At 63.8% G+C, this 228272-nt stretch carries 212 protein-coding genes, 2 pseudogenes and 2 riboswitches (1 of these 216 only partly in view); of the genes and pseudogenes, 113 read left to right on the forward strand and 101 right to left on the reverse strand.

Translation table 11 applies throughout. The features are described 5' to 3' along the window. The 6 genes from DN387_RS03870 to DN387_RS03895 form a co-directional block, all read left to right on the forward strand. Positions 1–550, forward strand: a 550-nt coding sequence (locus tag DN387_RS03870; RefSeq protein ID WP_254506007.1) for an RHS repeat-associated core domain-containing protein, incomplete at its 5' end; no start/stop codon positions are given. A gap of 5 nt (positions 551–555) precedes the next feature. Continuing rightward, positions 556–981 carry a hypothetical protein gene (locus DN387_RS03875; RefSeq protein WP_236171930.1) on the forward strand — a complete coding sequence of 142 codons (426 nt, stop codon included), beginning with the start codon at positions 556–558 and terminating at the stop codon, positions 979–981. Positions 982–1166: 185 nt separating this feature from the next. Then, positions 1167–1682 (forward strand): hypothetical protein, encoded by a 516-nt coding sequence (locus tag DN387_RS03880; RefSeq protein ID WP_054916670.1) that lies wholly within the window; start codon positions 1167–1169, stop codon positions 1680–1682. Between the two features lie 320 nt (positions 1683–2002). Further along, the gene (locus DN387_RS03885) at positions 2003–4045 is read left to right on the forward strand and encodes a TonB-dependent siderophore receptor (protein WP_054916669.1); all 2043 of its coding nucleotides are present in this window, start codon (positions 2003–2005) and stop codon (positions 4043–4045) included. After that, on the forward strand, positions 4032–5333 hold the full coding sequence (locus tag DN387_RS03890; protein ID WP_054916668.1) for an ABC transporter substrate-binding protein: 1302 nt from the start codon (positions 4032–4034) through the stop codon (positions 5331–5333). Before DN387_RS03885 ends, DN387_RS03890 begins: the two co-directional genes overlap by 14 nt. After that, a complete protein-coding gene (locus tag DN387_RS03895; RefSeq protein ID WP_054916667.1) occupies positions 5330–6664 on the forward strand; it encodes a di-heme oxidoredictase family protein in 1335 nt (444 codons plus the stop codon). The genes DN387_RS03890 and DN387_RS03895 overlap by 4 nt, the downstream gene beginning before the upstream one ends. 91 nt (positions 6665–6755) lie before the next feature. Here the strand turns inward: DN387_RS03895 and DN387_RS03900 are convergent, their stop codons facing one another. Continuing rightward, a complete protein-coding gene (locus tag DN387_RS03900; protein ID WP_231390615.1) occupies positions 6756–7004 on the reverse strand; it encodes a hypothetical protein in 249 nt (82 codons plus the stop codon). 353 nt (positions 7005–7357) lie between these two features. Between DN387_RS03900 and DN387_RS03905 the strand changes: the two genes are divergently transcribed. After that, entirely contained in the window at positions 7358–8584 is a 1227-nt protein-coding gene (locus DN387_RS03905) for an MFS transporter (RefSeq protein ID WP_043859956.1), read from the forward strand. A gap of 102 nt (positions 8585–8686) precedes the next feature. Here DN387_RS03905 and DN387_RS03910 read toward each other — a convergent pair whose 3' ends face one another. The 3 genes from DN387_RS03910 to DN387_RS03920 form a co-directional block, all read right to left on the reverse strand. Further along, entirely contained in the window at positions 8687–9271 is a 585-nt protein-coding gene (locus DN387_RS03910; protein ID WP_143516649.1) for a hypothetical protein, read from the reverse strand. Next, positions 9264–9911, reverse strand: a complete 648-nt coding sequence (locus DN387_RS03915; RefSeq protein WP_196932420.1) for a hypothetical protein — start codon at positions 9909–9911, stop codon at positions 9264–9266. Before DN387_RS03915 ends, DN387_RS03910 begins: the two co-directional genes overlap by 8 nt. A gap of 310 nt (positions 9912–10221) precedes the next feature. Further along, the gene (locus DN387_RS03920) at positions 10222–10644 is read right to left on the reverse strand and encodes an NUDIX domain-containing protein (protein WP_054916665.1); all 423 of its coding nucleotides are present in this window, start codon (positions 10642–10644) and stop codon (positions 10222–10224) included. Between the two features lie 332 nt (positions 10645–10976). On the opposite strand from DN387_RS03920, the gene DN387_RS03925 reads away from it, so the two are divergent. From DN387_RS03925 to DN387_RS03945, 5 genes are all read left to right on the forward strand, one after another. After that, positions 10977–11849 carry a universal stress protein gene (locus DN387_RS03925; RefSeq protein WP_054916664.1) on the forward strand — a complete coding sequence of 291 codons (873 nt, stop codon included), beginning with the start codon at positions 10977–10979 and terminating at the stop codon, positions 11847–11849. A 177-nt stretch (positions 11850–12026) separates the two neighbouring features. Continuing rightward, entirely contained in the window at positions 12027–12929 is a 903-nt protein-coding gene (locus DN387_RS03930; RefSeq protein WP_054916663.1) for a GGDEF domain-containing protein, read from the forward strand. Between the two features lie 120 nt (positions 12930–13049). Next, positions 13050–14207, forward strand: a complete 1158-nt coding sequence (locus tag DN387_RS03935) for an efflux RND transporter periplasmic adaptor subunit (protein WP_054916662.1) — start codon at positions 13050–13052, stop codon at positions 14205–14207. Next, entirely contained in the window at positions 14204–17380 is a 3177-nt protein-coding gene (locus DN387_RS03940; RefSeq protein ID WP_054916661.1) for an efflux RND transporter permease subunit, read from the forward strand. Before DN387_RS03935 ends, DN387_RS03940 begins: the two co-directional genes overlap by 4 nt. Further along, on the forward strand, positions 17377–18831 hold the full coding sequence (locus tag DN387_RS03945) for an efflux transporter outer membrane subunit (RefSeq protein ID WP_054916660.1): 1455 nt from the start codon (positions 17377–17379) through the stop codon (positions 18829–18831). Before DN387_RS03940 ends, DN387_RS03945 begins: the two co-directional genes overlap by 4 nt. Positions 18832–18896: 65 nt before the next feature. Here DN387_RS03945 and DN387_RS03950 read toward each other — a convergent pair whose 3' ends face one another. Beyond that, positions 18897–21332, reverse strand: a complete 2436-nt coding sequence (locus tag DN387_RS03950) for a membrane-bound PQQ-dependent dehydrogenase, glucose/quinate/shikimate family (RefSeq protein WP_054916659.1) — start codon at positions 21330–21332, stop codon at positions 18897–18899. Between the two features lie 343 nt (positions 21333–21675). Further along, the gene (locus DN387_RS03955) at positions 21676–21984 is read right to left on the reverse strand and encodes a DUF3077 domain-containing protein (protein ID WP_054916658.1); all 309 of its coding nucleotides are present in this window, start codon (positions 21982–21984) and stop codon (positions 21676–21678) included. 699 nt (positions 21985–22683) lie between these two features. On the opposite strand from DN387_RS03955, the gene DN387_RS03960 reads away from it, so the two are divergent. Continuing rightward, the gene (locus DN387_RS03960; RefSeq protein WP_156326260.1) at positions 22684–23151 is read left to right on the forward strand and encodes a GIY-YIG nuclease family protein; all 468 of its coding nucleotides are present in this window, start codon (positions 22684–22686) and stop codon (positions 23149–23151) included. Positions 23152–23793: 642 nt separating this feature from the next. On the opposite strand, the gene DN387_RS03965 is transcribed toward DN387_RS03960, so the two are convergent. Together DN387_RS03965 and DN387_RS03970 are read right to left on the reverse strand one after the other, a co-directional pair. After that, positions 23794–24723 (reverse strand): hypothetical protein, encoded by a 930-nt coding sequence (locus DN387_RS03965; RefSeq protein WP_156326259.1) that lies wholly within the window; start codon positions 24721–24723, stop codon positions 23794–23796. 102 nt (positions 24724–24825) lie between these two features. After that, positions 24826–26397 carry an RNA-directed DNA polymerase gene (locus tag DN387_RS03970; protein ID WP_236171928.1) on the reverse strand — a complete coding sequence of 524 codons (1572 nt, stop codon included), beginning with the start codon at positions 26395–26397 and terminating at the stop codon, positions 24826–24828. A 763-nt stretch (positions 26398–27160) separates the two neighbouring features. Here DN387_RS03970 and DN387_RS03975 point away from each other — a divergent pair. Beyond that, entirely contained in the window at positions 27161–27943 is a 783-nt protein-coding gene (locus DN387_RS03975; RefSeq protein WP_254506009.1) for a DUF2971 domain-containing protein, read from the forward strand. A gap of 365 nt (positions 27944–28308) precedes the next feature. Here DN387_RS03975 and DN387_RS03980 read toward each other — a convergent pair whose 3' ends face one another. The 4 genes from DN387_RS03980 to cynR all read right to left on the reverse strand — a co-directional run bounded on the left by DN387_RS03980 (position 28309) and on the right by cynR (position 32953). Then, positions 28309–30135, reverse strand: a complete 1827-nt coding sequence (locus DN387_RS03980; protein WP_236171925.1) for a class I SAM-dependent methyltransferase — start codon at positions 30133–30135, stop codon at positions 28309–28311. Positions 30136–30477: 342 nt separating this feature from the next. After that, positions 30478–30828 carry a hypothetical protein gene (locus DN387_RS03985; protein WP_156326197.1) on the reverse strand — a complete coding sequence of 117 codons (351 nt, stop codon included), beginning with the start codon at positions 30826–30828 and terminating at the stop codon, positions 30478–30480. An 84-nt stretch (positions 30829–30912) separates the two neighbouring features. After that, positions 30913–31917, reverse strand: coding sequence for a sensor domain-containing diguanylate cyclase (locus DN387_RS03990; protein ID WP_082405704.1), 1005 nt, complete (start codon positions 31915–31917; stop codon positions 30913–30915). Between the two features lie 136 nt (positions 31918–32053). Beyond that, on the reverse strand, positions 32054–32953 hold the full coding sequence (cynR, locus tag DN387_RS03995; RefSeq protein WP_054914638.1) for a transcriptional regulator CynR: 900 nt from the start codon (positions 32951–32953) through the stop codon (positions 32054–32056). Between the two features lie 111 nt (positions 32954–33064). On the opposite strand from cynR, the gene DN387_RS04000 reads away from it, so the two are divergent. The 4 genes from DN387_RS04000 to DN387_RS04015 all read left to right on the forward strand — a co-directional run bounded on the left by DN387_RS04000 (position 33065) and on the right by DN387_RS04015 (position 35809). Next, entirely contained in the window at positions 33065–33706 is a 642-nt protein-coding gene (locus DN387_RS04000) for a carbonic anhydrase (protein ID WP_054914637.1), read from the forward strand. Positions 33707–33735: 29 nt separating this feature from the next. Further along, the gene (gene cynS / locus DN387_RS04005; protein WP_043861410.1) at positions 33736–34206 is read left to right on the forward strand and encodes a cyanase; all 471 of its coding nucleotides are present in this window, start codon (positions 33736–33738) and stop codon (positions 34204–34206) included. A gap of 78 nt (positions 34207–34284) precedes the next feature. Next, complete coding sequence (locus tag DN387_RS04010) at positions 34285–34524, forward strand: DUF2790 domain-containing protein (RefSeq protein WP_054914636.1); 240 nt, start codon at positions 34285–34287, stop codon at positions 34522–34524. 61 nt (positions 34525–34585) lie between these two features. Beyond that, a complete protein-coding gene (locus DN387_RS04015; RefSeq protein WP_054914635.1) occupies positions 34586–35809 on the forward strand; it encodes an amidohydrolase family protein in 1224 nt (407 codons plus the stop codon). 173 nt (positions 35810–35982) lie between these two features. Here DN387_RS04015 and DN387_RS04020 read toward each other — a convergent pair whose 3' ends face one another. After that, entirely contained in the window at positions 35983–38430 is a 2448-nt protein-coding gene (locus DN387_RS04020) for a TonB-dependent receptor (RefSeq protein WP_054914634.1), read from the reverse strand. Between the two features lie 187 nt (positions 38431–38617). On the opposite strand from DN387_RS04020, the gene DN387_RS04025 reads away from it, so the two are divergent. Beyond that, the gene (locus DN387_RS04025) at positions 38618–39133 is read left to right on the forward strand and encodes a sigma-70 family RNA polymerase sigma factor (RefSeq protein ID WP_054914633.1); all 516 of its coding nucleotides are present in this window, start codon (positions 38618–38620) and stop codon (positions 39131–39133) included. Beyond that, on the forward strand, positions 39130–40077 hold the full coding sequence (locus tag DN387_RS04030) for a FecR domain-containing protein (protein WP_054914662.1): 948 nt from the start codon (positions 39130–39132) through the stop codon (positions 40075–40077). Before DN387_RS04025 ends, DN387_RS04030 begins: the two co-directional genes overlap by 4 nt. 124 nt (positions 40078–40201) lie before the next feature. Here the strand turns inward: DN387_RS04030 and DN387_RS04035 are convergent, their stop codons facing one another. Both DN387_RS04035 and DN387_RS04040 read right to left on the reverse strand, forming a co-directional pair. Next, positions 40202–41071, reverse strand: a complete 870-nt coding sequence (locus DN387_RS04035) for a GyrI-like domain-containing protein (protein ID WP_054914632.1) — start codon at positions 41069–41071, stop codon at positions 40202–40204. A gap of 95 nt (positions 41072–41166) precedes the next feature. Beyond that, the gene (locus DN387_RS04040) at positions 41167–42564 is read right to left on the reverse strand and encodes a PLP-dependent aminotransferase family protein (protein ID WP_058540087.1); all 1398 of its coding nucleotides are present in this window, start codon (positions 42562–42564) and stop codon (positions 41167–41169) included. 89 nt (positions 42565–42653) lie between these two features. Between DN387_RS04040 and DN387_RS04045 the strand changes: the two genes are divergently transcribed. From DN387_RS04045 to DN387_RS04060, 4 genes are all read left to right on the forward strand, one after another. Then, positions 42654–43100: a GNAT family N-acetyltransferase gene (locus DN387_RS04045; RefSeq protein WP_043861403.1), complete on the forward strand. Its 447-nt coding sequence runs from the start codon at positions 42654–42656 to the stop codon at positions 43098–43100. After that, complete coding sequence (locus DN387_RS04050) at positions 43097–43717, forward strand: FMN-dependent NADH-azoreductase (protein ID WP_054914630.1); 621 nt, start codon at positions 43097–43099, stop codon at positions 43715–43717. Before DN387_RS04045 ends, DN387_RS04050 begins: the two co-directional genes overlap by 4 nt. A gap of 27 nt (positions 43718–43744) precedes the next feature. Beyond that, positions 43745–44176 carry a carboxymuconolactone decarboxylase family protein gene (locus tag DN387_RS04055; protein ID WP_043861401.1) on the forward strand — a complete coding sequence of 144 codons (432 nt, stop codon included), beginning with the start codon at positions 43745–43747 and terminating at the stop codon, positions 44174–44176. 69 nt (positions 44177–44245) lie between these two features. Beyond that, positions 44246–44731, forward strand: coding sequence for an ATP-binding protein (locus DN387_RS04060; protein WP_054914629.1), 486 nt, complete (start codon positions 44246–44248; stop codon positions 44729–44731). A gap of 17 nt (positions 44732–44748) precedes the next feature. Here the strand turns inward: DN387_RS04060 and DN387_RS04065 are convergent, their stop codons facing one another. Next, positions 44749–45438 carry a B3/4 domain-containing protein gene (locus tag DN387_RS04065; RefSeq protein ID WP_054914628.1) on the reverse strand — a complete coding sequence of 230 codons (690 nt, stop codon included), beginning with the start codon at positions 45436–45438 and terminating at the stop codon, positions 44749–44751. A 217-nt stretch (positions 45439–45655) separates the two neighbouring features. Between DN387_RS04065 and DN387_RS04070 the strand changes: the two genes are divergently transcribed. The 6 genes from DN387_RS04070 (at position 45656) to DN387_RS04095 (ending at position 50023) form a co-directional block, all read left to right on the forward strand. Next, positions 45656–46270: a hypothetical protein gene (locus DN387_RS04070; protein WP_054914627.1), complete on the forward strand. Its 615-nt coding sequence runs from the start codon at positions 45656–45658 to the stop codon at positions 46268–46270. After that, complete coding sequence (locus tag DN387_RS04075; RefSeq protein ID WP_054914626.1) at positions 46263–47063, forward strand: aminoglycoside phosphotransferase family protein; 801 nt, start codon at positions 46263–46265, stop codon at positions 47061–47063. The genes DN387_RS04070 and DN387_RS04075 overlap by 8 nt, the downstream gene beginning before the upstream one ends. Before the next feature lie 108 nt (positions 47064–47171). Beyond that, complete coding sequence (locus DN387_RS04080; protein WP_054914625.1) at positions 47172–47789, forward strand: helix-turn-helix domain-containing protein; 618 nt, start codon at positions 47172–47174, stop codon at positions 47787–47789. A gap of 25 nt (positions 47790–47814) precedes the next feature. Next, positions 47815–48633, forward strand: a complete 819-nt coding sequence (locus tag DN387_RS04085; protein WP_043861395.1) for a zinc-ribbon domain-containing protein — start codon at positions 47815–47817, stop codon at positions 48631–48633. Further along, positions 48630–48773 (forward strand): hypothetical protein, encoded by a 144-nt coding sequence (locus DN387_RS04090; RefSeq protein ID WP_167400193.1) that lies wholly within the window; start codon positions 48630–48632, stop codon positions 48771–48773. The genes DN387_RS04085 and DN387_RS04090 overlap by 4 nt, the downstream gene beginning before the upstream one ends. A 29-nt stretch (positions 48774–48802) precedes the next feature. Continuing rightward, positions 48803–50023 (forward strand): hypothetical protein, encoded by a 1221-nt coding sequence (locus tag DN387_RS04095; RefSeq protein WP_177332925.1) that lies wholly within the window; start codon positions 48803–48805, stop codon positions 50021–50023. On the opposite strand, the gene DN387_RS04100 is transcribed toward DN387_RS04095, so the two are convergent. Together DN387_RS04100 and soxR are read right to left on the reverse strand one after the other, a co-directional pair. Then, complete coding sequence (locus DN387_RS04100) at positions 50007–50156, reverse strand: hypothetical protein (RefSeq protein ID WP_156326195.1); 150 nt, start codon at positions 50154–50156, stop codon at positions 50007–50009. The genes DN387_RS04095 and DN387_RS04100 overlap by 17 nt on opposite strands. A gap of 130 nt (positions 50157–50286) precedes the next feature. Continuing rightward, positions 50287–50739, reverse strand: a complete 453-nt coding sequence (gene soxR / locus DN387_RS04105; protein WP_054914623.1) for a redox-sensitive transcriptional activator SoxR — start codon at positions 50737–50739, stop codon at positions 50287–50289. A 215-nt stretch (positions 50740–50954) separates the two neighbouring features. On the opposite strand from soxR, the gene DN387_RS04110 reads away from it, so the two are divergent. The 4 genes from DN387_RS04110 to DN387_RS04125 are packed head-to-tail and all read left to right on the forward strand — an operon-like array spanning position 50955 to position 57022. Continuing rightward, a complete protein-coding gene (locus DN387_RS04110) occupies positions 50955–51992 on the forward strand; it encodes an efflux RND transporter periplasmic adaptor subunit (RefSeq protein WP_276574350.1) in 1038 nt (345 codons plus the stop codon). Beyond that, positions 51989–55090 carry a MexW/MexI family multidrug efflux RND transporter permease subunit gene (locus DN387_RS04115; RefSeq protein ID WP_043861391.1) on the forward strand — a complete coding sequence of 1034 codons (3102 nt, stop codon included), beginning with the start codon at positions 51989–51991 and terminating at the stop codon, positions 55088–55090. The genes DN387_RS04110 and DN387_RS04115 overlap by 4 nt, the downstream gene beginning before the upstream one ends. Continuing rightward, on the forward strand, positions 55087–56523 hold the full coding sequence (locus DN387_RS04120) for an efflux transporter outer membrane subunit (RefSeq protein ID WP_236171924.1): 1437 nt from the start codon (positions 55087–55089) through the stop codon (positions 56521–56523). Before DN387_RS04115 ends, DN387_RS04120 begins: the two co-directional genes overlap by 4 nt. Before the next feature lie 13 nt (positions 56524–56536). Continuing rightward, a complete protein-coding gene (locus tag DN387_RS04125) occupies positions 56537–57022 on the forward strand; it encodes a DUF2165 family protein (RefSeq protein WP_054914620.1) in 486 nt (161 codons plus the stop codon). A gap of 48 nt (positions 57023–57070) precedes the next feature. On the opposite strand, the gene DN387_RS04130 is transcribed toward DN387_RS04125, so the two are convergent. Continuing rightward, complete coding sequence (locus DN387_RS04130) at positions 57071–57658, reverse strand: TetR/AcrR family transcriptional regulator (protein WP_054914619.1); 588 nt, start codon at positions 57656–57658, stop codon at positions 57071–57073. A gap of 137 nt (positions 57659–57795) precedes the next feature. Here DN387_RS04130 and DN387_RS04135 point away from each other — a divergent pair, with 137 nt between their 5' ends. Continuing rightward, complete coding sequence (locus DN387_RS04135) at positions 57796–59001, forward strand: MFS transporter (RefSeq protein WP_054914661.1); 1206 nt, start codon at positions 57796–57798, stop codon at positions 58999–59001. A 1-nt stretch (position 59002) separates the two neighbouring features. Here DN387_RS04135 and DN387_RS04140 read toward each other — a convergent pair whose 3' ends face one another. The 8 genes and pseudogenes from DN387_RS04140 to DN387_RS04175 all read right to left on the reverse strand — a co-directional run. Further along, a complete protein-coding gene (locus tag DN387_RS04140; protein ID WP_043861386.1) occupies positions 59003–59527 on the reverse strand; it encodes a D-alanyl-D-alanine carboxypeptidase family protein in 525 nt (174 codons plus the stop codon). A gap of 23 nt (positions 59528–59550) precedes the next feature. Further along, complete coding sequence (locus DN387_RS04145; protein WP_054914618.1) at positions 59551–60627, reverse strand: FAD-binding oxidoreductase; 1077 nt, start codon at positions 60625–60627, stop codon at positions 59551–59553. A 39-nt stretch (positions 60628–60666) separates the two neighbouring features. Then, positions 60667–60963 (reverse strand): hypothetical protein, encoded by a 297-nt coding sequence (locus DN387_RS04150; protein ID WP_043861384.1) that lies wholly within the window; start codon positions 60961–60963, stop codon positions 60667–60669. 174 nt (positions 60964–61137) lie between these two features. Continuing rightward, complete coding sequence (locus DN387_RS04155; RefSeq protein WP_054914617.1) at positions 61138–61719, reverse strand: hypothetical protein; 582 nt, start codon at positions 61717–61719, stop codon at positions 61138–61140. A 100-nt stretch (positions 61720–61819) separates the two neighbouring features. Continuing rightward, entirely contained in the window at positions 61820–62338 is a 519-nt protein-coding gene (locus DN387_RS04160; protein WP_054914616.1) for a GrpB family protein, read from the reverse strand. A 19-nt stretch (positions 62339–62357) separates the two neighbouring features. After that, complete coding sequence (locus DN387_RS04165; protein WP_054914615.1) at positions 62358–62981, reverse strand: SMI1/KNR4 family protein; 624 nt, start codon at positions 62979–62981, stop codon at positions 62358–62360. A 90-nt stretch (positions 62982–63071) separates the two neighbouring features. Further along, on the reverse strand, positions 63072–63470 hold the full coding sequence (locus tag DN387_RS04170) for a DUF4440 domain-containing protein (RefSeq protein ID WP_260328920.1): 399 nt from the start codon (positions 63468–63470) through the stop codon (positions 63072–63074). Further along, a pseudogene (locus DN387_RS04175) lies at positions 63453–63983 on the reverse strand (GNAT family N-acetyltransferase); the annotation flags it as partial. The pseudogene DN387_RS04175 and the gene DN387_RS04170, both read right to left, overlap by 18 nt. A 184-nt stretch (positions 63984–64167) precedes the next feature. Here DN387_RS04175 and DN387_RS04180 point away from each other — a divergent pair. Beyond that, complete coding sequence (locus tag DN387_RS04180) at positions 64168–64767, forward strand: DMP19 family protein (RefSeq protein WP_043861380.1); 600 nt, start codon at positions 64168–64170, stop codon at positions 64765–64767. 35 nt (positions 64768–64802) lie between these two features. Here the strand turns inward: DN387_RS04180 and DN387_RS04185 are convergent, their stop codons facing one another. The 3 genes from DN387_RS04185 to DN387_RS04195 form a co-directional block, all read right to left on the reverse strand. Further along, complete coding sequence (locus tag DN387_RS04185; protein ID WP_043861419.1) at positions 64803–65324, reverse strand: GNAT family N-acetyltransferase; 522 nt, start codon at positions 65322–65324, stop codon at positions 64803–64805. A gap of 31 nt (positions 65325–65355) precedes the next feature. Beyond that, positions 65356–66534: a GGDEF domain-containing protein gene (locus DN387_RS04190; protein WP_080922866.1), complete on the reverse strand. Its 1179-nt coding sequence runs from the start codon at positions 66532–66534 to the stop codon at positions 65356–65358. A gap of 137 nt (positions 66535–66671) precedes the next feature. Continuing rightward, the gene (locus tag DN387_RS04195; RefSeq protein ID WP_043861378.1) at positions 66672–67073 is read right to left on the reverse strand and encodes a GFA family protein; all 402 of its coding nucleotides are present in this window, start codon (positions 67071–67073) and stop codon (positions 66672–66674) included. Between the two features lie 106 nt (positions 67074–67179). On the opposite strand from DN387_RS04195, the gene DN387_RS04200 reads away from it, so the two are divergent. After that, positions 67180–68412: a M20/M25/M40 family metallo-hydrolase gene (locus DN387_RS04200; RefSeq protein WP_078480332.1), complete on the forward strand. Its 1233-nt coding sequence runs from the start codon at positions 67180–67182 to the stop codon at positions 68410–68412. A 41-nt stretch (positions 68413–68453) separates the two neighbouring features. Here the strand turns inward: DN387_RS04200 and DN387_RS04205 are convergent, their stop codons facing one another. Beyond that, positions 68454–70130 (reverse strand): MFS transporter, encoded by a 1677-nt coding sequence (locus DN387_RS04205; protein ID WP_054914613.1) that lies wholly within the window; start codon positions 70128–70130, stop codon positions 68454–68456. 221 nt (positions 70131–70351) lie between these two features. On the opposite strand from DN387_RS04205, the gene DN387_RS04210 reads away from it, so the two are divergent. Both DN387_RS04210 and DN387_RS04215 read left to right on the forward strand, forming a co-directional pair. Further along, entirely contained in the window at positions 70352–70648 is a 297-nt protein-coding gene (locus DN387_RS04210; protein WP_054914612.1) for a DUF3144 domain-containing protein, read from the forward strand. Positions 70649–70698: 50 nt separating this feature from the next. Beyond that, positions 70699–71130, forward strand: a complete 432-nt coding sequence (locus tag DN387_RS04215; protein WP_043861374.1) for a hypothetical protein — start codon at positions 70699–70701, stop codon at positions 71128–71130. Between the two features lie 52 nt (positions 71131–71182). Here the strand turns inward: DN387_RS04215 and DN387_RS04220 are convergent, their stop codons facing one another. Then, positions 71183–71929: a hypothetical protein gene (locus tag DN387_RS04220; protein WP_054914611.1), complete on the reverse strand. Its 747-nt coding sequence runs from the start codon at positions 71927–71929 to the stop codon at positions 71183–71185. A 166-nt stretch (positions 71930–72095) separates the two neighbouring features. Between DN387_RS04220 and DN387_RS04225 the strand changes: the two genes are divergently transcribed. From DN387_RS04225 to DN387_RS04245, 5 genes are all read left to right on the forward strand, one after another. Further along, complete coding sequence (locus tag DN387_RS04225; RefSeq protein WP_043861372.1) at positions 72096–72605, forward strand: sigma-70 family RNA polymerase sigma factor; 510 nt, start codon at positions 72096–72098, stop codon at positions 72603–72605. Then, the gene (locus DN387_RS04230; RefSeq protein WP_054914610.1) at positions 72602–73567 is read left to right on the forward strand and encodes a DUF4880 domain-containing protein; all 966 of its coding nucleotides are present in this window, start codon (positions 72602–72604) and stop codon (positions 73565–73567) included. Before DN387_RS04225 ends, DN387_RS04230 begins: the two co-directional genes overlap by 4 nt. A gap of 110 nt (positions 73568–73677) precedes the next feature. Continuing rightward, entirely contained in the window at positions 73678–76083 is a 2406-nt protein-coding gene (locus DN387_RS04235) for a TonB-dependent siderophore receptor (RefSeq protein WP_054914609.1), read from the forward strand. Positions 76084–76240: 157 nt separating this feature from the next. Further along, positions 76241–77338 carry a carboxynorspermidine decarboxylase gene (gene nspC / locus DN387_RS04240; RefSeq protein ID WP_043861418.1) on the forward strand — a complete coding sequence of 366 codons (1098 nt, stop codon included), beginning with the start codon at positions 76241–76243 and terminating at the stop codon, positions 77336–77338. Positions 77339–77364: 26 nt separating this feature from the next. Continuing rightward, positions 77365–78600: a saccharopine dehydrogenase family protein gene (locus tag DN387_RS04245; RefSeq protein WP_043861369.1), complete on the forward strand. Its 1236-nt coding sequence runs from the start codon at positions 77365–77367 to the stop codon at positions 78598–78600. A gap of 201 nt (positions 78601–78801) precedes the next feature. On the opposite strand, the gene DN387_RS04250 is transcribed toward DN387_RS04245, so the two are convergent. Further along, positions 78802–80514 carry an amidase gene (locus tag DN387_RS04250; RefSeq protein ID WP_054914608.1) on the reverse strand — a complete coding sequence of 571 codons (1713 nt, stop codon included), beginning with the start codon at positions 80512–80514 and terminating at the stop codon, positions 78802–78804. Positions 80515–80731: 217 nt separating this feature from the next. Between DN387_RS04250 and DN387_RS04255 the strand changes: the two genes are divergently transcribed. The 8 genes from DN387_RS04255 to DN387_RS04290 all read left to right on the forward strand — a co-directional run bounded on the left by DN387_RS04255 (position 80732) and on the right by DN387_RS04290 (position 88194). Next, positions 80732–82075 (forward strand): gluconate:H+ symporter, encoded by a 1344-nt coding sequence (locus DN387_RS04255; protein ID WP_054914607.1) that lies wholly within the window; start codon positions 80732–80734, stop codon positions 82073–82075. 37 nt (positions 82076–82112) lie between these two features. After that, the gene (locus DN387_RS04260; protein WP_054914606.1) at positions 82113–83465 is read left to right on the forward strand and encodes a D-serine ammonia-lyase; all 1353 of its coding nucleotides are present in this window, start codon (positions 82113–82115) and stop codon (positions 83463–83465) included. A gap of 14 nt (positions 83466–83479) precedes the next feature. Further along, positions 83480–84418 (forward strand): DNA-binding transcriptional regulator DsdC, encoded by a 939-nt coding sequence (gene dsdC / locus DN387_RS04265; RefSeq protein WP_054914605.1) that lies wholly within the window; start codon positions 83480–83482, stop codon positions 84416–84418. A 37-nt stretch (positions 84419–84455) separates the two neighbouring features. Then, positions 84456–84953 carry a VOC family protein gene (locus DN387_RS04270; protein ID WP_054914604.1) on the forward strand — a complete coding sequence of 166 codons (498 nt, stop codon included), beginning with the start codon at positions 84456–84458 and terminating at the stop codon, positions 84951–84953. A gap of 161 nt (positions 84954–85114) precedes the next feature. Next, positions 85115–85831 carry an AzlC family ABC transporter permease gene (locus DN387_RS04275; RefSeq protein ID WP_054914603.1) on the forward strand — a complete coding sequence of 239 codons (717 nt, stop codon included), beginning with the start codon at positions 85115–85117 and terminating at the stop codon, positions 85829–85831. Then, positions 85821–86129 carry an AzlD domain-containing protein gene (locus DN387_RS04280; RefSeq protein ID WP_043861362.1) on the forward strand — a complete coding sequence of 103 codons (309 nt, stop codon included), beginning with the start codon at positions 85821–85823 and terminating at the stop codon, positions 86127–86129. The genes DN387_RS04275 and DN387_RS04280 overlap by 11 nt, the downstream gene beginning before the upstream one ends. Before the next feature lie 124 nt (positions 86130–86253). Then, positions 86254–87228, forward strand: coding sequence for a quinone oxidoreductase (locus tag DN387_RS04285; protein WP_054914602.1), 975 nt, complete (start codon positions 86254–86256; stop codon positions 87226–87228). Positions 87229–87255: 27 nt separating this feature from the next. Further along, positions 87256–88194 carry a LysR family transcriptional regulator gene (locus tag DN387_RS04290; RefSeq protein ID WP_054914601.1) on the forward strand — a complete coding sequence of 313 codons (939 nt, stop codon included), beginning with the start codon at positions 87256–87258 and terminating at the stop codon, positions 88192–88194. 3 nt (positions 88195–88197) lie between these two features. On the opposite strand, the gene DN387_RS04295 is transcribed toward DN387_RS04290, so the two are convergent. Further along, the gene (locus DN387_RS04295; protein ID WP_054914600.1) at positions 88198–89679 is read right to left on the reverse strand and encodes a PucR family transcriptional regulator ligand-binding domain-containing protein; all 1482 of its coding nucleotides are present in this window, start codon (positions 89677–89679) and stop codon (positions 88198–88200) included. 176 nt (positions 89680–89855) lie between these two features. Between DN387_RS04295 and DN387_RS04300 the strand changes: the two genes are divergently transcribed. The 4 genes from DN387_RS04300 (at position 89856) to DN387_RS04315 (ending at position 93646) form a co-directional block, all read left to right on the forward strand. Further along, positions 89856–90887, forward strand: a complete 1032-nt coding sequence (locus DN387_RS04300; RefSeq protein ID WP_043861358.1) for an ABC transporter substrate-binding protein — start codon at positions 89856–89858, stop codon at positions 90885–90887. Next, the gene (locus tag DN387_RS04305; protein ID WP_054914599.1) at positions 90884–92290 is read left to right on the forward strand and encodes an FAD-binding oxidoreductase; all 1407 of its coding nucleotides are present in this window, start codon (positions 90884–90886) and stop codon (positions 92288–92290) included. Before DN387_RS04300 ends, DN387_RS04305 begins: the two co-directional genes overlap by 4 nt. Positions 92291–92299: 9 nt before the next feature. Further along, positions 92300–92647, forward strand: a complete 348-nt coding sequence (locus DN387_RS04310) for a cupin domain-containing protein (protein WP_043861356.1) — start codon at positions 92300–92302, stop codon at positions 92645–92647. Between the two features lie 105 nt (positions 92648–92752). After that, positions 92753–93646 carry an AraC family transcriptional regulator gene (locus tag DN387_RS04315; protein ID WP_054914598.1) on the forward strand — a complete coding sequence of 298 codons (894 nt, stop codon included), beginning with the start codon at positions 92753–92755 and terminating at the stop codon, positions 93644–93646. Between the two features lie 65 nt (positions 93647–93711). On the opposite strand, the gene DN387_RS04320 is transcribed toward DN387_RS04315, so the two are convergent. Further along, positions 93712–94422 (reverse strand): hypothetical protein, encoded by a 711-nt coding sequence (locus DN387_RS04320; protein WP_054914597.1) that lies wholly within the window; start codon positions 94420–94422, stop codon positions 93712–93714. A 44-nt stretch (positions 94423–94466) separates the two neighbouring features. Continuing rightward, positions 94467–95009: an RNA 2',3'-cyclic phosphodiesterase gene (gene thpR / locus DN387_RS04325; RefSeq protein ID WP_043861354.1), complete on the reverse strand. Its 543-nt coding sequence runs from the start codon at positions 95007–95009 to the stop codon at positions 94467–94469. 125 nt (positions 95010–95134) lie between these two features. Here thpR and DN387_RS04330 point away from each other — a divergent pair, with 125 nt between their 5' ends. Then, the gene (locus DN387_RS04330; protein ID WP_054914596.1) at positions 95135–96157 is read left to right on the forward strand and encodes a hypothetical protein; all 1023 of its coding nucleotides are present in this window, start codon (positions 95135–95137) and stop codon (positions 96155–96157) included. 9 nt (positions 96158–96166) lie between these two features. On the opposite strand, the gene DN387_RS04335 is transcribed toward DN387_RS04330, so the two are convergent. Continuing rightward, entirely contained in the window at positions 96167–97240 is a 1074-nt protein-coding gene (locus DN387_RS04335; protein ID WP_043861352.1) for an NAD(P)-dependent alcohol dehydrogenase, read from the reverse strand. Between the two features lie 318 nt (positions 97241–97558). Here DN387_RS04335 and DN387_RS04340 point away from each other — a divergent pair, with 318 nt between their 5' ends. Beyond that, positions 97559–97888, forward strand: a complete 330-nt coding sequence (locus DN387_RS04340) for a hypothetical protein (protein WP_043861351.1) — start codon at positions 97559–97561, stop codon at positions 97886–97888. A gap of 34 nt (positions 97889–97922) precedes the next feature. Next, a complete protein-coding gene (locus DN387_RS26120) occupies positions 97923–99545 on the forward strand; it encodes an ankyrin repeat domain-containing protein (protein ID WP_156326194.1) in 1623 nt (540 codons plus the stop codon). Between the two features lie 67 nt (positions 99546–99612). On the opposite strand, the gene DN387_RS04350 is transcribed toward DN387_RS26120, so the two are convergent. The 4 genes from DN387_RS04350 to araD1 are packed head-to-tail and all read right to left on the reverse strand — an operon-like array spanning position 99613 to position 105196. Continuing rightward, positions 99613–101199, reverse strand: coding sequence for an aldehyde dehydrogenase (NADP(+)) (locus DN387_RS04350; RefSeq protein ID WP_054914594.1), 1587 nt, complete (start codon positions 101197–101199; stop codon positions 99613–99615). A 31-nt stretch (positions 101200–101230) separates the two neighbouring features. Further along, complete coding sequence (locus DN387_RS04355) at positions 101231–102787, reverse strand: UxaA family hydrolase (protein WP_054914593.1); 1557 nt, start codon at positions 102785–102787, stop codon at positions 101231–101233. 30 nt (positions 102788–102817) lie between these two features. After that, complete coding sequence (locus tag DN387_RS04360; protein ID WP_054914592.1) at positions 102818–104140, reverse strand: MFS transporter; 1323 nt, start codon at positions 104138–104140, stop codon at positions 102818–102820. A 57-nt stretch (positions 104141–104197) separates the two neighbouring features. After that, positions 104198–105196 (reverse strand): AraD1 family protein, encoded by a 999-nt coding sequence (araD1, locus tag DN387_RS04365; RefSeq protein WP_054914591.1) that lies wholly within the window; start codon positions 105194–105196, stop codon positions 104198–104200. Between the two features lie 112 nt (positions 105197–105308). Here araD1 and DN387_RS04370 point away from each other — a divergent pair, with 112 nt between their 5' ends. Next, complete coding sequence (locus DN387_RS04370; RefSeq protein ID WP_054914590.1) at positions 105309–106226, forward strand: LysR family transcriptional regulator; 918 nt, start codon at positions 105309–105311, stop codon at positions 106224–106226. Between the two features lie 80 nt (positions 106227–106306). Here the strand turns inward: DN387_RS04370 and DN387_RS04375 are convergent, their stop codons facing one another. The 5 genes from DN387_RS04375 to DN387_RS26030 all read right to left on the reverse strand — a co-directional run bounded on the left by DN387_RS04375 (position 106307) and on the right by DN387_RS26030 (position 111031). After that, on the reverse strand, positions 106307–107122 hold the full coding sequence (locus DN387_RS04375; protein ID WP_043861344.1) for a gamma-glutamyl-gamma-aminobutyrate hydrolase family protein: 816 nt from the start codon (positions 107120–107122) through the stop codon (positions 106307–106309). A gap of 306 nt (positions 107123–107428) precedes the next feature. Next, complete coding sequence (locus DN387_RS04380) at positions 107429–107890, reverse strand: hypothetical protein (RefSeq protein WP_054914589.1); 462 nt, start codon at positions 107888–107890, stop codon at positions 107429–107431. Positions 107891–107920: 30 nt separating this feature from the next. Continuing rightward, positions 107921–108559: a glycine zipper domain-containing protein gene (locus tag DN387_RS04385; protein WP_052504252.1), complete on the reverse strand. Its 639-nt coding sequence runs from the start codon at positions 108557–108559 to the stop codon at positions 107921–107923. Between the two features lie 37 nt (positions 108560–108596). Continuing rightward, positions 108597–110237 carry a hypothetical protein gene (locus DN387_RS04390; RefSeq protein WP_054914588.1) on the reverse strand — a complete coding sequence of 547 codons (1641 nt, stop codon included), beginning with the start codon at positions 110235–110237 and terminating at the stop codon, positions 108597–108599. 2 nt (positions 110238–110239) lie between these two features. Continuing rightward, on the reverse strand, positions 110240–111031 hold the full coding sequence (locus tag DN387_RS26030; RefSeq protein ID WP_156326193.1) for a hypothetical protein: 792 nt from the start codon (positions 111029–111031) through the stop codon (positions 110240–110242). Positions 111032–111228: 197 nt separating this feature from the next. Between DN387_RS26030 and DN387_RS04400 the strand changes: the two genes are divergently transcribed. Both DN387_RS04400 and DN387_RS04405 read left to right on the forward strand, forming a co-directional pair. Continuing rightward, positions 111229–112959 (forward strand): zinc finger-like domain-containing protein, encoded by a 1731-nt coding sequence (locus DN387_RS04400; RefSeq protein ID WP_054914586.1) that lies wholly within the window; start codon positions 111229–111231, stop codon positions 112957–112959. Between the two features lie 158 nt (positions 112960–113117). After that, positions 113118–113411: a hypothetical protein gene (locus DN387_RS04405; protein ID WP_054914585.1), complete on the forward strand. Its 294-nt coding sequence runs from the start codon at positions 113118–113120 to the stop codon at positions 113409–113411. A 99-nt stretch (positions 113412–113510) separates the two neighbouring features. Here DN387_RS04405 and DN387_RS04410 read toward each other — a convergent pair whose 3' ends face one another. The 6 genes from DN387_RS04410 to DN387_RS04435 all read right to left on the reverse strand — a co-directional run bounded on the left by DN387_RS04410 (position 113511) and on the right by DN387_RS04435 (position 118782). After that, on the reverse strand, positions 113511–114299 hold the full coding sequence (locus DN387_RS04410; protein WP_043861496.1) for an amino acid ABC transporter ATP-binding protein: 789 nt from the start codon (positions 114297–114299) through the stop codon (positions 113511–113513). Positions 114300–114318: 19 nt separating this feature from the next. Continuing rightward, on the reverse strand, positions 114319–115563 hold the full coding sequence (locus tag DN387_RS04415) for an FAD-binding oxidoreductase (protein ID WP_054914584.1): 1245 nt from the start codon (positions 115561–115563) through the stop codon (positions 114319–114321). A gap of 25 nt (positions 115564–115588) precedes the next feature. Further along, complete coding sequence (locus DN387_RS04420; RefSeq protein ID WP_043861426.1) at positions 115589–116299, reverse strand: ABC transporter permease; 711 nt, start codon at positions 116297–116299, stop codon at positions 115589–115591. Beyond that, positions 116296–117015 carry an ABC transporter permease gene (locus DN387_RS04425; protein WP_043861427.1) on the reverse strand — a complete coding sequence of 240 codons (720 nt, stop codon included), beginning with the start codon at positions 117013–117015 and terminating at the stop codon, positions 116296–116298. Before DN387_RS04425 ends, DN387_RS04420 begins: the two co-directional genes overlap by 4 nt. Before the next feature lie 109 nt (positions 117016–117124). Next, positions 117125–117883, reverse strand: coding sequence for an ABC transporter substrate-binding protein (locus DN387_RS04430; protein ID WP_054914583.1), 759 nt, complete (start codon positions 117881–117883; stop codon positions 117125–117127). A gap of 29 nt (positions 117884–117912) precedes the next feature. Further along, complete coding sequence (locus DN387_RS04435) at positions 117913–118782, reverse strand: MurR/RpiR family transcriptional regulator (RefSeq protein ID WP_043861429.1); 870 nt, start codon at positions 118780–118782, stop codon at positions 117913–117915. A gap of 148 nt (positions 118783–118930) precedes the next feature. Here DN387_RS04435 and DN387_RS04440 point away from each other — a divergent pair, with 148 nt between their 5' ends. The 9 genes from DN387_RS04440 to DN387_RS04480 all read left to right on the forward strand — a co-directional run bounded on the left by DN387_RS04440 (position 118931) and on the right by DN387_RS04480 (position 134996). Next, positions 118931–119947 (forward strand): Ldh family oxidoreductase, encoded by a 1017-nt coding sequence (locus DN387_RS04440; protein WP_054914582.1) that lies wholly within the window; start codon positions 118931–118933, stop codon positions 119945–119947. Positions 119948–120084: 137 nt separating this feature from the next. Then, positions 120085–121287, forward strand: coding sequence for an amino acid aminotransferase (locus tag DN387_RS04445; protein ID WP_043861431.1), 1203 nt, complete (start codon positions 120085–120087; stop codon positions 121285–121287). 228 nt (positions 121288–121515) lie between these two features. Then, entirely contained in the window at positions 121516–122793 is a 1278-nt protein-coding gene (locus DN387_RS04450) for a serine/threonine transporter (protein ID WP_043861432.1), read from the forward strand. A gap of 152 nt (positions 122794–122945) precedes the next feature. Then, entirely contained in the window at positions 122946–123446 is a 501-nt protein-coding gene (tpx, locus tag DN387_RS04455) for a thiol peroxidase (protein ID WP_043861433.1), read from the forward strand. 256 nt (positions 123447–123702) lie between these two features. Further along, entirely contained in the window at positions 123703–124989 is a 1287-nt protein-coding gene (locus DN387_RS04460) for an MdtA/MuxA family multidrug efflux RND transporter periplasmic adaptor subunit (RefSeq protein ID WP_043861434.1), read from the forward strand. Beyond that, positions 124986–128084, forward strand: coding sequence for an MdtB/MuxB family multidrug efflux RND transporter permease subunit (locus DN387_RS04465; RefSeq protein WP_054914581.1), 3099 nt, complete (start codon positions 124986–124988; stop codon positions 128082–128084). Before DN387_RS04460 ends, DN387_RS04465 begins: the two co-directional genes overlap by 4 nt. After that, entirely contained in the window at positions 128081–131188 is a 3108-nt protein-coding gene (locus DN387_RS04470) for an efflux RND transporter permease subunit (RefSeq protein ID WP_043861436.1), read from the forward strand. Before DN387_RS04465 ends, DN387_RS04470 begins: the two co-directional genes overlap by 4 nt. Continuing rightward, on the forward strand, positions 131185–132687 hold the full coding sequence (locus DN387_RS04475; protein WP_054914580.1) for an efflux transporter outer membrane subunit: 1503 nt from the start codon (positions 131185–131187) through the stop codon (positions 132685–132687). Before DN387_RS04470 ends, DN387_RS04475 begins: the two co-directional genes overlap by 4 nt. 230 nt (positions 132688–132917) lie before the next feature. After that, on the forward strand, positions 132918–134996 hold the full coding sequence (locus DN387_RS04480) for a bifunctional diguanylate cyclase/phosphodiesterase (RefSeq protein WP_058540139.1): 2079 nt from the start codon (positions 132918–132920) through the stop codon (positions 134994–134996). A 9-nt stretch (positions 134997–135005) separates the two neighbouring features. On the opposite strand, the gene DN387_RS04485 is transcribed toward DN387_RS04480, so the two are convergent. Continuing rightward, complete coding sequence (locus DN387_RS04485) at positions 135006–135263, reverse strand: DUF1652 domain-containing protein (RefSeq protein WP_043861439.1); 258 nt, start codon at positions 135261–135263, stop codon at positions 135006–135008. Positions 135264–135541: 278 nt separating this feature from the next. After that, entirely contained in the window at positions 135542–136189 is a 648-nt protein-coding gene (locus DN387_RS04490; RefSeq protein ID WP_054914577.1) for a DUF1345 domain-containing protein, read from the reverse strand. 81 nt (positions 136190–136270) lie between these two features. Here DN387_RS04490 and DN387_RS04495 point away from each other — a divergent pair, with 81 nt between their 5' ends. The 4 genes from DN387_RS04495 to yiaY all read left to right on the forward strand — a co-directional run bounded on the left by DN387_RS04495 (position 136271) and on the right by yiaY (position 140532). Further along, on the forward strand, positions 136271–136942 hold the full coding sequence (locus DN387_RS04495; RefSeq protein ID WP_043861440.1) for a DUF3313 domain-containing protein: 672 nt from the start codon (positions 136271–136273) through the stop codon (positions 136940–136942). A 157-nt stretch (positions 136943–137099) separates the two neighbouring features. Further along, a complete protein-coding gene (locus tag DN387_RS04500; protein WP_043861441.1) occupies positions 137100–137552 on the forward strand; it encodes a PACE efflux transporter in 453 nt (150 codons plus the stop codon). Between the two features lie 190 nt (positions 137553–137742). Continuing rightward, positions 137743–139305, forward strand: a complete 1563-nt coding sequence (ilvA, locus tag DN387_RS04505; protein WP_054914575.1) for a threonine ammonia-lyase, biosynthetic — start codon at positions 137743–137745, stop codon at positions 139303–139305. 78 nt (positions 139306–139383) lie between these two features. Then, positions 139384–140532 (forward strand): L-threonine dehydrogenase, encoded by a 1149-nt coding sequence (yiaY, locus tag DN387_RS04510; protein ID WP_054914574.1) that lies wholly within the window; start codon positions 139384–139386, stop codon positions 140530–140532. An 80-nt stretch (positions 140533–140612) separates the two neighbouring features. On the opposite strand, the gene DN387_RS04515 is transcribed toward yiaY, so the two are convergent. Continuing rightward, positions 140613–141965: a GntP family permease gene (locus tag DN387_RS04515; protein WP_043861444.1), complete on the reverse strand. Its 1353-nt coding sequence runs from the start codon at positions 141963–141965 to the stop codon at positions 140613–140615. Positions 141966–142065: 100 nt separating this feature from the next. Further along, positions 142066–142605 (reverse strand): gluconokinase, encoded by a 540-nt coding sequence (locus tag DN387_RS04520; RefSeq protein WP_043861445.1) that lies wholly within the window; start codon positions 142603–142605, stop codon positions 142066–142068. A 207-nt stretch (positions 142606–142812) separates the two neighbouring features. Between DN387_RS04520 and DN387_RS04525 the strand changes: the two genes are divergently transcribed. Together DN387_RS04525 and DN387_RS04530 are read left to right on the forward strand one after the other, a co-directional pair. Beyond that, positions 142813–143832, forward strand: coding sequence for a LacI family DNA-binding transcriptional regulator (locus DN387_RS04525; RefSeq protein ID WP_054914573.1), 1020 nt, complete (start codon positions 142813–142815; stop codon positions 143830–143832). An 89-nt stretch (positions 143833–143921) separates the two neighbouring features. Beyond that, positions 143922–145241: a PAS domain-containing methyl-accepting chemotaxis protein gene (locus DN387_RS04530; protein ID WP_054914572.1), complete on the forward strand. Its 1320-nt coding sequence runs from the start codon at positions 143922–143924 to the stop codon at positions 145239–145241. 8 nt (positions 145242–145249) lie between these two features. Here DN387_RS04530 and DN387_RS04535 read toward each other — a convergent pair whose 3' ends face one another. The 6 genes from DN387_RS04535 to DN387_RS04560 form a co-directional block, all read right to left on the reverse strand. Then, positions 145250–148555, reverse strand: a complete 3306-nt coding sequence (locus DN387_RS04535) for a transporter substrate-binding domain-containing protein (RefSeq protein WP_254506010.1) — start codon at positions 148553–148555, stop codon at positions 145250–145252. Positions 148556–148562: 7 nt separating this feature from the next. Beyond that, positions 148563–149177, reverse strand: a complete 615-nt coding sequence (locus DN387_RS04540) for a response regulator transcription factor (RefSeq protein ID WP_043861449.1) — start codon at positions 149175–149177, stop codon at positions 148563–148565. 295 nt (positions 149178–149472) lie between these two features. After that, positions 149473–150219: a precorrin-4 C(11)-methyltransferase gene (gene cobM, locus DN387_RS04545; protein ID WP_043861450.1), complete on the reverse strand. Its 747-nt coding sequence runs from the start codon at positions 150217–150219 to the stop codon at positions 149473–149475. 28 nt (positions 150220–150247) lie between these two features. Continuing rightward, positions 150248–150652, reverse strand: coding sequence for a cobalamin biosynthesis protein (locus tag DN387_RS04550; RefSeq protein WP_054914569.1), 405 nt, complete (start codon positions 150650–150652; stop codon positions 150248–150250). Further along, positions 150652–151341 carry a CbtA family protein gene (locus DN387_RS04555; RefSeq protein ID WP_054914568.1) on the reverse strand — a complete coding sequence of 230 codons (690 nt, stop codon included), beginning with the start codon at positions 151339–151341 and terminating at the stop codon, positions 150652–150654. The genes DN387_RS04550 and DN387_RS04555 overlap by 1 nt, the downstream gene beginning before the upstream one ends. Before the next feature lie 11 nt (positions 151342–151352). Then, positions 151353–151538 (reverse strand): CbtB domain-containing protein, encoded by a 186-nt coding sequence (locus DN387_RS04560; protein WP_043861453.1) that lies wholly within the window; start codon positions 151536–151538, stop codon positions 151353–151355. Between the two features lie 113 nt (positions 151539–151651). Beyond that, positions 151652–151881, reverse strand: a riboswitch (cobalamin riboswitch). Between the two features lie 56 nt (positions 151882–151937). After that, positions 151938–152137, forward strand: a riboswitch (cobalamin riboswitch). A gap of 97 nt (positions 152138–152234) precedes the next feature. Here DN387_RS04560 and cobW point away from each other — a divergent pair. Genes cobW through DN387_RS04580 form a run of 4 tightly spaced genes read left to right on the forward strand, consistent with a single transcriptional unit; the run spans position 152235 to position 158738 of the window. Then, a complete protein-coding gene (gene cobW, locus DN387_RS04565) occupies positions 152235–153305 on the forward strand; it encodes a cobalamin biosynthesis protein CobW (protein ID WP_043861454.1) in 1071 nt (356 codons plus the stop codon). Between the two features lie 3 nt (positions 153306–153308). Next, positions 153309–157058, forward strand: a complete 3750-nt coding sequence (gene cobN / locus DN387_RS04570; RefSeq protein WP_054914567.1) for a cobaltochelatase subunit CobN — start codon at positions 153309–153311, stop codon at positions 157056–157058. A 7-nt stretch (positions 157059–157065) separates the two neighbouring features. Continuing rightward, complete coding sequence (locus DN387_RS04575) at positions 157066–158073, forward strand: ATP-binding protein (protein ID WP_054914566.1); 1008 nt, start codon at positions 157066–157068, stop codon at positions 158071–158073. Further along, the gene (locus DN387_RS04580) at positions 158070–158738 is read left to right on the forward strand and encodes a VWA domain-containing protein (RefSeq protein ID WP_229589463.1); all 669 of its coding nucleotides are present in this window, start codon (positions 158070–158072) and stop codon (positions 158736–158738) included. The genes DN387_RS04575 and DN387_RS04580 overlap by 4 nt, the downstream gene beginning before the upstream one ends. 117 nt (positions 158739–158855) lie before the next feature. On the opposite strand, the gene DN387_RS04585 is transcribed toward DN387_RS04580, so the two are convergent. Then, complete coding sequence (locus tag DN387_RS04585; protein ID WP_054914565.1) at positions 158856–159122, reverse strand: hypothetical protein; 267 nt, start codon at positions 159120–159122, stop codon at positions 158856–158858. Between the two features lie 323 nt (positions 159123–159445). Here DN387_RS04585 and DN387_RS04590 point away from each other — a divergent pair, with 323 nt between their 5' ends. After that, positions 159446–160771 (forward strand): sigma-54 dependent transcriptional regulator, encoded by a 1326-nt coding sequence (locus DN387_RS04590; protein ID WP_043861458.1) that lies wholly within the window; start codon positions 159446–159448, stop codon positions 160769–160771. Positions 160772–160859: 88 nt separating this feature from the next. Here the strand turns inward: DN387_RS04590 and DN387_RS04595 are convergent, their stop codons facing one another. The 9 genes from DN387_RS04595 to DN387_RS04635 form a co-directional block, all read right to left on the reverse strand. Then, the gene (locus DN387_RS04595; RefSeq protein WP_236171921.1) at positions 160860–162146 is read right to left on the reverse strand and encodes a hypothetical protein; all 1287 of its coding nucleotides are present in this window, start codon (positions 162144–162146) and stop codon (positions 160860–160862) included. A 47-nt stretch (positions 162147–162193) separates the two neighbouring features. Beyond that, complete coding sequence (locus DN387_RS04600; protein ID WP_054914563.1) at positions 162194–162934, reverse strand: hypothetical protein; 741 nt, start codon at positions 162932–162934, stop codon at positions 162194–162196. Between the two features lie 33 nt (positions 162935–162967). Then, positions 162968–163648 carry a C39 family peptidase gene (locus tag DN387_RS04605; protein ID WP_043861461.1) on the reverse strand — a complete coding sequence of 227 codons (681 nt, stop codon included), beginning with the start codon at positions 163646–163648 and terminating at the stop codon, positions 162968–162970. Between the two features lie 60 nt (positions 163649–163708). Further along, positions 163709–164704, reverse strand: coding sequence for a hypothetical protein (locus tag DN387_RS04610; protein ID WP_043861462.1), 996 nt, complete (start codon positions 164702–164704; stop codon positions 163709–163711). A gap of 65 nt (positions 164705–164769) precedes the next feature. After that, positions 164770–165342, reverse strand: a complete 573-nt coding sequence (locus DN387_RS04615; protein WP_054914562.1) for a hypothetical protein — start codon at positions 165340–165342, stop codon at positions 164770–164772. Between the two features lies 1 nt (position 165343). Further along, entirely contained in the window at positions 165344–165757 is a 414-nt protein-coding gene (locus tag DN387_RS04620; protein WP_054914659.1) for a hypothetical protein, read from the reverse strand. A gap of 334 nt (positions 165758–166091) precedes the next feature. Beyond that, positions 166092–166643, reverse strand: a complete 552-nt coding sequence (locus tag DN387_RS04625) for an AAA family ATPase (protein ID WP_054914561.1) — start codon at positions 166641–166643, stop codon at positions 166092–166094. Beyond that, on the reverse strand, positions 166640–167206 hold the full coding sequence (gene pnuC / locus DN387_RS04630) for a nicotinamide riboside transporter PnuC (RefSeq protein WP_054914560.1): 567 nt from the start codon (positions 167204–167206) through the stop codon (positions 166640–166642). Before pnuC ends, DN387_RS04625 begins: the two co-directional genes overlap by 4 nt. Before the next feature lie 151 nt (positions 167207–167357). Beyond that, entirely contained in the window at positions 167358–168992 is a 1635-nt protein-coding gene (locus tag DN387_RS04635) for a methyl-accepting chemotaxis protein (protein ID WP_043861500.1), read from the reverse strand. A gap of 284 nt (positions 168993–169276) precedes the next feature. Between DN387_RS04635 and DN387_RS04640 the strand changes: the two genes are divergently transcribed. Continuing rightward, the gene (locus tag DN387_RS04640) at positions 169277–170107 is read left to right on the forward strand and encodes an undecaprenyl-diphosphate phosphatase (RefSeq protein WP_254506011.1); all 831 of its coding nucleotides are present in this window, start codon (positions 169277–169279) and stop codon (positions 170105–170107) included. A gap of 1 nt (position 170108) precedes the next feature. Beyond that, positions 170109–170510, forward strand: a complete 402-nt coding sequence (locus tag DN387_RS04645; protein WP_054914559.1) for a DUF1294 domain-containing protein — start codon at positions 170109–170111, stop codon at positions 170508–170510. Between the two features lie 63 nt (positions 170511–170573). On the opposite strand, the gene DN387_RS04650 is transcribed toward DN387_RS04645, so the two are convergent. Together DN387_RS04650 and DN387_RS04655 are read right to left on the reverse strand one after the other, a co-directional pair. Beyond that, the gene (locus DN387_RS04650) at positions 170574–170933 is read right to left on the reverse strand and encodes an MmcQ/YjbR family DNA-binding protein (protein WP_043861467.1); all 360 of its coding nucleotides are present in this window, start codon (positions 170931–170933) and stop codon (positions 170574–170576) included. Continuing rightward, positions 170926–171834 carry a LysR substrate-binding domain-containing protein gene (locus DN387_RS04655; RefSeq protein ID WP_043861502.1) on the reverse strand — a complete coding sequence of 303 codons (909 nt, stop codon included), beginning with the start codon at positions 171832–171834 and terminating at the stop codon, positions 170926–170928. The genes DN387_RS04650 and DN387_RS04655 overlap by 8 nt, the downstream gene beginning before the upstream one ends. Positions 171835–171962: 128 nt before the next feature. Between DN387_RS04655 and DN387_RS04660 the strand changes: the two genes are divergently transcribed. Further along, entirely contained in the window at positions 171963–172574 is a 612-nt protein-coding gene (locus tag DN387_RS04660; protein WP_054914558.1) for an FMN-dependent NADH-azoreductase, read from the forward strand. Between the two features lie 157 nt (positions 172575–172731). Next, positions 172732–173739 carry a dienelactone hydrolase gene (locus DN387_RS04665; protein ID WP_236066269.1) on the forward strand — a complete coding sequence of 336 codons (1008 nt, stop codon included), beginning with the start codon at positions 172732–172734 and terminating at the stop codon, positions 173737–173739. Here the strand turns inward: DN387_RS04665 and DN387_RS04670 are convergent. The 3 genes and pseudogenes from DN387_RS04670 to DN387_RS26125 all read right to left on the reverse strand — a co-directional run bounded on the left by DN387_RS04670 (position 173733) and on the right by DN387_RS26125 (position 177067). Next, the gene (locus DN387_RS04670; RefSeq protein WP_054914556.1) at positions 173733–174926 is read right to left on the reverse strand and encodes an MFS transporter; all 1194 of its coding nucleotides are present in this window, start codon (positions 174924–174926) and stop codon (positions 173733–173735) included. The two genes, DN387_RS04665 and DN387_RS04670, sit on opposite strands and share 7 nt — an antisense overlap. A 171-nt stretch (positions 174927–175097) precedes the next feature. Beyond that, on the reverse strand, positions 175098–176684 hold the full coding sequence (locus tag DN387_RS04675; RefSeq protein WP_043861471.1) for an ABC-F family ATPase: 1587 nt from the start codon (positions 176682–176684) through the stop codon (positions 175098–175100). A 71-nt stretch (positions 176685–176755) separates the two neighbouring features. Then, positions 176756–177067 (reverse strand): annotated as a pseudogene (locus DN387_RS26125) (integrase). A gap of 225 nt (positions 177068–177292) precedes the next feature. Between DN387_RS26125 and DN387_RS04680 the strand changes: the two are divergent. From DN387_RS04680 to DN387_RS04710, 7 genes are all read left to right on the forward strand, one after another. Next, on the forward strand, positions 177293–177463 hold the full coding sequence (locus DN387_RS04680; protein ID WP_167400192.1) for a hypothetical protein: 171 nt from the start codon (positions 177293–177295) through the stop codon (positions 177461–177463). A 340-nt stretch (positions 177464–177803) separates the two neighbouring features. Further along, entirely contained in the window at positions 177804–178145 is a 342-nt protein-coding gene (locus DN387_RS04685) for a hypothetical protein (RefSeq protein ID WP_054914555.1), read from the forward strand. A gap of 100 nt (positions 178146–178245) precedes the next feature. Further along, positions 178246–179502: a TolC family protein gene (locus DN387_RS04690; protein WP_043861473.1), complete on the forward strand. Its 1257-nt coding sequence runs from the start codon at positions 178246–178248 to the stop codon at positions 179500–179502. Beyond that, positions 179499–180983 carry an efflux RND transporter periplasmic adaptor subunit gene (locus DN387_RS04695; RefSeq protein ID WP_054914554.1) on the forward strand — a complete coding sequence of 495 codons (1485 nt, stop codon included), beginning with the start codon at positions 179499–179501 and terminating at the stop codon, positions 180981–180983. The genes DN387_RS04690 and DN387_RS04695 overlap by 4 nt, the downstream gene beginning before the upstream one ends. After that, positions 180980–184138: an efflux RND transporter permease subunit gene (locus DN387_RS04700; protein WP_054914553.1), complete on the forward strand. Its 3159-nt coding sequence runs from the start codon at positions 180980–180982 to the stop codon at positions 184136–184138. Before DN387_RS04695 ends, DN387_RS04700 begins: the two co-directional genes overlap by 4 nt. Continuing rightward, positions 184135–184485 carry a copper-binding protein gene (locus DN387_RS04705; RefSeq protein WP_054914552.1) on the forward strand — a complete coding sequence of 117 codons (351 nt, stop codon included), beginning with the start codon at positions 184135–184137 and terminating at the stop codon, positions 184483–184485. The genes DN387_RS04700 and DN387_RS04705 overlap by 4 nt, the downstream gene beginning before the upstream one ends. 547 nt (positions 184486–185032) lie before the next feature. Continuing rightward, the gene (locus tag DN387_RS04710) at positions 185033–186091 is read left to right on the forward strand and encodes a linear amide C-N hydrolase (protein WP_054914551.1); all 1059 of its coding nucleotides are present in this window, start codon (positions 185033–185035) and stop codon (positions 186089–186091) included. Positions 186092–186356: 265 nt separating this feature from the next. Here the strand turns inward: DN387_RS04710 and DN387_RS26035 are convergent, their stop codons facing one another. Then, the gene (locus tag DN387_RS26035; RefSeq protein WP_255001044.1) at positions 186357–186491 is read right to left on the reverse strand and encodes a hypothetical protein; all 135 of its coding nucleotides are present in this window, start codon (positions 186489–186491) and stop codon (positions 186357–186359) included. A gap of 196 nt (positions 186492–186687) precedes the next feature. On the opposite strand from DN387_RS26035, the gene DN387_RS04715 reads away from it, so the two are divergent. The 3 genes from DN387_RS04715 to DN387_RS04725 all read left to right on the forward strand — a co-directional run bounded on the left by DN387_RS04715 (position 186688) and on the right by DN387_RS04725 (position 187694). Beyond that, a complete protein-coding gene (locus DN387_RS04715) occupies positions 186688–187203 on the forward strand; it encodes a DUF4142 domain-containing protein (RefSeq protein ID WP_043861503.1) in 516 nt (171 codons plus the stop codon). Between the two features lie 82 nt (positions 187204–187285). Continuing rightward, positions 187286–187480, forward strand: coding sequence for a hypothetical protein (locus tag DN387_RS04720; RefSeq protein WP_054914550.1), 195 nt, complete (start codon positions 187286–187288; stop codon positions 187478–187480). A 40-nt stretch (positions 187481–187520) separates the two neighbouring features. Next, the gene (locus tag DN387_RS04725) at positions 187521–187694 is read left to right on the forward strand and encodes a hypothetical protein (protein ID WP_167400191.1); all 174 of its coding nucleotides are present in this window, start codon (positions 187521–187523) and stop codon (positions 187692–187694) included. Positions 187695–187741: 47 nt separating this feature from the next. On the opposite strand, the gene DN387_RS04730 is transcribed toward DN387_RS04725, so the two are convergent. Together DN387_RS04730 and DN387_RS04735 are read right to left on the reverse strand one after the other, a co-directional pair. Continuing rightward, a complete protein-coding gene (locus tag DN387_RS04730) occupies positions 187742–188344 on the reverse strand; it encodes a helix-turn-helix domain-containing protein (protein ID WP_043861479.1) in 603 nt (200 codons plus the stop codon). A gap of 45 nt (positions 188345–188389) precedes the next feature. Continuing rightward, positions 188390–190342: an FAD-dependent oxidoreductase gene (locus tag DN387_RS04735; protein WP_054914549.1), complete on the reverse strand. Its 1953-nt coding sequence runs from the start codon at positions 190340–190342 to the stop codon at positions 188390–188392. Positions 190343–190534: 192 nt separating this feature from the next. On the opposite strand from DN387_RS04735, the gene DN387_RS04740 reads away from it, so the two are divergent. The 4 genes from DN387_RS04740 to DN387_RS04755 all read left to right on the forward strand — a co-directional run bounded on the left by DN387_RS04740 (position 190535) and on the right by DN387_RS04755 (position 192424). Next, on the forward strand, positions 190535–191578 hold the full coding sequence (locus tag DN387_RS04740) for an ABC transporter substrate-binding protein (RefSeq protein WP_054914548.1): 1044 nt from the start codon (positions 190535–190537) through the stop codon (positions 191576–191578). 121 nt (positions 191579–191699) lie between these two features. Further along, positions 191700–191873: a hypothetical protein gene (locus DN387_RS04745; RefSeq protein ID WP_167400190.1), complete on the forward strand. Its 174-nt coding sequence runs from the start codon at positions 191700–191702 to the stop codon at positions 191871–191873. Positions 191874–191977: 104 nt separating this feature from the next. Continuing rightward, the gene (locus DN387_RS04750; RefSeq protein WP_080922870.1) at positions 191978–192157 is read left to right on the forward strand and encodes a hypothetical protein; all 180 of its coding nucleotides are present in this window, start codon (positions 191978–191980) and stop codon (positions 192155–192157) included. 84 nt (positions 192158–192241) lie between these two features. After that, complete coding sequence (locus DN387_RS04755) at positions 192242–192424, forward strand: DUF6021 family protein (protein WP_078480403.1); 183 nt, start codon at positions 192242–192244, stop codon at positions 192422–192424. Positions 192425–192477: 53 nt separating this feature from the next. On the opposite strand, the gene DN387_RS04760 is transcribed toward DN387_RS04755, so the two are convergent. The 4 genes from DN387_RS04760 to DN387_RS04775 form a co-directional block, all read right to left on the reverse strand. Then, positions 192478–192729, reverse strand: coding sequence for a hypothetical protein (locus DN387_RS04760; protein ID WP_043861483.1), 252 nt, complete (start codon positions 192727–192729; stop codon positions 192478–192480). A 203-nt stretch (positions 192730–192932) separates the two neighbouring features. Next, positions 192933–193145 carry a hypothetical protein gene (locus DN387_RS04765; protein WP_043861484.1) on the reverse strand — a complete coding sequence of 71 codons (213 nt, stop codon included), beginning with the start codon at positions 193143–193145 and terminating at the stop codon, positions 192933–192935. A 119-nt stretch (positions 193146–193264) separates the two neighbouring features. Beyond that, positions 193265–193489, reverse strand: a complete 225-nt coding sequence (locus tag DN387_RS04770; RefSeq protein WP_043861485.1) for a hypothetical protein — start codon at positions 193487–193489, stop codon at positions 193265–193267. A gap of 61 nt (positions 193490–193550) precedes the next feature. Beyond that, a complete protein-coding gene (locus DN387_RS04775) occupies positions 193551–193778 on the reverse strand; it encodes a hypothetical protein (protein WP_043861486.1) in 228 nt (75 codons plus the stop codon). Between the two features lie 84 nt (positions 193779–193862). On the opposite strand from DN387_RS04775, the gene DN387_RS04780 reads away from it, so the two are divergent. Next, entirely contained in the window at positions 193863–194552 is a 690-nt protein-coding gene (locus DN387_RS04780; protein ID WP_054914547.1) for a metallophosphoesterase, read from the forward strand. On the opposite strand, the gene DN387_RS04785 is transcribed toward DN387_RS04780, so the two are convergent. Beyond that, positions 194545–194877: a hypothetical protein gene (locus DN387_RS04785; protein WP_054914546.1), complete on the reverse strand. Its 333-nt coding sequence runs from the start codon at positions 194875–194877 to the stop codon at positions 194545–194547. The genes DN387_RS04780 and DN387_RS04785 overlap by 8 nt on opposite strands. A 101-nt stretch (positions 194878–194978) precedes the next feature. Here DN387_RS04785 and DN387_RS04790 point away from each other — a divergent pair, with 101 nt between their 5' ends. After that, a complete protein-coding gene (locus DN387_RS04790; protein ID WP_043861489.1) occupies positions 194979–195605 on the forward strand; it encodes a LysE family translocator in 627 nt (208 codons plus the stop codon). Between the two features lie 3 nt (positions 195606–195608). On the opposite strand, the gene DN387_RS04795 is transcribed toward DN387_RS04790, so the two are convergent. The 10 genes from DN387_RS04795 to DN387_RS04840 form a co-directional block, all read right to left on the reverse strand. Next, entirely contained in the window at positions 195609–198059 is a 2451-nt protein-coding gene (locus DN387_RS04795) for an autotransporter outer membrane beta-barrel domain-containing protein (protein WP_054914545.1), read from the reverse strand. Between the two features lie 151 nt (positions 198060–198210). Continuing rightward, on the reverse strand, positions 198211–198486 hold the full coding sequence (locus DN387_RS04800; protein ID WP_038611202.1) for a peptidylprolyl isomerase: 276 nt from the start codon (positions 198484–198486) through the stop codon (positions 198211–198213). A 90-nt stretch (positions 198487–198576) separates the two neighbouring features. Continuing rightward, positions 198577–199056, reverse strand: a complete 480-nt coding sequence (gene eco / locus DN387_RS04805; RefSeq protein WP_054914544.1) for a serine protease inhibitor ecotin — start codon at positions 199054–199056, stop codon at positions 198577–198579. Between the two features lie 68 nt (positions 199057–199124). After that, entirely contained in the window at positions 199125–199895 is a 771-nt protein-coding gene (gene hbdH / locus DN387_RS04810) for a 3-hydroxybutyrate dehydrogenase (protein ID WP_054914543.1), read from the reverse strand. Positions 199896–199905: 10 nt separating this feature from the next. Further along, complete coding sequence (locus DN387_RS04815; RefSeq protein ID WP_043861493.1) at positions 199906–201297, reverse strand: GntP family permease; 1392 nt, start codon at positions 201295–201297, stop codon at positions 199906–199908. A gap of 277 nt (positions 201298–201574) precedes the next feature. Further along, entirely contained in the window at positions 201575–202969 is a 1395-nt protein-coding gene (locus tag DN387_RS04820; protein WP_043861494.1) for a sigma-54-dependent Fis family transcriptional regulator, read from the reverse strand. A 28-nt stretch (positions 202970–202997) separates the two neighbouring features. Beyond that, on the reverse strand, positions 202998–204020 hold the full coding sequence (locus DN387_RS04825; protein WP_054914541.1) for an ABC transporter permease: 1023 nt from the start codon (positions 204018–204020) through the stop codon (positions 202998–203000). Beyond that, complete coding sequence (gene yejB, locus DN387_RS04830) at positions 204020–205078, reverse strand: microcin C ABC transporter permease YejB (RefSeq protein ID WP_054914540.1); 1059 nt, start codon at positions 205076–205078, stop codon at positions 204020–204022. Before yejB ends, DN387_RS04825 begins: the two co-directional genes overlap by 1 nt. Beyond that, entirely contained in the window at positions 205075–206916 is a 1842-nt protein-coding gene (locus DN387_RS04835; RefSeq protein ID WP_236171923.1) for an extracellular solute-binding protein, read from the reverse strand. Before DN387_RS04835 ends, yejB begins: the two co-directional genes overlap by 4 nt. A gap of 69 nt (positions 206917–206985) precedes the next feature. Continuing rightward, positions 206986–207267 carry a peptidylprolyl isomerase gene (locus DN387_RS04840; RefSeq protein ID WP_043860171.1) on the reverse strand — a complete coding sequence of 94 codons (282 nt, stop codon included), beginning with the start codon at positions 207265–207267 and terminating at the stop codon, positions 206986–206988. A gap of 106 nt (positions 207268–207373) precedes the next feature. Here DN387_RS04840 and DN387_RS04845 point away from each other — a divergent pair, with 106 nt between their 5' ends. The 6 genes from DN387_RS04845 (at position 207374) to DN387_RS04870 (ending at position 217683) form a co-directional block, all read left to right on the forward strand. After that, on the forward strand, positions 207374–211483 hold the full coding sequence (locus tag DN387_RS04845) for a hypothetical protein (RefSeq protein WP_156326192.1): 4110 nt from the start codon (positions 207374–207376) through the stop codon (positions 211481–211483). Between the two features lie 72 nt (positions 211484–211555). Beyond that, a complete protein-coding gene (locus DN387_RS04850) occupies positions 211556–212479 on the forward strand; it encodes a hypothetical protein (RefSeq protein ID WP_236171922.1) in 924 nt (307 codons plus the stop codon). Between the two features lie 23 nt (positions 212480–212502). Beyond that, positions 212503–213513 (forward strand): hypothetical protein, encoded by a 1011-nt coding sequence (locus tag DN387_RS04855; protein ID WP_054914536.1) that lies wholly within the window; start codon positions 212503–212505, stop codon positions 213511–213513. A 32-nt stretch (positions 213514–213545) separates the two neighbouring features. Further along, positions 213546–214862 (forward strand): hypothetical protein, encoded by a 1317-nt coding sequence (locus DN387_RS04860; protein ID WP_054914535.1) that lies wholly within the window; start codon positions 213546–213548, stop codon positions 214860–214862. 11 nt (positions 214863–214873) lie between these two features. Further along, entirely contained in the window at positions 214874–216154 is a 1281-nt protein-coding gene (locus DN387_RS04865) for a hypothetical protein (protein WP_054914534.1), read from the forward strand. Positions 216155–216360: 206 nt separating this feature from the next. Next, positions 216361–217683 (forward strand): hypothetical protein, encoded by a 1323-nt coding sequence (locus DN387_RS04870; RefSeq protein WP_043860166.1) that lies wholly within the window; start codon positions 216361–216363, stop codon positions 217681–217683. 133 nt (positions 217684–217816) lie between these two features. Here DN387_RS04870 and DN387_RS04875 read toward each other — a convergent pair whose 3' ends face one another. Continuing rightward, on the reverse strand, positions 217817–218890 hold the full coding sequence (locus DN387_RS04875) for a 3-deoxy-7-phosphoheptulonate synthase (RefSeq protein ID WP_054914533.1): 1074 nt from the start codon (positions 218888–218890) through the stop codon (positions 217817–217819). A gap of 592 nt (positions 218891–219482) precedes the next feature. Here DN387_RS04875 and DN387_RS04880 point away from each other — a divergent pair. Next, positions 219483–220286 carry a hypothetical protein gene (locus tag DN387_RS04880; RefSeq protein ID WP_052504202.1) on the forward strand — a complete coding sequence of 268 codons (804 nt, stop codon included), beginning with the start codon at positions 219483–219485 and terminating at the stop codon, positions 220284–220286. On the opposite strand, the gene DN387_RS04885 is transcribed toward DN387_RS04880, so the two are convergent. Both DN387_RS04885 and DN387_RS04890 read right to left on the reverse strand, forming a co-directional pair. Then, positions 220287–220952: a response regulator transcription factor gene (locus DN387_RS04885; protein WP_043860164.1), complete on the reverse strand. Its 666-nt coding sequence runs from the start codon at positions 220950–220952 to the stop codon at positions 220287–220289. It lies immediately after the preceding gene. 45 nt (positions 220953–220997) lie between these two features. Beyond that, on the reverse strand, positions 220998–221534 hold the full coding sequence (locus tag DN387_RS04890) for a PQQ-dependent catabolism-associated CXXCW motif protein (protein ID WP_054914532.1): 537 nt from the start codon (positions 221532–221534) through the stop codon (positions 220998–221000). Between the two features lie 156 nt (positions 221535–221690). Between DN387_RS04890 and DN387_RS04895 the strand changes: the two genes are divergently transcribed. After that, on the forward strand, positions 221691–222335 hold the full coding sequence (locus tag DN387_RS04895; RefSeq protein WP_043860162.1) for a response regulator transcription factor: 645 nt from the start codon (positions 221691–221693) through the stop codon (positions 222333–222335). Positions 222336–222352: 17 nt separating this feature from the next. Here the strand turns inward: DN387_RS04895 and DN387_RS04900 are convergent, their stop codons facing one another. After that, positions 222353–223003 carry a pentapeptide repeat-containing protein gene (locus tag DN387_RS04900; RefSeq protein ID WP_043860161.1) on the reverse strand — a complete coding sequence of 217 codons (651 nt, stop codon included), beginning with the start codon at positions 223001–223003 and terminating at the stop codon, positions 222353–222355. Between the two features lie 102 nt (positions 223004–223105). Further along, entirely contained in the window at positions 223106–224935 is a 1830-nt protein-coding gene (gene exaA, locus DN387_RS04905) for a quinoprotein ethanol dehydrogenase (RefSeq protein WP_231390602.1), read from the reverse strand. Between the two features lie 315 nt (positions 224936–225250). Here exaA and pedF point away from each other — a divergent pair, with 315 nt between their 5' ends. The 3 genes from pedF to DN387_RS04920 are packed head-to-tail and all read left to right on the forward strand — an operon-like array spanning position 225251 to position 227382. Beyond that, positions 225251–225688, forward strand: a complete 438-nt coding sequence (pedF, locus tag DN387_RS04910; protein WP_043860159.1) for a cytochrome c-550 PedF — start codon at positions 225251–225253, stop codon at positions 225686–225688. Between the two features lie 3 nt (positions 225689–225691). Further along, the gene (locus DN387_RS04915; protein WP_054914531.1) at positions 225692–226447 is read left to right on the forward strand and encodes a quinoprotein dehydrogenase-associated SoxYZ-like carrier; all 756 of its coding nucleotides are present in this window, start codon (positions 225692–225694) and stop codon (positions 226445–226447) included. An 8-nt stretch (positions 226448–226455) separates the two neighbouring features. Then, complete coding sequence (locus DN387_RS04920) at positions 226456–227382, forward strand: quinoprotein relay system zinc metallohydrolase 1 (RefSeq protein ID WP_054914530.1); 927 nt, start codon at positions 226456–226458, stop codon at positions 227380–227382. A 67-nt stretch (positions 227383–227449) separates the two neighbouring features. On the opposite strand, the gene DN387_RS04925 is transcribed toward DN387_RS04920, so the two are convergent. After that, a protein-coding gene (locus tag DN387_RS04925; RefSeq protein WP_043860156.1) for an acyl-CoA dehydrogenase family protein crosses the window boundary here: on the reverse strand, positions 227450–228272 show its 3' portion. It continues 329 nt past the right edge of the window; the window shows 823 of its 1152 coding nt (coding positions 330–1152); the start codon falls outside the window, past its right edge — the gene reads right to left on this strand; its stop codon occupies positions 227450–227452.

The raw sequence follows: 228272 nt of genomic DNA on the forward strand, positions 1-228272 counted from the left end.
GGTGCATGAGGAGCGGTCGGGCTGGGCAAGGCAGGTAGGGCTGAATAACCCGCTACGGTTTCAGGGCCAGTATCACGACCGGGAGACTGGGCTGCACTACAACCGGTATCGGTACTATGATCCGGGGGTGGGGCGGTTTGTTAGCAAGGACCCGATTAGTTATTCGGGTGGGTTGAACCTGTACCAATACGCACTAAATCCGACGGATTGCGTTGATCCATTGGGTTTGGCGGGGCGAAAAGTAGCTAAACCTCGTATTGATCCTGGCAATCGAAAAGAAGGCTGGCAACATATTGATGAGCGGCATGTGAGTGGCACCCATCCAGGGGGCCATGGCGACCTGTTTCCTGAGGGGACAACGCAAGAACAAATTCAGACGGCATGTGAGTGTCTTGTGAAAAAGGGTAATAGAGTTTCTGATCCTAGTAGCAGAATGCAAATCTATGAGAAGCGCATAAAAATAAATGGTCGCACCGACCGAGTTCGTGGTGTATTCGACTCTCATGATGGAAATAGGACAATTACGGTTTTCCCTGTTAGAGGAGGCTAATAGTTATGGAGTTCTACATTTCGAGATCCGAAGAGGGCGGTGAGCCAGAAGGATTTGACATGGGGGATATGAGGCTTTCCTCTGGCGATCAAGGTATAGACTCCAAGGATGATTCAAGATTTCGGATGATGATATATTTGTCAATTACCTCCTTAATTGATGGCTTGGTGAAATTGAAAAGCACAAAATCTTTTGAATTTATCGGAGTTGATTCATCTTTTGCGTTATTATTTAAGATTAAAGGAGAAAGGCTTTCTATTTTTTATCAGGGTCGTTTTTTTGCCGAAGCTAGTTATCGTGTTTTTTTAGGGGTTATTGATCGTGAAGTCGATAGGTTCCTTGGTGAAGAAGGAATTTCTATTGTCGATCCGGTTTTTGGGGACGTGGAGGCTTCTAGGAAAAAAATCAAATCCTCAATCAACACTAAATAGAACGTGTGGCAGTTTCCGTTGGTTACGACGGTGAGACCAGGCTGCATTACAACCGGTATCGGTACTATGATCCGTGGTAGGGCGATTTAGTGGGCAGAGCCCGATTAGTTGTTCGCGTGGATTGAATATGCAATGCCGCGCCCCGGTGTTTTACATTAAAAATACATATGCTGAGATTCAAATAGATGAAGTTACACGGGTTGTACGCAAAGATAATAAAAAAAGAAGCCTACAATGATCTGCGTTGCCTGGCAGGCGCGTTCGACGATTTTGAAGAATACCCCATCATTTCACGGGACAGCAGATTAAAAAAATTACAAAGGAAACTCGAGAAAAAAGACATCTCGGATTTTCTGTTGGGGCTTGCTGTTTTCGTATTGAATACCGTACGTGCACTCGCCCGCAGCAATCAAAGGCAGTTAGAGCTGACTGCCATCACCTTCACACGCTTCGATGCCAGCGGTGGCTCCACGTTGGTGCCCCAACTCTTCATATACCCAAGTACTGCAGCCGGCGCACTTCGCCAAACGCTTATCAAGAATCAACCTGAAACGGACTCAATGGAAATGACCAAGGTCAAGCAGCTGTTCACGACCTGCGGCTTCGTTGAGAGCTTCGTTTTTCTAGAGAGCAGGTTCCTTGACCACGCCTGCAACGAGGAACTTGTACGTATTTATGCCATCCCTCGACAGACGATGTAGCGCATGCCTGAGGGGTAGGGGTTCGATGCGCTTGCCGGCACTCCGCTGACACCTTGCCGTCAAGCGCAAAGCCGCTAGAAGCCCCGCTTCTGGGTTGATCAATTCGCTATATATTTTTGTGTACAGCGTTGTAACGTCCTGTGAACAACGCTAGCATTCCTGCCGTTTGGCCCTGTGCCATCCCGCTTTCCCCCCTTTAGCAACCACCGGCTGATCACCTCCTGGGGAGGTCGTGACCAGAAAAACCGTCGGCCGCTATATAAAATAATACACAACGTCGCCCGGGCGCCGCCTACGTCAAGGCCGACACAGGAGCAGCAATGAAGCCGCTAACACCGCACGCCCTGCTGGTTGCCGTCGCAGCCCTGGGCGCCGAATCCGCCCTCGCGGAGCAGAAAAACACCTTCACCCTCGGCGAAATCCAGATCTCCGCGCCCCAGGACGAAACCCTGTCCACCGGCGGCTCGGTCATCGACCTGAAGGACATCCGCCTGCACGACCGCGAAACCGTCGCCAGCGCGCTCACCCTGGCCCCCGGCGTCAACCTGGGCTATATCGGCGGTCGCGCCGAGCAAGTGGTGTTCGTGCGCGGCTTCGATCGCCTGCAGGTGCCGGTGTATATCGACGGCATCCCCACCTACGTGCCCTACGACGGCAACATCGACCTGGGCCGCTTCACCACCTACGACCTGTCGCGCATTCAGGTGGACAAGGGCTTTGCCTCGCTGCTGTACGGCCCCAACACCCTGGGCGGGGCGATCAACCTGGTTACCCGGCGCCCGGTGCAGGAATTCGAAGGCGAAGTGGGCGGGGGGCTTGAGCTGACCGATCACGGCAACGTGAACGCCTACCGCACCTACGCCAACGTGGGTTCCAACCAGGGCGCGTGGTGGATGCAGGGCGGGGTGTCGTATGTGGATTACGACTACACCCTGCTGCCCGACGACTTCAAACCCACCAACAACCAGCAAGGCACCGGCCGGCGCGAGAACAGCGACCACCGCGACACCAAGTTCAGCTTCAAGCTGGGCTTCACCCCCAACGAAACCGATGAATACGTGCTCGGCTACGTTCAGCAGGAGGGCAGCAAGGGCCAGCCCACCTATGCCGGCAAGCTGCCGCCGACCGGCCAGCGCGCACGCTGGTGGGAGTGGCCGCGCTCGGACAACACCAGTGTGTTCATCGCCACCAAAACCGGCTTTGGCGAGCACTTTCTGAAAACCCGCGTGTACCACGACACCTTCAAGAACTCGCTGGAAAGCTTCGCCTACCGCAACGGCGTGGTGGGTAACCTGCAGAAGGGCTTCCCGAGCAAGTACGACGACGAGAGCACCGGCTTCTCGGTGGAAGCCGACCTGGCCCTGACCGAAAACAACCGCCTGGGCATCGCCTACCACTTCAAGGATGACGTGCACCGCTCCCGCGATGGCGACAGCCCGCAAACTCACTTTCGCGACCAGACCCAGTCGATTGCCCTGGAAGACACCCTGCGCCTGAACGAGATTTTCAGCGTGGTGGGCGGCGTTTCCTACAACTACCGCAAGAGCCTGGATGCCGAAAACTACGGCACCACCGCCAGCTCGCCCAAGCAGGCCGTGCTGTACGACGAACCCACCGGCAGCAACGACGCGGTCAACGCGCAGCTCGGCCTGTTCGCCAACACCAACCCGCTGCTGGGCACCGATGACAACGGCCAACTGCGCCTCACCGTGGCGCGCAAAAGCCGCTTTGCGACCATCAAGGACCGCTACTCGACCCGCTTCGGTACGGTCATCCCCAGCCCGGACCTGAAGTCCGAACGCGCCACGCACTACGAGTTCGGCTACAGCGGCCAGGTTGCCCCGCAATGGCAACTGGACGCGGCGCTGTTCGTGGCCAATATCGAAGACTCCATCCAGAAGGTCACCGTGCCCGCGCAGGACAACTGCGCCGCGCCCTGCGGCCAGTTCCAGAACATCGCCAAGGCGCGCAACCAGGGGGTGGAGCTGGGCATCAACGGCGACCTGGGCGAGTGGGAGCTTGCAGCCAACTACACCTTCCTCGACCGCGAGAACCGTAGCGACCGCGACCTGCACCCCACCGACACCCCGCGCCACAGCCTGTTCGGCTCGGCCTCGTGGAACCTCGACGCCTGGAAGCACACCGCCAGCGTGGAGGCGGCCTCGCGTCGCTACAACACCTCCGACGCCACCCAGATGGCACCGGGCTACGCGGTGTACAACCTCAAGACCGGCTACCGCTTCAGCAACGACGTGCTGATCGAGGGCGGCGTGCGCAACCTGTTCGACCGCCTGTACGAGTACAGCGAGGGCTACCCGGAAATGGGCCGCCAATACTTCGTGCAATTCAATGCGCCGCTGTAACCGCTGGCTGGCGGGCCTGCTGCTGGCGTTCAGCGGCCTGCTGAGCGCGGCCCCGCAAAGCGTGGTGGTGATGACCAGCTACCCCGAGGAGGTGATGACGCGGGTGGAGGATGGCTTTGCCCAGGCCCACCCGGAGTATCGCCTGCAGGTCCTCTGGCGCCAGGGCTTCGATGCCTTGCCGTACCTGCTGCAAGCCAGACAGGGCGGGGTGGATGTGTACTGGGCGCCGTCGCCGGGCAACTTCACCCGGCTGGCGAAGGCGGGCAGTTGGCAGCCGCTGGGTATCAGCCTGGAGGGCCTGCCGGCGCAGATCGGCGGCCTGGCGTTGCGTGATCAAAAAAACCTGTACCAGGCGACCGAGCTGGCAGGTTACGGCTTTGCCATCAACGCCGCGTCGCTGGCCGAGCTGGGCGTGCCCACGCCCAAGGACTGGCCCGACCTGCTTGACGCCCGGTTGCGCGGGCGGGTGGCGCTGCCCGACCCGGGCCGGGTCGGGTTTGCCCCGGTGCTGCTGGATATCGTGCTGCGCGCCTATGGCTGGGAGCGCGGCTGGGCCCTGTGGAGCGAGCTGGCCGGGCAGGCGCGGCTGGTCACGCGCGGCGGTACGCTGGTGAGTGACGAAGTCACCAGCGCGCGGGCAGCGGTTGGCTTGTCGATCGACTTCTTCGTCGCCTCGGCCAAGGCCAACGGCGAGCCGGTGGACTTCGTGTACCCGGCCCACAGTGGGCTCAACCCGGCATTCATCGCCATTACCGCAAGCACCCAGGCGCCGGCCGGTGCCCGGGCGTTCGCACGGTACGTGTTGTCCGACGCCGGGCAGGCGCTGCTGGCCGATGCCGACATTCGCAAGCTGCCGGTGCGCCCGAGCGTGTATGCGCAGCTGCCCGCGCAGTACCACGACCCGTTCGTTGCCGCGGGGCTCGGCGCCTATGACTACGGCAACGGCAGCTCGCGCGAACGCCTGGCGCTGATCAGTTCGCTGTTCACCCAATGGCTGGGCCTGCCCCACGAGGCGCTGAACGAACTCTGGACGCGGCTGCACGCGGCCGAAGCGGCGGGGCATGACGTAGCCGCCATACGTCAGCTGTTGACCGCGCCGCCACTGACTGCCGGGCAAGCCGAGGCCAAGCCGTTGCTGGGCCTGTTCGCGGCACGTCAGGACAAGGGCATGGCCCACGAGCCGGCAACCGACCAGGATGCACTGGGCCGCACCGAGATCACCTGGCAATTCCAGGCCGCGCTGCAGCGGGCAGAGGCGGCGCGGTTGCTGGAGGGGCTGGGTCAGTGACCGTTGTGCGCATCGCAGGGCTGTCGATCGGTTTGCTGGTGAGCGCGCTCGCCAGCGCCGATGTCACCCACACCGCGGTCAACCGTGAGGCCTATGCCCAGCCCTTCGCCGGGCTGGACGAAGGCCAGCTGGAGCGCTTCTTTCGCGGGCGCAGCCTGTTCCGGCAGGCGTGGGTGGTCGCGCCGTCTCGCGACGAAGCGGTGGATGGGCTCGGGCCGTTGTACAACCGGGTGTCGTGCATCGCCTGCCACCCCAAGAACGGTCGTGGTCAGGCGCCGCAGCAGGGGGAGGCGATGCGCAGCCTGTTGCTGCGCCTGTCCGTGCCGGGCCGCGATGCCCGCGGCGGGCCGAAGCCTCATCCTGTGTATGGCGACCAGCTCAACGACCAAGGTGTGCCCGGCGTGCCGGGGGAAGGGCGGGCCCATGTGTACTGGGAGGAACACGCGGTGCCGCTGGGCGATGGCGAAACCGTGATGCTGCGCACGCCGCGTGTCGAACTGCGCGAGCTGGCCTATGGGCCACTGGACGGGGTGTTGACCTCGGCGCGGGTGGGCTCGCCGGTATTCGGCCTCGGTTTGCTGGAGGCCATCGAGGCCAGCGCGCTGCAGGCCATGGCGGCTGAAGCCAAGCCCGACGGCGTGACCGGGCGCGTCAATCAGGTGTGGAGTGTGGAGCGACAGCGTGCCGAGGCGGGCCGCTTTGGCCTCAAGGCCAACCAGCCCGACCTGCGCCAACAGATCGCCCACGCCATGCTGGGCGACCTGGGCATCACCTCCTCGCTGGCTCCTGAGCAGAACTGCACCCCTGCCCAACAGGCCTGCGCGCAGGCGCCCCACGGCGGCGAGCCGGAGCTGGACGCGATGCAGCTTGGTGACCTGCATTTCTACCTCGCCCACCTGGCCGTGCCTGCGCGCCGGCAGCAGGCCGAGCCTGCGGTTGTGCAGGGTAAAAAACTGTTTGCCGCGATTGGCTGCACGGCCTGTCACCGGCCCGAACTGGTCACGGGCACACACCCGCTGTACCCGGCGCTGAGCCAGCAACGGATCGCGCCGTACACCGATTTGTTGTTGCACGACATGGGCGAGGGGTTGGCCGATGGCCGTGAGGACTTTCTCGCCAACGGCCGCGAGTGGCGCACCCCTGCGCTGTGGGGGCTTGGGTTGGGTGAGCGGATCAACCCCGGCAGTGGCTACCTGCACGACGGCCGAGCGCGCACGCTGGAGGAAGCCATCGTGTGGCATGGAGGTGAAGCGCAAGTGGCCCGGCAGCGCTATGTAACGCTGGGGGCGAAGGAACGGGCGGCGATTCGGGCGTTTCTTGAGTCGCTGTAGGGCGCTGGACCCAAGGCGATCATCTCTCAGTGACGGGAGCGCGATTCAGCGTGAGAAGGCCAGGGCATGAAGCCCTGGCCAATCGCAACCGTCACTTTTTCTTTTTCGCAGGTTTATCTGCCTTGTCCGACTTCTTGGCCTTCTCGGGCTTGCTGTCCGATTTTTTTGCAGATTTCTTGGGTTCGGCATCTTTTTTCTTGTCTTTCTTTTCTTTCTTTTCAGAGGCTTTGGAAAGAGCCGATGCCGCAGCTGATTTCTTTGCCGATGATGACTTCTTGTCTTTCAAATCCTTGCTGGCTTTTGAAGACCCGTCTTTGCTTTTCTTCTCGTCCTTAGCCACGTTGACCACCTCTGATAGCGCTTGCCGGTATTGGCACGTTGCCTGTGGGATCATCCACATGCTGATCATTAGGCGAGTTCGCCCAGAGGCGGTTCAAATTATTTGAGGCGCTGGGCAGGGCCTTGGCGGATGTTGCGTCAGGTACCGGGGCTTGGCATGCCCGGCAAGCTGGGCCAAGCTTGCATGGGCCTGCAGCAGTTGCTCTACTACGGGCCTTTCATCGATAGCGCTGATGATTACTATCAAAGGGCCCGCCTGTCGGCGCGGTAAAACCCGCTTGTATAATCGCCTTCGATTTTTCCCCGCTTTCCGCGCCTGCTCAAGGCGTCATTTCCCCCATGGAACCCAGCACCATGCCAAGCGCAAGCCAGGCCCCTAGCGGCCTTCCCGAACACAATCAACAGAGCGTCAAACAGCAGTGGCTGGCGATTCTCTCGGTCGCGGTGGGCGCCTTTGCCCTGGTGACCAGCGAGTTTCTGCCGGTGGGCGTACTCAACGATGTCGCCAGCGACCTGGGCATCAGTGCCGGTCATGCCGGCCTGATGGTGACGCTGCCCGGCATCATGGCCGCACTCGCCGCGCCCTTGCTGTCGGTGGGCATCGGCGCGATGGACCGGCGCTACCTGCTGATCGGCCTGACCCTGATCATGATCATCGCCAATGCGGTGGTGGCCTACGCCACCGACTTCAGCCTGCTGCTGTTCGGCCGTGTGCTGCTGGGGGTGAGCATCGGCGGGTTCTGGGCCACGGCCATCGCCCTCAGCGGCCGCCTGGCCCCCAAGGGTGTTGGGGTAGCCCAGGCCACCTCGATCATCATGGTGGGTGTGACCCTGGCCACCGTGCTGGGCGTGCCCGTCGGCACCTGGCTCAGCGGCCTGATGGGCTGGCGCATGACCTTCCTGGTGACCGCGCTGGTGGGTGTACCGGTGCTGCTGGCCCAGGTGTTCCTGCTGCCGCGGCTCAACCCCGACAAGGCCATTCGCATCAGTGACCTGCCGGCACTGTTCATCAATCCGCAAGCCCGGGTCGGCCTGATTGCGGTGTTGCTGATCGGCCTGGCGCACTTTGCCGCGTACACCTACGTGGCACCGTTTTTCAAGCAAAGCGCCGGCTTCGATGGGCCGACCATTGGCTCGCTGCTGTTGCTGTATGGCGTGGCCGGGGTGCTGGGGAATGTCTTCGCCGGGTTTGCCGCCAACCGCAGCGTGCGTTACACGCTGATGCTGGTGGCGCTGATGATTGCCGTCAGCACGGCGCTGTTCCCTTACTTCGCCACCGGCATGACCGGTGCGGTGATGCTGATCGCGCTGTGGGGCTTTGCCTTCGGTGCCTTTCCGGCCTGCGCCAGCATCTGGATGTTCGTGGTGGCGCCCAAGGATGTCGAGCGTGGCATGCCGCTGTTCGTGGCTTTGTTTCAGGTGATCATTGCGCTGGGGTCGTTCTTTGGCGGGCGCATCGTCGACCAGATGGGCAGCTCGGTGCTGCTGAGCCTGGCCACGGCACTGGTGGGCTGCGGTTTTGTCACGGTGCTGGTGCTGGGGCGCAAGGTCAGTAACCGAATGGCGGTTCAGCCTTGCTAGCAGCCCGGCGCATGGGCTGACGTCAATCTTGATGGGGCCGCGTGTGCGGCCTTGCAGATCGCTGAGATTCGATAGCACCCAAATCAGCACTTCATTGCTGATCTACGGCGCATAGAAACACCCGCCCAGCGGGTCAGTCCACACCAGCTCCCCGGTAGCGGGGCGGCGCATCAGGTTGTCGAGCTTGGCATCCACGTCACATTCATGGCGCTGCGCAAATTCCGCCGCCCTGGCGAGTGTGATCAACACCCCCGCCAGCGCGGGATGCTCACCGGCCAAGGCCAGGCACTGTTCAGCAAGCACGGCGTTGGCCGGCAGATCATCATTGTCGTCGAGCAACCCCGACAGCAGGCTGGCAAGTAACGGCTCGCTGGCCTCATCCACGCTTATCAACCTTTCCACTTCGGCCAGCCAGTAGAACTCGTTTTCGCTTCCCCTGAGTGAAGCGTCAGAGGGACCCACGGCGCCATAGTCGTGAATGACCTCGACGACATTACGGTTGCCCTGGGCCCACTGCCGGGCAAGAAAATTGTGGCCGCAACCTTCGAGCGTGAGGCGATAGAGCCTGGTACCGTGCTCGAACAGCATGCTGCTCGAACCCTGGCAAAGGAACGTCGCCTGGTTCAGCGGTGCGCTTGCCAGAATCGCCTGGAAGTGTTTGCCCGCCAGCACCGGTTGATCAGCCATGCCCATTCCCCCCGCTGAAGTTGCCGACCCCTGATGCTTGAACAGCCGCTTTCGAGAGCAGGCCAAGCCTGCTTCTCGGGTGATCCCTTTCCCCAAGCCAGTTGGGGATCAAGGCGCCTTGCGCCGCAAAGTGCTCGACATGCACCACGGTGATTCTGCCGTCTGTGTAGGCCACGGCGTTGATCATCTTCCATGCGCCGGGGCGGGCATGGCGCAACAGCGCGTAGGCAGACGCGACATAGTTCATCCCCGTGCCCAGGCCGAACATCACGATCAGTCGGGTCTCTTGCGGCAGGTCGCGAAGAAAGGCCGTTGTACAGTTGCTGGCCACCGACTTGCCGAACGGGCTGGCAATGAACTTGTCCAGCATCCCGCCGCCTGATCCTTTCCAGGTACCAGCCTTGCGGTCGTGGCGCTCTACGGTGCAACGGATGAGCGATGCGAAATGAAAGCGCCCGTTGTTGTCCGCAATAAGGCGGTCCACCTGTTGCTTGAGCCTGTCAGGCGGGGCGGCGGGGATAAGGCCCACGTGGGCCAGAATCTTGCCCACATTGAGACGACTGCCCTTGTAGGCGATGTCGTCGTGAGGTGTGCTGGCAAGTGCCCCCGCCTGAGTGGGGCCCTTGGAGAAGCCCAGCACAACCACCTCTGGCGTAGTACTGCCCCATGCCAGCGGGTTTGCCGTAATACGCCACTCGCCCTCGGTGCGAGTGGCTACATCGAATGCTGGCGCACTCTCGGTGTGGCAACGCGAGCAGGAGACTCTGCCGTGACGGGGTAAGCAACTCATCAATCCTCCCAAGGTGCCGACGTTTGAAGTAGCAGGGCGCCACAAGATGGACTCGATCCGGCTATTACGCGGCAACTGCGAGCAGCGTAGTTGACGTTGTTTACTTTGCCATCAGCGTGTCTACCGCCCGTTTGTGCTCGGCCAATAGCCGACATGGCGCCTAGCCGGGCACGGGTGCTTCAGTGAGGCCAAGTCGAAGGAAGCTCAATGCATCCTTGTAGAGTGGGTGCCATGCGTCGGATGGCTCGCTATGGAGTGGATGCCAGAAAAACCTGAACGCGTGCCCTCCGTCATCCTGGGTAAAGTGAACCCAGGTGTCGGGAAGCTCGTGGGTGACGTGACACTCATGAAATGCCCACACATGCCCGGTTACCTCAGCGCGCCACCTGCCAAGATTTCGTCCCACCGTGCCATTAATTCCGGCTTCCTCGAACAGTTCTCGTACAGCCGCGTCTTCGCTCGGCTCACCTGGCTCCACACTTCCCTTGACCAACTGCAGGCCCGCCAACGGATGCGCGAACGCCAGAACCTCCAACGTTTCACGGCTGCGCAGCACCACCGGGCAAGCTTTATCCACTGCCATGTTGTTCTCCCCTTGGCTCATTGCTGTTGAGTGTTGAGCGCGTCGAAAGCTGAACGATGTCAGCTGCCTTCAACACTGCACGATCTTAAAGCATCCATCCGGCTCTGCCGGGTTTTTGCCTCCCTCCCACGTTCAGGACAAACCAGGCAGCACACTGATGAACCTGCCCACATGTTGCAGTTTGTTGCCGCAGCCAGATGCCTGGCCTTGAGGTTGACGCAAATCAAGCCGCTGCCTATGGGGTTCGGGAGACCATGGCGGCACGAAAGGAGCGGACCGACAGCAGGCCAACGCCTCGATCCGCATGCGCCACATTGCATAAGGAGCCCCACATGAGCCCGTTGAAGCACGTACTGGTTGCCACCGATTTGTCCACTTCTGCGCGCAACGCAGCAGAGCGGGCCGCACTCCTGAGCCAGGCGCAGCATGCCGCGCTGGACCTGCTCTACGTTGCCAACCCCGCGCCTTACGAGCGCCTCAAGCAGGTTGTGGTACCCGATGACAACCTGTTGAGTCGCGTGCTGGAAAGTGCCGGCGAAAACCTGCGTGCAGTGGCTGCCATGCTGTTCCACCGCTACGCCATCTCCGCTGGCACACAGGTCGCGCCCGGTTCGGTGGCTACCGAAATCACCCGTGTGGTGCAAGACAAACACACCAACCTGCTGGTATGCGGGGCCAAGGGGCAGAACCTGGCGCGCCGCCTGCTGGGCTCCACCGTGCAGCGCATGCTGAGCCGCATGCACTGCCCGATGCTGGTGGTCAAACAGGCCCCGCGCGAGGCGTACCGCCGCGTGCTGGTGCCGGTTGATTTTTCGCCTTCGTCGCTGCGTGCCATCGAGCTGGCAAAAGCCGTGGCCCCGCAGGCCGAAATCATTCTGATGCACGCGTTCGAAGCGCCCTTCGAGGGCAGCATGCGTTTTGCCTACATCGACCAGGACACCCTCACGCACTACCGCAACGCCATCAAGAAGGATGCCGTGGAGCAACTTTCGGCCCTGAGCGAAGCCGCCGGCCTGCCCAATGCTCGGCAGATCATTGCACACGGCGACGCAGCCTGGCGGATCGTGGAAACCGAGCAGGAGCTGGACTGCGACCTGATCGTGGTCGGCAAGCAGGGCGAAAGCGCGCTTGAAGAGCTGCTGGTGGGCAGCGTCACCAAGCACGTGCTGAGCGAATCGCAGTGCGATGTGTTGGTGTCGATCTAGGGCCTGTAGGTAGGGCAGGGGGCCGGAAACGCTTGGCACAGCACACGCGATAACGGTTCTGTCGCAAGCGCCGTGCGGCGTTGGTGGCATCCGCAAGGCCCATGTTGCGGATGATGGCGTAATGGTATTGTTGGCTACCGTTACGCCATTCATCAATCGGCACAGAAGAAGTGCTTCATGATCGACACCGCACAGATGGCCCTGATTCTTGATGCGCTGCCCGACCCTGCCTTCATCCTGTCGCGCAGTGGCAAGTACGTTGCGGTGTTTGGTGGCCGCGACGCGCGTTATTACCACGATGGGTCCGGCCTGATCGGCCTGTATATTTCAGACCTGATCAATGCCGACAAGGCGAACTGGTTTCTGGAGCAGATTGCCCGGGCACTGGCCACGGGAAACCTGCTGGTCGCCGAGTACGAGCTGAGCAACAGGGACGTGAAGGGCCTGCCCGATGAGGGCCCCAAGGACCCCATCTGGTTCGAAGGGCGCATCCAGGCCCTGAACTTCAGGGTGGACGAAGAGGAGGTCGTGCTGTGGGTCGCCAGCAATATCTCCGAACGGCACACACTGGAAGTCAGGCTCAGGGAACTGAGCGATACCGACCAGCTCACCGGTCTGTTCAACCGCAGAAAGCTCGAACATGACCTGAAACTGCACCACGAGTCCCTGACACGCTATCGCGTGCCGACGTCGGTGTTCCTGTTCGATCTGGACAACCTCAAGAAAATCAATGATACCCAGGGGCATCACGCCGGTGATCAGATCATCCAGGCGGTGGCCGAGATATGTCGTTGCGCGCTGCGCGCAACGGATTTCGCCTGCCGCCTGGGTGGCGACGAGTTTGTGGTGGGCCTGCCCAATACCGAGCGCGAGCAGGCGCTGCAGCTTGCCGAGCGTCTGCATGAGCGCTTTCGCAAAGAGCTGAGCCGCTATTGGGCAGGCGACACGGTGGTCACCGTGAGCATTGGCGCAACGGCCATGCTGCCCGAGGACCACGCTTACGAGGACACCTTGAAACGGGCCGATCGTGCCCTGTACGTGGCCAAGAGCATGGGCAAGGACCGGATTGTGTGGCTCTGACGCCAGGGTATGGCCAATGTCAGAAAACCCTTGACCTTCCAGACGTGGCAAGTCGGATAAGTACGCGAACGTTGCTTTGCCCCCGCAAAGCAGGTCGACACTCGTGCGAAAGGCCATGTGATGAACGTCAAACGCGTAACCCTTTTCACCGCGGCGCTAAGCGTCGCGCTCACCAGCGTCGGGTGCAAGGAGACGGCACCCGCGACTGAACCCGCCAAGCCTCCCAGTGTTCCGGTAGCCGAGGTGATCGTGCGCCCGGTAACGCCCCATGCCGAATTCACCGGGTCGCTGACCGCGATCAAGCGGGTCGAACTGCGCCCGCGGGTGGCCGGCTACATTCAGGCGGTGAGCGTGCCAGAGGGCCGCATGGTAGAGAAGGGCAGCCAGCTCTTTGTCATCGATCCACGGCCCTTCCAGGCCGCGCTCGACGCCGCCACCGCACGCCTGCAGGAGGCCCGGGCGGCGTGGCTGCTGGCCCAGGCAGACCATGCCCGAGCCCGGCAACTGTATGCGCAAAAGGTCGTTGCGCGGGACCGGCTCGACAGCGCAATTGCGGCGCTCGATGCGGGCCAGGCCCAGGTCGATGCCGCAAAGGCCGCGCTGGACGCTGCAAAGCTCGACCTGAGCTTCACGCGGGTTACTGCACCGATCAGTGGGCGTGTAGGGCAAACCCTGGTCACCGAAGGCAACTACGTCACCAATGGGGTGACGCCACTGACCACCATCGTCTCTATCGACCCCCTGCATGTGTACTTCGATGTGGACGAGCGCACGTACCTGCGCTCGCTCGCATCAAGCCGGCCTGGCGCGGGCGCGCAGGCGGCGAAGGTGAGCGTGGCGCTGGCCACCGACAAGCAGTACGCGCGGCCCGGCCGCGTCGATTTTCTGGCCAACGCCGCCGATCGCAACACCGGCACGCTGCGTGTTCGCGCGGTGGTCGACAACCCCGACGGGCAGCTGACGCCCGGTTTGTTTGCCAAGGTGAAGCTTGAGACCGGCACGCCACAGGCCAGGGTGCTGATCTCGGACCAGTCGATTTCGACCGATCAGGGCAGCCGCTACGTACTGGTAGTGGGCAAGGACGACAAGACCCAGTACCGCCCGGTCGAACTCGGCCCGATGGTGGAGGGCTTGCGCGTGATCGAAAAAGGCCTGCAGCCCGGCGAGCGCATCGTGGTCAAGGGCCTGGTGCGCCCGGACATGCAGGTTACGCCGCAGCCCACCTCGATCGAGGGTTCGCCCGTCAAGGCGCAGCAAACCCTGGGGGCGGCGCAATGACATTCCCGCGCTTCTTCATCGATCGTCCCATTTTTGCCATCGTCCTCTCGATACTGATGATGATTGCCGGCATCGTCGCCTTCTTCCAGCTACCGCTGAGCGAGTACCCGGCGGTCACGCCGCCGACCGTGCAGGTGACGGCGTCCTATCCGGGGGCCAACCCCCAGGTAATCGCACAAACCGTGGCCGCGCCACTGGAGCAGGCGATTACCGGGGTCGAGGGCATGCTGTACATGGCGTCGCAGTCTGCCACCGATGGCCGGATGGTACTGACCATCACTTTCGCCCAGGGCACCAATGCCGATATTGCGCAGATCCAGGTGCAAAACCGCGTTTCGCGGGTTCTGCCGCGCCTGCCGGCAGAGGTGCAGCACCAGGGCGTGGTCACCCAGAAGACCTCGCCGGACATGCTGATGGTGGTTCACCTGCTGTCTCCCGACAAACGCTACGACCCGCTCTACATGTCGAACTACGCCTACCTTCAGGTGCGCGATGAACTGTCGCGCCTGCCCGGCATCAGCGATGTGCTGGTGTGGGGCGCCGGGGAGTACAGCATGCGGCTGTGGCTCGACCCGGACCTGATCGCCGCGCGCGGGCTCACCGCAGGCGAGGTGATCGAAGCGGTGCGCGAGCAGAACGTGCAGGTGGCGGCGGGGTCGGTCGGCCAGGCGCCCAACGCCACCGCCGCGTTCCAGGTAACCGTGAACACCCTGGGGCGGCTGACCGATGAGCAGCAGTTTGGCGACATCATCATTCGCACCGGCGACGACGGTCAGGTCACGCGCCTGCGCGATGTGGCCCGTATCGAGATGGGCGCCGACTCTTACGCATTGCGCAGCCTGCTCGATGGCGAACCGGCCGTTGCGCTGCAGATCATCCAGAGCCCGGGCGCCAATGCCCTGGACGTTGCCCAGGCGGTGCGCGAAACCATGCAGCGGCTGGAGGCGAACTTCCCGGCGGGGCTCACCTCGCGCATTGCCTATGACCCCACGGTGTTCGTGCAGGCCTCGCTGGAGTCGGTGGCCATCACCTTGCTGGAGGCGATCATGCTGGTGGTGATCGTGGTGGTGCTGTTTCTGCACAACTGGCGCGCGTCGCTCATCCCGCTGATGGCGGTGCCGGTGTCGCTGGTGGGCACCTTTGCGGTCATGCACCTGATGGGCTTTTCGCTCAACACCCTGTCGTTGTTCGGCCTGGTGCTGTCGATCGGAATCGTGGTGGACGATGCGATCGTGGTGGTGGAGAACGTCGAGCGTCATATCGAGAACGGCGAGGCGCCGGCCCAGGCCGCCAGGCTTGCCATGGACGAGGTGACCGGGCCCATCATCGCGATCACCTCGGTGCTGGCTGCGGTGTTCATCCCCACGGCGTTCCTCAGCGGCCTGCAGGGCGAGTTCTATCGCCAGTTCGCGCTCACCATTGCCATCTCGACGATTCTGTCGGCGGTCAATTCGCTGACCCTCAGCCCCGCACTCGCCGGGTTGCTGCTGCAGCCACGCCAGCACGGCATTACGCCCGACCCCCGCAGCCTGCGCGGGCGTGCCCGGCGGTTGCTCGGCACCCTTGGCCGGCCGTTCCAGCGTGCACCGCAGGCCTATGGCAACACGGTGCGCAAGGTGGTCCGGCTCAGCGGCCTGGTGCTTGTGGTGTACGTCGGCCTGCTGGGGTTGACCGCGTTCGGCTTCAATGCCGTGCCACCGGGCTTTGTGCCGATGCAGGACAAGTACTACCTGGTGGCCATCGCCCAGTTGCCCAACGCGTCGTCGCTGGACCGCACCGAAGCGGTGGCCAGGCAGATGTCGCAATTGGCCCTGGACGAGCCGGGCGTCGAAAGCGTGGTGGCGTTCCCGGGGCTTTCGATCAACGGTTTCGTCAACGTGCCCAACGCCGCGGTGATGTTCATCATGCTCGACCCGTTCAAGGAACGTGCCTCGCCGGACCTGGCTGCAACCGCCATTGCCGGGCGCCTGCAGGCCAGGTTCGCGGGCATTCCCGATGGTTTTCTTGGGGTGTTCCCGCCACCCCCGGTGCCCGGCCTGGGTGCCACCGGCGGCTTCAAGATGCAGGTCGAGGACCGCAGCGGCGCGGGGCTGGAGGCCCTGGTGCAGCACACCCGCATCCTGATGATGAAGGCCACCGAGTCGGGGCAGTTGGCCGGGCTGATGACCAGCCTCGATATCAATGCACCGCAGCTCGACGTGGTCATCGACCGGGCCCAGGTCAAGAGCCAGGGCGTGCGCCTGACCGATGTGTTCGAGGCACTGCAGGTGTACCTGGGCTCGCTGTACGTCAACGACTTCAACCGCTTTGGCCGCACCTACAAGGTCACGGCGCAGGCCGACACGGACCACCGCATGCAGGCCGAAGCCATCGGCCGCCTGCAGGTGCGCAATGCGGCCGGGGCCATGCTGCCGTTGTCGGCGTTTGTCAGCGTTACGCCAAGCTCCGGCCCGGACCGGGTGATTCACTACAACGGCTACCCCTCGGCGGACATTGCGGGGGGCGCAATGCCGGGCGTGAGTTCAGGGCAGGCGGTTGCGCTGATGGAGCGTCTGGCTGGGGAAATGCTGCCTGAAGGCATGACCTTCGAATGGACCGACCTGACCTACCAGCAGAAGCTGGCCGGCGATTCGGCGCTGTTCATCTTCCCGCTGTGCGTGTTGCTGGCCTACCTGATTCTGGCGGCGCAGTACAACAGCTGGCTGCTGCCCCTGGCGGTGCTGCTGATTGTGCCGATGTGCCTGTTGAGCGCGATCATCGGGGTGTGGCTGATGGAGGGCGACAACAACGTGTTCGTGCAGATCGGGTTGATCGTGCTGGTGGGCCTGGCCGCCAAGAACGCGATCCTCATCGTCGAGTTCGCCCGTACCCTGGAAGCGCGGGGGGCGAGTGTGCTGGAGGCGGTTGTGGAGGCATGCCGGTTGCGCCTGCGCCCGATCGTGATGACGTCCCTGGCCTTCGTCGCCGGCGTCGTGCCGCTGGTGCTTGCCAGCGGCGCAGGCGCCGAGATGCGCCAGGCCATGGGGGTGGCGGTGTTTGCCGGCATGCTCGGGGTGACACTGTTCGGCCTGTTCCTGACCCCGGTTTTCTATGTGGTGATCCGTGGCCTGGCGGCCCGCTTCGAGCGGCACACGCCCACAGCCCAGCCTGCCCTGGAGGAGCGCCGTTCATGAGCCGTTGCTATCGAGCTGTTCTGGCGCCCCTGGCCACCCTCATGCTGCTGGCCGGGTGTGCTGCAGTGGGCCCCGACTACGTTGCGCCGTCGCTGCCGGCAGCGCAGCTTCCCGCACGCTTCGATGAGCTGCCTGCCGGGCTTGGCCCCGGTAGCGTCGAGGCCCGGTGGTGGGGTGCCTTTGACGAGCCCGCATTGACCGCGCTGGTGCAGCGGGCGCTTGCCGCCAACCATGACATCGCGATTGCAGCCGTGCGGCTCGAAGAAGCCAGGGCGATGTTGCGCGAAAGCCGCCAGGGTTTCCTTCCGCGTGGCGGCCCTGCGCTCAGCTACGAGAACCGCCGCTGGAGCGAAGTGCAGACACCGGCTGGCCAGTCGCGGCAGAACGAAACCTATCGGGGGGCGGTCGATGCGTCCTGGGAAATCGACCTGTTCGGCCGCGTGCGCCGCTCGGTGGAGGCCGCACGCGCCCAGGCCGGTTCGCGCGAGGCGTTGCTGCGCGGGGTGCAGGCGAGTGTGGCGGCCGAGGTGGCGGCCACCTGGTTCGAGCTGCGGGGCATCGAGGCCGAGTTGGCGGTTGCCGCCGATACCCGCCAAAGCCAGCGCGACAGCCTGAGCATGGTCGAACGCCAGGTGAACGCCGGGGCGGCCACCGAGTTCGACCGGCTGCGGGCCGAGGCCCTGTTGCGCTCGGTCGAGGTGAGCGTGCCCGAGCTGGAGCGTCGGCGTGATGCCTCGGTCAACGCCCTGGCGATCCTGCTGGGCGAGCCGCCGCAGCGGTTCACACCACCGGCCGCCGAGCCTGGGGAGCAGGCGCTGGCCCTGCGCACGATCGCCGTCGGCGAGCCCACTGCGTTGCTCTGGAGACGCTCCGACATTGCCGCGGCAGAACGCGCCCTTGCGGCCGCCACGGCGCAAATCGGGGTCGAGACGGCGGGCCTCTATCCTGAGGTGCAGGTGCAGGGCTCCATCGGTGTGGTCACCGGAAGCCTCGACGGGATGAGTGGCGCGAGCGCGTTGTCGAGCTTTATCGGCCCGATGATTCGCTGGTCGCTGCTGGACACCGGGCGTGTACGTGCCCGCATTGCCGCCAGCGAGGCACGCGCCAGGGAGGCGTTGATCGTGTACGACCAGACGGTATTGCGCGCGTTGCAGGAAACCGATGATGCCTTCAAGGCCCACGGGGCTGCGAGCAATACCCTGAGGCTGCGATTGCTCGAATCGGCGGCCAACGGCGAGGCGGCGCGGCTTGCCCGGGCGCGGTTCTCGGAGGGCGAGGGCGTCTATCTGGATGTGCTTGAGGCCGAGCGCGCCGATTACGCCAGCAGACGCGCCCTGACCGCCGCACGTACCCGACAACGCCTGGCGGTTGTGGGCATCTACAAGGCGTTGGGCGGTGGCTGGGAAGTCTGCGCGCAGGCCCGGCAGCCGTGCGACGGCGCCTCTCTCTAGCGTTCCATCGGGCAAAAATAATCCCCGAAACCGGGGATTATTTTCATACGGCTTCCACCAGCGTGTTACTGCTGTCCAGTACCGTCGGGCAACGCATAGGCAATGATGTAGTCGCCCACATCAGGCGAATGGCTCATGCCGCCCGCCGAGATCACCACATACTGCTTGCCGGTCGCCGGCGACTGGTAGATCAGCGGCGCTGCCACTGCACCTACCGGCAGGCGGGCTTTCCACACCTCCTTGCCGGTGGCCGAGTCCAGGGCCCGCAGGTAGTAGTCCTGGGTGCCGGCAAAGAACACCAGCCCCGAGGCGGTCGAGGTAGGGCCGCCCAGCGTCGGCATGCCCAGCGGGATCGGCAGGTGGGTCTTGAGGCCCAGGGGGCCGGTGTCCTGCACGGTGCCCAGCGGTACCTGCCACACCAGTTTCTGGGTGTTCAGGTCGATGGCGCTCATGCTGCCGAACGGCGGGGTGTTGCACGGCACGCCCAGGGGGGATTGCAGAATGTCGATTTTTACCCCGCCATAGATGCCCGCCACTTGTGGGCGAATCGTGCCCATGAAGCCCGGCACCTCATCGGTGGAGACCTTGAACTTGCTGGTGTTTTCCTTGGTGACCAGCGCCATGCGCAGCGGTACGCGCATGTCGTTGACGAACATCATGCCGGTGTTTTCGTCGATGGAGATGCCACCCCAGTTCATGCCACCCAGCAGGCCCGGCCATTCGATGTAGGGCTTTTCGGTCGGCGGGGTGAAGGGGCCCACGTACACCGAGTCCTTGAACATGATGCGGCAGTACAGCTGGTCGAAGGTGCTCACGCCCCACATGGACTTCTCGGTCAGGGGCTCGGCACCAATCACCGGCATGCCCACCGAGTGCGGTTGGGTCGGTGCCAGGTGTTCGCCTTCGGCGGCGGGGGATGTGGGTACGGGCAGCTCCTGAACTTCAGTCACCGGCTGGCCGGTGCGGCGGTCCAGCACGAAGATGTTGCCGGTCTTGGTGGTCTGGATCAGCACCGGGGTCTTCTCGCCCTGGGCGTTCTTGATGTCGTACAGCACCGGTTGCGAGGGCAGGTCGTAGTCCCACACGTCGTGGTGCACAGTCTGGTACACCCACTTGGCCTTGCCGGTCGAGGCATCGACGGCCACCACGGCCGAACCGTACTTTTCCTTGGCCTGGTTGCGGTCGCCACCCCAGTAGTCGGGCGGGCCGTTGCCGGTGGGCAGGTACACCAGGTTCAGTGCCTTGTCGTAGGTGGGCACGGTCCACACGTTGGGGGTTTCCAGGGTGAACTGGTGGTCGCTGGCGGTTGCGTCCTGGCCTTCAGGCGCACCGATGTCCCAGGCCCACACCAGCGCACCGGTCAGCACGTCGAAGGCACGCACGGCGCCCGACGGCTCCTTGGCGACGATGTCGCGCACCCAGCCGCCGACCACGGTGAGGTGGCCCATTACCACGGGCAGGGAGGTGGGGTGGTAGCGCTTGCTGTTCTCGGTGGGGCCCATGCCTTTTTTCAGGTCGACATAACCGTTGTCGCCAAAGCTCGGGCACAGGGTGCCGGTGTGTGCGTCCAGTGCAAACAGGCGGGCGTCGACCGACGACACCAGGATGCGCTGGCGGCACTGCTGCTCGCCATACGAGGCCTTGACCTCGGCGCTCAGGCTGTCGTCCTTGTCGATGTCGTGGTAGCCCACGCCGCGGCACGTCACGTGCTCGGCGCTGCGCGCGTGCGGGTCGAACCTCCAGATCGGCTTGCCCGTGTCGGCGTCGAGGGCGGTGATCAGGTTTTCTGGCGTGCATGAATACAGCACGTTGCCGATCTGCAGCGGGGTGTTCTCGTCCACGCCGGCACCGGCGCCCGTGGTTCTGCGGCCGGTGCGGTAGATCCAGGCCACTTGCAGGTCCTTGACGTTCGCCGGGGTGATCTGGCTGAACGGCGCAAAGCGCGTGCCCGAGGCGTTGCGGCCGAAGAACTCCCAGTTTTCCGGCGCGGCGGGGGCTTCGGTCGGCGCAGGCTTGGCCGTGGAGGCGAGCGGGGTGGAGATTGCACCGTGCGGGTAGAACGCCGCCACGAAGGTCGCGATCAGCCCCGCGAACACCGCAAAGCCGAAGCGGTTGGCCAGGCGTCGGGTGCTTGCCGAGGTGCCGGGCAAGGCTGCGCCGACCCACAGGCTGAGGGTCAGGATGATTGCCGGTACCACCAGGCGTGGCAGCAGTTCCCAGTAGCTGAACTGGCCGACTTCGTAGAATGCCCACACACAGGTTGCCAGGGCGATGGCTACCGAAAGGGCGATGCTGGCGCTTTTGCGCAGGAACATCAGCGCTGCCAGCAGCAGGTATGCAACGCCTGCGATCAGGTAGTACGGCGAGCCATCGAGTGCTACCAGTTTGAAGCCGCCGTAGATCATCGCCAGCGATACGAGCAGCACCAGCAGGGCAAACAGCACCCTTGCGGTGGTGCCGAGTGCAAACTTCCGAGTTTGCGGTTGATGGTCATCCGTCATTTTTTCATACGTTCCGTTAGTCAATGGAAAGTGCACGCAAGCTCTGCGCAGGGGTCAAGGCATTCAGTCGGCAGCGGTAAAGGTCGAACCCGTGGGGCGTGGCGATCAGCGCGCAAGGGCGTGCGCGATCATTCGATACGGGGGGCGCCGAAGGCTCTGGGAAAGGGTGTTGGCGTTGGGGTGGCCTTTGCGGAGTCGGCGCGGTAGGGCTGCCTGAAAACGGTGGCCAGTTTAGGCGGGCGAGGCGGGGCGGATAAATGCTCAAGGTCGAAAAGCATTGTTGGGGAAACAGTAACAATGGGGACGGTCGGTAGGCCGCGTGTGCGGCCCGTGTGTTGCGTCGTTACTGCGGTGCCGCGTTTGCTTCCATGGCGTCCAGCATGCTGTCGATCAGCACGTTGCTCATTTCCAGTGATTGCTGTGCGGCAATCAGCAGCGTCTTGAACTGCTCATCGGCGCGTTCGCAGGCTTGGGCGGTGGTGTCCTTGGCGCATTGGATCTGTAGCGACAGGTGGACCAGCGCGTCTTCCAGCTCGATGCCTTCGCACACGGAAAACAGGGGAGGGTGATTGCCGTTGCAACAGCCGAAGGCGGTGTAGACGGGTTTGCGGCGGGTGGTGGTTAGTGGGGGATCGGGGACGATTTTTGTCATTGTGCTGCTCCTTGATCAGTGGAGCTGTCACTCATCGCTGCTAAACGAAAGGGTGGCAGCTGTACGCGGGTTAGCAGACCAGGGATCAAGGAACCCGGCGCGCACGAGTGCGCCCCACGCACAACCGCCATAACACGAGACAACGGGCGATAAAAAAGCGCCAGTTGAACGAGAAACGGGCGCTTTGTGCACCTTGAATTTTTTGACAGGCTGCTAAACCCGACCGCTGGATTTACAGCGGCTCGGAAAGGGTAACGGGGTTTGGGTGGGCATTCAAGGTTTTGAATGGGGGGAAGTGGAGGGGCTTCCATCTCGGCGCTGGTGTACCGGGGGTAGCGAGCTCTGTTGCATTTGAGATCAAGGGCTTAGGGCGTAAAGAGTGATATGCGTCTGAAGTATCTCTGTCTGTTGCCGCTTATTACGACAGCGTAGTCAACCGACCACGTGGGGCGCAAGCAGCCATTCATGGACAGCCCATTGCGCCCCAACGGCACCGGTGACGAAAGGCCGCTATCGGCCAAGAGCGGACGTTTTTTGGCTATCCCTCACTCCGGTAGACACCTGCATGAGACGCTTCGACCTCAGCAGACCTATTCCTGCCGTGCGGCGTAACCCACTTGCAATAGACACGCTCAGTGCGAATCGAGTAGTGTCTCAGACGAATTAGCTTAATCGTTATGCACAATTTGATTCCGGGAAATGAGTGAAGAAATTAGAAATTGGTATATCTATATTTTGAAGCTTGAACTGAACTCATGGTACGTGGGCACAGCTAAGGGGTTGAGATCAAGGCTGCGAAGCCATGGTAAAAAAAGCCCTTACTCTACATTAAAGAAAAAGGGCGCTGTCGAATATATGGAGAGCGGCCTCACGGGAAAGAGAAAAGCAACTCATTTACATGCAGCTTTTAGATCAATTGGCGATTGTTTCTGGGTTACAGAGATTGAAAATACTATCACCGTAGCCTTGGGGCAAAAGTTTGGTTTCGATAAGGTTAGGGGTGGTTCTATAATTCAGCCTTGGAATTACGAGCTAAGTGATATTGAAGTGAAAAATCTAATTCGACGATTTAGTTGTAGTGATATTAGGTTTAAATACAAGCTCAACGAAATAAATTTAGATCAAGAAAAGCCATTTGTCTTCCCGGTTACTCGGCGAAGTGCATAGCAAGGCATTCAAGTACGCTCGCCGGGACGCGCTTTCAGCGCGCCTCTTAATTCCGTATCATGCATTATAAGGGACTTTCAATGTCAGAGCGACGTATCGACTCAAAAGTGTGAGTTTTGCACGTCTTCAAATATAAGGGCATTCGTTCAGCATGGCAGTTATTTTTTGCGCTGCATCTCTTGCAGCCAATCGCATGTCGCCACAAGCTGGCTCGCGCTCTCTTCAAAAATCACAGAATCATTGCGAGCCACCGTCGTAAGCGAAGCCTTTCAAGAAATAGAATTTCTTGCGGAGGGCGTTGGCCCTAACTTCATTTCAAAGGTTTCAAAAGCAGCATATGCAGGCCAGCTTGTAATGCTTACGTCGAGCAGCAAAAATGCATAACATGCCAATCAAGTTCGCGCCTTCGGCGCCGGACGTTGCTACGCAACGCCGATTTTTTCAAAGTTATAGCCAGAACTCTTGTTTATTAGTGAATCGCCCCGAGTTTCATAGCTGCTTTCGAGCCTCAGAGATAACAGCCCAGTCCCAGTGAGACCGTCCGCTTTTGGCCGACTGCTGCCCTTCATGACCGGCGGTTTTCGACCCATAGCTGCCCTACAGGCAGTCGAACAAATAAATCTGTCTCTTTTTCGCTTGAAATCACAAGGAAGTTTGATATTTATTTCCGTTCACTTGCATAACTGTCCCGCCAAGAGCGAGAGTTAGCCTATGAAGGCGATCTTTTCGTATCTGTCCAAGGCGCCATTCGCTCGCTAATTTTTTTATAAGATCTTCAGTCAGTAGAGGGCCATCTCGATGCAAAGTTCTATAAACTGCCAGCGCTAAACCCTTGTCCTTCACAATGCTGATTGCTACCTGGCAATCTAAGAACTCCAGTACCTCCTGAAAATCATGAATCATTTGCTTCCATTTCGATTCTGTAAGATTAACTCGGTTTTTCAAAATCTCTTCTGCGCTGTACTCTGGATTATCCGGCGAGCCGAGCCCTTGGTCATGCGCAATCTTATGGCGAGTTTTATAATAGCCATTAAGTCTAGACAGGCTTGAGCCAGAAAACTGAGTAATGCCCCACACGGAATTAAAAACCTTCAACCTTTCGGTATATCTTCCTTTTAGCGGAGAAGCTGTTGAATCCAATGTTTTTAATATTGACTTTCGGCGCACTTCAAACTTTTTAGTAGTTTTCAGAAGCAGGGGTACGTCATCACCCATATAGCTTGCATCCCCTTTGCGCCCCTCATATAAAGAACACAAAAAATAATACCCAGAAAGTGCATTTTCAAATGCCGAGCACAAGTGAAGGATTGAGTTTATTCTTAATGCCTCAGGATTTTTTGTCATCAAAATGTTTGAGAATGCTGCAAGGCTTTTTTTTGATACTCGATCCAGCGAGTAATCTTTTGCGCCCCAAATCTCCTTAACCAAAGGGTCAGGGTTATGATTTCCGGTACTTTCCAGAAAGCTTAAGAGTTGGCATGTGCGACTATATGCATAGGCGGACGACCAATAAAGCTCATTCACGCGTACAATCTCAGACTTGAAGATAAGTAGCGGTTGCAATCCAGCCATAGAAACTCCCTCTCTATTATTAGTCACTTTCAGTTTTAGGTCTAATCATGGTGGGGCTGTCGCTCAGCACCATGAACGTACGGTCAAGTTGAATGGAACTGCTTATATTAATTTTTCAATGGCGCCACTTATTCCGTGTGAAAGCTTCCAATGCTTCCGCTCGTCCGGACCGAGCTTTTTGCTTGCATATAGAATAGCCATTTTTAAAAGCGGTGATGCGTTAGTGTAATCATCTTTTATTGCTAAAGCATGAGCTCTGGCCCCGGATGTACAGACGACTAGAGCCGCAAGTCGCTTGATGATTTCTGAAGTTGTCTCGGAGTACAGCTGAAAAATTTCTTCCGAGTGATTCCACTGTGGGGAGGAAGCAAAAATATGCAAGACCCACATCGCATAGTACGGTGGTGGTGGATTTCTCTTGCTTTTTAGCGGCTTTAATAGTTTTTTCGCTATCCTTTTTCGATCTCGTGAAGATAAGTTGTCAAATGACAGCACGTACTTTGATATTTGCTCCGCTACGGGATATAGCAATTCAGCATTATCAATGACCAGCTCCAGCACTTTACGTTTGAGATCTTCATCAAGTCCAGGAATCCTCGGAATTTTCGTTAATACATAAACGACAGCTTCATAATCAACCAGAGTAGTGTCACTTAGAGAGTCTTCCAGCATGGCCTGCAGATCTATTCCATGAAAAAGCTGTAAGATTACTTCTATCTCTTCTTCTGTAGGCTCTTCCTCATCGGCAGCGTCCTCATAACCAAATCGGAAGTCCCTAAGTATATTGACTACAGAGTCCCGATCTGTAAGTGCCGCATCATGCTTGAGAAGTATTTCTTGTTTAAACCTGGCAATGGGCAAAATTTTCGTTTTAGCTGTCTGTAACGTCAACCCATGGTTAGTATAGAGCCACTCACCAAGATGAAAAAGCACTGATTGCGCTTCATATTCCGACGAGCAAAAAATATTGTAATCATCAACCCACCTAACGAAGCTTACACTCTTACTCTGCAGGGTTGAATCAACATCTATTAAAATAGCTTCAGCTAATATCCTTGAGGCATAAGGGCCGACAGGAATGCCATAGCTATTTCTGCCCATCAAGTTGCTAACAAGCTTTTTGATCAGAACTCTTGCTACATCTCTAACCCTCTGTGATTTTGCAATGCTCTCAATAACATTTTCTAACCTGTGCTGATATACCCTTGGGAAAAAGTCTGCAATATCGGCCATGGCGACGTATTTGGTTGCTGGAGCTTCCGACTTAACTTCTAATTGGTTACGATATTTTTCGTGGGAGCTTTTGACCTCGTATAAAGTTTTGTCGCTGCGAGTGTCAACCCGATACGAGAAAACCTTCTTTGCTCTGACAGGGATACGACTTTGCTCTATGTCATTTTTTGCTATCAACACGAGAGAGGTGTAAATTATTAAATCCTGCGGATGAAGAAGATGAACTACTCGAATATTTGCACGATTTTTTGGAGCAAAAACTTTTGTTAGCTTAAAAGGCTCATAAGTATCTAAGTCTAGCTTTTCCAGCGCTGCGCGCACTGTTGGCCAGTTGTTTTTAACAACCTCCCATTCAGGGGGAGGGGGTAACATAGTGCTGTATCCATGATGATCAATCGCCTCGCGGGCATTATCAAGCTCAGCTTCCGTTAGGTTGAACATTTTGCATCCATTCCCTTCCAAAAATATGTATGTGTAATTTGTCACTGCCTCTATCTGACTACCTCGATCATGCACTCAGAAGCAGAAGCAGAAGCACGCAGGAGAGCAATGCAAATTTGCTCAAATATTATACACTTAAAGGGCCATTAAAAAGCCATCATCTGTTTTGATATTATTATTTCAATTCCGGCGTAAGGCAGCGTTTGCATACTGCACCTTGTCCTTGATAGCTGTCCTACGCGAATGGCAGCTTTGGGTCGATAGCAGCCTTTGACGAAGGTCTGCGACGAGTCGATAGCTGTCACCGGCTACCCTGGGCTTTCTCCTCATAGCCGTTGTTCACACAAGGCGGCTCGGCGCCATCGCCAAGCCCCCCAAGTGAGTTGGGTTTTGGGGCTGGGTGTGTTTTTTAGGGGCACTGGCGTTTTCCAGCCCACAAAGAAAAACCCCGCAGACATTAATCTGCGGGGCTTACGAATGGTGGAGGCCGAGGTGGGAATCGAACCGGGGTAGGCGGATTTGCAATCCGGCAGAAGAAAGGCGGCTTCATGCGTGATGGGTGAGGAAATCAGTTCCAAAAAAATCACGTTTTGCACGTCTGCAACCTGCATTCTACAAGGGCCACCCCTTCAGTTTTGGAACTGATTTTCTTGGCCTTCGTCACTGACTGACCAGCACTGAAGCTAGCGGATTCGATGTAGAATACGTCCTGTAGCGCAGCGACAACCCGGACGTTGCTACAAATACACTTAAGGTACAAGAAGTGATACTTTACAAATATATGTCTCACATAGCCTTGGCTGCTGTGTTCAAGAACTCAACCATTCGATTTACAACCCCTGAATTCTTCAATGATCCATTTGACTGTGCCATCTCTGGTGGAAGCGGCGCAAACAAAGAGGATGACGCGGGCCTTTCGAACATACTGACAGCCATGCACTACAGAAAAAGTATAGGCGTTTTATGTCTTACAAGAAATCCACTCAACCTACTAATGTGGGCCCACTACGCTGACAACCACACTGGAGCAGTCATCGGAATAGACACTGAGATAACGGGATTAGAGTGCGACACAGGGAATTTGATACCTGCAAGGTCTGGATCGGTAGTTTACACATCAATAAGACCATCCAGCTTTGGATCCGAACTCCCTTACGAGTTCACAAGACCGAAAGACAATGCAATATTGGAAAAAATATTCCTTCACAAGTCCGTTCACTGGGCATACGAAGAGGAGGTTCGAGTAGCTAGAGAAATTTACCCACAGATCACTGAAAATAGGGTATCTCACAAAGACGACTCATATAAAGACTTCGCTATCCCTCAGGAAGCATTTAAAGAAGTCTACCTGGGCGCGCGATTCCGTACATGTCCTGAGAATGAGGCAACCATCCAACTTATAAGAAGAACTTGTAAAGACGCAATAATTTCAAAATGCCACCTTAGCCCTACAGAATGGAAAGTTGAAGGAAAGCCCATAGACAACAGCTCCGATTTCTTAGGCTTTTTCTTCACTGATCATTCCTCGTCCCAGCCAAGCGCGTAGGCTACGCCTCGGTTACACCATTTTTCAGTGATGCAACAGCTGCGTGAGATTCGAGCCTTAGGCCGCACCACCATAAGCGGCCTGTGCATCTCCCATGTCTAATACAGTTCACCCAGTTTCAGCGATTTTGGCCCAGTAAAGTCGAGAAGTTTCAAGCAGTTTTAGACAGTTTCAGCCCCTCCCACTCAGGTGCTCTGCCAACCACGATCCGTCCTCCATCGTCACTTCCCCCTCCTACCACAGGCCGCTATCGACCCATAGCTGCTCTTCGCACAAGAAAAAATGGCCAAATACAGGCGTAAAACAGCCACTAAACGCACGTTTGATTGGAGGGGCGACTGATACGCAGGAAATGACAGTGCGCCTTACGTTTTGGATTTGATTTTCTTTCTCTTTTCGTATTGTGGCGGCTCGAAGTTAGAGCCGTCAGTACTAACAACATTACATCCATAGAAATAGTCATCTTGGTAGTAATATTTGTTTTTTACTATTGCATCCAGGGCAAATCTAAAAACAAGTTGACGGGACGTATCACTCCAATCCTCTGAAATCAACGGCGCAGTTGATAACCAGTCATATATATATCTACACTCATCGAAAGGGAGTACATCCAAGAACATTGAGGTAGTCTTCCCTTCTGCAACATATTGATAGCGTTTGGTTTCCGAAACTTTATTATGCGCAGGATAACTGACCTGAGCGAACGGAGGGTAAAATGACAACTCGTCTGTAGCAACATCGCACAAAAATGGCATCTTGCGATCATAGTCAAACCTTTTAAGGTCCTTTAAAGACTCGGGCCAGTGAGCATCATCATGGCGAAGCGCATAGAAAACAGAAATTGCGTCAATTGCGGATTTTTTCTCGGTTGAGCCAGTAAGCTGTGATGCCCATCTATCATAAAACTTGAATCCAGGATTTGTTTTTGACCTTGCCCTACTGGGTGCCAGATTACATAGCGCTAAGGTGTATAGAATTGAGTGCAGGTATGAGCATTCCAAAGCCTCACCTCCTGTGCACTCGGGAAAATATTTTTCTTGAAAGGCGTTCAGTTCATGCTCTACCTCGGTATGATCGGCCTCCTCAGCGTCTGTATAGGAGCTCCCAAATTCTGGAAGCCTTGATGATATTTTGGCTAATTCATTAAGAATTTCCTCGCCAAGCTCATTCTGAGGGGTGATCATACTTTGACCGCGCTGATTGGCTGCATCAACGCAACTCACAAGCTCGCTACTTAGGGAAGAATTCACCCCCCGCACTGAAGGTGCAATTATCGCTGCGATATCCGCTATATGGCGGGTTATAAATGATCCATAGTAGGCATCAAAGTTTCGCCTTACTATATCAACAAAATTTTTGTGCGGAGGATAATAGTCATCATGCTCTTCTGGATCAATATCCTCAAGCATACTAGGGATCCAATATCCTTCTGCTTCAGCGCTATCGCTTGTTGACGAGTCCTCAGGAGAGTCTAGGAAAGATTTAGGATAGAGGTAGTTTGCAATCAAATTTGTATAGTTATTGCAGGCTGTCTCGTCATCTATGTCGGGCTTGCTAAAGTTTGTTATTAACACCCCCAGAGGTGCCAGCGCAGAGTGCTTGAATATATTGGAGAGAATTCTTGCTGTTTTTTGTTCATGGCTAGGTAAAGGTGCACAGGCATCATAATAAATAATATCAAATCTACGCGGAGAAGCCACAAAGTAATCTTCAATATTGGTATTCATCAGCTTTACCCCACGGAGAGGTGAGCACTTAAGGGTTGTGAGTGCCGAAGCAAAGACCCCCTCATCAAGCTCGAAAGCCCATATGTTTTCTGGGCGTACACCTAGCTCAGTAAGAATGGCAATGTCGTTGATCGGCTCAGGTCCTGCGAGATAGGCAACTGTAAGCTCTTCTGGTTTTCTCATTCCGATGGTTGACGAGCGAAATTTTCTCCATGATAGAACATCTTCGCTTTTGCATTTATTGGCTGCTCGAGAGTAGCTAGAGTCTGGCCCTGAAGACTTCAGCTTTTTGATTACTTTATTAATGTAATTATCCGGAGCAATAGTGCAGTCTTCACGTCTTACAGTCAATAATTCTACAGCATGGCTAATTGCTGCCTTTCGCGCAGCTTGCTTCGTTGGCTGGCTATAACTTATTGATGGTTCTTTTTTATCAAAACAAGTAGGCCCTGGGGTAGCTGGCATATGTTCTCCTGTTTGCTTTTAGTTCGGCTGCCCGCCCTTTTTGAGCAATAGCTATCTCAGAAGCGGGCTGTAATATGATTCCAAAATTCAGGCGCATTCAGTCTAGCTGCTTTTACCGACTCATCCTTAGCCCGCTAAGGCTGCCAGCGCATATCTGGCAGTGTCGTGACTGCTGTCGAGCGGTCACGCGGACCTAGACGTACATGTGCCATAAATTTTTATCATTGAAAAGCTCAGGACGGTTATGCCGGCACTGGCCGCCTACTGACGCACACAGCGAAGGACTGCTATGGGTCGAAAGCGGAACTAGTGCAGTAAACGATTTGAAGTAATTGTCGGGAATTACTCCGACCATTCATGCTTGGCTTTAGGTCCGCCAAATTTCTCTACCAAGGCCATTGCTAACTGGCTCATGTAGTGATCAGGATTGCGTTTGCAGTAGCTATCGGCAAATGCAAGTGCCTTATCGTTATCATAGATTTCTGCCTGCAGGTTATCTGGCGCTGTGCGTATATTGCTACCACTGGCAAAACCCAATAGCCACATTGCGAGTGGTAGCCTTAATGAGTTTCCGGCTGAGTCGTTCCATTGTGTGCATGAGTAAATTGCTGGGCCAGGCATTGTCACCGTGTCATTGGCTGCAGCTGTGAGTGACGAAAAAGACACTAGTAGTGCGAGAATCTGGCGTTTCAATCCTTACTCCTAAGTATTAAGCAGGCGACGAATCGCACTCGCCGCTGCGTTTTCTCCAGCATCACCGTGGCTGGAGATGGCCCTTTATGAATGACGGGCAGTTGTTTGTTCTTCTGCACCTTCTACTGCTGAACAGCCCGAAAACCCCTCCAACTGCACATACTCAATGCGGTGCCGTCCGTTGTTTTTAGCCGCATAGAGCTGCTGGTCCACGGCTTTGATGAAGTCTGTAGGCCTGTCCCGCTCGCCTGGCACCACCGAGCCTGCGCCTATGCTGACAGTCAGGCGGTGGTCATGTGGCGATAGCGCATGCACGATGGACTGCTTGTGGATCAACCGCTGGCAGCGGTCAGCCACTTTACGCGCTACCTCGGCATCGGCTTCGGGCAGCAGCACGATAAATTCTTCGCCGCCATAGCGAGCCACAAGGTCGCGTGGGCCATCCAACGCCAAACTCAGGGTCTGGGCAATCGCTATCAAACATTTGTCGCCTTGAATATGGCCGTACAAATCGTTGTACTGCTTGAAAAAATCGACGTCCAGCAACAGCAGCGACAATGGCCGGCGCTCGCGGCGCGCACGTTCCCACTCCAACTCGAAACAGCTGTCGAAGCGACGACGGTTGGCAATATTCGTCAGGCCGTCCTTGAACGAGAGCACCTCCAGCTCTTTCTGCAAACTCAGCAACTGGTCTTCGGTCTTCTTGCGTTCGCTGATGTCGAACATGAAGCCGATCAGTGCTTCGACTTCGCCCCTGTCATTGCGCACCACGTGTACAACGTCGCGGATCCACACATAGCCGTTGTCCTTGGTCAGCGCTCGGTAGTCCGCCTCATGGTCCACGCCAGCCTTGGATTGCGTCACGCAGAAGTTCACCACATGCTCGCGATCTTCTGCATGCATGCGCATGGCCCAGTCTTCCACGCTCACCCAGCTTTCAGGGCTCCAACCCAGCAACGCCTCGATCTGAGGGCCGATGTAGGTGAACTTCATCGAGGCCCAGTCAATCTTCCAGGGAATCGCCTTGGTCGACTCCAGAAGGGTTCTGTACACCTCACTGTCATTGACAAGCTCGCTTGCATCGGACATACACGATAGCCCTCGGAACCCTATGGATAAGCCACTTTAGCAGCCCTGGCAGGGCAAGTACTGCGTACCGAGCCATGCGTCGGTACATTGCGACATGGAAGAGGTTGCGGGCACGCTGAAAGCCCTTCGTATTCCGCTACTCATCTGTTTTGGTCGTCAGATCACTGGCCACTTCCTTGGCCAGCGCCATAAACGCCCGGGCAGCCGCGGATTGATAGACATTCTTGCGCTGCATCAAGACCGCTGTACGCTCTAGCCGATGCGGCCCCAACTCGACAGACACCAACTCTGGGTGCTCCTGCGCTATGGCGGCGGGCAGCAAGGTCGACAGCGTGGTTCTGCGCACCACCTCAATCAACGCACCAATTACATTGGCCTCCATCACCACGCGCGGGCGAATGCCGTGCTGGTTGCAATAGCGGTCGATCTGTTCGCGGGTGGCGAACGCTTTGCTGAGCAGAATCAGCGACTGCGCATTCAGCGTCTCCAGGCCGACAGCCCGCGCCCCGGCCAGCGGGTGTCGGCTACCAACGACCAGGGCAAGCGTTTCAACCAGCAGCGGATAGGCTTCGATGTCTGGCGCATGCACCTCATCAAACGCAATCCCCACATCCAGTTCGTCCCTCAGCAGCAGGTTCTCCATCTGCTCCTGGGCCAGTTCATGCACGTTCAGCGTGATGTTCGGGTAACGGCTGTGAAAGGCTTCCACCAACGGCCCGACCAGGTAGGTCGTGAAGGTTGGCGTCACCGCTATGCGCAGCGTTCCTCGACTGAGATCGCCCACATCATGGATCGCCCGCTTGCCTTCGCGCAGCTCCTGCGCCGCCCGCAATGCATAACGCAGGTACACCTGCCCGGCATCGGTCAGGCGTGTTTTGCGCCCTGAGCGATCGAACAACTGCGCCCCGAGGCTTTCCTCCAGCTGGCGCACTTGCTGCGACAGCGCGGGCTGCGAAACATGCAGTGCCGCCGCGGCACTGGTAAAGCCCTGATGTTCGGCGACCGCAAGAAAATACTGAATATGGCGCGCCAGCATGCCTGTACCTATAAGTTTATCTGATGAAGATAATCATATATGAGACTTTTACCTTATTGCACGGCCTCCGTAACCTTTGCCTCATCGCATCGCGAACCAACGGAGTCAACCATGCAAGACATCATCGACGGTTTCCTTAAATTCCAGCGCAATGCCTTTCCTGAACGTGCCGGCCTGTTCAAAGACCTGGCCAACCAGCAGAGCCCACGGGCGCTGTTCATCTCCTGCTCCGACAGCCGGCTGGTGCCGGAGCTGGTCACACAGCGTGAGCCGGGCGACCTGTTCGTCATCCGCAATGCGGGCAACATCGTGCCGTCCTACGGCCCTGAGCCAGGCGGTGTGTCCGCCTCGGTGGAGTACGCGGTCGCAGCCTTGAAAGTCAGCGACATCGTGATCTGCGGGCATTCCGACTGCGGCGCCATGACCGCCATCGCCACCTGCAAATGCCTGGACAACATGCCCGCCGTGGCCGGCTGGTTGCGCTACGCCGATTCCGGTCGGGTGGTCAACGAGGCCCGCCAGCATGTCGACCAGCACGCCAAGGTCGCCTCGATGGTGCGCGAAAACGTCATCGCGCAGTTGGCCAATATCCAGACACACCCCTCGGTACGCCTCGCGCTGGAAGAAAAGCGCGTGACGTTGCATGGCTGGGTCTACGACATCGAAAGCGGCTGCATCCAGGCCTTCGACAGCCGCACCGGCAAGTTCGTGTCGCTGGCCGAAAGCCCTACCGCTTGCGTTGCTACCCACTAACCCCAGTTTCTACCCACGGAGATATCCCCATGATCCAATCACAAATCAGCCAAGACACTCGCCTTGCCCTGACCGACGTCATCCTGTTGGCCAAGGCCCGCAAAGACCTGTCGTTCGCTCAGATTGCCGAAGGCACCGGCCTGCACGAAGCTTTTGTCACCGCCGCCTTGCTTGGTCAGCACCCGCTGCCGGCCAACGCAGCCCAGGTGGTTGCCGACACCCTGGGCCTCGACGCCGATGCCGTGCTCCTGCTGCAAAGCATTCCGCTGCGCGGCAGCATCGGCAACGGCATTCCTACCGACCCAACCATCTACCGCTTTTACGAAATGATTCAGGTCTACGGCACCACGCTCAAGGCGCTGGTTCACGAGAAGTTCGGCGACGGCATCATCAGCGCCATCAACTTCAAACTGGACGTCAAGAAGGTCGATGACCCAGACGGCGGCTCCCGCGCGGTGATCACCCTGGATGGCAAGTACCTGCCGACCAAACCGTTCTGATCACCCCACCCATGGGGCCCGGCGCTGCATGGCTGCCGGGCTCCATGTTCTTGAAAATGTGGAGGAGGGCCTCTGAACATGAAGGCGTTACCTGTACTGATAGCGAGCTTTTTCTGTGCTGCGGCGATGGCCGACGAACCGATACCGGTTGAGCAATACAGCTATGCCCAGCACCTGGACATCGCCCGCGTCATTTCCATCAGCGAAGTCGCGCACGTCTACGCCGTGGTACCTGTGCTCATGACGTATGAAGACTCCAAGGGCCAGAAACACATTCTTGAATACCGAGTGATGGGTAACGGCTGTTCCAACGGTTGAGCTGCCCATGGTTCGTTTTTTACCGATGCGCCTTGGGGCAGCATCATAGAGGGCCAACGTCATGGATCTGATCTTTCGCAATGTGCGCATCGACGATACAAAACCGCTGATGGACGTAGCGGTGCACCACGGCAAGATTGTCGAGATCGCGCCGACAATTTCAGTGCAGGCCGTGCAGGAAATCCAGGGCCACGGCCACGTGCTGATCCCGGGCTTTGTCGAAGGGCACCTGCACCTGGAAAAAGCCAACATCATGCACCGCAAGGCCAATCGCTCCGGCACGTTGAAGGAGGCGATAGCGGTTACCGCCGAGCTCAAACCCACGTTGACTCGCGACGACATTCTCGCGCGCTCCACTCAAGCACTACGTGCGTTGGTGCAGTCCGGCACTACCCACGTACGCGCCCACGCCGAATTCGACCCGGTGCAAGGCTTCACCGGCTTTGATGTGGTGCTGGAACTGCGCGACAAGCTGCGCGACGCCATCGACATCCAGGTGGTGGCCTTCCCGCAGGAGGGAATACTGAAACTGCCGGGCATGCAGGCAATGATGGTTGAGGCCATGGAGAAGGGCGCAGATGTAGTGGGCGGCATTCCCTACAACGACGACTCGGCCCATGACCACATCGACTATGTATTCAACCTGGCCAGGCGCTACGGCAAGGACATCGACTTCCATCAGGACTTCGCCGACAACGCCGAACACATGACCATTGAGTACCTGGCGCGCAAGACCATCGAGCAAGGCTATCAAGGGCGCGTATGCGTCGGTCACCTGACCAGCCTGGGTGCCGTGGCGCCGCACAAACAGCGGGAGATCATTGCCTTGATTCGCGAGGCTGGCATCAGCGTCATGTGCCTGCCCGCCACCGACTTGCACCTCGGTGCGCGCGGCGACAGCCATGACGTGCGCCGTACCCTGACGCCGGTGCGGGCCCTGCGTGATGGCGGCGTGAATGTGTGCCTTGCCACCAACAATATTCGCAACGCATTCACCCCGTTTGGCACCGGCGACTTGCTCAACATCGCGCAATTGGCGATTCCGGCCTGTCACCTGGGCGGGGCGGATGACCAGGCCACGGTACTGTCGATGCTCACTACCCATCCGGCGAAAGCGCTGGGGTTGAAGGATTATGGGTTGGTGCCGGGTGCGCCTGCTGACGTGGTGTTGCTGGAGACGCATTCGGTGGGTGACGTGATTCTCGACCTGCCCACACGGTTGATGGTGCTAAAGCGCGGGAAGATCGTGGCGACGTCGGCCTGTCAGCGTTCGGTGGCTTTCTGATCCAGTTCGATGCAAGCGACTGGTCGTGGGGAGCTGTTACTTCGCTCGCCCACCACCCGGCTCACCCCGCACGAACTCCCTGGCCGTTCAACATGAAGATACTGGTGAGCACAGGGTCCGTCCAAGCGGCCGTTACAGCCGCTTGAAATCGCCCTATCGACCACTGCTCACGGCTAGTTCTCGTAGCGCAGCGTGACGGCAAAGTTGCGGGGTTCGCCGTAATAGTTTCCGGTGTCCTGGCTGAAAATCGCGGTGTAGTACTTCTCGTCGAAAACGTTGTTGAGGTTCAACTGAACGCTCAGGTTCTGGTCGATCCGGAAGTTGGCATTCAAGTCCACAAGGTTGTAGGCACTCTGCGAAATACTGTTCAGGTACAGCTTGCTCTGATGGTACACGCTGGTTCCGACTCGCCATTGGTCCAGGCTACCTGGCAACTGGTAGGTGGTGGCGGCCTTGAACAGTCGCTGTGGCGAGTTCTCTGTGCCATAGGTGTCACCCTTCCTGCTACCCGCCACGTATTCTGGATGGCTGTAGGTGTAGCCCATGGAGGCATTCCACCCGGGCATCAACTCGCCCGAGACCTCGGCATCGAACCCGCGGTTTCGTACTTTGGCGCCCTCGGTGTAGCACCGCGAATCGCGCGTGGGCCCACACACGCGCCCAGCCTCGGGCACGACCTGCGCAAGGCCTGTCTGATCCACCTGGAACAGCGCCAGGGAGGTATTGAGCCTGCCATCGAACAGTTCGTTTTTTACGCCCACTTCGTAGTTGCTGCCCGTTGTGGGTGCGAGCAGTTTGTTGTCGACGCTGTAGTTGCTCTGCATCTTGTAGATCTCGGTATAGCTGGCATACACCGAGGTAGTGTCATTGACGTCGTAGACGATGCCGCCGTAGGGGATGATCTTGCGGTTTTCCCTGAAGCGGTCCGTCTCCCACGGGCCCTGGGTGTCGTAGTCGACCCAACTCAAGCGGCTGCCCAGAATCACGTGCAGATCATCGAATGGGTTCAGGCGAGTGGCTGCATAGATCCCCTTGTCCTTGCGCACATGTCGACTGGGCGTCAGGCTGCCGACTATCTGCGGTTTCGGGAATGTGGAGGTATCGAAGTCCAGAATGTCGACGATAGGGTTCACGCTGGACGAGCCTGTGACGTATTGCAGCCTGTCACGCCGCAAGTTGGTACCGATCACCACCTCATGCTTGCGCTCCAGCAGGTTGAACGCACCGTTGAGCGCCGCGTCGAGATTGATCTGTTCGTCATCGTAACGGGCGCTGTTCGGCCAGTACTGCATCGTCGAGTCGGTGTCCTTGGTGTGGTACCCAACCTGAGCGAGAAAATCCGAATTGGACCAAATCAGGTTGGTGGCGACGGTGAGGTTCCAGTCCTCATTGAAGCTGTGCTTGATATCGGCAAAGACGTTGCGGTTGATCTTGTCCAGGTACGCCCACTTTCCAGCGAACGACTTCGACCGCGAGAAGTTGTATGAGCTGCCATCCAGGTGGGTAGGCAAACCGCCCCAATCGTAGCCGCCACTGTTGTCCTGCTGGAAGGACGCCCCCACTGCAACCGTGGTCGAGTCATTCAGGTCGACTTCGCCGATGGCGTAGAACAGTTGGTTGTCCTTGTCAGCGTAGTCCTGATAGCTGTTTCGACTGTTGTACATCAGGACCGTACGGCCACGCACGGTGCCCTCTGCGTTCAAGGGGCCGCCAACGTCGAGTTGCGTGCGGTAGTTGTCCCACGAGCCAGCACCGATCTCTGCCTTGAGCCGGTATTCACGTGTCGGTCGCTTGCGAACCATGTTGATGGCCGCAGACGGATTACCTGCCCCTTGCATCAGGCCGTTTGCGCCTCGGACAATCTCTACCCGGTCATACATGGCCATGTTGTTCACCGACATGACGTCCATCGAGAAGCTTTCCGTGACGCTGCTCGGCAGGCCATCGAATTGCAGGTCGTCGACATGGAACCCTCGCGAGTAGTAAAGCGGACGCTCAGTGCCGAACCCCTTGACCGTGCTGATGCCCGTGGCTGCCCTTGCAACGTCTTCCAGGGACTGCATGTTCTGGTCGTCCATCTGCTGACGCGTGACGACGCTGATCGACTGCGGCGTTTCGCGCAGCGAGAGATTCATCCGCGTCGCTGTGGTGGTGCTACCTGTGGTGTACGACCCCGAATCCTCGGTGATGGCGCCCAGCCCCGAGCCTGTCACGTTGGTCGCGTCCAGTTGCAATGAACCCGACGGTGCAGCCGGCAGCAGCACATAGCTGTTGTCCCCACCTGCAACCGCCTGCAACCCGGACCCGCTCAGCAACACGGCAAAGCCCTGGTCGATGCTGTAGCGGCCATTGATGCCCCGGCTCTGCTTGCCTTCGGTCAGCCCGTTGTCGAACGACAGCACCACGCCTGCTTCGGTGGCAAAGCTGTTCAGCACAGTGGCCAGCGCCCCGGCTTCAATGGCAAATTCCTGCTGATGCAGCGTACGGGCTGTTACCTGGCCTTCAGCCGCGTGGCCAAGTGCTGGAGTGGCCATCAACAACGATGCGCCAAGTAGGGCAAGGCATAGCGCGCTTGGGGTGTTCAACGTGGCGGTGCAGAAGCCTGGAAGGGGATGCTGCATGCTTACTCCTGATGCGGTTGTTGGCATTTTGTGAGGTGTCTGCAAAAGGAGTCGCGTAGCCGAGAGGAAAGTGACAACGCGTTTCGAAATTTTTTCCTGGCCTGATTTTCACGGCCAGAAGTCGATTGCTCTCAGGCCATCATTTCACTATATTGCGATTAATTCTTATTCACTGTTTGGCCTGGATATGCCGTCTGGCAACCTTATCGCGACCCTCTACAACGACCATCAACCCTGGCTCATCAGTTGGCTGCGCAAGCGCACCGGGTGTTCGCAGGCGGCGGCAGACTTCGCCCAGGACACCTTTGTTCGCGTGCTGCTCGCCGAGCGCCGTGAACCCCGGGCGGCCATGCTCAATGAGCCTCGGCATTTTCTGGTAACCATCGCCAAGCGGGTAATGATCGACAGTTTTCGCCGTCAGTCGGTGGAGCGTGCCTATCTGGAAGTGCTCGCCGCGCAGCCCGAGTCGTTCGAGATTTCTGCCGAAGAACAGCTTTCGTTGCTCCAGACACTTCTGGAGCTGGATCGCATGCTTGACGGCCTGGGCGTGAAGGCCAAAACGGCGTTCCTGATGTCGCAAGTGCAAGGGCTGACCTACCCTCAAATCGCCGAGCACCTGCAGGTGTCCGCCAGCTCGGTAACCAAGTACATGGCCCGGGCCACCGAACGCTGCCTCCTGTACCTGGTGGACAATCCGTGGTGACCACCGACGCCCAGCGCCAAGCACTTCGCCATGCTGCGCAGTGGTTCGCGCAGCTGTGCGCGAACCCTGAAGACGCGGCGCTGCGCGCGCAGTGGCAACGCTGGCACTGCCGGAGGGCGGAGCATGAATGGGCATGGCAGCAGTTGACCGAATTGCAGGCGCGCCTGGGCGGCATGCCGCAGCAGTTGGCCTGGAACGTCATGGAAAAGTCCACGCTGCGCGAAAGCGGCCCGAATCGCCGCACGCTACTCAAGGGGCTGTTGCTGGGCGCCGGCGCCAGTTCATTGGCATGGCAGGGATATGACGTTGCGCCCAGATGGATGGCCGACCTCAGAACGCGCACCGGAGAACAGCGCCAAGCGGCTCTTGCCGACGGCACCCTGCTGGTGTTGGATACCGATACCGCGCTGGATGTACTGTTCAATGCCAGCACGCGCTTGCTGGTGCTTCGGGCGGGGGAGGTCCATGTAACCACCGGCAAGGACTCACGTCCGTTGCTGGTGCGCAGCGCACAGGGTGATCTGCGCGCATTGGGCACTCGCTTCGCCGTGCGCCAACTCGACGGGCTGACACGCCTCAGCGTCTACCAGCATGCCGTTGCGGTCCGTCCTGAGCAGGCTGAAGGCGAGGTCGTGATCGAGCAAGGGCAATCGGTGACACTTGATCGTCAGCGACTGTTTGCCACGCAGCCGTTGAAAAAAGGCGAAGAGGCCTGGGCTCAGGGGCGGCTGGTAGTGGAGGGCTGGAGGCTGGATACACTCATCAACGAGTTGCAGCGCTATTGCCCCGGCTATCTAGGCTGCGCCTCGGAGGTCAGCCACTTGCGGGTGTCGGGCTCGTATTCGCTTGGCAACATCGAGCTGACATTGAACACTATCGCCCGTTCGTTACCCATCCGAATCCAGCAGATTACCCGTTACTGGACGCGCATCCTGCCGGTTTGATGATTTACGACTTTCGAAGGCCGGTGGCTCAGACATCGGCTCGCACGGTCCGCTTTTGGCACCACTGCCGCTCGGCCGGCAACTCACCCACCGAGCGGCAACCCGTTTCACACGCCAGCTTCGCCTATTTCAACGGAACGTAGATATCCGTCTGCCATTGATCCTGCGGTGTTTCGGGAAACACGCTCAGGTAATGGAAGAACAATGGGTGATCGCGTAGCTCTTCGTTACTGGAGGGTAGCCAGTCGCGGTAAAGCGGGTAGATGGATTCTCCGATGTAGTCAGGCGACCCCGTATGGCGAATCACGGCGCAACGCCCTGCCGGGATGACCCGTTCATGCACGCCGAATTCGTTGGGCAGCACGGCCTCGTCTATCTCGCCGCAAATCGCGAACCTGAAGGCCTCTGCGGGCGTGGTATCGGGATTGTCATAGGGGATGCCAAACGAGCGGCTCACGGCTACTGGCGACTGACCGCTCTGCATGCGCCACTGACGAAAACGACTGACGCTTTGACTGACGAGGCCGGGCGCCCCGCAATGTTCAAGCGCCGCCACGCGGGTTTCGGCGAACGTCACGATAAGGATCTGCATGGTGATACTCCTGGAAAAGTGAGGGACAACGAAGACCGCATTCCAGACCTGCCAGCTCGGTGCCTTGGCGAACGCACTCGGCGCCATGCCAAAGGCGCGCCTGAACGCCCTTGAAAAGGCCTCGGGGCTTTCGAAGCCAGCACCCAGTGCTGTCTCCAGCACGGACTGACCCGGTGAACCGACCAGTTGATGCGCAGCGCGCCGAAGCCTCATCAACTGCACATACTGTGCAACCGGCACGCCTACATACGCCGTGAATTGCCGGTGAAAATGAAACACCGAGAAGTTGGCGACGCGGCTCAGTGCACTCACCGAGAGATCGCCCTCGAGGCAGGTATCGATATAGGCGAGTACGGCGTCGAACCGTTTTGCGTAGGCATGGCTGTTGCTTGAGTCGGTCACCGAACAAAACCTCCTGAAGATGCGGTGAGCAATAGCATCCGCCTTTGCCCCCTCGTCGTGCCTAGCCGGGTTTGCTCTGATAGGGGTTGCTGCCCCTATGCAAGCCGAGCCAGTTCCCGCGCCACCATCGCCGCCTGCTGCGCACTGGCAACATTGGTAAACCCCATTACCAGCCCGTGCCTGGGCGCACCTGCCAGGTACCACTGCGATAGCGGCTCCACCGCCAGCCCGGCGGCCCGTGCGCGCTTGGCCAGTTTTACATCGTCCACGCCGGGCAAACCGGCTACCAGGTGCATGCCGCCTGCCTGGGTATCGATCAGCAAACGCTCGCCCAACTGCTGCTGCAATGCCTCGATCAGCCATTGCCGGCGCCGGGCGTACAGATTGCGCATCTTGTTCAGGTGCCGCGCAAAGTGGCCTTCGTTGATAAACGCCGCCACGGTGGCCTGCAGCAGGTGAGGGCAGTGGTTGTGCAGCCGGTCGGCCTGGCGGGCGAAGGCCTCGCATTGCTGCGCCGGCACCACCAGGTAGGCCAGACGCAATCCGGGGAACAGCACCTTGCTGAAGGTGCCGGTGTAGAGCACGCGGCCCTGCTGGTCGAGGCTCTTGAGGGCGGGCAGGGGCTTGCCGCGATAACGGTATTCGCTGTCGTAGTCGTCCTCGATGATCCAGCTGCCTTGCCGGTTGGCCCACGCCAGCAGCGCCAGCCGGCGCGGCAGCGACAGCGACACGCCCAGCGGGCTCTGGTGGGTGGGGGTGACCACGGCAAAGCGCGCATCCACCGCGCGGGCGATGCCCTGTTCCACATCCAGGCCCTGGTCGTCCACGCTGACGGGCACCAGCTGCGCGCCGGCTTCCTGCAGGGCGTTGCGGGCCATGAAGTAGCCGGGTTCCTCCAGCCAGCAGCGGTCGCCCGGCTGCATCAGCGTATGGCAAATCAGGTCGAGGCAGGCGCGATAGCCGGCGCACACGAACACCTGCTCGGGGCGGCAGGTGATGCCCCGCGAGATGCCCAGGTAAGTGGCAATCGCCGCCCGTAGCGGTGCGTGGCCGCGTGGGTCCGGGTACACCAGGCTTTCCAGGCCGCCTTGACGCAGTTGCCGGCCGGCCAGCCGCGTCCACAGCTTGCGCGGGAAGGCGTCCAGGGCCGGCAGGCCCATCTGCAAGGGCAGTGGCAGCTCGCCGGAATGGGTGGTCGGGTAGGTGCTGGCGGATACGCCAGGGCCTAGCTGGGGTGGGGCAACCGGGGTCAGTTGCGGGGTGACCACCGTGCCGGCGGCGCCGCGCGCCATCAGGTAGCCTTCGCCGATCAACAACTGGTAGGCCGCCTCCACGGTGCCCCGCGCCAGGTTCAGCTCGGCGGCCAGGGCGCGAACGGCCGGCACGCGATCACCTGGGCGCAGGCGGCCGTCGGCGATGGATTCGCGAAAGCGCTGGTAAAGCTGGCGATAGATCGGCGCCTGCTGGCTGCGGTCCAGTTCGAAGGAAAGCATCTTGGACTAGTCGTTTATTCATTTTTCGGCCCTGTAGCTTAAGCCATTGCTTGCTTAAAGTGGGCGCTCTTGAAAAGCGGACGACGACCATGGCCTACACCCTTCAACACCTCGAAAGCCACGCAGCCTTTGAAGCCAGCTTTGAACTGATGCGTGTACTGCGCCCGCACCTCAACGACCTGGCCGACTATGTGGCGCAGCTACAGCGTCAGTCGGCGCAGGGCTACCGCTTATTGGCGGCGTGGGAGGGTGAGCAGGTGGTGGGCCTGGCGGGCTACCGCCCGCTGGAAAACCTGTTGTACGGGCGCTTCATCTATGTCGATGACCTGGTGGTAAGCCCCGACCTGCAACGCGGCGGCCTGGGCGCGCAGTTGCTGAGCGCCGTGCGTGACGAGGCGCTGCAGCGCGGTTGCGATCACTTCGTGCTGGATACCGGCCTGCACATGCCGCTGGCCCAGCGCTTCTATTTTCGCCAGGGGTTGCTGGCCCGTGGCATGCACTTTACCCAAAGCCTTAAGCCGGGGAGCCCGCAATGAACAACGTACTGCTGCTCAACGCCAGCCCGCAGGGGGCGGTGTCCCATGCCAATCAACTGGCGCTGGAGCTGGTCGCCACCTTGCGCCGGCGCCACCCCGAGCTGCAACTGATCGAGCGTGATCTGGGCGCGAGCCCGCTGCCCCCGCTCGATACCGATTACGCCCGCGCCCTGACCACCCGCACGCCATTCGACGCACCCACTTTCGAGGTGTCCGAGGCGTTGATCCAGGAACTGGAGCGCAGCGATGTGCTGCTGATTGCAACGCCCATGCACAACTTCATGCTGCCGGCCGCGCTCAAGCTGTGGATCGACTACGTGCTGCGCATTCACCGCACCTTCAGTGCCGGCCCGCAGGGCAAGGTCGGTTTGCTGCGCGACCGCCCGGTGTACGTGCTGGTGGGCTCCGGTGGCATTCACCAGGGCGAGGCGGCGCGCCAACCGGACTTTCTCACGCCGTACCTGCGCCATGTGCTCAACACCCTCGGGCTGTTCGACCTGCACTTCACCTACCTGCAGGGCCTGGTGGGCGGCGAGGAGGCGGTGCGTAGCGCAATCGACGCCGGCCGCGCGCGTCTGGCGCTGGAGCTCTTGTTCAACCCACAGGTTTGCGCCTGATCCCCTTTACTTCACTGGAGTTTCACCATGAGCCAACTCAGACTGCCGTTCGCTTCCCTGTCGCCTGAGGCCTACCAAGGCCTGCTCGCCACCAACAACGCACTGGCCGCCAGTTCCCTGGGCCTGCCATTGATCGAACTGGTGTACCTGCGCATTTCGCAGATCAACGGCTGCGCCTTCTGCCTGGGCAAGCATTCGCAAACCCTGCGTGACAGCGAGGTGGCGCAAGCCAAGCTCGATTGCCTGGCCGGCTGGCGCATCAGTGGGCTGTTCAACGAGCGCGAGCGCGCCGCACTGGCCTGGGCCGAGACGCTGACCCACGTCAGCGAAAAGGGCGCACCCGATGCGTTGTACGAGCCCTTGAAAGCCCATTTTTCCGACGTCGAGATTTCCGACCTGACCTTGGCCGTGGCGTTGATGAATGCGTTCAACCGGCTGGCCATCGGCATGAACCTCTGAGCGCGTTCCACTGTTGTGGGGGCAAGCGCCGGCACGGCATCATGGCGGCTCATCAATCAGGACAACGCCATGGCCACCCCGACGCTTCATCTGATGTGCGGCAAGATCGCCTCCGGCAAGTCGACACTGGCCAAGGCCCTGGCAACCGAACACGCGGCGATCTTGCTGAGCGAGGATCACTGGCTCTCCAGGCTGTACCCGCAGCAGATCCACTCGGTGGCCGACTACGTGCGCCTTGCCCGCCAGGTGCGGGCGGTGATGGGGCCGCTGGTTACCGACATGCTCAGGGCGGGCACCAGCGTGGTGCTGGACTTTCCGGCCAACACGCCTGCCGATCGCCAATGGCTGCGCGCCCTGGCCGACGCCGCACAGGTGCCGCACTGCGTTCACTACATCGAGGCAAGCGATGAGACTTGCCGGGCCAGGCTGCACCTTCGCAACGGCCGCGCCGAGCATGAGTTCGCCGCGTCCGACGCCGAGTTCGATCTGATCACCAGCCACTTTCGGGTGCCCGACCCCGAGGAGGGGGTCGAGATCAGGGTTCACCGGCTCTGACCCTCGGCGCGCACAACTCAGTAGAGTTCGATCAACTGCCGGTCGATCGTGGCACCCGGCATCATCTGCAAAAGCCCGGTGCCCAGTTCGTCAGCCGCGGCTTGCAGTGCCTCCAGGGGCATTGGAGGCAGGCTTTCGAGGATGAACCACATCTGTTCTGCATCGGCGTCCAGGCGCGTTCGGGTTCCCTGGCGCCAGTTCCAGCGCCGACACGTCACACCCAGGTCGTCGCGCCAGATCACTTCACCCTTGTCGGGCGATTCGTTGGCGGCGCTGCCGTCCTTGATGGTGTCGAACAGCTCCGTACCGGTGGCAACGGTCAAACGCGGCACACCTATGTAGGCAGCGAAATTCTCGCCGCCGACCGGCACGGCGAACCTGAGGCTGATGGCGTTGTACAGGTCGACAATGGGGTCGATGCTCGGCAGCACGGCGTCGCGCAGCACGCGCTTGCGCAGTGCCTCGGCCGAGCACGGCGTGCGCTGCGGCTTGGCGCCGAACAGCCGGAAGGTGTGTGCCCATGCCGCAAGGTGCGCCTCTGCCCAGTCCGGGGCGCCGGCCGTGACCGCCTCACAGGCCTGCGTCAGGGCCTTGGTCGCCACCTCGGGCCGGGTGATCGGCGTGGCTTTGACGCAGATGCTCATGGCACGGAACCCAGGTGCTATCTCTGCAATCTGCGGGTCAAGAACAGGCACGACAAACGACATGTATTTCTCCAGAAGGCAGGGGGAGCAGAACAGGTGCGCATTCTTGAACGGTGAGCCTTATCAGATCCAATGATTAGGCCTCATGCCTTATCAGTTCTTCTTATCCTGCAGATGGGGTGGTGCACGCACCTGTGTATTGCACACGCTCGGCGGCTTGTATGATGTCGGCCGGTTTTGGGCTTTGCAGCAAGCCCTGTTCAACGGAGTGGCAGTTGCAATGATTGTGGTAGTCGAAGGTATCAGCGCCAGTGGCAAGACCACCTGGTGCACAAGTCACGCCGAGCAACAGTTGATTGCCGAAAACGGGCGTTTTGAGAACGAGCCCGATCGCGCGGCAGATCCGTTCGGGGCGGCTGCGTTCTGGGCCGAACGCAACGTCGATCGCTGGCAGGCGGCGCTGGCCATGGAGCAGCGCCGTTCGCGGGCCGTATGCGACAGCGACCCGCTCAAGCTGCATTACATCTGGAGCCTGTGGCAGATCGGCGAGGCCAGTGAGCGCGACTGGCAGGTGGAACTGGACGCCACCCGCCAGACCTTCGCGCAAGGGCGCATCGGCTTTGCCGACGCCTACCTGGTTGCGCGCATCGACCCGCAGCTGGCACGGGAGCGGGCCCGGGCCGACAGCACGCGTCGGCGCAGCAGGTTCGAGCTGCACGTGCGCCTGCAGGAAGCAGTACTGAACTGGTACGGCGCCATCGAGCAGGTACTGCCCGGCAGGGTGCAATTCGGTTTGCCCGCGCAGTTGCCCACGTTGCAGCGCCTGGAAGGGCGCTATGCGCTGGAGGCCTTTGAGCAGATGATCGCCTCGCTACCCAGGCCACGGCATGTTTGACGACTATCTCAAGCGCTGGCAACTGACTGTCGATGGCGAGCCGTTCGACTCGCTGAACGGCACCCTGCTGCCGGTGCGCCAGCAGGGCAGGCCAGCCATGCTGAAGATTTCGCACGTTGCCGAAGAACAGGCGGGCAGCCTGCTCATGGCGTGGTGGCAGGGCGAGGGGGCAGCGCCGGTACTGGCTCACGACGGCCAAGCCCTTCTTATGGTGCGCGCGCAAGGTACGGATGCACTGACGCAGATGGTCAAGGACGGGCACGACGAGCAGGCCACGCGCATTCTTTGCGCGGTTGCCGCCCGCCTGCACGCACCGCGCGCCACGCCCATGCCCGCCCTGGTGCCACTGGAGCAGTGGTTCGAGGGGTTGTGGCACGGGGCCGACAGGCACGGCGGTCTTCTGCAGCACTGCGCCAGCACCGCCCGCGAACTGCTGGCTGCGCCGCGCGATGTGGGGGTACTGCATGGCGACATCCACCACGGCAACGTGCTCGATTTCGGCGCAGCCGGCTGGCTCGCCATCGACCCCAAGGGGCTGTATGGCGAGCGGGGCTTCGATTACGCGAACATTTTCTGCAATCCCGATGGTGAGCAGGCGCTGGTACCGGGGCGCTTCGCGCACCGGGTCGAGATCGTCGCCAAGGCCAGCGGCATGGAACGTCGCCGGTTGTTGCAGTGGGTACTTGCGTGGACGGGCCTGTCGGTCAGCTGGCTGCTCGAAGACCATCAACCGCCGGGCGGCACCCTTGAGGTGGCGAAACTGGCCGCAGCGGGGCTTGGTTATATGGAGTGACTGCGCTCCATTCGGGTCGATTGATGGAGCGCTGTCGCTCCGTTTGCGGTTGATATGGCACATTGCCATGGATAGTCTTGCCGTCATCGCCACACGCAAGAGGCCCCCATGAACAGTCCTGTCTCCGTACCACCGAAAAGTTTGGGAGCGCACTTCAGTGACAACCTCAGCGCGATACTTGCCATCGGTGGCAAGCAGCGCGAGGACGGCCGGCCAGGCCCTGTCACTGCCGCCTGTATTCAACGCGAAACCGGCATCGCTCGCAGCACGCTGAGGGCATTGAAGTCACCCCGCGAACAGCTCGACCCCAACCCGGACCTGCACACGCTCAGCCGCATTGCCGATGCACTGGGGGTACCCCCTGCGTTCCTGCTGATGCGCCCGCAAGACTGGCTGGCGCTGGGGCAGGCGGTGGGTGGCAGCCGCGATTACCTGGCAGCAGCAGTCAAGCTGCAGAGCGAAGGCAAGCTCGAGCAGGGCAACCCGGTCGAGAAGGTGCTGCGAGAATGCAAGGTGCATCCCGACGTGCGTCCCATCGGCGTGGGTGCGTCGCCCGAAGTCAGCCGTGTCAATGCCCGTGACGAATGGCGCCGGCGCAGTTGCCTGAAACTGGACGCACTGATGCTGCGCCAGGTGCGCTCCGACCAGCCCCGGGCCTGGCTGACAGCCATTGCGGGGGCCTTCGTCAGCCGCAGCACCCCGCATGCCCCGACCATCATCGACTGACCCCTGGTCATCAAAGGAACCCCCCATGTCAATGATTCAAGATGCCGACCTGGCAGACGTAATGATGAGCGCGAGCAGCGACGATATCGGGCTGCTCATCGATGTGATCACCGACAGCGGCAAGGGACGCATCTCGTTGTCGTCCTCGGTCTGCCGCCAGTTGAGCGCTGCCAAGGAGCGTGAGATCACCGACCTTGATCGCGGCCTGGTGGTCGAGGAACTCACGCGCTTTGGCGGCAACTCGCTGATGAACGTGTTTCGCGGTGGCAGCGGCGTGCCCTACAAGGAACTGCTCACCGACGTGGCTTCTCACGTCGGGGTTGCCAAGAGCGGCCTCGGAGACTGCGCCAGTATGGAGATGGCGATCATCGCCAAGGTGGTCGAGCAGTCGGTGGGGCGCATGAGCGAAGACGACAAGAAGACCTTCTTCGAATCGGTCGGGGCGGGTTACCGGCCGGGCATGGGGCCCACTGCACTGGCAAGCTTGATCGCCAGCCTCAGCGCCTCCGGGCTGACCTCCTACCGCCTGGCCGCGGTAGTGGCCAGCGCGACCATGAGCAGCCTGGTGGGACGTGGCGTGATGCTGGCAGGTAGTGCGGGCCTGGGCAGGGGGCTGGCCGTGCTCGCAGGCCCGGTCGGCTGGGCCATCACGGGTCTGTGGACCGCGTTCGACCTGGCCAGCCCGGCCTACCGGGTAACTGTGCCCTGCGTTATCCAGATCGGCCATATGCGCCAGAAAATGCTGGTTGCCAAGATGTGCCCCGCCTGCGGTACAGCGGTTGAGGCATCGAGCCGGTTCTGCGGCCACTGCGGCGTACGCCTGGGTGAAAGGGGGCTGGCATGAACACCACGATCTCGCCGCTCGAATTTCTGCTGACCAATGCCATCTGCGTTGCTGCCGGTGCCGTTACCGTACTGGCATTGCAATGGGCGGGCAGGGCGGCCTACCGCAGCGGGCAGCGCAATGCGCAAGACCCCGTGTAACCCTGGCCTGTCGATTACAAGGAACGATCATGTATAGGAATGAACACGCGGCCCGGGTGGTCGCCCTGACCCAGAAGACCGCATCGATCAACCTGGATATCCAGAAGTTGACCCTCGACATGCAGTGGTACGACGCATTCGACTGCGAGCACGCCAGCGCTCAACTGGCCCAGCGCAACCGCATCACCCTGGATATCAAGCAACGGCTCAATCAGCTCAGCGCCACCCTGCAGAGCACCAACCAGAGCAAGCAGGCCTGCCAGGGCGTGGCCGGTGGCTGGCTGTCGGGCCTGTGGCGCTCCACCGAGCAGAAGGTGGCGCAGCACCAGGCCAGTGAACTGGACAAGCGCCTTGCGATGCTTGAGCTGTCGCGCAAGGAGGCCCAGGCCGAGCTGGCCAGCCATGAGCCCGAAGAGCGCCGGCTGGCGGCGAACTTGCGCCGGTATCGCCAGTTCAATCCGCTGGAAGCAACGGCCACCATCACCGGCTTGAACGAGGAACTGGCGCACCTGTACCAGTTGATCGAGCATACCCGCAGTGCCAGCGAAAAATGGGAAGCCATGGCCGGCGACGTGTCGCGCCAATGGGAACGCCAGCAGCGCCAACTGCAGCAGATCGACAACGACATCGCCAAGGCGCAAGGGTTTGAATGGGCGCTCTCGAATGCGTCGAGCGGCAGGGAAAAAGCGCTCATACATCAAGAATGCGAGAGCTTCTTCGAAAACAGCAAGCCGGGCATGGTACTGAGCGGGTTGAATGCCAAGCGGCGCAAGCTCGAGCGGGATATCGAGAAAATCCAGGAACGCCTGCGCGACATCACACGGCTGATGGAAAACCACATCGAAACGCTCATCCTCGATGGCAACAACCTGTGCTACCTGCCTTCGGAGAACGGCAAGGGCACCTTCATCGGGCTTGGCGCACTGATTGCCTTGGTGCCGGTCCTGTGCCAGGGGTACAAGGTGACGGTGATCTTCGACCCGGGCATCTATGCACGGGTGTCGAGCAACCATGCCGGGCTTCAGGCGCTGTTCCCCGGGGCCAAGGTGGTGGTGATGCCCCGGGATGTGAAAGCGGACGAGGCCCTGCTGGCCGCTGCCGAGTTCGACCAGGCCGCCTACATCGTCAGCAATGACCGGTTCGCCGACTACGCGGAAAAATCCGCGGTCAAGGAGCGACGCGTGTTGACCCACCTGATCCACCCGCATTCGGTACAGATCCAGCAGTTGCAGATCAACGTGCCTTACTGACCTGGCTGGGCTCAAGCGGTAGCTCAACCACATGCGTGCAGGTGGGCTGCTGCTGGCCGACGATCGTGCGCGATGCATCAGCCAGATCGCGTTCGCAGGTTTTGCTGGCGCTGCGCGCCAGTTCGCGGGGCAAGGCCCGCTCCTACGCCCTTCGGGCAGAAGCCCCAGCGCTGTAGGAGCCAGCATTGCTGGCGAACGAGCGCGAAGCGGTCGCAGAACCTGCGTGCACGGTGCATCAGCCAGACCACCCGCAACCCTCGCGCCTAACCCTCGGCAGCCCCTTCCAGAATCCTCGGCCCCGGTCCATCCTGCCCCAGCGCATCCCCCGGGTTGCGCAACGGGCAATCATCCAGCGACAGGCAGCCACAACCGATGCAGTTGTCCAGGCTATCCCTCAATGCCTCCAGCGTCCGGATGCGCGCATTCAGGTTCTCGCGCCAGGCCGATGACATCTCACCCCACTGCGCCGCCGTCAATTTGCTGTTGGGCGGGTAGCGGCTCATCGCATGCTTGATCTCTTCCAGCGGAATCCCGGTGCGCTGCGCCACCTTGATGATCGCGATGCTGCGCAGCACCAACGCCGGAAATCGCCGCTGGTTGCCGGCATTGCGCGTGCTGGCGATCAACCCCTTGGACTCGTAGAAGTGCAAGGTGGAAATCGGCACGCCACTGCGTCTGGCCACCTCGCCGATGGTGAGCGAGCGCGCACCATCCATCGTCTTTTCTGCCGCCACGTGTGTTGACCTCAAGTTAAGTTGAGGTTTTATAGTCCGGCCCGATCTTTCCTGCAACCGCTTTGCCGTGCCGATGCCAGCCGTCGGCACGGGATGCGCTGTGCAGCGAACACACCACACCGATGAGCGGAGCAAAGATGGGCAAGAGGATGCTGTTGGGAGGGGGCGCCGCTGTTGTGTGCGTGCTGGCCGTCGTCATGCTGCTGACCAGAAAGGACTCGACGGCGCACGCCACTGCGGCGTGGCCGGTGACCAAGGTCGCGCTGGCCACCGTCACCTCGCGTGAGGCGCCCCGCCAGACCTTCGCCGCCGGCGAGCTGGAAGCCGCCCACCAGGTGCAGGTGGCCGCGGAAACCACCGGGCGCATCACGCGCATCGCCTTCGAGTCGGGGCAAAGGGTCAAGGCCGGGCAACTGCTGGTGCAGCTCAACGATGCCCCCGAGCAGGCCGACCGGGTGCGCCTGAGCGCACAGCTGCGCAATGCCCGCACCCTGCATCAGCGCATCGGCAAGCTGCGCACCGCCAATGTCACTACCCAGGAGCAACTCGACAACGCCACCGCCGCCGTGCAGATGGCCGAGGGCGAACTGCAGCAGGTCGATGCACGGATTGCGCAGAAGGCGATCCGGGCCCCCTTTGCCGGCAAGCTGGGCATCCGCCGCGTGCATCAAGGCCAGTACCTGAATGACGGTGACGCCGTGGCCAGCCTGGTGGACGCCACGCAACTGCGGGTGAACTTCTCGCTGGCCGAGCATGCCGCCCCGGGCTTGCAGGTGGGGCAGACCGCCGCCCTGGCGGTGGATGCACTGCCGCAAAAGACCTTTGCGGCGCGCATCAACGCCATCGACCCGATGGTGGGCAAGGCGCGCGCAGTATGGGTGCAGGCCACCCTGGCCAACCCGGACGGGCAGTTGCAGGCCGGCATGTACGCCAGCGTGCAGCTCGCGGCGGCGCAGCCGACCCGGGTGATGGCCGTGCCGGAAACCGCCATCACCTACACCGCCTACGGCCAGACCGTGTTCATTGCCAACCACGACCCGGAACGCGGCCTGAGCGTGCACCGCGTGCAGGTGACCACCGGCGAGCGCTGGAAGGGCCAGGTGGAAGTCACCTCCGGGCTCAAGGCGGGCGACCGCGTGGTGGTCTCGGGCCAGCTCAAGCTCAGTGACGGCATGCGGGTGGAGCAGGTGGCCAATGACACGCTGCACAACGCCGACGGGGGCGACGCCTCATGAGGTTCACCGACAGTTTTGTGCGTCGCCCGGTGCTGGCCCTGGTGGTCAGCAGCCTGATCGTGCTGGCCGGCCTGTTCGCCCTGGGCAAGCTGCCCATCCGCCAGTATCCGTTGCTGGAAACCGCCACCATTACCGTCAGCACCGAATACCCGGGTGCATCGGCCGAACTGATGCAGGGCTTCGTGACCCAGCCGATCACCCAGGCGGTGTCGTCGGTGGAAGGCATCGACTACCTGTCTTCGTCGTCGGTGCAGGGCCGCAGCTTGGTGACCCTGCGCATGGAGCTGAACCGCGACTCGACCCAGGCGCTGAGCGAGACCATGGCCAAGGTCAACCAGGTGCGCTACCGCCTGCCGGACAAGGCCTACGACCCGGTGGTGGAGCTGTCGGCCGGGGATTCCACCGCCGTGGCCTATGTGGGCTTTGCCAGCGACACGCTGTCGATTCCCGAACTCAGCGACTACCTGTCGCGGGTGGTCGAGCCGCAGCTTTCCGGCATCGACGGCGTGGCCAAGATCCAGACCTTCGGTGGCCAGACCCTGGCCATGCGCCTGTGGCTGGACAGCGAACGCATGGCCGGGCGCGGCGTGACCGCCGCCGAGGTGGCCGATGCCGTGCGCAGCAACAACTACCAGGCCACGCCCGGGCAGGTACGCGGCCAGTTCGTGCTGGCCGACATACGCATCGATACCGACCTGACCAGTGTCGAGGCCTTTCGCGACCTGGTGATTCGCAATGACGGCACGGCGCTGGTGCGCCTGCGCGATGTGGGCACGGTCGAACTGGGCGCCGCGGCCACCCAGACCAGCGCCACCATGGATGGCCGCCCGGCGGTGCACCTGGGCCTGTTCCCGACGCCTGCGGGCAACCCACTGGTGATCGTCGACGGCATTCGCAAGCTGCTGCCGCAGATCCAGCAGACCCTGCCGCCAGGGGTCAACGTGGCGCTGGCCTACGAGACTGCACGCTTTATCGAGGCCTCGATCCAGGAAGTGCTGCACACGCTGGTCGAGGCGATCGTGATCGTGGTGCTGGTGATCTGGCTGTGCCTGGGCTCGTTGCGCAGCGTGGCCATCCCGGTGCTGGCGATCCCGCTGTCGATGCTCGGCGCGGCCGGGCTGATGCTGGCGTTCGGCTTCAGCCTCAACCTGCTGACCCTGCTGGCGATGGTGCTGGCCATCGGGCTGGTGGTGGACGACGCGATCGTGGTGGTGGAGAACGTGCACCGCCATATCGAGGAGGGCCAGACGCCGGTGGCCGCCGCGCTGGTCGGTGCCCGCGAGATCGCCGGGCCGGTGATCGCCATGACCCTCACGCTGGCCGCCGTGTATGCCCCCATCGGCCTGATCGGCGGGCTCACCGGCACGCTGTTTCGCGAGTTCGCCCTGACCCTGGCCGGGGCGGTGATCGTCTCGGGGGTGGTGGCCCTGACCCTGTCGCCGGTGATGAGCTCGCTGCTGCTCAAGCCCGGCCAGCAGGAGGGGCGCATGGCCAGGCTTGCCGAGAAGGTGTTCGGCGGGCTGGCCAGCGCCTACGGGCGGGCACTGGCGCACTCGCTGTCGCGTCGCTGGGTCAGCGGCGGCGTCGCCTTGCTGGTGTGCCTGAGCCTGCCGTGGCTGTACCTGCAGCCGCAACGCGAGCTGGCGCCACCCGAGGACCAGGCCGCCGTGCTCACCGCCATCAAGTCGCCGCAGTACGCCAGCCTCGACTATGCCGAGCGCTTCGCCAGCAAGCTCGACCAGGTGATGCACAGCCTGCCGGAAACCACCGACACCTGGATCATCAACGGCACCGACGGGCCGGCCAGCAGCTTCGGCGGCATCAACCTCAGCCTGTGGCAGGCCCGCGAGCGCTCGGCCGATCAGGTCCAGGCCGACCTGCAGCAGGCCGTGAGCGAAGTGGAGGGCAGCAGCATCTTTGCCTTCCAGGTGGCCTCGCTGCCAGGCTCCAGCGGTGGCCTGCCGGTGCAGATGGTGCTGCGCAGCGCGCAGGACTACCCGGTGCTGTACCAGACCATGGAAACCCTCAAGCAGCGTGCCCGCGACAGCGGCCTGTTCGCGGTGGTGGACAGCGACCTGGACTACAACAACCCGGTGGTCAAGGTGACGGTCGACCGCGCCAAGGCCGCCAGCCTGGGCATCGGCATGCAGGCCCTCGGCGACTCCCTGGCCGTGCTGGTGGGCGAGCAGTACATCAACCGCTTCGCGCTGTATGGCCGCTCGTATGACGTGATCCCGCAGAGCACCCAGGATCAGCGCCTGACGCCCCAGGCGCTAGAGCGCCAGTATGTGCGCAGCGAAGCGGGGCAACTGGTGCCGTTGTCTGCCGTGGTGCGGCTGCAGATGACGGTCGAGCCCAACCGGCTGCTGCAGTTCGACCAGCAGAATGCGAGCACGCTGCAGGCCATCCCGGCACCGGGGGTTTCCCAGGGGCAGGCGGTGGCGTTTCTGCAGCAACTGGCCAGCGAACTGCCGCCGGAGTTCAGCCATGACTGGCAGTCCGAGTCGCGCCAGTACGTGCAGGAAGGCAATGCGCTGGTGCTGGCGTTTCTCGCCGCGATGGTGGTCATCTACCTGGTGCTCGCGGCCCAGTACGAAAGCCTGGTGGACCCGCTGATCATCCTGGTCACCGTGCCGCTGTCGATCTGCGGCGCACTGTTGCCGCTCGCACTGGGCTGGGCCACCCTCAACATCTACACGCAGATCGGGCTGGTGACCCTGATCGGGCTGATCAGCAAGCACGGCATTCTGATGGTCGAGTTCGCCAACGAGATCCAGCTGCGCGAGAACCTCGACCGTGCCGGGGCGATCATCCGCGCCGCGCAGATTCGCCTGCGCCCGGTACTGATGACCACCGCCGCGATGACCTTCGGCGTCATGCCGCTGCTGTTCGCCAGCGGCGCCGGTGCCAACAGCCGTTTCGGCCTGGGTGTGGTCATTGTCTGCGGCATGTTGATAGGCACGCTGTTCACCTTGTTCGTGCTGCCCACGGTGTATGCCTGGCTGGCCCGTGATCATCGCGTGCACAGCCCGCGCAAGCAGCAACTGGAGGAGGCCGAGCAGGGCCTTGCGCTTGGGCACAGGGAGGCAAGGCCATGAAGGTGTTCAGCCGTTATCCGCTGTTGCTGGGCGCCGTGGCGTTGCAGGGTGCCTGCAGCGTCGGGCCGCAGTATCACGCCCCCGAGGTGGCGCCCATTCATGTGGTCAGCCCGCAGGCGCAGGCCTTCGCTGCGACGCCGGTGCAGCCGACGTCAGCCTGGTGGACCTTTTTCGACGACCCGCAGCTGGAACGCCTGATCGCAACCGCCCTGGCCCACAACCACGCCATCGAGCAGGCGCATGCCAGCCTGCTGCTGGCCCGTGCCCATGTGGATGAACAGGCGCTGGAGCGCCTGCCGACGGTGACCAGCAGCGCGAGCTACCAGCGCAGCCTGGCGCAGCAGGCCAGGCAGGGGCAGCCGCCGGCCCGCAGCCTGTCCGAATCGTGGCGGGCGGGGCTGGACCTGCAGTGGGAGCTTGACCTGTTCGGCCGCCTCGATCACCTGGAGCGCGCCGCCCAATCCCGTGCGCAGGCCTCCGCGGCCGACCTGGAACAGGTGCAGTTGAGCATCGCGGCCCAGGTGGCCCAGGCCTACTTCGAGGCCCAGGGGCTACGCCAGCAAGGGCTGCTGGCCGAAGAGGCGGTGCGCAGCTGGCAGGAGACCGTGCAGTTGACCCAGGCGCAGTTGCACGCCGGCGCCGGCCTGCCCGAAGCGCTGGAGAGCGCGCAGAGCAACCTGCTGCTGGCGCAATCGACTGTGGCGCCACTGCGCAGCCAGTTGCAGCGGCGCCTGTACCGGCTGCAGGTGCTCACAGGCCAGCGCCCCGGCAGCTTCGCCATCGCGCTGGGTGACGTGCCGCCGATGCCATTGGCGCGCCAGCTGCCACTGGGGGATGTGGATCAGCTGATCCGCAACCGGCCCGATGTGGTCCAGGCCGAACGGCTGCTGGCTGCCCGTGTGCAGGATGTGGGCGCTGCCACTGCCGACCTGTACCCACGTTTGAACCTGGGTGGGTTCATCGGCTTCTTTGCCTTGCGTGACGGCGACCTGGGCAGTGCGGCGCGGGCGTTCGAGCTGACGCCCGGCCTGACCTGGCCAGCGTTCAACCTGGGCTCGGTGCGGGCGCGCCTGCGCGGTACCCAGGCGCTGGCCCAGGGCGAGGCGGCGCACTTCGATCAGGTGCTGCTGGTGGCGGTGGAAGAGGTGGAGGGCGCAGTCACGCAGTTGGCCGAGCACCAGCGCCACCTGCTCGGCCTGGTGCAGGCGGCGCGGCATGGCGAGGCGGCGTTCGCCATCGCCCAGCAGCGCTATGGCGCAGGTTCGGGCAGCTACCTGGCGGTCAAGGACAGCCAGCGCGACCTGTTGCGTCTGCGCCAGGACATCGCGCGGGCACAGGCCGCCTCCTATGGCAACGCCGTGGACCTGTACAAGGCCCTGGCCTGGCGCGCGCCTACCGGCAGGACGCTTAGCGCAAACACCCTGAACAACTGATGAGGACCGCTTCGTGGATACTGCAACTTCACTGCTGATGTTTCAGATGGTACTGGCCGCAGGGTTCACCCTGTGGTTGAGCATCGCCCTGGTCAACAACCTGCAGGCCTTTGCCAGTTCGGCGGCGGCCGTCGGGGGCACGCTGTCGATGGCGCCCCTGCGCCAGGCACCGGCGATCGACCTGCCCCTGTGCTCGCGGGCCATCCACTCGCCCGCTGTGCACAGGGCGGCATTGATGGTCGTCGTGCTGCTGCAGGCGGGGGCGGTGCTGGCCGCCTGGGCGGGCTGCTACCACCTGCTGCTGGGCAGCGGCCTGGACGCAGCCCGGCCCTGGTTGAACCTGGCGCTTAGCGCAGCCCTGGGCTTTCTTTTCGCCATGCTGCTCGGGGGGCTGTGGTTCGGCTACTGGATACGCCAGGAGGGCCTGCAGCTCACTCACCTGGCGCTGGTGGTGTGGGTGGTGCTGAACTTCATGGTGTTCAACCTGCAGTGGGCCTAGTGCGCCGCTGTCACCCCAATCGGGCCACCCTCGCGTGGCCTTGATGCCCTATGGTTTGGCCAGCAGCCCGCGCAGCAGCAGTTCCAGTGCGCCGGTGCTGCGCGCCAGTCGCGCATCGCCGTCATCACCCTGGGCGATCCACACCGCAGCCTCGGCCAGGCTGCCGTAGACCAGCGAGGCCAGGGCCTGCGGGTCGGCCTCGGCCACCACGCCTTGTTCGATCAACCGTTCCAGCAGTGCCTGGATCGACGCGATGCAATGGCGTTGCGCGTCCGTCGAGGTGCCCCCCAGCACGGCTGGGGCATCGCGCAGCACGATGCGCTGGTAATCCGGCTCCAGCGCCATTTCCAGATACGCCCGGCACCGCTGGCGAAAGCCTTCCCAGGGCGTCTGGGCAGTGTCGGAGAGCGCCTGCAGGCGTGCATCCATCTCGGCGTCGATCGACGCCACCACGGCCGCCAGCAGCCCCTGCTTGTCGCCGAAGTGGTGATACAACGCGCCGCGGGTCAGCCCGGCCTGGGCGGTCAGGTCATCCATCGAGGTATCGGCATAGCCGCGTTCGCTGAACACGCTGCGGGCGGTGGCGAGCAAGGTGGCGCGGGTTTCTTCCATTTCGGCACGGGTGCGGCGAGCCATGGGCATGTCTCCTTACATACGGTGCGTATGATTATTTACATTCGGTGCGTATGAATATACGCTTTTTATACATACATGCCGTATGTAACTTGTCGCGCCGCCGTGTCAGCGGCCAATTCACCGCCCTGGAGCATCAGATGGCCAACCCTTATCGAGACCTTTTTGCCGCGCCGGGTGCCCTGGGCTTTGCCCTGGCCGGGCTGCTGGCGCGTACCGCACTGCCGATGACAGGCATCGGCATCATCACCTTGCTGTCGCAATTGCGTGGCAGCTATGCACTGGCCGGGGCAGTGGCGGCGGTCTTCGTGCTGAGCTATGCGCTGTTGTCGCCACAGGTATCGCGCCTGGTGGATCGCCTCGGGCAACGCCGCGTATTGCCTGCGGCCACCGCCATCAGCCTCCTTGGGCTGCTGCTGGTGCTGGCCAGCACCTGGCAACGGGCTGGCGACTGGGCGCTGTTCATCGGGGCGGTGCTGGCAGGGTGCATGCCGAGCGTGTCGGCGATGGTGCGTGCGCGCTGGACGGCCCTGTACCGTGGCCAGCCGCAGCTGCAAGCGGCGTATTCGCTGGAGACGGTGTTCGATGAGGTCAGCTTCATTGCCGGGCCGCCGCTGTCGGTGGGCCTGGCGGTGGTGGTACTGCCCCAGGCGGGCCTGCTTGCGGCCGCACTGTTGCTGGTGCTGGGTGTGTTCGCACTGGTCATCCAGCGCAGTACCGAGCCGCCGATCCAGCCCCGGGAAGCTGCCGGGGATCGTTCGGGCTCGGTGATCCGCCTGGCCAACGTGCGCCTGCTGACCCTGCTGATGGTGGCGATGGGCATGATCGTCGGCACCGTGGATATCGTCAGCGTGGCCTTTGCCGAGCAACGCGGCCAGCCGGCGGCGGCCAGCCTGGTGCTGTCGGCCTATGCCGTGGGGTCGTGCGTTGCGGGGCTGCTGTTCGGTGCGCTCAAGCTGCAGGTGCCCTTGCCGCGCCTGCTGTTGCTGGGTGGGCTGGCAACCGCTGCCACGACCCTGCCGCTGTTGCTGGTCGCCAGCCTGCCGGGCCTGGGTGTGGCGGTGCTGGTGGCGGGGCTGTTCTTTGCGCCGACCTTGATCGTGGCCATGACCCTGGTCGAGCGGCTGGTGCCCGAACACCGTCTGACCGAGGGCATGACCTGGCTGCTGGCCGGCTTGAACATCGGTGTGGCCGTGGGGGCGGCGGTATCGGGGCAGGTGGTGGATGGCAGCGGTGCCCGGGCCGGCTTCGGTGTGGCGCTGGTGGCCGGTGCCCTGGTGCTGCTGGTAGCTGTGTGGGCCCACCGGCGCCTGGTTGCGCGGGCGGCGGCGTCTCAGCCCGCCTGAATCAGCTGGCTACATGGCGCCAGTGCCAGGGCTCATACACGTAGCCTGCGCCATTGTCGGGCGGGTACGACAGCTCGAAGCCATAGGTCGCTGCGTTGCGGGTCAACCATCTGAATGCCGGTGTCGCTTCGAATTCGGGCTCCAGGTCGGTGCAGCCGGGGGTGCCTATGTCGACGGCACGCCCGGTGTGATGCTCGCTGAAGAACGGCGGGGCCGAGACCGCAAGGATCTGCTCGATGCTCTGCCCCTTGTCCAGCTTGCGCTGGATGATGCTCTTCTGCCGTTCGACGCTTCTGAAGGCCGACACCAGGTAAAGCGCCACGCCCTCGGCACCGGCAGCCGCTTTCAACTGGCGCCAGGCCTGAGCGGCCACGGCGATCAGTTCGTGCTTTCGGTTGTCCTGGCCGGTCTCGGCCCACTGCAGCAGGCTGGCTTCGACGAACTCCTGCAGATGGCGCTCGATCACCGCGTTCAACGGTATGCCGAGCTGTTCGAGCATCTGCAATGCGGCGGGGGAGTAGGGCATGGGGCTGACCTGGGCAGTGGGTATCAATCCAGCCTAGCAGTGAAGGCGTGGTGCAATGGGGCGCCGTCCTTGAAAAACCGCTCCGGGCGGCAAGGTGCCAGGGCCGGCGACGTCTTGCCCTGCATGATCTCCTCGCTGGCCAGTTGGCCGACCACAGCCGCCAGCACCACGCCGGGGTGCATGGTGCACACGTAGACCCCGGCAACCGAGGGCAGCGGGCCGATGATCGGAATGCCATCGGCAGGCATCGGCCTGAGCCCGATGCAGGCCTGCTGCGTCTGCAGAGCTGTGACGCCATCGAGCTCGTTCCGGATGACCTTGGCGGTGCGCAGCGCCAGGGCTGCGGGCTGGTTTTGCGGTGCGTCGTCCAGGTAATCCTCCGCTGCCAGCAGGGTACCGTCGTCAGCCTGGCGCACCTCCATGTCCGGGCTGGACAAAATGCTGCGCACCAGGCCCGAAGGTGCGGCGTAGCGGATGAATATCGCCGGCGAGGCCAAAATGGGCAGCGGCAGGCCGATAGCCTCGGTTAGCGCTGCAGTGCCGGTTCCCGCAGCCAGCACCACCATGTCCGTCTCGATGATGCCTGCCGCTGTCTGCACACCCGTGACCCTGGTGCCATGGGTTGCAAGGGCCACCACCTGCGTGTGAGTGAGTACCGTTGCGCCCTTCGCTCGGGCGCCGGCGAGCAGGGCATGGGTGGCCTTTACCGCGTCCAGCGCGCCTTCATCGGGCGCATGGCTGGCCTGTAGCGGCGGGTGGCGCAGGTTCGGCTCCAGCTCGCGGATGCGCTCGCGACTCACCAGGGTGGCAGAGGGGCTGGGCGCCTGCACACCGTAGGTCAGGGCGCCTGACCAGCGAATGGCCAGGCCCGGCAGCTCCGACTCCAGGCGTCGGTATTGCTCGATGGCGGCACCGCGCAGCGCCGCGATGGGGTCGGCGGCGCTGTGGGAGGTGTTGATCCAGGCGAACGAGCGTCCGGTCACCCCGCACGCCACATCGCCAGCATCCAGTACCGTCACCTGTGCGCCTTTGCCGGCCAGGTGATACGCCAGGGACGCACCGACGATACCTGCGCCAATTACCACGATTCGCTTGTTCAATCACACACTCCGTTCAAACAGGTTCGCCTTGCCGATGCGTTACTGGCCCTTGCACTGGGCCAGTACCACCTGGCAGGTCCTGGGCGTGCCACCGGAGCGGCTGGCGTAGCGCATGCAGTTGTCCATGGATTTCTTGCGGGCCTGGCCCAGGGTCGAGCCCCAGGCCAGGCCGCCTTCGCCAGCGCTGGGCACCGCCTTTGCGTAGCAGTTGGAACCCTGGGCGGCATAACGATTGGCGGCCGTCTTGCCGGCGCAGCCGCCGGTCAGCAGCAGGGCGAATGCAAGCAGGCAGGGCAGGCCCCATGACAAGCGGCCAGGCACTGTTTTTGCGTTCATCCCGGTTCCCCTGTGCAACGGTCAAGCGACGTGAAAAAGGGGGGTGTTCCAATGGAATACCCGTGGCAGGCGCGGCTGGCCATCGGGTGGTGGGCGGTGCGTTCCTGGCCGGGGAAATCCGGCCGGGAACGGCGCGCCAGAGCCGTTCGAGTCAGTCGACTCGGCGAGCATACCTCACGGGCGCGAGGTTTTCACGGTCAGCACTTCGGTGTACACCACGTCGACCGTCTGGCCGACCTTGAGGTTCTTCATGCGCGCCTGCAGTTCAGGGTCCTCGACCTTCACCACCTTCACCTTGCCCTGGGGCGGCAGCAGGGTCACTTCATGGGCGTCGAGGTCGATGGCGGTGATCTTGGAGGTGACGCGCACCTGGCGGAAAGCTTCGCCGCCCGGGTTGGGGTTGTCCTTGGTGGCGCGCACGGTGCCGGTCTCGTCGGTGACCTTCGGCGCGCCGCCCTCACTGGTGTTGAGCACATAGGCCACGGCACGGGTCACCGTGATGTCGACCTTGTCGCCCACCTTCAGGTTGTGCAGGTCCTTGGCCTGGTCGGTCAGCTGGATGGGCACCTGGCTGTTGTTCGGGCCTTCGATCGTGACCCGGAAGTTGCCCGGGTCCACGGCCAGCACCTGGGTGCTGATGTGGTCTTGCAGCGCTTCGCTGCCCAGCGGCAGTTCGGCGGCGTGGGCCGCAAAGCTGGCAGTGGTCATGAGTGAGGCGAGGGCAACGGCGTGGGCGAGGGAGCGAATCGATTTCATAAGCCTGCATTCCATGTAATGGCTGAATGAGCGGAACAACGCATGACGCAACGTGCGTGGATCACGCGCAAAGCATAGCCACTGATTGCGGATATGCCCGTTAGACGCCGCCCTGCGACGGCACCTGGCCACGCATCGCGGCCTCGATGAATGGCGCCTTGCCGGCCAGGTACTCGCCGATACCGTCACGATTGGTTGCTTCAAGCTCAAGCTTCAACGCCTGGTAGCGCTGGCGAAGGTCGTCATCGCTGCGCAGCAGGTCGCGAAAGCGCAGCATCCAGGCAATCTGTGGATGGCCCTGGGCACACACGTGCACCTTGTGGGTACGGATACCGTCGACATCGCGACGGTAGAAGTGGTGGCCCGGCGACAGGTCGGAGCCACGCACGTACCCCAGAGCCTGCATGTGGGCGTGGCGTGCTGCGGTTTCCCGATGCGCCTGGACCACCACCAGCACGTCGATCTCCGGCTTGGCGGCAAGGCCGGGTACGCCCGTGCTGCCCACATGATGGATGTCGATCAGTTCACTGCCAAAACCCTGGGCGATGCCTGCCCTGGCGGCCAGGTAGCGCTCGGGCCATTGGTTGTCGTAGGGGCGGATCTGACTGGTCAGCTTCATTGCGGTGTTTCCCTGGGAGTCATATTGGCCAGTCGCTTACCCGCGCGTTCCAGCGCTCACGGTGGCGTTCGCGCCAGCCGCGGCTGCCGGAATCGAGCCAGGCGAGGGTGGCCTGCACACTGTCCTGGCTGATGATGAAGCTGTCGATATGGTTGACGATGGTCTCTTCGGCCACATGCAGCAGGGCCAGGTAGTCGTTGAAGCTTTCGGCCAGCACCACGTATTCGTCGCCTTGCTGGCGGCGGCCGGTCCAGGCGGGCAGGGCGGCGACCATCGCGGCCACCTGCTGGCGCCCCTCGCGCAGGTCCAGCAGCAACAGGCTGGCGCCGCCGTCACGCCCGATCGGCAGCAGGCCGTGGGCAGGGTAGCCGGGGCGCTGGCGTGCGCGTTCCAGCTCGTAGGGGTTCGACTCCCATTCGCCGTCCAGGTCCAGCCCGTACAGCGAGAAGCTCATCAACTCGCGTTCGCCGCTGGCCAGGGTGACCGCCACGTCGTACTCGAGGTAGGCGCCGTTGCAGGTCGTGAGAAATTCACGGTAGTCAGCCGGCAGGGGCGCGCCAAGGCTGGCCTCCAGCTGTGCAAGCGCAGCGTCGCTGGCGCCTTGCCGGGTGTCTTCGAGCATCAGCCCGCGGTAATCGGTCATCGAGGTGGCTCGCTGTACAGGGGCGGCAGATGATGCCGCGCATGGGCGCCGCAGGCAAACGGCGCGGGTGGGGCCGCACCGTTTGCAGCATTACGCGGCCGGGGTGCCTTGATGAAAGGTCATCTGCCAATGGCCATCGAGCCTGCGCCATACCGAGCTGCGCAGCGACGCGGTGTCGCTGTGGCAGGTATAGGTCACCAGCGCAACGTCCGGCGCCAGGGGGCGTACCTGAAAATCGCTGATCGTGCGCACCCTGAATGCCTGGACGGGCAGGCTGGAGAGCACATCCGCCTTGTGCCAGGCCTTGCCGCTGGCGCCAATCTCCATGAAGTCATCGGCCAGCAGCGTCGACAGCAAGGCCGTGTTGCTGCGTACGTCCTGCTGCAGCAGGCGTTGCTCCAGGTAGTGCAGGGTGGCTTCCAGCTCGCCAGCGGGTTGCGTTGCGGGGCTGGCGTCGCCGCGGCGCTTGCGCCATTCATCCTGCGTCAGCTCCCAGGTTTCCTGGGGCATCGGCCCACTGACGAAATTGCCGGGCTGCACGTGCAGCAGGTGCATGCCCTCGCGCAGCGATATGCGCCGTGACGCCAGGTTGCTCACGGCCTTGGGCACCTGCAGGGTCGGGCGATTCAAGGTGTCGAACCAGAAGCGGTTGATCACCTCGCACACCTCGCGCATGTAGCCCTTGCCTTGCCACTGCGGCGCCAGCCAGAAACCGCGGTGGTTACCGGGGGTATCGTGCAGCGACACGCTGCCGATGCACTGCAGCGGGTTCTGCACCAGGCGGATCATCCAGTGCCATTCCTCGCCACGCGCCATGGCGGGCAGCGCCAGGTCGCGCACATACGTCAGTGCGCCGTCGTCCGGGTACGGCCAAGGCACGCGGCTGTCGAGATAACGCACCACCTCCCACTGCGGGAACAGTTGCTGGATCGCCGCAGCGTCGCTCAATTGCAGGGGCGTGAGCTGCAGGCGCGCGGTGGTGAAGGTAGGGATGCGGTTCATCTTGGCCTCGAAGCGGTAATGCATGGGGTGGGCGAGGGTGGGCAAGGTGTCGGTACCGAGGGTAAACCAAACCCATGCGCCAAGGCGATTGGATCGCGCAGGCCGGCACGCTGTAGCATGTGCGCCACGTTGGGCGCGACGCGCAAGGGGCGCGCCCTCACCACGCAATGACCATGGGGTGCGCATGAGCGACAACCAACCCTGCCGCGCCTGCGGCAACGTGATCCTGGCAAGCACCGCAGCGCGCACCGGCGGGTTGTGCATGCCCTGCAAGGGCGGCTACCGGGAGAACATCGAGAACGGCAAGCGCTACGCCCAGGAGCGCAAGCAGTACCTGGCCAGCCCGCAGGCGCTGTACTGGTCTGGGCTGGTCGATCGGGTGTTCCGCACGCCCCAGGGCTTTGCCGGGCTGGCACTGGCCGAGCAGCACTATTACGCGGTCAACGTGCTGCAGGGCGAGGTGTACAACGGCGGTTTCGACCAGTACTTCGGCAACTCCTCGGGCGATCACTATGCCAGCGCGTGCGCGGGGCTGCGTGAACTCGGCGCGTTGCAGACCCTCACGCTGCTGGAGGAGGCCAAGGGCCTGTTGTTCGGCGCCCAGGCAGTGCCTGCCGAGCAGGGCGAGCGTCAGTTGCGTATGCCCACCTATGCCGATGAGCCCGACCTGGCCTGCGAGGCCGCGCTGGATGCACTGGATACTCGCTTCTACCTCGACCCCGACCAGCTGGAGGAGCGCCTGGTGGCGTATGCGCGGCAACAGCAGCTGTTTGCCGCCGATTAGGTTTCGGGATCCTGTTCTGCCAGGGGCGCGCGGTGTCAGTCGTTGCGGGCCTGCACGGTATCCAGTACCAGCTCCATGCCCTGGGACATCAGCGCGCTGCCCGCGCGCAGCGGTTCGGGTGGCCCAATCGGCTTGAAGCCCAGCGCGGTGTACAGGTGCATGGCAGGGCTGTCCTGAATCGTGACCCCCAGCCGTACCCGCTGCATGTCGTGGCGGCGGGCCCAGTCCAGCGCTGCCTGCAGCAGTGCCCGTCCGGCGCCGCGCCCGCGGCAGGCCGGGTCGACCCACATCTGGAATATCTCGGCAACGCCGGGCCCTGCACCGGCCAGCTTGCACCACACCAGCCCACAGGGCGCTTCGCCCTCCAGCGCAACAAACGCACGGCCCTGGCCGGAGCTTGCCGCCGCCTGCAAGCGCGCCGACCAGTCTTCATCGGTGCGCGTGGCCTCCGAGCCGTAGGTGCTGCCGAACGCATCCGGCGAGTCCTGCAGTGACTGCAGGCGCAGGTCGCGGTACAGCGGCCAGTGCGAGGGTTCGAGTGCTGTTGTGGCGATCATGCTGCTGTTCACCTTATCCATTGGTACTGCCTCAAGGCGTGTGCAGGGGTTCGCCAGCGGCTGCGGTGCGGTCCACCACGCGAATACTGTCACGTCCACCGCGCTTGGAGGCGTAGAGCGCGCTGTCGCTTTGTTCGATCAGGGCCGTGAGGCTGCCCGGCGGCTGGTCGAACAGGTTGGCGCCGATGCTCAGGGTCACTGGCGCAGGCGTGGGGAACAGCTGCGCGGCGGCCTGCCGGAACTGCTCGCGCAAGGCACCGCCCAGCGCCAGGATACGTTCGGTGGGGGCGTTGTTGAGCAGAATCACGAACTCATCGCCACCCAGTCGCGCCGCCAGGGCGCCGGTGGGCAGCACCGCGCGGATCATCTCGCTCAGGTCGACCAGCAGGCGGTCACCGGCGCTATGCCCGAACAGGTCGTTGACCAGCTTGAAGTTGTCGATATCGATCAGCAGCAACGCTCCGGGCCGCGTGGCAGACACGTCTTCGAGCAGGCGCGGCGCACGGACTTCCAGGGCGCGGCGGTTGTACAGGGCCGTCAGCGGGTCACGGGCGGCCAGGCGGGCGATGCGTTTTTCTCGCCGGTAGCGCTCGGTGCCGGTCATCGACAGCGCAATCAGCATGATTGCCATGGCGCCTTCCACCAGCGAGATCTGGATGATCTGGCCGCGGAACGCCGCCAGGTCGATCAGCGTGCCGGGCACCACCGCCGTGATCGCCTTGGCCACGTAGAACAGGCCGTGCATCAGCAGCACGTAGCGCAGTTGCACCGCCCCCACGCTCAGCGACTTGCCATGCGGGCGCAGCAGTGCGCTGGCCTTGAGCGCCAGCAGTGCCACCAGCAGCGAGTTGACCAGCAGCATCAGCTTGGACCATTGCGGCTCCTCGGGTACCACCAGCAGCGCGAGCCATACCACGAAGACCAGGTACCAGCCCCGCGACAGCTGCGTTTGCGTGAAACGCCCGACACCCAGCAGGAAGAGCCAGTGCGCCGTCACCAGCAGGCCATTGGCGAACCAGATACCGATCAGCAGCAGGCCGCTGCTGCGCAGCAGCGCAAGGGTACAGCCCACGGTGATGGTGGCGAACCCGGCACTCCAGAACAGCAGCGAGGGTTCACGCACGCTGCGCCACTCGATCGCCAGGTACAGCGCGGCGGCCGCGGCGAGGGCGATCGTGATGGTGAGCATCGTGGGTGGGTCTAGCGCCATGGCGAGCGGGCCTGCATGAAGTGCACGGAAAGCGGCGATTGTAAGCGTTTGAATCGGTTTTTCGCAGTGCTTGCGCGAAGCGTTTCAGCCGGCTGTCGCAAACCTGGGCCAGCCTGTCGCGGGCAGTGCAAAAGACCCTATCGACCCTGTGGCCAATGGTCCTCGATTACGTACCACGGCGCCTTCGAAGCCACCTCCACATGGCGCTGCCTGTCGAACGTCAGGGGTGAGTCCAGGGTGCCCAGCGCAATCGAGATCCAGTCGGCATGGTCCCCCTGTGAGCGCGACCAGAACAGCGATGAACCGCAGTCGCCACAGAACTGGCGCGCCACCGACTCGGACGATGCGTACGACTTGAGCCGCTCGCCTCCCTGCAGCAGTTGCAGGTCGTCGCGCCTGACGCTGGCGTAGCTGGCGAACGCCGCCCCGTGGCCCTTGCGGCACTGGCTGCAATGGCAGTGCGAAACCGCCTTGAGGGGCGCGCTGAGCTGATAACGGATGGCGCCGCACAGGCAGCTGCCCTGGTACTGGTGTGTCATGGAGGGTCCAACCCGGTTGCTCGCAATACAGGGCCGACAGTCTAAGCTGATCCCTTGCCCGTCATGCAACACACCCTTTTGCCACCCTGCACCGAGGCCCCGCCCTATGCCGTTGTTTCGCCCTCCCTACGCCAGCGCCCTGGCGCTCTGCCTGTCCTTCGCCTGTACCGGCGCCATCGCTTCCCCCGCCCAGGACCTGCTGGAAAAAGCCAAGGCCGAGCAGTCGAGCTACCTGGATACCCTCAAAACCCTGGTATCGGTGGACACCGGTACCGGCACCCAGCAAGGCCTCACCGACATCGGCGCATTGCTGGTCAAGCGCCTGGAGGCCCTGGGCGCCACGGTGCAGACCAGCGCCGCCACGCCCTCGGTGGGCAACAACATCGTCGGCACCTTCAAGGGCAGCGGCAGCAAGCGCTTCATGCTGATGGTGCATTACGACACCGTGTTCGGCCCCGGCACCGCCGCCAGGCGCCCGTTTCGCATCGAGGGCGAGCGTGCCTATGGCCCCGGGGTGGCCGACGCGAAGGGCGGGGTGGCGATGATCCTGCATGCGATCAAGCTGCTGCAGGATGTGCGCTTCAACGACTACGCCACCCTGACCGTGCTGTTCAACCCCGATGAAGAAATGGGCTCGCTCGGCTCCCGGCAGATCATTGCCGAGCTTGCGCGCAAGCATGACTACGTCTTCTCCTACGAGCCCCCGAACAAGGACGCGGTGACGGTGGCCACCAACGGCATCAACCAGCTGCTGCTGGAAGTGCGCGGTCGCTCGGCACACGCCGGCTCCGCCCCTGAAGACGGGCGCAACGCCTTGACCGAGCTGGCGCACCAGGTGGTGCAGCTCAAGGACCTGGGCGACCCGGCCAAAGGCACCACGGTCAACTGGACCCTGGCCAAGGCCGGCGAGAAAGCCAACATCATCCCGGCGCTGGCCACCGCCGAAGCCGACATGCGCTATGCCGACCTGTCCGAAAGCGACCGCGTGCTGGCCGACGCGCAACGTATCAGCCAGGCCCGGCTCATCGCCGACACGCAGGTCACGCTGACCCTGCGCAAGGGGCGCCCGCCGCTGGCCAGAAATGAAGGCTCCGCCGCCCTGGCCAGCACTGCCCAGCAGTTGTATGGCCAGATCGATCGCAGCCTGGAACCCATCGCCATGCGTTTTGGCACCGACGCCGGCTATGCCTATGTGCCCGGCAGCGCCACGCCGGCGGTGCTCGAAACCATGGGCGTGGTCGGGGCCGGGTTGCACGCCGACGATGAATACATCGAACTGTCCAGCATCGCGCCGCGCCTGTACCTGACGGTGGCGATGATCCGGCACCTCTCGCAGTAGGCTGCACCGCGCCCTCCCGGCACCCGGGAGGGCGGGCGGCTTCAGCTGTGGTTGATGTCGCGGTCCTTGGTCTCGGGCAGGAAGAAGGTACCCAGGATGGCGGTCATCACCGCGATCACGATCGGGTACCACAGCCCGTAGTAGATATCCCCCGTGGCCGCGACCATGGCGAACGCCACCGTGGGCAGGAAGCCGCCGAACCAGCCGTTGCCGATATGGTAGGGCAGCGACATCGAGGTGTAGCGGATACGCGCCGGGAAAAGCTCCACCAGCCACGCGGCTATCGGCCCGTAGACCATGGTCACGTAGATCACCAGGATGGTCAGCAGCAACAGCACCATGGGGTAGTTGGTCTTGTTCGGGTCGGCCTTTTCCGGGTAGCCGGCGTCCTTCAGGGCCGCGCCCAGGGTGGCGGCGAAGGCATCGTTCTGCGTCTTGAAGTCGGCGGCCGGCAGGCGGCTGCCGTCGAAGCTGGGCACCACCGTGCTGCCGATGCGCACCTGCGCCACGCTGCCGGGCTCGGCCTTTTCGTTCACGTAGGGGATCGCGCGCTTGGCCAGCACGCTCTTGGCCACGTCGCACGAACTGGTGAAGCGCGCCTTGCCCACCGGGTCGAACTGGAACGAACACTGCGCCGGGTCGGCGACCACCGTCACCGGGTTGCGTGCCTGGGCACTGAACACGTCGGGGTTGCCGTACTGGGTCAGCGCATGAAAGATCGGGAAGTAGGTCAGCGCCGCCAGGATGCAGCCGGCCATGATGATGCCCTTGCGCCCGATGCGGTCGGACAGGCTGCCGAAGATGACGAAGAACGGCGTGCCGATCAGCAGCGAACCGGCAATCAGCAGGTTGGCGGTCTGCGGGTCGATCTTGAGCGTCTGCAACAGAAAGAACAGCGCATAGAACTGCCCGGTGTACCACACCACCGCCTGGCCGGCGGTACCGCCGAGCAGCGACATGATCACCACCTTGAGGTTGTCCCAGCGGGCGAACGACTCGGTCAGCGGCGCCCTGGATGCCTTGCCTTCGGCCTTCATCCGGTTGAATACCGGCGACTCGCTCAGTTGCAGGCGGATGTACACCGACACGATCAGCAGCAGGATCGACAGCAGGAATGGTATGCGCCAGCCCCACGCCTCGAACGCCTCGGTGCCCAGCACGGTACGGCACGCCAGGATCACCAGCAGCGACAGAAACAGCCCCAGCGTGGCGGTGGTCTGGATCCACGAGGTGAAGAAGCCGCGCTTGCCGGGCGGTGCGTGCTCGGCCACGTAGGTGGCGGCGCCGCCGTATTCACCGCCCAGCGCCAGGCCTTGCAGCAGGCGCAGGGTGATCAGGATCACCGGGGCCGCCACGCCGATGCTCGAGTAGCTGGGCAACAGGCCCACCACCGCGGTGGACACGCCCATGATCACGATGGTGATGAGGAAGGTGTGCTTGCGCCCGATCATGTCGCCCAGGCGGCCGAACACGATGGCGCCGAACGGCCTTACCGCAAACCCGGCGGCGAAGGCGAGCAGGGCGAAGATGAAGGCAGTGGTTTCGTTGACCCCGGCAAAGAAGTGCTTGGCGATGATCGCCGCCAGGGAGCCATACAGATAGAAGTCGTACCACTCGAACACGGTGCCCAGGGACGAGGCAAAGATGACCTTGCGTTCCTCTTTGGTGATCCCGCGCCTGGGCGCACTGCCTGTGGAAGTGCTGTCGATTGTCGCCATGAGTTTTCTCCGGATTGTTGTTGTAGGCCGGAACACCCACTGCCACTTCACCCAAGCCCTGGGGCTGATGTCATCGGACTACGCAATGCGCACAGACACCTCGCAGCGCTGCCCGCTCGTTTGAAGCATAATCAGCTTCGCGCAGATATCCACTCGCCGACGGTTGGCCGGACGGCAGGAGGGGGCTGCAATAACCAGACGTGATGAGAAAGGGACACGCAATGCCGCAAAATGCTGACGACTCGTTCTACGACCGCGCCGACGCCCATATAGAGCTGTCCAACGAGCAGCTCGGGCAGGTCCAGGACCTGGGCAAGGTGAGTGCCTCGATGATGTTCGGCACCACCCGGTTCAATGCCTGGGTGAGTGCGCGCAACTTCAAGTCGGGGGAAGAAATGGCGCAGGCACGCGAGGCGATGCTCAAGTACTTCTGCGACCAGTACCGGATGATGCTCGAAGACAACCTGGACGACCATATCAACAACTTTGCGACGTACATGCAGGGTTCGGCCAAGTAACGCGTTGCCCGCTTCGCCGGCAACGCCGGCTCCGACAAGGAAGAACCGTTATGGCAGGTGAATACAATCTGGCGCTGGTGATTGCCGCGGCGCTCAGCGCGCTGGCGGCCGTGCTGCACGTGGGTACGATCATCGCGGGGCCGTCCTGGTATCGCCTGTTCGGGGCGGGTGAGCGCTTCATCCGGGCGGCGGAGGCGGGCCGGACCTTTCCGGCGGTGGTCACGGCAGCGATTGCGCTGGTGCTGCTGAGCTGGGCGGCCTTTGCATTGTCGGGGGCGGGCGTGATCGCGCCGCTGCCGTTGCTGCTGCCGGCGTTGTGCGCGATCACGCTGGTGTACCTGCTGCGCGGTATCGCCGGACCCTTCGTGCTGGCCAATACCGGGCGCAGCCAGCGCTTCATCGTGGTGAGCTCGCTGGTGTGCCTGGGGTTCGGGGTGGTGCACCTGGTGGGGCTGGTGCAGGTCTGGGGCCGCCTGGGCTGATCCGCGAATGGCCGGGCGGGGGCGCCGGGCCGGTGCCGCCACCCGGTCGGCCTCAGGCCTGTGCAGCCACACTGGCCATGAACAACCCCAGTTTTTTCTGGAAGTCGGCCACCTGCTGGTTGCCGGTGTCCTCGTTGCAGCGCAGCTCCCATTTCAGGCGTGATGCCTGGCGCTGCACCGCATCGCACTCGGTATCCAGTTGCACCAGCCGGTTCAACTGTTCGCCGCGTTGCCCGGCCTGCTGGCTCAGCTCCACGAACCGCCAGGATTTGCCCGGCTGGATGTGGGTCTTGCGATAGCTGACCTGCAACGTGGGGCGTTCATCGTGCAGGTTGAGGTTGAGGTAGAACTTGATCTGCTTTTTCAGCACGCTCTGCAGGTTGAGATCGTCCACCACCTCGCGACGGCCGCTCAGGTAGTCCTCGATGAACGGCAGGTTGTCGCGGTTCTGCTCACTGAAGGTCGCCGGTTCGATCAGTGCCGGGGTCAGGTTGACGGCAATCTTCTCGAATTCCAGAAAGTAGGTGTGGATGTCGTCGAGCAGCGCCTTGCGCTCGTCGTGAAGCCGCTGCAGGTGCTGTTCGCTGTCGTGCAGTGCCTGGGCCAGCGCCGGCGATGTCTTGTCCGGGCTGTGCTTGCCCTGCAACGAGCGGAAGGCATAGCGGGCGAGGAAGTCGGACAGTGCCTCTTCCCCTCGGGCCGCCAGTGCCACTGCCTGGGCCTGCAGGTCGGCGGCCGCGCCCTCGAGGTCGCAATTGCGGAGCTTGGTCAACAAGGTGGTGAGTGTCGCTTGATCCATATGCAGCCCTCCCTTTGGCTGCCTCGCACAGTACTGCACCTGAGCGCCGGCCTGCCAGTGTCGGTGAAGCAGGTTGTTTCGGCGGCAATCATAAAAATCCACCGCAAGCTAATGAGAAGTATTACCATGCACGCCTCCCGTCAGCCTGCGTCCCGGAACCCTGCCGATGCATCCACTTTCCAGCACCCACCATGCGGTGGGCGAACTCTACGTTCAACACCACAGCTGGTTGACGCAGATGCTGCGCCGCAAGCTGGGCAACCGGGAGCAGGCGCTGGACCTGGCGCAGGACACCTTCGTGCGCATCCTGCGCAGCGAGGCACCGCCGGTGTACCGCGAGCCGCGCGCCTACCTCACCACCGTGGCCAGCCGCCTGTGCATCCAGTACTTTCGGCGCCATGCGCTGGAGAAGGCCTACATGGAGTCGCTGGCGCATCTTGAACCGGCGCTGGTGCCGTCCCCGGAAACTCGCCTGCTGGTGCTCGAGGCGCTGGATGCGGTGGGCCAGGTGCTCGATGGGCTGGGCAGCAAGGTGCGCGAGATCTTCCTGCTGTCACAGCTTGACGGTCTGACCTACGCGCAGATCGCCGAACACCAGGGGCTGACGGTTAACGTGGTGCAAAAGGCCATGCTCAAGGCCTACCGCCACTGCTATGCGGCGGTCTACGGCGCATGAGCCGCTTCGCCCGGATCGACAACCAGCCGCTGGACCCCGGCGTGGTAGAGCAGGCCATGCTGTGGATGGTCACCCTGCAGTCGGGTGTCAGCAGCCTGGCCGAGCAGCAGGCCTGCCAGCACTGGCGCAATGAAAACCCCCAGCATGAACTGGCCTGGCAGCGTCTTGCCGGGCTCACCCATGACCTGCGCCAGGGCACCAGGACGTTACCGGCCGCCGGCGCGCGCGGATTGCTGCAGGCACGTGGCACTGCGTCGCGGCGCAATGTGCTCAAGGGCTTCGCCGGGCTGGGGGTGGTACTGGCGGCTGGCCTTAGCGTGCGTGAGCGGGTGCTGCTGCCGGAACTGTTCAGTGACTACCGCACCACCACCGGCGAGCGTCATCACGTGGCGTTGTCTGGCGAGGTGGAGCTGACCCTGGATACCCGCACCGGCGTGGATGCTCACGCAGACGTGCTGGCGCTCAACCTGGGGCGGATCATGCTCACCCTGGGGCAAGGTGCTTCGCTGGCGGTGCGCACCGCCAATGGCTGGGTACGCCCCGAGCCCGCCTCGCGGCTGGTGGTCAGCCAGGGCCTGCCCGGGGTGTCGGGTACCCAGGTGCAGGTGCTGGCAGGCAGTGCCTCGATCGCCTGGGCCGGCAGCACCCGCATGACCTTGAGCGCCGGCCAGCAGGTGGCGTTCGGGCAGCAGGTCGGCAGTGTCGAACCCCTCGACGCGGGCGCCCAGGCCTGGGTTGACGGCCTGCTGATTGCCGAGCGCATGCCACTGGGCCGGGTGTTGGCCCAGCTCGACCGCTACAGGCGCGGCGTACTGCGCTGCGATCCGGCGGTGGCGGCCTTGCAGGTGTCGGGTTCGTTCTCCCTCGATCGGCCCGATGCCAGCCTCGACCTGCTGGCCAGTGTGTTGCCGATACGGGTACAGCGTGTGTTCGGCTACTGGGCAAACGTGGTCGTGGCCTGAGAACGATTATTTTTAACAGCGGCGGCAGTTTTTTCCATCTCATGCATCAAGACCAGGGAAGACGCTGAAAAACAGCGCATCGCCAACACCCTCAACCCATGGAATTGTTTATGCACAGCCGCCTCACTCCGCTTGCCGGTGCCTTGCGCACGGCCATCCTCGGGCTTTCCCTCGTGTGCGCCAGCCAGGGCGTACTGGCCGGCGCCGATGCCCACGCCACCCACGCCTTCCATATCGACGCCGGCAACCTCGATCGCGTGCTCGGCGCATTCGGCCAGCAGGCCGGGGTGATGATCGCGGTCGACTCGGCCCTGACCCAAGGCATCCACAGCAGCGGCCTGGACGGCAGCTACGCCATCGCCGAGGGCCTGGAGCGGCTGCTCGCACCCAAGGGCCTGCAGGCGATGTCCGAAGGCGAGGGCTACCGGGTAATGCCAAGGCTGGCCACCGGCAGTGCGCAGCTGGAGCTGCAGGCCACCGAAGTCAGCGCCAACCAGCTGGGCACCATCACCGAAGGCACCGGCTCCTACACGCCGGGCACCATCGCCACCGCCACGCGCATGGTGCTGACCCCGCGGGAAACCCCGCAGTCGATCTCGGTGGTCACGCGCCAGGCCATGGACGATTTCGGCCTGAACGCCATCGACGATGTGATGCGCCACACCCCCGGCATCACCGTGTCGACCTACGACAGTGAACGTACCAACTACTATTCGCGCGGCTTCTCCATCGTCAACTTCCAGTACGACGGCATCCCGACCCTGCGTGACGCGCAGTACTCGGCCGGGCAGACCCTTACCGACATGGCGATCTATGACCGGGTCGAGGTGCTCAAGGGCGCCACCGGTCTGCTCACCGGCGCGGGCGGCCCCGGTGGCACGATCAACCTGATCCGCAAGAAGCCGACGGCCGACTTCAGGGGGCATGTGGACCTGGGCGCCGGCTCCTGGGACAACTACCGCTCGGAGATCGACCTCAGCGGCCCGCTGACCGACAGTGGCAACGTGCGGAGCCGGGCGGTGGCCGCCTATCAGGACAAGCACTCGTTCATGGACCATTACGAGCGCAAGACCAGCGTGTACTACGGCATCCTGGAAGTGGACCTGGACGAAGACACCCTGCTGACCCTGGGCGCCGACTACCAGGACAGCGACCCCAGGGGCTCGGGCTGGTCGGGCAGCCGTCCGGTGTACGACTCCCAGGGCAACCCCATCAGCCTGCCGCGTTCGTTCAACAATGGCGCCAAGTGGAGCAGTTGGGAGCAGTACTCGCGCACGCTGTTCGCCACCCTGGAGCATCGCCTGGCCAATGACTGGGTCATCAAGGGTCAGTACAACCACCAGATCAATGGTTATGACGCGCCACTGGGCTCGGTGTCGCCCGACACCCCGACCGTGTCGTCGATCTATTCGCGCAAGTACACCGGCGAAACCACCAGCGACAGCGGCGACCTCTACGCCACCGGGCCGTTCAGCCTGTTCGGGCGCGAACACCAACTGGTGGTGGGTGGCTCGGTGTCCAGCTCGCACTGGAAGGGCGACAACTACAACAACGTCACCTACTTCGACAACGAATACGATCTGGAGAGCTGGCACGGCCAGGCCATCGAGCCGGACTGGGGCTCGGTGACAAAGCGCAACGACGAAACCACCCGGCAAAGTGGCGGCTACCTGACTGCGCGCTTCAGTGTCACCGATGACCTTTCGCTGCTGCTGGGCAGCCGCCTGGCAAACTTTCAGGTCACCGGCACCAGCGACAGCCAGGAGAGCGGACGGCTGGTGCCCTATGCCGGGGTGGTGTACGACCTCAACAGCAACTTCTCTGCGTATGCCAGCTACACCGATATCTTCCTGCCGCAGACGGCCTACCGTGACAGCCGCAACAGGATGCTCGAGCCCAACGAGGGCCAGAACTACGAGGTGGGCATCAAGGGTGAGTTCTACGACGGTCGCCTGAACACCAGCCTGGCCTACTTCGAAGTGCACGAAGATAACCGCCCGCAGGCCGACACGTTCTACAACGCCAGGCCAACCAACCCCGACATCGACTACGCCTACATGGGCATCAAGTCCAGAACCAAGGGCTACGAGGCAGAGGTGTCCGGGGAACTGGCGCCCGGCTGGCAGGTGCAGGCCGGCTACACGCACAAGGTCAGCCGCGACCAGGGCGGGGCCAAGGTAGCTACCTGGGAGCCCGAAGATCAGCTCAACCTCTACACCACCTACAAACTTGGCGGGCGCCTCGACAAGCTCACCGTGGGCGGTGGGGCACGCTGGCAGGGCAAGGGCTGGCAGGTCCTCAACAACTACGCCAAGGGCACCAATGACACCTTCACCCAGACCCCATACTGGCTGGTCGACCTGATGGCGCGCTACCAGTTCACCGAGCACCTGTCGGCGTCGGTCAATGTCTACAACCTGTTCGACAAGTACTACTACACCAACATCGGCTTCTATAACTCCTCGTACTACGGTGACCCGCGCAACGTGATGTTCAGCACTCGTTGGGACTTCTGACGTCCAGGCCCGCTCCCGTGTGGGGGCGGGTTCGACCTGCGATGGGTGCACCCGAAAAATCCGCGTCGGGCAAAAATCACTTCCGAGCTTTCGATTCCCGTGCAGTGAAGGCACAATGCGTGTCCTTTTTTTGGCCGGCCTTGCCGGGGGCCTCGAAATGATCAAGACGCCGTACTACCTCATCGACAAAACCAAGCTGCTGCACAACATGCAGAAGATCGCCTATGTGCGCGAACAGTCCGGGGCCAAGGCCCTGCTGGCGCTCAAGTGCTTCGCCACCTGGTCGGTGTTCGACCTGATGCAGCAGTACATGGACGGCACCACCTCGTCCTCGCTCTACGAGCTCAAGCTCGGCCGCCAGAAGTTCGAAGGCGAGACCCACGCCTACAGCGTGGCCTGGGCCGACGACGAAATCGACGAGATGATCGAGAACTGCGACAAGATCATCTTCAACTCCATTGGCCAGCTGCAGCGCTATGCCCAGGCCACCGAAGGCAAGGTGCGCGGCCTGCGCGTCAACCCGCAGGTGAGCAGCTCGGACTACCTGCTGGCCGACCCGGCGCGCCCGTTCAGCCGCCTGGGCGAATGGGACCCGGTCAAGATCGATGCGGTCATGTCGCAGATCTCCGGCTTCATGTTCCACAACAACTGCGAGAACGGCGATTTCGGCCTGTTCGACCAGATGCTCAACACCATCGAAGAGCGCTTCGGCGAGCTGCTGCACAAGGTCGAGTGGGTGAGCCTGGGCGGCGGTATCCACTTCACCGGCGAAGACTATGCACTGGATGCATTCTGCGCGCGCCTGAAGGCGTTCTCGCAGAAGTACGGCGTGCAGGTGTACCTGGAGCCGGGCGAAGCGGCGATCACCCAGAGCGCTTCGCTGGAAGTGACCGTGCTCGACACCCTGTACAACGGCAAGCACCTGGCCGTGGTCGACAGCTCCATCGAGGCGCACATGCTCGACCTGCTGATCTATCGCCTCAACGCCAAGCTGGCGCCCAGCGAGGGTGAGCACACCTACATGGTATGCGGCAAATCCTGCCTGGCCGGGGACATCTTCGGCGAGTATCAATTCGATCGTCCGCTGGCCATCGGCGATCGGCTGTCGTTCATCGACGCGGCAGGCTACACCATGGTCAAGAAAAACTGGTTCAACGGTTTGAAGATGCCATCCATCGTAGTGAAACAACTTGACGGTACTGTCGAGGTGGTTCGCGAATTTGGTTTTGACGACTACCTGTCCAGCCTCTCGTAAGCTGGCGGAAAGGAGAGATAAAGAAATTGAAGAAAAACGTTCTTATCATTGGTGCAGGAGGTGTCGCCAAGGTGGTGGCCCACAAGTGCGCGCAGCACAACGACGAACTCGGTCGTATTGCCATCGCGTCACGCAACATCTCCAAATGCCAGGCCATCATCGACAGCGTCAAGGCCAAGGGTAGCCTGAAGGTACCCGCCGACATCACGGCCTTTTCGCTCAATGCTCTGGATGTCGAGGCGACCAAGGCGCTGATCCGCGAAACCGAATCGCAGATCGTGATCAACGTCGGTTCCGCCTTCCTCAACATGTCGGTGCTGCGTGCCTGCATCGATACCGGCGTGGCCTACCTGGACACCGCCATTCACGAAGAACCGGGCAAGATCTGCGAGACGCCGCCCTGGTATGGCAACTACGAGTGGAAGCACCTCGAGGAATGCCAGCAGAAGAACATCACCGCCATTCTTGGCGTGGGCTTCGACCCGGGTGTGGTCAATGCCTATGCAGCACTGGCGCAACAACAGTATTTCGACCGCATTGATTCGATCGACATTCTCGACGTCAATGCCGGCTCCCATGGCAAGTATTTCGCCACCAATTTCGACCCGGAAATCAATTTCCGCGAATTCACCGGACAGGTGTGGAGCTGGCAGAACAGCCAGTGGACCAGCAACACCATGTTCGAAGTCAAGCGTACCGACGACCTGCCGGTGGTGGGTTCGCAGAACCTGTACCTGACCGGCCATGACGAAGTGCACTCGCTGTCCAAGAACCTCGACGTGCCGAACGTGCGTTTCTGGATGAGCTTCGGCGAGCACTACATCAATGTGTTCACCGTACTGAAGAACCTGGGCCTGCTGTCCGAGCAGCCGGTGAAGACGGCCGAGGGCCTGGAAGTGGTGCCGCTCAAGGTGGTCAAGGCCGTGCTGCCGGATCCGTCTTCGCTGGCGCCGGGCTACACCGGCAAGACCTGCATTGGCGACCTGGTCAAGGGCACCAAGGACGGCCAGCCACGCGAAGTGTTCATCTACAACGTGGCTGATCACGAAGAGGCCTATGCCGAGACCGACAGCCAGGGCATCTCCTACACCGCGGGCGTGCCGCCGGTGGCGGCGGCCCTGCTGGTGGCCCGTGGCGAGTGGGACGTGCAGCGCATGGCCAACGTCGAGGAACTGCCGGCCGAGCCGTTCCTGAAGGCGCTGGACGTGATGGGCCTGCCTACCCGCATCAAGGACGAGAACGGCGATCGTCCCTGGAACTGACGGGTTCAGGCTGACAAAAAAAGGGGGGCGCCGTGATGGCGTCCCCCTTTTTTGTCTGATAGTTCGTGGCGATCGGTCTTGCGAGCGCTGCGCGCTCGATCGCGGGTCAAGCCCGCTCCCACAGGAAATGTGCGCTGGGTTCGGACCCAGTGATGTTCTCTGTGGGAGCGGGCTTGACCCGCGATAGGCACCAACCTCTATCTATTTACGGCGTGCCAGCATCGGGGTTCGCGGCGGTATCAAGCGCTTTGAACCCGTAGCCTCGAACGCCGAGGCCAGGCGCAGCAACGCCGAGTCATCATACGCCCGCCCGGCAAAGGTCAGCCCCACCGGCATGCCGATGTCCGCCATCACCCCCATCGGCACCGTCACCGTCGGCACCCCAAGGTGACGGATCGCCAGGTTGCCGTTGGCCACCCACACCCCGTTGCTCCAGGCAATATCCGCCGAGGCCGGGTTCACATCGGCATCGGCCGGGGCCACATCGGCCACCGTCGGGAACAGCACCGCATCCAGCCCCAGCCTGTCCATCCAGTCTTCCAGGTCGATGCGCCGCGTCTGCTCCAGCCCGCGCAGTCCATCGGGCAGGGTGGCGATCTGGTCCCACGGCGTGATGCCGCGCTCGGCCATGCGCACATACTCGTCCATGCCCGCCGCCAGGTCGCCCTCGCGGTTGGGCAGGGTGCCGGGGTCGTGGGGGAAGATCTTCGGCCCGTCCACGTCCAGCAGGCGGTTGAGCTGCGGGTCGCCGTTGGCCTGCAGGAAGTCGTCGAAGGCCCAGGCCGTCAGGTCCCACAGTTCATGGTGCAGGAATGCCTCGGACACCAGGCCCCGATTGAACACGGTGGGCGCACCTGGGCGGTCGCCCTCGCAGTTCGATACCAGCGGGAAATCCACTTCGAGCACCTCGGCGCCGGCCGCTTCCAGTGCCTTGCGCGCCGCCTCCCACAGTGCGATCACCGAGGGCCGCGTGTTGATGCGCTGGCCGGTCGGGCCGCCGATGCCGGGGCTGTCCGAGGTGCCGGCATCCGGGTCCTTGTTGATGTACATGCGCGGGATGCCGAAGCGCTTGCCGGCCAGCGCCGCGCTGTCCGCCGCCAGTTGCGGGTAGGCGGCGGGGCGCACCGAGGCCACGCTGGGGATCGGCACCCAGGGCTGCAGGCGCCACAGGTCGCCACGGGTGTCGGGGTCTTCGGCCACCACCACGTCGAGCACTTCGAGCAGGTCGGCCATGGTGCGGGCGAAGGGCACCACCACGTCCATGGTCGGCGTCAGCGGCCAGTTGCCGCGCACCGAGATCACCCCGCGCGAAGGGGTGTAGGCGCACAGGCCATTGTTGGAGGCCGGGCCGCGGCCGCTGGACCAGGTTTCCTCGGCCAGGCCGAACGCGGCGAAGCTGGCCGCCGTGGCCGTGCCCGCGCCGTTGGACGAGCCCGAGGCGAAGGGTGCGGTGAGGTAGGCGGCGTTGTACGGGCTTTCGGCCCGGCCATACACGCCGCGCTGCATGCCGCCGTTGGCCATGGGCGGCATGTTGGTCTTGCCCAGGCAGATCGCCCCGGCGCCGCGCAGGCGCTCGATGGTGAAGGCGTCGCGGTAGGCCACCAGGTTGGCGAAGGCCGGGCTGCCGGAGGCGGCGGTCATGCCCTTGACCAGGTAACTGTCCTTGGCGGTGTAGGGGATGCCGTCGAGCGGGCCGAGGGGCTTGCCCTGGGCACGACGCTCGTCGGATGCCTGGGCTTCGCGCAGGGCTTCGGGGTTGCGCACCACCACCGCATTGAGCGCGGTGGGCGTGTCTGCGCCGTCGTAGGCATCGATGCGGGCGAGGTAGGCCTTCACCAGCTCGACCGAGGTGGTCTGGCCCGATTCGAGGGCGGCGCGCAGCTGCGCAATGGAAACTTCGGTGACTTCGATCATGCGGTGGTTACCAGCGGCCAAAGGGGTCATGAGTGATGGCGGGAATCATAGCGGTTTAAGGTTAAGGTGTCCGCCCGACGAGGGCCCTGGCAGATGACCTCAGATCACCTGTGCGCTGAAAAACCATCCTTTGTAAAGGCCTGCCTGCGTGCCGCCTAATCGCCTCCGACCGCGCCCTGCGCGGCAATCGCTCACTAAAACAAATAAAGGCGAAGTCATGCACGAAGACGCAGGTTTGTTACTGATATTGATGGCGGCCATCGGCCTGATCGTGGTGCTGGTGGTCAGGTTTCGGGTGCACTCGTTCCTGGCCCTGATGCTGGCCAGTTTTGTGGTGGGCGCCGGGGCCGGCATGCCGCTGCCGGCCATCGCCGATTCGTTCGAGAAGGGCATGGGCGGCACCCTGGGTTTTCTTGCGGCGGTGATCGGCCTGGGCAGCATCCTGGGCAAACTGCTGGAGGTGTCGGGCGGCGCCGAACGCATTGCGCGCTCGCTGCTCGACGCCCTGGGTGAACAACGCACGGCGTGGGCCATGATGCTGGTGGGCTTCGTGGTGGGCATACCGGTGTTTTTCGAAGTCGGTTTCGTGTTGCTGATACCACTGATCTACGTGGTGGCCCGCCAGACCCGGCTCAACATCCTCTACGTCGGCCTGCCACTGGCCGTATCGCTGATGACCGTGCACTGCATGCTGCCGCCGCACCCGGCGGCAATGGCCATCACCCAGCTGCTGGGGGGCGACGTGGGCAAGGTGATCCTGTACGGGCTGATCGTCGGCCTGCCGACCGCGGTGATTGCCGGCCCGGTATGGGCCACGCTGGTGTGCCCGCGGCACGCCGCGCCCGACGCGCAGGCCGCGCCAGAGCCTGCCGCCACGCCAGCCGCTGGCCAGTCGATGCCGGGCCTGGGCCTGACCCTGCTGGTGATTCTGCTGCCACTGCTGCTGATGGTGGGCAAGACCCTGGCCAGCATGACCCTGGCGCCCGAGGCCGGGCTGTACCGGCTGATGATGTTCCTCGGCAACCCGCTCACTGCCCTGGCCATCGCGGTGTGCTTCGCCTACTGGGCGCTGGGCCTGCGCCGTGGCCTGGGCATGGCCCGGTTGCAGGAGCTGACTGCCGGCTCCTTCACCCCGCTGGCCAGTATCCTGTTGATCATCGGTGCCGGCGGTGCCTTCAATGGCGTACTGATCGACAGCGGGGTCGGCAAGGTACTGGCCAGCACCCTGTCGCAGTGGGACCTGAACCCGATCCTGCTGGCCTGGATCGTCGCCGGGCTGATGCACCTGGCGGTCGGCTCGGCCACCGTGGCAATGGTCAGCGCCGCCGGCATGGTGCTGCCGCTGCTGGACGCGATGCCGGGGCAGAACCGCGAGATCGTGATCATTGCCATTGGCGCCGGCGCGATTGGCTGGACTACCGTCACCGACTCGGCGTTCTGGGTGGTCAAGGAATACCTGGGCGTGTCGCTGGGCGAGGCGCTCAAAAAATTCACCGCCGCGACACTGCTGGCTTCGGTCGTGGCCCTGGGCATGACCCTGCTGCTGTCGCACTGGGTATGAGCCTGCCCGTACTACCGTCACTTTTCTGGAGAACCGCATGATTCACGACAAGACCCTGGACCAGTGGCAGCACAGCCACCCCTTGATCGCCGACCTGGTGCGCCTGCAACCGACCACCTGGTTCAACCCGGGCCTGGCCCCGACAGCGCAGGCGCTGGGCGACGTGCCGCTGACCCTGGCCGATGTGGACGACGCCAGCGCGCGGCTGGAACGTTTTGCCAGCTACATTGCCTCGGCCTTCCCGCAGACGGCGGTGAGCAAGGGCATCATCGAGTCGCCCCTGCTGCCGTTGGCGCAGGTGCAGGCCGCGCTGTGCGCCGAAGCGCAGGTACCCGTGCAGGGCGCGCTGTGGCTCAAGGCCGACAACCTGCTGCCGATCTCCGGCTCGATCAAGGCGCGTGGCGGTATCTACGAGGTGCTCAAGCACGCCGAAGACCTCGCATTGGCGGCGGACATCCTGCAGCCTGGGGATGACTACGCCAGCCTCGACAGCGACCGCGCGCGGGCATTTTTCGGCCAGTACAGCGTGGCGGTCGGCTCCACCGGCAACCTGGGCCTGTCCATCGGCATCATGAGTGCGCGCCTGGGCTTCAAGGCCAGCGTGCACATGTCGGCCGACGCCCGGCAGTGGAAGAAGGACCGCTTGCGCAGTTGCGGGGTGGAGGTGATCGAGTATGCGTCCGACTACAGCGTGGCGGTGGAGCAGGGGCGCCAGCAGGCCGAGGCCGACCCGCGCTGCCATTTCGTCGATGACGAGAACTCCATCAACCTGTTCCTCGGCTACGCGGTGGCGGCACGTCGCCTGCAACGCCAGCTCGAGGCGGCGGGCATCAGGGTGGATGCCGAGCACCCGCTGTTCGTCTACCTGCCATGCGGCGTTGGTGGCGGCCCTGGCGGGGTGGCATTCGGTCTGAAGCAGATCTTCGCCGACGCGGTGCACTGCGTGTTCGCCGAGCCGACCCATTCGCCCTGCATGCTGCTGGGGGTGTACACCGGGCTGCACGAGCAGGTCAGCGTGTATGACTTCGGCATCGACAACCGCACCGCCGCCGACGGCCTGGCGGTGGGGCGCCCGTCCGGGTTTGTCGGGCGCTCCATGCAGCGCCTGATCGACGGCTACTACACCGTTACCGACGAGCAGCTGTATCGGCAACTGGCGCAACTCGAAGCCATCGAGGGCCATCGCCTGGAACCCTCGGCGCTGGCCGGGCTGCCGGGGTTCCTGCGAGTGACCGGGGAGCGGCAGGGCTATCGCCAGCGCCTGGGCCTGAGCGCGCAGCGCCTGGCCAATGCCACGCACCTGGTGTGGGGCACCGGCGGCAGCATGGTGCCGGACGATGAAATGCAGGCGTACCTGGCGCAGGGCCGTACACTGCTGGCCGGACACTAGCGGAACCTGCCCCGATGCTGAACCTGCCCCCGCGTTTGAGCGCACGCCTGAACAGCTCGCAATTTGCCAACCTGCACACCTTTCTGGTGGCGGCGCGGCACCTGAGCTTTGCCCAGGCAGCCGAGGAACTGTGCCTGACCCCCAGCGCGGTGAGCCACCGTATCGCCCGCCTGGAGCAGGCCCTGGCGCTGCGCCTGTTCGAGCGGCTGACCCGGCGCATACGCCTGACAGCCGAGGGCGAGCGGGTGTTCGCGATACTGCAGGGGGTGATGGAGCAGCTGGGCGATGCCCTGGAGCCATCGCCCGAGGCCGAGCTGCGCGGGGCGGTGGCGTTGTACGCGCGCCCGTCCGCAGCGCAATGCTGGCTGGTGCCGCGCCTGGCCGACTTCCACCAGCGCTACCCGAACATCGCGCTGGACGTGCGGGTGGGCAACGATGCGGTCGACTTTCGCACGCACAACATCGACCTGGCGCTGCTGTACGCCAATGGCGAGTTTCCCGGCCTGGTCAGCCATGCGCTGATGAGCGAGACCATCGCCCCGGTGTGCAGCCCGCGCTATGCCGAGCTGCACCAGCTGTTCGACAACCCTGCCAATCTGCGCCAGTGCACCTTGCTGCACGATGCACTGGCCTGGGAGAACGCGGTGTTCGATGCCGAGTGGCAACTGTGGGCTGGCCAGCAGGGGCTGCTGGACGCCTTGCCGCAGCGCGGCCTGACCTTCGATCGGTCGGACCTGTGCGTGACGGCGGCCATCCACCACGCCGGTATCGCCATCGGCCGCCAGCGCCTGGTGCAGGCGCGTATCGACCAGGGCGAGCTGGTGCTGCCGTTCGGCGGTTTTTCCCAGCCGGGGCGCTATGACTACTTTCTGGTTCACCCGCCGCGCGACCCGTTGCCCCGGCGGGTGCAGGTACTGATCGACTGGCTCAAGGGTTGCGCCGCGGGCGACTAGACTGCAGAGGTCTGTCGCTTTTCTGTGGAGAACCACGATGAACAGCAAGAACACGATCTGCCTCTGGTACGACGGCGCGGCGCTGGAGGCTGCCACCTTTTACGCCAGCATCTTTCCCGACAGCGCGGTGGGCGCCGTGCACCGTGCCCCCGGCGACTTCCCTGCCGGCAAGCAGGGCGATGTACTGACCGTGGAGTTCACGGTCATGGGCATCCCGTGCCTGGGCCTCAATGGCGGCTCGGCCTTCCATCACAGCGAGGCGTTCTCGTTCCAGGTGGCCACCGACGACCAGGCCGAGACCGACCGCCTGTGGCAGGCGATCATCGGCAACGGCGGCCAGGCCAGCGTGTGCGGCTGGTGCAAGGACAAGTGGGGGCTGTCGTGGCAGATCACCCCGCGCGCGCTGACTGCCGCGATCAGCCACCCCGACCCGGCTGCGGCCAAGCGTGCCTTCGACGCGATGATGCAGATGGACAAGATAGACATCGCCGCCATCGAGGCCGCCTTGCGACCCCAGGCACCGACGCGAGAGTAAATTCGCCGACAACTGCACAACAGGCTTTGTGACGCGCGTGTGTGCGGGCATAGTAGCGCCCGCACGCCAGCGCGCGCGTGCGTCACTATAAAACGAGCGGTTCGGCATGCGCCCCTTCGGGCCGGTGCATGACAAGATCGCCACACGAAGGAGGTTGTGCCTTGTCAACCGTAGAGAAGCATCTATCCAGGCTTGAGTGGAGCGACGTCTGGGCTGGCTTCAAGCAACTCTTGCCGATTTCCCTGTTCGTCGTGGTGTTCGGTGTGGCCTTCGGCCTCGCTGCAGCCCAGACGGGGCTGGGGGACGCGGCGACCCTGCTGATGAGCGCACTGGTGTTCGCCGGCGCCTCGCAGTTCGCCGCGCTGGAACTGTGGGGCGAGCAGGTACCGCTGGTGCCGCTGATTATCACCGTGTTCGCCATCAATGCCCGTCACCTGCTGATGGGCGCCACGCTGTACCCCTGGCTGCGCGAGCTGCCCACTGCTCGGCGCTACGGCGTGATGCTGGTGGTGTCCGACGCCAACTGGGCGATGGCCATGCAGGCATTGAACGCCGGCAAGCCGGGCCTGGGCCTGGTGCTGGGCGGCGGTATCGCGCTGTGGTCGGCGTGGTGCCTGGGCAGTTGGCTGGGGCTGCATTTCGGCAATGCGATCCACGACCCGGTCAGCCTGGGCCTGGACATGGTGATGGGCTGCTTTCTGCTGGCGATGGTGCTGGGCGGGCACAAGAGCCTGCGCATGCTGATGATCTGGATCGTGGCGGCCGGTTCGTCGCTGCTGGCCTACTGGTACCTGCCGGAGAACAGCCACGTGGTGGTGGGCGCGCTGGCGGGCGGCATTCTGGGTGTGGTGTGGATGGAGAACAAGCATGAACGTTGAAACTGCGGGTGCCGGCACGCTGCTGCTGGTGGTGATCATGGGCCTGGTGACCCTGGCCACCCGTTGGGGGGGTGTGTTCGTGATGTCGTTCGTGCCCATCAACTACCGCGTGCAGCAGTTCATCAGCGCGATGTCCGGCTCGGTGCTGGTGGCGGTGCTGACGCCGTTGGCGGTGAACGGCGACAACGGCGCACGCCTGGCGCTGCTGAGCACGGCGGTGGTGATGCTGCTGGTGAAAAAGCCGCTGCCGGCGATTGCGGCAGGCATTGTGGCAGCGGCGCTGGTGCGGGCGCTGTAGGGGGCGAAGGGCACCTGGCATTGCTGCATCAGGTGCACATATGTTCGGCAATGGTGCTGTATTGTCGTTTACGGGTGCGCTAATTAGCCTTTGCAGACCTTCAACCACTGCAAGAGGCAACATCATGGTGACTTCAATCACGCTCCAGGCGGTAGGCGCCCCCGAGGTGATGCAGCTTCAGGCCGGCGCCGTGCAAGCGCCAGGCCCGGGCCAGGTGTGGCTTGAACAGGCCGCGATCGGCGTCAACCCGCTGGACATCAACCAGCGCAAGGGCACTGTGCCGATTGCCTTGCCGTCCGCGCTGGGCCTGGAAGGTGCCGGCACCGTGCGGGCGCTGGGGGCGGGCGTGACCGAGGTGGCCGTGGGCGACCGTGTGGCCTATGCCACCGGGCCGCTGGGTGGCTATGCCAGTGCACGCCTGTACCCGGCCGAGCGCCTGGTCAGGCTGCCCGCTGCCGTGTCGTTCGAAGACGCGGCTGCCGTGCTGTTCAAGGGCATCACCGCCCAGTACCTGCTCAAGGCGAGCTACCCGGTAGGCCCCGGCACGCGTGTGCTGATCTACGGTGCGGCGGGGGCGGTAGGGCAGATCATGGTGCCGTGGGCCAGGCACCTGGGCGCCCATGTGATTGGTGTGGTGTCCAGGGCGCAAAGCGTCGAGCGCGCCAAGGCGGCCGGCTGCAATGCGGTGCTGGTGTTCGACGCAGCCACGTTGGCGGCCCAGGTGAGCGAGCTGACCCAGGGCCACAAGGTCGATGTGGTCTACGACTCGGTCGGCCGGGTGAGCTGGGAGGCGTCGCTGGACAGCCTGCGCCCGCGCGGCACGCTGGTGTCGTTCGGCGCCACCAGCGGCGCGCCCCCAGCGGTCGAGGTGGGCACGCTGAACGCCAAGGGCTCGCTGTTCCTCACCCGGCCGTCACTGGCGGCACATACCGCCAGCCCCCAGGAGTACCAGCAGCGCGCACAGGATGTGCTGGATGCACTGGCGGCGGGTATCATCCAGCCGCACATATGGCAACGCTACCCCCTGGCCGACGTGGCCAGCGCCCATGCTGCCATCGAGCAAGGCCGGTCCCAGGGGGCGGTCGTGCTGATCCCCTGACCGACGCGCACGAGGCCGACCTCACCGATGGACCCTTTCGACAGCCGTCAGGCCGATGAATTTGCCACCTTGCTGGCGCTGCACGAGCACGGCTCGTTCGCTGCCGCCGGCCGGGTGCTGCAACGCCATGCCTCGGTGCTGTCCAAGCGCCTGGCGGCTCTGGAGCAGCGCCTGGGTATCCGCCTGGTGGAGCGAACCACCCGGCAACTGCGCTTCACCGACGAGGGCACGCGGCTGGTGGAGCGCCTGCAGCATGCCGCCAGCCTGATCAGCACGGCCGAACTCGAGGCCTGCAACGGTGCGGCGCAGGTGCGCGGGCGTCTACGCGTGGCGCTGCCGGGGGCGATGGGCCGGCGCTGGCTGAGCCCGCTGGTGGCCGGGTTTTCCCTGGCCTACCCCGAGGTGACCGTCGACGTCGACTATGCCGACCGCTTCGTCGATATCGTGGGCGAAGGCTTCGACGTGGCCGTGCGCGTCGGCGAGCTGGCCGACAACCGGCTGGTGGCGCGCAAGCTGTGCGAGCACACGCGCATCCTGTGCGCTGCGCCGGCCTACCTGCATCGTCACGGCGCACCGCAACGGCCAGCCGACCTGGCCGGGCACAATTGCCTGGGTTTCAGCGGCTTGCGTTCGTTCCCCGACTGGCGCCTGAACGGGCAGGGCGGGCAGCAGACGGTGCGGGTGCAGGGCAGCCTGATCAGCAATGACAATGAAGCACTGCTGGTGGCGGCGCGCTGCGGCGTGGGGATTCTGGCCGGTGGCGACTGGATGATGCACCAGGACCTGGCCGAGGGGCGCCTGGTGCGCGTGCTGCCCCAGTGGCAGCTGGACTCGGCGTCGGGCATCTACCTGATGCGGCCTTCGGCGCGCTTCACCACGGCCACTACCCTGGCGTTCAAGCACTGGATGGAGGCGGCCTTCGCCAAGGGGGCGCCATGGCAGCGCGCTGGGGCGTCTGCCGCATAGCACTCAGGCCAGCCCCGCCATGCGCGCCGCGCGCAAGGCGAACCACAGCGTGGCCACGTCCTCGGTACTGTCCAGCGAGCGGCCGGTGATCTCTTCGATGCGGCGCATGCGGTACACCAGCGTCTGCTTGTGCACGTGCAGCTGCGCGGCCGCCGCCAGCCACGAGCGGTTGTGTTGCAGAAACACCTGCAGGGTGTGCAGCAGCTGGGTGTTCTGCTGGCTGTCGTAGTCGGCCAGCGGGCCCAGTACGTTGCGGAAAGTACGTTCGGCTTCATCCAGGCTCTGCGCCAGCCACGGTACGCTGGCGCCGGCCTGGGCGTAGGTCACCAGCGGTTGCGCGGCGCTGGTGTGGGCCAGTGCCAGGCGCGCCTCGCGCAGCGCCTCGACACTGCGCCCGGCGTGGCCCAGCGGGTTGCTCACCCCCAGCGGCGCCTGCAGTTGCGCCTGCAACTGCGGGATGCACTCGGCGGCGCCGAGCACGATCAGGTCATCGCCCTGAACCCGAATCAGCACGCGACGACCCTGGCGTTGCAGGGCTTCGTCGCAGGCCGCCGGTGACACCCCGGCGGCGCGGCCGAGCAGCAGGCAGGCCTGTTCGGCGCCGATGTCGAAGGCGGCCAGGCGCTGTTGTGCCTGATGCGCCGGCAGACGCTGCTGCAACAGGTCGTCCAGCAGCTCGGAGCCCAGGCGCAGGTTGCGCTCGTTGTCGACCCGCAGGCGCTCCAGCTCGATGCCCAGCACCGCCACCACATGGTGCAACAGGCCGTAGTCGAGCAGCCCGTCACCTTCGGCCACCAGCAGGCAGTCGGCCTGGGACGGCAGCGCCATCACCAGCAGCTCGCCCGCCTCCAGCGCATGGCGCTGCACCACCGGTCGGTTGCCCGAGGTGTCGCGCTGGCGGGCTGCCAGCCATTGGCGCTGGCTTGCCGGCAGGCCGCCCAGTGCGTCGCGCCAGGGCGCGAGCGAGGCGGCGTCGAGCAGGGTCAGGCGCGCCTGCACGTCCTTTTCCAGGCGCTTGAGCAGTGCGCCCAGGCCCAGCCCCTGGATGCTCATGCGGGCACTTTCGTAGACCCGGGTGATGGCATTGCGGCGCGCCTGCTCCTCCTGCTGGCCGGCATCGACGATGGCCCGCGTGACGGCGGCGAAGGGCACGCCGTAGTGGGTGAACATCACCGCAAAGCCCAGGGCGTCGGCCCGCTCCATCAAGGCCTCGAGGTTGGCCGGGGCCTGCATGTTCTCGCCGATCATCATGCCCGCCAGGCCAGCGCCCGCGAGGTTTTCCACGTACGCGCGCTGGGCATCGGCATCGGCGGGTATGCCGATGCCGGTGGTCATCAGCAGATCGGCGTCGCCCAGCCATTCGCTGGGGTCGGCCAGTTCGCACACGTGGGCCCAGCGCACCGGCTTGCCCAGCCCTGCGGCACCGCTGATGACGCGGGTGCGCAGTTCGGGCAGGGCGATGATGTCGCTGACAGACAGGGCCATGGGGCAGCTTCCGGGGCAGGGTGACGGCCAGTGTAACCGGGCATGGCGCGCCTTTGAACGGCTTTGTACGAACGTATGAAGGTACGCGGCGGAATCTTGTTTGCGTCTGATTGTGGCGACCCGGCTGCGGCTCGACACTTGGCCTACTGAGCCATCCCGACCCGGAGAACATAACAATGCACAAGAATCTGGCCTTTTCGCTCACCCTGATCGCTGCCGCTGCGTGCAGCACATCGGCGCTGGCCGACCTCACCGTAGTGTCCCACGGCGGGGCCAACAAGGCCGCACAGGTGGCGGCCTTCTATGACACCTACCAGGCACAGACCGGCACCCGCATCGTGGCCGGCGAGTTCAATGGCGAGATGGCCAAGGTCAAGGTGATGGTCGATACCGGCAGCGTCTCGTGGGACGTGGTCGAGATGGAGATGCCCGAGCTGGCACGCGCCTGTGAAGAAGGCCTGCTCGAAGAGTTCGCCCCCGACCCGGCCGTGGCCGCGCAACTGCTGCCCGGTGCGGTACAGCCGTGCGGCGTGGGCTTTTTCGTGTGGTCGACGGTGATCGCCTACAACGCCGACAAGCTCAAGGTGGCCCCCACCAGCTGGGACGACTTCTGGAACCTGGAGAAATTCCCCGGCAAGCGCGGGCTGCGCAAGGGCGCCATGTACACCCTGGAATTCGCCCTGCTGGCCGACGGCGTGCCGGCGGCCGATGTCTACACCCTGCTGGCCACCCGTGAAGGCCAGGACCGCGCCTTCGCCAAGCTCGACCAGATCAAGTCGAGCATCCAGTGGTGGGAGGCCGGCGCCCAGCCGCCGCAATACCTGGCCTCGGGCGATGTGGTGATGAGCTCGGCCTACAGCGGCCGGATCAGCGCGGTGCAGAGCCAGACGCCGCTGCGCATCGTGTGGAATGGCGGCATCTATGACATGGACGCCTGGGCCATCCCGCGTGGGGCCAAGAAGCGCGACGAAGCACTGAAGTTCATCAACCACACCCTCAAGGCCGAGCAGCAGAAGGGCTACGCCGAGCAGATCGCCTACGGGCCGGTCAACCGCGAGGCCCTGGGCCTGCTGAGCGAGCAGCGGGTCAGCGAGCTGCCCACCGGCAGCCCCAACCTGCAAGGCCAGTTGCCGATGAACGCAAGCTTCTGGGCCGACCACGGCGAACTGCTCGAACAGCGCTTCAACGCCTGGGCGGCACGCTCATGAAACTGACCCCCAGCGCACCGCTCAAACGCAGCTACTGGCTGGAAAGCGCCGAGCCCAGCCTCAAACCCGGCCCGGCGCTGCAGGGTGAGCACGACGCCGATGTGGTGATCGTCGGTGGCGGCTTCGTCGGCCTGTGGACCGCCCTGACCCTCAAGGAGCATGAGCCGGATATCCGCGTGATGGTGCTGGAACAGGACGTGTGCGGCGGGGGCGCCTCGGGGCGCAACGGCGGCTTCGTGATGTCGTGGTGGCCCAAGGTCGGCACCCTGGCGAGCTTCTGCACCCCGGAGCAGGCGCTGTTTCTGGGGCACAGCGCCGAGCGCGCGATCAGCGAGCTGGGCGAGTTCTGCCAGCAGCACCAGATCGACGCGCACTTTCGCCAGAAGGGCTGGCTGTGGACGGCCACCAGCCCCGCGCACATCGACACCTGGAACGCCACGCTGGCCGCCTGTGCCCGCCTTGGGGTGACGCCGTTCGAGCGGGTGCCGGCTGCCGAGGTGGCGCGCCGTTGTGGCTCGAAGGTGCACCTGGCCGGCGTGTTCGAACGCAGCAACGCTACCGTGCAACCCGGCGCCCTGGTGCGCGGCATGCGCCGGGTGGCGCTGGAGGCGGGGGTGGTGATTGCCGAGGGTACCGCGGTCAGCGATATCCAGCCCGGCACACCGGTGCAGGTGCTGACCCCGCAGGCGCGCATCCGTGCCGGCTCGGTGGTGCTGGCCACCAATGCCTGGGCGGCTGCCTTGCCGCAACTGGCGCGCCTGATCACCCCGGTCAACAGTTCCATCGTGCTCACCGAGCCGGTGGCGACCCGCCTGGAACAGATGGGCTGGACCGGCGCCGAGTCGATCACCGATTCGCAACTGATGGTCGACTACTACCGCACCACCGTGGATGGCCGTATCGCCTTCGGCAAGGGCACCGGGGCGATAGCCTACGGCGGCAGGATCGGGCCGGTGTTCAGCCACGACCCGGGCAGCATCGCGCTGACCGAGGCCGACCTGCGCCGTACCTACCCGATGCTCGATGACGTGCGCATCACCCATACCTGGTCGGGGCCCATCGACCGCACCTACGACAGCCTGCCGACCTTCGGCGGCCTGGGCGAGCAGGGCAACATCCACTACGGCATCGGCTGGAGCGGCAACGGCGTGGGCCCCAGCCGCCTGGGCGGGCGCATCCTGGCCAGCCTGGCCCTGGGGCGCAAGGATGCCTGGAGCACCTGTGCGCTGGTGGGGCGCAACTGCAAGGCCTTCCCGCCGGAGCCGCTGCGGTATGTGGGCGGTTCGCTGGTGCGCAACGCCGTGATACGCAAGGAGCGCGCCGAAATGGCCGGCCACACCGCCGGCCGTCTCGATTGCATGCTGGCCCGCCTGGCCCCGGCCGGGCTTGAAGACAAATCCTGAGGACTGCACATGAACCCTGTACTGATTCACCTTGAAGACGACACCGCCTTCGGCCCCAGCGCGGCAGTCGGCGCCCCCCTGGGCGAGCCGGTAGCCATGGCGCGTACCGCGTTGCACCAGGAGCTGGCCGGGCAGGGCGCCAGCACCGGCTTGTGGGAGTGCACGCCGGGGCGCTTCCGGCGCCAGGTGGTGCAGGCCGAGTACAGCTACATCATCAGCGGCGAGGGCAGCTTCACCCCCGAGGGTGGCGAACCTATCCCGTTCGGTGCCGGCGATGCGCTGTACTTTGCCGCCAACAGCCAGGGCACCTGGGACGTGCGCCAGACGGTACGCAAGACCTACCTGATCCTGGGTTAATGCTCCGATAGTCATGCCTGATCCTCCGGGATCGGGCGTGCGGTAGTGGCGGTGGGCAGCGAATCTGCGATGATGCGCGTGTCTGATCCTCTGATGCGGTACCCCATGCAGCTCACCTGCCACGCCGATGCCAATGCCACGCTTTGCGCCCTGATCCAACCCCTTGCCACCCGCCCGGGCCCGGTCGACACCCACCTGCCGCAGGTGCAGGTGTTGTCCTGGAGCCACTACGTGGCGAGCAGCCCGCAGATCTACGAACCTAGCCTGATGATCCTGGCCCAGGGCAGCAAACTGGCCCGGCTGGGGCCGCGCACCCTGGAATATGGGGCTGGCCACTACCTGGTGCAGGCACTGTCGGTGCCGTTCATGTGCGAAACCTTCGCCACCGAAGATGAACCCCTGCTGGGCGTGTCGGTGGCGATCGACCGCACGGTGCTGAGCGAACTGGTGCAGAGCATGGGGCTGGGGGCTGGCCAGGTGGTGGCGGCGCAGACGCCCGAGTCCATGACATCAGCGGCGCTGGATGCGCCGATGCGCGAGAGCGTGGAGCGGCTGCTGCGTTGCCTGCACGACCCGCTGGAAAGCCGGGTGATGGGGGCGGCGCGAGTGCGCGAGGTGTTGTACGTGGCCTTGCGTGGGCCGCAGGCCGGGGTGCTGCGGGCGCTGGTGGAGCAGCAGGGGCATTTTGCGCGCATCGCTGCAGCCCTCAGCCATTTGCGCGAGCATTACGCCGAGCCGTTGAGCGTGGAGGCGTTGGCGGGGCGGGCGAACATGAGTACCTCGACGTTTCATGAGCACTTCAAGCGCTGCACGTTGCTGTCGCCGATCCAGTACCTCAAGCGGTTGCGTTTGCTCAAGGCGCAGCAGATGTTGATAGGCGAGGGGTTGGGTGTGGCGCAGGTGGCGCATCGGGTGGGGTATCAGAGCACGTCGCAGTTCAGCCGCGAGTACAAGCGGCATTTCGAGCGCAGCCCGGGGCGGGAGCAGGCTTATCTCTAGGGAGGCGAGCGCGTGGAGCTCGTTCGCCGGCAAGGCCGGCTCCTACAATAGAGGTGGGCCACTCCTCATTCGGTGTAGTAGTAGCTCTTCAGGAACCGGAACTCATGCGCCTGCGCCTCGCACCACTGGGCAAACCCCACCGCCCGATCACCCGCCTGATACTGCGCCCAGGCCTCGAGCATTTCACGCAGGCTGCACACTTCACCATCAATGTAACTGCGGGTCGTCTCGGCCTCGATCAGCCGCGCCAGCGCACTGGCACGCGCAAGCTTCGTCGCCGCAACGGTAACGTCACCCAGAAACACCGACTCATGCAGGTGATGAACCATGAAATCAACCTCGCCCAGCTCATCCAGCGCCAACTGCCGCAACGCCACCTGATCCTGCGGGTCGTGCGCCAGTGCCGCCTGGAGCCACGCCGACTCGCCCGTCAGCTTGCCCATCCAGCGATAAGGCTCGGCCAACGCCGGGCCCTCGTCGCACCAGGCTCGCAGCACCTGCCTGAGGTAGCGGGTCAAGGCATGCGACAACAACTGGTGCGCACCACTGTTGCTGAAGGCAAGGTCGGCAATCTCGCAGACAATCGCCCGCTGCTGGCCCACCTCCCGCTGACGCGCACCGTCGAGAAACTCGTCCAGCGCCTTGAGCGCCGGCTTTTTCAGGCCCTGTTCGCGCAGCAGGCAATACCGCGAGAAACCGGCAAAGCCTTCACGGGAGGCATAGACCTCGCCAATGCGCCTGAGGCCTTCGAAATTGTCCTTGTTCCAGTAATACATGCTCTTCCTTGCCAGTCAGCGCCGACACCACGGTCGGCAGGGGTTCACGCCAGCGGCCACTGCGCTATCGGCTTGTAGCGGCCGCCACTGGACTCGAACAACACGAAGTCGTCGATGTTCAATCTGAACGCCGGTGGCTCCGGCGTCTCCGGTACATCACCCGGGTAGTCGCGCACTAGCGTCAGGTGCGCACGAAACTCACGCACGCTGTCTTCCACGCCCAGCGGCAGCAACGCCTGCTGCAGGGCATACACCCATTGACGCAAGGCCACCGGCGTCTGCGTGGGCTCCAGCACCAGTGCATCGGCGCGGTGCCATGCGACCAGCCGGTCCAGCTCCAGGCGCAGCGGGCCTTCGGGGCGCGGCACCGCCGCCATGGCGTCGCACAGCGCAGGCAGGCGCGAGACGCCGACTTCCCCAAGGAACATCAGCGTCAGGTGAAAATTGGCCGCAGGCACCGGACGACCACGGGTGATCCCCAGTGTGCTGCGCCATTTGCCGATGGCCCGGCATTGCTGCTCGGTACAGGGCAGGGCGATGAACAGGCGCTTGAACGGCTCGCCCGGGGTTCGCAGTTCACCTCGCATGGAAGCTCCCTTGAATGTGTGCAGGTGCCGACAGGGTACCGAGCAGCGCCGACCAAGGCCAGCCGTGGTTCCCGCGCCGCTCGCTATACTCCAGGCAAGCGCTTCACTGCACCGGGGGGCCGACCTTGAACCAGCGCATCCTGCTCGCCCTGTGCACCCTTGCACTGTTGCTGGCCATCGGCGGTTGCGCCCGGTCCCGGCCGACACCAGCGCCGCAACCCCCGGTGGTGCTGTCCCAGGCCGCCTGGCAACGTGTCGACTGGGACATCATCGATGCCTCCGAGGGCGCCAGCCGTTCCGCCCAGGACTATGCGCGACGCTCCATGAAGGTATGGAAAGACGCGGTGCACGCGCGTACCGAGGCGGACTTCATTCCGTGGTTCACCGGTTACTGGACCCAGCAGTGGCTGACCCTCAAGGTGGCCTGGTACAAGGTCAGCAAGAACCAGCAGACCGCGCCCGGCGAGGACCGCCTGGCGCTCTACCTGCAGGAGCAGTACCGCGAACGGGTGCTGGAGCCGGTGGCCAGGGAAATCAACCCGCAGCTGATCCGCGAGCGCGCCACCCAACTGTACGTGCAACTGCTCGGCCAGCAGCTGCAAGGTATCGGCCAGCGCTACCGCGCCGCCCCCGACCAGTTCGCCCTGCACCTGAACCGCATTCCCGCCATCGCCCTCGGCCCGCCGGCCGCACGCGACGCCTCGGTGCATCAGCTGATCACGGCCCAGCCACTGCTGAGCCTGCCGGCCTACCTGGCGTTGAACGAGCAGATCCAGAAGGCTGCGGTGGCGGCAGGCCAGGCGCCGTCCGACACGGGCCTGTCGTCGGTGGCCAAGCGCGCCAGCGCCCAGCTCGAAGCAACGCTGGTGCCGCGCGGCGCGGCCAGCGCGGTGGCGGCTGCGGTGGGCAAGGCGGTGGGGGCGCTGATCTCGGTGGCCTCGGCGGGCATCGGCGCGATGATGCACGAAAGCGAGCGCCCGGCCATGGTCGAGCAGCTGCGGGTGATCCTCAATGTGGCGCTCAACGAGGAATGGCAGGGCCTGATGCAGAACCCCGCCACCGGGGTGATGGCGGGGGTCAACGCGCTGTCGGGGCAGATCCGCGACAGCCTGGTGCTCAGCAGCGGCTTGCCGGCGATGCAGCCCTGAGGGCGGTGCTCATGGAGTGATCGCGACTTTCATCACGCCGTCGCGCTGGTGCGCGAACAGTTCGTAGGCCGCCTCGATGTCGTCGAGCTTGTAGCGGTGGGTCACCAGCGGCTTGAGGTCGACGCTGCCGCTGGCCACCACCTCCATCAGGCGGCGCATGCGCTCCTTGCCGCCGGGGCACAGGGTGCTGACGATGCTGTAGTCGCCAAGCCCGGCACCAAAGGCCGACAGCGGAATGGTCAGGTCGGAGGAATACACCCCCAGGCTCGACAGCGTGCCGCCCGGGCGCAGGATGCGCAGCGCCGACTCGAAGGTCGACTGGGTGCCCAGCGCCTCGATGCTCACGTCTACGCCACGGCCGTGGGTGAGGGCCATGATCTGGTCGACCACGTTGCCCTGCTTGAAGTCCACCACATGGGTGGCGCCCAGCTGGCGGGCTACCGAAAGACGCGCGGGCACGGTGTCGACGCCGATGATGGTGGTGGCGCCCATCAGCTTGGCCCCGGCCACCGCGCACAGGCCGATCGGCCCCAGGGCGAACACTGCCACCGTGTCGCCGATACGTACGCCGCCGCGCTCGGCCCCGGAGAATCCGGTAGACATGATGTCGGGGCACATCAGTACCTGTTCGTCACTCAGCCCGTCCGGGATCGGCGAGAGGTTGGCCATGGCGTCCGGCACCAGCACGTATTCGGCCTGGCAGCCGTCGATGGTGTTGCCGAACTTCCAGCCGCCGGCCGGCTTGAAACCGTGCGGCGTGCCGGGGCCGTCCTGGGACGAACAGCCACACAGGCAGGCATAGCTGTGGCCGCTGGGGGTGATGGCGCCGGCGATGACGCGCTGGCCCTCGGTGAAGCCCTTAACCTGGGCGCCGAGCTTTTCGATGATGCCGACCGGTTCATGGCCGATGGTCAGGCCCTTTTCCACCGGGTACTCGCCGCGCAGGATATGCACGTCGGTGCCGCACAGGGTGGTGGTGGTGATGCGGATCAGGGCGTCCGAGGGGCCGACCTCGGGGATCGGTTTTTCATCGAGCACGATGCGGTTCTTTTCGACAAAGATTGCAGCTTTCATGCGGGCCATGGTCGTTTCTCCTCAAGGGGTACACGCGCAACTTCATGGGGCAGGGTGCGCCTGCACGGGCGGCGGGCTGTTGATCCGGGTCAAGCTGATGAGCATAGGCGATGGCGGGGCTCATCTGCGTAGAAAACAAATCATCGGGTTCCCAGGCTATTTTCATGATCTTTCGTTCTAAAACAGATAGTTAGGTAAATAATCTAAAGTTGTTTATGAAGTGAACTTAAATTGTAGGACAGGGTCATAGGTTGCTCATGCTGGCAGGTTGATATGAAAGTGCCAGCGTGCAACCCACAAGACAGATACGTGCTAAGGACTCGGTTAATGAAAATCATCAAGACGCTGGTGCTCACCTCGCTGTTCGCCGCCCTGGCCGGCTGCGGCAGCGATGCCATCGAAGGCAAGTTCAACGTGCAGGCCAGCGTGATGGGCTTCAAGAGCAACGTGGGTACCGCAGAGCTGGACGAGGACTACATCACCCTGCTGGGCGACAAGTACGAGATCGACGAGTGGAAGCGTGACGGTGACACCGTCGTCGCCCGCGACAAGAACGGCACCGCGGTGATGAACGCGCGCGTCGAAGACAACGGCAACCGCCTGGTGGTGCTGGACGGCGGTGAGCTGGTCAGCATGACCCTGACCCGCATCAAGTAACTCCCCACGCCACATTCAACTCCAAGGACGTTCTGTGAAAAAAGTACTGGCTGTATCAGGCATTGCCGCGTTGCTGGCTGGCTGCGGGTCGAGTTACCAGTGGGACGAGGTCACCACCTCCAAGGGCAGCAAGGGCAAGCCCACTGCCATCTATGTGGACAAGAAGACCAAGGAGCCGGTGTCCGGCACCATCATCTGGAAGGAAGGCGACACGCTGATCTCCGAGTTCAAGGTCAAGAACGGCAAGGTCCAGGGCGACTGGGTTACCCACAATGCCGACGGCTCGGTGGCCATCGAGGCGCAACTGGATGACGGCCAGCTGACCGGCACCACGACCGTGTATTGCAGCGGCGGCGAGAAAAAGCCGCAGCAGCGCATCGTCATCGCCGGCAAGAAGCAGACCGAGAGCCAGTTCGACTGCGCCAGCGGCCTGCAGACCCGCGAAGAGGTCACGGTGCACGAAGAGGGCAGCAAGCAGAACGGTCGCACCCTGGCCCAATCGGCCTGGCGCGTGGTCAATGGCGAGCAGGTGCCGGCCGTGGTCGCCAACTATGACAAGGACGGCAGCGGCCAGCTCGATGGCGTGCAGGAAACCTTCTACCCGACCGGCCAGGTGCAGGAGCGCAAGCACTACAACCAGGGCAAGCTGGAGGGCCTGCAGGAGGAGTTCGTGCTGCTCGACGACGGCACCTACCGTCTGCGTAAGGTCACTGCCTACAAGGATGGCCAGCGCGATGGCGATTCGATCCAGTACTTCGCCTCGCCCGACTGGCCGGAAAAGACCGTCGAAAAACGCGAAACCTACGCGGCGGGGCAGGACACCGGCAAGACCGTGATCTACCGCGAGCTGGATGTACAGGTGCTGGTGCCGTACCAGGACGTGCCGCCCAACCATTACAAGCTCAAGGAAGCGCTGGCCGGCAAGTCTACCCGTGACGGCTACGTGGCCGATGTGGAGTCGCTCAAGTACCTGCTGCAGGCCTCTGACATCGACCTGAACAAGCCGCTGGTCGCCGAAGCCGAGCTGCCGGTCCACTATGTGGCCGAGAATGCCTACGACATGCTGGTGAGCCTGGGCGCCGACCCGCTCAAGACCACCGCAGAGGGCAATACCCGGCTGATGATGTGCCTGAAGAACGCGTGGCGCGATTGCTCCGACGCGCACTTCGACCAGCTGCTGGCCTTGTCCAATGCCAAGACGGCCAACCTGTTCGGCAACACGCCGCTGCACGAGCTGTGCAAGAGCAACAGCCTGACCAAGGAGCGCCCGGAACTGGGCCAGCGCCTGATCGCCAGCCAGGACATCAACGCGGTGAACTACGCGGGCCAGACTGCCTTGCACTACTGCATCACGCAGCGTGACAAGACCGTGGCCAATGCGCTGATCGCGGCCGGTGCCGATCTGGACAAGGCGGACTATTCGGGCGTTACCCCGGTGCAACTGGTGTTCCTGCGCGACCCGCGCCTGGGCCGTCAGAAGCAGGTGAGCTGGGACGCGGCGCGTATCCAGTACGTGGGCGGGCTGCTGGGCAAGTCCACGTTCAACTTCGAAGCGCCGTTCCCGGGCTTCGACAAGGGCCTGAAGCAGCTGATGATCGAAGCCAGCGATGCGCAGAGCGCAATGCTGGTTGACAGCCTGGCTGCCAACAAGGGTTGACCCCAGTTGCCGGGAAGGCTGGCCCCTGCAGGTGCAGGAGCCGGCCTTGCCGGCGAAGGCGCCCGCATCAGGCGCCGACAGCCTCGCGGCTCATGACGCCATCGACCAGCCGCTGGATTCCCAGCGGATTGGCATTCTGCAACGCTTCGGGCAGCAGTGCATCGGGGTAGTTCTGCAAGCACACCGGGCGCAGGAACCGATCGATCGCCAGTGAACCCACCGAGGTGCCCCGGGCATCGGACGTGGCCGGGTACGGTCCGCCATGCACCATCGCATCGCACACCTCGACCCCCGTCGGATAGCCATTGAGCAGAACCCGCCCGACCTTTTCCACCAGCAACTCACCCAGCCAGCGGTATTCGAGCAACTCGGCCTGCTCGCCGATCAGGGTGGCGGTCAGTTGTCCGCGCAGCCCTTGCAATGCCAGCGCCAGCTGCGCATCGTCCTCTACCTCGATAACGATGGTGGCTGGGCCGAACACTTCTTCCTGAAGCAAATCATCACCTTGCAGCAACAAGTTCACATCGGCCTTGAATAGCTGGGGTTGCGCCTGGCGCCCGTTCTGCGCGGCCCCTGCCAGGTGCGTGAGGCCAGGATGGCGGTGCAGGTGCTCCAGCCCCTTGGCATAACTGGCCAGTGCCCCGGCATTGAGCATGGTCTGTGCAGGCTGTTCGGCCATCTGTGCGACGAAGGCGTGCACAAAGGCACTGAACGCCGGCGAGCGCACGCCGATGATCAGGCCGGGGTTGGTGCAGAACTGCCCGCAGCCCAGGGTCACCGAACCGGTCAGCTCGCGGGCGATGGCCGCCCCACGCACCTGCAGCGCCTGTGGCAGCAGGATGACGGGGTTGATGCTCGACATCTCGGCGAACACCGGGATCGGCTGCGGGCGCTCCGCGGCCATTTTGCACAGGGCGTTGCCGCCCTTGAGCGAGCCGGTGAAGCCCACCGCCTGGATCGCCGGGTGGCGCACCAGCCATTCTCCCACGCCTGCACCATAGATCATGTTGAATACCCCCGCCGGCATGCCGGTGCGCTGCGCAGCGCGCAGGATCGCATCGGCCACCCATTCGGCGGTGGCCATGTGCCCGCTGTGAGCCTTGAACACCACCGGGCAGCCGGCGGCCAACGCCGAGGCGGTATCGCCGCCGGCCGTGGAGAAGGCCAGCGGAAAGTTGCTGGCGCCGAACACCGCCACCGGCCCCAGGCCGATGCGGTACTGGCGCAGGTCCGGGCGCGGCAGTGGCTGGCGCTCTGGCAGCGCGCGGTCGATGCGTGCCCCGTGGAAGTCGCCACGGCGCAGCACGTTGGCGAACAGGCGCAGCTGCCCGCTGGTGCGCCCGCGTTCGCCCTGGATGCGTGCAGCGGGCAGGGCGGTTTCGCGGCATACCGTGGCGATGAAGTCATCGCCCAGTCCGTCCAGCTCGTCGGCGATGGCATCAAGAAATTCGGCGCGCCGCGTCGCAGGCAGCGTACGGAACTGCGGGTAGGCGCTGGCGGCAGCCTTGGCGGCGGCGTCCACTTCTTCGGCAGTGGCCTGGATGAAGGTGCACGCCAGCGCTTGGCCGGTGCTCGCATCCAGGCTCTGCAGTACGGTGGTGCCGGCAGCGCTGCGCTGGCCGGCAATGTAGTTGTGGCCGAGAACAGAGGTCATTGCGGGGTCCTTGTCGGTTGAGGGCAGGGGCTCAGGTGATGGCGCCGATCTGCCAGGGCACGAATTCGTTCTGGCCGTAGCCATGTTGTTCGCTCTTGCTGCGCTCGCCCGAGGCAATGCGCAGCATCAGGCGGTAGATGTGTTCGCCGCGTTCCTCGATGGTGGTGCTGGCGTCGGCGATGCCGCCGCAGTTCACGTCCATGTCGTCTTCCTGGGTTTCCCACAGGCGGGTGTTGGTGGCCAGCTTGATCGAGGGCGACGGTGCGCAGCCGTAGGCCGAACCGCGCCCGGTGGTGAAGGCGATCAGGTTGGCGCCGCCGGCGACCTGGCCGGTGGCCGAGATCGGGTCGTAGCCGGGGGTGTCCATGAACACCAGGCCGTGGGCACGCACCGGTTCGGCGTATTCGTAGACGTCCATCAGGTCGCTGGAGCCGGCCTTGGCCACGGCGCCCAGGGATTTTTCGAGAATGGTGGTGAGGCCGCCGGCCTTGTTGCCGGCCGAGGGGTTGTTGTTCAGTTCGGCGCCCATGCGCTCGCAGTAGGCTTCCCACCAGTGGATGCGCGCGATCAGCTTTTCGCCCACTTCGCGGCTGACCGCACGGCGCGTGAGCAGGTGCTCGGCGCCGTAGATTTCCGGGGTTTCGGACAGTATCGCGGTGCCACCGGCCGCTACCAGGCGATCCACCGCATTGCCCAGTGCCGGGTTGGCGGTGATGCCCGAATAGCCGTCGGAGCCGCCACATTGCAGGCCGACGGTCAAGTGCCTGACGCTGACCGGCTCGCGACGCACCTGATCGGCTTCGGCCAGCAGCGACTTGACCTGGGCGATGCCGCTGGCAATGGTGCGCGTGGTGCCGCCGGTGCCCTGGATGGTGAAGGTGCGCAGGGTGTGGCTGCTGTTCAGGCCCTGGGCAGCCAGCAGGTCGGGGATCTGGTTGGTCTCGCAGCCCAGGCCGATCATCAGCACCGAGGCGAAGTTGGCATGCACCGCGTACCCGCCCAGGGTGCGCTGCAGCATCGCCAGTGCCTCGCCGCCAGGGTCGACCGCGCAGCCCACGCCATGGGTCAGGGCCACCACGCCATCCACGTTGGGGTAGGGCGCGAGCGCCTCGGGGTGGATGTCGCGGCGAAAATGGTCGGCGATGGCGCGTGCCACGGTGGCCGAGCAGTTCACCGAGGTGAGGATGCCGATGTAGTTGCGCGTGGCCACCCGGCCGTCGGCGCGCACGATGCCCATGAAGGTATCGTCGGTGCTGGCCGGTGTGCCCCTGGCGTCCACGCCGAAGGCGTAGTCGCGGGCAAAGTCGCCCATGGCCAGGTTGTGCACGTGCACATGCTCGCCGGCGGCGATGGGCTGGCTGGCAAAGCCGATGATCTGCCCGTAGCGGCGCAGCGGCTGGCCGGGGGCGATGGCGCGCACCGCCACCTTGTGCCCGGCCGGGATGGCCTGCAGCACCTCGATGTGCTCGGCCTGCAGGTGCAGGCCCTTGGGCAGGGGCTGGCGGGCGATCAGCACGTCGTCAAGCGGGTTGAGGCGGATCACGGCGTTGGCGGCGCTGTCGCTGCCTGTTGTTGTAATGAGTTGCATCTCAGTCATCTCCAGAGGCGTGGGCCGGGCTTACGCCAGGCCGCGCTCGCGATAGTCGATCAGGCCGGAGAACAGCATCAGGCCGAAGGCCATGACCACGAAGAAGATCAGGGCCAGGAAGTAGGAGCCGGTGAACTGCACGATCAGGCCGATCAGGATCGGCACCAGTACGCCGACCATGTTGCCGCAGAAGTTCATGCTGCCGCCCAGGATGCCGGCCTTGGACTTGCCGCCCAGGATCGCTGGCAGGCACCAGTACATGCCGCACCAGCGGATGAAGAACAGCGCGACGCACAGCAGGGCGATGACCCGCGCGGCATCCGGGGTGTAGGCCACCAGCAGGATGCACAGGGCAGCCACGGCGGCGGAGCCTGCGAACATGCTGCGCATCACGGTGTTGGGCTGGCCGCCGCTGGCTTTCCACTTGTCGGCGATCCAGCCGCCGATCAGCTCGCCGACGAAGCCGCACATGAAGATCAGGAAGGTGGCGCCGCCCATGGCCTTGATGTCCAGGTTGTGGGCCTGGTGCAGGTAGCTCGGCATCCAGGTCAGCAGGCCGTAGAACACGCTGTTGTAGCAGGCATAGCCGGCGAACATGGCCAGTACCGAGCGGCTCTTGAGCAGCTCCTTGAGGATCGCCTTGCGCCCGTTGCCGTCGCTGGCCACCGCGTTGGCCTGGTTGATGTAGTCCAGCTCGGCGGCGTTGACCTTGGGGTGCTCGCAAGGGTGGTTGCGGATGTACCACCAGGCCCAGATGCCGACCACGATGGTGCCCACCCCGGCGATCACGAAGGCGATGCGCCAGGAGTCGAACCAGGTGATCAGGCCGGCGATGATGATCGCACCGAATGCGGTGCCCAGCGGCGCGCCGCCGTCCACCAGGGTGGCGCCACGCCCACGCTCGTTGGGGGTCAGCCAGGCGCCGTTGAGCTTGGCCCCGGCCGGCATGATCGGCGATTCGGCCACACCCAGGCCGACGCGGGTGATCAGCAGGGTGATCCAGTTGTGCGCGCCGCCGGCCAGTGCCTGGAAGGCGCCCCAGCCGATGGTGGCGGCGCCGATGATGTTGCGCACCTGGAAACGGTCCAGCAGCATGCCGCTGGGGATCTGCATCAGTGCGTACGACCAGAAGAACGCGCTGAGAATCAGGCCCTCCATGGCCGGGGTCAGTTCGAATTCCGCCGAGATCAGCGGCAGCGCCACCGACAGCGAGGCGCGGTCGATGTAGTTGATCGCGGCCAGCAACAGCAGGATCAGGAAGATGCGCCAGCGCACGGTGGTGGGCCGCTGGGCATCGGTGGCAGCCAGGGCAGGTGCCGGGGCTGCCTGCAAGGAGGTGTCTTTCATGCTCATCTCACTCTTATGGTTGTTATGAAATGCCGCGGCGGCGCGCGGGGCGCCGCCTGCGGTTCAGAGCGCTTTCACCTCGCCGGGTGAGATGGCCGAAGGCGTCACGCTGATGCCATTGCGCAGCGGGGCGCCGAACTCGGGCAGGCTGATTTCGAACACGTCGCCGGGCGCGGCCTTGACCTGGTCGGCGAACGACAGGGTCGCGGTGCCGAAGAAGTGCACGTGCACATCGCCCGGACGCAGGAACTGGGTGTACTTGAAGTGGTGGTACTCCAGGTTCTCCAGCGAATGGCACATGTTGTCCTCGCCGCTGAGGAATTCCTTTTCCCACAGCAGGTTATCACCGCGGTGGATACGGCTGACGCCGCCCAGGTGAGCGGGCAGCTCGCCGACCCGCAACTCGGGGCCGTAGGAGCAGTTGCGCAGCTTGGAGTGGGCCAGGTACAGGTAGTTGCGCCGCTCCATCACATGGTCGGAGAACTCGTTGCCGATGGCGAAGCCTACCCGGTAGGGCTGACCGTCATCGCCGATCACGTACAGGCCGGCCAGCTCGGGCTCTTCGCCGCTGTCTTCGGCAAAGGCGGGGCTCTGGAACGGCTGGCCGGGGCGTACCACGATCGAGCCGTCGCCCTTGTAGAACCATTCCGGCTGCACACCGGCGGTGCCGGAGGGCGGGCGGCCGCCTTCGATGCCCCACTGGAAGATGCGGGCGGTGTCGGTCAGGGCGGTGCTGTCGTCGATTTTCTGCTGGTGCATCTTGTCGCGGGTCGAGGCGCTGCCCAGGTGGGTCAGGCCGGTGCCGCTGATCAGGCAGTGGGCGGGGTCGTCGTGGTCCAGCGGCGGCAGCACCCGGCAGTCGGCCAGGGCCTGGGCGTAACTGTGGGCGGTGGCGTCCAGGCCGCGGGCGAGCACTTCGTCGCACAGGCTGCGGGCGTTGCGAATCGCGGCCAGGGCCAGTTCACGCATGGTGCGGGTATTGCGTACCACCTGGATCAGGTCGCCTTCGATGACGCCGACGTGACGCGCGGCTGCAGGGGTTTCGAATTGGATCAGACGCATGCTGACTCCTGATTGTTCTTGTGGGGAGGGCTGTTGTCCGACACTTTAAATTTGCGTGGCTTTGCTGCCTAATGACAGCTGTTGACCGAGGGATAACCAAAAGTAATCACCTATGCTGCCACCCCTGACTACCATGGCTTCGCGCCTGCGCATGCGCCAGTTGCGCCTGCTGATCAGCCTCGACGAGCTGGGCTCGATCCACAAGGCCGCCCAGGCCCTGTCGATTACCCAGCCGGGCGCGACCAAGGCCCTCAATGAAATCGAATCGACCCTGGGCGCGGTACTGTTCGAGCGCACCAGCAAGGGGCTGGAGGCCAATGACCTGGGGCGCTGCGTGGTGCGTTATGCGCGCCTGATCAATACCGACCTGGCGCACCTGCGCGAAGAGATGATCGGTATTCTGCAGGGCCACGGCGGGCGGCTGTCGGTGGGGTCGATCATGGGGGCGGTACCGATGCTGGTGGAGGGCCTGGCGCGTCTGCGCGAGAGCCAGCCGGACCTGTCGGTATCGATCGTCGAGGACACCAGCGACCGCCTGCTCAGCTTGCTCGATCAGGGCCGTCTGGATGTGGTGATCTGCCGAACCAGCGTGAGCCCGCGACCGGGCGCCTATGTGAGCCGGGCCAGGCATCAGGAGCAGTTGGTGGTGGTGGCCAATCTGCAGCACCCGCTGGTGGGGTGTGCCGAGTTGAGGCTCGAGGCGTTGGCCGATTCACGCTGGGTGGTGTTCCCGGTGAACATGCCGATGCGCTTGACGCTGGAGCGTGAATTTCGTGAGGCGGGTTTGAGCTTTCCGCTGTATCCCATTGAAACTTCATCAACTTTTACCACGCTCACGTTGCTGTTGCAGGACCGTGGGCTGGTGGCGGTGATGCCGTGGGACTCGGCCAGGATCGCGCTCGAGCATGGGATGCTGGCGCAACTGCCGCTGGTGTTGAACTCGCGCAGCGAGCCCTATGAGGTGGTCACGCGCAAGGGGGTGGAACTGCCGGTGCCGGCGCAGTTGCTGATCGAGGCGCTGGGGGTGTGAGGTGACAGGCCGGGCCCTTCGCCGGCAAGGCCGGCTCCTGCGGCAGGAGCCGGCCTTACCGGCGAAACGGTTGGCGCGAATCAGGCCGTAGAGCCGACCTTCTTCGCCGCCTGACCCTTGGCTGCCTGCTGGCGGCAGGCCTGGCCGAAGGCTTCGAACATCTTCACCGAGTCCGGGTTCTGCGCGGCCTGCCATTCCGGGTGCCATTGCACCGCGAACAGGAACGGCGACAGGCTTGGTGCATGGATCGCTTCCACCAGCCCGTCTTCGGCACGTGCCAGTGGCTCGAGGCCTTCACCCAGTGTCTTCAGGCCCTGGCCATGCAGCGAGTTGACGCGGATTTCATCGCTCTGCAGCAGTTCGCGCAGCCAACTGCCGGCTTCCAGGCGCACGCTGTGAACCTGGCTGTACTGCACATCAACCGGATCGTCGGGGTTCTCCCGGTGATCGTTGAAGCCTGGCTCGGCATAGACCTTCTGGTAGATGTCGCCGCCCAGTGCCACGTTGATTTCCTGCATGCCGCGGCAAATACCGAAGATCGGCAGGCCACGGGCGATGGCCAGTTGCACCAGCGGCAGGTCGAACAGGTCGCGGTCGCGGTCCTGGGCCTTGCCCGGGGTTTCGTTCTCCTGGCCATACAGCGCCGGGTCGATGTTGCTGCCGGCACCGGTCAGGTACACGCCGTCGGCCATGTCCAGGTACTGCTCGAGGTCTTCGGTACCGCAGCAGGTCGGAACCAGAACCGGCACGCATCCGGCATGGTCGACCAGGGGTTGGATGTATTTGTGGGTCATTACCTGGTAGGCATGGCCCTTGCGTTCCTGGGCACCCATGGTCATGAGTACGACAGGCTTGCGCAGGGTCTGATTCTTATTGCCAATGTTGCTGTTGGGCATATGTCACCTTGGGACAGGCTCGGCCTGTCATTGTTGTGCAGGCGCATCGGGAACCGCTGACGCTACCTGAGGTTTCGAGCACTGCCGAGAGCGCCTGGAAGGACGACTCCCGGTCGAAACCTGTGACATAGCTTGCCAGAGCCGTTAAATATGTCAAACGGCTTTACCCTGTGGCAGGCTAATTTCCTTATGTTGTTTCTAGGAATACAACCCAATACCTTGTTTTATAAGGATTAATGTCAATTGTTAGCGTGCTTGGTAGTTCATTATATTTAACGTACGACTTTCGGCGTAGGCAACCAGGCCTCAGCTGGCCGGCTGGCCCTTGCGCCAGCGCCGCATGCCGGTGGTGATTGCGTACAGCAGCCAGACAGCCCAGCCGACCAGCACGAACCAGCCGAACACGAAGGGTATGCCGATGACGCCCACCCCCAGCAGCAACAGGCCGATCCAGAACATGCGGATCTGGAAGGTGTAGTGGCTGCGGTCCAGGTCATTTGCGCCAGCGCGGCTCTGGTAGGCGTAGACCAGCCCGGCAGGCGCGGTGACCACCACCAGCAGGCTGATGAGGTACAGCACGTAGACCAGCATCGGGCCGTTGTCGCTGCTGCGGGTGTAGGTGCTCTGGTTCTGCTGCGCCTGGCGGTGGCGCGGCTTGTAGTAGGCCGTGTGGTCGGTGCTGTCGGGCTGCTGCGGTTGGCTTTGCGGCTTGCTCTGCGGCTTTGCGCGGCCATCCGGGTCGGGGCGTTGAATCTTGAAATCCTGCATGCTTGCTGTTCTCCACTGGAGTTGGAAGGCTTAAGCCTGGGCGTCGTGCATGACCTGAATCGCCGACTGGGTGCCGCGGGTCTGCTCGCGGTACTGGTAGGTGACCTTGTCGGTGGCGACCTTGCCGTTGTAGCCGCTCTTGATGGTTCTGACGATGTAGTTGAAGTCGCCCTTGCTGCGGGTGGTGACCACCACATTGGCCTTGCTGCGGGCACCGGACACGTAGCTGCCGACACGGCCCAGGGGCTCCTTGAGGCGCTTGTCGCGCTTGTTGACCAGGGCCTGGGGTACGTTCACCTGCATGGAGTCGACGGCATCGATGCTGGCGGCGCCCACCGCATTGCGCTCGTCGGCCGGCACCGCGACCTGGCGGGTACTGACCTGCACGGCGGCTACGTCGGCAGACTGGCGCTCGATGTCGGCCTGCACCTGCCGGGCCTGCTGCAGGTCTTTCTGGCGGCCGATGTAGTAGCCACTGGGGGCGCCCAGCGCGGCACCAATGGCGCAGCCCACACCGGGCTTGCCGCCGGTGCCGACCGCAATGATCGCGCCGCCCAGGCAGCCGGCAGCACCGCCCAGTGCGGTGCTGCCCATCTGCGAGTTCTGGCAGCCGCCGAGCAGCACGCCGCCAGCCAGTAGTACAAGGGTAAGGGTGGTCGAGCGGGTCAAGGTGGGGCTCCTTTCAGGCCGTGGCGGGGCGCTGTCATCAGTCGTTGTCGTGGTAGCCGTAGCTCAGGCCTTGCAGCAGGTGCAGGCGAATCGCTTCGTTGAGCGGGTAGAACAGCGGCTGCACCTGGGCGGTCCACTGCGCACCGTGGGCGATCACCCAGCCCATGGCGCCCAGGGTGCTGGCGCCTCGCTGCTTGAGGGTGAGAAACAGCGGCTGTTCGGTGACCTTGTTGCTGAACGGCATCGGCAGCGCCAGCACCACCACCGCGTACACCGCCAGCGCACCCCAGTAGGCGCGGCGCGGCACCGGGCGCACGGCGCGCAGGGCGAACAGGGTGCACTTGAACAGGTGGGTGAAGGCCCCCAGCAACGAGAACAGCAGGGCGATCATCGGCACGATCAGGGCGCGGTAGCTGTCTCGGCCGATGTCGGCCTTGTCGTTGCGCTCGCCATAGCGGGCCGGCTCGACCAGGCGTTCTTCGAGCAGTTGCTGGGCATCCAGGCGCAGGGTCGGGCGGTAGATCGCCTGTTCATAGGCGTCGAGCGACCAGTCGGGCTTGAGTGACAGGCTGTCGGGCAGGTACAGCGCGCTACGCCAGCGCTGCTGGATCGCCGGGTCGGCGAAGAACCCCTGGCGCGACAGGCCGGGTTTGATCCAGTCGCCCTGGATATGCTTGAACAGCTCGGTGCCGTAGGCGCCGCTGGCATGGCCCTGCACGCGCTTGGCCACGGCCAGGTTGAAGCCGGCGCGGTCGCCGGGTTGCCAGTTGTCACTCACCTGAATGCCCTTGTCATCCAGCATGCGGCGCACCTGCGGCCAGTGCCGGCGCGGCACGTTGCCTGGGGTCAGGCGGCGATTGCGCTGCTTGAGGGTCTGCACGTAATCGTCCCAGGCCTGCTGCTGATGCCGGGCGATGGCGGCCGGGCTGGTGGCGTCCAGGTAGCGCTGGCTGCCCTGGCGGTAGTTGCCGTACAGCTCGTCCAGCTCGGCCAGGGCCTCGCGGTAACGCTGGTAGTTGTCGGCCAGCGGGCCGCGGCGGGTTTCGGCGAACAGTTCGAAGAAGGCCAGGCCCTGCTGGCGCACCCGCTCTTCGAGGCGATCGACCGACTGCAGCAGGATCGGCAGGGTGGCCAGCAGGGTCTTGCCCTCGGGGCGCTTGTAGTCGTCGGTGCCCAGCTCCAGCCCCTTCAGGCCGAACTCGCGATGCACCAACAGGTAGCTGATGGGCACGCCCAGCACGGCGCGGGCACGCTCCTGCGGGGTGGAGGTGGCGACCAGGTGGTTGATCAGGGCCAATTGCGCATAAAACACCACCAGCAGGCAGCTGCCCACCGTCAGCGCAGACCAGGCCAGCGTGCGGCCCAGGCTCCAGTACTGGCTGCAGGCCTTTTTCAGTACCCAGCCCAGGCCCAGCAGGGCCACGGCGGTGCCGGCGATCAGGCGTCCGTAGACTTCGATCGACTCGACCTGGGCGGGGCTGGCCAGCCCGCCCACCACATCCAGCAGGCGTGCGTTGAAGCCCATCTCGACGAGCAGGTAACACAGCGTCAGCCCCAGCATCAGGCGGGCCACGAAGCGTTGCTGCTGGCGGGGCGTTGACGCACGTGCCACGACAGGCCGGCGCAGCCACCCGCGCCATGGCCGGCCCGTCAGGTCGGGCGACAGGCGGCTGTTCACGGCTAGTGTTCCAGCTCGGAGGTCAGGTCGAGCGTCACCCGGCGCTGGGCCGGCGCCGCGGTTTTGGCGCGGTCTACCACTTCAGTGGCGACCTGGGGCGTGACCTGCGGCGCGGCCGATGGCGCTGCTGCCGGGGCAGGCTTTGGCGGTTTGGCTTCGACCCTGGCCACCGCGGGCGCGGGCCTGGGTTGCGGCGGGGGCGTCGGGGCCACGGCGTGCTGGACGGGTGCAGGGCGTGGCGCTGCGGCCCTGGCAGGGGCTGGCGTCGCCTTGGCCAGGCCCTTGAGCAGGTTCGGCAGGTCGACCCGCAGCGGGCCGCGGAACTGCCGGTCGAGCGACGAGTAGGTCCAGGCCGCCGACTGCGTGCCATTGAGCTGCATCGCCACCAGGCTTTTGCCGTCTTCGGCGCGCTGCAAGGCCAGCATGTCGGAACAGCCGCCCAGGCGGTAAGGCCCCCACGCCGAGCTGCCGGACAACACCACCAGCGCGCTTTGCGAGTCGCATTGCGGCGTGCGGTAGCTGAGCACCACGGCGGTTTCGCCCTGCAGGTCGTAGGTGCCCTCCACATTGGTTTCGCGCCACTGCGCTGGCAGCTGCAATTGCAGCTTGCGCTGGGGCAGCGTGAGGTAGGCGTGCCCCAGGGGGGTTTCCATGTGGTTGATCGGGCCGGCAGCCGAGGGGTGGGTGCCGATCAACTGGTCGGCCAGCGCGCCGGATGCCTGGAAGGCGAGCCCGGCCATTAGCCAGCAGGCCAGGGCGAGTGCGCTGAAACGTGAGGGGGTGTGGTGTTTCAAAGAGTGCTTCCCTGTACTGATGGCGCGCGTGACCCGCTGCGCGGGATGGTAGCACAGGGCTACATATTGGGCAGTTTCCTACAAGAATTGCTGACAACCGAAACGTGACGCGTAGCGCACGCCAGGGGCGGCGTGGCATTCTGTGGCGTTACGCCAGCAGGCGAAAACAGGACGCGCGCATTGAGACGGAGTAGACGATGACCCAGGCATTCACCCGCACCGTGGAGCAAGCACTGCGCAGCCGCCTGCAGGGGTGCGGCTATGACACCTCCGATCTCGAGCTGACCGTGCAGCAGGTCGAGGACAAGGGGCGCGCGGTGAGCGTGAGCCGGCGCTGGAGCCTGGTGACCGAAGTGCGCCGCGAGTCGGCTTCGGTGGGGCTGCGGATCAATTCGGTGAGCGAACACCAGCTCGAGCAGTCGATGGCCGAGCAGCGTCAAGTGCTGCTGGGCAGGGGCGCGGCGCATTACAAGAACCGTGTGCTCAAGGGGCTGGGCAGCAATCCCGCGCATTTTCTGCGCAGCCAGCAGGTGAAGCTGTTTGCCCTGGACCCGCTCTACACCAGCCATACCTGCGGCACCTGCAGCGGTTACGGCAAGCAGCGCTGCACCGCGTGCAACGGCAGTTGCAAGCTAAGATGCAGCAGTTGCAGCGGCAAGGGCCGCACGCAGTGCTGGGGCTGTGGCGGCTCCGGCCGCACCGGCAGTGGCAGTTGTGCCTACTGCATGGGCGCAGGCGGCGACAACTGCCCCAGTTGTGTGGGCGGCTCTGTGGCGTGCGGCTGCATGGGGGGGCAGGTGACCTGCGGCGGCTGTTTGGGCGACAAGTTCATCTGCACCCGCTACACCCTGGAGGTGTCGGCCAAGGCGGTCGGCAATTCGGTGCACCTGAAGTCCAACGATACCTGGCTCAAGCCTTACGTCGACGAGTGGGGGGATGAGCCCGAAACCATCGAGCGGGCTGCCGAAGGGTTCGCCGCGCCCTATTACCCGGACAACACACCCGAGAAGGGCGACCTGGTACTGAGCGTGGACGGCACCTGCTATTACAGCCAGGCCCAGGTGCGTGCCGGACGGCGCAGCATCCGTTGCAACATGCTTGGCCGCTACCGGCATGTGGTGTTCGATGACGGGCTGGCCGCCAGCTACTTCGACAGGGTGATCGAGCAGTTGGAAAACCCGGCAGACATCGAACAGGTGGCCCTGGCCAGCGAGCGTGCGGTGGCCCGGCGCATGATCGAGGAGTCTGGACACGTGAATTACGTCAGCCAGCTGTCGGACGTGAAAAACGGCACGGTCAGCCCCGAGCAGGCCAATCGCTTCTTCGCGTTGCGCAAGAACGCCTCGGACCAGCAGACGGCCCTGCGCAGCAAATTGGAGCCCAGGCTGGTGCTGCGCCGCGCGCTGGGTTACTTCTGGCGGCTGAGCCTGCTGATGCTGGTGCTGTTCTTTTTCAGCGCGGGCAAGCTTCTGGAGGTGAAGTTCGGCGGGCCGCAGGTGCTGTTCAGGGCCGATGGCCCGGCCACGGTGTGGGCCATGTTCAAGCATTACCTGGTGCTGCCGTTCACCAGCCCGATCAACGGGGTGATGCTGGTGGGCGTGGGGCTGCTGTGCACCTGGCTGTTCAAGGACATGCTGTGGCACCGCATGAACCGCTTCATGGGCAAGGGCCCGGGCAATCGGCTGCTGGCCGCCGTGGTGCTGGCCTTCTGCCTGATGCCGCTGCTGGCGTTGTTCCCGGACACGCCGATCGCCCTGCTGCGGGACGGGCCACGCCTGCAGCACATGCTGCCCAATGCGCTGGTCGGCATGCTGGGGGCCTTGCCCACGCTGGTGCCGCTGTCGCTGCTGCTGGCCCTGGTGTTCAACCGCGCGCTCAACGCGCCGGCCATCGATGCGCGGCTGCGGCGCATGAACTTCGACGTGTGAGGGGGCAAGGGCAGGGCGTGTACCTGTCCTATACTTCGCGTATCCGCAACAGCTGGCTGTCGTTGATCGGATCGAGACGTCTCGATGCCGCCGGTAGTGCCTGTAGTCGTAGTCGCAGCTGAGCCGTCACTCAATCAGCGCTGCGCAGGGGTATAGCCATGGACATCGTGAGTCTGGTCATTCAGGTCATCAGTGGTGTGGTAGGCGGCAATGCCGCCGGCATGAGCAAGCAGAGCATGGGGCCGTTGCTCAATTCGATCTTCGGCGGGGTGGGCGGGGTGATCGTGGGCCAGATACTGGCCGCGATCACCGGTGAGCCAGGGGCCGCCATGGGGGCTGGCGGGTCGCTGGACATGGCGGCGATCATCAGCAGCATTGTCGGCGGTGGTGCCGGCGGCGCGGTGCTGACGTTCGTGGCCGGGTTCATCAAGTCGAAGATGCAGGCGCGCTAGGCGTAGTACGTGGTGGGCCTTTCGCGGGGCAAACCCGCTCCCACAAGGCCGGCGTGAGCCCCTGTGGGAGCGGGCGTGACCCGCGAAAGGGCAGCGGCTTCAGTGCAGAATCTGCGCCAGGAAGCCCTTGGCCCGATCACTCTGCGGGTTGTTGAAGAACGCCTCGGGCGGGGCATCCTCGATGATCTGCCCGCCGTCCAGAAACAGCACGCGCTCGGCCACCTGTCGCGCAAAGCCCATTTCGTGGGTCACGCACAGCATGGTCATGCCGGTGTCGGCAAGCTTGACCAGCACATCCAGCACTTCGGCGACCATCTCCGGGTCCAGTGCCGAGGTCGGCTCGTCGAACAGCATGATCTTTGGCTTCATGCACAGCGCCCGGGCGATTGCCACGCGCTGCTGCTGCCCGCCCGACAGCTGGCTGGGGTACTTGCCCGCCTGGCTCTCGATGCCCACCTTGTTCAGGTAGAACCGTGCCCGCTCCTCGGCCTCCTTGCGCGACAGGCCGCGCACGCTCATCGGCGCCAGGGTGCAGTTGTCGAGCACGCTCATGTGCGGGAACAGGTTGAAGTGCTGGAACACCATGCCGATCTCGCTGCGCACCTCGGCGGCCTGGCGCGTGGTCAGCGCCAGGTCGGTGTCGTTGACCAGCAGGGTGCCTTTTTCGGCGATCTCCAGGCGGTTGATGCAGCGGATCAGCGTCGACTTGCCCGAGCCGGACGGCCCGCACAGCACAATGCGCTCACCTTCACGCACCTTGAGGTCGACGTCGCGCAGTACGTGAAAGTCGCCATAGAACTTGTTCAGCCCGTCGATGCTCACCACGACCTTGCGCGGGTCGGGGTGCGTGTCGGGGCGTGCAGCGGCAAGGCTCAGTGGTGCGGTCATGTTGTTGTTCTCCGCGATCTCAGTGTTCGAAGCGGTCGGCGCCATAGGGCGTCGGGTCGGTAAAGGTGTTTTCGCCGGTGATCATTTCTGCCAGCAGGCGCCCGCATACCGGGCCCAGTGTGAGGCCGTGGTGGGCGTGGCCGAAGTTGAACCACAGGCCCTTGTGCCGCGGCGCCGGGCCGATCACCGGGCGCATGTCCGGCAGGCAGGGGCGTCGGCCCAGCCACGGCGCGTCCTGGGTGCGCTCGCCCAGCGGGAACAGCTGGCGGGCGATGGCTTCGCAGCGCTGCAACTGGACCTCGTTGGCCGCATCGTCGCTGGCGGCGAACTCGATGCCGGTGGTCAGGCGAATACCCTGGGCCATCGGTGCCAGCACGAAGCCGCCCTGCACGTCGCACAGTGAATGCTTGAGTGCAGCACCGGCCTTGGCATGAAAATGTACGTGATAGCCGCGCTTGACCTCCAACGGGATATCGTAGCCCAGCGGGCGGAACAGCTCGCCGGCCTGCGGGCCCAGCGCGATCACCGCCTCCGGTGCAGTGACCGGGCCCTGGCGGGTGTCGACCTGCCATTCGCTGGCCACCTGGCGCAGGGTGCGCGCATCGCCCTGGATGAACTGCCCGCCGCGCTTGACGAACAGCGCCGCGTAACCGCGGGTGAGGCCGCCGGGGTTGCTCACGGTCTTGGGGTCGAGCCAGTGGATGCCGCCCACGGCGTTGGCGCTCAGGTCCGGTTCGCGATCGTGCAACTGCTGCTTGTCGAGAATCTCGAACTGCAGGCCGTAGGGCTTGAGCGCCTGGGCATCGGCCACGGCCTGGGCCAGGGCAGGCTGGGTGCGGTACACCTCGATCCAGCCCTTGGCCTGCACCATGGCGCCCAGTTCTGCGGCCTCGATCAGTGCGTCGTGTTCCTCGACGCAGCGCTGCACCAGCGGCAGCATGGCGCGGGTGGCCTCGGCCAGGGGCGCCGGGGCAGAGTTCTTCCAGTACTGCAGCAACCAGGGCGCGGCCTTGGGCAGGTAGCTGAAGCTGTAGCGCACGTCGGGCTGGCGGTTGAGGCCGTAGCGCAGCAGCTTGGACAGCTCGCGCGGGAAGGCATAGGGGATCACGCTGGAGCGCTCGATCAGGCCGGCATTGCCGTGGCTGGTGCCGCTGCCCGGTTCGTCACGGTCGATCAGGATCACCTTGCGCCCGCGTGCTTGCAGGTGCAGGGCCGTGGAAACACCGACGATACCGGCGCCCAGAACGATGGTTTGGCAATGCATGAAAAAAATCCTCTACGGCTACGGTTCAGCGCAGGTGGCGGCCCAGTCGGGCTTCTATGTGTTTGAGGCTGCGGCGCACGATCTCCACGATCAGCAGGTAGAGCACCGCGGCCCACAGGTAGATCTGGAAGTCGAAACTGCGCGAGAAGGCCAGCTTGGTCACGCCCATCAGGTCGTAGATGGTCACCAGCGAGGCGATTGCACTGGCCTTGATCATCAGAATCAGCTCGTTGCCCAGCGGGCCGATGGCCACGATCAGCGACTGCGGCAGGATCACCTTGAAGAAGGTGGTCGAGCGCTTCAGGCTCAGTGCCCTGGCCGCCTCGTATTGCCCTGGGGCCACGGCCATCAGGCTGCCGCGAAAGATCTCGGCCTGGTAGGCGGCGGTGTTCAGGGTGAAGGCCAGCAGGGTGCAGTACCAGGCTTCGCGGAAGAACCACCACATGCCGACGTCCTGCCAGAAGCTCTTGAGCGAGCCCAGCCCGTAGTACAGCAGAAACAGCTGCGCCAGCAGCGGCGAGCCCCGGAAGAAGTAGATGTAGCCGGCGCTCAGGCGTTGCAGCAGCACGTTGTTCGACAGCCGCGCCAGCGCCAGCAGCAGGCCCAGCAGGGCGCCCAGGGTGAAGGAGATGGCCACCAGTTTGCCGGTGACCAGCAGCCCGTCGATAAAGCGCGGGCCGTAGCGTTCGAGCAGGTCGGGGTCGACGAAGAACGCCAGCAGGGCATCGAGATTCATGTGCGTGCACTCCGCAGGTGACGGCTGGTGTGGCGTTCGATATAGGCGAAGACCCGGCCCGACAGCGCCGAGAACAGCAGGTAGCCCAGGCAGGCGACGGTGTAGAAGAACATCGGCTCCTTGGTCACGCTGACGGCCAGGTTGGTCTGGCGCATCAGGTCGACCAGCGAGATGGTCGACACCAGCGAGGTGTCCTTGAGCAGCGACAGCCAGTTGTTCGACAGGCCCGGCAGGGCGATGCGCACCAGCTGCGGGAACACCACCTTGCGGAAGGTGGTGGTTTTGCTCAGGCCCAGCGCGGCCGAGGCCTCGTACTGGCCCTTGGGAATGGTCTTGAACGCGCCCAGCCAGATTTCACTGGAAAACGCGGCGAACACCAGGCTGAAGGCGATCATGGCGGCGAGGAAGGTATTGATCATCACCTCGCCCTCGTAGCCCATGGCGGTGAGGATCTTCTGCGCGGCGATCTGGCAGCCGTAATAGATGATCAGTAGCGTGAGCAGTTCGGGCAGGCCGCGAAATACCGTGGAGAACACGGTGGCCCAGGCGCGCGGAAAGCGTTTTTTCGAGCGGGCGGCCAGCGCCACGCCCAGGCCCAGCGGCAGGCCGATGGGCAGGCAGGCCAGGGCCAGGGAAATGGTCACCAGGGCGCCGGCCAGCAGGGCCTGGCCCCAGCCGCCGCTGGCGAAGGATAACAGGGACAGTTGTTCGATCATGCGCGAACCCTCGGCAAGACAACAGGGCCTCTTCGCCGGCAAGCCGGCTCCCACAGGGTCGCGGTTGACGCAAAACCCTGTGGGAGCTGGCTTGCCAGCGAATGCGGTCTTACTGGTAGATATCGAAGTCGAAGTATTTGCTGGAGATCTTCTGGTAAGTCCCGTTGGCGACGATCTCGTCCAGGGCCTTGTTCAGGCGCTCGCGCAGCGCCTCGTCTTCCTTGCGCACGGCGATCGAGGCATCGGCGGTGGTGCCCTTGACGTCACCCAGGATCTTGCAGCAGTCCTTGCCTGCCTTGCCCAGCCATTCGAGCAGCGGGAACTTGTCGGCAATCACCCCGTCCAGGCGCCCGGCGGCGAGGTCCGCGTTGGCTTCGTCCAGGGTCGGGTACAGCTTGACGTCGGCACCGGCCTTGCCATACACGTCTTCGGCGTAGATCGCCTGGGTGGAGGAGGACTGCGCGCCCACCGTGTAGCCCTTGAAGTCGGTCTGCGCGTCGGTGATCTCGCTGTCCTTGGGCACTGCGACCGACAGCGGCGTCTTGTAGTAGTGGTTGGTGAAGGCGATTTTCTTGCGGCGCTCTTCGGTGTTGATCATCGAGGCCACCACGGCGTCGTACTTCTTGGCCATCAGCGCCGGGATGATGCCTTCCCAGTCCTGGGCCACCACGGTGCACTCGACTTTCATCTGTTCGCACAGGGCCTTGGCGATGTCCACGTCAAAGCCGTGCAGCTGGTTCTTGGAGTCGACGTAGTTGAACGGCGGGTAGGCGCCTTCGGTGGCGATCTTCAGGGTTTCGGCCTGGGCCGAGGTGATGCCGGCGAACAGCAGCGCGCATGCGCCTGCAAAGCGGAGGACGGGTTTCATGAAACACCTCGTGGTTGATTGCACTCTTGCTATTGTTTGCTCGTTGACGTGTAGCCAACGAATTCGTTGTGTAGAGCGGCAGTTGCTTCCAAGCGTTTTTCAACATCCGGCCCGAGTTTCTTGCAGACCTCGTTGACCATCAGGTGTACCCACGACAGCATCGTCGCGGTGGACTCCCAGAACAGATTGAATTCGGTGGGGATGCGAAACACCTCGTCGGCGTTGGCATCGGCCCAGTCACAGAAGGTGTCGGTAACCAGTGTTACCGGGATGCCCGCTTCGCGTGCCTTGCGACACAGCACCAGGGCGTGGCGCGAGTAGCGGCGCGCCTCGAACACCACCAGCGCGCAGTCGTGCGAGGCGCTGAGCAGCACTTCGCCGAAGTGCCCGGCGCTGCCGTCCACCACCTGCACGCCATCGCGCAGGTATTGCAGCAGGTGGCTCATGCACTGGGCGATACCGCGCTCGGTCTGGAACCCGGCAATGAATACCCGGCGCCGTTCGGCCAGGCGCCGGGCCACGGTGTGCCAGGCCTCGGTGCGGCTGTACTCGTAGACCCGCACCAGGGCGGCGACTTCCAGCTCGAGGCTGCGCGCGCGGTCGATGTCGTCCTTGCCCTGTTGTTGGCGAAATTCTTGCAACCGATCACCGACCAGCCATGGGCCATCGCCCAGGTCGTCCTTGAGATCGTGCTTGAGGGCCTTGAGGTGCTCGTAGCCGAGCGAGCGGCAGAAACGCCCGACACTCGATTCGCTGACGCCGATTTTTGCCGCCAGGCTGGCCGAGGTCTCGAAGGGCAGGTCGGTGAAATGGGCGAGCATGTACGTGGCGATCTTGCGACCCGAGGCCGCCGCATGTTGCAGGCTGTTTTCCAGGCGTTGCTTGATCGGTTGGCTCACGGACGATTCTCGACGGCGGTTGCGCTGGGAATAGAAAATGAATGTTTTCTGTCATCAAGTCAACATTTGACAGTTTGCTGTCAATCGGAGGAAAGTCCGCTATCGCTCACTGCTGTCGCCCATACCAATTCCAACAAGGGAGCTTCAGATGTCCGCAGCTGTTCACCACTTGCCCCAGGCCGATCTCGAGCGCCTGTTGCAGCAGATTTTCGTGCGCCACGGCACCAGCGAATCGGTTGCCCGTACGCTGGCCGCCAACTGCGCCAGCGCCCAGCGCGACGGCGCCCATAGCCACGGGGTATTCCGGATTCCCGCCTATGTGTCGACCCTGGCCAGTGGCTGGGTCAACGGCACGGCGGTGCCCCAGGTGCAGGACGTGGCCAGCGGCTACGTACGGGTCGATGCCGGGGGCGGTTTTGCCCAGCCGGCGCTCGAGGCGGCGCGGGCGCTGCTGGTGGAAAAGGCCCGCAGTGCCGGCATTGCGGTGCTGGCGATACACAACTCGCATCACTTCGCGGCCCTGTGGCCGGATGTCGAGCCCTTTGCCGAAGAAGGCCTGGTGGCCCTGAGCGTGGTCAACAGCATGACCTGCGTGGTGCCGCATGGCGCGCGCAAGCCACTGTTCGGTACCAACCCCATCGCGTTCGCCGCACCCTGTGCCGGGCATGCGCCGATCGTGTTCGACATGGCCACCAGCGCCATCGCCCATGGTGACGTGCAGATTGCCGCGCGCAAGGGCGAGCGGTTGCCCGAAGGCATGGGCGTGGACCGCGACGGGCAGCCGACCTGCGATCCGCAGGCGATTCTCGACGGCGGTGCCTTGCTGCCCTTTGGCGGACACAAGGGCTCGGCGCTGTCGATGATGGTCGAGTTGCTGGCCGCGGCGCTGACCGGCGGCAACTTCTCGTTCGAGTTCGACTGGTCGCAGCACCCGGGCGCCAAGACCCCGTGGACCGGGCAACTGGTGATCGTGATCGACCCGACCAAGGCCGAAGGCAGCCGTTTTGCCGAGCGCAGCCGTGAACTGGTGGAACAGATGCAGGCGGTAGGCCTGACCCGCATGCCCGGCGAGCGGCGCTTGCGTGAGCGCGAGGCGTCGGCGCGGGACGGGGTGAGCGTAACGGCGCAGGAGTTCGAGCAGTTGCAGGTGTTGGCCAAGGGGTGACCCGCGGCCTTTTCGCCGGCGGATGCATGCGCAGCTGCACTGATCAGTTGCATCCAGGGTCATGTCACAAATCGGCGGCTACAGGTATCCTCGGCAGCGTCTTTCACGATTTGCCCAGACCCAAGGAGCTGCACGCTGTGTTCAAACATGTCGATGCCTATGCCGGCGATCCGATTCTCTCCCTGATGGAGACCTTCAAGGCCGATCCGCGTGCCAACAAGGTCAACCTGAGCATCGGCCTGTATTACGACGCCGCCGGTGTGGTGCCACAGCTGGCGGCAGTGGGCGAGGCGGAAAAACGCCTGGCCGACCAGCCCCACGAAGCCTCGCTGTACCTGCCGATGGAAGGCCTGGGCAGCTACCGCCAGGCGATCCAGGCGCTGCTGTTCGGCGCCGATCACCCAGCCGTGGGTGGCGCACGTGTGGCCACCGTGCAGACCGTGGGCGGCTCGGGTGCGCTGAAGGTCGGTGCCGACTTCCTCAAGCGCTATTTCGCCGACTCGCAGGTATGGGTCAGCGACCCGACCTGGGACAACCACCGCGCGATCTTCGAAGGCGCCGGGTTCAAGGTCAACACCTACCCGTACTTCGACCCGGCCACCCGTGGCCTGGACTTCGACGGCATGCTCGCCACCCTGCAGACCCTGCCAGCCAACAGCATCGTGCTGCTGCACCCGTGCTGCCACAACCCGACCGGGGTCGACCTGAACCAGGCGCAATGGCAGCAGGTGATCGAGGTGGTCAAGGCGCGCGAGCTGATTCCGTTCCTCGACATCGCCTACCAGGGCTTCGGTGAAGGCCTGGACGCCGACGCCTACGCCATTCGCGAGTTTGCCCGCGCTGGCGTGCCGTGCCTGGTCAGCAACTCGTTCTCCAAGATCTTCTCGCTGTATGGCGAGCGGGTTGGCGGCCTGTCGGTGGTCTGTGACGACAGCGCCACCGCGCAGAGCGTGCTGGGCCAGCTTAAGGCGACCGTGCGCCGCAACTACTCCAGCCCGCCCAACTTCGGTGCGCAACTGGTTGCGACGGTGCTTGGCGATGCCGGCCTGAATGCCCAGTGGCAGGCTGAAGTGGAGGGGATGCGCCTGCGTATCCTGGACATGCGCCAGGCGCTGGTGGATGCACTGGCGGTGCTGCTGCCGGGTCAGAACTTCGACTTCTTCCTGAGCCAGCGCGGCATGTTCAGCTACACCGGCTTCAGCGTGGAGCAGGTGCGCCGGCTGCGTGACGAGTTCGGCGTGTACCTGATCGACAGCGGCCGGGTGTGCATGTCGGGCGTGCGCCCGGACAACCTGCAGCAGGTGGCCGAAGCGTTCGCGGCGGTGCACAAGACCGCATAACGGCCAGTTGCGGCTCAAGCCCGCTCCCACACGTACAGTGATGGCCTTGTGGGGGCGGGCTTGACCGGCGCTGCGCTGCCGGCAGGTGCAACCACTCCTCGGCAAGGGCTTTGCAAGTGCAACCAAAGCGCGCACAATCGCGCCCCTCTTTTACAGCTGGGGTGCGCCGATGCGTCTGTTTGGCCACTCCCAGCGATGTTGCAGTCTTGCGAGCGGAGTTGCACCCGGATGAATGAGCAGGCCCCGAGCGTTGATCAACGCTTCGAATCGACCCCCGCCGCCCTAGGTAGCTGGGCCCGGCAGGACACCACCTGGATGCTGGGCCTGTTCGGTACCGCCATCGGTGCCGGCACGCTGTTCCTGCCAATCAACGCCGGCCTCGGCGGCTTCTGGCCGCTGCTGATCCTCGCGCTGCTGGCCTTCCCGATGACCTACTACGCACACCGTGGCCTGACCCGCTTCGTGCTCTCGGGGCGTGACGGTGCCGACATCACCGAAGTGGTGGAGGAGCATTTCGGCCTCAGCGCCGGCGCCTGCATCACCTTGCTGTACTTCCTGGCCATCTTCCCCATCCTGCTGATCTACAGCGTGGCCCTGACCAACACGGTCAGCAGCTTCATGGAGCATCAACTGCACATGGCGCCGCCGCCGCGGGTGCTGCTGTCGTTCGTGCTGATCCTGGGCCTGCTGGTCATCGTGCGCTGCGGCGAGCAGGCCACCGTCAAGGTCATGAGCCTGCTGGTGTACCCCTTCATCGTGGCCCTGGCATTGCTGGCGGTGTTCCTGATACCGCACTGGAACGGCGGCATCCTCACGACCGCCACCGAGCTGCCATCGGGGTCGGCATTCGTGCACACCCTGTGGCTGGCGATTCCGGTGATGGTGTTCTCGTTCAACCACTCGCCGATCATTTCGGCCTTTGCCGTGGACCAGAAACGCCGCTACGGCGAGCACGCCGACGAGCGCAGCGGGCAGATCCTGCGGCGCGCGCACCTGTTGATGGTGGCGATGGTGATGTTCTTCGTGTTCAGCTGCGTGCTCACCCTGAACCCGGCGCAACTGGCCGAGGCCAAGGCGCAGAACCTGTCGATCCTGTCGTACCTGGCCAACCACTTCAGCAACCCGACCATCGAGTTCGCCGCACCGCTGATTGCCTTCATCGCCATCGCCAAGTCGTTCCTGGGCCACTACATCGGTGCCAGCGAAGGCCTCAAGGGCCTGGTGCTCAAGACGGGCAAGCGGCCGGGTGCCAAGGCCCTGGACCGGTTCACCGCAGCCTTCATGCTGGTGATCTGCTGGGTGGTGGCCACGCTCAACCCCAGCATCCTGAGCATGATCGAGTCGTTCGGCGGCCCGGTGATCGCGGCGATCCTGTTCCTGATGCCGATGTACGCCATCCGCCGCGTGCCGGCGATGCGCAAGTACAGTGGCGCGCTGTCCAACGTGTTCGTGGTCGTGGTGGGCCTGGTGGCCATCAGCGCCATCGTCTACTCGCTGGTCGGCTGAGGCCGGGGGCGGGCAGGGGTGCACACCCTTGCTCGCTCTTTGTCCACAAAAACTCTCTGGATATTCAACAATTTATCGCTGCCCCATAGGTGTCGGGGCACTTTCATGCTTAACTCTGGTCCTTTACTCACCCCCGCATAAGGACTTCTTTCATGGCTCAAGTGACTCTCAAAGGCAACCCGGTTCAGGTCAACGGCGAACTGCCGAAAGTCGGTGCCCAGGCACCTGCGTTTTCCCTGGTGGCGGGCGACCTGTCCGACGTGACCCTGGCTTCCTTCGCCGGCAAGCGTAAAGTGCTGAACATCTTCCCGAGCGTCGACACCCCAACCTGCGCCACCTCGGTGCGCCAGTTCAACGCCAAGGCCAACGAACTGGCCAACACCGTGGTACTGTGCATCTCGGCCGACCTGCCGTTCGCCCAGGCACGCTTCTGCGGCGCCGAAGGCCTGGAAAACGTCAAGAACCTGTCCACCCTGCGTGGTGCCGAATTCATCCAGAACTACGGCGTGGCCATCGCCGACGGCCCGCTCAAGGGCCTGACTGCCCGTGCAGTCGTGGTACTGGACGAAAACGACAAGGTGCTGCACGCCGAACTGGTCAAGGAAATCGCCGAAGAGCCGAACTACGACGCGGCGCTGGCGGTACTGAAGTAACGCATTCAGGCACCGCGAGTTTTCATGCACCGCATGGATGCCTTCGCTGGCAAGCCAGCTCCCACAGGGGGGCGGTGTTGAAATAGAAAGGTTATTTGAAAAAAGTTGTAACGGCCTGGCCTTAGCCCAGGCCGTTTTTATTTATAGTTCAGCACTTTGCCAACGTCAGCTCTAGGTAAATAGCCGGTAAAGGCGCTTTGCTAAAACCGCTCTACTGCTTATCGTTCAGCCTCCTCAAGAGAAGTCTTTCCGCACAATGGCCGATCAACCGATGCAAACCGCCCGTCCTCGTCACTCCCGTCGCTGGCTGCTGAGCCTGCTGGTCCTGCTGCTGATTGCCGGCCTGTGCTGGGTATTCTGGCCTTCATCGCCGGCGAACAAGGCCCCGGGCGCAGGCAAGCCGGGGGGCGGGCGGCCAGGTTTCGGCGCGTTCGGCGGGCCGGTACCGGTGCGTGTGGCGCCGGCCACCGTGGGCGACTTCCCGCTGTACTACAAGGCCCTGGGCACCGTGACCGCGACCAACACGGTCAACGTGCGCAGCCGCGTGGGCGGCGAGCTGGTCAAGATCAACTTCAAGGAAGGCCAGCGGGTCAAGGCCGGCGACCTGCTGGCAGAGATCGACCCGCGCAGCTACCAGATCGCCCTGCAGCAGGCCGAAGGCACCCTGGCACAGAACCAGGCGCAGCTGAAAAACGCCCAGATCGACCTTGAGCGCTACAAGGGCCTGTTCGCCGAAGACAGCATCGCCAAGCAGACCCTCGATACCCAGGCCGCGCTGGTAGCCCAGTACCAGGGCACCATCAAGACCAACCAGGCGGCGGTGGGCGATGCCAGGCTCAACCTCGACTTCACCAGGATTCGTGCCCCCATCAGCGGGCGCCTGGGCCTGCGCCAGCTGGACGTCGGCAACCTGGTGGCGGCCAACGACACCACGGCACTGGTGGTGATCACCCAGACCCAGCCGATCACCGTGGTCTTCACCCTGCCGGAAACCGAGCTGAGCACCGTGCTGTCGCGCTACCGCAGCGGGGCCCAGCTGCCGGTGCAGGCGTGGGACCGCGGCGACACCCAGCAGCTCTCGGTGGGCGTGCTGAGCAGCCTGGACAACCAGATCGACACCACCACCGGCACCCTGAAGTTCAAGGCCGGGTTCGAAAACCAGGATGAAATGCTGTTCCCCAACCAGTTCGTCAACGTGCGCCTGCTGGCCGACACCTTGAAGGACGTGGTGCTGGCGCCATCGGCCGCGATGCAGTTCGGCACCAACGGCACCTTCGCCTACGTGATGGACGGCGACAACAAGGTGACCATCCGCAGCCTCAAGCTCGGCGCCAGCGACGGCGACCTCACGGTGGTCAAGGAAGGCCTGGCCAAAGGCGAGCGCGTGGTGCTCGAAGGCACCGACCGCCTGCGTGACGGCAGCGAGGTGGAAGTGGTCAACGACAGCAGCGACGTGCCCGCCACTCCAGGCCAGCACCTGCAGGGCCAGGACAAGAAAGACCTCTCGGCCACGCCGGGCGAGCAGGGCAAGGCTGGCGCATGAACCTTTCGCGGCTGTTCATCCTGCGCCCGGTCGCCACCACGCTGAGCATGCTTGCCATCGTGCTGGCCGGCCTGATCGCCTACACGTTGCTGCCCGTGGCGGCCTTGCCCCAGGTCGATTACCCGACCATCCGGGTCATCACTCTGTACCCCGGTGCCAGCCCGCAGGTGATGACTAGCGCCGTCACCGCGCCGCTGGAGCGCCAGTTCGGGCAGATGCCCGGGCTTACCCAGATGGCCTCGACCAGTTCGGGCGGTGCCTCGGTACTGACCCTGCGCTTCAGCCTCGAAATGAACATGGACGTCGCCGAGCAGCAGGTGCAGGCGGCGATCAACGCAGCCAGCAACCTGTTGCCCAGCGACCTGCCGGCGCCGCCGGTGTACAACAAGGTCAACCCGGCCGATACCCCGGTACTGACCCTGGCCATCACCAGCAAGACCATGCTGCTGCCCAAGCTCAACGACCTGGTCGACACGCGCATGGCGCAGAAGATCGCACAGATCAGCGGTGTGGGCATGGTCAGCATCGCCGGTGGCCAGCGCCAGGCGGTACGCATCAAGGTCAACCCTGACGCGCTGGCCTCGGCCGGGCTGAACCTGGCCGACGTGCGCACCCTGATCGGCGCCTCCAACGTCAACCAGCCCAAGGGCAACTTCGACGGCCCCACGCGGGTCTCGATGCTCGACGCCAACGACCAGCTGCGCTCCCCCGAGGAATACGCCAACCTGATCCTGGCCTACAAGAACGGTGCGCCGCTGCGCCTGAAGGACGTTGCCGAGATCGTCGACGGCGCCGAGAACGAGCGCCTGGCGGCCTGGGCCAACCAGAGCCAGGCAGTGCTGCTGAACATCCAGCGCCAGCCTGGGGCCAACGTCATCGAGGTGGTCGACCGGATCAAGGCGCTGCTGCCGTCGATCACCGACAACCTGCCGGCGGGGCTGGACGTGGTGGTGCTCACCGACCGCACCCAGACCATCCGTGCTTCGGTCAAGGATGTGCAGCACGAGCTGCTGATCGCCATCGTGCTGGTGGTGCTGGTGACCTTCCTGTTCCTGCGCCGGGCCAGCGCCACCCTCATCCCGTCGATCGCCGTGCCACTGTCGCTGATCGGCACTTTCGGCGTGATGTACCTGGCCGGGTTCTCGATCAACAACCTCACGCTGATGGCCCTGACCATCGCCACCGGCTTCGTGGTGGACGATGCCATCGTGATGCTGGAGAACATCTCGCGGCATATCGAGGAGGGCGAGACGCCGATGCAGGCCGCGCTCAAGGGCGCCCGGCAGATCGGCTTCACCCTGATCTCGCTGACCTTCTCGCTGATCGCGGTACTGATCCCGCTGCTGTTCATGGCCGACGTGGTGGGGCGGTTGTTCCGCGAGTTCGCCATCACCCTGGCGGTGGCGATCCTGATCTCGCTGGTGGTGTCGCTGACCCTCACGCCGATGATGTGCGCGCGCCTGCTCAAGCGCGAGCCCAGGGAAGAGGAACAGGGGCGCTTCTATCGCGCCAGCGGTGCCTGGATCGACTGGATGATCGCCCACTATGGTCGCGGCCTGCAGTGGGTGCTGCGCCACCAGCCGCTGACCCTGCTGGTGGCGGTGGCGACCCTGGGCCTGACCGTGCTGCTGTACCTGGCGGTGCCCAAGGGCTTTTTCCCGGTGCAGGACACCGGGGTGATCCAGGGTATTTCCGAAGCCCCGCAGTCGATCTCGTTCGCCGCCATGAGCCAGCGCCAGCAGGAACTGAGCGCGGTGATCCTGCAGGACCCGGCCGTGCAGAGCCTGTCGTCGTACATCGGCGTCGACGGCGACAACGCCACGCTCAACAGCGGCCGGTTGCTGATCAACCTCAAGCCCCACGGCGAGCGCGACATCACTGCCTCGCAGGTCATCACCCGTTTGCAACCGCAACTGGACAAGCTGGTGGGCATTCGCCTGTTCATGCAGCCGGTGCAGGACCTGAGCATCGAAGACCGCGTCAGCCGCACCCAGTACCAGTTCAGCCTGTCGTCGCCGGATGCCGACCTGCTCGCGCAGTGGAGCGGCAAGCTGGTGGATGCGTTGCATGATCGCTCCGAGCTGACCGATGTGGCCAGCGACCTGCAGGACAAGGGCCTGCAGGTGTTTCTGGTGATCGACCGCGACGCCGCCAGCCGTCTGGGCATCAACGTGTCGGAAATCACCAACGCGCTGTACGACGCCTTCGGCCAGCGCCAGATCTCCACCATCTATACCCAGGCCAGCCAGTACCGCGTGGTGCTGCAGGCCGCTGCGGCGGCCGACCTTGGGCCCAGGGTGCTCGACCAGATCTACGTCAAGACCACCGATGGCGCGCAGGTGCGCCTGTCGAGCCTGGCCCATGTGGAGCAGCGCCAGGCGCAACTGGCCATTGCCCACATCGGCCAGTTCCCGGCGGTGATGATGTCGTTCAACCTGGCCGAAGGCGTGTCGCTGGGCGAGGGCGTCAAGGTCATCGAGCAGGTGCAGCAGCAGATCGGCATGCCGCTGGGCGTGCAGACCCGCTTCCAGGGCGCGGCCGAAGCCTTCCAGGCGTCGCTGTCGAGCACCCTGCTGCTGATTCTGGCGGCGGTGGTGACCATGTACATCGTGCTCGGCGTGCTCTACGAGAGCTACATCCACCCGGTGACCATCCTTTCGACCCTGCCCTCGGCCGCAGTGGGCGCGCTGCTGGCCTTGATGATCAGTGGCAACGACCTGGGCATGATCGCGATCATCGGTATCATCCTGCTGATCGGTATCGTCAAGAAGAACGCGATCATGATGATCGACTTTGCCCTGGAGGCCGAACGCAACCAGGGCATGGACCCGCAGACGGCGATCTACCAGGCGGCGCTGCTGCGCTTCCGGCCGATCCTGATGACCACCCTGGCGGCGCTGTTCGGGGCCATCCCGCTGATGCTCGCCACCGGCTCGGGCGCCGAGCTGCGCCAGCCGCTGGGCCTGGTGATGGTTGGCGGGCTGCTGGTGAGCCAGGTGCTGACGCTGTTCACCACGCCGGTGATCTACCTGTACTTCGACCGCCTGGCGCGTCGCTGGCGCCGTCAGCCTGACCCGCAACAGGCCGACGCATGAACCTCTCCGGCCCGTTTATCCGTCGCCCGGTGGCGACCATGCTGCTGAGCCTGGCCATCATGCTGCTGGGCGGGGTCAGCTTCGGCCTGCTGCCGGTGGCGCCGCTGCCGCAGATGGACTTCCCGGTGATCGTGGTGTCGGCCAGCCTGCCCGGGGCCAGCCCCGAGGTGATGGCCTCCACCGTGGCAACCCCGCTGGAACGCTCGCTGGGCAGCATCGCCGGGGTCAACACCCTGACCAGCCGTTCCAGCCAGGGCTCCACGCGGGTGATCCTGGGCTTCGACATGGGGCGCGACATCGATGGCGCCGCACGCGAGGTGCAGGCGGCCATCAATGCCACGCGCAACCTGCTGCCCAGCGGCATGAAGAGCATGCCCACCTACAACAAGTTCAACCCGGCCCAGGCACCGATCATGGTGCTGTCGCTGACCTCCGATGTGCTGCAGAAGGGCCAGCTCTACGACCTGGCCTCCACCATCCTGTCCCAGAGCCTGTCCCAGGTGCCGGGTGTGGGCGAGGTGCAGATCGGCGGCAGTTCGCTGCCGGCGGTGCGTATCGAGCTTGAGCCGCAACTGCTCAACCAGTACGGCGTGAGCCTGGACGATGTGCGCCAGACCATCGCCAACGCCAACGTGCGCCGGCCCAAGGGCTTCATCGAGGACACCCAGCGCAGCTGGCAGGTACAGGCCAACGATCAACTGGAGAAAGCCAAGGACTACGGCCCGCTGGTGATTCGCTACCAGGACGGCTCGGTGCTGCGCCTGAGCCACGTGGCCAAGGTCACCGATGGCGTGGAGAACCGCTACAACAGCGGCTTCTTCAACGACAAGGACGCGGTGCTGCTGGTGATCAACCGCCAGACCGGCGCCAACATCATCAAGACCATCGAGAGCATCAAGGAGCAGTTGCCGGCGTTGCAGGACCTGATGCCGGCCAGCGTGCAACTGAACGTGGCCATGGACCGCTCGCCGGTGATCAAGGCCACCCTCAAGGAGGCCGAACACACGCTGCTGATCGCCGTGGCGCTGGTGATCCTGGTGGTCTTCCTGTTCCTGGGCAACCTGCGCGCCTCGCTGATCCCGACCCTGGCGGTGCCGGTGTCGCTGGTGGGCACCTTCGCGGTGATGTACCTGTGCGGGTTCTCGCTCAACAACCTGTCGCTGATGGCGCTGATTCTCGCCACCGGGCTGGTGGTGGACGACGCCATCGTGGTGCTGGAGAACATCTCGCGGCATATCGACGAAGGCGTCGCGCCGCTGGCCGCGGCCTTCCTCGGCGCCAAGGAGGTGGGCTTCACGCTGCTGGCGATGAACGCCTCGCTGGTGGCGGTGTTCGTCTCGATCCTGTTCATGGGCGGCATCGTCGAGTCGTTGTTCCGCGAGTTCTCCATCACCCTGGCGGCGGCCATCCTGGTGTCGCTGGTGGTGTCGCTGACGCTCACGCCGATGCTCTGCGCGCGCTGGCTCAAACCTCACGCCCCCGGCGAGCAGACCCGCCTGCAGCGCTGGAGCGAGCGTCTCAACCAGCGCATGATGGCCGGCTACGACCGCAGCCTGGGCTGGGCGCTGCGCCATCGCCGCCTGACCCTGCTGAGCCTGCTGGTGACCATCGTGGTCAACGTGGCGCTGTACGTGGTGGTGCCCAAGACCCTGATGCCGCAGCAGGACACCGGCCAGCTGATGGGCTTTGTGCGGGGTGACGACGGGCTGTCGTTCGCGGTGATGCAGCCGAAGATGGAAATCTACCGGCGCGCCTTGCTCAAGGACCCGGCCGTGCAGAGCGTGGCCGGTTTCATCGGCGGCAACAGCGGCATCAACAACGCCATGGTGCTGGTGCGCCTCAAGCCGATCAAGGAGCGCAAGGAGTCGGCGCAGAAGATCATCGAGCGCCTGCGCAAGGAGATGCCCAAGGTACCCGGCGGGCGGCTGTTCCTGATGGCCGACCAGGACCTGCAGTTTGGCGGTGGCCGCGAGCAGAGCAGCTCGCAGTTTCTCTACACCCTGCAAAGTGGCGAGCTGACGGCGTTGCGCGAGTGGTACCCGAAGGTGGTGGCGGCGTTCAAGGCGCTGCCGGAGCTGACGGCCATCGACGCCCGCGAAGGCAGCGGCACCCAGCAGGTGACCCTGGTGGTCGATCGCGAGCAGGCCAAGCGCCTGGGCATCGACATGAACATGGTCACCGCCGTGCTCAACAACGCCTACAGCCAGCGCCAGATCTCGACCATCTACGACAGCCTCAACCAGTACCAGGTGGTGATGGAGGTCAACCCCAAGTATGCGCAGGACCCGCGCACCCTGGAGCAGGTCCAGGTGATCACCGCCGACGGCGCGCGCGTGCCGCTGTCGACCTTTGCCCATTACGAGAACAGCCTGGCCGAGGACCGTGTCAGCCACGAGGGGCAGTTCGCCTCCGAGGACATCTCGTTCGACCTCGCAGAAGGCGTCAGCCAGGACGTGGCGCTGGCCGCGGTGGAGCGCGCGGTGGCCAAGGTCGGCCTGCCCGAGGACGTGATCGCCAAGCTTGGCGGTACCGGCGATGCCTTCACCAAGAGCCAGGAGGGCCAGCCCTGGATGATCCTCGGCGCCTTGCTGGCGGTGTACCTGGTGCTGGGGATTCTGTATGAAAGCTACATTCACCCGCTGACCATCCTCTCGACCCTGCCGTCGGCCGGGGTAGGGGCGCTGCTGACGCTGTACGTGGTCGGCAGCGAATTCAGCCTGATCTCGCTGCTGGGGCTGTTCCTGCTGATCGGGGTGGTGAAGAAGAACGCGATTCTGATGATCGACCTGGCCCTGCAGCTGGAGCGCCATGAAGGGCTGAGCCCGCAGGAGTCGATTCGTCGGGCCTGCCTGCTGCGTCTGCGGCCGATCCTGATGACCACCCTGGCGGCGATCCTGGGCGCCTTGCCGTTACTGCTGAGCACCGCCGAGGGCGCCGAGATGCGCCAGCCGCTGGGCCTGACCATCATTGGCGGGCTGGTGTTCAGCCAGATCCTCACGCTTTACACCACTCCGGTGGTCTACCTCTATCTGGACCGCCTGCGCCATCGCTTCAATCACTGGCGTGGCGTGCGTACCGACGCTGCTTTGGAAACCCCGCTATGACCCGACCTGCCGATGTTTGTCCACCTTCCCTGCAGCGCGTGCTGGCGGCCCGTGGTTCGCGCCTGCTGACCTCGGCCCTGTGCCTGGCGATGCTCAGCGCCTGTACCCTGAGCCCCGACTACCACCGGCCGCAGGCGCCGGAGCCGGTGGCGTTCAAGTACGCCGAGGGCTGGACCCAGGCCAACCCGTCCGACGCCCTGGCGCGCGGGGCCTGGTGGGAGCTGTACGGCGATGCGCAGCTCAACGGTCTGGTCGAGCAGCTCAATGCCAACAACCAGACGGTGGCCCAGTACGAGGCGCAATACCGCCAGGCCCAGACCCTGGTGCGCAGCGCCCGGGCTTCGCTGTTTCCCAGCCTCGACCTGAGCGCCGGCAAGACCCGCTCCAGCCAGGGCACCGGCAGCAGCAGTTCGAGCCTGAGCAACAACAGCAGCGGTATCCGAGACACGTACAGCGCCCAGCTGGGCGTGAGCTGGGAAGCCGACCTGTGGGGCAAGCTGCGTGAGGGCCTGAACGCCAACGAGGCGAGTGCCGAGGCGAGCCTGGCGGACCTGGCGGCGATACGCCTGAGCCTGCAGTCGGAGCTGGTGCAAAACTACCTGCAGCTGCGTGTGATCGACGAGCAGAAGCGCCTGCTCGAGGCCACGCTGGCGGCCTATCAGCGTTCGCTGACCATGACCCAGAACCAGTACCGCGCCGGGGTTTCGGGCAAGGACGCGGTGGCCCAGGCACAGACCCAGCTCAAGAGCACCCAGGCCGACCTGATCGACCTGATCTGGCAACGTGCGCAGTTCGAGAATGCGATTGCCGTGCTGATGGGCAAGGCGCCGGCCGAATTTGCCCTGGCGCCGAGCACCACCATACCGGCCTTGCCGCAGATCCCGCTGGCGCTGCCGTCGCAGCTGCTGGAGCGCCGCCCCGACATTGCCTCGGCCGAGCGCAAGGTGATGGCGGCCAACGCCAATATCGGCGTGGCGCGGGCGGCGTACTTCCCGGACCTGACCCTGAGCATGAGCGGTGGCTACAGCAGTAGCAGCTTCAGCGACTGGATCAGCTTGCCGAACCGATTCTGGTCGGTGGGGCCGCAGTTGGCCGTGACCCTGTTCGATGCCGGCAAGCGCTCGGCCGAGGTCGACCGTACCAAGGCCGTGTATGACCAGACTGTGGCGCAGTACCGTCAGAGCGTGCTGGATGGCTTCCAGGAGGTGGAAAACTACCTGGTGCAGCTGAAGGTGTATGCCGATGAGGCGCAGGTGCGCGATGAGGCGCTGGCGTCGGCGCGCGAGTCGCTGCGCCTGACCGAGAACCAGTACAAGGCGGGCCTGATCGGGTATCTGGACGTGGTGAACGTGCAGACCACCGCGTTGAGCAATGAACGCAGCGTGCTGAACCTGCTGCAGGGCCGGCTGGTGGCCAGCGTGCAGTTGATTGCGGCGTTGGGGGGCGGCTGGGAGGCAGCCAGCCTCGCTGCTGAAGACCGTACCGCGACCGACAGGTAGTGTGCGTCGAGGCGTTCGCCGGCAACGCCGGCGCCTACAGGCCGCGGTGTGATTGTAGGAGCCAGCCTTGCTGGCGAAGGCCGCGACGCGGTTCCAAAGCCTGATGGCCATTCGCCAAAAACATCCCGCCATCCCTCGGAAACTCCGTGCGTTTCGCTAAAGGTTGAGTACAATCATCGGTTTTTTCACCGGGCCGGGACAGCGCCCGTCAACCGGGCCTTGGAACCTTCATGCTCAACGGTAGTTATTCCTCCTCGCTGGTCCTGATTTCGCTGTGCGTGGCGATTCTGGCGTCCTACACGGCGCTGGACCTGACCGGGCGCATCGCCACCGCCAAGGGCCGTGCCGCGTACCTGTGGATGGTCGGCGGTGCTCTGGCCCTGGGCACCGGGATCTGGTCGATGCACTTCATCGGCATGCTTGCCTTCAGCCTGCCCATCGAGCTGGGCTACGACCTGAGCCTCACCGCGCTGTCGCTGGTGATCTCGGTGCTTTCGTCGGGCTTCGCACTGTGGCTGGTGAGCCAGCCGAGCCTGCCGGGCCGCGTGCTGGCGCTGGGGGCGCTGATCATGGGCGCGGGCATCAGCAGCATGCATTACACCGGCATGGCCGCCATGCAGATGCAACCGGGCATCGACTACGACCCGCTGCTGTTCGCCGCCTCGCTGTTGATTGCAGTAGGCGCGTCGGTGGCCGCACTGTGGATCGCCTTCCGCCTGCGCCGCAATACCCCGTATGTACGCCAGATTCGCGGCGGCGCCGCCGTGGTGATGGGCATTGCCATCGTCGGCATGCACTACACCGGCATGGCAGCGGCCAATTTTGCCGACGGCAGCTTCTGTGGCGCGCTGGACGGTGGGCTCAGCGGCAGTGGCCTGGACTACCTGGTGCTGATCACCACCCTGGCGGTGCTGGCGGTGGCGCTGCTGACCTCGGTGCTGGATGCACGCCTGGAGGCGCGCACTGCGGAGCTGGCGCAATCGCTGACCCTGGCCAACCAGGAGCTGACCCAGCTGGCGCTGCACGACACCCTCACCGGGCTGCCCAACCGCAGCCTGCTGACCGACCGCATCGAGCAGGCCATCGCCAAGGTGGCCGAGCAGGGCGGCTGCTTTGCGCTGATGTTCATCGACCTGGACGGGTTCAAGCCGGTCAACGACGCGTTCGGCCATCACACCGGCGACCAGTTGCTCAAGGAGGTGGCGATGCGCCTGCGCGGCCACCTGCACAGCCAGGACACCCTGGCGCGCATCGGCGGTGACGAGTTCGTGCTGCTGGTGGAACTGGACGAGCCTGAAGACGCGGTGGGGGTGGCCGCCAAGCAGGTCAACCTGGTGTCGCGCCCGTTTCGGGTGGCCGAGCAGAGCCTGCAGATCTCCGCCAGCGTCGGCATCGTGTTGTACCCCGGCAACGGCGCCGACCAGATGGAGCTGCTGCGCAATGCCGACGCGGCCATGTACCACGCCAAGAGCGCCGGCAAGAACGCCTACAGCTTTTTCGATGTGTCGATGAACAGCAACGCGCGCCTGCAGCTGCAGTTGCTGCAGGACCTGCGCATGGCGCTGGAGCAGCGCCAGTTGCGCCTGTTCTACCAGCCCAAGTTCGATGCGGTGGGGCGCCAGCCTATCGGTGCCGAGGCCCTGCTGCGCTGGGAGCACCCGCAGCACGGCATGTTGCTGCCCGATCGCTTCATCCAGCTGGCGGAAAAAACCGGGTTGATCATCCCGATCGGCGAGTGGGTGCTGGACGAGGCCTGCCGCCAGATGCGCAGCTGGATGGACCAGGGCTATGAAAACTGGCGGGTTGCAGTGAACCTGTCGGCCATCCAGTTCTGCCATGCCGGGCTGGTTGACAGCGTGGCGTCGGCCTTGCAGCGTCATCGCCTGCCGGCCAACAGCCTGACCCTGGAGATCACCGAAACCACCGCCATGCACGACGCCGATGCGAGCCTGATGGTGTTGCAGCGCCTGTCGGACATGGGCGTGGACCTGTCCATCGACGATTTCGGTACCGGCTACTCAAGCCTGATGTACTTGAAGCGCCTGCCGGCCAACGAGTTGAAGATAGACCGTGGCTTCGTGCGCGACCTGGAACAGGATAGCGACGATGCCGCGATCGTGTCGGCCATCGTGGCGCTGGGGCAGGCACTGGGGTTGAGGATTGTTGCCGAAGGGGTGGAAACCGACCGCCAGCAGGACTTCCTGACCCGTCTGGGGTGTGATTCGCTGCAAGGGTACCTGCTCGGTCAGCCGCTGCCGGCCGAGCGTTTCATGGCTGATATCGAGAGACTGGCGGTGGGGCAGGCCTGAGCGCCAGCGTCAGGCCGAGCGCAGCGCACACGAGGGCTGGAACGCTTCAAGCTCGTCTTCCACCGCTTCGATGATGCGCTCCACATCCGACGCCGCCATCAGTGTGGCGCACGGAATGCCGGCAATCGCCAGCAGGGTTTCGCCGGTGGCGCGGTCGAACACGCGCGCCACCATGCTGCGCGGTGCATCCATGCTGGCTTCAAAGCCCAGGGGATGGAAGTGCCAGCGCATCATCTGGCAGGCGTTGGGAAACGTGAGCTTGTTCATGCCGGCCTCCTTTTACAGCTGACCCCGATTCGCTGAGCATGCCTGTACCCGGGACACGCTGCCCAGGGAAGGCCAAGACCCTAACCATAGCACCGATGCGGCCGCTGTCCGCCGCTTGTTTGCGCCCCGTTGCAGGATGTTTGACCTGCGTCACAATGGCTTTTTGCTATGTGTGGGTTGCGCAAGCGTTTGCGTGGTCCTCATTGCGGCGGGTGAGGCTGTCATGGCCGCTGAAGCGGGCAGGGTGGGGCCACGGGTATTTCAGACCAGCGGCGGGCTCAGCTGAGCAGGCCGGCGGCGATGTTGATGGTGAAACCCAGAATCGCGGTGTTGAACACGAAACCGATCACCGAGTGGGCCAGCACCACGCGGCGCAGTTCACGCCCGGCGACGCCCACATCGGAGGTTTGCACCGCGACGCTGAGGGTGAACGAGAAGTAGTGGAAGTCCCAGTAATCGGGGTTGCGCTCCTCGTCTGGAAAGCGCAGCAGCGGCTGCTTGGCGGTGCTGGTGTAGAACAGGCGCGCATAGTGCAGGCTGAAGATGGTGCCGATCAGCAGCCACGAGCCGGCCACGGTGAGGCCGGTGTACAGGTAGTGCAGGGCCTGGGTGCTGCCGGTCAGGCCCTTGCTGCTGGCCAGTTGCAGGGTGACTGCGGCAAGGCTGGCGATGGCCGCGATACTCACGGTAAACAGCACCAGCCCGGCATTTTCGTCCTCGATGCAGGCCACCTTGCGCACCTGGCCCGGTTTTGCCCGCAGGGTCAGCCAGAACACCAGCAGCAGGTACAGCCAGACCCCGAGGTTCCAGCCCGCCAGGATGTGTTGCACCAGGTTGTCTGCCGGGATGAACACGCCGCCCAGGCAGCCGACCAGTGCGGCGGCGCTGAGGCGCGGGTGGGTATGGGCCAGTTTGTGGAATGCCATGTTGCCTCACGTCGATGGATGCACCGCCAACTGTAGCCTATACCTAGGAAGCCTTTCTTCAGGCGCCACTGGAGCGACCGCATGAAACACGCATTGATCATCGGCACCTTGTGCCTGGCCGGGCTGGGCCTGGCCGGTTGTTCGAGCAGCACCGTGCAGCCCGACGAGTACTCCGGGTTCCTCAAGGACTACAGCCGTCTCAAGCAGACCACCTCGCCCTCCGGTGCCACGGTGATGCGCTGGATCGACCCGAACCTCAAGCTCGACCGCTACACCAGCGTATACATCGAGCCCAGCCAGCTGTATCCCAAGCCGCAGCCTACCGCGCGGATTCCGCAGAGCACCCTGCAAGGCATCACCCACTACTACGACCAGGCGCTCAAGCGCGAGCTGGGCAAGTCGTTGCCGCTGGCCACCGGCCCTGGCCCGGGGGTGATCGTGGTACGCCCGGCGATCACGGCCGTCAGCAGCAAGACCGAGGGCCTGAAGGCATACGAAGTGATTCCGGTGGCGCTGGTGGCGGCAGCGGTGAGCACGGCCTCGGGCATCCGCGACCAGGAAACCGATATCGCCACCGAGGCGCAGTTTCTGGATGGCGGCAACAACAAGGTGCTCGCCCAGGTGGTGCGCAAGGGCAGTGGCAAGCCGCTGGAAAACGACAGCCAGGTGATGAAGGCCGACGATGTGAAGGCAGTGCTCGATGGCTGGGCGTCCGACCTGCACCAGTCCTACCTCAAGCTCAAGGGCCATTGAGCCCTGTGCCAGGCCATTCGGGGAGCCTCGCAATGGCCTGGCAGCGTGTTGGCCGGTCTGCCGGCCCCAGCGGGCCGACGACAGTTGACCGCTTCAGCATTGAAACCCGGCTTCAATCAGCCTAGCCTGCGCGGCATACCGTTGAAAGGAGCCCGTCATGCAAGGCGTTACCCGCAAGATCACCCAGGCCATTCTGTACGAAGTCATCGCGGTGGCCTGTGTCGCACCGGCCCTGGCGTTGGCCTTCGATGAGGGCATGGCCCATTCCACCGTGCTGTCGGTGATCATGTCGGGCATGGCCCTGGGCTGGAACATGCTCTACAACTACCTGTTCGAGTTCTGGGAGGCACGTCAGGCCCGACGCAGCCGCACCTTCGTGCGGCGCCTGCTGCATGCCATCGGCTTCGAGGGCGGGCTGGTGCTGATCCTGCTGCCGGTGGTGGCCTGGTGGCTGGACATCAGCCTGTGGGCGGCACTGGGCACCAACCTTGCGCTGTTCGTATTCTTCTTCGTGTACGCCTTTGTGTTCCAGTGGGGCTTCGACCGGGTGTTCGGCGTGCCCGAATCGGCGCACGAACGCGGCGTGCAAGCCTGCACGAGCGCAAAATGAATGATTGACTTGAAAAAGGCCCTGGGCTAGTTTCGCTGCCATGACCTTATTCGCAGCGTTGCCTTCGCACAGCATTATTACCGCCATTATCAGATTGGCGGGCTAGCGAGCACCTTGCACCTAACCCGCCCTGGAGGCGGGTTTTTCCTTTCTGACTCCTGGGCACTTCAAAAAAAACCAGGAGTCACCGATGACCAGCCTTACCGTCTGCCCCAGCACCTCGACCAGCGCCACCAGCCTGCTGTCGGACTACGTGCGAAGGATTCTTGCCGCACCGGTATATGACCTGGCCATCGAGACGCCCCTGCAGCCCGCCCGGGCACTGTCCGAGGCCCTGGGCAATAACGTGCTGCTCAAGCGCGAAGACCTGCAGCCGACCTTTTCCTTCAAGGTCCGCGGGGCCTACACCCGCCTCAGTCGCCTGAGCACCGAGCAGCGCGAGCGCGGGGTGATCACCGCGTCCGCCGGCAACCATGCCCAGGGCGTGGCGCTGGCCGCTCGTGAACTGGGCATGCGCGCCACCATCGTGATGCCCACCACCACTCCGGCGCTGAAGATCGAAGGGGTGCGCTCGCGTGGCGGCAATGTGGTGCTGCACGGTGACAGCTTCCCGCGGGCGCTGGCCCATGCGCTGCAACTGGCCCAGAGCGAAGGCGCCACGTTCGTGCCACCGTTCGACGACCCGGACGTGATTGCAGGGCAGGGCACCGTGGCCATGGAGATCCTGCGCCAGCAACCGGGCGAGCTGGACGCGATCTTCGTGCCGGTGGGTGGCGGCGGCCTGATCGCCGGCATCGCCGCCTACGTCAAGTACCTGCGCCCGCAGGTAAAGGTGATCGGCGTCGAGCCGCATGACTCTAACTGCCTGCAGGCCGCGCTGGCCGCTGGCGAGCGGGTGGTGCTGCCCCAGGTCGGCACCTTCGCCGACGGCGTGGCGGTGGCGCAGATCGGCGCGCATTGCTTCGAGGTGTGCCGGCATTACGTGGACGAAGTGGTCACGGTCAGCAGCGACGAGCTGTGCGCGGCCATCAAGGACATCTACGACGACACCCGCTCGATCACCGAGCCTTCCGGTGCGCTGGCGGTGGCCGGGATCAAGAAGTACGTGGCCAGCCGCGGCGTGACGGGCCAGACCCTGGTGGCAATCGACTCCGGTGCCAACGTCAACTTCGACCGCCTGCGCCATGTGGCCGAACGCGCCGAACTGGGCGAGCAGCGCGAGGCGGTCATCGCGGTGACCATCCCCGAGCAGCCGGGCAGCTTCCGTGCCTTCTGCCAGGCCCTGGGCCAGCGCCAGATCACCGAGTTCAACTACCGCTACCAGCCCGGCAAGGAGGCCCGCCTGTTCGTCGGCGTGCAGACCCATCCGCACACCGACCCGCGCGCGCAGTTGCTGGCCAGCCTGGCCGGGCAGGGCTACGAGGTGCTGGACCTGACCGAGAACGAGCTGGCCAAGTTGCATATCCGCCACACCGTGGGCGGCCACTCGGCCCCCTCGCTCGACGAGCGGGTGCTGCGCTTCGAGTTCCCGGAGCGTCCTGGCGCCTTGCTGGGCTTTCTGGAGCGCCTGGGCAAGCGCTGGAACATCAGCCTGTTCCACTACCGCAACCACGGGGCTGCCGAGGCGCGGGTGTTCGTGGCGCTGCAGGTGCCGGACGATGAGCTGGCGCAGTTGCCAGGCACCCTAGACGGCATGGGCTATCGCTACTGGGACGAGACCGACAACCCGGCCTATCGGCTGTTTCTTGGCTGACTTTGCGCTGGATCAACATGCCCTGCGGCCCACGGGCGGATCCTTGAGGCAGAGATATAAAGCCTGAGGAATACCGCCATGAGCAGCACGTTTTTCATCCCAGCCGTCAACATCATGGGCATCGACTGCCTGGACGAAGCCATGACCGCCATTGTCGGCTATGGCTTTGCCAAGGCGTTGATCGTCACCGATACCGGGCTGGCCAAGGCCGGCGTGGCACAGCGAATCGCCGAGCAGCTGGCGATGCGTGACATCGACTCGGTGGTGTTCGACGGCGCCAAGCCCAACCCGAGCATCGCCAACGTGGAGCAGGGCCTGGCGATGCTCAAGCGCGAGCACTGCGACTGCGTGATTTCGCTGGGCGGCGGTTCACCCCACGACTGCGCCAAGGGCATTGCCCTGTGTGCCACCAATGGCGGGCACATCGGCGACTACGAAGGGGTCGACCGCTCCGCCAAGCCGCAATTGCCGCTGATCGCGATCAATACCACGGCCGGTACGGCCAGCGAGATGACGCGCTTCTGCATCATCACCGACGAGGCACGCCACGTGAAAATGGCCATCGTCGACCGCAACGTCACCCCGTTGCTGTCGGTGAACGACCCGGCGCTGATGGTCGGCATGCCCAGGTCGCTGACGGCGGCCACCGGTATGGATGCACTGACCCACGCCATCGAGGCCTATGTATCCACGGCGGCCACGCCGATCACCGACGCCTGCGCACTCAAGGCCATCGAGCTGATCAGCCGCAACCTGCGCCAGGCGGTGATCGACGGGCAGGACCTGACCGCGCGGGAGAACATGGCCTATGCGCAGTTCCTCGCCGGCATGGCGTTCAACAATGCTTCGCTGGGGTTCGTGCATGCGATGGCGCATCAGCTCGGTGGCTTCTACGACCTGCCGCACGGGGTGTGCAACGCGGTGCTGCTGCCCCATGTGCAGCGGTTCAATGCGGCGGTGAGCGCGGCGCGCCTGCGTGATGTGGCACAGGCGATGGGCGTGGCGGTGGAGGGGCTGAACGCGGCGCAGGGTGCCGATGCGGCGATCCAGGCCATCGTGCAACTGAGCGACGATATCGAGATCCCGCCGGGGCTGGAGGTGCTGGGTGCGCGGGTGGCGGATGTGCCGACCCTGGCGGCCAACGCGCTCAAGGATGCCTGCGGCCTGACCAACCCGCGGCGGGCCAGCCAGGCCGAGATCGAGGCGATCTTCAAGGCAGCCTTCTAGCGCATCTTCGCTGGCAAGCCAGCTTCCACAGGGTTCTGCGGTACAGCCAGAACCTGTGGGCTGGCTTTGCGGCGATGCCGTCAAACCACCAGCGACAACAGCATGATGAAGATGATGCCCACCACCGACAGGATGGTTTCCATCATGCTCCAGGTCTTGAAGGTTTCGGCCACGGTCATGTTGAAGTACTGCTTGACCAGCCAGAAACCCGCATCGTTGACATGCGACAGGATCAGCGAGCCGGCCCCCGTGGCCAGCACCAACAGCTCGCGGTTCACGCCCGGTATCATGCCGATCACCGGGGCCACGATACCCGCACCGGTAATGGTCGCCACCGTCGCCGATCCCGTGGCGATGCGAATCACCGCCGCCACCAGCCAGGCCAGCATGATCGGCGAGATCTGCGCCTGCACCGCCATCTGACCGATCACGTTGCCCACACCGGTATCCACCAGCATCTGCTTGAAGCCGCCCCCAGCCCCCACGATCAGCACGATTGCCGCCGTAGGCGCCAGGCTCTGGTCGAGCATCTTCATGATCTGCTGGCGACTGAAGCCCTGGGCCGAGCCGAAGGTGTAGAAGGCCAGCAGCAGGGCTGCCAGCAGCGCCGTGATCGGGTGCCCGATCAGGTCCATCCACTGGCGAAAGATGTGCTCGGCCGGCAGTACCACGTCGGCGAAGGTCTTGAGCAGCATCAGGAACACCGGCAGCAGGATGGTTACCAGCGTGATGGCGAAGCTGGGCAGTTGCGTGCGCTCGGCTTCGCGGGCGATCTGGTCCATCAGCTCCTGGGACGGCGAGCCGGGGATGTACCGCGAAATGAACGTGCCGTACAGCGGCCCGGCGATGATCGCCGTGGGCAGCGCCACGATCAGCCCGTAGAAGATGGTCTTGCCGATGTCGGCGCCGAACACGCCGATGGCCAGCAGCGGGCCCGGGTGCGGCGGCACCAGCCCGTGCACCACCGACAGCCCGGCCAGCAGCGGAATGCCGATCTTGATCAGCGATACCCCGGTGCGCCGGGCCACGATGAACACCAGGGGTATCAGCAGCACGAAGCCGATTTCGAAGAACAGCGGGATGCCCACCAGGAAGGCGGCGAACATCATGGCCCAGTGCACCTTCTGCTTGCCGAAGGCGCGAATCAGGGTTTGCGCGATCTGGTCGGCGCCGCCGGAATCGGCCATCAGCTTGCCGAGCATGGTGCCCAGTGCCAGCACGATCCCGACAAAGCCGAGTACGCCCCCGAAACCGTCCTGGAACGACTTCATCACTTTGGCTACCGGCATGCCGGAGGTCAGGCCCAGAAAGCCCGCGGCCAGGGTCAGCGCCACGAAAGGGTGCACCTTGAAGTGGGTGATCAGCAGCACCAGGCCGATGATGGTCACCAGTGCATCAAGCAAGAGGTAGGTATCAGTTGCCAGACCGAACATGGTTCAGTGCCTCGTATTGTCATTGTTGTGGGCGGAACTTTTACAGCGTGCAGCAGTCGAGACAGCGCTATCTTTGGTGAGCCGGAAAACTGCCGGAAAATCAGGCAGTTCGCGCCAGTGCCGACTCACCGCAGGGCTTTAGCCAGGTGTCTACCTGACGGGCCAGCTGGGCGATGGGTTGGGTGGCGTCCAGGGTCAGGGTCAGGGTTTCGCCGCGCGGTGACTCCAGGGCGGCGAACTGGCTGTCGATCAGGCTTGCCGGCATGAAGTGGCCGGGGCGTGCCAGCACGCGGCGTTCGGCTTCCTGGGGCGTCAGTTCGAGGAACACGAAGCCCAGGTCGGGTACGGCGTGGCGCAGGGCGTCGCGGTAGCGCTTTTTCAGCGCCGAGCAGGTGAGGATCGGCCGTTCGCCGGCCTTGAGGGTGGCCTGCAGCTCTTCGCCCAGGCGGATCAGCCAGCCAGCGCGGTCGTCATCGTCAAGGGGAATGCCGGCGCTCATCTTCTGGATGTTGGCGGCAGGGTGAAAGGCATCGCCTTCGATCAGGCGGCCGCCGCTGCAATCGGCGATGGCAGAACCGACGCAGCTCTTGCCGCAGCCAGCCACGCCCATCACCACAATAGCGGACAGGGGAGAGTTCATCGGTACCTCCTGCGGGGCGAGATAGCGCTATCTTTGGCCGAGGCTGACAACGCCTCGGCGGCTTCCCACCCGGTTGTTATTGGTTTTGTAAAAGCAGTCTGGGCGCTCATCGCCGTGCACCTGCAGTTATGCATTGCCTGACGTCTGAGACAGCGCTACCTTAGTGCCCGTTCCCTTCTCTTTGCAAGCCGAAAAATAAAAGCCCCCATGACCCGCATTGGCTCCCGTACTACCGGTCGTCCCACCCTGGCTGAAGTGGCCAGGCTTTCCGGGGTTTCCCCGATCACCGCCTCGCGCGCCCTGCGCGGCATCAGCACGGTTGCCCCGGAACTGGTGCAGAAGGTCAAGGATGCTGCCGCAGCGCTGGGCTATGTCGCCAACCCGGCAGCCCGCGCGTTGGCGTCGGCACAGAGCCAGTCGGTGGTGGTGCTGATTCCGTCGCTGTCCAACCAGCTGTTCATCGAAACCCTCGAAGCCATCCACGACGTGATGCGCCCGCGCGGTCTTGAAGTGCTGATCGGCAACTTCCACTACGACGTGGCCGAAGAGGAGAACCTGATTCGCAACTACCTGGCCTACCAGCCGTGCGGCATGCTGCTCACCGGCTTCGACCGCACCGAGGCGTCGCAGCAGATGCTGGCCGCCAGTGGTGTGCCCTGCGTGCACATGATGGAGCTGGGTGGGCCGGACACGGCCACTTCGGTCGGGTTTTCCCAGCAGCAGGCCGGGCGCGCGGCCGCCCGACACCTGATCGAACGCGGACGGCGGCGCCTGGGCTTCATTGCCGCGCAGCTCGATCCGCGGGTGATGCAACGCGCCGACGGGTTCCGCCAGGCGCTGGACGATGCAGGGCTGTATGACCCGGCACTGGAAATGCTCGCACCGCAGCCGTCATCCATCGGCCTGGGCGGCGAGCTGTTCAGCCAGTTGCTCGAGCGTCACCCGGAGGTGGACGGGCTGTTCTTCTGCAACGACGACCTGGCCCAGGGCGCGATTCTGCAGGCCTTGCGCCAGGGCATCGAGGTGCCGGGGCAGGTGGCGATGGTGGGCTTCAACGACCTGCCGGCATCGGCTCACCTGGTACCGCGCCTGACCTCCATTCGCACCCCGCGCGCTGCCGTGGGGCGGCAAGCTGCGCAGGCGCTGCTGGCGTTGCTCGACGGCAAGGGCGGGCAGCCGCGCACCCAGGACCTGGGCTTCGAATTGATGGTGCGCGAAAGCAGTTGACGTGGGGTGATAAACGGTGATGGCAGTTGGCTTGCAGGGTACAGAAGTGCATCTATGCTGAGCAAAAACCGCCAATGGAGTGGTAACCAATGTTTAACGCCCATCGCAAGTCTGACCTGGCTGAAATCGAGCGTTGCACCCAAGCGTTACACCACTCCAATGCCAAGCTTGCGGCCATAGGCCGCTCGATGGCCATGATCGAGTTCAGCCCCGACGGGGTGATTCTCGAAGCCAACGAGCGTTTCTGCTCCACCCTGGGCTATGCCGCCGAGGAGATCATCGGCAAGCACCACCGCATTTTCTGCGAGCCCGACTACGTCAAGAGCGATGAGTACCGCACCCTGTGGCGCGACCTGGCGCGGGGCGAGGCCCACAGCGGTACCTTTCTGCGGCGCGACAAGGCCGGGCACGATGTGTGGCTGGAGGCCAGCTACATGCCGGTGTTCGGCGTCAACCAGCAGGTCACCAGCGTGATCAAGGTCGCCTCCGACATCACCCGGCGGGTGGTCGAGGAGCATGAGAGCGACAGCCTGATCAATGCCATCAGCCGTTCCATGGCGATGGTCGAGTTCACCCCCGAAGGCAATGTGATCCGTGCCAACGAGAACTTCCTCAAGACCATGCATTACCGGGCCGAGGAGGTCATTGGCCAGCACCACAGCCTGTTCTGCCACCGCAGCGAAAGCGAGTCGAGCGCCTACAAGGCATTCTGGGCCTCGCTCAATCGCGGCGAGTACCATTCCCATCGTTTCGAGCGCAAGAACAAACTCGGGCAGATGGTGTACCTGGAAGCTTCCTACAACCCGATCTTCGATACCCGTGGCCGCCTGTACAAGGTGGTCAAGTTCGCCAGCGACATCACCCACCAGGTGTGTACCCAGCAGACGGCGGCCGAAGCGGCCCACGCCACCTCGGTGCAGAACGATGCCTGCGCGCGCAAGGGCTCGGAGGTGGTGCAGCATACGGTGCAGGTGATCGAGGAGATCTCCCGCGAGCTCAATGCCGCAGCCCGCAGCATCGATGCGGTGAGCAAGCAGTCGGAACTGATCGGGCAGATCGTGCAGACCATCCGCAGCATTGCCGACCAGACCAACCTGCTGGCCCTGAATGCCGCCATCGAGGCGGCGCGGGCAGGTGAGCACGGCCGCGGCTTTGCCGTGGTGGCCGACGAGGTGCGCAGCCTGGCGGCACGCACCAGCAAGGCGACCCTGGAGATCGTCGATGTGGTGCGCCAGAACCACGACCTTTCACTCAATGCGGTGGCCAGCATGCAGTCGAGCCTCAGCCGCACCGGGCTGGGGGTGGAACTGGCCAATGAGGCGGGGGAAGTGATCCTGGAAATCCAGCAGGGTTCGCAGCACGTGGTGGACGCCATCAGCCAGATCAACTCGACCCTGCAGCTGCACTGAGCCTCATCTCAGCCGGCGGCGATGGATCGCTGCAGGTGTTCATGCAGATCCTTCAGGCTCTGTTCCAGCGCCGCCAGCAACGCCTCGATGGCCTTGTCCGGGGCCTTGCCGGTACAGGCCTGCTCCAGCGCATCGCAGTGCCCCACCAGGCCATGGGCCTTGAGCATCTTGGCGCCGCCCTTGATGCGGTGCGACAGGCTGCGCAGTTGCTGTCGACTCGCGCCTGAGCCCAGGGCACGCAACGCCTCGAGGTCTTCGGCGCTGCTGCGCTCCAGCTCCGTCAGCAGACGCTTGATCAGCCGTGGGTCACCCAGGGTCAGGTGCTTGAGGTTGTCGATGTTGAAACCACTGTTGTCCTCGGCGCGGGGCTCGGGTGGCGTCTGCGGCTCGGGGGTATCCACCCCCGACAGGTGACGGCTCAAGGCGCCCAGGCCGATCGGCTTGAACAGGCAGTCATCCATGCCCGACGCCAGGCAGCGCTCGCGTTCGTCGGCCTGGGCGTTGGCGGTCAGGCCCAGGATCAGGCAGGGCGGGCGATTCGCCTGGGCTTCCTGGGCGCGAATCTCGCGCGCCAGCTGGTGGCCGTCCATGCCGGGCATGTTGCAGTCGGTGATCACGGCGTCGAAGCGCCCGGCCTGCCAGGCCTGCAGGCCGCCCGCGCCGTCGCTGGCCTGGGTCACCCGATGGCCCAGCACGCTCAGCTGCTTTTCCAGCAGCATGAGGTTGGCGGGGTAGTCGTCGACCACCAGGATGTTCAGCCGCTGGCTGGCCTGGGCCGTTGGCTCCTGGGCCGGTTCCTCGGGTTGACTGGCGGTGCTGGCCAGCATCAGCGGCAGGCTGACCGTGACCTGGGTGCCATGGCCCGGGGTGCTGTGCAGCTCCAGGCTGCCCTGCATCAGTTCGCACAGGGTCCGGCTGATCACCAGGCCCAGGCCGGTGCCCTGGCGAGCCGGCTGGCTGCCGGCCTGGATGAAGGGGTGGAACAGGCGCTGCTGGTCCGGCTGGCTGATGCCGATGCCGCTGTCCTCGACGGCCAGGTGCATGTGCACCTGCTTGCCGCACGGTGTGGGCTGGCACTGCAGGCGCACGCTGACGCCGCCGCGCTCGGTGAACTTGATGGCATTGCCCAGCAGGTTGGACAGGATCTGGCGAAAACGCAGCGGGTCGATCTCCACCAGGGCGGCGGGGGGCTGCAGGTCCTGGGTCAGGCTGATGTCCTTGAGACGGGCGCTGCTTTCGAACACCTGCACGGTGCTGCGTACCAGCGCACCCAGGTCGGTGGGTTGTGGCGCCAGGCTCATGTGTCCGGATTCGATGCGGGCGATGTCCAGCACGTCGCCGATCAGCTCCAGCAGGCTGCTGGCCGAATCGAATGCCACCTGCAGGGAGTGCTCGTCGGTGCGGCCCTGTGCGGCATCCTTCAGGGCAAGCTCGAGCAGGCCGATCACCGCGTTCATGGGGGTGCGGATCTCGTGGCTCATGGTGGTCAGGAAGGTGCTCTTGGCGTGGTTGGCGTGGTTGGCGCTGTCGGCCTGTTCCTTGGCCACATGCAGCTCTTCGAGCAGGTGTTCGCTGATGCGCAGCTGCAGTTGCAGGGCCTGCTCGGCCTCGGCGCGTTGCTGCATCAGCTTGCGCAGGTAACGGTTCCACAACGCTATGGCAAGCACCAGCGCCACCGCGATGCCCAGAATCTGCAGCACCAGCGAGCGGTAGTTGCGCCAGGGCGTGTCGCTTATCAGGGCGTTGATGCGCCAGCGATTGACCAGCTGGGTCATCTGCTCGGGCGGGATGCTGAGCAGGGATTTTTCCAATATCGCATGCAGTGGCGAAGAACGTTCGGTGGCGAAGGCCGCGAGGGCCGGGGTGTCGTCCAGCAGGGTGGCGATGCGCAGGCGGTCCTTGAACATGCGGCTGATGAAGTAGGCGGCGTTGATCTGCGAACTGAGCGCCGCGTCCGCGCGGCCCTGGGCCACGTACTCCATCAGTGCCAGCGGGTCGTCGACTTCGATCAGGCTGATGGCGGGATAGCGCTGGCGCAGTTCGGCGCTTACCGGTGTACCGCGAATGATCGCCAGGCGCTTGCCGTCGAGCTGGTCGGGGTGGCGGATCGATGTATCGCGCACGCTGGTCACCAGCACCCGCGGGTTGGCCAGGTAGGGCCGGGTGAAGGCCAGGGTTCTGGCGCGCTGCTCACCATAGTTGAGCGCGCCGACGACCTCGGCTTCGCCCTGTTCGACCATGCTGATCATGGTGGGCACCGAGTCGGTCTCGATGATCTGGAACTTCAGGCCGCTGCGCAGGCTGATCTGCGCCAGCACGTCGGCGGTGATGCCGCGAAAGTGCTGGTTTTCGTCGAAGAAGCTCAGGGGCGCGAAGTACTTGTTGATGACCACGCGCACGCTGGGATGCTGCGCGATCCAGTGTCGCTCTTCGTCGGTCAGCGCGATGTCCGCCCGGTTGAGCAGGATACTGCTCACGCCGCTGGTCCAGCGGCGCATCACGTTCAACCGGTCGCTGTCGGTGATGCTGCCCAATGCCTTGTTCACCAGGTCCAGCAACGCGGTGTTCTCGCGCACCAGGGCAAAGCCGAAGGAAGAGCGCTGGGGTTTGACGTAGTGGGAGATCTGCAGGCTTTCGCGGTAGTTCTTGCCGATCAGGTAGTCGGAACTGATCGCGTCGCCGATGAATGCATCGGCCTGGCCCAGGGCCACCGCCGACAGGGCCGACATGGTCGAGGCGTACAGTTGCAGGTTCGCCCGGGGGTAGAGCTGGCGTACCAGCGACGGTGGCAGGTAGTGTTCGACCATCGACAGCGTCAGCCCGTCGAGCGGGTCGTCTGGGTCATGGGTCACGCCGACGGGGGTCGCGATGATCGGCTGGTCGTCGGCGTAGGGCTGGCTCATCACCAGTGCGCTGTCGGCGGCTTCGTAGCCGTTGGCGCTGCCCAGCAGGTCGATCTGGCCACTGTGCAGGGCGGCGATGGCCTGGATACGGTTCGGGAACTGCAGCACCTGCACCGGGATCTTCAACTGCTCGCCGATCAGGCCGGCGAAGTCGGCGCTGACCCCTTCATAGTCGTGCTGGCTCACATTGATGTCGAAGGGCGGGTAGTCCGGCGCCGAGGTGCCCAGGCGCAGCACCTGCTTGTGCTTGAGCCACCGACGTTCGGCGAGGGTCAGCGGGGGTGGCGCACTGCTGCTGACCGAGCGCCCGAGCAGTTGGCGGGCAACCCCCGGCTCCTGTGCCATGGCGCTTATCGCCAGCCACTGCACCAGGCAGGCGAGCAGCAGGGCAGGCAGGCAACGCTTGGTCATGGGCGGCTCAGGTCAGTGCGTTGCGGTTGGCCACATCGATCAACTCAACCAGCGATACCACCCCGAGCTTTTCCATGATGCGGGTCTTGTAGGTGCTGATGGTCTTGGCGCTGAGGATCATCGCCGTAGCGATTTCGCCGTTGCTGGCGCCCTTGGCCAACTGGCGCAGCACCTCGAACTCACGGTTGGACAGCTTGTCCAGGCGCTGGAGTTCCGAGCTTGACCGGTCATTGAAGCGTGACGCATCGGGCAGGTAGGAGTAACCGTTGAGCACGGCCTTGAGGGCGGCGCTCAGGATATCGAGGTCTTCGTCCTTGCGCACGAATGCCGAAGCACCGGACTCGATGCAACGGCGGGCGAACAGCCGGGGTGGGCGGCCGGTCAGTACCAGGATACGTGGCGGGTTGGTCAACTGGCTGAGCCGCTCCAGCACGCTCAGGCCATCCAGGCGTGGCAGCCCCAGATCGAGGATCACCACGTCAGGCTGCAGCTTGCGCGCCAGTTCGACGGCACTGGCGCCGTCTCGGGCTTCACCGACGATGTTGTAGCCATCGCGCTCCAGCAGGGTGCGGATGGCGAAGAGGATGGTGGTGTGGTCATCAACGATCAAGACTTTGGGCATCGCGCAACTCCTTGTCAGAGAGGTGATCCAGGCCCCGAACCGTTCGGGGCGACGCCTGCCCAGGCTCTGGCAAGGCGGCCAAGATACGTGGAAACGCTCAGCAGGAGTACGTCCAGTATAGAAGTGAGGAAGAAATCAGTTCGATTAGAGGATTTTTCTTACAAGGCGCTCGAAAGTTCTGTAGCCGATTTCCTATCGTCTGGGCCGGTTGTCGCCTGCAGAGGCTGTTGAATTGGCAGGCGCGCCCATGGGAACGCGCCGGGCATCGGGCCGGGAGGGCCGCCGTCAATGGCCGTCAAGGTCGGTACAGGTGCGCATGCCCGGCGCGGTAGAGCGCCGACTCGCTGAAGGTATCGCTGCCCAACACCCGGCCCACCAGGATCAGTGCGGTGCGTCGAAAGCCCTTGGCCTGCACCCGTTGCACGATGTCGTCCAGGCTGCCCAGCACCCAGTCCTGATCTGGCCAGGTGGCGCGGTGCACCACGGCGATCGGGCAGTCGCTGCCGTAATGCGGGCGCAGTTCCTCGACGATTCTGGCCAGGTGCTTGACCCCCAGGTGAATGGCCAGTGTTGCCTGGTGGCTGGCCAGGCTCCCCAGCGATTCGCCCGGCGGCATCGGCGAGGTATCGCCGTAGCGCGTCAGGATCACGCTCTGGGCGATGTCCGGCAGGGTCAGCTCGCATTCGAGCAGGGCGGCACTGGCAGCCACGGCGGTCACGCCGGGGATGATCTGGAACGGGATACCCAGTTCACGCAGGTGGCGGATCTGTTCGCCGATCGCACCGTACAGCCCCGGGTCGCCGCTGTGTACGCGGGCCACATCCTGGCCGTTGGCGTGGGCCGTGCGCATCAGCTCGATGATCTGCCCCAGGTGCAGTTCGGCGCTGTTGATCACGGTTTCGGCGCGGTGGCCTTCTAGCACGGCGGCGGGCACCAGCGAGCCGGCATAGATGATCACCGGGCAGCTGTGGATCAGGCGCTGGCCCTTGACGGTGATCAGCTCGGGGTCGCCCGGGCCGGCACCGATGAAATAGACGGTCATGATGAATCCTTGGAAAGATTGCGCGGCATTATCCGTCAAACGGCGGGGCCCAGGCCAATGCCAGGGTGGCGGCGCCTTGCACGGTGCGTGGCAGGCGCAGTGCGGCATTGGCGCCGCCGCGTTGCTCGGCCAGGGCCAGCGCGGCGCTTTCGGCCACCCCATGGCAGCCGCTGAGGGCGAACGCCGTGGGCGAACGGTGGCTCAGGCGGCTTTCGAAGGGGGCCAGTTGCGCGGCCGAAAAGAACACCAGCGGCAACCCCAGTTGCCTGGCCAGTTCATGCAGGCCGGGTTCGTCGGCCTTGAGGTCGATGCTGGCCAGCCCGGCGAGGGCAGAGGCGGGCAGGTGATGGGCGAACAGGGTCTGCTGGAGCAGGGCGGCCAGTTCGCGGGCCGGGCAGCCGCGACGACAGCCCAGCCCGGCATACAACTGCATCAGGCTGGCTGGCGACGGTACAGCCAGGCACTGAGCAGGCCCAGGGCCAGCCAGAACGCGGCATTGGTCAACAGCGACGCCACCTTGAACTGCGCCTCCAGTGCTTGCGGCGCCAGGCTCTCGTGCACCTCCGGCTGCGGCGCACCGATCACGTGCGGAACAACCAGCAATGCCACACCCAGCGCCTTGAGCAGCCAGTTGTGCGCAAACACGATCAGGGCCAGGCCGGCAGCGGTGGCAGCCGCGGCGCCCACCCACCACAGTTGACGCTGCGCCAGGTCGGCGGCGGCAGTGCCCGGCAGCTCTGGCGGCAGCCCGAGGGTGGGCGCCAGGCAGAATACCGCGAACCCGGCAAGCCCCCAGGCTGCGCCGGTGGCGGTACGGCCCGGCGCACGCAGGGTGTACAGCGCAGCCAGGATCAGGGCAAAGCCGACCGCCACCACCAGGTTGCCACCGGTGGTCGACAGCACGCGCTGCCAGCCGTCTTCAGGCGACCAGGCCTCGGCATCGTGGTGGTGGCCTTCACCCGCGGCGTCGGCATGCTCATGGGTTTGGGCGGCCGGTGCCGGGTTCTCGTAGGTTTCGGCCTGCAGAATCAGCGGTGCGACCCAGAAGCTTTGCAGCAGGGTCAGCAGCAGGGCGGCGAGCAGGCCGGTAAAGCCTGCGGTGCGGGCAATGCGCTTGATCATCGGGGCAGGTCTCAGTGGCAAGGGAACGCGGCGCTGTGGCGGGTATCGTGGGCAGCGTTGTGCACCGCCTCGATGTGCGAGAAGCCGGCGAAGTAGACCAGGCAAAGGCCCAGCAGCGATGCACCGATGGCGACGGCCAGGCGCTGGCTGAGGGTAGTGGGGGTGACGAGGGGCTGGCTGGCGGTACTGATGGGCATGGCGCGTTCCTTTTTGCTGTTGTCGTGTCGTCGGGGCTATCGGCAACAGGCAAGCGCGGCCAACCCCTGCGCGAGGCTCGCCCAGGGGTTCAACAGCGCCCGCCCACCGCGGGTTTGTCATGACTGTATCGGGCCGGTCTCCGGGCTTGCGAGGGCTGGCAGCATGCTCAGCCTGAGGGCGTCACCTTCCCATGCCGCACAGCTGGCACAGTGGTAAAGACGCTTTCCTCGCTTACCGTTGCGGGGGCAGCACCGGATTTGTCGCTGCTTCTTTGCAGAAGCGGCTGACGCACCGGTTTCCCGTTTCACCTTGTAAAAAGGCACCCGAACGAATGCGGCTAGCAAATCATGCGCGCCGGCATCCGTCAATACAGCGGTTGACCTGCCCCGGACCACTGCGTAGCCTAGCCGCTTCGAGGTTCTGCGGCCCTGGCTGCAGCTAAGACGGGAATACGGTTCAAGCCGTGGCTGCCCCCGCAACTGTAAGCGTTGAACGGCATCGGCCGTGCCACTGCCCCGGGCGGGAAGGCGTCGATGCAGCCGGCAGGCGTGCCGGCACAGCGCGAGCCAGGAGACCTGCCTCGAACAGTTTCCGACTTTCAACCGGGCGGGGTGATCCGGTGGCGAATGCGCTCAGGCAGCAAGGCTCCTGCGGCTCTCGTCCTGCATGCCCGCCATCCTGCCAAGGGCACCCCCATGAAAACACTGGCCAAACTCCCCGTCACCATCGTTACCGGCTTCCTCGGCTCGGGCAAGACCACCTTGCTGCGGCACATGCTCGACAACGCCCAGGGCCGCCGCATCGCGGTGATCGTCAACGAGTTCGGCGAGCTGGGCATCGATGGCGAGATCCTCAAGCAGTGCAGCATCGGCTGCACCGAGGAAGAAGCCAGCGGGCGCGTCTACGAGCTGGCCAACGGCTGCCTGTGCTGCACCGTTCAGGAAGAGTTCTTCCCGGTGATGCGCGAGCTGGTGGCGCGCCGTGGCGACCTGGACCATATCCTCATCGAAACCAGCGGCCTGGCGCTGCCCAAGCCGCTGGTGCAAGCTTTCCAGTGGCCGGAAATCCGCAACGCCTGCACGGTGGATGCGGTGATCACCGTGGTCGACAGCCCGGCCGTGGCCGCCGGCACCTTCGCTGCCTACCCCGACCAGGTGGACGCCCAGCGCAAGCTCGACCCGAACCTGGACCACGAGTCCCCACTGCACGAACTGTTTGCCGACCAGCTGGCCAGCGCCGACCTGGTGGTGCTGAACAAGGCTGACCTGATCGCTGCCGACGACCTGGCCAGGGTGCGCGCCGAGGTGGCCGAGGAACTGCCGCCTGCGGTCAAGGTGGTGGAGGCCAGCAGCGGCCGCCTGCCGTTGGACGTATTGCTGGGTCTGGGCGCCGAATCCGAGCAGCACATCGACGCGCGCCGTACCCACCACGATTCGCACCATGACGGCGATGACGACCACGACGATCACGACCATGATGCTTTCGACTCCATCTCCATCGAGTTGCCCCAGGCCGACGAAAGCCTGCTGCTCGATGCCCTGACCCAACTGGTGGTGCAGCACGGCATCCTGCGCGTGAAGGGCTTCGCGGCCATTCCGGGCAAGCCGATGCGTCTGCTGGTGCAGGGCGTGGGTACGCGCTTCGACAAGCACTTCGACCGCGCCTGGCGCAGCGACGAGCCACGTACCACGCGCCTGGTGCTGATCGGCCAGGACCTTGACGCCGTGCAACTCGAAGCCAGCCTGCGCGCCGCACTGGGCGCCTGACCCATGCACCTGCTGCGGACCCAGCCCGGCGGCTTTGTGCCGGACGACAGCATCGCCGACCTCGGCCAGACCCCCGCCGACCTGGTGATTCTCTGCAGCGGTGATTCGCACCTGGCACTGCTGGCCGAAACCGCCCAGCAGTTGCCGGACGACTACCCCAGCCTGCGCCTGGCCAACCCGATGCAGGTGCAGAACCATGCTTCGGTCGACCTGTATGTGGACGAAGTGCTGCGCCATGCCAAGGTCATCCTGGTGTCGCTGCACGGCGGCATCGGTTACTGGCGCTATGGCGTGGAGCAACTGGTGGCGCTGGCGGGGCGGGGCGTGCAACTGATCCTGGTGCCGGGCGACGACCGCCCGGACCCTGAGCTGACCAGCCTGAGCACGGTGCCCGCTGCCCAGGCCGAACGGTTGTGGCACTACCTGCGCCAGGGCGGCAAGGCCAATGCGCTGAACCTGTTCCAGTGCCTGGCCAGCCAATGGCTGGGCCGCGACTACCACTGGGACGAGCCGCAGCAGTTGCCGCGCACCAGTGTCTATCACCCGCAACACCCCCAGGCGAGCGTGGACAGCTGGCGTGCCCTGTGGCAGCCCGGCCAGCCCGTGACGCCGATCATCTTCTACCGCTCGCACCTGCAGGCCGCCAACACGGGGTTCATCGATGCGTTTTGCGAGCGTCTGCAAGGCGCGGGGCTCAACCCGCTGCCGATTGCCGTGGCCAGCCTCAAGGAGGCAGCCTGCCTGGACCAGGTCGAGCAATGGCTGGACCAGGTCGACGCGGCCCTGATCATCAACACCACAGGCTTCGCCCAGTCCAGCCCGCAGCAGCCGCATTTGCGCCCGTTCCGGCGCGACATCCCGGTGCTGCAGGCCATCTGCGCACAGGACAACCAGCCGGCCTGGGAGGCCAGCGAACAGGGCCTGGGGGCCCGCGACCTGGCCATGCACATTGCCCTGCCGGAACTGGACGGGCGCATCATCAGCCGGCCGATCAGCTTCAAGGACCTGGCCTGGCGCAGCGAACGCAGCCAGTCGGACGTGGTGTGCTACAAGCCGCACCTGGAACGCATGGATTTTGTTGCGGAACTGGCCCGGCGCTGGTCCGAGCTGGCGCGCCTGGGCAACCCGCAAAAACGCGTGGCGCTGATTCTGGCCAACTACCCGACCCGCGACGGGCGCATCGGCAACGGTGTGGGGCTGGACACCCCGGCGGCGGCGCTCAACATCCTGCGCGCCATGCAGGCCCAGGGCTACCCGGTGGGGCCGTTGCCAGACAGTGGCACGGCGCTGATCCAGGCCCTGCTCGGCGGGGTCAGCAACGACCTCGACACGCTCGACCAGCGCCCCTGTGCGCAGAGCATGGCGCTGGACGATTACCGCGCCGCCTTCGCCCTGTTGCCCCAGGCCAACCAGCAGGCGGTGCGCGAGCGCTGGGGCGAGCCGGAGCAGGACCCGATGTTCCGCAGCGGGCGCATGATGGTCGCCGGCCTGCGCCTTGGCCTGACCTTCGTCGGTATCCAGCCGGCGCGCGGTTATCAGGTCGACCCCAGTGCGGTGTACCACGACCCCGACCTGGTGCCGCCGCATGGCTACCTGGCGTTCTACTTCTGGCTGCGCCACGCCTATGCCGCCGATGCGCTGATCCACGTGGGCAAGCACGGCAACCTGGAGTGGCTGCCGGGCAAGGGCGTCGGCCTGTCGGCCGGGTGCTGGCCGGACGCGTTGCTGGGGCCGCTGCCGAACATCTACCCGTTCATCGTCAACGACCCGGGCGAGGGCGCCCAGGCCAAGCGCCGCACCCAGGCGGTGATCATCGACCACCTGATGCCGCCGTTGACCCGCGCCGAAACCTACGGGCCGTTGCGCGACCTGGAACTGCTGGCCGACGAGTACTACGAGGCGCAACTGCTGGACCCGCGCCGGGCCCGTGAACTGCAGCGCGACATCCTCAACCTGGTGCGCGACAACCACATCGACCGCGAGCTGCAGCTGGAAGGCGCGCTGGACGATGCGGCGGTGTGGCTGCCGCGCCTGGACACCTACCTGTGCGACCTCAAGGAGTCGCAGATTCGCGACGGCCTGCATGTGTTCGGCCAATCGCCGGACGGTCGCCTGCGGATCGACACGCTGCTGGCCCTGCTGCGGGTGGAACGTGGTGATGGGCGCGGCCCCAATGCCAGCCTGCTGCGCGCCCTGGCCCGCGGCCTGGGGCTGGGCTTCGACCCGCTGGACTGCGACCTGGGCCTTGCCTGGGAAGGGCCACGGCCGCCGAGCCTGGCACAGGTGAGCAGCGAGGCCTGGCGGACCAACGGCGACACCCGCGAGCGGCTTGAACTGTATGCCGCCCGCCTGATCGAGCAGACCCTCGACGGGGCGCCGGCCAGCCACCAGCACAGCGCCGACGTCGAGGCCGTGCTGCAGGCGCTGCGGGCCCAGGTGGCGCCGCAGCTGGATGCCTGCGGCCCGGCCGAAATGCAGGGCCTGCTGGCGGCGCTGGACGGGCGTTTCGTGCCGGCGGGGCCGAGCGGGGCGCCCAGCCGCGGGCGCCTGGACGTGCTGCCCACCGGCCGCAACTTCTACACCGTGGATGTGCGCAACCTGCCCACCGCCACGGCATGGCGCATCGGTTTCGCCTCGGCCAACCTGATTCTGGAACGCCACCTGCAGGACCACGGCGACCACCTGCGCCAGCTCGGCCTGTCGGTATGGGGCACGGCCACCATGCGCACCGGCGGCGACGACATCGCCCAGGCCATGGCCCTGCTCGGCGTACGCCCGGTATGGGCCAGCGGCAGCCAGCGGGTGGACGACTTCGAGATCCTGCCGGTGAGCCTGCTGGATCGCCCACGGGTAGACGTGACCCTGCGCGTTTCGGGGTTCTTCCGCGATGCGTTCGGCAACCTGATCAAGCTGTTCGACGCGGCGGTGCAGGCCGTGGCGGCACTGGATGAGCCGGATGACCTCAACCCCCTGGCGGCCAAGGTGCGCAGCGAGCGTGCCGAACTGCTGGCCGCTGGCCTGAGCCCCGAGCAGGCCGAGCGCCAGGCGGGCTGGCGGGTGTTCGGCTCCAAGCCCGGTGCCTACGGCGCCGGGGTGCAGAACGCCATTGACGGCCGTCTGTGGCACAGCCGTGAAGACCTTGCCGAGGTCTACCTCAACCATGGCGCGTATGCCTATGGCGCCTCGGACGACGGCACCGCCGCGCGCGAACCCTTTGCCCGGCGCCTGAGCCAGGTGCAGGCGGTGCTGCAGAACCAGGACAACCATGAGCACGACCTGCTCGATTCCAATGACTACTACCAGTTCCAGGGCGGCATGCTCGCGGCGGCAGAAAGCCTGGCCGGCGCCGGCGTTGCCAGTTACCACGGCGATCACAGCCAGCCGGATCGCCCGCGCATTCGCACCCTCAAGGAAGAACTGAACCGGGTGATCCGTGCGCGCGCGCTCAACCCCAAGTGGATCGACGGGGTCAAGCGCCATGGCTACAAGGGCGCGTTCGAGATGGCTGCGACGGTCGACAACCTGTTCGCCTTCGATGCCACCACGCACCTGATCGACGATCATCATTACCAGTCGCTGGCCGAGGCCTATGTGCTCGATGCCGCGACCCGCGAGTTTATCCGCCAGCACAACCCCGAGGCCCTGCGCGACATCACCGAACGTTTGCTGGAGGCCCAGCAGCGCGGGCTGTGGCAGGCTCCGGGCGAGTATCGACAGGCCCTGGAAGAGCAACTGCTGGACGCAGAGGAATAAGCCAGACATGAGCGAACCCGTACATTTTCCGCTGGCCGCCGTGGTCGGCGCCCACGACCTGAAGCTGGCGCTGTGCCTGACGGCCATCGACCCCAGGATCGGCGGCGTGCTGATCGAAGGCCCGCGCGGCATGGCCAAGAGCACCCTGGCCCGGGGCCTGGCCGACCTGCTGGGCGAGGGGCCCTTCGTGACCTTGCCGCTGGGCGCCACCGAGGAGCGCCTGGTCGGCACCCTGGACCTGGATGCTGCGCTGGGGCAGGGCCGCGCCCAGTTCTCGCCGGGTGTGCTGGCCAAGGCTGATGGCGGCGTGCTGTACGTCGACGAGGTCAACCTGCTGCCCGATCACCTGGTCGACCTGCTGCTGGATGTGGCTGCCAGCGGCACCAACCGGGTAGAGCGCGATGGCATTTCCCATCGGCACAGTGCGCGCTTCGTGCTGATCGGCACCATGAACCCGGAGGAGGGCGAGCTGCGTCCGCAGTTGCTCGACCGTTTCGGCCTGAATGTGGCCCTGCAGGGCCAGCCGCTGCCCGAGGCGCGAGGCCAGATCATCCGCCGCCGGCTGGACTTCGACAGCGACCCGCAGGCGTTCTGCGCGCAGTGGGCCGATGCCCAGGCCGAGCTGCGCCAGCGCTGCCAGCAGGCACGCGAGCGCCTGGAACAGATTGCCCTGGATGACCAGGCCCTGACGCAGATCACCCAGCGCTGCTTCGAGGCCGGGGTCGACGGCCTGCGCGCCGACCTGGTCTGGTTGCGTGCCGCCCGTGCCCATGCGGCCTGGCGCAGTGCACCGGGCATCGAGGCCGAGGATATCGAGGCGGTGGCAGAGTTTGCCTTGCGCCATCGGCGCCATGACCGGCCCGCCGAGCAACCGCCTCGCCCCGACGCTCAGCCCCAGGGGCAATCGAGCCCGTCGAGCGAGCCCCAGGGCAGTGGCCAGTGGGGTGAGCTGCCAGGCCAGCCGGTGGCTGTGGGCGCTCGGCGCGAGGTACCGCGCTGGCCAAAAAAGCCTTGAGCATCCGCCCGCGCTCGCACCCGGCGGCGGATGCCAGGCCCCGTGCAGGCAAGCTCGACCGGGGCCCGCGCGGGCGTGCCCGGGCAGCCGGGCAGGGCAGCGTGGCCTGGCCTGCCACCCTGCTCAAGGGCCGCCCGCGCCAGCGCGACGAGCTGTGCTGGGCGCAGCGCACCGCCGCGCCGACGCAGCTCTGGCTGGTGATTGTGGATGCGTCGGCGTCTACCCGGCGTTACCAGGCACTGAGCAAGGCCAAGGGTTTGCTGGCCGAACTGTTCGACCAGGCGTACCGGGCCCGCGCCAGGCTCGCCCTGCTCACGGCCAGCGGCCGCGAACCGCGCTGGCAGCGCCACGGCCTGAAGGCCTCTGCTGCGCTGCAGCCCTGGCTGGCGGAGCTCGGCGCCGGCGGAGGCACGCCACTGCTTGAGGCACTGCAGCAGGCCCGGCAATGGCTGACCCAACGCCAGCGGCGCTACCCCAATGAGGTGCAGCACTGCCTGATCCTAACCGATGGCCGGCTCAAGGCCTGGCCGGCGCTGGAGGCACTGCCGTGCAGCAGCCTGCTGGTGGACATGGAAAGCGCACCGGTTCGCCTGGGCCGCGCCAGGCAAATGGCGCTGGAACTGGGTGCGCAATACCAACACCTGGAACAGTTCAACTTGCGTTGAAACAAGTACTTGGGCCGTAAACTGCGGCCAACTGCCGCAGCCGCCGGCGCACACTTCACAAACAAAAAAAGTGCACCCAGTGGGTGCACTTTTGCATGAACGGGGCAGGCCGGAAAGTTACTTCGGCATGCTCCACGGCTGCAAGTCATAACCTTTCTGGCTCAACTCGGCGCGCACTTCCTCGATCAGGTGTGCCAATTGCTGCGGGTCGGAATAGGTGCTGCTTGGAACTTGCTTGCTGCCGATACGGGTGCTGGTCCGGTCGATTACCGCCAGGCTGAGTTCGCCAGTGCCGTTAGGCACATCCCAGGCGACGCACTGGAAAGGTTCGAAGGCGTGGTCGGCAATCAGCAGTGCTTCGTTGACACGGAGCGGGGCGTTCATGGGTTCGGTCTCTCTGTGGTCCCAAACATTGAAAAAGTTGCGGCAAGGTGTGTTCCCTGCGGCAGGTTACTTGTACTGATGCACGCAGTAGTGGGTCAGGTCACACTGCAAGTAATGTTTTTTTAATCGGTGCTGACAATCTGCATTCATTGGCAACATCTGGGACGTTGAATTAACAGGAAAATTCTACCGAGCCGAAAGCAAGGCCGTATTTGCAGACGGACGGTAGTGGGCATTCTGACGTTGGTTGCTACTGTTACAGACGGGCCATACAACATGCTGTTTCTACTAACATTTCCAATAATTGGCGCCAAGGAAAGGTCATGCTGGAACCGGTACCGAACCGCCGCTTGCTGATCGTTGACCCTTGTGACGATTGCCACCGCTTGTTGCCAGGCCTGCGCAGCGTAGGTTGGGACGTGCGCACCTGCACCCTTGCCACTGCCCTGGAGCACCCTTGCGATGTGGGGTTGCTGCGCCTGCACGCCAGCCACCTGCAGCACCCCGATGCGGTCAAGGACCTGATCAGCCGCAGCGGTACCGAGTGGATCGCGGTGCTCAGCGCCGAGGAGCTGCGCGCGCAGAACGTGGGTGATTTTGTGTGCGAGTGGTTTTTTGACTTCCATACGTTGCCGTTCGATGTCTCCCGCGTGCAGGTGACCCTGGGTCGCGCATTCGGCATGGCACGCCTGCGCGGCAAGGGCAACCTGCATGTGGATGAGCCCGAGCACGAACTGCTGGGTGACAGCCGCCCGATCCGCGAATTGCGCAAGTTGCTGAGCAAGCTGGCGCCCACCGAGTCACCGGTGCTGATTCGAGGAGAGAGCGGTACCGGCAAGGAGCTGGTGGCGCGCACCCTGCACCGGCAGTCACAGCGCCACGACAAACCGTTCGTGGCGATCAACTGCGGGGCGATTCCCGAACACCTGATCCAGTCCGAGCTGTTCGGCCACGAAAAGGGCGCCTTCACCGGCGCGCACCAGCGCAAGGTCGGGCGCATCGAGGCTGCCAACGGCGGCACGCTGTTTCTCGACGAGATCGGCGACCTGCCGCTGGAACTGCAGGCCAACCTGCTGCGTTTTCTGCAGGAAAAGCATATCGAACGGGTGGGCGGCAGCCAGCCGATTGCGGTGGACGTGCGCGTGCTGGCTGCGACCCATGTCGACCTGGAGAGCGCGATCACCAGCGGGCGTTTTCGCGAAGACCTGTATTACCGGCTCAACGTGCTGCAGGTGGTAACGGCACCGCTGCGTGACCGGCATGGCGACCTGTCGATGCTGGCCAGCCACTTTTCGCGTTTCTACAGCCAGGAAACCGGCCGGCGCCCGCGCACCTTCAGCGAAGACGCGCTGATGGCGATGGGCAAGCATGATTGGCCGGGTAATGTGCGCGAACTGGCCAACCGCGTGCGTCGCGGCCTGGTGCTGGCCGAAGGGCGGCAGATCGAGGCCCAGGACCTCGGGTTGCAGGGGGCTCAGGTCGAGATGACGCCGATGGGTACCCTGGAAGACTACAAGCACCGCGCCGAGCGCCAGGCGCTGTGTGACGTGCTCAATCGTCACAGTGACAACCTCAGCATTGCGGCCAAGGTGCTTGGGGTGTCGCGGCCTACGTTCTACCGGTTGCTGCACAAGCATCAGATTCGCTGAAGATCCCACGCTACGTCCATTCGCCAGCAAGGCTGGCTCCTACCCGAAGGTAGGAGCCAGCCTTGCTGGCGAATGGCGTCGGCGCAGATCAGAAGTAGTAAGGGAATTTGAGGCTGAAGGTGAAGTCCGGCGCATCGTCGGTCAGGCCGATCGACAGGTTGGGCACTATGGTCAGGTTGTCGGTGGCGGCCAGGGTCATGCCCACGTTGAAATAGGCGGCGTTGGCATCACTGCTGGGTACCGAGGTCCAGCTGTCACCGGTTTCGGCCGACTTGATCTTGGATTTGCGCGCGATCAGGTCGGACACCGAGAACGACATGCTCATCTTCTCGTTCAGCGCAAAGGCGATACCGGCGCCGATCTGGAAGCTGTCGCCCAGCTTGACCTTGCCCGGCACCTTGACCCCGGACGTGGAGCTGACGTCACTGAACGACTCTTCCAGGGTATGGGTATAGGACAGGCTGCCGAACAGTACTGCCGGGTCGAACGTCTTGACCAGCGAGATGCCCGGGCTGATGGACCATACGCCGTTGCCGGTGGGCAGGTCTTCGGGGTAGGCGAGGCTGTCGTTGTTCGGGTCCTGGATCAGCTTGATACCGAACGGGTCCTTGCCGGTGGGCACCTTGACCCGCAGGGTGAGCACCGCATCGGGGCTGTTTTCCGATTCGTCGAGGAACTTGTAGGCCACGCCGAAGTTGACATCCCCCAGGGTCGGGTCGCGGGTGACGGTCTGTTCGGTCACGCCCTGGGCGTTGTTGCCGGCGCCCCCGGACTGGTAGGTGGACTCGCGGTAGACGATGGGGGCGTTGATATCGAACTGCCAACGCTGGTCGAGGTTGTAGCGGGCAGTCAGGTCCAGGGTCCAGTTGTCGGCCTTGATGCGGTCCAGGTTGATGTTGCCCAGGAAAATCGAGTCCAGCGCGAGGAAACCGTTGAGGATCAGTTGGCGGGTGTCGTAGCGGGCGTAGGTGATACCGGTCTCGACGCTGAACTTGCCGCCACCGAAGAAGCCGCTGGCCTCGTCGTACAGGTTGGACACGCTCTGCGCAGGTTCCGAATCGCCCTTGAGCGCTTCGCCGTAGGAACTGCCGGTGCCGGGGGCCGCCCCGGATGCGGTAGCCACCTGGCCTGACCGGGTGGGGGCCGCTGGCGAGCGGGTCAGGCGCTGAGGGGGTGCCGGGGGTTGATCTTCAACCTGACGGACCCGCTGCTCGAGCACCATCAGTGCCTGCTGCTGGGATTCATAACGTTGCTTGAGTGCCTGCAACTCCTGTTTCAGGGCCTCAACTTGCGGATCTGGCGCCGCTTGCAGCAGCGCTGAAGACGCCAGAGTGCTCACACAGACCACTGCCTTCAACGAAAACGATCGATGCATGGGTTAGCCGTCCCTTCCAACTGCGGTGAATTGAGACAGAGCGTAGATCAATATCCGGAAATACGAAGGCCCTTGAGTTGATCCAGGTTGCAGTTCAAGGCCCCGGCAGTAGGCAGGTTGTTGCGCAGTACCACATTGAGCTGGGTGATGTTGTTGACGGCGTTGTTGCCGCCCAGGAGCGTGGTGGCCTGCAGCAGCCCGCCCTGGGCCAGGCGCTGCACCGTATTGCCCTGGTTGTTGTTGGCCTGGATACCCAGCTGGATGCCCTTGCCGGTGGAGGAAACGCTCAGCGTGCCGGCGCCATTGCTGCCGGTGATGGTCTGCCCGCTACCCAGCAACTGACCCTGTGGCTTGCCCGCCGCCGGGGCACTGTTGGCTTCCTTCACGTTGATCGAGACATTGTTGTAGGCCGTGTTGTAGTCGCCCGCCGCGCGTACCGACTGGGTAACGCCCTGGGTCGTGCCAAGGCCGGCCCCGCCGGTGACGGTACCGTTGCCCTGGGTTACCGGGGCGCCGTTGCCGTCGCGCGTGTCGAGCGAGACATAGAACTGCGGCTTGAACGAGGACTGCTGCACTTGCATGCTGGCGGTGGCCCCGATGCTGTCGCCGCGGGCGTTCTGCCAGGTGCTGCTCATCACCACGCCAAAGCTGATGATGCGCCCTGGCATCACATAGCGTCCGCGCAGTTCGGACAGTTCCTGGTCCTTGATCTCGATGGGCTTGAACTGCGCATGGGCAGGCAAGCTGGCGGCCAGGCAGGCGGCAACCAGCCAGGTTGAAGTCTTCATCGGGTGCTCCCCGGAGCTTCATGCCCCTTCTGATTAGAAGAAATCACTTTGTATGAAACCAAAATCCATCAACTGCGCATCGTCTACCGGGCTGAACCCGTTGATCTTGTTTTTTGCAGTCAAGGGTTGTGGCGGGTCGAGCAATGCGTTGGCCTTGTCATAGCCAGGGCCGATGACGGCAAAGATGATGCCGTTCCAGCCTTTGACGAAATCATCGAACTTGTAGCGTTTGTGGCCCAGAACCGGGTCACCGATGTACACCCAGTCCTTTTCGGTGCGTTGCAGCACCACGAAGTGCTTGTAGCCGCGAATATCCATCAGCACCACCACCGGAATGGTGACGCTTTGCAGGCTCTCGGGCGGGATCCGATAGCCCCGGGCACGCATGCCGATGCTTTCCACGTACTTCTTCATGTCCAGCATGGAGAAGCCCTGGGTCTTGACCACTTGCTGGTCGGCGTGGGCGAGCATGCCGTCGATGATGTGTTCTTCGTCGACGTCCAGCCAGTAGGCTTGCTTGAGGACGGTGGCCAGGGCGGCGGCGCCGCAACTGAAATCGGTTTTCTGTTGTACAAGGTCGGCGAAGCGTCGTTCGCGAATGCTCTGGATGGGCTTGTAAATGACATTGCCGCCCGGCAGGGCAGCGATGGGCATCTGTGCGGCCTCGGCCAGGCTGGCCAGAAACAGCAATGCGGCAAGCAGGGCAATGCGCATGGTCTTCGCACCGTGTAGATGGCAGGAAAGGGGCCCCTGGGGGCCCCGTCCTTTTTCAGCTTACAGGCAGGCGCGGCAGCCTGCTGCGATGGACAGCGAGTTGCTCTGCTGGTTGCCCGAGCCGGCCGACACGTTGGCGCCCACGTTGCCCGACACGCCATTGAGCGAGTTGCTCATGTTGGCGTTGTTGACCACAGGGTTGGCCCAGCCGGTAGGTTTGAGCACCTGGTAGGTGTAGACACCACCGAGTACGAAGCTGCCTTCTTCGGTGAAGGTAAGCTTGTCTTTCTGTGGTTTGTTGCCGCCACGATCATCCCAGCCACCGTTGTGCCCGGGTTTGTCGTCTTTGCGTTCCACGTAGCCGTGGCCTTCGCCTTCGTACTGGCCATAGGCGGCAAAGGCGCCACCGAGGGTTTCCTTGGTGTAGGTACGGTCGGCCTTGTTGTTGACGCTCAGGCCGGAGGTGGACTGGTTGGCGGCTGCGCTGGCCACGGCCACACGGCCGCCGGACACGGCGATTGCCAGGTTGTTTTTCTGTTGGTTGAAGTCGCCGGCGGTCACGTTGACACCGATGTTGCCGGAGCTGTTGTTCGCCGAATTGGTGAGATTGGCGTTGTTCTGGGTAGAGAAGTTGTTGACGATGTTGCTGGTGTTGGTCTGGGTGGCGCTGGAAACAGCAACCGCACTGCCGAAGATGAAGCGTTCGTCGGCGGTGGCGATGGCGGCAACGTTGTCTTGCTGGTTGCCGTCACCGGCTGCCACGTTGGCGCCCAGGTTGCCTTGAGAGCCGTTTGCCGAGTTGTCCATGGTGCCGTTGTTGCGGGTGTTCTCGTTGAGCACACCGTTACCACCGTTGCCCTGGGTATCGATCACGGTGGCGCCAGCGCCGGCGTTTACCAGCAGGGCGAGCAGCGCGCTGGAATTGTTGTTGCCGCCGTTATTGCCGCCATTGTGTCCGCCGTTGTGACCACCGTTGTTTCCGCCCGCTTGTGCAGCAACTGCCATGACCGCTGCGAGTGCGAATACCAGAGGCTTGAGTGCCATTGTGGGTTTCATGGTGTTTCTCCGCATTGTTTTTAGTTGTTAAGTGTTGTGTTGTGCTGCGTTGTGAACTGCTCGGGTCAATCTGCAACCCGTACGCTCAGGGTGTTGGCCATTCGGTTCCCGACCCCGGCGCTCTGGTTCAACTGGATCACCCCACGGCTGCCGGTGAAGGCCTGATCGCTGGTAGCGACCTGGCGACTGCCGGGGGTTTGACCTGTCGAGCCTGAGCCGTTTGACAGCGCCACGTTCTGCTGGTCGAGGACGCTGTCGTCGATGCTCTGCGCGGTGGCACTGATGCTTACCCGCACCGCATTGACTTGTTGTGTGTTGGCACCGGCCGACTGGTTGATCCCAATCATCCCGTTACCGTTGGTGAAGGCGTTGCCACCGATGCTGGCGCGGGCATTGATCGCGCTGCTGGCAGGGGTGTCGATGCGCTGGCGCACCTGGGTGGTGGCGGTGGCATCGGGGTTGATGGCGATGGCGCGACTGTTGTTCTGTTGCTGCTGGTCGCCAGCCGCCTGGTTGATGGTCACGTTGCCCTTGTAGCCCTGGCCGCTGGCGTTGATGGTGGCGTTGTCATTGACCGATTGGCCGGCCAGGGCCGACGCGCTGCAGGCCAGCGCCAGAAACAGCAGTGAGTGGTTCATCTCAACGGCCCCCGGTCAGGATCTGCAGCGGCGCAAGGCCACGCTGCACGTTCTGGTTGACCGAATTGGAGATGCTGTTGGCGCCCCCTGCGCCAGGGCCGGAGCCGCCACGCAGGCCCGGCAGGCTGGTGGGCACCGCCCCCATGCCGCGGATGTTGCCGGACGCGTCGGGCATCAACACCCGGTTTACACTGGCACCGCTGGCCACACCGGCAAAGTCGCCATCGCTGAGCTCGTTGGTCTGGCTCAGGATGCGTGGCGACTGATTGGCATTGACGGTCATGGGGCGGGGGTCGGGGGTGCCGGTCGGGCGAACGGCCGAACGCGGCTGAACCTGGCGCTGGATGATGATGGTGCCGTCGCCGGCGGCCAGTATCGGTAGGCTCAGGGTGCTGGCGCCCAGCGCACAGCCCATGACGAAAAGACTCAGCAGCTTGTTGGTGTGATTCCCCACGGCAGCGATTCCTTCTTCGGTGCGCTGGCCCTATCAGCGTTGCGAGAAGGAGAGCAGAAGCTGTGCCGCTTTTGCTTTGTGCCAGCGAATCAAGGGAATAGCGCACGGGGCAGGGGCCGGTCGGAAAACCTGTATCACCGGTGATACAACCGCTGGTCCTTTTTACAGGCCTTGCAGCAGCGCAGATGCCCGGCGTGCCCCGAGGGTGGGTGTATCACCGGCTTAACACGTCACCGCGTGTTGGGCGCAAGTGCTCTGGATCGGCGGTTGAGGTGGCCGGGTGTGTAACGCCGGGTTAACACTCGGTGGCGCAGGCCGGGGGCTTGCCTTCCAGCAGTGCCTGTACGGCCGCCAGTACCGTCGATTGGCGGTATGCCCAGTCGCCCTCGATGACCTGCATGGGTTGGCCATGCCGTTGCAGCCATTGGCGGCTGGCCTCGAAGAACGCCTGGCGCTCCTCCAGCCGTGGTTGACAGCGCTGGCCGTCGCCTACCCAGGGCACGCCTGCGGGGCTGAGCAACAGGTGCAGGTCGTAGCGCCGTGCCAGCAGCGCCTGTTCCAGCCACGCCGGGCAGTCGTTGAACAGTACGCGGCTCCATAGCATGTTGCTCAGCAGGTGCGTATCGAGTATCAGCAGCTCGGGCTGGCGCGCGCGGGCCGCATCCTCCCACACCAGCTGCCCGCGGGCGATGGGGTCGATGTCGGCGTAGCAGGTGTCGCGCCGCTGCTCGTCGATGAAGTGGCGCACGTACTCGCCTACCAGTTCGCCACCGAAATGCGCCTGGATTTCGCCGCCCAGCCAGCTCTTGCCACTGGATTCCGGGCCCGCCAGTACCAGGACCTTCATGGGCTGGCCAATGCCGGGTCACGTCGCCAGCTATGCCAGCCCTGCAGGGCGATCAGGGTGAACAGCGCATACAGCGCGGCGGTGATGTACATGCCTTTGTAGAGGAACAGGCCGACGAAGATTACGTCCAGCACGATCCACAACGGCCAGCATTGCACGCGCTTTTGCGCCATCCAGAGCTGCGCCACCAGGCTGAAGGCGGTGAGGGTGGCGTCCAGCCAGGGCTCTGCAGCATCGGTCCAGGTGGCCATGGCCGCACCGAGGGCCAGGCTGGCCAGCAGGCCCACGCCCAGGCCCGACAGCAGCGGCGCGGTACCCAGGTAGGTCACCTGCCGGATCGGGCGATCCTCGCCGGGGCGTGTCCACTGCCACCACCCATAGAGCTGGAACACGGCAAACGCCAGTTGCAGCAGCATGTTCGAATACAGCTTGAAGTCGAAGAAGATCCAGCTGTAGAGCAGCACCACCAGCAGGCCGATGGGCCAGCACCAGGGGTTCTGGCGGGTCGTGAGCCATACAGCGATGACGCCCAGCACGGCAGCGTACAGTTCCAGGCCGGACATCGGCGTTCCTTGAAGGGGGGCAGGGCGGCGATTGTACCTTGTGGCACGTCAGGTGCCAGCCTTGGGTGAGCACTTCGCCGCCAAGGCCGGCTCCTGCTGAGGCAATGTCGAGCCTTGCAGAAGCCGGCCGCTGGCGAGGTGCAGGCAGCGGTCAGACCCGGAACTGCCTCAGCAACTGCCCCAGCTGTTCGCTCAACTGGTTCAATGCGGCCCCGGCACTGCTCGACTGGTGCGCCGCCACGGCCGTCTGACGCGACAGCTCGGCCGTCTGGGTAACGTTGTGGTTGATCTCTTCGACCACATGCGACTGCTGCAGCGTGGCACTGGCAATCGAGGCATTCAGCGCGCTGAGGTTGTGCAGTGCCTGGCTGATGGCATCCAGGCTGGCACCGGCCTCGCTGGCCTGTTCGACCGTCTCGCGCGAGGCCAGGCTGCTGGCATCGATCGCCTTGACCGCAGCCTCGGACTGGCCCTGAAGGTGCTCGATCATCTGCTGGATCTCGGCCGTCGACTGCTGGGTGCGTTGCGCCAGCAGGCGCACTTCGTCGGCCACCACGGCGAACCCGCGACCCTGTTCACCCGCCCGCGCGGCCTCGATGGCGGCGTTGAGTGCCAGCAGGTTGGTCTGCTCGGCAATCGAACGGATCACCTCCAGCACGCTGCCGATACGCGTGCTCTGGCCCGCCAGGGCCTGGATCACCTGCACCGCCTGGTCGATGGTGCCCGACAGCTCGTCGATTTTCAGCAGGCTGCCATGAATGCTTTGCCGGCCCTGTTCGGCCCGCTGCTGGGCGTCCTGCATCTCGCTGGAGGCGTGCTCGGCGTTCCTGGCCACGTCCTGCACCGCATAACTGACCTCATTGATTGCGGTGGCCACCTGTTCCATCTGCTGCGACTGCTGTTCGCTGCGCTGGTGCGCCTGGCCGGCGTTGCTGCCTACGTCCCCGGCCGAATGGCCCAGGGCCTGGGCAGCGCCCTGCAACTGGGTCACCACCTGCTGCAGCTTGGCGGTGAAGGTGTTGAAGTGCAGGCCCAGCTGGGTGACTTCATCCTGCCCATGGGTGTCGAGGCGACGGGTCAGGTCGCTTTCGCCGCTGGCGATGTTGCCCATGGCATCCACGGCTTCCTGCAAGGGGCGGGTGATACTGCGGGCGATCAGCATGACCACCAGTGCCATTATCAGCGCGATGACCACCCCCAGCAGCGATGCGTCGCGAAGCTGGCGCACGAACTCGGCGTGCATGTCGTCGATGTACACGCCAGAGCCGATCACCCAGCCCCAGGGTTTGAACAGCTGGATGTACGAGGTTTTTTCCACCGGCTCGCTGGCACCGGGCTTGGGCCAGCGGTAGTCGATGCTGCCGGCGCCCTGGGCCTTGGCCAACGCGACCATTTCGTTGAACAGCGCATAGCCGTCCGGGTCGCGAATGCCGGAGAGGTCCTGGCCTTCGAGCTTGAGGTTCATGGGGTGCATGATCATCTTCGGGCCCAGGTCGTTGATCCAGAAGTAGTCGTCCTGGTCATAACGCAACCCGCGCACCGCACTCAGCGCCTGTTGCTGGGCGGCCTCGCGGGTAAGGGTACCGCTGGCTTCCAGCCCCTGGTAATAGGCCAGCACGCCGGCTGCGGTTTCGACCACGTGCCGGGTCTTTTCGGCCTTTGCCTGGTACAGGTCACCGTGGATCTGACGCAGCATCAGCAGCCCCAGGGTCACCAGCATCAGTACCGCCACCACCAGGATGAGCCACAGCCGACGGCTGATCGACATACTGCGTAAAGTCTTCATGAAGGTCACCCTATGTTCTTGTTATTGTCCGCATCCAACCACGCTTTACCGAAACAACCTACTCGACCAAGGGCTAAGTGATTGATTAGTAGAGCGCTGTCGCGTCGAGCGGCAGCGTTTGCACGAGCGCTCTGTTAGGATTTCGGCCTTCACGGGGCAGTTCTGAAGGCCGGGGTAGCATTTCCTTCGGTTTTGCGACGGAGTGTCGCCGTAATATGCCCGGTTTCGGGCAATCAAATAACGAATGATGAGACCTGCCAGCGGCAATGTCTTACGGGGGAATGATGGATTTTTGGACCGCCATGCAGGCTGTGATTCTCGGCATCGTCGAGGGTCTGACGGAATTTTTGCCCATTTCGAGTACCGGTCACCAGATCGTGGTCGCCGACCTGATCGACTTTGGCGGCGAACGCGCGATGGCGTTCAACATCATCATCCAGCTGGGCGCGATCCTGGCGGTGGTGTGGGAATTTCGCCGCAAGATCCTGGACGTGGTGGTGGGCCTGCCCCGCCAGGCCCGGGCCCAGCGCTTTACCCTCAACCTGCTGATCGCCTTCATGCCCGCCGTGGTGCTGGGCGTGCTGTTCGCCGACCTGATCCATGAGTACCTGTTCAACCCGATCACGGTGGCGGTGGCCCTGGTGGTGGGCGGGGTGATCATGCTGTGGGCCGAGCGCCGCCAGCACGTGGTGCGTGTCGAGGAGGTCGATGACATGCGCTGGACCGATGCGCTGAAGATCGGCTGCGCGCAGTGCCTGGCAATGATTCCAGGGACTTCGCGGTCGGGCTCGACGATCATCGGCGGGCTGTTGTTCGGCCTGTCGCGCAAGGCCGCCACCGAGTTCTCGTTCTTTCTGGCGATGCCGACCATGGTCGGGGCGGCGGTGTTCTCGGGCTACAAGTACCGCGACCTGTTCCAGCCGGATGACTTCCCGGTGTTCGCCATCGGCTTCGTGGTGTCGTTCATCTTCGCGATGATTGCGGTGCGCGGCTTGCTCAAGTTCATCGCCAGCCACAGCTACGCGGTGTTTGCCTGGTACCGTATCGCATTTGGCCTGGTGATCCTGGCGACCTGGCAGTTCGGCTGGGTCGACTGGGCCGTGGCGCACGGCTGAGATGGCCCGCATCGAAACGCGCCCGCCCATGCGCCACCTGCGCCTCAAGTTGCTGGCATTCGTGGCCCTGTGCCTGCTGCCGGTGCTGGGCGCACTGAAGCTGGGTGTGGGCACAGGCAACTGGTTGTGGCTGGCGGCCTATGGGCTGGCGAGCCTTGGCTGTTTCGGGCTGTATGGCTACGACAAGCGTCAGGCGCGCGGCCAGGGGCAGCGTACCCCCGAGAAGGTGCTGCATGCCTGCGAACTGGCCGGTGGCTGGCCAGGGGCGCTGCTGGCGCAGCAGGTGTTCCGGCACAAGACACGCAAGTTGTCGTATCAGCTGGTGTTCTGGGTGATCGTGCTGGGGCATCAGGTGTTCTGGGCCGACTACCTGTTTCTTGCCGGGCGATTGTTCGGGTTCTAGAGCGCTTTCGCCGGCAAGGTCGGCGCCTTCAGGGGCCGGCCTTGCCGGCGAAAGCCATCGGCCTCAGAGCAGCAACCCGACCTGTACGCGCTTGGGCAATCGCCGCACCACCAGTTGGTGCGAGCGGCGCAGCAACTCTTCCAGTTCCCCACGCCCCATCGCATAAGGCTGCGCCACACTGATCCAGTGTGCCCGCGCCAGGTACGGCGCCGGTCGCACCCCGGGGCGGTCCACATAACCCAGGAACAGCTCGGTGTCGACCTTGAACGACAAGCCTGCACCCGCCAGGTCCATCACCGCGAACATCTTGTTGCCGGCCACCGAGAACACGCGCACGCCACCCCATTTGTAGTCTTCCTGCACACCGGGCAGGCCCAGGCAGAATGCCGCCACCTGTGCCTCGGTCATTTTTCGCTCAGACATAACGCTCTCCGCATTCCTCGAACGAGGCTACCAGGTGATCGATCCACGCCCTGACCGCCGGCAGCACGCCGCGCCGGTGCGGGTACACCGCCTGCAGGTAACCGCCCGGCAGTGACCAGCCCGGCAGCAGGCGTACCAGTTCGCCGCGCTGCAGTTCGGCCTCGCAGTGCATGATAGGCAGCGTGGTGAAGCCCAGGCCCGCCAGGGTGGCGGCCTTGCGCACCACGAAGTCGTCGATGGCCAGGCGCGCTTCCAGGGTCAGGTCCTGCTTGTGGCCCTGCTCGTCGAGCAGGCGCAGGTGCACCAGGCGGTCGGCCTCGACCGCGCCCAGTACCGGCACCCTGGCCAGGTCGGCAGGGGAGCTGACAGGGTGCCGGGCGGCAAACTCAGGTGCGGCCACCAGCAGCATCTGCGCCTGGCGCAGGCGGCGGGTGACCAGCGCCGGGTCTTCGTCGCCCAGGTCGCGCACACGCAGGGCCACGTCGATGCCCTCGGTAATCAGGTCGACCCGGCGGTTGAGCAGCACCATGTCCAGCTGCACCTGCGGGTACTGCTGCAAAAATGCGCTGATCACGCCGGGCAGGAACTCATGGGCCAGGCCCACCGGGCACGACACCCGCAAGCGCCCGCGCGGTTCGCTGGTCATGCTGGCCACCGCCTCGTCGGCCATCTCGGCCTCCAGCAGCATGGCCTGGCAATGGCGCAGGTAGCGCTCGCCCACGGCGGTGAGCTTGAGTTGCCGGGTGGTGCGCTGCAGCAGACGCGTGCCCAGGCGCTCCTCCAGTTCGGCAATGCGCCGCGACAGCCTGGATTTGGGCACACCGAGCAGACGCCCGGCCGCCGCGAAGCCGCCGGCCTCCACCACGCGGGCGAAATAGAACAGATCGTTGAGGTCTTGCATGCCGGTCATGGGCATTGTCCTGCCAGTGGGACGAAGAAGTGCGAATTTGCGATCTTATCAGCTATTGGCTATCCCGGTAGCATCCTCCCCATCGTGATCGCCAGCCGATCCTCATTCAGGAGAGCCCCATGAAACTGTTGCACATCGATTCCAGCATCCTCGGCGACAACTCCGCTTCTCGCCAGCTCAGTCAGCGTGTAGTCGCCGCCTGGCAAGCGGCAGAACCTTCGGCGCAGGTGGTCTACCGGGACCTGGCCGCCGATGCCATCAGCCATTTCTCGGCCGCGACCCTGGTTGCCGCCGGCACGCCTGACGAACTGCGCGATGCGGCGCAGCAACATGAAGCCAGGCTCAGCAGTGAAACCCTGCAGGAGTTTCTGGCGGCCGATGCGGTGGTGATCGCTGCGCCCATGTACAACTTCACCGTGCCGACCCAGCTCAAGGCCTGGATCGACCGCATTGCCGTCGCCGGCCAGACCTTCCGCTACACCGAAGCCGGGCCTGAAGGCCTGTGCGGCAACAAGAAGGTGATCGTGGTGTCGACCTCCGGCGGCCTGCACGTCGGCCAGCCGACCGGTGTGGCCCACGAGGAATTCCTCAAGGTGTTCCTGGGCTTTATCGGCATCACCGACGTCGAGTTCGTGCGCGCCCATGGCCTGGCCTACGGCGACGAGCACCGCAGCAATGCCATGCAGGCCGCCCAGGCGCAGATCGACAGCGAGCTGTTCGCGGCTGCCTGAGCCCCTGTCGAAAAGCCGACTTGCGGTCACCCCGCAAGTCGGCTTTTTCATGCACCTTTCATCCAGCCCGGCCTGGCCCGCTCTATGCTTGCCAGTACCGGTCACAGGTGCGGGCCGGGCAGGGTGAGCAACGATGCGGTGGGTTCGAACATTTTTGATGCTGGTGCTGTGGAGCTGCTGCCTGCTGGTGCAGGCCGAGCCCGCGCAGCACTGGAGTGTCGGCCTGCATCGCATGGCTGTGACCGACCCGGTGGACGGCCAGCCGATGCAGGCGCTGGCGTTCTACCCATCCAGCGACGCCGCCCGGTGGCATCAGGTCGACGGCTATCGGGTCCACGTGGCCGAAGAAGGCGCGGTGGTAATGGGCCGCTTCCCGTTGCTGATGTTGTCCCATGGCAATACCGGCACGCCACTGGCGCTGCATGACCTGGCCAGCGCCCTGGCACGCCGGGGCTTCGTGGTGGTGGCGGTGGTGCACCCGGGAGACAACGCTCGCGACCACAGCCGGCTTGGCACCCTGAGCAACCTCTATGGTCGGCCCCTGCAGATCAGTGCCGCCTTGACCGCGACCCTTGCCGATCCGTTGCTTGCACCTTACGTCAGCGACGGGCAGGTGGGCATGATCGGTTACTCGGCCGGTGGCGAGACAGCGTTGATCCTGTCCGGTGCCCGACCAGACCTGCAACGCCTGCGCCGCTACTGCCAGCAGAACCCGCTGGACGCCGATGCCTGCAAGGCCCACGGGGTGCTGGTAGCAGACCGTGACGACCTGCTGCCCCACGCCGACCCCAGGGTGCGTTCATTGCTGCTGATGGCGCCGTTGAGCCTGATGTTCGGACGCCACGCGCTGGCCGATGTGAAGGTGCCCGCGCTGATCTACAGCGGCGACCGCGACCAGTTGCTGGCCATCGACAAGAATGCCCAGGCACTGGCGCGCAAACTGCCGATCACCCCCAACTACCGCCTGCTGGCGGGTGCCGGGCACTTCGTGTTCATGGCCCCGTGCGACGCATCCCAGCTGCAGCACATGGCCACGCTGTGCACCGATGCCGAAGGGGTGGACCGCGCCGGCATACACCTGTCGTTGCAGGCCGAAGCCACGCGCTTCTTCACCCGCACCCTGGGGGGCGCCGAGCGTGTCGGCCTGAGTGCGGTCGATCACTGAGCCGTGGCGCGGCGCAACAGCACCAGGGTCAGGCCCACGCCGGCCAGTGACAGCAGCGCCGCCACACAGAAGATCGAGGCGTAGCCCAGGTGCGCAGCGATGGCGCCCATCACCGGGCCGGCAATCGCCAGGGCCAGGTCGAAGAACACCGCGTAGGCCCCCAGCCCGGCGCCGCGGCTGGAACTGGGCACCTGCTTGATCGCCTCGACCCCCAGTGCCGGGTACACCAGTGACAGGCCGAAGCCGCTCAGCCCCGCGCCGACCAACGCCAGCAGCGGTGACGGCGCCAGCCACAACAATGCCAGCCCCAGGGCCTCGACGCCCATGCAGGCAATTGCCACGCGGTAGCCGCCCCACTGGTTGACCGCGTTCACGAACAGCAGCCGCGACAGGATGAAGCACACGCCGAAGGCGCTCAGGCACAGGGCGGCGCCGCTCCAGCCGCGTTCTATATAGAAGAGCGTGACGAAGGTGGTCAGCGTGCCATAGCCGATGGAGGCCAGGGTAAGGCCCACGCCGCACGGTGCCACCCGTGCGAAGGCGGCCCAGAACGGCAGGCGCACGCCACGCACCACCGGCACCGAGGGCTTGTTGCGTATCACCAGTAACGCCGCTGCCGCTAGCGCGGTCAGGCTCAGGCCCAGGGTGGCGAAGTTCAGTTCGCTGGCCACGATCACCCCCAGCGGTGCTCCGATGGCGATGGCGCCATAGGAGGCGATACCGTTCCAGGAAATCACCCGCGCGGTGTGTTCGGCGCCCACCTGGCCGATGCCCCAGCTCAGGGTGCCCACGCCAATCAGGCCCTGCGCGATGCCCAGGGCCACCCGTGCAGCCAGCAGCACTGCCAGGCTCATCACTGGCAGGTGCACGGCCAGTGCCGATGCCCAGGTCAGCACGCCGCTCAGCGCGATGCCCAGCAGCCCGTAGATGATCGCGCGCTTGGTCCCCAGGCTGTCGGCCAGGCGTCCGGCCATGGGGCGGCTGAGCAGGGTGGACAGGTATTGCAGGCCGATGGTGATGCCGGCGATGACCGCGCTGAACCCCAGGGTGTCATGCACGTGGCTGGGCAGCACCGCGATCGGCAGGCCGATGCAGAGGAAGGCGATGAAGGTGTAGAAGACGATCGACAGTATCTGTCGGGTAACCGACTCGTTACTGAGTGCAGCAGAAGGGGGCGGGGCAGACATGGGGCTCGTTCGCAGGCAAGCGGTTGGAGGCGACCATGATGGCGGGAGCGGGCAGGAAAAGAAAGCAGGCTAACGAACAAGCTGTGGCCAGCAAGGCCGGCCCCCACCCGGGTCGCGAAAACCACGCACCCTGCAGGAGCCGGCCTTGCCGGCGAAGCTTGTGTACGACGCTTAGATCAACACACCCTGGCTGCGCAGGTAGTCGTCATAGGTACCGCTGAAGTCGATCACGCCGCTGGGGCTCAGCTCGATGATGCGGGTGGCCAGCGAGGACACGAACTCGCGGTCGTGGCTGACGAACAGCAGCGTGCCCGGGTAGTTTTCCAGTGCCAGGTTGAGCGCCTCGATCGATTCCATGTCCAGGTGGTTGGTCGGTTCGTCCATCACCAGTACGTTGGGCTTTTGCAGAATCAGCTTGCCGAACAGCATGCGGCCTTGCTCGCCACCGGAGATCACCTTCACCGACTTGAGGATCTCGTCGTTGGAGAACAGCATGCGCCCCAGGGTGCCGCGGATGATCTGCTCGCCCTGCGTCCACTGGCCCATCCAGTCGAACAAGCTCAGGTCCTCTTCGAAATCGTGGGCGTGGTCCTGGGCGTAGTAGCCCACTTCGGCGCTTTCGGTCCATTTCACCTCGCCGGCATCCGGGGTCAGCTCGCCGACCAGGGTGCGCAGCAGGGTGGTCTTGCCGATACCGTTGGGGCCGATGATCGCCACGCGCTCGCCGGCTTCGACGGTGAAGCTGAAGTTCTTGAACAGGGTCTTGCCGTCGAAGCCCTTGGACATCTTCTCGATGGTCACGGCCTGGCGGTGCAGTTTCTTGGTCTGCTCGAAGCGGATGAACGGGCTGACGCGGCTCGATGGCTTGACCTCGGCCAGCTGGATCTTGTCGATCTGCTTGGCGCGCGAGGTGGCCTGCTTGGCCTTGGAGGCGTTGGCCGAGAAGCGGCTGACGAAGGTCTGCAGCTCGGCGATCTGGGCCTTCTTCTTGGCGTTGTCCGACAGCAGTTGCTCGCGCGACTGGGTGGCGGCGGTCATGTACTCGTCGTAGTTGCCCGGGAACAGACGCAGCTCGCCGTAGTCCAGGTCAGCCATGTGGGTGCACACGCTGTTGAGGAAGTGACGGTCGTGGGAAATGATGATCATGGTGCTGTTACGCGCCGTGAGGATGCTTTCCAGCCAGCGGATGGTGTTGATGTCCAGGTGGTTGGTCGGCTCGTCGAGCAGCAGCACTTCAGGGTCGGAGAACAGTGCCTGGGCCAGCAGCACACGCAGTTTCCAGCCTGGGGCGACTTCGGTCATGGGGCCGAAATGCTGTTCGAGGGGGATACCCAGGCCCAGCAGCAGTTCACCGGCGCGGGATTCGGCGGTGTAGCCGTCCATCTCGGCGAATTCGGTTTCCAGCTCGGCGACGGCCATGCCGTCGTCTTCGGTCATTTCCGGCAGCGAGTAGATGCGATCACGCTCGGCCTTGACCCGCCACAGTTCCTCGTGGCCCATGATCACGGTATCGATCACGGTGAATTCTTCGTAGGCGAACTGGTCCTGGCGCAGCTTGCCCAGGCGCACGTTCGGCTCGAGCATCACCTGGCCGGCCGACGGCTCCAGGTCGCCGCCGAGGATTTTCATGAAGGTCGACTTGCCACAGCCGTTGGCGCCGATCAGGCCGTAGCGGTTGCCATTGTTGAACTTGACCGAGACGTTCTCGAACAAGGGCTTGGCGCCAAACTGCATGGTGATGTTAGCGGTAGAAATCAAGTGCTTATCCTGCGGGGTGTCCAGAGGTGTGTTTAGGTGCCGCCGACCTTTTGGGGCCGATTTTGGGCCCGTCAGATACGGGACGGCAGCTTCTCCAGCTCCTTCCAATCCGAGGAGGAGCTGATCCATTTTGCGTAGGTAGAGAGCAACATCTCGACGCTGTGGCCGAGTTGGTTCGCGATGAACGCGGGGTTCATCCCAGCCATTAGGCACATGGTTGCGTAGGTGTGGCGCGTGTCGTACTGCCGACGTTCACGGATGCCCAGCGCCTTGAGCGCGAGCTTGAAGTGCCTGATTGTAACACCTGCCTGCCTGATCTACATCCCGCCTTTACCCGGCTGGAACACAAAAGGACTGGTGGGAGTGGCTGATTTCGATGCCATTTTGCGCAAACCCGGTACCACGGCCTGTTGCTCCCCAGCGTGCTCATCCCCGGGTTTCTTCCTTTTTGCCCGCATGCTTGTCTGCGGGCCGCTACTGCCGTCGTCCTTGCACGCCGCCGCAGCGGCCCGGCCAGTTCTTCGTTTGCCACGGCAACAGCTCTCCAGGCCCGCGCCTTTCGGCGGACTGATGTGTTATAAAAAAGTATGTCAAACAGGAGGTTAGATATGGCCAATAAAGCCAAACCGTTCTACTACGCTGCGGCGCCACTGATTGCGATCGGCGCTGCGTTCGCCGCAGTCGGCGCCTCTGGGCAAGCTGCTTTTGGCTACACCGCGGTCGGCTTTCTGGTGCCTGGTGTAGTGCTGCTCATTACCGGATATCGCCAGCGGGCTTGACGTGTGCGGTGGGGTCAAGCTGCAGGCACAGGCATACACATAGGTGCCTGAGTGAAAATACTCAACGCGGACTATCGAGCGAGCCTTGAATAGGGAGGCCCTGCCTGAAGCGAAAACTCTTGTTCCAGGCATCTACCCCAGACAATAGGGGGGCGTGATTCCAAGAGAGCCCTTACGGAACTGCCTCGCAATGCCTGTCTCGGCCAAATTGTTAATTTTTTTCGCGTAATACTGGCTTAATTTTTAAAAGGCTTGATTGCCTGCTTTGGAGGTTGACGACATTTTTTTGATGATCAGTGCCCAATTGTAAGAGCCATTTTCAGCGAATACACTCCAGACCATGAAACGCTACCTGCGGTTTTGTCTCATCTTCTTGATCAGCCTGGCGCTTCCCCTCAGTGGGATGGCGGGGGTTCAGGCACCGACAGAACCTTGCCCGATGAAGACCATGGGTATGGCTATGATGGACGACATGGGCATGGATTGTTGCAACGACATGAAAAGCCCTGTCGAACACGGCAAACCTTGCAAGCCGGGCCAGGAGTGCAAGTCGGGCGGTATGTTGCAAGTCTCAATCTTCAAGCCTCCTGTGACCGTGTTCAGCCCCGTAGTGCTTTCCCTCATCAGCGATTCTCTGCCTGTACAGACCCCGTCCGGGGTATGGCGACCGCCACGCGTTTGATTCCTTTCCAACATTGAGCCTCATTCCGCATTAGCGGGATGGACTAGCTGCGCGCGTTCCATTTTTTCGCGTGCAGTGGATGATCACAGGAATCGTAAACATGAACTCCAAGTGCAATTGCACAGGCTGGTCTCTTATGGCCGGCTTGGCGGCAAGCGTGCTGGCATTGCCGAGCTTCGCTGCGCCATTGACGCTCGATGAAGCTCTGCGTCTGGCCGAAAACAATGCGCCGTCGCTGACCGCACAAGATGCCAAAATTCAAGCTGCCAGCAGTGCAGCTATTCCAGCCGGTGAATTACCTGATCCCAAGCTGCTGATGGGCGTGCAGAACTACCCCATTGGGGGCCCGGATCGCTGGAGCATCGACCAAGACTTCATGACCATGCAAATGGTCGGGGTCAGACAGGAGATGCCCAACAGCGACAAGCGCAAAGCGCGGATTGAGGTCGCCGATGCAGCTATTGATCGCGCCTCTGCGGAGCGTCGAGTCGAACGTCTGAAGGTACGCCAGTCCACGGCATTGGCCTGGATCAGTAGTTACTCGGTTGAGCGCAAAGATGCACTGTTTCAGGACTTCTACAAAGAAAATCTCCTGCTAGCCGATACTGTACGGGCTCAGATTGCCGGTGGCCGCGCTCAACCTGCTGACGCGGTGACACCCAAACAAGAAGCAGCCAAACTGGCAGAACAACAGGACGATCTGACTCTCCAAAGAGCGCAAGCACAAGCGGCTCTCAAACGCTGGATTGGTTCTGCCGCTAACGACAAGCCTGTGGGTAGTTTTCCTGAATGGCCGGTCGACACCTCAGGCTACTCCCATAGGCTGCAACACCATCCCGAGTTGGCTGCGTTTGCACCGATGACCCGCGAAGCGCAGGCCAAGGTTCGGGAAGCCGTATCAGAGAAGCAGTCGGACTGGAGCTGGGAAGTGGATTACCAGCATCGTGGCCGTGAGTTCGGCGATATGGTCAGCGTGCAATTTTCTTGGGATTTACCTCTGTTTCCTGACTCGCGCCAAACCCCCAAAATCGCTGCCAAGCAGGCTGAACTCAGCCAGCTCGAGGCCGAGCGCGAAGCCCTGTCACGCGAGCACACTCAGCAATTGGAGAGCGAACTGGCCGACTATGAGCGCCTGAATCGTGCGGTGCGTCGAAATCAGGAAAGCCTGTTGCCTCTGGCCAAGGAAAAGGTCGAACTCAGTATGGCGAGTTATCGGTCGGGCAAAGGCGATTTGAGCGCCGTGGTTGCCGCCCGACGTGAACTCGTCGAAGCGCGCCTCAAACAGATCGACGTGGAGGAGCAACGAGCGCTGACCAGTGCGCGCCTGTATTTCGCTTATGGGGAGACCAGCCAATGAGCCTAAAAAAATGGAGTGGGTCATTGGTGATAGGCATCTCGTTGGCATTGGGTGTAGCCGGTGGGTACTGGTTCGCTCATCTGCGCATGAGCGAAGTGCCAAGTACCGTTCCAGAGCAGAGCCTCAATTCTCCAAACGAGCGGAAAGCCCTGTATTGGTACGATCCCATGTACCCGCAACAAAAATTCGACAAGCCGGGTAAATCCCCCTTCATGGACATGCAGTTGGTTCCCCAGTACGCCAGCGGTGCAGGGGATCGGGCAACTGTGAGTATTGATCCGAGCTTGACTCAAAATCTCGGGCTGCGTTTTGCGACCGTCACCCGTGGTGTCCTGGATTCCAGCCTCAATGTGACAGGCATCCTGGCGTTCAACGAGCGTGATGTCGCGGTGATTCAGGCTCGCACCAGTGGTTTTGTGGAGCGGGTCTACGCCCATGCTCCCGGTGACGTGCTCAAGGCCAACGCGGCATTGGCGGATATCCTAGTGCCAGAGTGGGCAGCCGCCCAGACGGAGTTCCTTGCCCTGAAACGCGGCGGGGATGCTGAGCTACTGGCTGCGGCCCGCCAACGATTACTGCTCACGGGAATGCCAGCGGCACTGATCACTCAGGTCGGGCGTAGTGGCAAGGTTCAGCCTTACTTGACGCTCACCAGCCCTATAGGTGGTGTGCTGCAAGAATTGAATGTTCGTGCAGGCATGACCGTGGCGATTGGCGATACTCTGGCACGTGTGAACGGCTTGAGCAGTATCTGGCTGGCCGTGGCCATTCCAGAATCGGAAGCCGGAACTCTCACCTTAGGACAGACCGTCGAAGCGCGCTTGCCTGCCTTTCCGGGAACAACACTCAATGGCAAGGTCAGCGCGATTTTGCCCGAGACCAACTCGGACAGTCGCACAATTCGTGTGCGGGTGGAGCTGCCCAATCCTGACGGTCACCTGAGACCAGGTCTGTCGGCGGAGGTACGTCTGAACCGCTCGACCGAGCAGAGTGTCCTGTGGGTGCCAAGCGAGGCCGTCATTCGCACTGGTCGACGTGCTCTGGTGATGCTCGCCGCAGGCGCGGGTCGCTACCGTCCTGTGGAGATCCAACTTGGGCAGGAAAGCGATGGTAGAACGGCGATCCTGAAGGGCTTGGAAGAAGGTCAGAAGGTGGTTACGTCTGGCCAATTCCTGCTCGACTCGGAGGCCAGCCTTAAGGGCGTTGTCATAGGGGCGGAGGACGAGTCACCACCAGGTGCAGCAGGCTCCAGCTTACATGAAGCGGATGGGCAGATTGTTGAGATCAACGACAAAGAGGTCACTCTTGCCCATGGCCCTTTCAAGACGTTGGGCATGCCTGGTATGACGATGACTTTCCCGCTTGCCAAACCGGCACTGATGCAGGGACTTGAAACGGGTGACAAGGTTCGTATCGGAGTTACTCAAACCGATGATGGTTTGCGTGTGGATCGCTTGGATAAATCGGGGAGCCAGCCATGATCGCGGCCCTGATTCGTTGGTCAGTGGCCAACCGTATCCTAGTGCTACTGGCGACATTGTTCGTTACGGCTTGGGGCATTTGGTCGGTGCAGAGCACCCCTATAGACGCGCTGCCCGATCTCTCTGATGTACAGGTAATCATCCGTACACCTTACGCAGGCCAGGCGCCGCAGATTGTCGAGAACCAGGTCACCTATCCGTTAGCCACCACCATGCTTTCGGTGCCGGGTGCCAAGACGGTACGTGGTTACTCCTTCTTTGGTGATAGCTTCGTTTACGTGTTGTTCGAAGACGGCACTGACTTGTATTGGGCCCGTTCGCGGGTGCTGGAATACCTGAGCCAAATACAAAGTCGATTGCCTGCCAGTGCCAAGCCGGCGTTGGGGCCGGATGCGACAGGGGTGGGGTGGATCTATCAATATGCACTGGTAGATCGCAGTGGCGGACACGACCTGGCACAGCTTCGCGCTCTTCAGGACTGGTTCCTCAAGTTCGAACTCAAGACTTTGCCCAACGTTGCGGAAGTGGCTACCGTGGGAGGTATGGTAAAGCAGTACCAGGTGCAGCTCGATCCGCTCAAACTGGCCAGCCTCGGCATCACGCAAGTCGAGGTGAGCGAGGCTATCGGCAAAGCTAACCAGGAAACCGGTGGTGCCGTGTTGGAGATGGCAGAGACCGAGTTCATCGTGCGGGCGTCGGGCTATTTAAAGACACTTAATGACTTTCGAGCGATCCCGCTTAAGTTGGGTTCAGGCGGTGTGCCGGTGACCCTGGGTGATGTCGCCACGATTCAGTTAGGGCCGGAAATGCGCAGGGGCATCTCCGAACTCGACGGCGAAGGTGAGACCGTCGGTGGTGTGGTGATTTTGCGTAGCGGCAAGAATGCTTGCGAAACCATTGCAGCGGTCAAGACCAAGCTCGATGAACTGAAAAGCAGTCTGCCGGCTGGTGTGGAAATCGTCACCACCTACGACCGCAGCAAGCTGATCGACCGCGCTGTCGATAATCTCAGTCACAAGCTGATCGAGGAGTTCATCGTCGTCGCCTTGGTGTGTGGGATCTTCCTCTGGCACCTGCGCTCATCCCTGGTGGCGATTATCTCCTTACCGGTTGGTGTATTGATTGCCTTCATCGTCATGCGTTACCAGGGTATCAACGCCAACATCATGTCCTTGGGCGGAATAGCCATCGCCATTGGTGCCATGGTCGATGCTGCCGTAGTGATGATCGAAAACGCCCACAAGAAAATCGAGGCCTGGCACGCAGCCAATCCGGATGAGGAGCTAACGGGGGAGCGTCATTGGCATGTGATGACTGAAGCAGCGGCAGAGGTAGGCCCGGCACTTTTCTTCTGCCTATTGATCATCACCTTGTCGTTCATTCCGGTATTCACCCTGGAGGCTCAGGAAGGACGGCTGTTTGGCCCATTGGCGTTCACCAAGACCTACGCCATGGCCGCAGCGGCGGGATTGTCTGTGACTCTGGTGCCCGTGCTGATGGGCTACTGGATTCGAGGGCGAATACCCAATGAGCAGCAGAACCCGTTAAACCGTTGGCTGATCCGAATCTATCAGCCGGCTTTGGATATGGTCTTGCGTCGACCTAAGATCACATTGCTGTTGGCGCTACTGATTTTTGTCAGTGCGCTATGGCCAATGTCGCGCTTGGGTGGTGAGTTTCTTCCGCCGCTGGACGAGGGTGATCTGCTCTATATGCCTTCGGCTTTGCCGGGCTTGTCGGCACAGAAAGCAGCGCAATTGCTGCAACAGACCGACCGCCTGATCAAAACCGTGCCCGAAGTCGAACATGTCTTCGGTAAAGCGGGACGCGCGGAAACTGCCACCGACCCCGCGCCGCTAGAGATGTTCGAAACCACCATTCAATTCAAACCGCACGAGCTATGGCGTGCAGGCATGACCCAGGAAAAACTGGTGGAAGAACTGGATCGAGTGGTGCGAGTCCCTGGACTGACGAATATCTGGATACCACCGATTCGCAACCGTATCGACATGCTGGCCACTGGGATCAAGAGTCCCATCGGGGTGAAAGTTGCCGGCACCAACCTGACGGAGATCGACGCCGCTACTCAGGCGGTAGAGCGCGTTGCCAAGGGTGTGCCTGGTGTCAGTTCAGCTCTGGCTGAGCGCCTGACCGGTGGCCGTTACATCGACGTGGATATCGACCGCAAAGCCGCCGCGCGCTACGGGCTGAATATTGCCGATGTGCAGTCCATCGTGGCCGGTGCTATCGGTGGTGAAAATGTTGGGGAGACCATTGAAGGGCTCGCCCGTTTTCCGATCAGCGTGCGCTACCCACGGGAGTGGCGTGATTCGGTCGGCGCCTTGGAGCAATTGCCGATCTATACCCCGCTAGGGAGCCAGATCACCCTCGGCATAGTGGCGAAGGTCAAGGTCACGGATGGCCCACCGATGCTCAAGAGCGAAAACGCACGACCTTCGGGTTGGGTATACATCGATGTGCGTGGTCGAGACATTGCCTCGGTGGTCGCCGATCTGCGCCGAATCGTCAGTGAGCAGGTCAAGTTGCAGCCCGGAATGAGCCTGAGCTATTCAGGACAGTTTGAATTTCTCGAAAGGGCCAACGCACGACTCAAGCTGGTGGTGCCTGCCACGCTGCTGATCATCTTCGTGCTGCTCTATCTGACGTTCGCACGCTTCGATGAGGCTTTGCTGATCATGGCCACGCTGCCATTCGCACTTACGGGCGGAGCATGGTTCCTCTATCTGCTGGGATTCAACCTATCGGTCGCCACCGGGGTCGGCTTTATCGCCTTGGCCGGTGTGTCCGCCGAGTTTGGTGTGATCATGCTGCTCTACCTGAAGAATGCCTGGGCCGAACGGGAAGACCTCGGCGACAGCACTGAGCGCGGGCTGGTGGCAGCGATTCGTGAAGGCGCTGTGCAGCGCGTTCGACCCAAGGCCATGACCGTGGCGGTCATTATTGCCGGTTTGCTGCCGATCCTGTTGGGCAGTGGCACTGGTAGCGAAGTGATGAGCCGCATTGCCGCGCCCATGGTCGGCGGCATGGTCACGGCCCCCTTGCTTTCCCTGTTTGTCATTCCGGCAGCCTATCGCCTGATGCGTCGCCGGCACCTCATCGTTGAACCGATCAAACCACAAGGAAAATTCGTATGAAACTGACCCTGATCGCAGCTGCCAGTACCGCGTTTATGTTTTCACTTTCTGCCTACTCGCAGGACATGCCGGGTATGAGAATGGATGGTATGGAGGGCATGAAGATGGAGCAGGAAACAAAACAGGCTCCAGTTGCTGACGCTGAGGGAACCATCAAGGCTATGGATACTTCGAAGCATACGGTGACCATCTCCCACGGAGCTGTGCCAGCGGTGCAATGGCCCCCAATGACTATGGCCTTTTCAGTGACGGAGGATCTGCTGGCAGGTCTGAAGGTCGGAGACCATGTATCGTTTTCCTTTAGGGTAAAGGATGGCAAAGCCGCAATCGTTTCCATTAAAAAATAAGACTGTAGCGATGAGAACTACCGGCACGCTCTGTCGTGCCGGTTTGGAAAGGCTACCCTTGCTAAAATCCGCCATCTGATCGTCGCCACAATTCGCGTATTTACCATGGACACCACGTGATCCATTTCTGTGAAAATGCGTGTGGTCTATGGACGCCGGAAACTTGCTCTAAACCCCGCCAACTGTTCATTCAAACTGATCTCCATGGGTTGACATCTTTCCTTTATATCGACGAAGCCTTCGCCGATCTGACGGGTATGACCGACCTGGACCAGCTCGGCCGGCGCATCCGCGCCCCGTGCAACCACAAAATGGAAAAACACCGAATCGACCCAAGTGGGGTAAGCCAAGGCTGCGGTACTTGTAAGCGAACGCTGTTTGTCCCCTCAAATCTTGATTTCTGATATGTCCGTGCTTTATTGGCTGATGTTTGTCGTCATTGACGATCAAACACTATTTGTCATTACCGAGCCAGGTGCTTGCACGTTCGCTTGAAGGCCTGGGCTCGCGCGTGTTGATAATCAGTTTGGTCAAGGAAATCAAAGGAATGAAACTTTCACCCGCAGCAAAAGGAATTGCACTGGCCCTGGTCGGTTTCTGTTCATCGATACCCGTGGTGCACGCCTGCACGCGGCTGGTTTTTCTTGGAGATAACCAACAGATCATAACGGCACGCTCAATGGACTGGGCGAAGGATGTGGAAACCAACCTGTGGGTGTTCCCCCAGGGCATGAAGCGCCACGGTGAGGCAGGCCCCAATTCGGTTACCTGGACGTCGAAGTACGGCAGTGTCATTGCGTCCGGCTACGATATTTCCACCACCGACGGCATCAACGAAGCCGGGTTGTCTGCAAACCTGCTGTGGCTGGTGGAATCAGAATATCCAGCACTCGAACAGGGCAAGCCAGGGCTCAGTATCTCGGCATGGGCTCAGTACGTATTGGATAACTTCAAGACCGTGGCTGAAGCGGTCGAGGCGCTCAAGGCCGAACCGTTTCATGTGGTGACATCCAAGGTTCCGAAGGAAACCCGCCTGGCAACGCTGCACCTTTCAATGTCCGATGCGTCGGGTGATAGCGCAATCGTTGAATATATCGATGGCAAGCAAGTCATTCACCACGACAGAAAATATCAAGTGATGACGAACTCGCCGAAGTTCAACGAGCAGTTGGAAATGTATGCTTATTGGCAAGGCATTGACGGAACACAGATGTTGCCTGGCACCAACCGCTCGCCTGATCGCTTTGCGCGTGCGTCCTTCTACGTAAATGCCGTGCCCAAGCATGAGGATGCGCGGCTGTCACTGGCCAGTGTGTTCAGTGTGATTCGCAACGTCTCGGTGCCGTACGGCATTACAACGCCAGATCAGCCCAATATCTCATCCACGCGCTGGCGGACCGTGGCGGACCATAAACACAAGCAGTATTTTTTCGAGTCCGCAGTCACGCCCAATACGTTCTGGGTTGACCTGAAGAAGCTGGACCTCAGCCAGAAAACCGGCAAGGTGAAGAAGCTGGACCTGGGGCCGAACCAGGCAAACGTGTATGCCGGCGAAGTGTCCGCGCGCTTCGAAGAGTCCGCACCGTTCAAATTCGAGGGGATTTGAATTGCACCAGCGACTTGATCCCTGACATTTACACTCAGGACGCAACAGCGCTCGCCTCGGCAATCATGAGGTCGAGCGCGCTTTTGTGTGCGTTGAACAAAAGGCGGCTCGGTCATCAGCCTGCCTGCGACAACCCAAATCCCAGACAAAGAAAAGCCCGCGATGGGGGGGAGCGGGCTTAAAGGTTTCTACTAGGAGCTGGGTCAACCATAAGCCTTCGAATGTGAAAGGCTTGTGAAAATTACGGGATTGGTCTGAATGATTGCTATTTCACCGTGCAGGTCCAGCGATGATTGTGCCGGTAGGGCGCGCGCATGAAGGTGATGTCCGAGACGCGGGTCAGGCCGCGTTTGCGCAGGGCGTCGGTCAGTTGTACGAGTGTCTCTGCTTCGATAGTCATTGCTGTTACCTCGTCAGATTTACTGCGTTCATAGGTCTGGACCGGGCGGGTGTCGGGCTAATTCAATTTTTTTGCCCGTGTATCGACGACCGCAAACAGGCCAGGCAAAAAAGATGAACCACCCACGCCGCCACGCGCTCACATGAACAGCGGTACCTCAAACGCAGTTCCCGAAAAACAGAACGAGGATTTCATGATGAATACCCTGTTGCGAAGCAGCGCTTTTGCGCTGGCGTTTACCCTGGCAGGCGCGGTACACGCGGCCCAGGACGCCGACGATTTCGTGGAAGACGCCTCGGCCAAAGGCATCGCCGAAGTGGAAGCCGGCAAGCTGGCCCAGGAGAAGGGCAGCGCCAGCGACGTGAAGGCCTTTGCCGACATGATGGTCAAGGACCATACCGCCGCCAACGAGAAGCTCAAGGCCATCGCTGCCAGCAAAAAGCTGGAAGTCTCGGATGATGCCATGCTGATGGACAAGGCCAAGGCGATGATTCTGGAGCTGCGTAGCGCCAAGTCGTTCGACCAGGCCTATGCCAACAACCAGGTCAAGGCGCACGAGGCCACCATCGAGCTGTTCGAGAACTATGTGAAGGACGGCACCGATGCCGAGCTCAAGGCGTTCGCCGAGAAAACCCTGCCCACGCTGAAAGAGCATCTGACCAAGGCCAGGGCACTTGCCAGCGCACATGGCGGTGATGCAGCCCAACCCTGAGTGAATGCCCGCTGGCCAGTGCGCACGCGCTGGCCATTGGCAATGCAGTACGCACCGTTCCAGTCGTAGAGGAGAGGTGACGATGAACGACACGGACAAAAGGCAGGCGTTGCAGAACTGGCGACAGGCGTTGGTCCACGAGCATGCGTCACTGGACGCCGAGCAGCGTTACGACAAGGCGTTGATGGCCGCCGATGCACTCGAGGTGGCGGGCATCATCAGCAGTCGCGAGTGGCGCGAGCTGGTGAAGGAAGCCAATGCCTTTATCTTCCACTGAGGGGCGTTGCCAATGCCGGCAGTGCCTGGAGGTTAACGTCATGAAACTGACCGCGTTGGCGTTGCTGGTCGCCAGCCTGTCGATGCTGCAAGGGTGCTTCAACGAGCCCGAGCATGTCGACAAGGATACCGATCGCAGCAAGTCTTCCCTGCAGATGCAAAAGCCCGACACGCCCCCTGCGGAGCCGGCGCCTCGGCAACCCCCCAACAACTAGCTTGAGCGAACGTGCGCCCCAGTCAGCCGAGGCTTGGGGCGCAGGGCTCAGAAGGTGGGCGGGGTGATCACCCAGATCACCACCGCATCCACTTCACCCGGGTTGCCGTATTTGTGCGGCTCCTGGCTGGAGAAGCTGAAGCTGTCGCCTTCGCCGAGTTCGAAATGGCGATCCCCCACCCACAGCTCGAAGCGGCCGGACAGCACGTACCCGGCTTCTTCGCCCTCGTGGCTGTAGCTCTGCTGGCTGTAGGTGCCTGGCGGAAAACGCGAGTGGAGCATCTCCAGTTCGCGGTTGGGTTGCGGGGTGAGCAACTGGTCGACGATGCCGTCTTCGTAATGCACGCTCAGTCGGCTCTGCCGGCGCACCACGTAGCCGCTGTCCTCGGGGGCGGTGACCGCCTCGCTGGCGAAGAACCACTGGATGGTCACGCCCAGGCTGCGGGCGATATTGAACAGTGCCGGTATCGAGGGGTACGACAGGTTGCGTTCCAGCTGGCTGATATAGCCGGCGGTCAGCTCGCTCTGTTGCGCAAGCTCGGTCAGGGTCATGCCGCGACGCTTGCGAAGCCCGCGAATGCGCGTGCCCAGAAAGTGCGGCGCGGCGCTGCCGTCCTCGGCGGTGGGCGGCAGCTTGCTGTTGTTGCTCATGGCGTTATCCGATCAGCCCTGCAAAGGCCCGGAGTATAAACAGCCTCACAGGCTCGCGGCGACTTTAAGACCCTCATAGATGGCTTCCTCGGCGGTACGCGCCGCCAGGCAATCGCCAATGCGGTGTACTGCGGCCAGGTCCTGGATCTCGCCGGCCAGGGTGTCGACCGGGTGATGGCCGTGGCACAGCACCAGGGTGTCGATGCCTTCGAAGATCATCGCCTCGCCGCTGGCGGTGTGCTGCAGGTAGACGCTGCTGTCGTCGCAGCCATACAGCCGCGCATAGGGCGTGATCGGGATGCCCAGCTTGTGCAGCTCGCCGGCCATCTGGTCACGCACATACAACGGCAGGCTCTCGCCGCAGTGGCTACCGTTGACCGCCAGTTGCACCTGATGCCCGGCGCGGGTCAGGCGTTCGGCGATGCCCGGCCCGATCCAGTCGCAGCGCCAGTCCATCACCATCACCGAGCGACCGACCTGTACCTGCTCGCGCAGCACCTGCCAGGCGTCGACCACCTGCAACTCGCCGCCGCGCTCGAAAGCCGGCCAGTAGGGCGCGGCACCGGTGGCGACGATCACGGCATCCGGCTGCTCGCGCGCGACCAGCGCGCGGTCGACCCGGGTATTGCGCACCACCTCCACGCCGGCCAACTGCATCTCGCGTTGCAGGTTGGTGCTGGCACCGCCGAATTCGCTGCGCCGTGGCAGCAGTTGCGCCAGCAGCACCTGGCCACCCAGTTGGGCGGCCGCCTCATACAGGGTGACCTGATGACCACGGGCCGCCGCTACCGCGGCAGCCTTCATGCCGGCCGGGCCGCCGCCCACCACCATCACCTTCTTGCGCAGTGTGGCAGGCTGCAGTTGGCCGAACTGCCGCTCGCGCCCGGTCTCCGGATGCTGGATGCACGAAATCGGCAGGCCCTTGTGGAAGTGCCCGATACAGGCCTGGTTGCAGGCGATGCAGGCACGCACGTCTTCGGCCCGGCCGCTGTCGGTCTTGTTCGGCATCTGCGGGTCGCAGATCAGCGCGCGGGTCATGCCACACACGTCGGCCTGGCCGCGGGCAAGTATCAGCTCGGCCTCCTGGGGCTGGTTGATGCGCCCGGTAACGAACAGCGGAATGTCCAGGCTGGCCTTGAAGGTGCCCGCCTCGCGGGCCAGATAGGCGGCCTCGATGGCCATCGGCGGCACGATATGCACCGCGCCGCCCAGGGACGCCGAGGTGCCGGCCACAATATGCACATAGTCCAGTTGCCCTTGCAGGGCCTTCACCGCGCCGAGCGATTCATCTTCGCTCAGGCCCTCGGCGTCGCGTTCATCGGCGCTGATGCGCAGGCCGATGATGAAGTGTTCGTCGGTGCTGGCACGCACCGCGGCGATGACCTCGCGCACAAAGCGCAAACGATGTTCAAGGTCGCCGTTGTAGCCGTCGCTACGCCGGTTGACCCGTGGGTTGATGAACTGGGCGGGCAGGTACCCGTGGCTGGCCACCACCTCCACGCCGTCCACGCCCGCCTGATGCAGGCGCCGCGCCGCCGCGGCATAGCCGGCCACTATCTCGTCGATCATGCCTTGGTCAAGCTCGCGCGGCATCACCCGGAATCGTTCGTTGGGCACCGCCGAGGCCGAGTAGGCCACCGCCAGCAAGCCGTCGCTGGACTCCATGATCTCGCGCCCCGGGTGAAAGATCTGCGACAGCACCACGGTGCCGTGGGCATGGCAGGTCTCGGCCAGCCGGCGATACCCCTCGATGCAGGCGTCATCGGTGGCCATCAGCACGTGGGAGGTGTAGCGGGCGCTGTCGTGTACGCCGGCCACCTGCAGCACGATCAGCCCCACACCACCTTCGGCCCGGGCCTGGTGATAGGCAATCAGCTGTTCGTTGACCAGGTTGTCGGTGGGCATCGAGGTGTCGTGGCCGCTGGACATGATGCGGTTCTTGAGGCGCTTGCCACGGATCTGCAACGGGGTGAACAGGTGCGCGAAGGCGGTCGACATGGTGGTCAGGCTCCAGCGGGGGTGTTGTTATTATTTTTCTATGAAAGTGTACCGACAGTAAAAAATCAACTTGTTTTTTTACTTGGGTTTGATTAGCGTCGAGACACCCCAGTGCAGGGGCTTACCTCACAAAAACAAGAAAGTGGACCACGCCGGCGCCAGGCCGAGTGGTACCCGCAGGAGGATCCATCGATGAAAGCGTTCCCGCGTAAACCAGGCCTGTATGCAGTGCTGCTTGCCCTGGGCCTGGGCAGTGCCCAGGCAGCTCCGCAGATGGTCGTGGTGGGTTATGGCGGTGCCGGGCAGAAGGCCCAGGACGTGGCGTTCTTCCAGCCGTTCAGTGCCCAGGACAAGAGCAAGCTGATCCAGAGCGAGTACAACGGTGAAATGGCCCGCATCAAGGTCATGGTCGACACTGGCAATGTGGACTGGGATGTGGTGCAGATCGAAGGGCCTGACTTGATGCGCGGGTGCGACGAAGGCATGTACGAACCCCTCGACTGGAAGCAGCTGGGGCATGCCGACGAGCTGATCCCGGACGCTGCCCAGGCGTGCGGCTCGGCGGCGCTGGTGTGGAGCGTGGCGATCGCCTATGACCGCGACAAACTGGCCCAGGCGCCCACCTCCTGGGCCGACTTCTGGGACGTGAACAAATACCCGGGCAAGCGCGGCCTGAGGAAGCGTGCGGTGTACAACCTGGAGTTCGCACTGCTGGCCGACGGCGTCAAGGTCGAGGACGTCTACAAGGTACTGGCCACCCCCGAGGGCGTGGACCGCGCCTTTGCCAAGCTGAGCGAGCTCAAGCCCAACATCCAGTGGTGGGAGGCTGGCGCGCAGCCGGCGCAGTGGCTGACGGCGGGTGACGTGGTGATGACCTCCACCTACAGCGGGCGCATCGCCAGTGCCGCGCAGGCCGGTGCGCCGTTGGCGGTGGTATGGCCCGGCAGCCTGTACGGCATGGACTACTGGGCCATCATCAAGGGCTCCAAACATGTCGACCAGGCCAAGAGGCTGATCGCCTACACCAACGACCCGGCAGCGCAGGTGCGCTATGTACAGCAGATTCCCTACGGCCCGACCAACACCCAGGCCGCGGCAAAGCTGGACCCGTCGCTGGCCAGCTGGGTGCCGACCTCGCCGCAGAACCTTCAAGGGGCGCTGTCGATGAACGTCGAGTTCTGGGTCGATCATGGTGACGAACTGGAGGAGCGGTTCAACGCCTGGGCTACCAAGTAGCCGTTGCAGCCCGTCTCCTGCACCGTTCTGCAGGAGCGGGCTCAGCTGTGAAGGGGCGCGCGGCGCCCCTTCAAAGTCTGGTTAAATACGCGCTTACCAGAACCGCCGGCGAGCCCGTTCCATGCACGATGACGACGATATCCACGAACCCGAGCACGACCACCTGCTCGACCACGAATTTCACGATCAATACATTGCCCCCGAGCCAGAGGCGGGCGGTATGGATGAGGATGACGAGGACGATGATGCCTGGGGTCTGCTCGACGATGACGATGACCAGCCCGAAGACCCATAGCCCTGCCGGCTTCACCATTCGTCGCGTGTGCTGCACCCTGGCCCCGGCCTGACCTCCAACTGACAGGGCCCGGATGTTCCGGGCCTTTGCTGGCGAGGTGTTCCATGACTGACCAAGTGACTGCCCAAGCCCAAGACCCCACCCAACCGACGACGGCTCCCGAAGACGTCGATCCGCTGGCACGCCCACCGGTGTTCACGCCAGATCGTCCCGAGGACTGGAAAGACCCGGCCAGCGGTGATGGCGTGCCCGATGACGAAGACATGCCGCTGCCCAATGATTGAGCGCAGGGGCGTCTGCCAGGGGGCTGGGGGGATCGCTGGCAGACACCCGGATGCCTGGCCCCATTCGACGACGTGGAGGTACTGATGACCGGTAATCAGCACAAACCAGAAGGACCGCATTCATCCGAGCACGCCTCTGAACGGGACACGCTGGACTTTGATCCCGATTCGCCAGACCTGGATGACCCGCAGGTGGATCCGGTAGGCCCGGCCAAGGCGCCCAAGGGCGGGCCAGAACCACGCAAGCCACCGCTTCTTGGCGAGTAGCCGCAAACAAGGGCCCGGCGCAATGCCGGGCCTTTTTGCAATCAGCCGTGCAATCAGCCGCCGGCTGCCTTGGCCGCGGTCACACCCGCCGCACTGAGCTTGATCGGGTAACGCACTGACGGTTCATCGTCGGCCCCAACGGTGACCGCACCGTCCTGGATCAACCCCTTGTCCTGCAGTTGCTTGAGCGTCTCGGCCACCGCCTTTTCGCCTTCGAAGTTGTCCAGCACTTCCTTGCCCAACCCGTTCGGGTGGGCGTGGTACAGCCGGGTGAGTACTTCGTTTTGCAGTGTTTGATTGGTCATTGCCTGCCTCGCAGTGTTCATGGGTATGAAGGGCGTTGCACAGCTTCCGACAGGCCAGGGCGGCAGGGATTCCACCGGATGTCGCGAGGGGGCGACCGGGTGCGTTACAGCAGGTTGCGGGGCGGGGGCGGGCAGCAGGGCCCTGAAACAGAACTGCCCCGGGCAACGCCGCGGGGCAGTGGGTCAAGCGCTACGCCGGGGCGTCAGGGCTTGTTGTTGAGCTTGCGCAGTTCTTCGTAGGTGGCCGACTGGACGAACCAGAAGCCGGAAACGATGCACCAGGTCAGCGTACCGACAATCAATGTGCCCAGGCCAGCCAGGAAACTCTGGCTGAACATGAACAGGCCGGAAATCCAGATGACGGCCAGTGCCACGTACAGCACCACGTTGTTGACGCTGATAACAAAATCTTTCACGAGTAATCCTTCCCGAGTCATTGTCCACTGTCGCACGAACGGCGTGCGACAGGCCGCTATCATATTGATATTGCGACAACAATTCCATCGGAACGGGCGATGCGCCTGCCTGTCAGCGGCTAGCGAAAGCGCGGCAGCGGTCGGTCCAGGGTGAGGGAGGTCAGGGTCTTCTTCACCAGCACCTCGTCGGCTTCGACGGCCTTGAGAGTGTCGCGGATCTTGCCCGCCACCGGTACATCGCCCTGGCGGTCGATCCAGTCGGCGATCTCCTTGCAGGCCACGGCCAGGCGGTCCTGACGGTGGTTGATCAGGGTCAGCAGGGTGGTGATCTCTTTGTCGGACATGGCGCATTCCTCCCTTCGGCGAATTAAGTGTAGCAGTGCGCCGGCAGTTGGCCCCCCAGCCTCAATCGGGTTTGCCGCGCACGATGCGCCCGTCCTTGACCTCGTCGGCATAGGCCTTGAGCTTGTCCGAGTCCCGGTACAGGCGGTTCATCAGGTGCAGCACCGCCACCACGTCGACGTCCTTGATGCGCTCGGCCAGCTTGCTGATTTCACCGGCGGTACGCTCAAGGTCGGTGGCGACCAGCTTCAGGTCACGTTTGAGTTCTGCGGAGGACTTCTTGATACCCATGGATACCTCGGATGGGCTGATTGCGTTCAAATGGGTGCATTCTAGCAGGCGACACCATCGGCAACAGAAGAGGGGAGGCACAGCATGAGCGCCAGGGTGCAGGTACGGGCCAACCGTCGTGGTCGCGATATCGCGGTGGGCGATGTCCATGGGCACTTCCAGCGCCTGCAGCAGGCACTGGATACCGTCGGGTTCGATCCGGCCATCGATCGGCTTTTCAGCGTGGGCGACCTGGTCGACCGTGGGCCCGACAGCGAACAGGCGCTGGCATGGCTCGATCAACCCTGGTTTCACGCGGTGCAAGGCAATCATGAAGCGTTGGCCATTGCCCACGTGCGGGGCCACTGGCTGGACCAGGCGATGTACCGCGCCAGTGGTGGCGGCTGGTTTCTCGACCTGGATGCGCAGGCCCAGGCCCGCTTTGTGGCCGCCTTCGAACAGATGCCCCTGGCGCTGGAGCTGCAAACCCCTGAAGGCCTGGTCGGCCTGCTGCACGCCGACTGCCCGTTCGCGCATTGGCAGACACTGTGCGAGCACCTGGCAGGCGAACCTTCAGCCGATGTTCAGGAGGTGTGCCAATGGTCGCGACGACGCTTGCAGCAGGGCGACACTGGCGAGGTTCAGGGCTTGCGTGCGCTGATCGTCGGGCACACCACGCTGCGCGAGGTGAAGGTGCTGGGCAATGTCTGGCACCTCGATACCGGCGGCTGGGCAAGCGGACACTTCAGCCTGCTTGATCTTGCCAGCCTTGAGTTACTGCAGACGCCTAGATGAACCACCACGGGTCACCGTTGGGCTTGGTGGGGGTTCGCCTGAGCTGGCGTATCGATACCCATGCCAACGCGATGCCAACCAGCAGCATCAGGCCACTGAACACCATCTTGAACAGGATCGCGGCATGAAACGCGTCGGGGTTGTCACGCAGCGTATGGGTCACGTTGTGGACTGGCCGGATACGGTTGCTGACCATGCTGGTCACGCTGCCCGCCTGCAGGTCTTGCAGGTTCAGCAGGGCCATCGCCAGGGCACCCAGAATCAACAGGAAGCCAGCCATCAGCAAGACCATCATATGGCCGCTGCCCACGCTGTTCTGGCGCATGGTCGCCTCCTGGCAGATTTCGAGAAGCGCGCGATCATACATGACTTGACGCTGGCCGGCAGGGCATTTGAAACTCGTTGCCCCAGCCACCGGAGCCCCTCATGGACCTGACCACCCTCGCGTTATTCATCCCGGCCTGTTTCGCCCTGAACATGGCCCCTGGCCCCAACAACCTGCTGTCGCTGAACAACGCCAGCCGCTACGGCCTGCGCACGGCCTGCCTGGCTGGCGCCGGCCGCCTGCTGGCGTTTGCCGGCATGATCGTACTGGCCGCCATGGGCCTGGCGGTGGTGCTGCATACCAGTGAATACCTGTTCCTGCTGGTCAAGGTGCTGGGCGCCGGCTACCTGTTCTACATCGCCTGGCAGTTGTGGCGCGCACCGGTCGGCGAGGCCGCGCAGGTCGGTGCACGCGGCGTGGGTACCCTGCGCCTGGCGCGTCAGGAGTTCCTGGTGGCGGCGGGCAACCCCAAGGCCATCCTGATCTTCACCGCGTTCCTGCCCCAGTTCGTCAGTGTGACAAGCGCCACGCCGGTGGCCGAGCAGTTCGCCGTGCTGGGGGCGATGTTCCTGGTACTGGAGTGGCTGGCCATCGCCATCTACGGCTGGCTGGGGGCGTACATGCAGCGCTGGTTCAACCAGCCTGCACCGCGTCGGCTGTTCAACCGGGTCAGCGCATCGTTGCTGGGCCTGGCGGGGTTCGGCCTGCTCGCCGCACGCCGGGCCTGAGCCCTACCAGCGGATGCGCAGCCCCAGGGTGCCGCCAATCGATTCCTGCTGGCGGCTGTCAAGGTTGGCGCTGTAGGTCACTGCGCCGTACACCGCCACGGCGGGGCTCAGCCGGGCGCTCAGGCCGGCGCCCACGTCCATCCAGGTGGCGGCCTGATCAGTCCTGATCGGCTCGCCCCCGTCGAACCGCAGGGTGTCGCGCCCGCCACTGCTGCGCCATACATTGCTGCGCAGGTAGGGCTCCAGCGGCACGCTGCCGGCCAGATAGCTGCCCTTGATTCGTGCGCCAACGCGCCCGGTCCAGTTGGTCTGGCTGTCCTGGGTGACCGTTGAAATGCCATCGCTGCGTGTATCGAAGTCGACCTTGCGGGCGATCACCTGCACCTGGGGCTCGACCACCCAGCGCGCGCTCAATGCCAGCGGATAGCCGGCCTCCACCGAGGCCGCCAGGGCATGCCCATCCAGATCGAGCTTCACGCCGCGATCGGAACGGGCGCGGCCGTCCAGACCGGTGTACTGCAGCACTGTGTCCACGTACCACTGCCCGGGACCGATCAGCGTCCAGTAGGCGCCGACACTGTCGCCATCGAGGCGGACATCGCCCACCGCATTGTCTTCGAAACCCAGCGCGAAGCCTTTGACATCGCCATCGAGCCGGCTATGGCTGACATACACCCCGGCGTGCTGGCGATAACCGCCGTCGGTGTGCGTCGCATACAGGTCATGGCCCACCTCGAAACCGCTCAGGTTGCCGTCCAGGCTTGGCGACACCGTGCCGGACCACTGCTGGCGCAGGTGCTCGCCAAAGGTACGGGCCCACCCAGCGGCCACCGGGCCTTGTTCGTCGAGCAGGCGTTGCTCGCCCTGGCGCTGGTGGAAGGTGCCCAGGGTCGACAGGCTGATGATGGCCGCGGCGCGGCTGGCCACCGCGTACACCGGCACTTCGGCGCGGTACAGCACGATGGCCTGCCCGGCGACCGGGGTGGGCAGTGGCGGGGTACCCGGGGCGGCCACGGGCGCCGGCACCACCGGTGGTGGTGGCTGGCCGGGCAGGGGCGGCGCCGATACCGGGGGCGCGACCACGCTCGAGCGCAGGTACCAGCTGTTCTCGCTGCCAGCGCTGACCCCGCCCTTGAACAGGTAGTACTGGTAGGCCCCGGCCGACAAGGGCTGGCCAAGGCTGAACGCCGTGCTGGTGCTGGTGGTGCCAGGGCCGGCCTCGACCACCTGGATGCCATCGGCCGCTGTCAGCGCGCCGCTGCCGCCCAGGTTGTTCACCTGAAGGGCAGTGCTGCCGGCCAGCGAGCCCTGGTTGACCACCAGCCGGTCGGAGGCGGCGCCGTCGCCTTCGAGCACGCTGTCGACCTTGAGCACGCCGTTGCTGCCTGCGTAGTTGCCGTCGAGGGTCAGGCGGCCCAGTGCATTGGCGCCGCTGCTGAGGTCGATGAGCCCGGCGTTGTTCACGCTCACCGATGTGCCGCCGGCAAACGCCGTCACCTGGCCGGTGCGCGCCACCAGCTGGCTGGTGGCATCGATCAGCAAGGTGCCGGTACCCGTGCCCTGGTCTCCAAGAACCAGGTGGTCATCCAGGTTGAAGACCGAGGCGTTGGTCAGGGCCATGCGCTCCCAACCGGTATAGCGCGCGCCCAGGCTGCTGCGGGTATGGTCCAGTACCAGGCTGTCGCTGCCCAGGCCGCCGTCCACCTGGCGCACCAGCCCCAGGCGGCTTTCGTCGAGGTTGGCCAGCAGCGCCTGGTCGCTGCCGTCGCCCATCAGCACCGCACCGCGCACGATGCCGTCGTCGCGCCAGGTGAAGCTGTCGTCGCCGAAGCTGAGCAGTACATTGCCCACCACCTCGCCACCGCTGATGGTCACGCTGTCATCGCCGCCGCTGACGCTGATGTTGCCGCCGATGCGTCCGCCACTGACGATGACCGTGTCGCGGTCAAAGCCTGTGACCAGGTTGGCGTCGATGATGCCGCCGGACATGTCGAACAGGTTGCGGTCCAGCTTCATGTCGACGCGCCCGATGCGCCCGCCGCTCATGTAGGCCACATCCCCATCTTCGAAGGCGCCGATGATACGTCCGCCGCTCATCTGGAACAGGTCGCGGCCGTTGCCCTGCTGCAAGGCCTGCAACTGCCCGCCGGTCATGATGAAGGTGTCGATGCCCGCGCCCTGATCGAGCACGCCGGTGATGATGCCCGACGCCATCTCGACGCGGTCGGCGCCGGGGCCGAAGGTCACGCTGCCGGCGAGGGTGCCGCTGCCCCCGGCCGGCAGTATCAGCGTGTTGTCACCGCCAGGGTCGACAATGGAGGCGCCAATGCCGCTGTCGCAGACATAACGATCGTTGCCGCCGGTAGGGGCGAAGGTGCAGTCCGCCTGACTTGTCAGGGCCCACGGGCCCAGCAACGGCAGGCACGCCAGGGCAACGCGGCTGGGCGGGCTCATTTCGTCCTCCTTGGGCTAGCGATCGGCCCAAGCGATACAGGGCTGCGACGGCGGTCGCAACTGGCAGAAATGATAGGTGGTCATCGAAAAAGTGCACATTGGCGCAAAAAACGCCTGATCGATGGCACGCCTGTCGATCAGGGCAGAGGGCTCAATCGCGGTAGAACACCTGCACCAGGTGGTAACCGAATTTGCTCTTGATCGGGCCGTGTACCACCCGCAACGGCTTCTTGAAAATCACCTGGTCGATGGCGCCCACCATCTGTCCCGGGCGTACTTCGCCCAGGTCGCCGCCGCGTTTGCCCGACGGGCAGGTGGAGTACTTTTTCGCCAGCACATCGAAGGCTTCGCCCTTGGCGATGCGCTGCTTGAGCTGTTCGGCCTCTTCGGCGGTCTTGACCAGGATGTGACGGGCCTGTGCTTTCATGTTGCCTCTGTTACGGGTAAAACCGGCGATTATGCCTGATTCGGGGCAGGGCGGCTTGGCGCGCCGTGCCCCGAACCCACGCTTGGCGGGTTACTCCACCGTGGCGCGTTTCACGTCGCTGGAAGCCGACCAGATGCGATAGCGCACTTCCACGTCCTTGGGGGTGTAGACCACCACCGGCAACTTGCTGTTGTAGCGCAGCAGGAAACCATCGCCGACCACCGGCACGAAGGCGTCGATCTTCTTGTTGTCGGGGCAGCCCATCAGGGTAGAGACAGGGCCCATCACCTTGTCCAGCCGGTAGTAACTATAGCCCCAGCCTTCGAGGGTCTTTTCTTCGAGGTTGCCACCCAGGCGCTGCAGGTTGCAGTCCACCTTGAGGGTCTTGCCGGCCAGTACCTCGACCTTGAATGCCGACTCGTCTTTCTGCTCGGGCAGGTGGATCACCTGGCGCACAAAACCGTTTTCGGCTTCGGGATAAGGGGCCACATCCTTGAGGCTGGCTGCGAGAACAGGGGCGCTGAAAGCCAGGGGCAGCATGACCAGGGCGGTCAGGGAAAGCGGTCGCATAAAAGCTCCTTGCGGTTTGAAAATGACAGTCGTAGCCGGCCAGCGGTACCTGCGCCCCAGGCCGATGGCTACTGGGCCAGCCAGCCGCCATCGATGTTCCAGGCGGCGCCGCGTACCTGGCTGCCGGCTTCGCTACACAGAAACAATACCAGCTCGCCCAGGTGTTGCGGTGTGACGAAGGCGTGCGAGGGCTGCTTTTCGGCCAGCAGGTCCTGCTGGGCCTGCTGCGGGTCGACCCCGCTGGCGATGCGATCGTCGATCTGCTTCTGTACCAGCGGGGTGAGCACCCAGCCGGGGCAGATGGCGTTGCAGGTCACGTTGCTGGTGGCGGTCTCCAGGCCCACCACCTTGGTCAGCCCGACCACCCCGTGCTTGGCCGCCACGTAGGCGGCCTTGCCTACCGAGCCGACCTGCCCGTGCACCGAGGCGATGTTGATCACCCGCCCCCAGTTGCGCTGGCGCATGCCGGGCAGTGCCAGGCGGGTGCTGTGAAACACCGCCGAAAGGTTGAGCGCGATGATCGCGTCCCAGTGTTCCACCGGGAACGCCTCCACCGGGGCGACATGCTGGATGCCGGCGTTGTTGACCAGGATATCGACCCCGCCGAACTCGCGTTCGGCATAGGCAAACAGGTCGTTCAGTTGCTCCACGCTGCCAAGGTCTGCCGCGTGGTGCCCCACCCGGGTGCCATGCCGGCCCACCTCGGCAAGCGCTGCACTGGCGTCGCCGAAGCCGTTGAGAATCACATCGGCGCCAGCGCCGGCCAATGCCTGGGCGATACCCAGGCCGATGCCACTGGTGGAACCGGTAACCAGTGCGACTTTTCCTGCAAGGCTCATGGAAGTCTCCTTAGACAATGCCTGTAGCGTAGAAGGTAGCGATCACCACGAAGACTGCCAGGGTCTTGATCAGGGTGATGCCGAAGATGTCCTTGTAGGCTTCGCGGTGGGTCAGGCCGGTCACCGCCAGCAGGGTGATCACCGCGCCGTTGTGCGGCAGGGTGTCCATGCCGCCGCTGGCCATCGCGGCCACTCGGTGCAGCACCTCCAGCGGAATGTTCGCCGCGTGCGCCGCACTGATGAAACTGTCGGCCATGGCCGCCAGCGCAATGCTCATGCCGCCGGATGCCGAGCCGGTGATGCCGGCCAGCAGGGTCACGGTGATGGCTTCGTTGACCAGCGGGTTGGGAATGTTGCGCAGCGCATCGGCCAATACCAGAAAGCCTGGCAGCGACGCGATCACCGCGCCGAAACCGTATTCCGACGCCGTGTTCATCGCCGCCAGCAGGGCACCATTGACCGCGCTCTTGCTGCCCTCTGCCAGGCGCGTGCGGATGGCGCCGAAGGCGCTGACCAGCACCAGCAGGATGCCCAGCAGCAGGGCGGCCTCGACCGCCCAGATGGCCGTCAGCTTGGCGATCTCGGTCTGTACCGGGGCGCTCATGCCGGGCAGGCTCAGGCTGTGGGTCTTGCCGTACCACGCCGGGATCCAGTGGGTGAACAGCAGGTTCATCACCCCCACCACCAGTAGTGGCGACAACGCCAGCAGCGGGTGCGGCAGGGTCAGGTCGGCGGCGGTTTCGGGCTCGTTGCGCAAGTCGCTGCCGTAGCCTTCACCGGCGCGCTGCGCCTTGTTGCGCTGGCGCTGCAGGTACAGCATGCCGGTGCAGAACACGAACAGCGTACCGATCACGCCAAGCCATGGCGCGGCCCAGGCGGTGGTGTTGAAGAAGGTGCTGGGGATGATGTTCTGGATCTGCGGGGTGCCCGGCAGGGCGTCCATGGTGAACGAGAACGCACCCAGGGCAATGGTGGCTGGTATCAGACGTTTGGGGATGTCGCTCTGGCGAAACATCTCGGCGGCGAACGGGTACACCGCGAACACCACCACGAACAGCGACACCCCGCCATAGGTGAGCAGCGCGCACACCAGTACGATCACCAGCATGGCCTGGCGTGTGCCCAGCAGGCGAATGGCGGCAGCCACGATCGAGCGCGAGAAACCCGAGAGCTCGATCAGCTTGCCGAACACGGCGCCGAGCAGGAACACCGGGAAATAGAGCTTGATGAACCCGACCATCTTTTCCATGAACACCCCGGTGAAGGCGGGCGCGACGGCGGAAGGGTCGGTAAGCAGCACCGCGCCGAGGGCGGCGATGGGGGCAAAAAGAATCACGCTGTAGCCACGGTAGGCCGCCAGCATCAGCAGCGCCAGGGCTGCCAGGGCAATGATCACACTCATCGAGTGTCTCCTTGGGTGCATCTTGTTTTTGTTGGGATGCAGCCCTTAGCGAAGACCGTGCCATGTTAATAAGCTATTGATTTGTAAGGATAAATATTAATTCCAGTGGAATTTATCGAATGATTGTCTCTGGCTTGAGACTGGCTGTGCCCGCGTGCGCTTGCAGCGCAGGAGGATCTGCACACGGGGTCTGCCTGACACACCGCGCAAACAGGTCTACGACCGCGTTGTGCCAATTCGCAAGCAGGGCCGTCTCCAGGTTGAGATGCCAGTCTCTCTATTGAGACTTAATCCCCAGAGCCGCCAGCTTCTTGTACAGCGTCGAACGCCCCAACCCCAGCTCACGTGCGGCCTGCGGCACATTCCCGGCGCAGCGGACGAGGGCGTTTTCCAGCAACTGGCGCTCGAATGCTTCGCACGCCTGCCTGTAGTCGGTTATGGGGTCGGTGTCGACTGTAAGGGGCGTGAATGGGCCCAATGCCGATTGCACCTGGGCGGCAGTCAGTTGCTGCTGGTCGGCCATCAGCGTGGCCCGCTCCAACACGTTGCGCAGCTCGCGAATGTTGCCCGGCCAGGCATGTCGGGCCAGCAGCGCCTGGGCCGGTGCCTGCAGCTCATGACGGCTGCCCAGCTCCTCCAGTATCGCCTCGCTCAACGCCGGCAGGTCATCGAGCCGGGCACGCAACGGCGGCACCTCGATCGGCAGCACGTTCAGGCGGTAATACAGGTCGGCGCGAAACTCCCCGCGGGCCATCGCTGCCGAAAGGTCGCGCGAAGTGGCAGCAATCACCCGCACATCGCTCTGCAGCATCTGGTTGGAACCCACCGGCTCGTACTCCTTTTCCTGCAGCACGCGCAGCAGTTTGCTCTGCAGCGCCAGCGGCATGTCGCCGATCTCATCGAGAAACAGCGTGCCGCCTTCGGCCACCTGCAGCTTGCCCGGCCGGCCCTTGCGGTCGGCGCCGGTGAACGCACCCGGCGCGGTGCCGAAGAATTCGGCCTCCAGCAGATCGTGCGGGATGGCGGCGCTGTTGATGCTGACAAAGGGCTTGTGGGCGCGGGGCGAGGCGGCGTGGATGGCATGGGCGAGCAACTCCTTGCCCGTGCCGGTCTCACCCAGTAGCAGCACCGGCGAATCGCTGCTGGCCCCACGCCGCGCGCGGCGTTTGACCTCAAGGCTTGCGGCGCTGGTACCGATGAACTGCGCAAAGCTGTACTTGGCCTGGCGCGCACGCAGCAGCGAGCGGGTCGAGGCCAGTTCCTGCTGCATGCTGGCATAGCGCTTGAGCAGCGGCGAAAGGCTGTGCAACTCATCGAACAGGGCAAAGCCGATGGCGCCCATCACCGCGCCCTCGGCATCGTGGATCGGCAGGCGCATCACCACCAGCGGCTCCTTGGGCGTGTCGAGCATGTCCAGCAGAATCGGCCGGCCCTGGGTGATCACGTCGCGCATCTGGCTGCCGGGGATCACGCTTTCGCACGGCTGGCCAATGGCGGCACTGGCGTCCTCCAGGCCAAAGCGCCGTGCGTAGCGCTGGTTCATCCACACGATTCGTGCATCGCGATCGACGATGATCGTGCCCTCGCTGGATTGCTCGATGATCTCGAACAGCGAGCGGATCGCCAGTTGGCGCACGCGCTGGTAGTCCTTGAGGCTGTCACTGTCTTGCATGGGCCGCTCCGCCGTAATGAGGCTGCGATTATGCCCGTGGATCGAACGCCTCGCGCAATGCGTCGCCGATGAACACCAGCAGCGAAAGGATCAACGCCAGGGCGAAGAATGCGGTAAACCCCAGCCATGGCGCCTGCAGGTTCTGTTTGCCCTGGTTCACCAGCTCGCCCAGGGAGGCGCTGCCGGCGGGCATGCCGAAACCGAGAAAATCCAGTGCAGTGAGGGTCGAGATGGCCCCGGTGAGAATGAACGGAAGGTAGGTGAGGGTGGCGTTCATCGCATTGGGCAGAATGTGCTGCACGATCACCAGCCGATCGGGCAGGCCCAGCGCCCTGGCGGCCTGCACGTATTCCAGGTTGCGCCCGCGCAGGAACTCCGCGCGCACCACGTCCACCAGCGCCAGCCATGAAAACAGCGCCATGATTCCCAGCAGCCACCAGAAGCCGGGTTCCACAAAACCACTGAGAATGATCAGCAGGTACAGCACCGGCAGCCCCGACCACACCTCCAGCAGGCGCTGGCCGATCAGGTCCACCCAGCCGCCGTGGTAGCCCTGCAGGGCGCCGGCGGCCACGCCGATCACGGTGCTGATGGCGGTCAGCAGCAGGGCGAACAGTATCGACACGCGGGTGCCGTACAGCACCCGCGCCAGCACGTCGCGCGCCTGGTCGTCGGTGCCCAGCCAGTTGGTGGTGGTGGGTGGGCTGGGGGTGGGTACCTGCAGGTCGTAGTTGGGGGTGTCGGCGCTGAAGGGGATCGGGGCAAACAGCATCCAGCCACCCTGGCCCTCGATCAGCTGGCGCACGTACTGGCTGCGGTAGTCGGGCTGGAACGGCAACTGGCCGCCGAACTGCTGTTCGGTGTAGCGCTTGAAGGCGGGGAAGTACAGGCTGCCCTGGTAGCCCAGCAGCAGCGGCTTGTCGTTGGCCACCAGCTCCGCCCCCAGGCTGAGCAGCAACAGCAGCCCGAACGCCCACAGCGAGAACCAGCCGCGGCGATTGCGCCGAAAATTCGCCAGCCGGCGCCTGGACAACGGCGACAGGCGCCGCATCAGTGCTGCCTCGTGGCAAAGTCGATACGCGGGTCGACCAGGGTGTAGCACAGGTCGCCCAGCAGGCGGATCAACAGGCCGAACAGGGTGAAGATGAACAGCGAACCGAACACCACCGGGTAATCCCGCGACACCGCCGCCTCGTAGCTCATGCGGCCCAGGCCGTCGAGCGAGAAGATCACCTCGATCAGCAGCGAGCCTGCGAAGAACACCGTGATCAGCGCCTGGGGAATGCCCGCCACCACCAGCAGCATCGCGTTTCGAAACACATGCCCGTACAGCACCCGACGCTCGCTCAGGCCCTTGGCCCGCGCGGTGACCACGTACTGGCGGGTGATCTCGTTGAGGAAGGCGTTCTTGGTCAGCAGGGTGAGGGTGGCGAAACCGCCGATCACCAGCGAGCCCACCGGCAGCACCAGGTGCCAGAAATAGTCGGCCAGCTTGCCGGCCAGGCTCAGCTCGGCAAAGTTTTCCGACACCAGCCCGCGCACCGGAAACCAGTTGAGCGAGGTCCCACCGGCAAACAGCACGATCAGCAACAGTGCGAACAGAAACGCTGGCAGCGCGTAGCCGATCACGATCAGCGCACTGCTCCAGGCATCGAAAGCGCTGCCGTGGCGTATGGCCTTGCGAATGCCCAGCGGGATCGACACCAGGTAGGTGATCAGGGTGGCCCATAGGCCCAGTGAGAGGGTGACCGGCAACTTGTCCAGGATCAGGTCGGTGACCTTGGCACCGCGAAAGAAGCTGCTGCCCAAATCCAGCTGGGCGTAGCGAGTGAGCATCAGCCACAGCCGCTCGTGGGCCGGTTTGTCGAAGCCGTACTGGCGTCTGATGGTCTCCAGCAGTTTGGGGTCCAGCCCGCGGCTGGCCCGCGAGTCGCTGTGTAGCGTGTCGCTGCCGGCCCCCGGCGCACCGCCGCCGATACCCTGCAGGCGCGCCACGGCCTGTTCTACCGGGCCGCCCGGTGCCGCCTGGATGATCACGAAGTTCACCAGCAGAATGATCAGCAGGGTGGGCAGTATCAGCAGCAGCCGGCGCAGGATGTACGCGGTCATGGCGCAGCCTCCAGCCGCTCGGCCATCTGCGCCGTGGTCAGCGGGGTGGGGCTGACCTCCCACCAGGTGTCCAGCGCCGGGTCATTGTTGGCTTGCACCCTGGGGATGCCGAAGCGGTTCCACCACACCGTGGAGGCGCCGGGCGGGTAGTAATTGGGGATCCAGTAGTAGTTCCATTGCAGCACCCGGTCCAGCGCATGGGCATGGCGCAGCATGTCGGCCGGGCTCGCGGCCTTGACCAGGCCGTCGATCAGGCTGTCCACCGCCGGGTCCTGCAGGGCCATGTAGTTGTTCGAGCCAGGGTCGGTAGCCGCCGCCGAGCCGAAGTAGCTGTAAAGCTCCAGCCCCGGCGAGGGCGACACCGGGTAGCCAGTGACGATCATGTCGTAGTCACGGGCCATCAGCCGGTTGACGTACTGGGCCGCGTCGATGCGGCGTATGTCCAGGGTGATGCCGATCTGCGCCAGGTTGCGTTTCCACGGCAGCAGCAGGCGCTCCAGGCCCGACTGGCCATTGAGGAAGGTAAAGCTCAGCGGCTCGCCCCGGGCATTGACCAGTTGATCGCCCTGTGGGCGCCAGCCGGCCTGCTGCAGCAGAGCGAGGGCTTGCAGCTGCTTGTCTCGGATCAGCCCCGAGCCTTCGGTGCGCGGCGCCTCGAACACCCGGTCGAATACCTCGGGCGGCACCTGTGCACGCAGGGGTTCGAGCAGGGCGAGTTCTGCGCGGTCGGGCAGGGCGCGGGCGGCCAGCGCACTGTTGGCGAAAAAGCTCTGCTGGCGGATGTACAGGTTGCGCATCATCTGCCGGTTGCTCCATTCGAAATCCCACAGCAGGCCCAGCGCCTGGCGCACGCGCCGGTCCTGGAACATCGGGCGCTGCAGGTTGAACACATAGCCCTGGGCGTTCTGCGGCGCCCCTCGGGCCAGGTGCGCACGTTGCAGGCGCCCTTCGTCCAGGGCCGGGCCGTTGTAGCCGATCGAATACCCGGTGGCGGAGAACTCGCGGTTGTAATCGTAACCGCCACCGCGCAGCACCTGGCGTGCCACGTCGGTGTCGCCGAAATACTCGATCTTCAGCTGGTCGAAGTTGTAGCGCCCACGATTGACCGGCAGGTCCCGTGCCCACCAGTCGCGGTTGCGCTCGAAGGTGATGCTGCGCCCGTTGTCGACCCGTGCGATGCGGTACGGGCCGCTACCCACCAGCGCCTGGAAGCCGCCGCCGTTGGTGAATGCATCCTGGTCGAGCGCGTGCTCGGGCAATACCGGCAGCGACGCCAGGTCCAGGGCCAGGGTACGGTTCTGATTGTTCTTGAAGTCGAAGCGTACCTGCAGGGGCGTCTCGACCACCACAGCAGCCACGTCGGCAAACTGCGTGCGGTACTTGAGATTGCCTTCACGCAGCAGCAGTTGGTAGGTGAAGCGCACATCCTCGGCACGCACTGGCCGGCCATCGGCAAAACGCGCACGCGGGTCGATGTAGAAGCGCAGCCACAGCCCATCGGCGCTGCGCTCGAGCTTTTGCGCGATCAGGCCGTACACGGTATAGGGCTCGTCCAGTGACCGAATGGCCAGCGGTGAATAAAGCCAGCCGTCCACCTCGCTGACCCCGGTGCCCTTGTCGATGTAAGGCAGCACATGGTCGAAGCCGCCGATTTCCAGCGCCGAGCGACGCAGGCTTCCACCTTTCGGGGCTTGCGGGTTGACGTAGTCGAAATGGCTGAACGAGGCGCGGTAGCGGGGGGCTTCACCATAGACGGTGAGGGCGTGGCTGGGGGCGGCGATCAGGGTTTGCCAGGGAGGCAGCAGAAACAGCAGCGGGGCAAGGACGAACAGCACAATGCGGGTCAAGCCCGCTCTCACAGGAGCGGGCCGACCCTCGACACGGCCGGCAGATGCGGCCAAGGCCGATCAGTCCTGGCGGCTGGTCACTTCCAGCAGGTGATAGCCGAACTGGGTCTTCACCGGGCCTTGAACAGTGTTCACCGGTGCGCTGAACACCACGGTGTCGAACTCCTTGACCATCTGGCCGGGGCCGAACGAGCCCAGGTCACCGCCCTGGCGGCTGGAGGGGCAGGTGGAGTTGGCCTTGGCGATTTCGGCGAAGTCGGCGCCGGCTTCGATCTGTGCCTTGAGTTCGTTGCACTTGTCTTCGCTGGCGACAAGGATGTGACGGGCGGTGGCTTTTGCCATGGAGAATGCTCCTGGTGAGTAAAGGTGCAGCCTAGCGCAATCGGCGCGCGATTTCCTCCCCCTGTGCGCACATGCGTTGGCCGGGCCCCTGGTATTTGTGTCAGTTGTGCGCCTCGTACATTTTGCCTTTGAATCATTTCCAGCCCATTCCCCCGTTCATACCTTTCGGGCTTCCTGGATTGGAGAAAACTTCATGACGAACAACTTGAGTGCCCCCGGGACCCCATCGGGCTTGCAAACTGACATCGAACTGTTCAATGCCCTAGTGGGAGGGCCGCCGGCATTCGGAGGATTTGCAGCCGGCACCCAGGCCCTGCGACGCATCTACATTCCAGGTTACATCACCCCGGTATACACCGAAGGCGCCCAGGTTGGCGTGAACAAGGGGGTCGTCAATTCGGTGCTCGGAATGCAGGCATACGTGCAGCCGTATCAGAACATGCTGGCGGGGGATCTGATCGAGGTGTTCTATGGCACCAGCAAGATCGCGGCGGTAAGGGTCAATGTCAGCGAGGGGGACGTCGGCAAGAACATCAAAACCACCATCCCGGCCAAAAATGTGCTGGAGGGCGTGCACGACCTCTACTATGTGGTCACGCGTGCAGGCTCCACCAACAAGGAGTCCTCGCTGGTGCTCAAGGTGCTGGTACGCCTCAAGTTCCCCGGCGGAAACGACCCTCAACCCGATTACCCCGGGCACTACAACCTGCTGCCACCGTTTCTGACCAGCCCTCCCATCGGTGGCGTGGTGGGTGAAGAAGACATCAAGGACCTCCTTGATGGCGAGCTGTATGGCGTGGAAGTCACCGTACCGAAGTACACAAACATGCGCCAGTACGACACCATTCGCCTGAGCTGGGGCGGCTCGATCGTCGAGTACATCGTGCAACCTGACGAGGTGGGCAACGACCTCGTCATCGAGGTGGATGCCGAGCTCATCTACGAGGCCGGCGACAGCGAAAAGCTGGTGCTTGTGTACTGGATCTGGGACGAAGTGTTCAATGCCGCAAGCGACTGGTCATTGCGCGGTTACATCGAGGTATCGATCGACCCCAACAAACTGTTGCCGCCCATCATCGTCAACCCAGACCCGCAAGCCGTGGAGGGCGACCCGATCGATGTGGCGCTGGTGGCGCAAGATGGCCTGGAAGTACAAGTGGCGGCGCTGTCGGTGTTCGGCTTCAAGGCAAAGGATGAGATTACCCTGTACTGGGTAGGCACCACGGCGCAAGGCCAGATCATTGCCCTGAATTACCCGCAAAAGTTGATCAGCCCCCGGATATTGGTATTCAAGATTCCTTATGCCCACGTGCAGATGCTGGCGCGGGGTTTTGGCAGGACCTGGTTCACCAGAAAGCCTGATAAAAGCGACGTAGTACAGACCTCCCGGCGGGTGGGCACAAGCTTTATCGGCGCTGCCGTCAAGTTGCCAAGCCCGCAAGTGACCGAAGCGGTCGACGGCGTGCTGGAGGCCACACTGGCAACGGCGACCGTGGTGGTACCGGCAGCGGCCCAGCTGGAGAAGGACGACTTCATCGAGATCACCTGGCGAGGCACCGGTTCCGATGGCAGCATGTTGCTCTACAAGGACACCAAAACGGTCACCAGCGCCAGCGCAGGAAAAGACATCTCGTTTGCCGTGAACGGGCCGCAGAACATTGAGCCGCTCAGCGGCGGTTCGCTCGAAGTCAGCTACACCGTAAGCCGGCAGGGGCTGGGGCGCCCTCTGGAATCACAGGCTCTCACGCTGCAAGTGGGCGTGGCGCAGTTGGAACTGCCGGCACCCAGTTGCCCGCAGGCACAAGACGGTGAACTGGATCCTGATGTCCCCGCCAGCGTCGATGTGATCATCGAGCCGTACACCGGAATGAAACTCAACCAGACCATCAGGGTGGTGTGGTCCGACGCGGGCGGTACCTTCTTCGACGATCTGATGACGGTGACCAAGAACAATCTTGACAAGAAAGTGATGTTCACCTTCGAGCACGCCGAGTGGAGCAACTACCTGACAGTGGCAGCCGATGTGTACTACCAGGTCTACGAAGCCGGCCAGCCGACTCGCGTGTCTGCCATGCTTTCGTTGCGTCGCAAAGAGCGCCAGTTACTGCTGCCCGACCCGGTGGTGGAGGGCGCGGTCAATGGCACGCTGCGCCCTGTGGGCGATGCAGTGGTCACGATCCCAGCCGAGGCCCAGCTCAAACATGGCGATGAAGTGGAACTGCTCTGGGATGGCGATGCCCCCCAAGGCTCGACGAAGGTCACCAAGCAAATCCTGGCAGATCAAAACGATAAACTTCAGATGCCCCCTATCGAAGCAAGGTTCGTGCTGGCCAACATCGATGCCAATGTACGGGTCAAGTACGTGGTGTACCGCTTCGATGGCCGCGAGCAGACGTCCGGCACCGTCACGCTGCGGGTACAGCGTGCGGCGCTGCCGCTGCCGATATTCGTGCAGGCGACCGCCAACAACCAGCTGAACCCGGACGATGTGCGCAATGGTGCAACGTATCGGATCGACACCGTGGCCAGATTGCTGCGCGGTGACAGGGTGACCGTACGGGTGTACAGCGAGCTGCCGGCAGGCAACTTCAACCGTACGATCGTGGTAACGGCGGGCGACGAGGGCAAGGCCCTCGACGTGTCGGTACCCTATGCCACGATCAACGCCAGCAATCGCACCACGATCAAGCTCGAGTACACGCTGCAGCGTAGCAGCGGCGGCCCGGAGGAACGTTCGCCGTCCAACAGCTATTTCGTCAACCGTGTGATAGGCAGCGGCAACCTGCGTATTTTCGGCGCCCGCTACGGCGCGAGCACCTACCGCGCCTCCAGTTCCTCGCGAGTTCTGAGCGCATTCAATGCGCAAAGCCTGCAGCCGATCCTCGCCGAATGGCGTTACCTGGACGAGACCACCTGGACCGCAGGCACTACCTGGATGGACAAGCAGCCCTGGAAGGCGCTGCGCGTACGCACGCAAACCGATGAAGTGCAGCTCAACCCGGCCAACATCATCGGCAACGGAATCGACGCCTCGGTCAATGGCAGTGCAGCGTTTGTCGCCCTGCGCAACGAACGCTCAGGGGGGGATCGCGATATCGTCGGCTGGGGCAGTATTGCCTACGGGGCAGTTATTCCGCAGACATTGGTGGGCCGCGACGACATCGCTGAAGTCAGTTGCACGCGCAGCGCGTATGCCGCACGCACGACCGATGGCACTGTGGTGTGCTGGGGCCAGGCGGGCGAGGGCGGTACCATGCCTAAAGGTGAAACCGGAAACTTCGTCGAAGTGCGCAGCAATGCCAGGGCGTTTGTCGGACGCAAAGCCGACGGTCGCCTCATTGGCTGGGGTGTGGGGCCCGAGGGTGCGACCATTCCGCCGCAGATCCTCATCCAGACGGATTTCACCGCTGTCTACGGTGCCGGCAGCGCTTTTGCAGCGCAGCGTGCCGACGGTTCGCTGGTAGCCTGGGGCAGTGCCGCCAACGGCGGCAACTTGCCCAAGAATATCGCCGACCTCAAGGACATCTACTACGTCAAGGGCAACTTTGCCGCCTTTGCCGCACGGCGCACCAACAATAGTGTCGTTGCCTGGGGCAATGCCGGATATGGCGGCACGTTACCGGCTGCAATCGCCGATCACACCGATATCGTCACCCTGGAGGGGGCCACGGCCCAGGCATTCAGCGCCTTGCGTGCCACCGGCCAGGTGGTGGCCTGGGGGGCTGCCAGCCATGGCGGCTCGGTGCCGCAAGGAATTGCAGGTCTGACTGACATCGTGGAGGTCACCAGCACCTGGCATGCCTTCTGTGCCCGGCGCAGGAACGGTGCGGTGGTGGCCTGGGGCAACGCGAACAACGGCGGCAACATGCCACAGGCTGTGGCCGACCTGCGCAATGTCATTCAGGTCACCGGCAGCGCATGGGCGTTCGCCGCCCTGTGCAGCGACGGCACCGTGGCGGTCTGGGGGCGTCCTGAAGCCGGCGGCGATATCAGCCGGGTGTCCGACCAACTGAAGCATGTGCGTGCGGTGTACGCCAACTCCAACGGCTTCACCGCATTGACGTCAGACGGGCGCGTGGTGACGTGGGGCCAACCGCAGGGCGGTGGCGACAGTTCGGTGGTGCAGGCGGCGCTGCGCAACAAGGTGACCACCGGCCACCGGGTAGATGTCAATGCCGAGGCCGACGGCGAATGGGCTGGCGCGCCACGCGCCTGAGGCTTTTGAGCGATATGACCCTGCAATCGGCGCTACCTGGCGCCGGTTGCCCACCTGCGGGAGTTTGATGACATGACCGACTACACCGTGCCAAAGATGAACGATGTCAGCGAAGGGGCACTCGACCTCGGTACAGTGGGTGAATTCACCCGTGCAGAGGTACAAAGAAGTGCCAGCTGGTACAAGAAAGTGCTGAAGCTGTTTGTGCTTGACGAGCAGAACAAGGTGCTCTACGACGAGGTAAGGCCCACCCCGAACAACGACCGACTGGCGGTGTGGGAAAATATTGCGAAAAGCATATTGCTTGGCCGTGAGGGCCAACAACTGCGCGTGTATTACGAGGTCGACGGGGTGAAGTCGCAGGTACTGACATTCACCATCAAGGCGAACTTCGCTGCGCCTCTGACATTCGACCTCAGCGGCCGCAACTACATCGTGTTCCGCACCGCCGCCGAGGTGCCCAGCCCACCGCCAGAAGTGCCTGACTACGCACAGTTCACCCGCACCAACGCACAGGCCGTCAACTACGAAAGCAGCGACATCAACGTTGCCCGTGTCGACAGCAGCGGCAAGGTCAGCCTACTGGGCAATGCAGAGGATCCGCCGGTCACCATTACCGCACTGGACGCTGCCGGTGCCTCGATCGGCAGCTACACACTGACGGTCCGAGGGGTCAGGGGGTTGTACCTGTTGAGCTACGACCACGAGCTGCAGGCCCCAGGCGCCGCACTAGCCGCCACCAGCTATGGCCTGGACGTGCCGACAGCCGACGACTTCAGTCGCTTCAGCGCTGTGTACGCGGCGGCAAAAGACGACCTCGCGGGCTATCTGAAGGCGCAGAACCTGGGCCTGCCGGACATGACGGAAAAAGGCTTTCTAGGTGTTGTTACTGATACGAGCGGCTCGCCCACCTACCTGGACCTCGCAACGCTGCAGGTGAGCAGTGCCAGCCCAAGCCAGAAAGGCTACGCGGTGGGCATCAGCCAGGCCGACTGACTCCATGGCAGGAGCAACCGTTGATGGACGCAATCAGACGTACCTATGCGGCACTGTTGTTATGCGTTTGCGCGAGCATGTTCAATGCGCATGCAGACACTACCCAACCTTCGGACCCCACCCTTCGCCTGCCCGAAGTGGCAGCCTTGCAAGGCGGCGAGCTGGACCCTGACAAGGTACCGGCCACGGGGCTGAACATCACCGTCCAGGGGGTTGGTAACGATAACGCGGTAGTACTGGCGTTCCAGACCACCTTGACGATCTACCTTGCCGATGCGCAAGGCCAGGCGATCACCACGATCAGTTGGCCGATCTCGGCGCGCAATGCCGGCAAACCTGTCACCTTGCCGATCGAAAAGCGCTATGTCGAGGCCAATGTCGGCAAGACCCTGCAGGTCTACTACACCGCGCAGGCGCCGCGCTCGGCGCCGCGCAGATCGGGTGTGGTCACCCTGCTGATCAAGGAAGGCTTCACTGCTGCACAGGCACTCAACCTGGCCAGCCGACGCTATGTCGTGTTCTTCGACGAGCAAAACCTGGCCAGGACGCCACCGACCATCCCCGACTATGCCCGCTACACCCGTGCACAGCCAGGGGCCACCGCCTATCGCGTGGACAACACGGGCATTGCCAGGGTCGATCCCGATGGACAGGTCTCGGTATGGGGCAATGGCGACATCACCGTCACTGCGCAGAACGCGGCAGGGGCCAGTTCCAGCTACGTGCTCAGTGTGCGCGGCGTGCGTGAGCTGCGCCTGCTCAGCTCGGCGTATCGATCCACCTGGGCACAGGCGCAGGCCAAGGCCCGCGACGAGGGCTACACCCTGCCGAGCGACGAGGATTTCGAGGCGCTGGCACGGCTCTACCCATCGCCGGCCAACAGCCTCGCCGAGGCACTGAACCTGGCTCCGTACCGGGTGTGGGGCAAAGGGTTGGGCGCACAGACGGCCGTGTACCTGGACCTCTACGACAACCTGGTCAGTTCCGAAGTCACGACAGAGTATGAGCTGGGCTACCCGGCCGGCATTCGTTGAACAGTGGCGGCGCGCCATGGGAGGCGACCTGTATGAACGTTGCGAGCAAACTGATTTGTGGCATCGCACTGTGCGTTTTGCTGGGCAGCGCCCATGCCGTCGGGAGCCCGCAGGTAGCGATGCAGTTGAATGCGCGCTACAGCAGCACACCGGCACAGTGCGTAGGACGTGCGCCGGCGTTTGCCTGCAGCGGCGTGTTGCTGCGCGCAGTGCCAGCCAGCGATGTCGAAACGTTCTGGGAGAAAGACGATGCCGCGCAACTGATTTTTCTGCGCAAGGACCGCGCCCTCGACGGGCTGGCAGCACCTTCGGGGTTCGTGCTGTTCGACCGGCTGACAGCCGTGGGCCTGGGCAAGCCGTATCAGGCCGGCAGCAGTGCCGGTGGCGTGGTGGTCAGTACCTGGAATGCCCAGGTGCCCGCGCAATTGCCCATCCAGGCCATCTTCTACGACGTCACCCGGGCCGGGGCCCTGGCGGCAGCCCAACGCAGCCAGCGCGCCTACTTCGACGCCACGGCCCAATGGTTGCCGGTGGTGCGCCTGCACCTGGGCGATGGCGATGGCCTGGTGTTCGGTTTCAGCCAGCAGGATCAGCTGGACAATGGCTACAGGGTCGCCCAGCGCCTCAACCAGCGTTACGCCGACACCCGGCCTGCCTGTATCAGCGGACGCACCGGGTTCGATTGCAATGGGGTGCTGTTGCGCTCGACAGGCACGGGTAACTTCAAGGCCTGGAATCCGGGGCCCCGTGCGCTTAAGAACGGCGGCGTGTCCTTCAGCTACCTGCGCAGTGACATGGCCATCAAGGTGGTGGTGTGGCCGCAAGGCTATCTGATTCGCGAAACCGCCGCCCCTGTAGTACACACCTTGCCTGCCGCATGCCTGTACGTCGCCGACGGCGCCACGCACGATGCGGTGTCAACCAACACCTGCACCTTTCGTGGCTGGTGCGACGAAAAACAACCGCCCGTGAACAGCGTCGCCACCTGGTCCGCCTCCACTGCTGGCAATCGGTACAGAAGCTGTGCGTTCCGCGCCGACGCCACGGCCTTGCAACTGATGGTCGATATTCGCCAGAAAGTCCCGGGGCTAACCGGTTGGAATGAAATCATGGTCCCTACCTGGCCGCAGGACGTTGCAGCGCAATTGCCGATCGAAGCGTTCTTTTTCAGCGCCACTGCGTTTTACTTGGGGCAGGTGGGGGGTACCAACGGCCTGGCCGGGGGGCAGTCGTTCCAGCAGGACTACTTCAAGGAGACCAGCCGCTGGCTACCGCTGGTCAAACTGGACGTGCAGGCCGCCAATCGGCAGCCCTTCACCTATGACCCCGCTGTGCAGCAGCTCAAGTGAGGTGCACACACATGGGCATCTTGAGACTGTGCGGTGTGCTGGCGCTGTGCGCCTGCCTTGCGCCGGTGCACGCGCAGGAAGGCACCCGCACGGCGCAGTGGCTCAATGCACGCTTCACCAACACGCCGGAACAGTGCGTGGGCAGAAGTCCTGCCTTCGCCTGCAGCGGCGTACTGGTGCGCAGCGTACCGCAGAGTGCGAACGCAGATTTCTGGACGCTCAAGGACGTTGCCGGCAGCGACCTGCGCTTTGTCTTCCTGCGCAACGACCGCAGCATGGCGGGCCTGGCGCTCGGGTGCGGCTACCTGCTGTTCGATGGTCTGAGCGCAGCAGCGCTTGGCAAGGCTTTTCAGGCTGTGCAAGACCCGGTATCGCCCGGGGCGGTCCTGGTGTCTGGCTGGCAGGCACAGGCGCCGGCGCAGCTTGCCATCCAGGCACTGTTCCATGACAGCGCGCAGGCCGGGGGCCTGCGCTGCGCTCAGCGCAATCAGTTGGCCTATTACCAGGCCACCGGCCTCTGGCTGCCAATCCTGCGGATTGCGCCTGGCGATCCGCAGGCACAGGTGTTCGGCTTCGCGCAGCAAGAGCAGCTCTACAATGGCAGGCGCGTGGCCGAGCGCCTTGAGCGCCGCTATCGGGATGCATTGGGCGGATGCCGCGATGGGCAGGCAGCCGCCTACTGTCGCGGAGTGCTGATCCGCGCAGTGAATGGCGCCTCCGGTTTTCACTCATGGAACCCCAGCAGCAACTCCGTGACACGCAACGGCGTGTCGTTCTCCTACATACGTGCCGATGTCGGTACGCAGCGCCTGGCCGGTACCGAAGGGCTCATCTACCGCGAGCTTGCAGCACCCGCACGCCAGACACTGGTAATGCGCTGTGCCTACCCGGCCAATGCCAGTAGCAGCGCCATCCCCAACAGCTGCCGGGCCAGCTGCGCCTCGCAGAACATCAACAGTGTCAGCGCCTGGCGCAGCCGCTATGGCGCCAGCCCCGTCAGCAGTTGCGCCTTCGACCCCAGTGCTGCGGCCTTCGAGTTGAACATCGAAGTGCGTGCCCATGGCGGCGCCTGGAACGAAATCATCATCGCGCCCTGGCCGCAGAACATCGGCCCGCAGCTCACACTCGAGGCTGCATTCCTTATCCGTGGCAGTGGCGGGCTGAACGGTGCCCGGTACATCCAGCGCGATTACTACCAACAGGCCGGCAAGGTCATTCCTGTGCTACGGGTCGATCTGACGGCGGCCAACGGCCAGGTGTTCACCTTCGACCCCCTGGACCAGAACCTGTGACAACGCAAGGCATAGGGCATGGAGGTAACCAGGGGGCTTCACTGCGACCGACAAGCGCCGCAGCACGGTGAGCTACGAAGTGAAGGTGAGCAATCGTACCTGAAACCCTCTGCTGGCACCGCCTTCTCGGGGCGGGCGGGCGAGTACGAACCAGGCTATCCAAGCCGGTATCCACTGATCGCAGCCACGCTGCCAAGGAGTCGACGATGAGGAACCTGATGCGTTCACTGTGCCTGGGCTGCACCTTGTGCCTTGTACAGAGTGCAGCGTACGCCCTTGGGGGGGCACAAACCGCCGCGCTGCTGAATGCGCGCTACGCCAGTACCGCGTCCCAGTGCGTGGGGCGCGCACCTGCCTTTGCCTGCAGCGGCATCGTGCTGCGCACGCTGATGCCCAACCAGGCCGAGAAGTTCTGGGTGCCTGACGCCGCCGAAGGCACCGACATGCGCTTCATCTTTGTGCGCAAAGACCATGTGCCGACGACATTGGGCTCGGGCGCGGGGTTCTTGCTGTTTGATCGCTTTACGGCGCTGGCCCACGGCAAGCCGTACCAGGCCACCCAGCCAGTGGCCAACCTGGGCGAGGTGGTGGTGAACGGCTGGAATGCGCAGGCGCCGGGGCAACTCGCGATCCAGGGCGTGTTCTATGACCCCGGGCAAGCCGGCAGTCTGTTGCGCGCCCAGAGCAGCCAACGCGATTACTTCCAGGCCACCGGTACATGGCTGCCGCTACTGCGCTTGCAGCTTGGCGAACCGCAGGGGCAGGTCTTCGGCTTCAGTCAGCAAGACCAACTGGACAATGGCTACCGGGTGGCGGCACGGCTCAACACACGCTACCTCGACACCGGCAATGGCGACGACACCTGCCGGGGCAATCGGGGCGCCTTCTACTGCCGTGGTGTACTGCTGCGCACGACCGATGTCGGCAGCTTCCGTGCGTGGGATCCGAGCCCCGGTTCGGTACGCGGCAATGGCGTGTCCTTCAGTTATTTTCGCGCCGACAGCAAGGTGCTGCGTACCTACAAGCCGCAGGGGCTGGTGATACGCGAAGAAGCGGCGCCAGCGACCATACCCTTGTCTCTACGGTGCGTGTTCCCCTTCGATGGTGGCACTAGCGGGCGGGCCGATATGTGCAACTTCCGGCCTTCCTGCGCCTCAGTGGGGGTCGATTCGGCAGCGGCATGGTTGGCGCGCTACCGTGGCAGCCCGTACACAAGTTGTTGGTTCTCCCCGACGGCGCAAGAATTTCGGGTGGCCAACGAGATCCGCCAACAGCTCACCGAATTTCATGGCTGGAATGAATTGATGGTCGCGGCCTGGCCCGCCGGTGCGCCGCTTGGATTGCCGCTTGAGGCGCTGCTCTACAGCACGGTCTCTTACGTGACGGGCAATGGCCTGGCAGGTGGCAAGCGGTTCCAGACCGACTACTTCGCCGATACGGGCCGTACCTTGCCGTTGCTTCAGTTGCGCCCGATGCCCACAGATGGACGCCTGTTCATCTACGACCCGAACGATCAGGCCCTTCGGTAATCGACGCGACAGCGGCCAACCCACTGCCCCTGGTCAAGCTGGGCCGGCAGGACCAGAACGTCTGACCTGCCTGCCCCTTAACATTCTGCCTATGTGAGGGGGGCCGAAGCGCCCTCGTCGGGGCGGCAGGTGTCTACCCGCGTTGGCTAATGGCCGCTTCGCTCAACAAGGCTTCTGTGGCCCCCCAGCCCAGGCAGCCATCGGTGATCGATACACCGTAGCGCAGGGGGGCCTTGCCCAGTGCCTGGCAACCCTCGAACAAATGGCTTTCGAGCATCATGCCGATGATCGAGCGGTCACCCTGCAAGCGTTGCTGCAGCACCTGATTGAACACTTGAGGTTGGCGCAGTGGGTCCTTGCCGCTGTTGGCATGGCTGCAGTCCACCATCAGACGTGGGCGGATGCCGGCCTTGTACAGGCCCTGGCGTGCCTGCTCCAGGCTGGCGGCATCGTAGTTGGGGCCCTGGTGGCCGCCGCGCAGCACCAGGTGGGTATCAGGATTGCCGAGGGTCTCGACGATCGCTGGATGCCCCTGGGCATCCAGCCCGAAGTGGCGGTGGGCATGCGCGGCACTGCGGATGGCGTCGCAGGCGATACCCACGCCGCCGTCGGTGCCATTCTTGAATCCGACCGGCAGCCCCAGGCCGCTGACCATCTCGCGGTGAATCTGCGATTCGGTGGTGCGTGCACCGATGGCCGCCCAGCTCAGCAGGTCATCGAAGTAGCCTGCTGCCATCGGCTGCAGCAGTTCGGTGGCCACCGGCAGGCCCCGTTCGAGCATGCCCAGCATCAGCTGGCGAGACAGCGCAAGGCCACCCTGCATGTCATCGCTGCCATCCAGGTGCGGGTCGTATGCCAGGCCTTTCCAGCCCACCGTGGTGCGAGGCTTTTCGACATAGGCACGCATCACCAGCAACAACTGGTCATCAACCTGGCGGGAGAGGGCAGCCAGGCGTTCGGCGTATTCGAGGGCAGCGTGGGGGTCGTGTAGCGAGCAGGGGCCGACAATCACCAGCAGGCGATCATCCTCGCCGTCGAGAATCGCCTTCACCGCCTGGCGGTGGCGCTCGACCTGGCCGCCAAGGGCGCTGGACAAGGGCAGTTGCTGCTTGAGCTGAAACGGGCTGGGCAGGCGCAGGTTGAGGCTACTGTTGGCTGCGACAGCCTGGGGTTGGGACAGGTTCAGGGCTTGGGTGGACGCTTGCATGGTCGGGTTTCCTTGGGCGGAAGGCGGGTTCGGTCCCGCGCCTTCGGCCCTAGCGAGATGTTCGATTTCGTGTCGGTGTTTGCGTGCCACCTGTACTCGACCGGTCGGAGGCGGCTGGCTGGCCCGAACGGCAGTGGCTAAATCGCCAGGCAAGGCTTTGGTAACGGTAATAGGTGCTGTGGTTCATGCTGCAATCCTCATCGATGTCGGTGGTGTACGGCGCCCAAAACAAAACCCCCGGTGGGCAGGGCCGACCGGGGGTTGAGTATTCTCGTGTTCGGCGGCCCTGGGAGTGGGCGCCGGTGTGGGTATCAGCGGCGCCTGTGGCTAAACCAATACCCAAAATAAAAGCCGCTGGCAGGCAGTGCCGCGCACGCAGGCACAGCCGCCAGGTGCGATACGCGACCTGTGTGCAGTGCTTGAGTGAGGGAAATAGACGACATGCTGTGCTCCAGTTGATTGCCCGAGCTTACTTCAGGCGCGCAACTGGATGCAACCGGCAAATGGCGTTAGGCTTGCGCCCGATTGCTGGCACCGGAGCGTTGTCAGCGCACGCCGCACAGACGTGCATACCACCACATGGAGTCTCCCGATGCATGTGAACGACTACACATCGGCCATTACCACCCGCACCACCGGTGCAAGCCCCCTCCCTACCAGCCTTGGCATCAACCATGGCAACAGCAGCAGCGCCAGGGCCCTGAATGCCTACGCCGGGCAGGATACCAGCAGTGTCTCCAACCTGGCCCGTCAACTGGCCGCAAGTGCCACCCGTGCCAGCGAGCGCGATACCGGCCTGAGCCATTCGGCACTCGGTGCGTTGGCCAGGTCGCTGCTCGACAAGATTACCGGCGCTGCGTATTCGGCCAACAAGGCCGCCCACGACAAGGAAGTACCGGCCACCGATGACCCCGAGCTGCTGGCCCGGGCCGAACAGGCCACTGCGTTCGTGAACGCGACGCTGACCGTGGGCAGCAAGACCGTTGAAAACCCGTTCGCCGGCCTGTCGCGCGAGCAACTGGCGCTGATCACCTACGATGACAGCGGCACCTTCACGGTCAACGAACGGCGCGCCGCGTTCGAGGAGTCCACCCGCCAGGAGCAGGCGTGGCGTCGCGAGGTCAGCGACAAGGCGCAACAGGAATACAACACCACCGGCCGCATGACGGACTTCTTCAAGCAAGTGCAGGCTCACTACAACAGCCTGCCGGCAATCGAGAAGGCTCAGTATCCGGCCGACTATGCGGCGCAGGTGCAACAGCACATCGATGCCGACATCAACTACAAGGCGCAGAACGCCAAGGACATGATCGTTCCCATGACCCTGGCCGAAACCCTGTTGACGATGGGGCCGGTGGGCAGCGGCAAGACCCTCGCGCTGCCTGGCGCCGGCTGATCAGCGCCGCAGATAGGCGGTAAAGTCGATATCGCCGGCACTGAGAATCGCCTGCACCCGATTGTGCACGTTGAGCTTGCGCAGAATCGCCGAGACATGGGCCTTGACCGTGGTCTCGGCGATATCCAGGTTGTAGGCGATCTGCTTGTTCGACTCCCCCTTGGTCATGCGCTCGAGCACCAGCAACTGCTTGCGGGTGAGCGCCTGCAGCAGCTCCGGGGCAAAGCCTGCATGCTCGCTCTGGTTGCGCCGGCCGGTGCTTTTTTGCGTGCGGATGATGTCGGGCGGCAGGTACACGTTGCCGTTGAGGATCTGCTCGATGGCATCGGTCATCTGCGAGCGCGGCGACGACTTGGTGATGAACCCCACCGCGCCATAGGTGATTGCCTGCAGCACCACCTGTTTGTCCTGCTCGGCCGAGACGATCACCACCGGGATCGTCGGCGCCTCGTTGCGCAGGTTGATCAGCCCGCCAAGGCCATGCATGCCGGGCATGTTCAGGTCCAGCAGGATCAGGTCCAGGTCGTCATGCTGGCCGGTCAGGCTCAGGGCGCTGTCCAGGTCGGCGGTTTCCATGACCTCGCTGCCAGGGAAGCCGTCAGTGATGACGTTGTGGATCGCTTCGCGAAACAGCGGGTGGTCGTCGGCGATCAGAATCTTGTACATGGCTTTGCACCTTATTGTTGTGGTTGACCGCTAGGCAGACAGTAGTCAGGGGAACGCTTCGGGTGTCGCGGGGTGTACCGGCAGCCCGGCATTCTCCCAGGCATCCAGGCCATCACGGTACCAGTACAGCCGCGTGTAGCCCAGTGCATCGGCGCGCTTGACCGCATTCCAGCTCAGCCAGCAATCGGAGCGACAGTAGAAGACGACGGCGCGCTGCTTGTCGCCATGGCTCAGGCGTTGCAGGTGGCGGCTGAAATAGCGGGCCCAGGCGGCGTCCAGCTGGCCATCGCCGGTGTTGGCCAGCCAGTGGCTGTGGGGGAGGTTGGCATGCGGCTCGCTGTCGATGAACCGTCCATGCAGCCAGGGGCGCTTGTACACGTCGATCAGCAACGGCGGGGGCTGCTGTTGCAGCAGGGCCTGCAGCTGCGCGGTGTCGAGGGTCTGCGCCGGCGGCGCCTGATGGGGGGTAGGGCTGCGGTACAGGGTGGCGCGGTAGCCGTCGGCAGTGAACAGCGCCGTGTCGGCGCTGGCGGGCAGCGCCAGGGTCAGGCAGGCAGAAGCGAACAAGGCACGCAGCAGCATGGTCGGCAGTCTCGTTTTTGTTATGCCTGGTATTACAGGCCAGTACTGGCGCTTTGTGAATGCGACCATCGACAGCGCGGGCAGTACCAAAGTAGTAGCGGCCGTGCTCGCCAGCGGCTCTAGCATGGGGTATAGCCACTACAGGAGTACTGCGCGATGGGCATCTTGCTGGTCGACGACCACCCGATGATCCGCCTGGGCCTGGCCCACTTTCTGGGCGAAGGGCTCAATGGCCTGCCAGTTCGCGAGGCCGGCAGCGGCGAGGAGGCCCTGCAGCAGGTGCAGGAGGAACTGCCCGGCCTGGTAATCATGGACTTCGACCTGCCCGGCATCAGCGGCCTGGAAACCACCCGGCGCCTGCGTCAGCGCCTGCCGCAACTGCGCGTGCTGTTTTTCAGCGAACACACCGAGCTGGGCCTGGTTCGCCAGGCACTGGACGCGGGGGCCTGCGGGTTTCTGTCCAAGGCGGCAGCGCCGGCGGTGGTGCTTGAAGCCGTGCGCCGGGTACTGGCGGGGCATGCCTACATCGAGCAACCGCTGGCCACCCAGCTGGCCTGTCAGCCGCACCCGGGGCAGGGTGGCGGCAATGCTCGCCTGCAGGGGCTGACCCAGCGCGAGATCGAAATCTTCCTGATGCTGGCCAAGGGCACGCCGACCCGGTTGATAGCCCAGCAGCTGTGCATCAGCGCCAAGACCGTCTCCAACTACCTGACCTTGCTCAAGAGCAAGCTGCAGGTCAGCTCCCATGCCGAACTGGTGCACCTGGCAATCGAAGCCGGCCTGCTGCGTATAGCGGCGTAGGCTGTGTACGCAGGCACCTAGTCCCAGGTGCTCGGGCAACCCTGGCAGCCTTCCATGTTGCTGTCCTGGAAGTTGGCGTAGTGCTGGCGAGTGCCGCGCAGGTCGGCTTTCTCCAGGTTGCTTTCACCGAACTTGGCTTCCTGCAGGTTGGCATCGGCCAGGTTCGCACCCACAAGGTCGGCCCTGCTCAGCCAGGTCATTTCCAGGTCGGCGGCTTGCAGGTTGGTATTGTGCAGCTTGGCGCCGGACAGGCGGGCAAACTCCAGGTAGGCGGCGCTGAGGTTGGCACCATTGAAGTTGGCGCCCTGGGCGTACATGCCCCAGGCCTGGACCGCGATCAGCGTGGCATCGGTGAAGTTGGCCACGCGCAGGTTGGTTTGCTGCAGGCTGGCACGGGTGAGGTTGGCGCCTTGCAGGTTGGCTTTCTCCAGGTTGGCCAGGTCGAGCTTGGCGTGACGCAGGTTGGCGCCACGCAGGTCGGCACCGGCCAGGTTCATCTTGCGCATGTCCTGGTTGTTCAGGTCGGCGTTCTGCAGGTTGGCGCCGGGGCACTGGCTTTCAGGCTGGATGATGCAGCCGTTGATCTTCAGCGGCTGTGGTTCCAGTTCGTCGTCGGCAGCAAAAGCCGGGGACAGGGCGACGGCGAGCACTAGGGGCAGATACTTCATGGGAATCTCCTTGGCAGTTTGAAAGCAGACGCGGGTCAAGCCCGCTCCCACAGGTTTGGTGATCCCTTGTGGTGGCGAACTTGACCCGCGAAAACGCTCAGATCAACGCTTGGCGGTCTTGGTATCCCAGGCCGGGATCTTGAACACCCAGAACGATCCACCCTGTGCCACCGGCTTGGTCAGCTCGGCCATGTCGCCACCCCACAGCGGTACTGCACCGCCGTAGCCGACGGTCACGCCGATGTACTGCTCGCCATCCTGTTCCCAGGTGATCGGTGGCGAAACGATGCCGCTGCCGGTCTGGAATTTCCACAGCTCTTCGCCGGTCTTGGCGTTGAAGGCCTTGAAGTAGCCGTCGCCGGTACCGGTGAACACCAGGTTGCCCTTGGTGGCCAGCACGCCGGCCCACAGCGGCAGGCGCTCGTTGTGCTCCCACACCACCTTGCCGGTGGTCGGGTCCATCGCACGCAGCGAACCTACGTGGTCCTCGTACATGCGCTTGATGCGGAAGCCCATGCCCAGGTAGGCCGACCCTTTCTTGTAGTTGACCTCTTCGGTCCAGTATTCCTCTTTCCAGTGGTTGGCCGGTACGTAGAACAGGCCGGTGTCCTGGCTGTAGGCCATCGGGTTCCAGTTCTTGCCGCCCAGGAACGGTGGCGAGACTTCCACCGGCTTGCCCTTGGTTTCGCCTGGCAATGGCTTGGCAGGGCGCTGGCCTTCGTTTTCGACCGGGCGACCGGTCTTGAGATCGATGTGGCTGGCCCAGGTGATGTTGTCCACGAACGGGAAGGCGTTTTTCAGCTTGCCGTTGGTGCGGTCCACCACATAGAAGAAGCCGTTGCGGTCAGCGTGCGCGGTGGCCTTGTACTGCTTGCCGTCCTTGTCCTTGTAGTCGAACAGCACCAGTTCGTTGTTGCCCGAGAAGTCCCAGGCATCGTTCGGGGTGTGCTGGTAGAACCACTTGACCTCACCGGTGGTCGGGTCGACGCCGACCTGGCCCGAGGTGTACAGGCTGTCGAAGTCGTGCGGGTTGCCGTCCTTGGAGGTACGTGCCCAGGTGTTCCACGGGCCAGGGTTGCCGGCGCCGACGATGATGGTGTTGGTTTCGGGGTCGAAGCTTGCGCTTTGCCATGGGGCGCCGCCACCGTGGCTCCAGGATTCGACCTTGCCGGTCTCGGTGGTCGGGTCGTCCGGCCAGGACGGCGCCTTGACATCGCCGGTAGGGGTGCTGTCCTTGCCGTTCAGGCGGCCCATGTGGCCTTCGACGAACGGACGCATCCACACTTCTTCACCGGTTTCCGGGTCGCGGGCATACAGCTGGCCGACCACGCCGAATTCGTCACCGGAGCTGCCGTGAATCAGCAGCACCTTGCCGCTCTTCTGATCCTTGATCAGGGTCGGGGCGCCGGTCATGGTGTAGCCGGCGCTGTGATCGCCGAATTTCTTGTTCCATACCACCTTGCCGGTGTCTTTGTTCAGCGCGATCACGCGGGCATCGAGGGTGCCGAAGTAGATCTTGTCGCCGAAGATGGCAGCGCCACGGTTGACCACGTCACAGCACGGACGAATGTTGTCCGGCAGGCGATGGTTGTAGGTCCACAGACGCTTGCCGGTCTTGGCATCCAGGGCGAACACCCGCGAATAGGAGCCGGTGACGTAGATCACGCCGTCGTTGATGATCGCCTGGGATTCCTGGCCGCGTTGCTTTTCGTCACCGAAGGAGTACGACCAGGCCGGGGTCAGCTTGAACACGTTCTTGTCGTTGACCATGGCCAGCGGGCTCCAGCGCTGGGCATTGGTGCCCATGCCGTACTGCAGCACGTTCTGGGTGTTGAGGTGGTCGTTGGCGATGTCTTCCCAGGTCACCGGCTTGGCGTTGGCCGCCGGTGCCAGGGCCAGGCTCGAGACCAGCAGGACGGCCTGCACAGCCATGGACAGTGGGGAAAGCGCGGCGGGTAACGATCTTATTGTCATAGTGGGTGTTCCCAATGGAGGTTTTGTGCCTGCCTAGACTGGATCGTCGCCGCCTGCGCAGATACGGAAAAACTCCCGCCCTGAGCGGGAAAATGTCCCAGTCGGCGCATGATTTGGCACTGCCCCACAAGCCCTACTACCAAGGGAGTAGCACGCGACCACCAAAGCAGCATGGGGGCGCTGGAGTGCGCTTTCTAAGATGCCCGGCAGCACCCCGGTATCGCGAGGTGCCTGCGTGCAAACCGTACAGACAAAGCAGTCGAGGGCAGAACAATGACAACAGTGAAAAACGCCTGGATGAGCGCCGTGCTGATGGCCGGCCTGATGAGTACCGGGGCGGTGTTCGCCCATGGCAACGTGACCCCGTCGGCGGTCAACACCGGCACCCTGGAAAAACTCGGTGACGAGTGGCGTGAAACCAACCCCTACCGCAACGGCCCCAACCATGACGAGGCAGTGTCCATCGGCGCCTCGGCCTACAACCAGAACTGCGCGGCCTGCCACGGCCTGGAAGCCAAGTCCGGTGGCATCGCCCCCGACCTGCGCCTGCTGGACGAGGGCGAGGCGGGCGATGAATGGTTCGTGGAGCGGGTACGCAACGGCGCGGTGCGTGACGGGCGCGTGTACATGCCCAAGATGGCCGACTACCTGAGCCAGGAAGCGTTGTGGGCGGTGCGTACCTACCTTGACAGCGTGCACATCGAGGAATAGGCCATGCGCCGGGTACCGTTGCTGTTGGCCGCGTTGCTGCTGGCCGGCCCGGCCTGTGCAATACAGCCGGGTGCCGATCCGGTGCCATCGGTGATGTGGGAGTTCTATCGCAAACAGTGGCTCCAGGATGAGCCCTACGTCTTTGATGAGCGCGTGCGGGTGATTGCCCCGCCATTCGCCGAGGACGCCCGACAGGTGCCGTTGCAGGTCGATGCCCGGGCGTTGCCGGGCAAGGTGCAGCGCATACTCGTGTGGGCCGAACTCAACCCGATACCGCGGGTCGTCGATTTCCATCCCGGCCCGCAGGTTCTGCCGTGGCTGGCGGTACGCATACGCATCGAGCAGGCCACCCCGCTGCGTGCGGCCGTGTTGACCGATGACGGTACCTGGCACATCGGTTCGGGCCTGATCGATGCCGCCGGCGGTGGCTGCACGGCGCCCAGCGTGGTACGCAGCCAGCCCGGCTGGGAAGAGCGTCTGGGCCAGGTACTGGGTGCACGCTACCCGCGCGAAGCCTTCAGCCGCGTGCGCCTGGACGTGTCGCACCCGATGGATAACGGCCTGACTGGCGGCATCCCCGAATTCTTCATCGAACACGCCGAGCTGTTCGATGCCAAGGGCCAGTCGCTGGCCACCCTCGAACTGTTTCCTGCCGTGAGCGAGAACCCCAGCCTGGGCTTCGACCTGCTCAACCAGGGGGCTACCCGCCTGGTGCTGCGTGACAACAACGGCAACCAGTTCGACGCTGCCATCGAGTGAGGACCGTGATGCGAGTACTGTTGCTGTTGCTGGCGTGTGTCAGCCTGCCGAGCCTGGCCGACCTGGACTATCGCCTGGCGCCGCGCCAAATCGCGGCCGGCACCTATGTGCTGGAGGGCAGCACCGAGCACTTCTCCCGTACCAACGGCGGCAACATCGTCAACACCGGTTTCATCGTCACCGAGGCTGGCGTGGTGGTGATCGACAGCGGTCCGTCGCTGCGCTATGGGCAGGCCTTGCGCAAAGCCATCGAAAGCGTCACCGACCAGCCGGTGGTGCAGGTGCTGCTGACCCATCACCACCCCGATCATGCGCTGGGCAGCCAGGCCTTTGCCGGTGTGCCTGTCGGTGCACTGCCTGGCACCACGCAGTTGCTGGAGGAGCAGGGTGATGGCCTGGCCGAGAACATGTACCGCATGGTGGGTGACTGGATGCGTGGCACCCAGGTACGCCTGCCCGACCAGCCGGTGGCGGCGGGTGAGCGTGCGTTCGGTTCGCACCGGTTGCGGCTGCTGGCCTTGACCGGTCACAGCGGTGCCGACCTGGCGGTGTTCGATGAAAAGACCGGAGTGTTGTTTGCCGGCGATCTGTTGTTCTACCAGCGTGCGCTGACCACGCCCAACACCCCTGGCCTGGCGGTGTGGCTACAGGATCTGCAGCGGCTCGAGGCGTTGCCGTGGAAGGTGCTGGTGCCGGGGCACGGCCCGCTGGCCACGGACCGTGCGCCGTTTGCGCAGATGGTTGATTACCTGGGGTGGCTGGACAAGGTGATGCGTGAGAGTGCGGCGCAGGGGCTGGACATGACCGAGGTGATTGCCACGCCGATACCCCAGCGGTTTGCGGGCATAGCGTTGAGTCAGTACGAGCTGATTCGCAGCGTGAGCCATCTGTACCCGCAGTATGAGCGGCAGGTGCTCAAGCGGGTGGATCGCTAGAAGGTCTGGGGCCGGGCCAACAAGGCTGACAGGCCATGGTGGCCCGGCATCACATCAAACCGCGCCTTTACAACGGATAGTGCTTCAACTCCCGCGCAATCAGCATGCGCTGAATCTCGCTCGAGCCCTCATAGATCTGCGTGATCCGCGCATCGCGGTAGTATCGCTCCACGGGGTAGTCTTCCAGGTAACCATACCCACCATGCACCTGGATGGCCTTGGAACACACCCGTTCGGCCATCTCCGAAGCAAACAGCTTGGCCTGCGAAGCCTCGCTCAAACACGGCTTGCCCGCACTGCGCAAACGCGCCGCATGCAGTATCAACAACCGCGCCGCATTGAGTTGCACCTGCATGTCGGCCAGCAGGTTGGCCACACTCTGGTGCTCGTTGATCGGCTTGCCGAACTGGATGCGGTCACGCGAATACACCAGCGCCGCCTCGAACGCCGCACGCGCAATGCCCAGCGCCTGAGCCGCAATCCCGATACGCCCACCCTCAAGGTTGGACAGCGCGATCGCCAGGCCCTTGCCACGCTCGCCCAGCAGGTTGGCTGCCGGCACACGGCAGTTGTTCAAGGTCACCGCACAGGTGTCGGAGGCGCGAATGCCCATCTTGTGTTCGCTGCGATCGACCACGAAACCTTCGTTGTCGGTCGGCACCAGAAACGCCGACAACCCTTTCTTGCCCAGCTCCGGGTCGGTCACCGCAAACACGATCGCCAGGCCCGCGCGCCGCGCATTGCTGACGAACTGCTTGGACCCGTTGATCACCCACTCGTCACCCACGCGCTCGGCACGGGTGCGCAGGTTGTGCGCCTCGGAGCCGGCCTGGGGTTCGGTAAGGCAGAAGCAGCCGATCACCTGGCCGGTGGCCAGACGCTCCAGCCAG

Origin of the sequence: Pseudomonas sp. FBF18 (genome assembly GCF_024261405.1) — a bacterium.
Classification (GTDB): Bacteria; Pseudomonadota; Gammaproteobacteria; order Pseudomonadales; family Pseudomonadaceae; genus Aquipseudomonas; species Aquipseudomonas palmensis.

Coding starts and splice junctions, on each gene's coding strand:
- DN387_RS03875 (WP_236171930.1), top strand. CDS start 556: ATGGAGTTCTACATTTCGAGATCCGAAGAGGGCGGTGAGCCAGAAGGA.
- DN387_RS03880 (WP_054916670.1), top strand. CDS start 1,167: ATGAAGTTACACGGGTTGTACGCAAAGATAATAAAAAAAGAAGCCTAC.
- DN387_RS03885 (WP_054916669.1), top strand. CDS start 2,003: ATGAAGCCGCTAACACCGCACGCCCTGCTGGTTGCCGTCGCAGCCCTG.
- DN387_RS03890 (WP_054916668.1), top strand. CDS start 4,032: ATGCGCCGCTGTAACCGCTGGCTGGCGGGCCTGCTGCTGGCGTTCAGC.
- DN387_RS03905 (WP_043859956.1), top strand. CDS start 7,358: ATGCCAAGCGCAAGCCAGGCCCCTAGCGGCCTTCCCGAACACAATCAA.
- DN387_RS03910 (WP_143516649.1), bottom strand. CDS start 9,271: ATGGCTGATCAACCGGTGCTGGCGGGCAAACACTTCCAGGCGATTCTG.
- DN387_RS03920 (WP_054916665.1), bottom strand. CDS start 10,644: ATGGCAGTGGATAAAGCTTGCCCGGTGGTGCTGCGCAGCCGTGAAACG.
- DN387_RS03925 (WP_054916664.1), top strand. CDS start 10,977: ATGAGCCCGTTGAAGCACGTACTGGTTGCCACCGATTTGTCCACTTCT.
- DN387_RS03930 (WP_054916663.1), top strand. CDS start 12,027: ATGATCGACACCGCACAGATGGCCCTGATTCTTGATGCGCTGCCCGAC.
- DN387_RS03935 (WP_054916662.1), top strand. CDS start 13,050: ATGAACGTCAAACGCGTAACCCTTTTCACCGCGGCGCTAAGCGTCGCG.
- DN387_RS03940 (WP_054916661.1), top strand. CDS start 14,204: ATGACATTCCCGCGCTTCTTCATCGATCGTCCCATTTTTGCCATCGTC.
- DN387_RS03945 (WP_054916660.1), top strand. CDS start 17,377: ATGAGCCGTTGCTATCGAGCTGTTCTGGCGCCCCTGGCCACCCTCATG.
- DN387_RS03950 (WP_054916659.1), bottom strand. CDS start 21,332: ATGACGGATGACCATCAACCGCAAACTCGGAAGTTTGCACTCGGCACC.
- DN387_RS03955 (WP_054916658.1), bottom strand. CDS start 21,984: ATGACAAAAATCGTCCCCGATCCCCCACTAACCACCACCCGCCGCAAA.
- DN387_RS03960 (WP_156326260.1), top strand. CDS start 22,684: ATGAGTGAAGAAATTAGAAATTGGTATATCTATATTTTGAAGCTTGAA.
- DN387_RS03965 (WP_156326259.1), bottom strand. CDS start 24,723: ATGGCTGGATTGCAACCGCTACTTATCTTCAAGTCTGAGATTGTACGC.
- DN387_RS03970 (WP_236171928.1), bottom strand. CDS start 26,397: ATGTTCAACCTAACGGAAGCTGAGCTTGATAATGCCCGCGAGGCGATT.
- DN387_RS03980 (WP_236171925.1), bottom strand. CDS start 30,135: ATGCCAGCTACCCCAGGGCCTACTTGTTTTGATAAAAAAGAACCATCA.
- DN387_RS03990 (WP_082405704.1), bottom strand. CDS start 31,917: ATGTCCGATGCAAGCGAGCTTGTCAATGACAGTGAGGTGTACAGAACC.
- cynR (WP_054914638.1), bottom strand. CDS start 32,953: ATGCTGGCGCGCCATATTCAGTATTTTCTTGCGGTCGCCGAACATCAG.
- DN387_RS04000 (WP_054914637.1), top strand. CDS start 33,065: ATGCAAGACATCATCGACGGTTTCCTTAAATTCCAGCGCAATGCCTTT.
- cynS (WP_043861410.1), top strand. CDS start 33,736: ATGATCCAATCACAAATCAGCCAAGACACTCGCCTTGCCCTGACCGAC.
- DN387_RS04010 (WP_054914636.1), top strand. CDS start 34,285: ATGAAGGCGTTACCTGTACTGATAGCGAGCTTTTTCTGTGCTGCGGCG.
- DN387_RS04015 (WP_054914635.1), top strand. CDS start 34,586: ATGGATCTGATCTTTCGCAATGTGCGCATCGACGATACAAAACCGCTG.
- DN387_RS04020 (WP_054914634.1), bottom strand. CDS start 38,430: ATGCAGCATCCCCTTCCAGGCTTCTGCACCGCCACGTTGAACACCCCA.
- DN387_RS04025 (WP_054914633.1), top strand. CDS start 38,618: ATGCCGTCTGGCAACCTTATCGCGACCCTCTACAACGACCATCAACCC.
- DN387_RS04040 (WP_058540087.1), bottom strand. CDS start 42,564: ATGCTTTCCTTCGAACTGGACCGCAGCCAGCAGGCGCCGATCTATCGC.
- DN387_RS04045 (WP_043861403.1), top strand. CDS start 42,654: ATGGCCTACACCCTTCAACACCTCGAAAGCCACGCAGCCTTTGAAGCC.
- DN387_RS04050 (WP_054914630.1), top strand. CDS start 43,097: ATGAACAACGTACTGCTGCTCAACGCCAGCCCGCAGGGGGCGGTGTCC.
- DN387_RS04055 (WP_043861401.1), top strand. CDS start 43,745: ATGAGCCAACTCAGACTGCCGTTCGCTTCCCTGTCGCCTGAGGCCTAC.
- DN387_RS04060 (WP_054914629.1), top strand. CDS start 44,246: ATGGCCACCCCGACGCTTCATCTGATGTGCGGCAAGATCGCCTCCGGC.
- DN387_RS04065 (WP_054914628.1), bottom strand. CDS start 45,438: ATGTCGTTTGTCGTGCCTGTTCTTGACCCGCAGATTGCAGAGATAGCA.
- DN387_RS04070 (WP_054914627.1), top strand. CDS start 45,656: ATGATTGTGGTAGTCGAAGGTATCAGCGCCAGTGGCAAGACCACCTGG.
- DN387_RS04075 (WP_054914626.1), top strand. CDS start 46,263: ATGTTTGACGACTATCTCAAGCGCTGGCAACTGACTGTCGATGGCGAG.
- DN387_RS04080 (WP_054914625.1), top strand. CDS start 47,172: ATGAACAGTCCTGTCTCCGTACCACCGAAAAGTTTGGGAGCGCACTTC.
- DN387_RS04085 (WP_043861395.1), top strand. CDS start 47,815: ATGTCAATGATTCAAGATGCCGACCTGGCAGACGTAATGATGAGCGCG.
- DN387_RS04090 (WP_167400193.1), top strand. CDS start 48,630: ATGAACACCACGATCTCGCCGCTCGAATTTCTGCTGACCAATGCCATC.
- DN387_RS04095 (WP_177332925.1), top strand. CDS start 48,803: ATGTATAGGAATGAACACGCGGCCCGGGTGGTCGCCCTGACCCAGAAG.
- soxR (WP_054914623.1), bottom strand. CDS start 50,739: ATGGATGGTGCGCGCTCGCTCACCATCGGCGAGGTGGCCAGACGCAGT.
- DN387_RS04110 (WP_276574350.1), top strand. CDS start 50,955: ATGCTGCTGACCAGAAAGGACTCGACGGCGCACGCCACTGCGGCGTGG.
- DN387_RS04115 (WP_043861391.1), top strand. CDS start 51,989: ATGAGGTTCACCGACAGTTTTGTGCGTCGCCCGGTGCTGGCCCTGGTG.
- DN387_RS04120 (WP_236171924.1), top strand. CDS start 55,087: ATGAAGGTGTTCAGCCGTTATCCGCTGTTGCTGGGCGCCGTGGCGTTG.
- DN387_RS04130 (WP_054914619.1), bottom strand. CDS start 57,658: ATGGCTCGCCGCACCCGTGCCGAAATGGAAGAAACCCGCGCCACCTTG.
- DN387_RS04135 (WP_054914661.1), top strand. CDS start 57,796: ATGGCCAACCCTTATCGAGACCTTTTTGCCGCGCCGGGTGCCCTGGGC.
- DN387_RS04140 (WP_043861386.1), bottom strand. CDS start 59,527: ATGCCCTACTCCCCCGCCGCATTGCAGATGCTCGAACAGCTCGGCATA.
- DN387_RS04150 (WP_043861384.1), bottom strand. CDS start 60,963: ATGAACGCAAAAACAGTGCCTGGCCGCTTGTCATGGGGCCTGCCCTGC.
- DN387_RS04155 (WP_054914617.1), bottom strand. CDS start 61,719: ATGAAATCGATTCGCTCCCTCGCCCACGCCGTTGCCCTCGCCTCACTC.
- DN387_RS04160 (WP_054914616.1), bottom strand. CDS start 62,338: ATGAAGCTGACCAGTCAGATCCGCCCCTACGACAACCAATGGCCCGAG.
- DN387_RS04165 (WP_054914615.1), bottom strand. CDS start 62,981: ATGACCGATTACCGCGGGCTGATGCTCGAAGACACCCGGCAAGGCGCC.
- DN387_RS04180 (WP_043861380.1), top strand. CDS start 64,168: ATGAGCGACAACCAACCCTGCCGCGCCTGCGGCAACGTGATCCTGGCA.
- DN387_RS04185 (WP_043861419.1), bottom strand. CDS start 65,324: ATGATCGCCACAACAGCACTCGAACCCTCGCACTGGCCGCTGTACCGC.
- DN387_RS04190 (WP_080922866.1), bottom strand. CDS start 66,534: ATGGCGCTAGACCCACCCACGATGCTCACCATCACGATCGCCCTCGCC.
- DN387_RS04195 (WP_043861378.1), bottom strand. CDS start 67,073: ATGACACACCAGTACCAGGGCAGCTGCCTGTGCGGCGCCATCCGTTAT.
- DN387_RS04200 (WP_078480332.1), top strand. CDS start 67,180: ATGCCGTTGTTTCGCCCTCCCTACGCCAGCGCCCTGGCGCTCTGCCTG.
- DN387_RS04205 (WP_054914613.1), bottom strand. CDS start 70,130: ATGGCGACAATCGACAGCACTTCCACAGGCAGTGCGCCCAGGCGCGGG.
- DN387_RS04210 (WP_054914612.1), top strand. CDS start 70,352: ATGCCGCAAAATGCTGACGACTCGTTCTACGACCGCGCCGACGCCCAT.
- DN387_RS04215 (WP_043861374.1), top strand. CDS start 70,699: ATGGCAGGTGAATACAATCTGGCGCTGGTGATTGCCGCGGCGCTCAGC.
- DN387_RS04220 (WP_054914611.1), bottom strand. CDS start 71,929: ATGGATCAAGCGACACTCACCACCTTGTTGACCAAGCTCCGCAATTGC.
- DN387_RS04225 (WP_043861372.1), top strand. CDS start 72,096: ATGCATCCACTTTCCAGCACCCACCATGCGGTGGGCGAACTCTACGTT.
- DN387_RS04230 (WP_054914610.1), top strand. CDS start 72,602: ATGAGCCGCTTCGCCCGGATCGACAACCAGCCGCTGGACCCCGGCGTG.
- DN387_RS04235 (WP_054914609.1), top strand. CDS start 73,678: ATGCACAGCCGCCTCACTCCGCTTGCCGGTGCCTTGCGCACGGCCATC.
- nspC (WP_043861418.1), top strand. CDS start 76,241: ATGATCAAGACGCCGTACTACCTCATCGACAAAACCAAGCTGCTGCAC.
- DN387_RS04250 (WP_054914608.1), bottom strand. CDS start 80,514: ATGATCGAAGTCACCGAAGTTTCCATTGCGCAGCTGCGCGCCGCCCTC.
- DN387_RS04255 (WP_054914607.1), top strand. CDS start 80,732: ATGCACGAAGACGCAGGTTTGTTACTGATATTGATGGCGGCCATCGGC.
- DN387_RS04260 (WP_054914606.1), top strand. CDS start 82,113: ATGATTCACGACAAGACCCTGGACCAGTGGCAGCACAGCCACCCCTTG.
- dsdC (WP_054914605.1), top strand. CDS start 83,480: ATGCTGAACCTGCCCCCGCGTTTGAGCGCACGCCTGAACAGCTCGCAA.
- DN387_RS04270 (WP_054914604.1), top strand. CDS start 84,456: ATGAACAGCAAGAACACGATCTGCCTCTGGTACGACGGCGCGGCGCTG.
- DN387_RS04280 (WP_043861362.1), top strand. CDS start 85,821: ATGAACGTTGAAACTGCGGGTGCCGGCACGCTGCTGCTGGTGGTGATC.
- DN387_RS04285 (WP_054914602.1), top strand. CDS start 86,254: ATGGTGACTTCAATCACGCTCCAGGCGGTAGGCGCCCCCGAGGTGATG.
- DN387_RS04290 (WP_054914601.1), top strand. CDS start 87,256: ATGGACCCTTTCGACAGCCGTCAGGCCGATGAATTTGCCACCTTGCTG.
- DN387_RS04295 (WP_054914600.1), bottom strand. CDS start 89,679: ATGGCCCTGTCTGTCAGCGACATCATCGCCCTGCCCGAACTGCGCACC.
- DN387_RS04300 (WP_043861358.1), top strand. CDS start 89,856: ATGCACAAGAATCTGGCCTTTTCGCTCACCCTGATCGCTGCCGCTGCG.
- DN387_RS04305 (WP_054914599.1), top strand. CDS start 90,884: ATGAAACTGACCCCCAGCGCACCGCTCAAACGCAGCTACTGGCTGGAA.
- DN387_RS04310 (WP_043861356.1), top strand. CDS start 92,300: ATGAACCCTGTACTGATTCACCTTGAAGACGACACCGCCTTCGGCCCC.
- DN387_RS04315 (WP_054914598.1), top strand. CDS start 92,753: ATGCAGCTCACCTGCCACGCCGATGCCAATGCCACGCTTTGCGCCCTG.
- DN387_RS04320 (WP_054914597.1), bottom strand. CDS start 94,422: ATGTATTACTGGAACAAGGACAATTTCGAAGGCCTCAGGCGCATTGGC.
- thpR (WP_043861354.1), bottom strand. CDS start 95,009: ATGCGAGGTGAACTGCGAACCCCGGGCGAGCCGTTCAAGCGCCTGTTC.
- DN387_RS04335 (WP_043861352.1), bottom strand. CDS start 97,240: ATGGCCCGCATGAAAGCTGCAATCTTTGTCGAAAAGAACCGCATCGTG.
- DN387_RS04340 (WP_043861351.1), top strand. CDS start 97,559: ATGAAAATCATCAAGACGCTGGTGCTCACCTCGCTGTTCGCCGCCCTG.
- DN387_RS04350 (WP_054914594.1), bottom strand. CDS start 101,199: ATGACCTCTGTTCTCGGCCACAACTACATTGCCGGCCAGCGCAGCGCT.
- DN387_RS04355 (WP_054914593.1), bottom strand. CDS start 102,787: ATGCAACTCATTACAACAACAGGCAGCGACAGCGCCGCCAACGCCGTG.
- DN387_RS04360 (WP_054914592.1), bottom strand. CDS start 104,140: ATGAGCATGAAAGACACCTCCTTGCAGGCAGCCCCGGCACCTGCCCTG.
- araD1 (WP_054914591.1), bottom strand. CDS start 105,196: ATGCGTCTGATCCAATTCGAAACCCCTGCAGCCGCGCGTCACGTCGGC.
- DN387_RS04370 (WP_054914590.1), top strand. CDS start 105,309: ATGCTGCCACCCCTGACTACCATGGCTTCGCGCCTGCGCATGCGCCAG.
- DN387_RS04375 (WP_043861344.1), bottom strand. CDS start 107,122: ATGCCCAACAGCAACATTGGCAATAAGAATCAGACCCTGCGCAAGCCT.
- DN387_RS04380 (WP_054914589.1), bottom strand. CDS start 107,890: ATGCAGGATTTCAAGATTCAACGCCCCGACCCGGATGGCCGCGCAAAG.
- DN387_RS04400 (WP_054914586.1), top strand. CDS start 111,229: ATGACCCAGGCATTCACCCGCACCGTGGAGCAAGCACTGCGCAGCCGC.
- DN387_RS04405 (WP_054914585.1), top strand. CDS start 113,118: ATGGACATCGTGAGTCTGGTCATTCAGGTCATCAGTGGTGTGGTAGGC.
- DN387_RS04410 (WP_043861496.1), bottom strand. CDS start 114,299: ATGACCGCACCACTGAGCCTTGCCGCTGCACGCCCCGACACGCACCCC.
- DN387_RS04415 (WP_054914584.1), bottom strand. CDS start 115,563: ATGCATTGCCAAACCATCGTTCTGGGCGCCGGTATCGTCGGTGTTTCC.
- DN387_RS04420 (WP_043861426.1), bottom strand. CDS start 116,299: ATGAATCTCGATGCCCTGCTGGCGTTCTTCGTCGACCCCGACCTGCTC.
- DN387_RS04425 (WP_043861427.1), bottom strand. CDS start 117,015: ATGATCGAACAACTGTCCCTGTTATCCTTCGCCAGCGGCGGCTGGGGC.
- DN387_RS04430 (WP_054914583.1), bottom strand. CDS start 117,883: ATGAAACCCGTCCTCCGCTTTGCAGGCGCATGCGCGCTGCTGTTCGCC.
- DN387_RS04440 (WP_054914582.1), top strand. CDS start 118,931: ATGTCCGCAGCTGTTCACCACTTGCCCCAGGCCGATCTCGAGCGCCTG.
- DN387_RS04450 (WP_043861432.1), top strand. CDS start 121,516: ATGAATGAGCAGGCCCCGAGCGTTGATCAACGCTTCGAATCGACCCCC.
- tpx (WP_043861433.1), top strand. CDS start 122,946: ATGGCTCAAGTGACTCTCAAAGGCAACCCGGTTCAGGTCAACGGCGAA.
- DN387_RS04460 (WP_043861434.1), top strand. CDS start 123,703: ATGGCCGATCAACCGATGCAAACCGCCCGTCCTCGTCACTCCCGTCGC.
- DN387_RS04465 (WP_054914581.1), top strand. CDS start 124,986: ATGAACCTTTCGCGGCTGTTCATCCTGCGCCCGGTCGCCACCACGCTG.
- DN387_RS04470 (WP_043861436.1), top strand. CDS start 128,081: ATGAACCTCTCCGGCCCGTTTATCCGTCGCCCGGTGGCGACCATGCTG.
- DN387_RS04475 (WP_054914580.1), top strand. CDS start 131,185: ATGACCCGACCTGCCGATGTTTGTCCACCTTCCCTGCAGCGCGTGCTG.
- DN387_RS04480 (WP_058540139.1), top strand. CDS start 132,918: ATGCTCAACGGTAGTTATTCCTCCTCGCTGGTCCTGATTTCGCTGTGC.
- DN387_RS04485 (WP_043861439.1), bottom strand. CDS start 135,263: ATGAACAAGCTCACGTTTCCCAACGCCTGCCAGATGATGCGCTGGCAC.
- DN387_RS04490 (WP_054914577.1), bottom strand. CDS start 136,189: ATGGCATTCCACAAACTGGCCCATACCCACCCGCGCCTCAGCGCCGCC.
- DN387_RS04495 (WP_043861440.1), top strand. CDS start 136,271: ATGAAACACGCATTGATCATCGGCACCTTGTGCCTGGCCGGGCTGGGC.
- DN387_RS04500 (WP_043861441.1), top strand. CDS start 137,100: ATGCAAGGCGTTACCCGCAAGATCACCCAGGCCATTCTGTACGAAGTC.
- ilvA (WP_054914575.1), top strand. CDS start 137,743: ATGACCAGCCTTACCGTCTGCCCCAGCACCTCGACCAGCGCCACCAGC.
- yiaY (WP_054914574.1), top strand. CDS start 139,384: ATGAGCAGCACGTTTTTCATCCCAGCCGTCAACATCATGGGCATCGAC.
- DN387_RS04515 (WP_043861444.1), bottom strand. CDS start 141,965: ATGTTCGGTCTGGCAACTGATACCTACCTCTTGCTTGATGCACTGGTG.
- DN387_RS04520 (WP_043861445.1), bottom strand. CDS start 142,605: ATGAACTCTCCCCTGTCCGCTATTGTGGTGATGGGCGTGGCTGGCTGC.
- DN387_RS04525 (WP_054914573.1), top strand. CDS start 142,813: ATGACCCGCATTGGCTCCCGTACTACCGGTCGTCCCACCCTGGCTGAA.
- DN387_RS04530 (WP_054914572.1), top strand. CDS start 143,922: ATGTTTAACGCCCATCGCAAGTCTGACCTGGCTGAAATCGAGCGTTGC.
- DN387_RS04535 (WP_254506010.1), bottom strand. CDS start 148,555: ATGACCAAGCGTTGCCTGCCTGCCCTGCTGCTCGCCTGCCTGGTGCAG.
- DN387_RS04540 (WP_043861449.1), bottom strand. CDS start 149,177: ATGCCCAAAGTCTTGATCGTTGATGACCACACCACCATCCTCTTCGCC.
- cobM (WP_043861450.1), bottom strand. CDS start 150,219: ATGACCGTCTATTTCATCGGTGCCGGCCCGGGCGACCCCGAGCTGATC.
- DN387_RS04550 (WP_054914569.1), bottom strand. CDS start 150,652: ATGCAGTTGTATGCCGGGCTGGGCTGTCGTCGCGGCTGCCCGGCCCGC.
- DN387_RS04555 (WP_054914568.1), bottom strand. CDS start 151,341: ATGATCAAGCGCATTGCCCGCACCGCAGGCTTTACCGGCCTGCTCGCC.
- DN387_RS04560 (WP_043861453.1), bottom strand. CDS start 151,538: ATGCCCATCAGTACCGCCAGCCAGCCCCTCGTCACCCCCACTACCCTC.
- cobW (WP_043861454.1), top strand. CDS start 152,235: ATGAAAACACTGGCCAAACTCCCCGTCACCATCGTTACCGGCTTCCTC.
- cobN (WP_054914567.1), top strand. CDS start 153,309: ATGCACCTGCTGCGGACCCAGCCCGGCGGCTTTGTGCCGGACGACAGC.
- DN387_RS04575 (WP_054914566.1), top strand. CDS start 157,066: ATGAGCGAACCCGTACATTTTCCGCTGGCCGCCGTGGTCGGCGCCCAC.
- DN387_RS04585 (WP_054914565.1), bottom strand. CDS start 159,122: ATGAACGCCCCGCTCCGTGTCAACGAAGCACTGCTGATTGCCGACCAC.
- DN387_RS04590 (WP_043861458.1), top strand. CDS start 159,446: ATGCTGGAACCGGTACCGAACCGCCGCTTGCTGATCGTTGACCCTTGT.
- DN387_RS04595 (WP_236171921.1), bottom strand. CDS start 162,146: ATGCATCGATCGTTTTCGTTGAAGGCAGTGGTCTGTGTGAGCACTCTG.
- DN387_RS04600 (WP_054914563.1), bottom strand. CDS start 162,934: ATGAAGACTTCAACCTGGCTGGTTGCCGCCTGCCTGGCCGCCAGCTTG.
- DN387_RS04605 (WP_043861461.1), bottom strand. CDS start 163,648: ATGCGCATTGCCCTGCTTGCCGCATTGCTGTTTCTGGCCAGCCTGGCC.
- DN387_RS04610 (WP_043861462.1), bottom strand. CDS start 164,704: ATGAAACCCACAATGGCACTCAAGCCTCTGGTATTCGCACTCGCAGCG.
- DN387_RS04615 (WP_054914562.1), bottom strand. CDS start 165,342: ATGAACCACTCACTGCTGTTTCTGGCGCTGGCCTGCAGCGCGTCGGCC.
- DN387_RS04620 (WP_054914659.1), bottom strand. CDS start 165,757: ATGGGCTGTGCGCTGGGCGCCAGCACCCTGAGCCTACCGATACTGGCC.
- DN387_RS04625 (WP_054914561.1), bottom strand. CDS start 166,643: ATGAAGGTCCTGGTACTGGCGGGCCCGGAATCCAGTGGCAAGAGCTGG.
- pnuC (WP_054914560.1), bottom strand. CDS start 167,206: ATGTCCGGCCTGGAACTGTACGCTGCCGTGCTGGGCGTCATCGCTGTA.
- DN387_RS04635 (WP_043861500.1), bottom strand. CDS start 168,992: ATGAAGACTTTACGCAGTATGTCGATCAGCCGTCGGCTGTGGCTCATC.
- DN387_RS04640 (WP_254506011.1), top strand. CDS start 169,277: ATGGATTTTTGGACCGCCATGCAGGCTGTGATTCTCGGCATCGTCGAG.
- DN387_RS04645 (WP_054914559.1), top strand. CDS start 170,109: ATGGCCCGCATCGAAACGCGCCCGCCCATGCGCCACCTGCGCCTCAAG.
- DN387_RS04650 (WP_043861467.1), bottom strand. CDS start 170,933: ATGTCTGAGCGAAAAATGACCGAGGCACAGGTGGCGGCATTCTGCCTG.
- DN387_RS04655 (WP_043861502.1), bottom strand. CDS start 171,834: ATGCAAGACCTCAACGATCTGTTCTATTTCGCCCGCGTGGTGGAGGCC.
- DN387_RS04660 (WP_054914558.1), top strand. CDS start 171,963: ATGAAACTGTTGCACATCGATTCCAGCATCCTCGGCGACAACTCCGCT.
- DN387_RS04665 (WP_236066269.1), top strand. CDS start 172,732: ATGCTGGTGCTGTGGAGCTGCTGCCTGCTGGTGCAGGCCGAGCCCGCG.
- DN387_RS04670 (WP_054914556.1), bottom strand. CDS start 174,926: ATGTCTGCCCCGCCCCCTTCTGCTGCACTCAGTAACGAGTCGGTTACC.
- DN387_RS04680 (WP_167400192.1), top strand. CDS start 177,293: ATGGCCAATAAAGCCAAACCGTTCTACTACGCTGCGGCGCCACTGATT.
- DN387_RS04685 (WP_054914555.1), top strand. CDS start 177,804: ATGAAACGCTACCTGCGGTTTTGTCTCATCTTCTTGATCAGCCTGGCG.
- DN387_RS04690 (WP_043861473.1), top strand. CDS start 178,246: ATGAACTCCAAGTGCAATTGCACAGGCTGGTCTCTTATGGCCGGCTTG.
- DN387_RS04695 (WP_054914554.1), top strand. CDS start 179,499: ATGAGCCTAAAAAAATGGAGTGGGTCATTGGTGATAGGCATCTCGTTG.
- DN387_RS04700 (WP_054914553.1), top strand. CDS start 180,980: ATGATCGCGGCCCTGATTCGTTGGTCAGTGGCCAACCGTATCCTAGTG.
- DN387_RS04705 (WP_054914552.1), top strand. CDS start 184,135: ATGAAACTGACCCTGATCGCAGCTGCCAGTACCGCGTTTATGTTTTCA.
- DN387_RS04710 (WP_054914551.1), top strand. CDS start 185,033: ATGAAACTTTCACCCGCAGCAAAAGGAATTGCACTGGCCCTGGTCGGT.
- DN387_RS26035 (WP_255001044.1), bottom strand. CDS start 186,491: ATGACTATCGAAGCAGAGACACTCGTACAACTGACCGACGCCCTGCGC.
- DN387_RS04715 (WP_043861503.1), top strand. CDS start 186,688: ATGAATACCCTGTTGCGAAGCAGCGCTTTTGCGCTGGCGTTTACCCTG.
- DN387_RS04720 (WP_054914550.1), top strand. CDS start 187,286: ATGAACGACACGGACAAAAGGCAGGCGTTGCAGAACTGGCGACAGGCG.
- DN387_RS04725 (WP_167400191.1), top strand. CDS start 187,521: ATGAAACTGACCGCGTTGGCGTTGCTGGTCGCCAGCCTGTCGATGCTG.
- DN387_RS04730 (WP_043861479.1), bottom strand. CDS start 188,344: ATGAGCAACAACAGCAAGCTGCCGCCCACCGCCGAGGACGGCAGCGCC.
- DN387_RS04735 (WP_054914549.1), bottom strand. CDS start 190,342: ATGTCGACCGCCTTCGCGCACCTGTTCACCCCGTTGCAGATCCGTGGC.
- DN387_RS04740 (WP_054914548.1), top strand. CDS start 190,535: ATGAAAGCGTTCCCGCGTAAACCAGGCCTGTATGCAGTGCTGCTTGCC.
- DN387_RS04745 (WP_167400190.1), top strand. CDS start 191,700: ATGCACGATGACGACGATATCCACGAACCCGAGCACGACCACCTGCTC.
- DN387_RS04750 (WP_080922870.1), top strand. CDS start 191,978: ATGACTGACCAAGTGACTGCCCAAGCCCAAGACCCCACCCAACCGACG.
- DN387_RS04755 (WP_078480403.1), top strand. CDS start 192,242: ATGACCGGTAATCAGCACAAACCAGAAGGACCGCATTCATCCGAGCAC.
- DN387_RS04760 (WP_043861483.1), bottom strand. CDS start 192,729: ATGACCAATCAAACACTGCAAAACGAAGTACTCACCCGGCTGTACCAC.
- DN387_RS04770 (WP_043861485.1), bottom strand. CDS start 193,489: ATGTCCGACAAAGAGATCACCACCCTGCTGACCCTGATCAACCACCGT.
- DN387_RS04775 (WP_043861486.1), bottom strand. CDS start 193,778: ATGGGTATCAAGAAGTCCTCCGCAGAACTCAAACGTGACCTGAAGCTG.
- DN387_RS04780 (WP_054914547.1), top strand. CDS start 193,863: ATGAGCGCCAGGGTGCAGGTACGGGCCAACCGTCGTGGTCGCGATATC.
- DN387_RS04785 (WP_054914546.1), bottom strand. CDS start 194,877: ATGCGCCAGAACAGCGTGGGCAGCGGCCATATGATGGTCTTGCTGATG.
- DN387_RS04790 (WP_043861489.1), top strand. CDS start 194,979: ATGGACCTGACCACCCTCGCGTTATTCATCCCGGCCTGTTTCGCCCTG.
- DN387_RS04795 (WP_054914545.1), bottom strand. CDS start 198,059: ATGAGCCCGCCCAGCCGCGTTGCCCTGGCGTGCCTGCCGTTGCTGGGC.
- DN387_RS04800 (WP_038611202.1), bottom strand. CDS start 198,486: ATGAAAGCACAGGCCCGTCACATCCTGGTCAAGACCGCCGAAGAGGCC.
- eco (WP_054914544.1), bottom strand. CDS start 199,056: ATGCGACCGCTTTCCCTGACCGCCCTGGTCATGCTGCCCCTGGCTTTC.
- hbdH (WP_054914543.1), bottom strand. CDS start 199,895: ATGAGCCTTGCAGGAAAAGTCGCACTGGTTACCGGTTCCACCAGTGGC.
- DN387_RS04815 (WP_043861493.1), bottom strand. CDS start 201,297: ATGAGTGTGATCATTGCCCTGGCAGCCCTGGCGCTGCTGATGCTGGCG.
- DN387_RS04820 (WP_043861494.1), bottom strand. CDS start 202,969: ATGCAAGACAGTGACAGCCTCAAGGACTACCAGCGCGTGCGCCAACTG.
- DN387_RS04825 (WP_054914541.1), bottom strand. CDS start 204,020: ATGCGGCGCCTGTCGCCGTTGTCCAGGCGCCGGCTGGCGAATTTTCGG.
- yejB (WP_054914540.1), bottom strand. CDS start 205,078: ATGACCGCGTACATCCTGCGCCGGCTGCTGCTGATACTGCCCACCCTG.
- DN387_RS04840 (WP_043860171.1), bottom strand. CDS start 207,267: ATGGCAAAAGCCACCGCCCGTCACATCCTTGTCGCCAGCGAAGACAAG.
- DN387_RS04850 (WP_236171922.1), top strand. CDS start 211,556: ATGACCGACTACACCGTGCCAAAGATGAACGATGTCAGCGAAGGGGCA.
- DN387_RS04855 (WP_054914536.1), top strand. CDS start 212,503: ATGGACGCAATCAGACGTACCTATGCGGCACTGTTGTTATGCGTTTGC.
- DN387_RS04860 (WP_054914535.1), top strand. CDS start 213,546: ATGAACGTTGCGAGCAAACTGATTTGTGGCATCGCACTGTGCGTTTTG.
- DN387_RS04865 (WP_054914534.1), top strand. CDS start 214,874: ATGGGCATCTTGAGACTGTGCGGTGTGCTGGCGCTGTGCGCCTGCCTT.
- DN387_RS04870 (WP_043860166.1), top strand. CDS start 216,361: ATGAGGAACCTGATGCGTTCACTGTGCCTGGGCTGCACCTTGTGCCTT.
- DN387_RS04875 (WP_054914533.1), bottom strand. CDS start 218,890: ATGCAAGCGTCCACCCAAGCCCTGAACCTGTCCCAACCCCAGGCTGTC.
- DN387_RS04880 (WP_052504202.1), top strand. CDS start 219,483: ATGCATGTGAACGACTACACATCGGCCATTACCACCCGCACCACCGGT.
- DN387_RS04885 (WP_043860164.1), bottom strand. CDS start 220,952: ATGTACAAGATTCTGATCGCCGACGACCACCCGCTGTTTCGCGAAGCG.
- DN387_RS04890 (WP_054914532.1), bottom strand. CDS start 221,534: ATGCTGCTGCGTGCCTTGTTCGCTTCTGCCTGCCTGACCCTGGCGCTG.
- DN387_RS04895 (WP_043860162.1), top strand. CDS start 221,691: ATGGGCATCTTGCTGGTCGACGACCACCCGATGATCCGCCTGGGCCTG.
- DN387_RS04900 (WP_043860161.1), bottom strand. CDS start 223,003: ATGAAGTATCTGCCCCTAGTGCTCGCCGTCGCCCTGTCCCCGGCTTTT.
- exaA (WP_231390602.1), bottom strand. CDS start 224,935: ATGGCTGTGCAGGCCGTCCTGCTGGTCTCGAGCCTGGCCCTGGCACCG.
- pedF (WP_043860159.1), top strand. CDS start 225,251: ATGACAACAGTGAAAAACGCCTGGATGAGCGCCGTGCTGATGGCCGGC.
- DN387_RS04915 (WP_054914531.1), top strand. CDS start 225,692: ATGCGCCGGGTACCGTTGCTGTTGGCCGCGTTGCTGCTGGCCGGCCCG.
- DN387_RS04920 (WP_054914530.1), top strand. CDS start 226,456: ATGCGAGTACTGTTGCTGTTGCTGGCGTGTGTCAGCCTGCCGAGCCTG.